This window comes from Bacillus mobilis, from assembly GCF_001884045.1.
Taxonomy (GTDB): Bacteria; Bacillota; Bacilli; order Bacillales; family Bacillaceae_G; genus Bacillus_A; species Bacillus_A mobilis.
The window spans coordinates 1-230,686 of record NZ_MACF01000123.1 but is presented as its reverse complement, the minus strand read 5'-3'; the positions used below and the strand labels follow the sequence as shown (position 1 = coordinate 230,686).

Here is a 230,686-nt window from a genome sequence, read left to right as displayed (position 1 = left end):
CCTATTAATGCACCTCTCAAATATTTTCTTATCCATTGATTTCTCCAAAATCCAATAGATGAAATTGATCTTTTTTCTACGAATCTAATCCATAAAAAAACAAAAAATATAGCACCGCCAAACGTCAATATCATCTCAATATCGCTATAAATCGCCTTCATTAAAAGTGATTCTGCTTTCGGTAAGAACAACATAAATAGCATGAACAATTCACCTAAAGTTAAAAATACAATTGCAAGTATTACAGCGAATATTGGATGAACTTTTTTTCTTCCTTCTTTGGCTGCTTCAATTATTTTAAATTGCAATATTCTCGCCTCCTTAACAAATACATCAACACTATTCTTATACTATATATCGTTTTCCTAACACAAATTTCCAATAAAAATATTCAATGTTTAGCATAAACCTAAATTTGGAATAATATATAAATAAAAGAGATGACTTTGTGCGTTTTACTATTATCACCAAGATTATTCACTGGTATTACCAGCACTTGCTATTTCCCACCATTTGTTGTAAGATAGTAATTAAGGTCAATTTAACACTATATTTTCTTTGCATATTATCAAGTATCAATCTGGAACATTTTGTACTCCTTATGGGTTTTTGATAATATGTGAACTTTTATTTTTCATTCAAATAAGGCCGATCATATTGTAATCTTTTTAAATTTTAGGAGGCATTACCATGACATTAACAGGTAAAGTAAAATGGTTTAACAGCGAAAAAGGTTTCGGTTTCATCGAAGTTGCAGACGGTAACGACGTATTCGTTCACTTCTCAGCTATCACTGGCGACGGTTTCAAATCTCTTGACGAAGGTCAAGAAGTTAGCTTCGAAGTTGAAGACGGTAACCGTGGACCTCAAGCTAAAAACGTTGTAAAGCTATAATTCAAACAATAAAAAGGTTGTTACCAGCTCGGTTAACAACCTTTTTAATATATAACTAAAATTTTTTACATAAAAGGAGTGGTTATATGTATCGCAATCGAAAGAACGATGTAGCAGAGGTACCACCAGAACAAACGCCTGTTTGGGAATGTGAAGCAGATGATTGTTTAGGATGGATGAGAAAGAACTTTTCATTTGAAGAAGAGCCTAAATGCCCTTTATGTAAAAGTAGCATGAAAAGCGGAGAACGTTTATTACCTAAATTAGGTTAATTTTTACTTAACCCCTCTTTTATAAGAGGGGTTTTTTATTATAAATTTATATTCTCTACATCCGTTCGGACTATAGAATACAATAGTGCATCATGTTGCTTATTTCCTTGATGAATGTATCCACGTAATAACCCTTCCTTATGAAAGCCTATTTTAGATAACATTTTACAAGAAGTAACATTTTCAGGATATGTAATAGCTCCAATTCTAAATAAGCCTAAATCTTGAAATCCATAATGAATAATTTCTCGAGCCGCTTCTGACGCATAACCATTCCCCCAATAACGAGGATGTAAGTCATAGCCAATTTCGGATCGTTTACTCCATAGCTGTAAATTATTTAATCCTATTGTACCTACTAAAGTATTTGTTTCTTTTAATACAATCCCCCATCGTATTGCCTTTTTCTCGAAGTAATTTTTTGAAAAAGATTCAATCATACGTGAAGCTTGTCCAAACTCTGTAAAAGAATTCATACCGTAATAACATGTTACTTCATCCAATGAAAAAATTTCATATATTTTTTGACAATAAGATTGTTCTATTTCAACTAAACGTAAACGTTCTGTTTCTAATATAGGAAATGCCACAGGATCACTCCTTTCTTTCTACACATTTATTATAGCAGAAAAAGTATTTATAATTAGGAAAGTCCTCAATGTCCCATTAATCAAATATTTCTAGAGAAACTTATCCTCTTAATTCAATACGAACTAAGAGTAACCCTTCTTACTTTTGCTTAAATAGAAAAAATAAAGAGATGATCAAAGCGCTATGATCATCTCTTTATTCTCTAGTTTTAAAATTAATTGTATCATTTTCATTTCCATCACTTCACTCAAAATAATATGTCTAATAATTTCGATTACATATTCACTTTTCCCTTCTAAAACAACACCCTCCTCCATACATTTATGGTAAAATATAGTTAACGTCATATTATATTGTGGAGGTGTAAATGTTCTATGTATATATTCATCGGCTTATCCCTCTTACTCATACTACTCATTTTTTTATTCGCAAAAAAGTTCGCTCCAAACTCATTTATGATGACTAGTTTTAAAGGCAATAGCTTTAAAACTTTTTCAATCGGCATTTTAATCGCAGCCACTCTTTCTCTTTCATATGGAATCTATCACGCAGCAACATATCAACCTAAACATTTAGATATCACACTACAAAATCAAAACTTTACTGTTTTCGGTAATGTTGGAGAGGTTGGATATTTCTCAGAAGAATTACTAAAAAAAGATACAGAAGTTGAACTATATTTCGCCTCTTGGAAACCAATGCAATTAAATAACCCAGAAATAATAGTAAATTATCCTTCCGGTAAACAGGAAACATGGAAACCGAACATAACATTTATTCCGGCCAATAAATTAAAAGAACAACATAATATAAAAGAACTCTATCAACTCTCATCATATTCATTTAAAGAATCCGGGAACATAACCTTAACAATTACTGAGAATAATACAACAAATAAAAAGGTCCCAATTCAAGTAAAATAAATAAAATGCCCCTCCAACATAACGGAGGGACATTTTATTTATTTATTTATTTATTTATTTATGTATTATTAATTTGACGGTTCATGCAATGTTGCCATTATTTCATTTGCAGTTTTCTTTCCATTTCCAATACACGCACCAATTCCGACACCGTAATATGAAGCACCAGCTAAGTATACATTAGGATAAAGATCCGTCTTTTTTTCTTGTAATGTTTCAACCGCTTGATTATGTTCTAAATGATATTTCGGCATTAAATCTTTCCAATTTGTAACTTCAACTACTTCTGGTTCACCTTTAATTCCGAGACTCTTTTCAATATCATATAAAGCGACTCTTACTAATTCTTCTTCACTATAGTTTTGAATCGTTTCATATACTGGATTGGTACTCTTATAAAACATTCTTACTAATAGCTTTTGTTTTCCAGATGTATGTTTCCACTTCCGGCTTGTCCATGTACAAGCATCACAATGTAAATCACTATTTTCCGTTACGATAAATCCTGTGCCGTCCGCCGGTAATTGTTCATCTAGTATGTCAAACCCTAAGTAAATACTTATAAGAGATGAGTTTTTAAATGTATGAAACTGCTCGTTTAACTCATTAGACTGTAATAAAGTTTCTGCAATATTATGCGGAGCTGCTACAACAACATAATCAGCTTGGATGGATTCGTGATTCGCAAAGGCGATTTCATAGCAATCACCTTGTTTCCTTACAGCTGTCGTTACAGCACCTTTCTTAACAACAGTCTCAGTCAGCACTTCTTCTAAACGATCAATAATCGTAGATAGTCCACCTTTAAATGATACGAACTTTTTGTTTCCGGCTGATTGAAACTGTTTTTTATTCTCTTCAAAACCTTTAATAATACTTCCATATTTATTTTTATAATCCAGTAAATACGGTAATGTCGATGCCATAGTAAGTTCATTCAATTTACCGGAATATACACCTGAAAGCACTGGGGCAATTTGTCTTTCCACTAATTCTTTCCCTAAAAAGCTTTCTAAAAATACAGCAAGTGAAGTATCTTTTGTAAACTCTTTATTTTTTGTTATGAAATCTTTTAAAGCAACAATTTTCCCTTTCGTTGATACTAGCGTACTGCTGAACAATGACTCGACACTCATCGGTATCCCAAATATAGTGTCAGAAGGAATTGGATGTAAAGTATTATCAGAATATATGTAAGAAATACCAGTTTCGTTATATACCATTTGTTCTTCTAAATTTAAATCTTTTACAAGTGGCATAACATGTTCATTACGAGCAACGATAGAATCTGCTCCTGATTCCATAATAAAATCTTTTTCTTCTACACTATGGATTTTACCGCCCAAATACTTTTCTTTTTCTACAAGGATTAAATTTAAATCAACATTATAATCCTTTTTTAATTTTTCTAAATAAAACATAGTAGAAAGTCCCGTTATACCTCCACCGATAACAACAACTGTTTTCATATGTGCTGCGCTCCTAACCGATACAATTAATAATTCCTTTATTATTATACCCAAAAGTCCTTATATTCGACTAGCAGCTTGTGCATTCTGTAAGAAATTAGACAATATATTTGAATAGATTTCCGGTTGATCATTATGCACTAAATGACCAGCAAACGGAATTACAGCAATATGTATATTGTGGTTTAATTGTTTGAACGTTGTAGCAGCTGCAACTTCATCTTCTGAATCTCCCCCAGCTATACACAGTGTAGGTACTTGAAGATTAGCTACTTCACCAGTTTCATCAAATGGATACCAATCTTTAACTTGCCACGACTCCAGCAATGCTTTCCAATCACTTTTTTCATGAATTTGATTCATATAATTTACAACTTCTTCATTTTCCATCAATTGCTGATGACACTTCGCTTCATACTCCTGAGACTCCTCCCATTTTTCTCTCTTAGCCGGAAAGATACCTGAAAAACTTAATGTCCTTACTCTATCTGGATAGTTTTTTGCAAATAATAAAGCGACTAATCCTCCTAAGGAAACACCAGCTATATGACATCTATCAATTTGTAAATGCACCAACGTATCATGTACATCCTTTACAGAACGTAAGAAATAATTCTCCAATGTCCCCCCTGACTTTCCATGCCCTCTTAAATCAGGACGAATGACTTGATAATTTTTTTCTTGAAAAAATGCTACCTGCTCTTCGAATTCTACTAAACCTGTCATACCTCCAGAATGTAAAAGCACAATTGGTTCTCCTTCACCTGAAATGTTCGTATGTAATATCATTCATGTCTCCCCCTTTCAAATTGAATATTCTATTAATTAACAGTATATAGAATTTATATCTGAATTTCCAAATAAAAAAGAACTAAAACATTTTCAAATCATGTCATAGTTCTTTTTATTTTAAAAACATAAAGTAATTAATTAATTTGTCTATTTCTTGACTTAATGCCAATACTTTTTCATGTTGAATACCGTAATCCGATACTAAATATAAAAGCTCTTCTTTCTTTATTTCAATGACTTTTTCCAATTTCACTAATTCCATGTCGTTTTACTTCTCTCTCCAATACTAAAATGTATGTATTTTAGTATAGCCTATTTACATAATTAGTAAAAGTAAAATACGCATGTAAAATCTTACAAATTCCAAAATAATATATTTTCAACAAAGAAATTTTAAATTTAGCCCTTTATACAGATTATTAGATTCCATTATGTATTAATAATAAATCGGAATTTCTCTAATGTTATATCTTTATATTTTGGAGCTCTCTTAATATGATCAAAATAACTATATGAGAATTTAAAGATATGCCCGAAATCCCAATCAAATGCACCATAGTCTTTTAGCCAAAATTGATTTTCTGTTGGTAATATATGAGCACGTTTAGATTCGACTAAAGGTAAACAATCTATTGGTGAGTGTAAAGTTATTTCACTATTTGACGTTAAGTTTTGACTAGCACGTAACACATATACTAGTTTTAACAGCGGACGTACCCCTCGTTGGAACATATCTCTATGACCTAAGTCGTACATAATATTAATTGCATGAGAAAAAGTAAGTAAATGACCTATTAAATCATGGTGTGCTTCCGCTCTATAAATAATATTAAATTGCGAAAGCTCTTTTAAAATAAACGTAGATAATTGCTCCGGATTTCTTAATTCACTTTCTATCTCTTCTTTTATACTTAATTGTTTTACTTCCTTTGTTGTAAATCCAATCCACGATCTACCAGGAATTGTTTTTCGAAACGAAAATATAAGGTTAGTAATCCCTTCAATCTCTTGATTATCGCCCCATTTTTGTAACTCTTTTATAGCTAATAGACTTAATGCAGCATAAATGACATTATGCCCCACCCAATGAAGTTCATCTATTGTTTGTTCCAATGATTTTATAATCATTCTTTCAGCACTTTGAAAATCAATTTCTTCTTTACTATCAATAATTTCACATATATTATGCTTGTTCAGCATCCTCTTTGTTTGGGAATACATATTACGAGTTATTTCTTTTTCCATATTATTATCTTTTATGAAAAAATAACTAGCAATTGCAGCTGCTCCAAAATGCGCATGCCAAATATCATTTGTTTGTCTTTTACATTGAGCAATAATTGAAAGGCCACCTTTTAAAACAGTTTTATTTTCCATCTTTTTATCCCCCGTAATAAAAATCACTTTATAATCATCCTAAAGATGGCGTCAATACAAATAAAATATGATTGGATTCATCACTTTTATTCAAAAAACGATGTTTCACATTTGGCGGAATACGTACAACATCGCCTTCTTCTAAAAAATATTCTTTTCCTTCTAACTCCACATACACTTCTCCTTTCATGACAACAGCAATCTCTTCCTTATCTTCATGTGAATAATGACTTTCCGTTGTTTTTGCTTGTTTATTTAAATCCATCATTAACATTTCAATACGAGCTTTCATAAAATCCGGTGTTAATACATCATATACAATGTGATCATTGTTTTCCCGATATACTTTTTTCCGATCTTTTTTCTTAGAAATAAGTGAATCTGTATCGATTTCATTAATAAAAAGTGTAAATAATGGTACATTTAATGCTTTCGCAATTAATTCCAATACACTTAAAGAAGGATTCGCATGTCCTCTTTCAATTTGACTAATTAGTGACGTACTAATCCCTGCATAATCAGCAAATTCACGAATTGTCATATTATTTTTCTTACGATAACTTAATACAGTTTGTCCGAGTCTATCATGGATCATAGTAAAAACTTCCTTTCGTCCATCATATTGCATCTTTCGCTGTCTTTGTGCTGACATAGTAAACAAAAGCAAATAATCCTTTCCTATCGTCTTAGGGACTTATATACTTACTTTTGTACATTATATCGTATTAAGTTTATTATAATAAACATTGTATCGGAGGAACAAACTTTGAAATCACCTATTCTTTCATATTGCATCTTATTTTTCGGCGTATTCGCCCTATCAACTTCAGCAATTTTTGTAAAATTAGCAGACGCTCCTGCGGCTATCGTTGCTTTTTATCGATTATTCTTTGCTGCACTGATTCTATTACCGTTATTACTATTTAATAAAAATAATCGAAACGAGCTAAAAACAGTAACAAAAAGACAATGGGGATTCGGATTCATATCCGGGCTATTTTTAGCTGCACATTATGTACTATGGTTTGAATCATTACAATATACTTCTGTAGCAAGTTCTACAGTTATCGTAACGTTACAACCTTTATTTTCAATGGTTGGTGGTTACTTTCTATTTAAAGAGAGATTTACGAAAGGAGCGGTTACTGGTTGCCTCATCGCTATTTCAGGAAGTATCGTCATCGGATGGCAAGACTTCCAAATTAGCGGAGAAGCATTATACGGAGATATTTTAGCATTTATTGCGGCCGGAATTATTACCGCTTATTTTTTCATTAGCCAACATGTTCGTAAAGATTTATCACTTATACCGTATTCAGTAATTAGTTATGGAAGTAGCGCCTGTTTTCTTGGTATATTTGCTTACATGCAGCAAAAATCTTTCATCCATTACTCTACGCAAACTTGGGTATGCTTTATTGGCTTAGCTTTCATTGCTACAATTTTAGGTCAAACAATATTTAATTGGTTATTAAAATGGATGAGCGCTACTGTAATCTCTATGAGTATTTTAGGAGAAACAATTGGAACTTGTATACTAGCGTACTTTATATTAAATGAGACTATTTCTTTACAACAAGGACTAGGCATTGCAATTATTTTTATTGGTTTAGCATTATTTTTAATGCACCCAAAACTGCCGAATCGCAACTAACAAAAAAGCATGACAGTATAATGTCATGCTTTTCACTATTCGTTATGTACGATTAAACCATCAGGTCTAAAACGACTCATCATTATTTCATTAATAAATTTTCCGTGAGCCTTCAAATTCCCTATCTTTACTCCCTCTTCTACAAATCCGAATTTTTCATATAGTGACTTCGCTTTAAGATTCGTTTCTAAAACACCAAGCTCTACTCGCTCTAGCATTAACCAATTATCAGCTAAATCAAGCATTTTTGTAAGAAGTGCTTTTCCAATACCCTTATTATGATATTCACTATCTACCCCTATAAATAAATCACCCGAATGAGATCTACGTCCCGGACTTTGGGTTAACCCAACAAATCCAACAACTTCCCCATCATACTCTGCAACAAATTCAAATTGATTTGGCGCTAAATTACGAATTCTATTTTCCATCGCATCTACACGCATACTAGGTAAGAAAACCATATAAGGTAAAACATCATTTTGTATGCATATACGATGAATTGCTCTAGCATCTTGTATTTCTATCGCTCTTACTTTGATCTCCATATTTTCTCCCCTCCATATTCATAACAATACATCTTCATTCTAGTTCCTCGCATGAAACCCCTTCTCTTCTTTATTTCTTTATGTTATTTTTACACAACTATTTCAGCATAATATTCAATTTACGAACAGCTTATCTATATTTTATACAGGTTAACTTTTTACTTTATTATATAACTCAAGTAGATTTTCAATTGGAATACCATTTATTTTCATACCAGTTATATCACAATTTTCTATTTCAATATTTTTCAGATTACTATTACTTATCGTACTACCTTCTAAATCACATCTATTAAATAAAATAGGATTTTTATCTTCTCCAAGACTTGTATCTGTAAATTGAACTCCACCTAATGTCACCAAATTAAATTTACCACCAGAAAGATTTAAATCTGCAAATAAAGAGCTTTTAAAATTTATATTTCTAAACTTAGATTGACTTACATTACAATTACTCATATTCATATACATTATATTACTCCCAACAAATGAACTGTTTTTTGCATTCACTTGATAATACTCTGTATTTGCTAGATTACAGTTTTCGTATTGGCTATTTTTCATATCTTTATTCTTCATTAGGTTCCCTTCAACCGACTCTACAGTTATTCTTTTTACATAACAATACTCATCTTCAGATTTAAAAATTATTTCATAGCCCATTTTTTTATAAAAATGATGATTATTACGTTGTCTACTAGATGTTTCGAGATCCCAAATCCTTATACTTGGATATTCCTCTTCTATTAATTTAATAACTTTTGATCCAATTCCTTTCCCTTGATAAACAGGCTCTACAAAAATACGATCAATTCGGCCATATGACTTACCTGAGATCGTAACTATAATTCCCCCGATTATTTGTCCACCCATTATCACTTTGTAACAATCCAATTCTTCAATCGAATATTTCATCATTTCAACTGAAGAATAACCTGGTGGTTGGATGTTATAGTCAATTACATCACATTGACCGCATAGCCATCGTTTTGCTTCTTCATCAAATGTTCTTACCATTATTTCTGTTAACTTTACAGTATCTAAAATTGTCGCTTTTTCTATACAAATTATCGCCATTTTATTTTCCCCTTCATTACTAAAAACCAATAACTTTTGTGAACGAAATAGTTATCCATTTACTTTTATTTTTAAATTTTTGCCCATTATTACATATGGAACATCATTTTTACTTGGATGAAATGGCTCTAATACATCCACCCAACCTAATCTTTCATATAACGAACGTGCCTTTTGATTGTTTATTTGTGTTGTTAAAATGCCCATTCTATTTGAAATCCCTTCTAATAATTCATTATGTAATCTTGTTCCAAGTCCTTCATTTCGATATTTCGGGTCCACTGCTAACTCTACAAATTCAAAACAGTCTTGCAGCCAATGATTTACTTGCTCCAGATGTAACGCTTCTCTCATTAATTGATTATAGTACTGTCCTTCTAGTGAGCGATAACCATAAGTAAAACCAACGACTTCTTTTTCCTCATTAATTGCTACTATACCTTTAAAATTTGGATATTCTATATGTCTTTTAATTCGCTCAATCATTTCATTGAAATTAGTTTTCTCAAATGCTTTACAATATAACTGTCCCATATTATTGATTAAAACTTCATCCTTTTCAATAAGTAAAAATTTCATTCTACTTCCCCCTTCTATTAAAACCGATAAATTATGCAACATATATAGTTATTTAAAAATAGAGAAATTTTAAAATAATAATCTCTTTTCTATTAAACCACTAATATACCTATATTTTCTACCTGAAAATAGTATAAATGTAAAAAAGAAGAGCACCTGTAAATATACAGATGCTCTTCTTTTTTATTTTCTACTTTATCTATTAAATAACAAAACCTATTCTCATTAAAGAATAAAAATTACTTAAGCCACTCGTTACAACTATTACTTAACTTCTGTAAATCCTCTATAAATCGACTCGCATGATATCCATCACAAACCGAATGATGAACTTGCAATGAAACTGGTAGCATAACCTTATTCTCTTCATTAAAATATTTCCCACAAGTTATAATCGGTAATAGAAAATCACCATCATTATTAATATTTAGATTAAATCCAGTAAAACTAGCCCAAGGTATGCTAGAAATCGGAAAAACATTTGGCGGCATATTCTCTTTCGTGAAGAGACCATGCAAATTAGTATAGCATCTCATATCTTCTTCGTAATTTTTATAGAAAATATGGAAATCACTAGAATAATCCGTCCATATACTTGAAAAAGACTTATCATCTTTATGGAAGATTGTATAACTTGGTATCATTTCCTCCCAATAGCCTAAAACTCCTTCATCGTTCAAACATGTTCGAAATTCTTTATGATTATTTATTACTCTAGAAATTAAATAAATAAAAACGGGATAAAATTTTATTCCCTTTTGATGTAATTCCTTTAATAACCTCGTAATATCAACATTCACAGTCACACTAAACGTACATTTCAACTTTAAATAATGTTCAAAATACTGCTCTCTATTCCAATTTTCTCTGTCAATTATATGAAACCTCATTTTAATAGCCTCCTAAAATTTCATTTTATTTTAGAAGGCTAACTTTCTTGTTCTCACCACAATTTTTCACTCCTTTCAATTTAAATTTATCCCCAAGTTTTTATTTAATTATATAACATCTGCAAAAATCCGTTCACATATTTCTAGAAATACATCCACATACTATAAATAAATCAAATGAAATTCGGAGGATGCCTACATGAATAACAAAAATGTAAATAAAAAAGAAACTGTTACCGAAAACGCTACACCTATTCAAAATGATAATACTGCAAATCTTAATATCGAAGAACAAGCAATGAACGGCTTATATGGAATGCCAGAAACTACTATTGAAGATGCTGATCACACTGAAACTGAAGATTTAAATTCAAAAAATTAATGGACTACATAGAAGAAAGCCAAGGAACATATCCTTGGCTTTCTTAACTATGCATCCACCTTTTGTACTTCTTCACTCTTTCTTGAAAGCTTTCCTGGCCAAAAAGCAAAGCGTCCTAGAACAACTGTAATTGCTGGTACAAGTAACGGTCTTACGATAAACGTATCTAGTAATACTCCAATTGCAGTTACAATACCAAATTGAACTAGAACTTGAATTGGCAGTGTACCTAATACTGCAAAAGTTCCTGCTAAAATTAAACCTGCGGATGTAATGACACTACCTGTTTGTATAACGCCATTTTTTACTGCATCCAGGTGATTTTGTGTCTTTCTGTTTTTCCATATTTCTGAAACCATAAAAATATTATAATCTTCACCTAAAGCAACTAAAAATACGAATGCATACAACGGTATCGCACCTTGAATAGCCGGCGCTCCCATACCGAAGTGAAGTAATATCCATCCTGCGCCTAATGCTGAGAAGAACGATAAAACAACAGTTACAATTAAATAAATCATCGCGACAATTGATCGTAAGTAAACAAGTAATAATAAAGCTATAATACTAATCATTACTGGAATGATAACTGCTTCATCACGTTCTGTAATTTGCTTTGTATCGTATAATGACGCCGTTTCTCCGCCAATCCACAATTGATCTTCAGCATTACTAATCTCTGCATTTTTTAATACTTTTTCTACACTGTTTTTCAATTTAGGGATTTGATCTAACGCTTCAATTGAGTATGGATTTTCAGCTAAAGAAACCTCATACATTTGTATTTGCTTATTTTCTTTACCCTCTTTTGGGTCTTTCACAGTTTTTACGAAAGAAAATTTCTCTAGTTCTTCTTTAATAGGAAGCTCTTTTCCCTTCGAATCAACAACAACTTTTACTGGCGCTAGTTCACCCGCTGAGAAATGATCACTAATTAACGTAAATCCTTCGCGGGAAGGCATATCTTTAGGAAACGATTCTAGTAAGTCATATGTGTATTGAATACGTGGTACAAATGAAGCCAATCCACCTAATACAAATACAGTGAGCATAATTATTGTCCACGGTCTTCGTACTACAACATCTCCAAGTTTTTTACTAAAGGCACCTTTTGATTTTTTAACTTTTACTACTTTCTTTTTCTTTCTTGCCAATTCCTCATTCATCGAAGTTGTTCTCGGTATAAATGGGAAGAATGCAGCTCTACCGAAAATTAATAATAACGCTGGTAAAATTGTTAAAGCAGCAATTCCCATTATGAATACAGCAACACTAAATGGTACTGCAAATCGATGAAAGGCACCATAATGAGCAAGTAATAATGTTCCTAATCCAAGTACAACAGTTAACGCACTCATTATAATTGCTCCGCCAGAAGCTTTCATTGCGAGTTGCAGCGCCTTATATTTATTTTCTTCTTCTAACAAATACTCTCGATATCTCGAAATTAAAAATAGACAATAATCCGTTCCAGCACCAAACAATAATACTGTCATAATTGATATCGCTTGGGCATCTACTTTAATCCATCCGTGATCAGCTAAAAAACCAAGTGTAGGACTAATAATACCGTATGCAAAGCCAACAACAAGTAAAGGTAAAATTGCTAAAATTGGTGAACGGTACAGTAAAATTAATAGGACTAATACGAGTAATACAGTAGCAATTAATAATTTCACATCTGCTTGACTAAATAAACTAACTGCATCCGTTTGAATACCTACAGGTCCAGATAGTCTAACATGTAAACCAGAGTCACTTATTTTTCGTTTAAATGGATCTTCATCGACCTTACTATTCACTATGTTTCTTAAATCATCAAGATTTCCTTTTAATGTATCTGTTCCAGCCGACTTATTAAAGAATACTGGTGTAACAAATGATGTACCATCTTTTGATGCACTTTTTGATAATACTTGTTCCGGAATTGTATCAAATGGCGGTAATGTTGATTGTTCTTTTAAAGGACTAGCTTTTAACTCTTTATAAACATCTTGTATGAGTTTATAATCCTGTGACTGTAATCCACCATCTCTATACCATACTACTAACAAAGGGTTTCCTGCATTATTCGGGAACTCTTTTTTCATAAGTGCTTCCGCTTGCTGCGACATAGCTGTTTCAGGTAAATTTTTCGGATTCGGTTCTTTCGTACTGTTTACTTGTGGTAACGTAAATGAAAGTACTAACGTAATAAGAATCCATACCGATAAAGTTATCCATTGTGTATTCTTCCCTGCTACAAGCCTCCCTAACATATGTAACGGGTGCTTTTTCATAAAAACCCACCTTCCTTTTTTCCTCCAATATTAATTATATATACTGGTCGGTTAATTAATCAAGAATGATTAAAAATTATGTTATAATTATTTCAACAATACATGTCAGGAGCGAATGGATTTGGAACAAAAACAACGTCCTCTCGGAAGGCCTCGTCAAAATAAAAATACAAAATCTAAAAAAGAAATGATTTTAGAAGTTGCAACTCGGTTATTTCTTACTCAAAATTATCAAGTTGTTTCTATGGATGAAGTTGCAAAAGTTTGTGGTGTGACGAAAGCAACCGTCTACTACTACTATTCAACAAAAGCTGATTTATTTACCGCTACTATGCTTCAAATGATGATACGTATACGAGAGAATATGCACCAAATACTCTCTACAAATAAAAACTTGGAAGACAGATTATTGGACTTCGCTAAAGTCTACTTACACGCAACGATGGATATTGATATGAAGAATTTTATGAAAGATGCAAAACTATCATTATCTGAAGAGCAATTGAAAGAATTAAAAGACGCTGAAGATAGCATGTATGAAGTATTGGAAAAAGCACTCGTTAATGCAATGCAGATTGGAGAAATACCGAAAGGAAACGCTACATTTGCTGCTCATGCTTTCGTATCTTTATTATCAATTGGGGATTTTAAAGATGAAAATCACAATCCTATTCTTGCAAATATAGATGAATTAGCACAAGAAATTGTTTCTTTTTATCGAAACGGATTAGGTCATTAATATTAAACTAATTTACTTTAATAAAAGAGCATGTTTGAATTTTTTCAAACATGCTCTTTTATTAAAAAATATATAAATAAACCAAAAAGAAGAAGCCACACTATCTTATTATATGTTTTGTCATTCCAACAGAAAATGCGTCAAATCCTATAGATTCATAATAAGATTGCAATTTTTCCACACACATAAGTTGGGGAATAACCTTGTTTTGTTCACAGTGCCGGACTAATCGCTGTACTATTTCTTTTCCGATACCTATGGACTGATACTCTGGCAATACACAAACACCACAAATAACACCCGTAATTACACCATCTGATATAATACGCCCCATCCCTACTAATTTCTTATCATCAAAAGCATACATTGCATACCAACTTTGTTTACACATTTGTTCTAACTCGTTAACCGTTAATTGAAGCGAATTCCATCCTAAAGATTCATATAACGCTAATAATCCATTGAAATCTGTCGGGTGTTTCATTGTGTAATTTATACTATTATTCATGTGAATACTCCTTATTTTCTCGTTTGTACTGCATAAAATTAGCCTTAATATGAAATTAACTTAAACAAACTTCCATAAGAACAATATAATTCCTTCTTATCATAAAATAAAAAGAAGTTAACTTCACCTCAGTTAACTTCTTTTATATAAATCTATCATTATATTATTAACCAAAAATCATACAACTACAAACGATCAGGACAAACAAAACTAATAAACTGTTTGAGAAATAACCCATAGAATACTACCCCTTTATTTCATTATGTAAAAGATTTTAACATAAAATTATTTACAACATAATAACTGAAAAAGACATTGCATGCATTACTTATTTGTATTTAGTAATATTTCCTTTCCGGTCATACTCTCCTCTCCTAAAAGCATCGCTTCTGCTCTTCTATTTCAATTCGTATAGTTGAAAAACAAACTTTTAGTAAACTTTAATTTACTAAAAATAATTAAATCATTTGATTTATCATTAAAATAGTAATAAAATAATTACTAAATGCATAAAGGAAGCGAAAATGATGACCCAAAACGAATTATTAAACGAATACATGAATTTGTTATTAAATATGTCAGGTACTTTCAAATTATTATCGGAAAAATCATCTGAATTTACACATATAGAGCAACACGTAGTGGAATATATCGCACAACAAAAGGTGCATGTAAATTTAAAAATGATTGCTAGTTATTTAAACATCCCTAAACAACAATTAAGCGTAACAGTTCGTAATTTAGAACTAAACGGATATATTATAAAAAAACAAGATACGGTAGACAAAAGAGCTGTACTCATTTCTCTGACAGAAAAAGCTGAAAAGGTACATTATGAGAGATGGAAACAAATATATAATAATTTCACTCATAATCTTGAGAAACTAAGCGAAGAAGAGCAACGTGATTTAACTTACGGATTGTATAAAACAAATAAAATGCTCTCAAAAATGCTAAATAACGATTAAAAATACAAATAATTTTTCATTACACGGAGGATGTTTCATGGTTAAAGAAATAGATATACATTCAGTACAAGGTACGATGCTTATTCCTCTTTGGGGACGGGCGTATGGCAGTGAGAGCAATAAAGATATTTTAGATGATCCAGAGGCTATTCGTATTATTAAAGAATGTGATTTTGACTTCTCAACAATAGCAAATACATTTGGTGAATACGGATGTATCACATACATTACTCGCGCACGAAAAATTGATGATACGATAAAAAAATTCATTATAAAACATCCAAATGCTACTATTGTAAATATCGGTTCTGGACTAGACACTACTTTTTCTAGAATTGATAATGGTACGATACATTGGTATAATCTTGATTTGCCCGATGCTATTTCATTTCGAAAAACATTAATTGAAGATACACCAAGAAACATGAGCGTCGCTAAATCATTTTTTGATACTTCTTGGTTTGACGATATAAAATATAATCCAAACGACGGTATTCTTTTTATATCAGCTGGTGTGTTTTATTACTTTAAAGAAGAGGATTTGAAGAAAATCATAGTCGCTATGTCAAAACGTTTCCCTGGAGGCGAATTATACTTTGACGCTGAATCAAAATTCGCACTGAATCTTTCAAATGCTACAGTCAAAAAATCAGGTAATAATGGCGCCCTAATGTATTTTTATATAAATAATCCAAAGACACTAGAAAAATGGTCTTCAAACATAAAAGTATTAAGCTGCTCTCCTTTCTTTAAAAATATACCTACAAATAAAGATTGGGATGGTAGTACACGCATTATGATGCGAATTGTAAACTTAATAAAGATGTTGAAGTTTGTTCATGTGCGGTTCAATAGAAAATAAGTAAAGAAGACCTTAAGTTTTCAAGGTCTTCTTCACTTATTTTTCAACCACTTTAGTTACTGACTTATAATTGTATTGTATAGATGTAAACTCTTCACAAAAATATATTCACTACTTCTTACCCTCCTTTATAAGAATAGCTTTTTTACTCGAAAATAGATTTTTAAAAATCCCTATCCCCATAATTAATAGACCTATCCCAACTAATTTATTAATTTGTAATGGAATGCTCTCTATTCCAAATAATCCGAATGTATCAATACATAATGCAACAACTAATTGAGTAATAAGACTAATGAGCACCGTATACGCTGGACCTAAACTCTTTATTGCACCCATTATACAAATAATTAACCCAATGCCAAACAATCCACTTACATAAAACAAATAATTTGTAGTATACACTTTAATGCTAATACTGTTTTCTGTAATGATATAAAATAGAATAGAACTTATGAGACCTATTCCAAGAACACATGAAGTTGTTAACCACTGTCCTACACTTTCATTTACCTTTGCATTAAAAACAGATTGCAAGCTAATGAATACACCTGCTACTATAGCTAAACTAAATCCAATCATACTCCCTCTCCCCTTTTCATTGCTCATATATATTATTTTTAGCAATTTCCTTCATTCTCAAAAAATCTTTAATTACAATAACTCCATTGTTCTTTTCAATTAATTTTTCTTTATAAAATTTTTGTAACACTCGAATTACGTGCCGATAACTTACTCCTATAAAATCCGCAATACTTGATACAGAAGTCGCATCCAAATCTTCTTTATACATATTTCCGTTACTATCAGTGGAAATAGAAAGTAAATAACTAGCTACACGTACTTCTACTGGATAAAGTAAATTAAGAGCTGTAAAACGAGTCGATATTTTTAACGTGTTCGCAATGTTATCTAGCAAGAACTTCATTAATTTAGGATTTTGTAAAAACTTGTTTTTAATAACCGTATGAGAAATGGAGATCGCTACAACTTCTGAACAAGCTTCAACCGCATTATACGCTTTGCTATTTTGTATGAATTCAATATCACCAACAACCGCCAATGGATTGATAAAACGAAGAATCAGTTTCTTTCCCTCTGGTGTAATCGTATAAACCTTTACTTTACCTTTAACAACAAAATATAAACGATCCATTTTGTCATCTATATTGCAAAGAAGCTCGCCTTTTTCAAAATAATTCACTTGAAAATAAGCTGTATCTATTTCTGAAAAAATTTCAAGCATTTTATTAATTTCTAAATAATGTGTAATTAAATCTGATTTATTCTCCACTTTCATTTCCTCCTTTCATTTACATATTAAATACAACGATACCTATAATCATTACTATTGTTCCCACAATATGATATCTCTCCATCTGTATCTTTTTCATTTGAAATAATCCTTTCATCTCAATAAAAGTTGCTGTTAACAATTGAGCAACCATAAGTGTCCCAGCTGTTAATGTAACTCCCATTGAATGTATCGCTATTGTTTCTGCACAAATAATTAACCCGCCAAGTGCACCAGCTACTAAATATATTTTTTTCACATCCTTTAATTCCGCTATTTTCTCTTCTTTCTTTAACAAAAATATTGTTGTTGCAATAAGGAATCCAATAAAATGCGTAATAATACTCGTCGACCATATACCAATATGTGAACTAAGTTTCGCATTAAATGTGCCTTGAAGTGTAATAAATACGCCAGCTAAAACAGCAAATACAATACCTTTCAAAAAATCATCTCCTAACCTTCTATTTCTGACTTAATTAAACGCTATAATCCTATAAAGGCAAAAGGACAAATGTCACATCCATATGAAAATAATTGCGGATGAACATAAAAAAACACACCTCAAAATATTTGATGTGTGTTTTTTATTAATATATATAATTTAAATAATTTTAACTACGCTACATTAACAGGTTTATTCTTCATAACAAACTTTCCAAATAAGAAACGCACAAGCGGCCCCATAATTATTAATTGTAATGGATACGCCATAATGAAATTTTTAATAAAAATTGAAAAATACATTGAAATAAACGAGTCTCCTTGTAGACCACCATGTAAATACATCATAGCCATTCCGTAAAAAGACATAAAGAAAACCATTCCAATTACCATAGCTGTCGCCATCGCAATAATAATATTTACTTTATTCGATTTATCAAACGGTAACGCAAATACAAGTTTTTTCGCACAAGGCCCAACGATACATATTTCAATTAATAGTGCAATAATGAATCCGATTAGTAGTTCTAATGCGATCTCCTTAATATGAATTGGTCCTCCTATTCCGTTCAGTATTAAATTATAAAACGTCATTACAATAACCATCCCAAGGCACATCATCATACCAAACTGGAGGTTTTCCTTTCTTGTAGTTGGCAATTTCTATCATCCTTTCTGTTTAAGTCTTTGTCATTATATCGATTGTGGAAACCTCTTCGTAAGTGAACATTTTGTGAACAAATTTAAAGCGTTATCATATTTTCTTTACTTACTGCTCAAATTCTTACTTTTATTTATGAAGGTTTTATATATCTCAATGTTGAATTATTAAATTTAACTTTGTAATACCTGATAGTTACTACTAGGAGGATAACCATGAATAAACAAGAGTTTTACGCATATCACATCGTAACAAGGAAAAAAATGAAGATGGGACAAATCATTCATTTCGAAAAAAATCAAACGAATACCCTCTTTCATTTCTTTTTTGAAAGAGAACATTTGAATTCTAACGGTTAAGATTCTATACAAATTTTAAAAGAACATTATACAAATAAAGAACTACACATAAAGAATGAAAACGCTAAAGTAGTTATGAATTATATGGATCAAACAATTAGAGCGGTTAGAGAAACGATTGTAGAAATGGTAAGGCTACAAGAATTCCCTGAATACCCTTCAAGATTATCTTGTTTATATGCTGCAAAGAGCTATGGAGATACTTTAAAATGGAAAGCATTATTTGATTCTTACAATCGAGAAGTTTTACAGATTGTTAAACTACGAGTAATTGGACATTGTTTTGAAGGTGACGGAAATCTTTTACCGAAAGAAGAGGGTATTCCTTTTTCTCAAAAAATTGAACAAGCTAGAGAGTATTGGAGAGGAAACGTTAGTAATGAACTTCCTGAGTTACTAATCAATGGAAAAATTGAAGTGGTGGAAATTATTGATGATTTTTCTGCAATTCATATTTAATTCCAAACTAAATCGTATAGGATGGAGATTATAATGGGGAAAAAAGTGTACTTCAATCATGATGGTGGTGTAGATGATTTAATTTCACTATTTTTATTACTCCAGATGGATAATGTCAAACTTACAGGTGTTTCAGTTATCCCTGCAGATTGCTATTTAGAACCAGCATTGTCTGCAAGTCGCAAAATTATTGATCGCTTCGGCAAAGGAAATATTGAAGTAGCTGCATCAAATTCCCGTGCGAAAAATCCATTTCCAAAAGACTGGCGGATGCATGCATTTTATGTAGATGCTTTACCAATTTTAAATGAGTCTGGAAAAGTTGTAACACCTATAGCGGCAAAACCTGCACATCACCACTTAATTGAAACCCTACTACAAACTGAAGAGAAAACAACTTTATTATTTACAGGTCCGCTTACCGATTTAGCGCGTGCACTATATGAAGCACCTATAATCGAAGAAAAAATTGAGCGCCTTGTTTGGATGGGAGGAACATTTCGTACTGCCGGCAATGTACATGAACCAGAACATGATGGAACAGCTGAATGGAATTCGTTTTGGGACCCTGAAGCAGTAGCTCGTGTTTGGGGATCAAAAATTAAAATTAACTTAGTGACACTAGAAAGTACAAACCAAGTTCCGTTAACTATAGACATACGTGAACGTTGGGCAAAAGAGAGAAAATATATTGGTATTGATTTCCTTGGTCAATGCTATGCAATGGTCCCTCCTCTCGTTCATTTCTCAACGAACTCTACTTACTATTTGTGGGATGTATTAACTGCTGCGTTTGTCGGAAACACTAACCTTGCCAAATTACAAACAATTAATAGTATTGTTCATACATATGGACCTAGCCAGGGGCGTACAGTAGAATATGATGGTGGGCGACCTGTAAATGTAGTATATGATGTAAATCACAACGGATTTTTCAACTATATAACTGAATTAGCGAAGAAAGCTTCTACTTGAACCACTATCTATACGAAAAATAAATAGAATGGCATCACTTCAAACGATGTAACCCCTTAATTAGCATTTAGTTGAAACTACATATTTAACTATTGAAAAGAGTATTGAATTAAATTTCAATACTCTTTTTGTACCGTACAATTATATTTGATTAATATAGTGTCTTACAGATTATTCATTTCAAAACCATTTACAAAAAACGTTATTGTTTCTAATTCATCTTCATTTAATTCTCTATTTACGTCTCGTTTATACGCTGCCTTTATGTTTTCTTCATCGCCTTTATGAGTTTCAGTATAAGTTCCTACTGTTTTTAACAAATGCATTTCTTGTAAAAACTCATCCCGACTTATAGCTGTCCCATGAGAAAGAATATAAGTTTCAGCATCAAATAGCTCCAACTCTTCTATTAATTTAAACGTTCGTTTCGTCGTATAGTTCCTCTTTGAAGAAAAGATATCTGCATATATAGAGTCTCCTAAAAATAATATCTTTTCTTCTTTCACGTAAATAACAACTGAATCATGTGCATGATCTCCGCCGACATGTTTTAACACGCATGTCACTTCACCAAGGTCTAATTCAATTTGATCGTGGAATGTTAAGGCCGGAGGAATAATTTTAATATTTCTCGCTTTTTCTTCAAACTCTTTTTTGATACAATCTGCACAAAATGCAATTTCAGTACCCTCTTTTACTCGTGCATCTAACGCTTCATCTGTCCATTCATAAGATACTAGTGATTGCATTTCTTTTTTCGTTTCAGTATGCGAAATAGACAATGCATCTTGTAGTACAGGCAATCCAAAAATATGATCCCAGTGCCAATGCGTTAATGCTACGAAGTCAGGTCTTGATACATTCTGTTCTTTTAACATTTCTAAAAATAATTGTGCATGTTCTTCTGAATTCCCTGCATCAATCATTAAAGTTTTTTCTTGGCCAACGACCATTCCTAATATAGGTCTATCTGTTTCAGAAACAGGTGTCATATACCAAAATGAGTTTCCTATTTTTTTAATTTGCTGCATAATTAGTTCCTCCATTTACTACTATTCTCTTCTATTATTATCTGTAAAACCTTCATCCAGCACATAGTATGAAATAACACTATTTTTTCTTCCGGCAAACTACTACCATAGAATAGCAGTCTTCTCCTAACTCATTCCCTTCCCAATCATTATATATATGTAATAATTCAAAACCATTCACTACTAATAATCTTTCTAACTCCTGCGGATATGTATAGCGAAGATCAATCGTCGTTTTCAGTTCTTCTACTTTCACATCCCCCTCATAAAACCTTCTTGTTGTTATGTAGTGCTGTATTTGCTGAATTGAATCGTATGTCATTTCAGTATATAGATTACATTCCCTTCCCTTTTCATCACTAATAGTTGTCCAATATTCTTCTGTAGATGGTTGTATTAATTCTTCTTTTGAAGGAAAACGTGTATCGAATATAAATATACCATTATCAGCTAACACATGACCAATAGATGTTAATAACTTATTTTGATCTGTATTCGTAAGAAAGTGTTGAAATCCATGCCCAACCATAAAAGCTAACGGAATCGTTTCTTCAACCTTCAATTGTAAGCAGTCTTGTTGTAGCCATTTTACTTTTTTACAATCCGCAGATTTTCTCTTCGCTTCAGCAAGCATACCTTCATGTATATCTACACCAATCATTTTATATCCGTTTTCTATAAATGGAATTGTAACTCTTCCTGTTCCACAAGCAATATCTAGAATCCATTCATTTTGTATACTTAGTTTTTGTGCCCATGATAGTAAGAATGGAAAATCTGACAAACTTTTATTTTCCACATCATATCGTTTTGGGTTTTCGTATTCGGATAGACTCCATTTGGTTTGCAATTGTATTCCCCATTTCATTTTCCACTTAAGTTTAATATATAAATTATAACGAATTATTAGTTTTTTCTCTATAATCAAACACAATTACTTGGACTAATCTAACTTTCCTTTTCGTAAGCTAAAAATAAGTGGAAGAATCGGAGTGTGATACGATGGAACGATTATGGATTCCTATGATAGTTACATTTTTTTCATTCGGCGGATTACTATTAGGCGGTGCTGTCGGCATTGCTACGCGCCAGCTAATTGAAGAAAAAATGCATCGTTTATATGCATTATGTGGCGGAATTTTGCTTGGTCTTTTATCCCTTGAAATTATTCCTGAAACATTTGCAAGCTATGAAATAATTGGCCCTATACTCGGTATAGCTATCGGTATTTTAGTTATGAGCTTATTAGATAACTATTGTCATCATCCAATGATACATAAAAAAGATCAACAAGCATGGCAAACTTTTCTTTTTCTTTCTTTTGCTATATTTATTCATAATTTGCCGAGTGGCTTTGCATTAGGTACAGCATTTATAAATCATAATGACTCTGCCATTCCTTTCTTACTTGCGATTGTAATTCACCATATTCCTGAAGGCTTAGCATTAATCATCCCCTTCCTCTTTACAAAGCATAAATATATTTCATTTTTATTAACGACTTTATTACTTTCACTTATTCTCGGCACCGGTACTGTTTTTGGCATTTTAATGGAAGGAAAAGCCCTACATCTACAAGGGCTCATTATGGGAAGTGCTATCGGTTCCCTTGGCTATGTTACAATTCATGAAATGCTTTGGAAGGCAAAAAAACAACTCTCTTTCCTTACATTTTTAATGTGGGCAGCTAGTGGTTTTTTACTAATAACAGTATTTACACTATTTACTGGTCATCATTAAAGATAATAATATTATCATTTGTATATTTTTCCTTTTTCTCCAAACCATAATAGTATCTACCTAATTATAAGGAGGAAACATTATGTTTGGGAAAACAGCCGGTGAAGCACTAGTTGACCTATTAATTGACTGGGGAGTAGAACACATTTACGGAATGCCTGGAGATTCTATCAATTCTATAATTGAAGCTTTAAGAAAAAAACAAGATAAAATCAAATTCATTCAAGTTCGCCATGAAGAAGCTGGCGCACTTGCAGCTGCTGCCTATGCTAAGTTAACAGGCAAACTCGGCGTTTGTATGGCAATCGCAGGACCGGGTGCTATTCATTTATTAAATGGTTTATATGATGCCAAACTCGATAAAGCACCTGTTTTAGCAATTTCTGGTCAAGTAGAAACCGATTTACTTGGAACGGATTTTTTCCAAGAAGTAAACTTAGAAAGATTGTTCGATGATGTCGCGGTTTATAACCAGCGCATTATGTCAGCAGAACAGCTACCAGCTGTCGTAAATCAAGCGATTCGAATGGCTTATACGAAAAAAGGTGTATCTGTTCTTACAATTCCAGATGATGTTCCGAAATTCGAAGTAAAAAGTAGTGCTCGTGTTACAAATACTTCTTTTACATTACCTGAGTTATTTCCGCAAGAAGAAGATTTACACGCTGCAAAACTCGCAATAAATGAAGCGAAAAAGCCAGTTATTTTAGCTGGAAAAGGTGCAAAACATGCGAGAGAATCTTTACTTACTTTCGCAGAACACATTGGTGCTCCAATTGTACTTACATTACCAGCTAAAGGAATTATCCCTGACGAACATCCACTTTGTATCGGTGGATTAGGATTAATTGGAACGAAACCTTCTTATGATGCAATGAAACATGCAGATACTTTAATTATGGTTGGTACTTCTTATCCGTTCACCGGTTTCTTACCCGAAAAAGCAAAAACAATCCATATCGATACAGATCCTGCCCAAATCGGAAAACGTTACGTAACAGATATCGGCTTAGCTGGTGATGCTGATAAAACATTAAAATGGTTAATTGAAAATGTAGAAAAACACGAGGACCATTCTTTCTTAGAGCATCATCAAGAAATGATGAAAAAGTGGGAGGAAAAATTACACGATCAAGAAGACGATACTTCTACTCCAATTAAGCCACAACGTGTTATGCATGCACTGCAACAAGTAGCTCATGATGATGCAATATTATCAGTCGATGTCGGAAATGTAACCGTTTGGACAGCAAGGCACTTCCGTATGACAAATCAGCAATTTATTATTTCTAGCTGGCTCGCAACACTTGGCTGCGGTTTACCTGGTGCCCTTGCTGGAAAAATTGCTTTCCCGGATAAACAAGTATTTGCTGTTTGTGGTGATGGTGGTTTCGGAATGACAATGAACGATTTCGTAACAGCTGTTAAATATAAACTGCCCATCGTTGTCGTCGTTTTAAATAATAATAAAATCGCCATGATTAAATTCGAACAAGAAGTTATGGGGAATATCGAATTTGGTACAGACTTAACAAACCCTGATTTTGCAAAATACGCAGAGGCGTGCGGGGGTATTGGATACCGTGTTGAGAATGTCGATGAACTACTTCCTGCTTTCGAAAGTGCGGTAAAGCAAAATAGACCGTGTATTATTGATGTTGTTGTTGATGTAAATGAAGCACCAATGCCAGCAAAAATCACCTTTGGTCAGGCCGCTGGTTATACGAAGCATATGATAAAAGAATTATTTGAAGAAGGTAAGATTGATTTACCACCACTATAAACAAAAAAAGATAGCTGAAAACGATTTGTCTTCAGCTATCTTTTTTATTTTTGTATCTCTCTATAAAAGGAAAAATCATTCACATTAGTCTGTACTCGTTTCTCTGCCTTTACCTCTTTATCCTTGCTCTTAGGTATTTTTACATTTCCTAGTTTAATCGCATCTTGCATACTATTACTAACTAGATTTCCCGCTAAAATTGTCATACTATAAAAAGCAATCGGTATAAGTACAATCCATGTATGTGTAGTTAAATGGCGGAAGTTTTGACCAATTAGACCAGTCCATTCTTTTGTTACACTATCTGCATCTAATCCAAATAATATCGTTCCTCCAAAAAACAATTTAAGTAATCCAAGATGCAAAAGAAGTAATAGTACACTTACAAATTGTTGAGCTACTAATAAAAGAAATGATGGTAACATATGCGGCCATATATGGCGCTTCAACCTATGCCACTTACTTCCGCCGAGCACAGTAGCTGCCAACATAAATTCTTCTTTCTTAATACGCTTTACTTCTTGCGCTACATACAACATAACCGTTGGTACCGCAAGGCATACAAGTACTATAATTTGAAATGCCACACGCAAATGCAACGGCACAACTTCTGCTCCACTATCAAACGTTAAAACTTCATTTAACATAAAATAAGAAATCATAACCATCGGTACGATACTAAAAGGATCAAAAAAGGATGAAATAACTGGAAAAGAACGTTTACCATACATTCCAAGAAGTAAACCAATTCCACCTCCAACTATAACTCGTAATATCGCTATAATTATACTCGCTCCAACTGTCCATTTCGCGCCTTCTATTATTAATTGAACAAGGTCGCGGCCTTTCACATCACTTCCAAACCAAAATTTACTTGATGGCGAAAATGGAGCTGCCTCTAATTCTCCTTTTTCGTTATACATCATCGTAAGTTCACGAATATTCCCATCAAAAAACACCGTATATCCAATACTAATAATCATTAGTACACTCAAAAAAGTAATACCTATCCAAAATCTCACATCTCTTTTTACAACTTGCCACATGTTACACACGCTCCTTTATAACATTTTGTAAAAGCGTATGCAATATACGAAATAGTATAAAAAGCGGTACGTATAATATTACTAGACTCACTGTAAATATTTCTAATTTAGAATTTTCTTTTACAAAAACAAACATACCATATGTATTAAATATCCATTCAATAATATATAAATTAGAAAGCATAAATAAAATATTTGTTTTCGCGTAATAAATTGTCGTTAATAAAACATTTCTTGAAATATGATGTGTCAAAATATGCCGTAAGCTTAGCCCTTTACTCTTAGCAAACAAACTATAATCTTTCTCTAATTCTTCTTTAAACCGTAATAACAACAGTTTAATAAACAATAATGTTGTTGGTATTGTAAGACATATAATTGGTAACAAACGTATCCTTTCTTCCCCTAATCCAGCCAGTTTGACCGGCATAAATCCTGTTTTTTGAAACATAATTACGACAAGAAGTTGCGATAATAAAATAAGTAAAATATCCGGTATACTCTCAAGCGTAAGAAAAACCCCGTTCCACATTTTTTGTTTCATATGAGAACGCTGCAATACCCAAACGACAAGTATATACGCTATAAGCAAAGATAGTAAAAACGCTGATAGAAATACAATCATCGTTTCAAAATAATGAATCCATATTTGCGGAAATAATTTTCTTGAGTCTCGAAATCCATATGTAATTTCACCCGGTTGAAGTATCTTCCCTCCAAGAAAGACAATCGTGTTCCAAAAACCGATTAAATCAATTTGCAAACCCTTAAATAAACGCGGTAGCGCGCCTAGACAGATTATACATAAAATGGCAGCTACTAATTGTAAACAAGTAACCCCACACCATTTAGCAATTCGCATCAACATAACGATTTCTCCTTACCATCCAATAGAATATTCAGAAATCAAAAACCACATTTATTATATCTCTTCAGCTATACTTTGCACCCGTTTCTTCCCACTAGGTAAAATGGTTTGATATAAACACGTAACAAAAAATAATAAACTAAATAAAATAATAAACAATGTATCTGCATTAATCCATTTCGGGAATAACATCGCTATCGCACCGAGAGATAATAGCTGGAATCCTGTCGTTAATGGACTAAGTAAACTTTGAACACGTCCCATAAATGACTCTTCTACAATTTCATACATCCAACCCATGATTGCAACATTAATAAATGGTAAAAAGAAAGTTGCAAAAGCGATACATACATAAAAAGACCATACGTAGTTTACAAAGTAACACATACCGAAAAAGACCCCTGAGCCCGCCATACCAAAGACAATAATAGGCTTTGGTGCATATTTCTTCCCTACACTTGTTGCTACTATACTTCCAATTAGTAATGAAATCCCTCCAACTACACCACCCACCATCGCTAAACTTTCATACGTTGTTGGTGCTAATTTATATTTTAATATGTAAGTAGTGGATACGCTTAAAATACCATTTAATAGTCCAAATACGATAAATCCTAAAAGTAATTTTTTTAAAGTGTCATTTTGATATATATACTTGATCCCTTCTTGAAACTCTGTTATTAACATTTTCAAATTAACTTCTTTCCATTTTGTTCTACCGTTTGGCAAACGCACTTTTTCTGGAATGGAGATCGTTTGAATCAAAATACCACTCATAATAAAAGTGAGCGTATTTACTAAAATACTCCCGTATATTCCAAAAGTCCAGTACACCATCGTTGCAATTCCTACACCAAACAAAGCATACAAACTATTCACCATTTGATTCACACCTGCTGCTGCACCGTATTGATCGGATTCAACTACTCCCTGTATCATCGACTGTTCTGATGGAGAGAAAAATTGTATACATGCATTTTCCAAAAATAAAAATATAAAGACGAGTATAATCATCCCGTAATAAAGCGAAATTAGAATTCCAATATTACAGAGCGAACAACATATGTTACTTACCGTGCATATACGCTGTCTATCAAAACGATCTACTACTGTCCCTACTAATAGAAAAAAGATTAATGCAGGTAATGCCATCATAATTTGTGTCATCGTTGCGTAAACTGGTTGTTTTCCGTATTGATCTAGCAAATAAAACATTAAAGAAACTCCAGCAATCATAGAACCGAGTCGCTCTAAAATATTTGCTAGAAAAAAACGTGCATACACTTTGTTGCGAAATAACTGTAGCATTTCTTTCATACTTCGTATCCTTTCTCTCGACAAAATTTTATTAATCTAGTCATTTCTTGGAAGTTATATTATATTTTTCGACTATTATCCAATCTTTTCCTTCTGTATCGAGAACATTATAAAAAGACTCTTGTCATTTATACAAGAGTCTTTTTATATAACTTCGCTTCAGTTAATACCATGCATCAAAAATCTTGATACGTCTCGCTAACTATATTAATTCTCTAAAGTTCAGATACACTTTATTTATTTTACAAATGTATCGCACATCCACTTGTAAAATTTTTCTTTCTCTTCAAATTGTGGATAATGAGCTGATTTCTCAAAAGTAATAAATTCTTTTTGTTCTGCTTCAATCGTATCAAAATATGTTTTTGCTGCCTGAAATGAAGTGTTATAGTCATATGTCCCCATAAGGAAATAAAGCGGTAGCTTCATTTTAGTCACCTTAGTAGGCAATGGACTCATTAAATCCTTTTCTAATAAGACAGTTTGAGAATGCGATAATCCAACATTATAACGAATTACGTCTAACAAGTTATATTCATTACTGAGTAACATTCCGATGTTATCACCATCTGGATTTTCAATAAGTCTTGATGTTCCACCATATTTCGTAACATAATTTCTCGGAGTGTATGTATCACCATTTTTAATTTTTTCAGTCAACCCATTTAAATAGGAAACCTCATCTGTATTCCCAGCATTTTGTGCCTGTTCAATCACATAGTTTAGACTATCCATTTCACTTTCTACTGTATCACTCATCTGCCCTATGCCAACATATGCTTCATATTTTTCAGGAGCTTTATTGGCAGCTTGCATTCCAATATATGTACCGTAAGAATGACCAACCAATATTACTTTTTCTTTACCAAGACGTTTTGAAACATAATCTGTCATAGCTAATACATCTTCTACAAGAAGATCTGATGTAAGATTCGAATAATCTTCAAAGAAATGATACGACTTCCCGCTCGCTCTTTGATCGTAATTAACAACTGTGAATTTCTCTTCCAATAAGTTTTGGTATTTTTGCGCATATGGTATTTCTGAAGTACCTGGTCCACCATGTACAAAAATAATAACCGGATTGTTCCTATCTTTGCCGCGTATCATAATTTCATGACCACTTCCATTTATCTCTACTTGCTCTAATGTACTTATACTACTCTTCCCTTTTATTTGCGAGGTCCATGTAGGAAATATTAGTGCTACGATTAATAATAGTGTAGTGATGACACCAATAAGTTTTATTAATTTTTTTATCTTCTTCATAAGTAGTCTCCTTTCTTTAAAATTTATAAAAACATCAATTTAATTCTGTAAAACTCCCTCAAAATAATATGAACATATAACAATTTCTCTCTCTAATTTCATCTTGCTCGTTTGCACATTCTTAATATCCCATACACTTCTTAACTTTCCGCTATATAAACTCTTAATATTTTCTTAATTTTCAATACACAATTCGTAGAGAAACTCATTCACAATGTATTACAAATATAGAAAAGAGCCCTTGTTTTCTAAACAAGGGCTCTTTTCTTAAACTATTTCGCTACTTCTTCTTTCGGCATTACCATACCTTTATAAAGTTGGACAGTAATCCAGTAATAGATGAAATAAATGACTAAGAAAATCCCTATCGGCACCCACACCTTTACAAACGGGTCAACTAGTATAAAGCTGAATAAGTTAAGCCCTACTAACACGTGGGAAATTCCAATAATCGCTGGGAAGATAAATAAATATGAAATTTCTTTATATATACTTTTTGTTAACATACTACGTCTCACACCGATTTTTCGTAACATTTCATAACGGCGTACATCACGAGAAGCACCTGTTAATATTTTGAACATTAGCGAACTTGCCATCATTGCTAAAAAGGCAATTCCAAGGAAAAATCCCATAAACATTGTTCCACTCATGAAACTGTTCATAAACTGATAAATTGTCATTTTTGTATATAGTTCTACTTTTGTACCTGTTGTTGTTTCAATTAATTCTTTTTGCCTCTTATCTATATCGAGCAACAATGGTTTATATTTTTTCATATCATCTACTATTGCTAATGTTACACTATGTTCCGTTCCTTGAACTGCTTTGTAGTGTTCTTCATCAGCAATTCTTACAGGTTTTCCGTTAAATTGATTATGTGTAATTTGTATTTCTCTTACAACCGCATCTTCCCAATCTTGTGGCATACGAGGAAGCTTATTCGCTGCTTCGGGAGCTTCCAAAGCAGAATATACAGGTTCAGTTAAAGATTCAGCCACACGTTTACGAGCAGGCTCTTTTAAAGTTTTTGTATCAAAGTGATCGGAAACAAGTGGTGGTTTCGCAGTTAAGTCGTTACGTAAATAATAAACCGCTTCTCCATCTACTTTATACTTATATTTGCTTTCTTCCACAATTTCCATTTCTTTTAAGGCCGCTGAGTCTTGATCATTTGGATCATGAATTACAACATCATATACACGAGAAAAGTCTGTCATAATACCTACATTTTTTTGGAACGCCATACCTGCCGTCATTGCTCCTGCACCTAATGCAATTAACATCGCTACCGTACCTAATACTCTCGATAAACTATTTACTCGAAAACGTAGCTGGGCATATGTAAAACTATTTAAGCCCGTTTCATTTCGTTTTTTATTCCCTTTAATTTTCATCACAAAAAACGGGAGCAATGAACTAAAGATAAAATATGTTCCAAGTGTTGTAACGATTGTCGCTATTATAAAGCCAAGTTCGGCAAATGTTTTTATATTTACCATAAAATAGTATCCTGTACTTACTAGCAATATACCGAGTACTGTCATTATAATAATACGAGTTTTACTTTTCTTCACTTCATCTAGTGTTTCATCTTCACGAATTAACTCTAGTTCTGTTTTACGTAATAACCGGATGCTATTCATTAAACCAGTAATAAAAAATAGTATTAAGAAGAAAATAGCTGTAACTAAGATTGCTGGTGTATATACAGATGAGTAACTACCTTTCGCTGAAATTTCCATACCATTCATTAAAAAGTTTCCTGCTACACTTGCAAGTAACATCCCTACTAAAATCCCGATAATAATACTAACAATACCCATACCGAATGTTTCAATAAATAATAATTGTGCTACTTTTCTCTTTTTCGCACCGAGCATCATGTACATACCGAGTTCTTTTCTTCTTAATGTGAGCAAGAAAGAATTGGCATATATAATATAAAATACAGTAATAAACGATAATAGGATGGCACCTACCCAGAATACGAGTCTAATACTACTAATAAGACTATTATCCTTCGTAAATTCACTATTCATCGCCATCGTTTGGAACATGTAGAAGATACTAATACTAATAACGAGACCAATAAGTAAAACCATATAATCTTTTAACATTTTTTTCATACTATGACGTGATAATTTGAATAACATAGTCTCGCCTCCCCTACTTAGACTCAGCAGCTGAGCCCATATGAGCGAGCACACCTAAAATATCTTGATAGAAATTTTCTCGCGTTCCTTGACGCATTAACTCTTTATATAGAAGGCCATCTTGAATAAATAAAATACGTTCACAATAACTGGCACTAAACGCATCGTGCGTTACCATTAAAATACTTACATTGTGATTTTCATGTAAATCTTGCATCGCTTCTAATAAGCTTTTTGCATTTTTACTATCAAGCGCTCCTGTCGGTTCATCTGCTAATACGATTGCTGGATTATGTACTAAAGCTCGAGCTGCCGCTGTTCTTTGCTTTTGTCCACCAGAAACAGCAGTTGGATATTTCGTTAAAATTTCAGTAATCCCTAATTTCTTCGCAACCTCATTCACCTTTCCAGTAATCTCACTTGAAGGTACTCCTTGCAAAGAAAGTGGTAAAGCGATATTTTCATAAATTGATAAGTTTTCTAGTAAGTTAAAATCTTGAAAAATGAACCCTAATTTTTGAGATCGAAAATCTGATAAAGCATTCCCCTTCATTGAAGTAATATTTGTGCCAGCTATTGTCACACTGCCACCTGTCGCTTGATCCAGTGTACTAATCACATTAAGTAGTGTCGTTTTTCCAGAGCCAGAAGGACCCATAATCCCGACGAATTCCCCTTCTTTAATACTTAATGACACACCCCTTAATGCTTTTGACTGATTCTCATTTCTTTTCCCATACGTTTTTTCTACACTTTCTACAGTAACTACATTTGTTGACATCTCTTTCACTCCATCCCTTTTGTATAAATTTAATTTCTCACATATTTCTTATCTTTTTCTCATGTAAATCCTTAAGAATTTTTTAATTTTTCAACCAGAAAGTATTGTACGAGTTACGCATACCTTTTTCCTATTTCATATTCTCACTTTTCTAACACTCGTTCCTTCGATTTCGCTTACATTTACCTTACATTTTTGTAAGGTAAAAAAGAAAACACACCATTTTGAAGTGGTGTGTTTTCTTTTCAAACTCTATTTCCGATTATTTATTTCCTCTTTCATACTTTCCACAAATACACCTAATTCAATAACTTCTGATTTTTCTTCCCCATATTTACGTACATTTACAGCTCCGTTCTCCATTTCCTTATCCCCAATAACAAGAACATAAGGAACTTTTTGCATTTGTGCTTCTCTTATTTTATATCCTAATTTTTCTTCTCGCATATCTCGTTCTACACGAACACCAGCTTGTGCTAATTTATCTGCAACTTCATCTGCATATTGTACATGAACTGCATTTGAAACAGGAATGACTTTTACTTGAACTGGTGCTACCCATGCCGGGAATGCACCTCCAAAATGTTCAATTAATATAGCTAAGAAACGATCTAAAGATCCTAATACTGCCCGGTGAATAACAACTGGTCTTTTCTTTTCATTCTTCTCATCTATATAATTTAAATCAAACTTCTCTGGCATTTGGAAATCTAGCTGGATTGTTCCGCACTGATGACTTCTATTTAAAGCGTCTTTAATATGAAAATCGATTTTCGGTCCGTAAAATGCACCTTCACCTTCATTTAGTCTATATTTATAATGCAATGAATGTAATACATTTGCTAAAGACGCCTCTGCTTGCTCCCATAACTTATCATCCCCCATTGAATCTTCTGGACGAGTAGAAAGCTCTACTTCATATTCGAATCCAAAAGTTTTATAAACGTAATCAATTTGCGCTATTACGGATTTAATTTCATCTTCAATTTGTTCTGGAGTTACAAATAAATGAGCATCATCTTGGCAGAAAGTACGTACTCTTAATAATCCGTTTAATGCCCCGCTAAATTCGTGTCGGTGTACTTGACCAAACTCACACATACGAATTGGTAATTCACGATAAGAATGTAATTTATTTTTGAACATTAGCATATGTCCTGGGCAGTTCATCGGTTTTAATGCAAAGCTTTTATTGTCTACCTCTGAGAAATACATGTTATCCTTGTAATGTCCCCAGTGCCCTGATTTCTCCCATAATTCTTGGTTCATCATAAACGGAGTACGTACTTCTTGATACTTATACTCTTTTTGAATTTCTCTTAAAAATGCTTCTAATTCATTTCGGATAATCTGGCCTTTCGGTAAATAAAATGGCATTCCCGGAGCCTCTTCTGAAAACATAAATAACTCTAGCTCACTACCTAACTTACGATGATTTCTCTTTGCGGCTTCTTCAACGAAATGTAAATACTCTTCTAATTCTTTTTGGGAAGAGAATGAAACGCCATATATACGCTGAAGCACTTGATTGTTACTATCACCTCGCCAATATGCACCGGAAACGTGAGTTAATTGGAATGCTTTCAAATAGCCTGTTGACGGTATGTGTGGTCCTCTACATAAATCTACAAATTCACCTTGTTTATATAGTGTTACACTTTCCCCACTAGGAATTGCTTCTAACAATTCTAATTTCAGGTGATCATTCATTTCATGAAACAGTTTTTTCGCCTCTTCTCTTGAGACTTCAACTCGCTCTATTTTTACATTTTCATTTATAATCTTTTTCATTTCTTTTTCGATTTTCGGTAAATCTTCTACGTTCACACTACTTGGAAGATCCATATCATAATAAAATCCATTTTCAATAACAGGCCCTACACCAAGGTTTACATTGCCATACATTCTCTTTACAGCTTGCGCTAAAATATGTGCCGCAGAATGTCTTGCAATTTCTACCCCTTCATTTGAATCTATAGTAACGATTTCTACTTCCGCATTTTCTTCAATATTTCGGCGTAAATCATATAACTGATTATTTACTTTCCCCGCTACTGCTTTCTTTTTCAAACTACTGCTAATGGATCCAGCAATTTCTTCTAAAGTAATTCCTTTTGCAAATTCTTTAACACTACCATCTGGAAATTTAATTTCAATCATTTGTTCTTTCATTTTTCATCTCTCCATTTCATAATAAAAAGCACACTCATCCCTAAAATAGGGACGAGTGTGCTTATACCCGTGGTTCCACCCAGATTCCCATCGTAAACATACAATGGCTTCTTTTACGGTAACGTCGTTTACACGGCACTAGATACTTAATTTCCCCAGTGCAGCTCTAAGGTGGTAAGTTATTTTTCTGCGTTAGGAAGTTCTCAGCTTTCCTTCCTTCTCTGTATAACCGGGTAAAATAACTCGTGTCCTTTTCTTCGCTTATTATGAAATTGAATGCAAAAAAGCATATTCATCCCTAAAAATTAGGGACGAATATGCTTATATTCGTGGTTCCACCCAGATTCCCATCATAAAAAACATAATGGCTTCTTTTGCGATAACGTCGCTTACACGGCACTAGATACTTAATTTCCCTAGTGCAGCTCTAAGGTGGTAAGTTATTTTTCTGCGTTAGGAAGTTCTCAGCTTTCCTTCCCTCTCTGTATAACCGGGCAAAATAACTCGTGTCCTTTTCTTTGCTTTTATGAGTACATCCATTAATTGTTATTTACTATATCCTATTCATTTTATTATTGCAAGTGTTTAAAAAAGTTTTTTTATTTAATAAAAAAAGAAACCAAAAATAGATTCTTGGTTTCCCCTTCTCAATTTTACCAATCTTGTGGTTCGTAATTTAAGTCTGAAAATAGACGTCGTTTCTCTTTCTTCGATAAATCTCTCCACTGTCCAACAGGTAAATTATTCAATTCAATATTCATAATTCTCGTACGTTTTAACGTGTATACTTGATAACCTAAAGCCTCACACATACGACGAATTTGGCGATTTAGCCCTTGGGTTAAAATAATGTTGAACTCATATTTTGATAACTGTGTGATCTCACAAGGAAGTGTTTTCGTTCCTAAAATCTTCACACCAGCTGCCATTTTTTCTAAGAAATCAGGTGTAATTGGCTTATCTACTGAAACGATATATTCTTTCTCATGTTTGTTTTCAGCACGTAAAATTTCATTAACGATATCACCATCATTCGTTAACAAAATTAAACCGTCTGAGTCTTTATCAAGACGTCCAATATGACTAATTCGTAAAGGATGGTTCACTAAATCGATAATGTTACCTTTTACAGCTTTTTCACTCGTACATGTAATACCTACTGGTTTATTTAAAGCAATATATACGTGATCTCGAGCAATACGAAGTTGCTCTCCATTTACGCGTACATCATCACCTGGATTGACTTGGTCACCAATTTTTGCAACCTTACCGTTAATAATTACTCTTCTCTCATTAATTAATTTATCTGCTCCACGTCGAGACGCTTTTCCAGCTTCACTAATAAATTTATTGATACGCAAATTAGGCACATCCTTTTCTAAACAAAATTTCAAGCTCACACTGCTTCTACCGTACAATACAAAAGGGTAAGCCTTCTATTATAACTTAAATATATTAACATGAAAGGGTATATAACGTCTTCTATTAATTACTCGTTTATAAGAAAATATCTTTATTATACATTCATTTATGCACGTTTTGTACACTTAATATACAAGCCACTCTTCCTTACATATAGCTTGTTTACCTCGTATATCTTCTAAGTCATCATGAATATTAGCTAGTTTATACAAATCAGGGAAAATCTCTTCTACATAATTTTGATGTGCCATTTCATCTTTCCAATAAGTTAACACTATGTAACGATTTTCAGTTTTTAAAGACTTCCCAACAAATCCAGCTAACATCCCTTTTGCTTTTTCCATTCCTGTATTCCAAATTGTTTCTTGTTTATGTAAAAAATACTTTTCCTTTCCAACCTTTACATCACATATAGCAACTCTGACGAATGCCCCTTCTGTAACAACGTTTTTCAAAGGCATATCAGTAATATCATACAACGTTTGAAACAATTCAATTTCACATGAAAGAAACGTATCCTCTTGATTACTATTTACATAAATGGTATCGTGAGAACCATTCATAAATGATTGATATGCACCTCGATCTTCCCATAAAGCAAATACACATGCCTCATTTTTATTCCATCCACCAAATTGTCCTTGAAATCCATCTAGATGCTGTATATCACGCCATTTTTCTTGTGCTTTTGAAAATAAGTTTTTTTTCTCTTCTTCCACTTTACAATAGATTGTTTTTAGTAACATTTTTAATTCCCCCCTTAGGATATAATTTATCTTCCACCTACAACCTTTAGTTTACATAATAATTTTATGTTCCCTTCAATACTCCTTATCCACATACAGAACGAATCCTATTTATCACTACATCTATCAAACCATCTATTTGATTTTATTTCAAATAATTCAGAATAAAAAAGAAAAGATGTAGCCCGTAACGAATTACACCTTTTTCTTATCTCCCTTATTCATCTTTTGCTCAAATATAGAATACGTAATTTCTCCTGGATAATGTAATACAGTTACCTTCCTCTCTCCTTTTTTAAAACTAACAGTATGCCCGTTTTCCCCTAAGTTCTCCCATCCACTTGCCTTTGTAATAGGCATTACACTTATATATTTATAATCCTCTTCCTTATCATCGTTAATATAGATTGCTGACATTGGTACTGGAAAATCTTCAATTTTAGATTCTTTGTCCAGATATATGAGTGCAAATAAGCTAACTAATAGCATGGCCATTGAAATATTTGAAACTAGTTTTTTTCTATTCATTTTCACTAAAAACCCTCTTTTCTCTTATATTACTTTCACCATTTTACTTATTTTAATTATTTATGTATAGAAAAAATATAATTTAAATCAATTCCAGACTATTTTCTCTATTATCAACAATATTATTGTTATATATTATAATTAAAAGATATTTATTTTTGGAGGTATTACCCATTGAAGAAATTATTTTTTAATAAATGGACAATAGTTATTTCTATTTTTATTATTACCTGTACGATTTTCTACACAACCACAGATAAAAAAATTAACGAAAAAACTACCGTAGAAACAATTGATACAAAAAGTTTTAAAACTAAATTACAACCAAAAATTGATGAATTAACGACAAATTATAATGACATCATCGAAAAAGATTGGTTGCCTGCCTGGGAAGAGATTAACACGAACGCAGATTCAGTAGACAAAGATAAACTATTAGTCACAATGACTGCTATTTCCAAGCAATACGAAAAAATTATAAACGAAATAGATACTTTGAAAATTAATGAAAATATATCGGAAGTACAAATACAAGAACAACTAGTTTATTTCACAACTGAATTTAAGACTGCTTCTAAATTTATGAAAAATGCAGCAGATTTAATCATAGACGGAGCAAATAACTCTACTCCATCAAATGAAACAATTGAAAATACTAAACATGCTTTAGGACTTGCGGATCAACATATTGTTCTCGCTTTATCTACGTTAAATGAAGTTGAAGTTAAGTTAAAACTTGCAAAAAAATAAAGCTGGTTACTATTTTAAAATAAAAAAAGATTGCATTTCACATTTTGTCTGTCTATAATATTTTTATTGATTTACAATCAATGTTCTTATAATTTTTATAATTCGGATGAACCATTCAGGAGAAGGTCTATTGATCTACCGACGGGGCAAAAAGTTGCTGAACCAACTTTGAAACTCTCAGGTCTTGGTTACAAGTAGAACTGCATGGGGACGAATCTCTGGAGAGACTCCCTCTCGCTTTATATAGCGCGGAGGAAAACGAGCACCGAAGGAGCAAATCCGCTACTATAGCGGATAATCTCTCAGGTAAAAGGACAGAGACAAGCGAAAGAAAAAGCCGATTTGTATCGGTTTATTTTTCTATCCCTTGTTTCTCCAGAGACCATTTCATTTACTTGAAGTGGTTTTTATTTTTTCTAAAAAAGGAGAATACAGATGGAGACAGTAAGTACAGTATTAGAACAAATCAATCACTATGTGTGGGGATTACCAACGTTGTTGTTACTCGTTGGTACTGGTATCATTCTCACAGTGCGTTTAAAGGGTTTACAGTTTAGTAAACTATTATACGCACACAAACTAGCATTTAAAAAATCAGAAGATACATCTTCATCTGGAGATATTAGCCACTTCCAAGCACTTATGACAGCTATGGCGGCAACGATTGGTATGGGAAATATAGCCGGTGTTGCAACTGCTGTGACAATCGGTGGACCCGGTGCAATCTTTTGGATGTGGATTACTGCTTTGTTCGGTATGGCAACAAAATATGCCGAAGCAATTCTTGCGGTGAAATACCGTGTTAGCAATGAAAATGGTGAATATTCAGGTGGACCAATGTATTATTTAGAACGTGGTTTAGGTAAGAAATGGCTTGCCGTTTTATTTGCTATATTCGGTACAACTGCTTCTTTCGGTATCGGTAATATGGTGCAATCTAACTCAGTAGCAGAGGCAATGCGAATTAATTTCTCTTTTCCCCCTGCTTTAACTGGTATATTCATGTCCTTTTTAATTGCTATTGTTATTTTAGGCGGCGTTAAAAAAATTGGGAAAGTAACAGGATATATCGTTCCTATTAAAGCTTTCTTTTATATCATTGCTGGTCTTATTATTATTTTCTATCACTACGATCAAATTCCAGAAGCATTCTCACTTATTTTTTCAGGTGCGTTTAATGGTACTGCAGCTGCTGGTGGTTTTATCGGTGCAACAGTTGCATCAGCTATTCAAATCGGAATGGCACGCGGTGTATTTGCGAACGAAGCTGGTTTAGGTAGTGCGCCTATTGCCGCGGCTGCTGCTAAAACTGATTCACCTGCAAAACAAGCTTTAGTTTCAATGACTGGTACTTTTTTAGATACGTTTATTGTATGTACCATTACAGGGCTAGTATTAATCACTACAGGTGCATGGAAATCTGGTAAAACTGGCGTTGAAGCTACAACACTTGCGTTCCAATCTGTATTTGGCACTGCTGGTAGTATGATTCTCGGTATTGCGATTATATTGTTCGCCTACTCTACTATTTTAGGCTGGTCGTATTACGGTGAAAAATGCGTGGCTTATTTATTTGGAGAAGGCGCTGTTAAATATTATAAAGCAATCTTTATCGTCATGATTGCTATTGGTGCGAGTTTAAAATTAGGCATCGTATGGACGTTTGCTGATATTGCAAATGGACTTATGGCGATTCCAAACTTAATTGGTCTGATTGGGTTAAGTGGTATTGTTGTAGCTGAAACAAATCGCTTTTTACAAGAAGAGAAATTGAAAGAAAGTCATAAAAAGCAGGCAAGTTAATCTATTGATAAAGGAATGACTCATACATAATGAGCATTCCTTTTTTCGTTATCTTATTCAATCTTCATATGAAAGAGTGACCTTAACAATCAAAGATTCTCTTTCCTAAAACTATATTCCCCCTTCTTTCTGAACATATGTCACCCTTATCAATTAGCACCTTACTGTATGAAACAAATCTTTTGCTTTTTCATTTCAGCTTTTCTATCAGCCTTTGCAATCCCTTTCCCTTCAATTTCACGTTTATTTATAGTTTTATATTTTACATACGTATGAAATTCGGTTTGAAATGGAAACGGTGTAATCCGAATTGTTTCCTCGTCCACCCACTCTGCTTGAACAGGTTTCTCCTCCTTACTATTAAACATTTCTGTTCCTTCAAAACCATCTTTAAACAAATCAATTTCATCTTTCTTTTCTACACCAGGTTTATTCATACATACATATAAAGAAAGTTCATCGCAAAACTTTAATAATCTATAATGTTTATCGAACATCGCAAATTGTTCTTTTGTTAACGTTTTCAAAATTCTTTTTTGTCGTTCCAATTCATGTTTATAAAAAGACATCATCTCTTCATCTTCCTCATTTAATGGGAATGATAAAAAATGTTTACTACAAAGTAATGCTCCGTATGGATTTGAATCTTCAATTTCATTCAAACCAATCGTATAAAAAACAAAGCGTAACGAGCTAGGACAGTCCATAAATGTATACGGGATATTTTTAGCATCATTCAAAATTGGAACTTTATCAAGTTCTATCCATCCTCTATCATGCTCATATATTGCATCAATAGCTGCTTTTAAGTATGTGTCATCTTCAAAAAAATCTTCTTTTATATGCTTCGCAATTTCTCCAGCTAAAAAACCATGATCATGTTGACGAATTAATATACTTTCTTTCTCATCCTTTTCACGAAAAATCATCCGTATACTCCCCCTCATCCTCATGTTACAGTGTTTTCTATACATCAATTCTTAATTAATCCCTAATTATTAGCAGGGATTCAGTTTCTTGCAACGAAATTAACATAACTATATAGCATTCTTTCTAACAATATAAATAGCTTTCTCTATACTATCCATTATACTAAAACATTCATTCTAAAAAACTTTTTATGAGGTGAAAACATGAACAAAACAGAATTAGTTAAAAACGTGGCACAATCCGCTGATATTTCTCAAAAGGAAGCTTCTGCAGCTGTACAATCTGTTTTTGACACAATTGCTACTGCATTACAATCTGGCGATAAAGTTCAATTGATTGGCTTTGGAACTTTTGAAGTGCGCGAAAGATCTGCTCGTACAGGACGTAACCCACAAACTGGCGAAGAAATTCAAATCGCTGCTGGTAAAGTGCCAGCATTTAAAGCGGGTAAAGAGTTAAAAGAAGCTGTGAAATAAACAAGAAACCAGCCTATAAAATGGCTGGTTTTTGTTTTTTTATTAAAGCAGATTTTTTATATTCTCTGCATGATACACTTCACAAATATAAAAAATACATTTGCAATTACTTACAATTTGATATTTTCTAGTTGGATACACATTCGCCCTAACAGAGCATCCATCAAACAATTCAATAATATTCCCAGATGGCTGATATCCTTCGTATAATACATTTCTTCTTACTTCCATCTTTTCTATAAGTTTTTCAACTGGAATGTTTCCACTCTCTAATTCACAATTAAGTGTATTTGGTAAAAACGAAGTGTCCGCAAAAATAAGATTTTCAGATAACACTTTTCCTTTATAACTAACTTGAGATACACGGTAAAGAAATGTTCCATTTTTATCAAAGAAATTCTTTGCTTCTTTCGGAATGTACTGTCTATCAAGTACCTCTTGTTCGAGAACATCGAACTGAACTGTATCATTCAAAAGCTTTTCTAAAGCATGAATAGATGATGTATCTCCAGAAAATAAAATATCTTTAATTGCTTGTACATTATAAGTGAATTCATTTTTTCTATTTTCCGCTACTAACATGAGGAACACCTCTTCTATAAAATATTTTATTAAACTTATTTATAATTTAAAAGCGCTACTGCATCTAACTGTGTGATTTCAGTTACTTCATTACTAAACATTGCAATGGAAGCCATATAATCTATACTTGGCTTTATATCTTCCATCCTTGTATTTTCTACTAATTCTTGTCTATCCTTAAAAACTAACAAATTTGGAGGATCATTAGGAGCTGATACAGTAATCTCTACTGGTGGAATCATTAGTCCTTCACCTGTCGCTTTTAACACTGCTTCTTTTCGAGTCCAATATGTTAAAAAACCTTCTATTTTCTGTTCATCTGGTAATTTCATAACTTGCGCAATTTCAAAATCTGTTAATACTCCCTCTGCCATTTTCATAACATCTACATTTGGATTCATTTGTTCAACATCAACGCCTACAGGTGCAGACTTTGTAAATGCAACAACAACCCACTCACCCGAATGCGAAACAGATAACTGTGGCATTCCTTCTGGTAATTGTGGTCTGCCATGTTGTAACTTACATACTGGGCACATTCGATCAATTGGTACTTGAACTGGCGACATAGAAAGTATTTGCCCAAGAACTAACCTACTAATTACACAACCTATTATAAAACGTGCACGATCTGCCGAATGATGGTATGAATTTGCTTTCTCTCGTTCTACATCATTTAGCAAATTGTAATGCCATGATTGTAAATCGGAAATTCTTGCCCACCATATTTGACAATCATTCTCACTAAGAGTTGGTACAGAATCTACAACTTTACTCTCTATCATGTAAACTCTCTCCTTCTAACAAACAATATCATTTTATTTCAAAAGAGTATTATTATTCTATAACTTATTCGTTTACAACTTCTTTCTCTTTTTGTAATACAGGTAACGGCTTTTTTTTCTTCTTTGACATTATCTCTTTATCAGAAATACGTAAAGAAAATAGTAATGCTACGAGTAAAAAGATTGCTGATCCAATTAATGCAGCTTGATAAGGCAAGAAATCTGCCTGTGCATTATTCTGTATTTCATTACTTCCAAACCCAGATAATATGCTAGCTAATACAGCAACTCCTATTGCAGATCCTAATCGATTTTGCACATTGAATATAGTTGTTGCTCTTCCCATAGAAGGTGGCGTTATATTGTTAAATGCAGAAAATTGAACTGCACCGACAGACTGACCTAAGAAAATACCGATACCAAACAATAATGCCCGTATTTGCCAAGGATTTGTATCGTGATTTACAAAACTTAATAACACAAAGATAACCGCGGTACAAGCTAATCCAATAGAAATTACTTTGCGAGCTCCTAATTTCTTATATGACCATGGCACAATCTGTGACGATATCATTAATCCAATCGCCTCTGGGAATGTCGTAAGACCTGATTCCAGTGCGGAAACTCCTATTACATTTTGATACATAAGTGGAAAAACAAATAGCATGCCTAGTAAACCGGCAGATGAAAACAATGAAATTAGACTCATTTTTCTAAAGACTGGTTCTTTTAATAAGCGTAAATCTAACATCGGTTGCTGTACTTTAAGTTCAACGATGATAAACAATGTAATGAATATAATCCCAGCTATTCCAGTACTTATAATCTCTGGAGAAACCCAGCCTTTTGATGGACCTTGGCTAAGTGCATAGATTAGCATCGCAAATCCTGGTGCTGAAAGAACAAAACCGAGAGAATCAAAGCGACCAGCTGATTTTTCAATATGCTCTTTTAAAAATAGTAGACCGAATAGTAACGCTACGATTCCAAACGGTACATTAATATAAAATGCCCAGCGCCAAGACATTTGATCTACAAAGAAACCACCAATAATTGGTCCTACTGCCGGTGCGACAGCAATTGGCAACACAATAAACCGTGAAATTTTCGGCCTTTCCTCTGATGAAAATGTTCGGAATAACATCGCCATCCCCACCGGTGTTAAAAGCCCCCCACCAGCACCTTGCATGATACGAAAAATATTCAATGAAGTAATATCGTTCGCTACACCGCATAATGCAGACGCAGTTGTAAATACGAAAAGAGCGGTTAGAAATACTCTTTTCGTACCGAAGCGATCTCCTAACCAACCAGAAATAGGAAGGAAAACAGCTAAGCTAACTAAATACCCAACATTAACTGTCCCCATAGCAGATGGAGGAACTTGTAATTCTTTACTTATCGTTTGCAGTGCTACATTCACAATTGTTGCATCCATCGCAGCCATAAACATCGCTGTTATATATACGATACTTACAACTACTTTCGGATTTATTTTTTCCTTCATTATCGTTTTCCTACTAATATTTTTTCGCCAACTTGATTACTTTTTGGATTCAAATCTTCCCAGTTATTTTCAACATATTGTAAACAATCATTCCTACTAGCCTCTTCATGTACGACATTCCAGCCAATAGGTACATCAAGAAAGACAGGCCAGAGAGAATACTGGCCCTCCTCATTTTTTAATACTTTATATGTGTAATTATCATTTTCAAATGGATTCGTCATACTTTACTTACCCCTTTCTTTTCCTGCAAGTATTTCGCCAGTACTTGTCCGATTTCTGTAAGCGGACCCGGCTGACATAAATCTTTATGTCTACAATCAATATCGTGCTGCACAATTTCTCCGTCTAAATAATTTAACCACGTATTTGAAGAAATAGGATCAAACCAGTCTGGTATAACAGTAGATCTAAAGAATAAAATATCTCCGTTATAAACTTTCGGTACATATTTCCCTAACAATCCTACTGAATTCACATATGTTTCTTTCAAATTCAAAATCGTCTCTTCTTCAAGACTTGCTAATGCACTTCCATCTTTACGAAGTATTTCAACTGCACTTTCCATCGTAAGTGGTTTTCCATCCATATTATCTGGATCATATCCACCTAAAGCAAGTAATGCGATTAATGCTTCTTCTTCAGTAGGTGCTTCCGTATTCGGTAAGAAGTGTCCAGGATAAGAATCCAGCATAACGAGTAATTCTACTTCTTCTCCTTCATTTTGTAGTTGCGCTGCCATTGCATGAACAACATTTCCTCCAAGTGACCAACCGAGTAACCGATATGGTCCGTGAGGCTGTACTTCACGAACGTGTTTTAAATAATCCGCCGCCATCTCCTCTAAACTTTTTGGAAGTTCTTCATTTTTAGCGATACCACGTGCTTGAACACCATAGATTGGATAATCTGTTCCTAAAGATTTCATAAGTCCTGCATAGCACCAACTTAATCCACCTGCTGGGTGTACACAAAATAGTGGTAATTGCTCTCCGCTTGCTCGTAATGGAAGCAACACATCAAGTGCACTTTGACCATTTCCCATTTCAAGTCTTTCCGCAAGCCCTGCAACAGTAGGTGCTGCAAATAAAGTTCCAATATTTAGTTCCACTCCAAGTGCTTCTTTAATTCGGCTCATAAGCTGCACTGCAAGAAGTGAATGACCACCAAGATCAAAGAATCCGTCATCAATTCCAATTTGAGGTACACTTAAAATCTCTGTAAATAAGTCACATAACATTTCTTCTTGCGGTGTTCTTGGTCCACGACTAGAAGATGATGCGATAAATTCTGGAGCTGGCAATGCCTTTCTATCTAATTTACCGTTTGGAGTTAAAGGTAACTCATTTACTACTACAAAAGCGTATGGAACCATGTAATCTGGTAAACTACCTCCAGCATATTGACGCATTTCATTCGTATCAATCATTTCATGATTAGATGCGACAATATATGAAACCAACCGTTTATCCCCTGGTTGATCTTCCCGTACAATTACGGCTAATTGCTCAACTTTAGGATGTTTCATTATGACCGCTTCTATTTCTCCTAATTCAATTCGGAATCCACGAATTTTTATTTGGTGATCTGCACGCCCTATATAATCTAGCGTCCCATCTTTACGCCAACGCGCTAAGTCTCCTGTACGATACATTCTTGTACCTGACTTACCAAATGGATCTGCGATAAAGCGTTCTGCAGTTAAGCCCGCTCTTCCTAAATAACCACGAGCAAGCCCAGCACCTGCAACATACATTTCTCCCACTACTCCAGGTGGCACTGGTTGTAAATAGTTGTCTAATACGTATACTTTAAGGTCTGGTATACTGCAACCAATTAAACTATTCGCGCGTAAAGAAACAATATTCTCATCTAACTCAATATAACTAACATGTACTGTCGTCTCTGTAATACCGTACATATTAATAAGCTTTGGTGCGTTATGAGGATGTCGACTATACCAATCTTCTAATCGACTTAACTCAAGTGCTTCTCCTCCAAAAACAACATATCGTAAAGATAATCTTTGACCAATTTCTTCATTTTCACGATCCGCTTGCATCAATTGATAGAACGCTGATGGAGTTTGGTTTAATACAGTAACCTTTTCCTTAACAAGAAGTTGTAAAAATTCTTTCGGCGAGCGACTTACAGTATGTGGTACTACGACTAGACGCCCTCCATATAATAAAGGTCCCCAAATTTCCCAAACCGAGAAATCAAAAGCGTATGAATGGAACATCGTCCAAACATCGTTCGCGTCAAATTGGAACCAATGATCCGTCGCTCCTAAGAGTCTTACTACGTTTTGATGAGGTATCATAACGCCTTTCGGTCTACCTGTTGAGCCTGATGTATAAATAACGTAAGCAATATGTGAAGGCGATAGTGGCTTCATGCGCTCCATTTCATCAATATTATCTTCACTATATTTCACTATTTCTTTTATTACTTTTTCATCATCGACTAAAATTTTCAGTTCCTCATCACATTCAATTTCCACATCTAAATTTGTTAAAACACATGATGGTTTCGCATCGTGGAGCATAAATGAAATACGTTCAGACGGGTAATCTGGATCTAATGGAAGATAACCTGCTCCTGCTTTAAGAACCGCAAGTAAACTCACAACCATATTTAAAGATCTCGGCATTGCTAATGCAACAAGTTGATCAGGACCGACTCCTTTTGCTATTAGCAATCGAGCTATTTTATTCGCTTTTTTATTCAATTCTTCATAAGTTAATTTTTCATCTTCAAAGACGACAGCAATAGAATTCGGATTTATATAAGCCTGTTTTTCAAATAATTGTGGTAATGTCATTTCTGGTACAATTTGAAAACCACCATTCCACTTTTCTAACACTGTATTTTTCTCTGCTAAAGTTAATATTTCTAATCTACCAATTGATTGATCCTGATTTTTCGCCGCATCGTCTAATAACAGAATGTATCTTTCTATTAATTTTTGAATCGTTTCACGTTTATATAAATCAGTACTAAACTCTAACAATCCGTGTAAGCCATTTGGAGTACCATCAACTCCGTTACTCTCGCTAATTTCAAATGTTAGATCAAATTTCGCAGAGCCGACGCTTTGAATTTCAAGGTTCGCTTCTATATCCGGAGCATCAAAGGTTGCTTCTGGCGTATTTTGAAAGGCTAACATAACTTGAAACAGCGGATGACTATTTCGAGTACGTACTGGGTTTAATACTTCAACAAGTCGTTCGAATGGAACATCTTGATTTTCATAAGCTGCAAGATTTACTTGCTTCACTCTATTCAATAGTTCTTTAAAACTTGGATCTCCTGATGTATTTGTACGTAACACTAATGTATTTACAAATAACCCAACTATATTTGATAGTGCATCGTCATTTCTTCCAGCAATCGGACTTCCAATTGGTATATCAGTACCTGCGCCTAACCTTGTAAATAGTGCACTAAGTCCTGCTTGTAACACCATAAACAAACTAACCCCGTTTTTCCGTGCAAGCTCTACTAACCTATTATGCATAACTGCATCTATTTGAAAATGAATTGTTTCTCCTCGGTAACTCGTTTCAATTGGACGCTGGTAATCTGTAGGTAACTCCAATTGATCTGGTAAACCCTTTAGCTCTTGTTTCCAAAAATCTAATTGTGTTGAAATGAGACTCTCTCGTGTAGCTTCATCACCTAGCAATTGCTGTTGCCAAAGTGCATAATCTGCGTATTGAACTGGAAGTGTCTCCAGCTGTACTTTGTCACCTTGACATCGAGCTTTATACGCCGCTGTAAAATCCCTCGTTAACGGTTGTAATGACCAACCATCTCCTACAATATGGTGCAATAGTATGAGTAATACATGTTCGTTTTCATTCACTGTAAATAGTTGCAAACGAACTGCTGGTTCAACATCGAGGCTAAAGCTATATCTTACCGCCTCTGCAAGCACACTTTCTAATTCATCTTTACACGTTCTTGTTATAATCATTTCTAAATTTAAATTTTCCATATCTAAAATTTTCTGATAGGAACTCCCTAATACGTTAGGGAAAATCGTTCTAAGCGTTTCATGTTTCTCAACTACATCGTAAAAGGCACCTTGCAATGCTTCTTCGTTCAACTTTCCAGATAAACGAATGACTAACGGAATATTATAAGTAGGGCTTGGACCTTCTAAACAATTTAAGAACCATAACCTACGCTGCGCAAATGAAAGTGGAACTTCATTTGGTCTACTTACTTTCTTAATAGCTGGTCTTGCACATTTTGCTCGGTCTAATTGTTTCGCTAGTTCTGCAACAGTTGGCGATTCAAATAGTTTTCCAATTCCTAATTCGACACTTAACGTTTCACGAATTCTTGCCATTAAACGAGATGCGAGAAGCGAATGGCCTCCCATTTCAAAGAAATTATCATCAATGCTAATACGAGAAACACCAAGTACTTCTGCAAATAAATCACATAATATTTCTTCCTTCGGATTTCTAGCAACTCTCTCCTTATTCATTTCATTAAAATCAGGAGCTGGTAATTTCTTTCTATCAACCTTTCCATTTGGTGTTAATGGTAATCCTTCTAACAACACAAACGCTGAAGGTACCATATAATTCGCTAAACTTTCTGAAACATAAGAACGAATTTCTGCAAAGTTAATTGTATCCTTCTGTTCAGCAACGATATACGCAATAATTCGTTTATCATTTGGGCGATCTTCTCGTACCATTACTACTGCTTGTTTAATATTTTCATGTCGTTGTAATACCATTTCAATTTCAGCTAATTCAATTCGGAAACCACGGATTTTTATTTGATGATCTGCTCGGCTCACGTATTCCAGCACACCATCGTTACGCCATTTCACAAGATCACCTGTGCGGTACATGCGCTTCCCTCGTTCTCCAAAAGGATTTGCAACAAATCGTTCAGCCGTTAACTCTGGTTTTCCTAAATAGCCGTTCGCAAGTCCTTCTCCAGCAATATATAGTTCGCCAATTACTCCAGGTGGTACTGGTTGTAATCCTGCATCTAATACATATACATCTGTACTCCAAATCGGTTTTCCAATAGGAGGTATACCCATTTCATTTTCGTCGATGTTCTTGAAAGTAGACCAAATAGTCGTTTCAGTAGGTCCATATAAGTTTGTAATAGAGCAACCTAATTCTTTTAATGTATTTGCTAAATGAGCTGGAAGTGCTTCACCACCAACGAGCACTTTTAGCCCTTGTAGTCTATCTGGATATTCAATTACTAACGCCTGCCAAAGGGTCGGTGTAGCTTGCATAATTGTCGCTCTTTCTTCTTGCAACAATGCCGTTAACACAGCAGGTTCTTGAATTACTTCTTTTTGTGCGATTGTTAAACTTGCACCACTAATAAGAGGTAAATAAATTTCTAGTGCAGAAATATCAAACGCAAACGTTGTAACTGCTACTAAATGATCGTTTTCATTTAATGAAAACATATCGTCCATAGACAATAAAAAGTTACTTAAAGCTCCCATAGGAACAATTACACCTTTTGGATTTCCCGTTGATCCTGAAGTGTAAATTGCATACGCAGGCTTTAAAAGTGATTCATCTTTCCTAAATGGTAGATTCATATGAGAATATGCTTTTAACGCTAGTTCTGTTTCTTCGCGATCTAATTCGATTTTTTTCATATCATTTTCAATAACTAAAGCAGATGAAACAGATGAATGTGTGATGATACACACTGGTTTTGCATCATTTACAATATAATTGATTCGCTCAGCTGGATATTCTGGATCTATCGGTAAATACGCTGCACCAGTCTTTAAAACTGCTAGCATACTAACTACCATTTCTATTGACCTTGGAAACACTAAAGCTACGAACTGATTTGACCCTATTCCTTCCTCTACTAAATAGTGCGCCAGTTCATTTACTCGTTCATTTAGCTCATTATACGTAAAGTCTACTCCGTTACACGTAACCGCTATTTTATTTGGATTTTTTTGTACTTGTTTTTCAAATAATATAGGTAAAGAGATTAACTCTGCAGCTTCTTTAGTTTCATTCCATTCCATTAGAACTTTATGATTTTCTTCAGGAAGAGTAATGTTTATATTTCCAATCGACTCGTCTTTTTGATCATCATTTATCACTAATTCTAATAACTTCATAAATCTCTCTTTATGTAACGCTAGTTCAGCTTCATTATATACTTCCGGATTCGCATCAAAATGAATCATTAACTCATTTTTATCGAAACGTTTATAAACATTTATCGATAAATCATCGACAGGTCCTGCTGATAAATTATGTGTAATTCCACGATTTCCAGCAAAGTTAAGCCCATAATCAAAAGGCATTACATTCACTAACGGCCCGAATAACCTATGATTTTCACCTAGTAACTTTAAGTCTCTTCTTAATTCCTCATGACGATATTTATGATGACGACGTACGTCTCGAATTTCTTTAGAAACTTGCTGTAATAATTCCGCAAGCGTTATATTTGGAGTTACAGTGAGACGAAGTGGTACTAAATTCATTACCATACTCGGTGTATAAATAGATGCAGAACCGAGACGCCCCATCATAGGTAAACCTAAAACAATATCATTTGCACCTGTTAATTTATGCATATAAATACTCGTTACAGCGACAATAAATTCTGGCCAACTTGTTAACGAAACATTAATATCTTCTAGTAAAGTTTTCGTACTAGATTTGGATAAATAAGCTGTTTCCCGTAAAAATCCATTTGATGTTCTCGGCGCTCGTTCTGCTAAACTTACAACTTCTGGTTCATCTGCAAACTTCTCTAACCAAAAAGTACGATCTTCCTGAATTTGTTTAGACTCCTGATACTCAATATCTTCTTGTACAATTTTTGAAATAGAACCAAATGGCTTTTCATTCTTATTTATTTCTTCTATAAGTGATGTATACTCTTTCGCTACCTTTTGGCTAAGAAGTGAAAATCCATAGCCATCCATCACAATGTGATGGATGCGCTGATACCAAAAGAAACGATTATTTTCAACTTGAATAAGTGCTTCAGTAAATAATGTATCTGTTTTCAAATCGACTGGCATAGATAAATCATTTTTCATCCATACTTTAGCAGCTTTTTCAGGATTTTCTTCTTTACGAGCGTCAATAAAATGCATATGAAACTGTAATTCTTCAATAACTTGCCATGGGCCCATCTCATCCTCTTCGAAACGAACATGTAATGCTTCTGCTTCTGTTACAACTTTACGTACTGCTAATTCGAAAATTTCTTGATTAACATTTCCGCTTATTTCAACATACTCCCCAGTATTATAAATCGGATTGAGCGGATCTAATTGCTGTGCAAACCACATACCAGTCTGCGCAGATGATAACGAATGACGAACCTTTTGACTATTAGGCATTCTTTACTACCCCTTTATTATGTAGTCTATATTAAAGTACATGTTCTGTTTGCGGAGATAATAAACGGTACCAATCAACAACAGTTGGGCTCTCTGCTAAATCCGCAAAAGTGATTTCTTTTCCTTCACGACGCCACTTCTCTACTAAACTCATAATTCTGACCGAATCAAGTCCTCTATTTAATAAATCTTCATCAGTCTCAACACTTTCTACTGGTTCACGAAGTAATTGTGCAACTAGTTCATGTACTTCCTGTAAAGTGATCCCTTCACTCTTATCGTCTTTTACATTTTGTAAATCTTTTAACAGTAAGTTGGTTGATGTCGTCACTGCACATCTATTAGATGCATACTGTAATGCTTGTTTATGATGCTCTAATGAAAAATCAGCAACTGCATCTGCTACAAAGAAAGGCTCTATACCATCCATAAACGCTTCACAAGCTGTTAAAAGGCAGCCAATATGCGCATAAATACCGCAAATAATAAGTTGATCTCTTCCTTGCTCATTTAAAATTTCTAATAGATTTGTCTTTTTAAATGCACTATATCTCCATTTCGTTAAGAATATATCATTCTCATCAGGAGTAAGTTCATCCACAATTTTCTTTTTATCTGGTCCAGCAGGAATACCATCACCCCAGAAGTCTTGTAATAACCCTCGTTGTTCTAACGTTTGTCCACCTGGCTGAGCTGTATAAACAACTGGGATACCAAGTTCCTTACATCTTTCTCTTATCACCTTAATATTTGAAATGAGTTCTACTTTCGGTGATTCTTTATCGCTATATGCATCAAGAAAATATTCTTGCATGTCATGGATTAGAAGAACCGCACGTTTCGGATCTGGCGTCCAATTCACTTTATTTTTTGGTAGTTCTGATTCAACTGGCATTTTGTATACTGAAATAGATGGGATAGCCATCTAATCACTTCCTTCCAATTTTTATATTCTTTATCGTTTTATCGTAATAAGTTTTTCAGCAATGACTTTACGTAACTCTTTTTTGCTTACCTTTCCAACACCTGTTTGCGGGAATGATTCAATAAATTCAATTCGATCCGGAATCTTATAAGCTGCTATACCGCGTTCTCTTAAAAACATTTTTAATTCACTTACTGTCGGGGCTTGTCCGCGAGCTATAACAAATGCACAAGTACGTTCCCCTAAATACTCGTCAGGCATTGATACAATTGCTACATCATGTACTGCATCATGTGCTAATAGATGATTTTCAACTTCTTCCGCAGCAACTTTCTCACCACCACGGTTAATTTGATCTTTATCCCTACCTTCTACAATGATGTAACCTTGTTCATTTACTTTCACAAGATCTCCTGTACGATAAAATCCATCTTCAGTAAATGACCTTTCATTATGCTCTTCCGCTTTATAATAACCACGAATTGTATATGGTCCTCTTGTTAATAAACTTCCTACTTCACCAACTTTTACATCGTTATCATTTTCATCGACAACCCTTACTTCGTCGTATGTAGACATCGGTCTACCTTGCGTATGAATGATGATTTCTTCTGGATCATTTAATCTTGTGTAATTTACTAATCCTTCTGCCATACCGAACACTTGCTGTAACGTACATCCAAATGTAGGACGTATACGTTTCGCAACTTCGGCGCCAAATTTCGCACCACCAACTTGAATCACTTCTAGGCTCGATAAATCGTTATTACGAGAAGATGCAGCATCAAGCCAGATCATTGCTAATGGCGGAACGAGCGCGGTAATCGTGACTTTTTCTTTTTCTATTAGAGCAAATGCCTCATCTGGACTACCTCCAGTTGCTAGCACTACTTTTCCACCCGCATAGAAAGTTCCAAATGTCCCTGGAGAACTCATTGGGTAATTGTGCGCTACTGGAAGAACTGCCATATAGACGCTATCCGTATTCAAATTACAAATTTCAGCGCTAACACGTAAACTATAAATATAGTCATCATGTGTTCTAGGAATTAATTTAGAAAGTCCTGTTGTCCCTCCTGACAATTGGAGAAACGCAACATCACTTGGCTGAACTTCTGGTAATGGAATAGAATCTACATACAGATCACTTATGTTCATAAACTCCTCTTCTTCTCCCACTACAATTACATGTTGTAAAGTTGACACTTTCTCTTTCACTTCTCTTGCTAGTTTTCGATAATCAAAGCCGAGAGCCTTATCTGAAATAACGTAAGCATTCGCCTCACCAAACTCACAAAAATAACTAATTTCACTGCTTCGATGTGAAGGTAGTGCAAAGACAGGAAGTGCTCCAATTCGAAATAGCGCAAAACACATTTCGAAAAACTCGATAACGTTAGGTAATTGGATTACAACTCGATCCTCTTGTTTTATTCCTAAATTCAGTAAACCTGACGCTAAGCGATCTACTTTTTTATCAAGCTCACTATACGTTACATGCGTATTACCACTTACAACCGCAATTTGATCTCCATATTTTTCAGCACGCTCTCTTAACACCCCGCCAAATGTTTCACCAAGCCAACACCCTTCTTCTCGATAGCGATTAGCAAATTCTTTTGGCCATTTTGTATAACCTGTCAACATTCTTTCTTCCCCCTATTTTTCATTCAATGAATTATCACTTAACCCTAGAGCCTTCAGCATTGTTTGAAACTTAGCTGATGTTTCTGCTAACTCATCTTCTGGTTTTGACTCAGCGACAACTCCCGCTCCTGCAAATAATCGAAGGGTTTTTTCTTGCACTTCAGCACAGCGAATTGTAACAATCCATTCACCATCTCCATTTAAATCGCTCCAACCTAGCATTCCTGTAAAAAATTCACGGTCAAATGGCTCAATTTTTTGAATCGCCTCTCTCGCTTCTTCCATAGGCGTCCCGCAAACTGCTGGCGTAGGATGAAGTGCAATTGCTAATTCCAAAGAAGTAGTATTCGGATCCTTTAGTTCACCTTTCACTTCAGTAGACAAATGCCACATCGCTTCACTATGAATAACGGATGGTTTTTCTGGAACATGTAATGTGTGACAGTATGGACGAAGCGCAGCAGCTACCGCTTCTACTACTACCGCATGTTCATGTAAATCTTTTGGAGAAGAAAGTAATTCCTCTGCTCTTCTTTTATCTTCAACTGGATCATCACTACGCGGTCTTGAACCAGCTAACGGATTAGAAATAACTTGCATACCATTACGTGAAACGAGTAACTCAGGACTTGCTCCAATTAAAGTCTTATTCTTCTCGTTTTCATCTTTCGGTACATTAACAGCAAATGTATAACCGTGCTTATTATGCTCTGCTAATTCTCGAAGAAGCTTTTGCTTATTAATCTTTTCGGAAGATTTAACATCTAATGATCTGGATAGAACGATTTTCTTTAAATCTCCGTCTTGTATTTTTTCAATTCCTTGCTTCACACCATTCATATACACTTCAGGATCTGGTACAGGTGTCATTTCAAATGTTAAGTTCTCATTTGTTTCAAGCTGATTTGTTGTATCTAATTGTAATCGTTCAGATATTCTGCTATATTCTGGTACGATAAGTTGAACTTCTTTTCTACGATCAAATGGCAAAGCACCAACAACGATTGGATTCGGATTTCCAGCTTGTTTTGCATTACGTAATACTGCCTGTACTAGTTCTGGAAAACTTTCAATTTCACGATGCTTTACTGTAGTAAACTCTCCTTCTGTCAATATTGTTCGAGTAGGTGAAGCAAAAAAGAATGAAGATTCAGTCTTATAATCTTCTAAAAGTTTTTCTGACAGTTCCTTTACAGCCGTAAGTTCATTCATGATATAATAGCCCCCTATTTTTTTATTAAACGCCTAATGTAGCTCCGCCATCGACACATAAATTGTGCATTGTAATGTGGCTTGCTTTATCTGACGCTAAAAACAATACCGCTTCGGCAACTTCTGAAGGCTGTGCAATTTTTTGTAATGGTATACCGAGTCTATATGTACTTTGAGAACCAGCAATGATATTTTTTGCTCCATTCTCATCAGCCCATAGTAACCTTTGCATTTCAGTTTCAGTTGAACCTGGGGAAACTAAGTTACAGCGAATGTTATATGCTGCAAGTTCTAATCCTAAACACTTCATAAACATCGTCGTTGCAGCTTTGGATGCCGCATACGCAGCCATATCCATTCTCGGGGTATTTGCTGCATTTGAACCAACTGTAACAATTGCCCCTGACTTTCTTTGCATCATACGTTTACTTACTGCTCGGGACATATAGAAAACGCCTGTAGAATTTACAGAGAATGTTTTATTCCAATCTTCATCACTTAAAGAGTGAATCGCTCCCATACGTAAAACCCCTGCAACATTAACTAATATATTTATCGGTGCTATATCATTTTCAATACCGTTTACGATATCTTCAACTGCGGTACTATCACTCACATCTATACGAAACGTTTTCATGTGTGTTTCCTTTAATTCATTTTCATTTAAGAGAACATTTAACCCCTCTTCATTTTGATCAACCGCAATAACTGTAGCTCCTCTTTCTAAAAACATTTTGGCAACAACACTACCTATACCTTGGGCTGCACCTGTTACTAAAACCGTTTTCCCATCAAATTCCCCTAAGTTCATTTCCTCTATCCTTTCATTTAAAAATTAATCTAATTAAACAAATTACGATAATGATTATCATTATCAATGTAAAAAATAATACACTTACTAAACTAATTGGTCAAGTGTACTTTTCATCAAAATATTATTCATTGATAATGTTTTTCATTTAATATTCTTACACCGAAATGATAATCTTTCTCAATAAACTTGTCAACCTATTTTTATTTTTCAGACAAAACATTTTAGTGCTTCTCAATGCAATTACATCTAAAAGTATTAATAAGCACGTACATTAAATATTTAATTCCTACTCCTCTTTGTAAAATTAAAGAAGATAAACTGTAGATACCCTCATTTACAAAGCCTTACCAAAAAATCGAGTATATATTTTCTCAACATTTTTCTGAAAATATCGAGAAAATATATCTTGCAATTATTGATGTATGTCGTGTTTATAATTTAAGATTTAATAAGTAGTTCGAATATAATGTATCACTTTTTAATATTCCAATATAATCCAAATAGGTATATCACTCATTTTTCGCCTCAAAAAATTCCAAAAATTATATAACCTATTTAAAATAACTCAAAAAAGCACCCTATTTAACAGGATGCTTTTTCGTAATCATAGTGTTATAGAAGATTTATATACTTATGCTACACTGCGATACTCTTCTTCGTGTTCTTTTTTCTGTTTAGGCGCTTGAATTAATATTGCGATAATAAATGATACGACACATAATACGCCGATCACCATGAATGTTGGTTTGAATCCACCTAGAAGTGCACCGATAAAGGAACCTGCAAGCGCTCCAAATCCAAATCCTTGATACACAATTCCGTAGTTCTTACTATGGTTTTTCATACCGTAGAAATCACCAACGATAGCTGGGAAAATCGTGATATTTCCACCAAAGCAAAATGCTACACTTGCTACACATACGAAGTAGATACCGTAATTTAAATCTACGAAACTTAGAACTAATACTGAACTTGCCATAACAACAAAAGTACCAGTAACGATTTTTAAACGGCCGATTTTATCTGATAACGGTCCTAGAATAATACGACCTAATGTATTGAAGATTGCAACCATAGCCACCGCATTAGCTGCTGTTGCTGCGTTAAGTCCTACAAGTTGAACACCAATATCTTTTACCATACCAATTAAGTATAAGCCACTCATACATGATGTAAATAACATAATAAATAATAAGTATACTTGTTTTGTACCTAGCATTTCTTTCGTTGTATATTCGTGAGTTTTTGTCTCATGAACTGCACCTTGATCAGCAGCTTGATGGATTAAACAAGCTCCAAGGACAATCATAGCTGTAACAATTAAACCCCAGTATATAAACGCTTGTGATACACCAACTGATTCAATTAACTGTGCGTTAACGTATTTAAAGATTAAGCTACCTGAACCATATGCAGAGACAGAAATACCAGCAATTAGACCTTTACGCTTTGGAAACCACTTTATTAAATTGGATAATGAAGTGATATATGCTGTACCATCTGCATAACCTACAACAACTCCTGCTAGTACATACAGCAATATTAATGAGGACGCTTGCGAACTAAGTACTAATCCTAGTCCTAATGCTAGTCCAGCTATCATAATAAGTTTACGAAGTCCCCATTTTTCTTGTAATTTACTCGCAAATAAAGTTGAAAATGCTAAGGAAAGACTAGTAATTGAGAACGTTATAGCTACTGCGTTAAGACTCCAACCGTATTTACTAACTAAAGGCTGATTGAATAAACTCCATGTATATATTGTTCCAAGCCCCATTTGTACGATGACTGTGCCAAGTACAACTAACCATGGATTAACATTTGATTTCTTCATACCTTTCCGCCTCCTCTTTCTATTTCAATGCTGTTCGCTAAATTTACTTTTTTTATGTTCATATTGACCACCTCTTTTGATTTAACACCTTCATTGTATAAGATGTTACCGCTTATGTAAGCACTTACAAGATAGAGCGTCAAAAATATGGAATCAGTTACAGAAAACGAAGGACGAAATACAAAAAACGAATTATTAAATACGTAAATAGCTATTATCATATTTTTCATCCATACAACTTACAGCTGTTTTATCATCTTTTTTATAAAAATTATGTCTCAAGTTATATCATGGCGAGATTACAAAATTTTGATTTTCCTATACAACCAAAAAAACTATTTTTATACTACGATGCACTTTATTTTTTATAAAATAAAAAATATTTTATTGATAAACAAAACTAAATATTCACTAATATATCTATACGTGGTTTAATATATATAATAAAAAAATAATTCTGTCTTTAATAAGGAGGTACTATGAAAGCAAACGTAGGGGATACTATACTTTTTCACCGAAATAATTTAAAGATTACAGGATCTGTACTAAAACTATATACTGAATCGGTCTTAGTTGAAATTACAGATGTAAGCGGTGGTACTTTTGAATTTGATCGAACAATTGTAAATCATAAAAACTACAAAATTTTAAATACGAATACATAAAACAACACAAAATAGCCCCTGCTTACCAGCAGCGGCTATTTTATATGAAAATATTTCATTAGTTTATATATCCTAAAACACTTACAATCTTACTCGCTTTTAAATTATTAATGTGATAATAAATTTCTAAGCCCCTTCTCTCAGCTCGTAACACTTTACCTTTCATTTTTGATAAATGTTGCGAAACAGTCGATTGTGGAATATTTAGTAATTCTGTTAATTGCGTTACATTACAAGTTTTTCTCGTACTTAATTCATTTACAATTTGTAATCGGATTGGGTGAGCCATAATTTTTAAAATATCTACATCTTCTTCTGAAACTAAACTTTTTCTCATTTCACTCGTATATGTTGTCATAAGACATTCCCCTTTTATGTGAATTTCTCTTATTTAGATCTATTTCCAAAATATTTAAAACTCCGACGAGAAACCTTTATATAAAAATAATAGAATTTCAAATTTTTAAAAACAGAATGAAATACAATTCACTTTATTTATTTGGTACATATACATAATACAATGTTAATATGTGCTCTATGTGAAGTTAGCATAAATTTATAATGAAGATTTTTCAAACAATTCACATGTAACTATATACTTCCTCATAATACTATCCAGTGATTTTAACATATTTTAGGCATTTGTATATACTATCTACAAAATAAATGTTGTTTAGGAGGAATTCAAATGCCAACAATGTTACAAGAAGAAGTTGAAGAAGCGCGCGAAACGTATGTCAGTCGTATCATTTTGGTCGGTGGATCTGCTTTATTTTTAGTCGGTGGTGTTATCTCGGCAATTTCGGCCTTTAAAACTTATAATAGATTGGAAAATACACCGCCTTCTACAGATAACTCGTAAGTAAATTATTTAATTTTGAATAACAAATAAATGCCGCCTCTTTTTAGAGGCGACATTTATTTGTTCATAAGTTCTATACAGGAAAATCGCAAACAATACTTTGACTAAATTACAATGGAACTTACTTCACCACAAACCTTGTCTGACTACACCCATCCTTCTGCTTCGTTACTTCTAATACAGCTGGCATTGCGTTTTTCAGCTCTTGAACGTGTGAGATGACACCGATAAACATTGTATAAGAACGTTCATAAACTACGAAAAATTACGAGAGAGCGACTGACTTGTAGTAAACTCTAGTAAAGATCCAGCGTATAATATCCTGACAAACCTCTTCCTATACATAACCGATTTTTCTAGTCTCCACCATTCCTCTTACTTCCTTTCCATCATTTTTGATCCGATTGTAAAACAACCACGTATAACAGTGAATTAAATAAATGAAAGTTCATAAATAATTTTCTTATATTAAACGAACAGTTAAACACTTAGTAATCGACCAATTATTAATAGTTCATAAAAGTATACTTAAACGGCCATTAAAATATAATTAGCATTGACCTTTCTATAGATTTGGCTATTTCTTACTGATTCTTTATTTCCATTAACATTTAGGCAATCTTATATAAAATAAAAACCCGGACCTTTTTATTAATAGGTACCGGGAATATTATTAATTAACTATTGTTTTTAACTGTTCAGCCTTAACTTTCTTATTAAGAATTTCTTCTAATTCATCGTATAACTTTTCGTGATCATCAGGTAAAGAACTATCACGAACTATTCTTACACTTCTTTCTCCTGTATATCTTCCTATAACATGATAATATTCTCCATTTTTTTCTATTGTTGCATCCACATGTTCATTCTCCCTAAAATTACCCAGTCGATGAATCCCCGTCTTGATAAACATTTTAACACCTCCTCACAAATAGATAACTTCTCTAGTAATAATCATAATCCTTTAATATTTTTGTTATTTACCACAGAGTCGAAGTTTCAAGTCGTGTGTCTGTCAGGGGGGTGTTCCTGTATTAATTGGAAAATTTCGAAAATGTATAAAACGAGTTTTTTCTAATATGCACCGATATAACACCTCTTCCGAAAGTTCCGAACGGCTATGCATCAGACGGCGGAGACTTCCGAAATCCACTTCCTTCTATATGTGCTGAAGTCACCACATTATGAACGTACCATTGTATCTGTCCGAATAAGGTCGTACTATATCAGACATCAATGTCAGTTTTGATTCTCCCAAAATAAGAGGAACGTTCGGACTTTCGAAAAACTGTTGCCCTTATTAATCTATCTATGCTTGAGTTTAGTAACAATAAAGAAATCGCCATTTGCATTAATGAGATAATAGTTAATTGGCCTGGTATTGATAAACCGTAGTTACTAGGACCCAAAACATATCCATGTTTCTGTATCCTTTCGTCTTGAATATCCCCTAAGCTATTGTATAATCCAGTAGGACTTGCGTGTATGTGATAGCTTGCTTGTTTATAATAAATAGATAGGCGATTAATTCCTGCACTCTTCTCTAAATCACTGAAATAATAATTCCTTCGAATAGTGTATCTTCAAATTCGTAGTTGTAATCGTATGCTTCTTCGTATATAGCGAATGTTAATACTTCGTTACATACGAAGAAGCATAGTAAATACGATTTATCTTCCGTGTCTTTAATTTCGATTGAATAACCATCTACCATATTAACGTCTCCTCTTCGATTATAATACATAAAGTTGGATACTTAGCGTTTTCCTATTACGTATAGATAACTAAAGAGGAGAAATTAGTATGTTATTAAGTTTTTTTATATACCAGTGTTACTGTTTTCTTAAGACCTTATAACTCATCTGACATTCTCGCTGTACACTATTCCATAATCAGGAAATTTACTTAAATACAATACAGAAGTTACTATGACAGATTCAGGATTATGAAGCCCTCTGGTACGATTATTTGATTTTTCATAAATATCTGGAAGAATTATGCCGATATGTTCATCTATTTTCCTTATAAAAGTAGGTGTATTCTCATTATCAGAAGTAGATATACCTACTTCATCTTTTCTTCCATTTATATGTCTAGGATCTATAAACGATGGATAAATACAGTGCGCTATGAATATTAAAAAAGAAACATGCACAAAACACTGAATTTTTTTCTCTCTGTCGAAAACATGTTTATAATAATCTGACCAACGTTCTAATATAAGCTGTGAAAAATTCAAAAATGTTCTAGGATTATGCAAATTTATATCCAAGTCCAAAGAGTCAATAATTTTCAAATACGATTTTATGATCGTGTTTCGTTCAGATTGAACCACAGCCCAATCCATTCCATATGAATGATGATAATCCTCAGCATATTGTTCAGATTTTATTGCAAAATAATCTAGATTCCCATAAAAATAAGCTTTTAATGCCCCATTTAACGCTTGATGAGCCTCGTCATCTTTTTCATTTAGAGACTTTGAAATAAAATTATTTGTTAATGTCTCAAGCTGGTATTTCGTATTAATTAAATATTTTCTTTGAAAAATCTTTTGTAAGTAATATTCAGGTTTGCTTATTCCTTTTTCCTTCAATGCATCAAACACTACCTCCTGATCCATTGCTACTACAAAGAAAAATCCTGGTAAGTCTAAATTAGATTTTATCATTTGAAAAATAGTAATGACTTCTTCTGGAAATAATCTATCTAATTCATCGATCATAATAACAATCTTCCGCTTATCTTCTCTAACTGTAACGTCCATTGCTTGATTCAATTCATCTTTTCTTTTGGACAAAGGTTTATCAAAGACTAAATCACCTATTCCTTTTACCGCTTCACCTGCACTATTTGATATTGCAGTGGCCTCTACAGGAGTTGTCCCACTCAAGTGAGATGCAACATATGTCGCTGCCTTTGCCAATGAAGGAACTATTTTCTCAGCATATTTAAAAAATGTTTCTTTAGTTGTTTGAAAATCTCCTTCTCCCATTGCATGGTATATCTCTTCAAATAAACTTTTAGTAAGTTCTTCACTCTCGGAAACCATCCAAGGGTTAAAACGTACTGTAATACATTTCCCCTTATCTAAACTACCTTCTAAAAAATTTAACATAGTTGACTTCCCAGCTCCCCATGAGCCATTAATAGAGATACAATACGGTAGATTGGGCGAAAAATCATTAATAAATGCTGCAATTTCTTCAGCCTTCTCTTTAAATCCAAGCCTATCTCTGTCTACATCATTGAGGGGCAAGTAATGTAATTCATCAATCATTTTTTTCCACCTAACATAGTAAAATTATCCAATCTATATTATAATTTACTTCTAAAATAAGCCACCAGAGCTGGTGGCTTCAACTCGTCTTTCTATTCTATATAAATAACGCAGAGAAAGAGTTAACACTATCCATGTTTAGCCTTTTATAATCTCTAAAAATTTACTTTTAACCGCCTCCCATTTCTTTTCAGATATTCTCCCACCATATTCCGCAAGAATCTTATCTTTAAGTTGGATTAACTCCACAGGATCAGATAGTGTAAATGCTTTTTTGCTACTATCAATAACACCTTTTATACCAACTGTAAATTCCGGCAATAAAAAAGTAGAAGAATCGTTCTGAGTTACCCACGCTGCACCCATCTCATTTAAACAGTACGCACTTTTATAATAGTTATCCGATAACATGTAATATACATTTATACCGCTTGATATATTATTTCTGAGGTATTCGAAAATATCCATACCGCCAGGGATTCCATGTCTTGATGATGACGAATACAGAATATCCTCCTCGGGGACTCCTAATTCTTCTAATAAATCAACAAACGCATCACAAACTTTTTTATCTGCTGATGCGTGACTAATAAATAGTTTATGTATTGTGCTATTTGTTTCTTGTATAAGCTCCTCTTGAGCAGTTTCCACTTGAAACACCTCACCTTCATAACTTCTTAAATCATTAATGTAACTTTTTATTTTTTGTTCTATATCAATATGCTGTTGCCCATTAGATACGTAACTATTCGATTGTATTTCTGATTGATTCTTCTCATACCAATCATTAACTGCCTCTAATAAATATAGAGTTTCTTCTATGTGTTTTTCTTCAACTGCTCTGTTCAATTCTTCTAATACATTCATAATATACGGATCACTAGTGTATTTCCTAATAGACCCGTGTATACCTTTTGTTTCCATTTTCAACTTTCTTAAAACATCCATCTAATTCCCTCCATGCAAAATCACTTGATACATAAATTTCTAATATAGTATTATCCCTATTAGAAATTCATTCCAAAGAATAGTTTACCATTTTTGAAGGGAACAAAAAAGAGAGCTGTATTAGCTCCCATTAATATGATAAAATGAATTACCTGCACTCTCGTAAACTCTCGATACGCCTTCCGTCTTTCCTCGTTCCTAGACTTCGCTTCCCTATCGGTTTGCCACGTTTCTTTTCTCGTACGTTCCCTCCGCACTGGAAGCTTGTAATTACGTCTGTCCACTCCGTATTCTTCCGCTGCTTTCATCGATATTTCTCCGCTATACCTACCTAATAATTTTATATTTTTTCTCCACGCGATTTCACTAATTTCCGCGGTAATTACATTAATATCATTCGATAATTTTACTAATTTACTATTCATTAATAACACCTCCTTAATATTTAAAACCTGACAGCTTCGCTTACGCTCGTTGTACCGCTGAATAGATGATGCTGGAAGATAGTTCTTGTTAGTGTGAACTACAATCATGTGTGGAAGTAGTCATATGTGGTTACACGTCACATGAACTAGCTATATTCGGCTAATTAGTAGAATGGTATAAACCGTATTTTCTCAAGGACAGATTACCTAATTGACATTTTTCTACTATATATCCCCTATACATTTTGTGACTTTAGTCTTAGAATACAGGTATTGGAAAATATAACCTCTTCCTTGTGAATTTTTAAAGAAGGGCATAAGATTGAGTGGTACAGTAAGTAAAAATAAGGATACAGGTAAATGGGATTTTGTCTTCGCTATTAAAGATCCAATGACAGGCAAGCGTAAACAAATAAGACGTAGAGGTTTCGCTACTAAACGCGAAGCAAATGAAGAAATGACACTTTTAAAGGCTGAGTATCTTAACGATGATTTTCTTAAGCTTTCTCATATGTCATACGATTCATTTATGGAACAGTGGTTTAAAGAAAGGCAAAATCAGCTTCAAAAATCTACCTTTCGAGCAAATTACACGCACTACTTAAATATCATAAAACCTCGTCTCGGTCACTTGAGGATTCAAGATATTACAACGATGCATCTGCAACATTACATCAACACGTTAATCGAGGAGAATCGTTACTCAAAAGGTACAATAAATTTAACTTTCAGTTTTATACGAACCTCTTTAAAAAGAGCAAAAGTACTTAAACTTATAAAGAATAATCCGGCAACCGATGTTGTTTTACCTAGAATAACTAAAACTGAAATGGAAGTATGGACATTGGATCAGGTAAATTACTTTTTGAGTGGAAGTAAGACGATGAAGAACGCTACGAGATTTCGTATTAGCTTTTCAATAGCAATATTTACTGGAATGCGTCAAGGTGAAATTTGGGGGCCGCGATGGAAAGATATCAACTTTGAAAACAATAGAATTTTCATCAGACAAACGTTATCTGAGCGTGGAGAATTAAAATATGGAGCGAAGAATAAAACGAGTATACGTACGATTCATATTCCGATGATTTTAATAGAAGAGTTAAAAACTCACCGTAAGTTTGTTGAGTACGAAAAAGAAAAAGCCGGTGATAAATACACCGACTTAGACTTAGCACTTCCTTCGAAATATGGAAAACCTTTAGATTCTCGTAGCATACGTAGATCATTTTATAATGTAACCGAAAAACTTGGACTACCTAGAATACGAGTTCATGATCTACGACATACTCACGCTACTCTATTAATCCAACAAAACGTTAATGTAAAATTAGTGGAAGAATCGATGGTGAAATAAAATTACTTCACCACAAACCTTGTCTGACTACACCCATCCTTCTGCTTCGTTACTTCTAATACAGCCGGCATTGCGTTTTTCAGTTCTTGAACGTGTGAGATGACACCGATAAATCGGCCTGACTTTTGTAAGTCAATTAAGGCGTCTACCGCTTTTGTTAATGACTCCTCATCTAATGAACCAAAGCCTTCGTCGATAAACATCGTTTCGATGGAAATACCACCTTCATATGCTTGAATGACGTCTGCCATTCCAAGCGCTAAACAAAGTGATGCATTAAATTTCTCGCCGCCAGATAATGTTTTTACATCGCGTGTTTGGCCAGTATATGCGTCGTATACATCTAATCCTAAGCCACTTTGACGATTTCTCTTTTCAACTCGTTCACTTCGTTTTAAATAAAATTGTCCATTTGATAATTTACGTAATCGTTCGTTTGCAATTTGAACAATTTGTTCTAAATACTCAATTAAGATGTAGCGTTCAAATGATATACGGCTTTCGTTATCACCTTTCATTACTTCATATAAATCAACAAGTTCTTGGAAAGCTTTTTCTTCCTCATGAATTTGCTCATCAATACGTCTAATATTTTCATGTAAATCAGAAATATATGTTACTGCATTTTGCGCACGTTGACGTTTTTCTTTAATGATATCAAGATTTATTTCTAAATCTTTTATATGTTCACCTAACGCTGTAATATCCATATACTCTTTATCTTTTAATTCAGCACGTAACTCTTCAATTTGTTTTGCAAGTACTTCAAGAGATGAATAATAGCTTTGAATTTCTTTTTGTAACATCTCCATCTCGGCATCATTTAATTTAGCTTCTTTATACGTAGATTGATCTGTAAATCCGCTCTGTTCAAGCTCTTTCATAAAGCGCACGAAAGTCTCTTCTTTCTTCAATTTTGTACTTTCAAATTGATTAGAAGCACTTTCCTGTTCTGCTTGAATTCGTATATTTTCATTTTGCCAATGTTGATACGCTTCCTGCACTTTCTTCCATTCATCCTCCATTAATTTGAGTTGATGCATAGCTTGGTCAAACTGGACTTTCCAAGCTTGGACTGTTTGTAAGTTTTCAGGAATATTTTTCTTATCATGTTCATATGACGTACGAAGCTGCATACACTCCATTTCTATACGGTGCTGCTCTGTTTCTACCTCACGCTGTTGCTTCTGAAGTGCATCCACTTTTTCTTCTACGCTTTTTATATTCACAGCAGTTTGCTTACGCGTTTCTTCGCTTGCTTTTAACGTATTCACTTCAGTTACTAATTGTTTTCCCTTTTGAACAAGCGCACTATATGTTTCAGCTAATTCTTCCGAGCGATAGCCTCGCTTCTTAACCTCTTCTATTACTTGCTCATATTGAAGGTGATAGAAATTCCATTTCTCCTCTAATTGAACATGTAATTTTTCAGCGGTATTCTTCTTATCTCTTAAATCATTTAACTCTTTTTCATCACTCGCATCACTTTGCTCTGTAGCTTTTTTCGGATGGTCCGTACTCCCACATACTGGACAAGATTCGCCATCATGTAGATGAAGAGCTAATATTCCAGCTTGTTCACTTAACCAGCGGCGTTCCATATTTTCATATGCGTTCACTGCCATTTGCATCTTATTATATGCCGCTTCTTTTTCTTGCTCGAATTTTTGTTTTTCTTGCCAAACATCATATGCTTGCTTTAAAACTTTTGCATCTTCTCGCATATTCGTTAGTTCTTCTACTTTATCTACATATTGCTCAAGCGCTCGTTCTAATTGCTGTAATTCACCAGACATTTGCTTTTTTTGACTTGTATGCTCGTCTAATTGTCGCTCTAAGTTATGCATACCTTCTTTTAATTTCCCTACTTGAATTTCTGCATTTTGTAAATTCAACTGTTTCTCAGCTAATGATGCAATAATCGGTTGTAATTCTTCTAACCTTTGAACAAGTTTTTTTGCATCTTCTCTCTCAGGCTCTTTATTTTTTACTGCTTCATATTTCTCCTGAGCTAGTTCAAAGCTATTCGTTATATTATCTTTTTTGGCGATTATCTGTTTTAACAAACTTTCAGCCTTCTGCTCATTTTGTATTGCTTCTTCGTACCATTGTTCAAATGGTAATAAGCGCTTCGCTTCTTCCGCACGTTTAAAAAATGTTTCTTTCATTTCAATAACTGTACGGTTTTCTTGTAAAGTATTATATTTCTCATTCTTTTGTTGTAAATCTATAAATTTCTCATTTACAGATTTAGCTGCATGAAAACGTGTTTCAGCATCTTTTAATTGCTTCGTTTGAACTTCTTGTTCTACTTGTAATTGCTCAACTTCTGCCTTATACACATCTGTTTCTTGTTCTAATGCTTCTACTACTTGATGCGTATTTACATGTTCTTGTTCCACTAATGTCTCTAATAATGATCCATCTCGGATTGGTAATTTAAAAACATTACGGAAGTATAACTCTCGCTCTTTCTGTTTTTCTTGTAAGACGTCTTTCCATTGTTTTCGTTTTTGATCAAGTAATTCACGCATTAACTTATAACGATCCGTTTTAAAAATACGACGCAAAATTTCTTCTTTGTTTTCTGTCTCAGATGTTAATAGTTTTCGGAATTCCCCTTGCGGTAACATAACAATTTGGCTAAATTGATGTTTACTTAAACCAATTAAATCTTCCACTTTTTTATTTACATCCGTTACATGAAAACGATCAACGGCTGGAACCTTCTCTTCACCCATCACTTCATATAATTCTACTGCATGTCCCGTAATCGTTTTGTTCCCTTGTTTTTTATGTCCAAGTTGTCGTTTTATTTCATAACGTTTCCCTTTTAGCTGAAAGGTTAGTTCTACACTAGTATACATATTATCATCAGCAAATTGACTGCGTAGCATGCTCGTATCACTACGTTCTTCTCCACTTGCCTCACCATATAACACATAACAAATCGCATCAAAAATCGTTGTCTTTCCAGCTCCTGTATTCCCAGAAATGGCGAAAATACGATGATCTCCAAGATCGTTAAAATCGATTACTTCTTTCTGTTTATATGGTCCAAATGCTGTCATAATAAGCTGAATCGGTCTCATCCTCGTTCACCTTCCCGTTCTTGCACTGTTTGTAGTACCTCTACAAATAGACGTTCTTTCTCTTCTGATAAATCTAAGCCTTTCATTTCTTTATAAAAAGCCTTTAATAGCGATAAATCATCCGTTTTATGTCTTGAAACTGTTACTTCATTTGACTCTGTGAACTCTCGTCTTTGAATAGATCTTTCAACATGCATTGCATTTGGATATACAGAGCGTATTTTTTCCATTGGCTGCAAGACAGGATTTTCATCTAATAATTTTACAAATACGTAATCTTCACTTATTGGATGTTGTAACAATTCATCTATTTTTGCTTCTACTGTTCGCATTTTACGGCGTGGTGTAAGTAACCTTTTTTCAATTGTTACTTCACCTTGCTCGCCCAATTCTACAATATAATAGCCTTTTTTATGTTTTTCTTCAGAAATAGAATATGCAAGTGGCGAACCTGAATATCGAATTGTTTCATTACGTACGAAATGCGCTTGATGTAAATGTCCAAGCGCTGTGTAATGAAACTTATCAAAATAATGACTATTTACGTATTCAGCACCACCAATTGAAAGTGGTCGTTCTGCATCACTTGTATTCTCCTCTGCTTCTCCCGCAGAAGTTACAAATGCATGACCTACAAATACATGTCTAGCTTCTTTATCCATCGTCTCAGAAAGCTCATTCATAAAAATACGCATCGCATCATCATGTGAACGTACGTCTTCATTTTTCAATACGTGTCTAACTATGCTTGGATCAGCATATGGAATGAGATGGAAGTGAACCTCACCATGTTCATCATTTAATATAATTGGATCATATGGAAATTGAAATTGTCCCACAATAAATAATCCTTGTTTCTTCATTAAACTACTACCAAAATGAATACGATCAGGACTATCATGGTTACCTGCAACCGCAATAACTGGCGTTTGTAAATCAATCACTATTTTTTGTAACACATCATTTAATAAGTCTACTGCTTCTGTTGGTGGAATTGCGCGGTCATATAAATCGCCTGCAATAATTACAGCATCTGGTTTTTCTTCTTCAACAGCTTGTACAAACTGATCTAATACAATCTTTTGATCTTCAGTCATATACACGCCATGAACAAGCTTTCCTAAATGCCAATCCGCTGTATGAAATAACTTCATATTGTCCTGCTCCTTTTAATTTACTGATTTTAGTGATACGAGTTGATAGTTTATAGTAGTTTTTCCGTTCTCCCACTCTAACTTTTGTATCATTGCGCTACCAATTCTTTCTTCATTTGATTTATATAAAGGTAATATTTCTTGAACTGTAAATAAGTGATAACCATCCAATTTTAATTGAAATATGTTTTCTTCTATATGTAACCTTACTTCTTTTTCATTTGAAATAATTTTTGTGTGCATCTCAAATTTCATGATAGATACAACCCCTTTTTCTAATCTCTACACTATTAATAGTATATTGGCTATGCAAGATTGACAAGTAAATACACGGTAAAGTACATACTTTTCTATCGCTATATGCTTTTTATTTTTAACATATAATACGGTATGTGAAATTTTATTTGTTTCAAAAATAAAAATGTCGCATGGGACATCTTTATTTTTGTATAAAGTCTTTCATTACATAATATAAAACTGTAATTAAAACAATCGCTACAAAAAATGAAAATACAGCGACAATGTACCCATCCTTATTTAATAAAATACAAAAAGAAATAGATATGATAAAAATCGGAAATACGAGACGTACTTTATCCTTCACTTCCTCTGTCGTATCTGTATGATGAAAAAACTGAGTTATCCCTATCATTAAAGAAGACAAAATAATCACCGACAACAGTAAAGGTCCTGGCATTCCGATTTCTCCTTTCTCTATTTCTAATAAAAGTAATATTTCTTTTATCCTAATCATTTCAAATACCCTTTTTAAGGTGATTATGTACAATTTACACCTATATAATAGCGTGTTTATCATGATAACTTCAAATAATTACAATTACAGTAATGTTGTAATATTCATTGTCAACCTCCGAAATCCTGCAAATATAACTCGTCAAAATATGCATTTGGCAAATTAACATGTATCGCCAACTTTAGACAAAGTTTATAAAGGACATTTCAGTACGTATCAAGAATTAAGAATAAGAAGATATGTAAGGGAGGATGAATTATGACTGAACACGTTTTATTTTCTGTTAGTGAAAACGGAGTTGCATCAATTACTTTAAACCGCCCAAAAGCACTTAATTCTTTATCTTATGACATGTTACAACCAATTGGGCAAAAACTGAAAGAATGGGAAAATGACGAGCGAATTGCGCTTATCGTTTTAAAAGGAGCTGGCACAAAAGGTTTTTGTGCAGGCGGTGACATTAAAACTCTTTATGAAGCACGTTCAAATGAAGCTGCATTACAGCATGCGGAACGTTTTTTTGAAGAAGAGTATGAAATTGATACATATATTTATCAATATAAAAAACCAATCATCGCTTGTTTAGATGGAATTGTAATGGGCGGAGGTGTCGGTCTTACAAATGGTGCGAAATATCGAATTGTAACTGAGCGTACGAAATGGGCAATGCCCGAGATGAATATCGGCTTCTTCCCGGACGTTGGTGCTGCTTATTTCTTAAATAAAGCTCCAGGGTTTGCTGGCCGCTATGTTGCTTTAACGGCATCTATTTTAAAAGCTGCTGACGTTTTATTCATAAACGCTGCTGATTACTTTATGACATCTGATTCATTACCAAATTTCCTTACTGAACTGGAAAGTATAAATTGGCATAAAGAAGATGATGTACATACTAATTTAAAAGAAGTCATTCGTACATTTGCAACTGCTCCAAACTTAGAAAGCGAGCTTGCTCCTTCATTAGAAGAAATTACTTCACATTTTGCTTTCGATACAATTGAAGAGATCATCTATTCATTGGAGAAAGATCCAAGTGCCTTTGCTTTAGAAACGAAAGAAACGCTATTATCAAAATCACCTATTTCGTTAAAAGTAACATTAAAACAGTTTATTGATGGCCAAGATAAGTCGGTTGAAGAATGTTTCGCTACCGACCTTGTACTTGCTAAAAATTTCATGAGACATGCGGATTTCTTCGAAGGAGTACGCTCTGTTGTCGTTGATAAAGATCAAAATCCGAATTATAAATATAAGCAGTTAAGTGATGTTTCAGAAGAAGATGTAAATCGATTCTTTAACTTACTTAATGCATAAATCATCCCCGTTAAACTGAGGCTATATAGTCGTGTCATTACGCGACTATATAGCCTCTTTCCTATTTAATAATTTTTAATAAAATTTAATTTTATTAAATCGAAATATGTGCTACACTATTTTTAATCAAATATTCTAAAAATAAAAAAGGAGGAGCGACTATGATTGAAAACTTTTTTCTTTTCATCATTATGTCTATTTGTCTTATTATTTTACCTGGCCCTGATACTGCCATGGCCACGAAAAACACATTAGTTGCCGGTAAGATGGGTGGAGTAAAAACCGTGTTCGGCACATGTATTGCACTTTTGATTCATACGTTAGCAGCAGTAATCGGACTATCCGCACTTATTGTAAAGTCAGCTCTTTTATTCTCTATTTTCAAGTACGTTGGAGCTCTATATTTAATTTATATTGGTATTAAAGCCCTTTTAGCAGTAAGAAACAAAGAAAGTGTCGATACGAACGATTTACCTTTGCATAACGAAAACGAACACACTTCTTGCTTTCGCCAAGGGTTTCTTACAAATTTATTAAACCCTAAAGTTGCAGTCTTCTTTTTAACCTTTTTACCGCAATTTTTAAATCCAAATCATAATACGTTTATCCAGCTTCTCGTAATGGGCCTTACTTACCTCGTTTTAACAGTTATTTGGTTCGCTTTTTATATATTTTTAATTGATAAAATTAGTGCTTTTATGAAAAAACCGAAGACGCAACGTTATATTCAAGGGTTAACGGGAATCGTCTTAATTGGTTTTGGTATTAAACTAGCTTTTGAAAAAAATAATTAACAAAATGAAAACCACCACTATTCCTAGTGGTGGTTTTCATTTAATAACTGATCTGGCTGTCTACTATTTATTAAAACCAGCGCTCAGTTACAACTTTTTTACGTGTATAGAATTGTACACCATCTGTACCATTTGTACCTAAATCTCCAAAGAATGAAGCTTTATTTCCTGCAAATGCGAAGAATGCCATTGGTGCTGGAACGTTTACGTTTACACCGATCATACCAGCATCGATGTTATCACGGAACGTTTGTGCATGCTTACCATTTGACGTATAAATAACCGCACCATTTGCAAATTTAGATTGATTTGTAAGTTTAATACCTTCTTCTAAATCTTTAACTCTTACAATGCTTAATACTGGAGCAAAGATTTCATCTTGCCAAATTTTCATTTCTTGATTTACACCATCAAAGATTGTCGCACCTACAAAGTAACCTTCTCCAACTTCTTCCTTAATTTTACGGCCATCTACTAATAAAGTTGCTCCATCTGCTACACCGCTATTAATATAGCCTAGTACACGCTCTTTATGAGATTCACGAATTAATGGTCCAACATAATTATCTTCGTGGAAACCATCACCTACTTTTAACTTCTTCGTCTCTGCTACTAGTACGTCGATGAATTCATCAGCAATTTCATCTACTACCGCTACTACTGAACATGCCATGCAGCGCTCTCCACTACTTGCGAATGCAGATCCAATTACACCTTGCACTGTTTTCTCAAGATTGCAATCTGGCATTACAATCGCATGGTTTTTCGCACCAGCTAACGCTTGTACACGTTTCCCGTGTTTCGTACCTGTTTCATAAACGTAACGAGCTACCGGCTCAGATCCAACGAACGAAACAGCTTGAATATCTTTATTTTCTAAAATGCTATTTACAACATCTTTTCCGCCTTGTACTAAATTTAATACTCCTTTTGGAAAACCAGCTTCATAGAATAACTCTACAAGTCGCTCTGCTAAAAGTGGCGTTCTTTCAGATGTTTTTAATACGAACGTATTACCGCAAGCAATTGCAAGTGGGAACATCCATAATGGAATCATCATTGGGAAATTAAACGGTGTAATACCCGCAACAACTCCAATTGGATAACGCCAAATCGATCCATCAATGCCACTAGCAATATTCGGAAGAGCTTGTCCCATCATTAAATTTGGTGCTGATGTTGCAAGTTCTACCGCTTCGATACCACGCTGTACTTCACCAGTTGCATCCGTTAATGTTTTACCATTTTCTAGCGTAATGATTTTAGCAAGCTCTTCTTTGTTTTCTTGTAAAAGCTGTAAATATTTATACAATTGTCTTGAACGATTCGGAACTGGTACTTTAGACCATGTTTCGTATGCTGCTTTTGCCGCTTCAACAGCTTTTTCAACATCTTCTTTCGGAGATAGCGGAACGTAAGCGATAATTTTTCCAGTCGCCGGATTTGGAACTGCTTCTACTTCTGTACCAGTAGATTCTACCCACTCACCATTAATATGATTTTTTACTCGTTTAATTTCAGTTGTAATCATTATATTCTCTCCTTTTTTATGATGTATTTAAGTCTATTATTTTTGATTAGAAATTAACTGTTCACTAACTTTCTTATATAAAGCTGCCATATCATTTTCACCGTACCCAGCTTCACTTGCTGCTTCATATACATTTAATAGCATTTCGCTAACTGGTAAGTGAAGTTCGCTTTCTTTCGCTAAATCTACTGCAAATCCTAAATCTTTCTTTAATAAATTTACAGTAAAGCCTGGCTCGTAGTTTTCTGATGCAATGAAACTTTTATAATTGCGCTCATAAATTCTACTTTGACCGTAACTTACATTTAAAATATCAAACATTTTATCTAAATCCATATTATTCTTTTTCGCTAATGTTAAAGCTTCACTTACGCCAGCTGTATAAAAACCAATTAATAGGTTATTAATTAATTTAACAGTTGTACCACTATCAATCTGCTCACTAACATGGAAAATGTTCGCGCCTAGTACGCCCATGATAGATTCTGTTTTGTCATATACCTCTTTTGATCCACCAACCATAAACGTTAATGTACGGTTTTCAGCTCCAATTACCCCACCACTAACAGGTGCTGCTAAAAAGTCTACTTTCTTTTCCTTCGCAGCTTCCTCTAACTGTTTGTTTAACTGTGGAGATACAGTACTTGTATCAATTAAAACTACATTCGAGTGACTATTTTCAAATAATCCTTCTTCGCCAAAATATACCGCTTCAACAGCGCGAGGTGAAGGTAAACTTGTAAAAATCACATCGCATGTTTCTGCTAGTTTTGAGATTGATAAGCCAATAATTCCTCCTTCTTTTTCAAAGGAAGCTTCAGCCTCTTTATTTAAATCCACGCCATACACAGTGTAACTTGATTTAACTAAATTTTTAGACATCGGAAGACCCATGTTACCTAAACCGATAAAACCAATCTTTTTCATATCGCTTTCCTCCTATTTACACAATATACTTTCCGCGATTTATAATAGCTTTCGCAACTTCTCTCTTTTTTGTAAATACGTTCGTGTATAAAGGCACTAATAATTGACGAATTTCAGTTAAAATCACGTGTCTATCTTGTTCTTCTGTGACAGCCGCTGAAAGTATAGAAATCGCCGCTTCTTCTACTTTGCGATAGCCTTCTTCACAAATAACGTCAGTTATCATTTGTTTCGTACGCTCTTTCTCTTCACCATTTTTACTAACGGCTTTACTCGTACGTAAAAATGCTGATTCCATGACGTACACGTCCGTTAACATATTTGATAATACACGTGAATATTCTTGCTCTTGATCAATTTTTAATCCTGGAGTTTTAGAGAGCGTTTTCAAAGATTGTTTCAACAATTTTTTCGCTAATAAAATGTAACGATGGTTTCTTTCGACATTTGCTACATCAATCTCTACTTCTGTATCCTCAATTTGTTCCATTTGCTTCATTAACATTTTGGCAACTGTTAACCTATTAATTTCGTTCGTTCCTTCAAAAATACGACTAATTCTAGCATCACGATATAATCGTTCTACCTCGTACTCTTGCATATAACCATAACCACCATGGATTTGTACAGCTTCATCTACGATATGGCCTAGTGTTTCAGAAGCATTTACTTTATTAAGTGCACATTCAATTGCAAATTGAGACATTTTCTTCATAAGATCTTCATCACTCTCATGAATTGCTTCATCAATTACACCCGCTGTACGATAAGCTGCACTTTCTGCACCATATGTAGCAATGATCATATTTGCAATTTTCTCTTGAATCATCGTAAAATCTACTAATTCCGTTTGGAACTGTTTTCGCTCTTTTCCATATTGAACCGACAAACCAATTGCTTGTTTTGCTGTTCCAATATTTCCAAAAGCAAGCTTAAGTCTAGCGAAGTTAAGAATATTAAGAGCTACATGATGCCCTTTCCCAACTTCCCCTAAAACATTTTCTGCAGGGATGACAACATCTTCTAAAATAAGAGTAGCGGTTGATGAGCCTTTAATCCCCATTTTCTTTTCTTCTAGTCCAATGGATACACCTTCACATGTTCTTTCGACAATAAACGCTGTCATTCCTTTATTTGTCTTCGCAAAAACAACGTATACATCTGCCATATGAGCATTTGTAATCCATTGCTTCTCACCATTCAACTTCCAAGCAGTACCATCGTCATTTAATACTGCACTCGTTTTTGCACTTAAAGCATCAGAACCAGCATTCGGCTCAGTTAGAGCATAAGCTCCAATCCATTCTCCCGATGCAATTTTCGGCAAATATTTTTCTTTTTGTTCTTTCGTTCCGTAATATATGTAAGGCAATGTACCTACACCTGCGTGTATATTAAATGAAACGCTAAATGCACCAGCGTATCCCATTTTTTCTGCTACAAGCCCTGAAACTGCCTTTCCTAACTCAAATCCACCGTACTCTTCTGGGACCTCGATACTTAATAATCCAAGTTCTCCAGCTTTCTCAAATAATTGACGAGAAACTTTATAGTTTTGTTGTTCAATATTCTCCATTTGTGGAACAATTTCTTGTTTAACGAATTGTTCTGTCGTTTTTGCGATTAAATCTTCATCTCCTGAAAAATCTTCTGGCGTAAAGAAAGTATGATTCACATCTTTATTAAGTGAAAAAAATTCATCCCACGGTAACTTCGTTTTCTCCATCTGAATCCCCCTATCATTTCGGCTTTATTTTCTACTACATATGCTCGTCTACGATGAGTGGAATATCTTATTTTTGAAAACAGAAGGCGATGAATATTCACATCAAGCAGTTCTTTTTGCCAAAGATGTATTCTCATCGCCTTAGTTGTTTTATCCCGCTTTAATGGGCAGTAATACCCTCGCCTCAAAATTCAGCGAAAGCAAAGAAGTTATGCGGGGGTCGGGCTGCCCATTAAAGTCCGATTGGTGAGGGCTAATAATCAGTGGGGGATGAAGCCCCCACTGATTAAAGTTTCACTTTATCTATTGATCCTCTGATAATACTGTTTTTGCAATTCCAATATCTAATTCTTCAAAGTCATGATATGAAATTGTTTCATATAACTCACTTCTCGTTTGCATACTTGAAAGTGCATCTTTTTGAGAACCTGTTTCCTTAATTAAAGTAAACACATTCTCATATGCTTTCGCTGCAACGCGAAGTGAAGTTACAGGATAAATAACCATTTGGAAGCCCATATTTGCAAATTCCTCTGCACTATAATACGGCGTTTTTCCGAACTCAGTCATATTCGCAAGTAAAGGTGCATTAACTTTACTATTAAATAGACGGAACTCTTCTTCTGATTGAAGCGCTTCAGGGAATATCGCATCTGCACCTGCTTTTACATAGGCGTTCGCTCTTTCGATCGCTTCATCTAAGCCTTCTACACCGCGAGCATCTGTACGTGCCACAATATATAAGCTTGGTGCAACTTCTTTAATCGCTTTAATCTTTTGAACTAATTCTTCTGTCGTAACGAGTTTCTTACCATTTAAATGTCCACATTTCTTTGGTAATTGTTGATCTTCAATTTGAACAGCCGCAACGTTCGCTTCTAGCATTTCTACAGCTGTTCTCGCTACGTTTAATACACCGCCAAATCCTGTATCAATATCAACTAGAACTGGTAAGTCTGTAGCTCTTACTAGATCTCTTGCTCTTTCTGCTACTTCAGTAGACGTCACGATTCCTAAATCAGGTAGCCCTTTACTTGCAGTATAAGCAGCTCCTGATAAATAAAGAGCTGAAAATCCTGTATTTCTCGCAACTAAAGCTGCCATTGCATCATGAGCACCTGGAATTTGCAAAATTTCAGGTGCTTCTACTAAAGCTCGGAAGCGATTCGCGAGCTCCTCTTGTGTTGACTGTTTATTCACAACCCAAGCCATTCTAAATTCCCCCTATTATTAAATTAAGAATAGATCTACAAATTCGTTTACATTCATATTTTCTAGTTTCTCTTCATTTAAACAAGCTTCATGAATTTGTTCTTGTTGCTTACTAGAATAATGACCTGCCATATTTGCAGTGAATTTTTGAACAACTTTTGGAATTGCTTCGTCTCTACGGAAACGGTGACCAAGTGGATATTCACATTCCACGTTTTCTGTTACAGTGCCATCTTTGAAATGGACTTGAACAGCGTTGGCGATTGAGCGCTTGTTCGGGTCAAGGTAATCTAAACTGTACTGTTTGTTTTCAACAACAACCATCTTATTACGTAATTCATCTACACGTGGATCATTTGCTACTGCATCCTCATAATCGTCCGCAACGATATCTCCTTTTAATAAACCAATTGCCGTAATGTATTGTAAACAATGATCACGATCAGCTGGGTTATTTAATGGACCTTCTTTATCAATAATACGGATTGCTGACTCATGAGTTGTAATTGTAATACGATCAATTTCTTCTAATCTTTCTTTAATTTCTGGGTGTAATTTCACAGCACACTCTGCAGCTGTTTGTGCATGGAACTCTGCTGGATATGAAACTTTAAATAATACATTTTCCATTACATATGACTCTAATGGTCTTGCTAACTTTAATTCTTGTTTATTAAATAATACATCTTGGAATCCCCAGCCTGGTGCAGATAAAGCTGTTGGATAACCCATTTCACCTTTTAGAGCAGTCATTGCAAGATGAACACCGCGGCTTGTTGCATCACCTGCTGCCCATGATTTACGTGAGCCAGTATTTGGTGCATGACGATATGTACGAAGACTAGAATTATCAATCCATGCATGTGATAATGCATTAAAGATTTCTTCACGTGTTCCGCCAAGCATTTTTGCAACTACAGCAGTTGTTGCTACTTTTACATATAATACGTGGTCAAGACCGACACGGTTTAAGCTGTTTTCTAAAGCAAGTACACCTTGAATTTCATGTGCTTTAATCATCATTTCTAATACTTCACGTACTTTTAATGGTTCTTTTCCTTCTGAAATACGAACACGGCTAATATAATCTGCAACTGCTAAAATTCCGCCTAAGTTATCAGATGGATGTCCCCATTCTGCTGCAAGCCAAGTATCGTTATAGTCTAACCAACGGATCATACATCCGATATTAAATGCACCTTTCACTGGATCAAGTACATATGACGTACCTGGTACACGAGTACCATTTGGCACGATTGTTCCTGGAACAACTGGTCCTAGTAATTTCGTACATTCTGGATATTGTAATGCTAAAATTCCACATCCAAGTGTATCAAGTAATACGTAACGAGCAGTACTGAATGCTTCTGCACTAGTTACCTCTTTATTTAATACATAATCCGCAATTTCTTCTAATAATGCATCTTTTTGTTTAATTTCATTTGTTTTAATCATGCTATTCTTCCCTTTCTGTCGAAAATTCGTTATTATTAATGATGGGTGTCGGTCAAACACCCATCTGGCGGGCGGCGGAAACAACTCCCCAGTTGTTCTTATTTACTAAGTACATGTCGCTCGCCAATATAATTTACACGTGGACGGAACAATCGATTGTTCGCATGTTGCTCAATTACGTGCGCACATAGTCCCACTGTTCTAGAGCTAAAGAAGATTGGTGTGTAAAGTTGAATTGGGATACCAAGCATCCAATATACTGGCGCTGCATAATAATCAAGATTTGGATAAATTCCTTTTTCCTTCTCCATAATCTTTTCTCCAGCTTCACACATTTCATATAGTGTATAATCACCTTTTACATCACATAACTGCTTTAAAGCTTCCTTCATCATCAGTGCTCTTGGATCCATCTTCTTCATATACACACGATGTCCAAAGCCCATAATTTTTTCTTTGTTATATAGTTTCTTCTGTAACAACTCTTCAAATTTCTCAACATTACCAGCTTCTAAAAGCATGTACATAACCGCTTCGTTTGCACCGCCGTGTAAGCTACCTTTTAAAGATGCAACTGCACCTGTTAAAGCACCATATAAGTCGGATTGCGTTGATGCAATAACGCGCGCTGTAAATGTAGAGTTTGGCATTTCATGTTCACTATATAAAACAAGGGAACGATCAAAGATCTTCTCCTCAAGTTCAGTTGGTTTTTTACCTGTTAACATATAGAAGAAATTCGCACTATATGATAATTCTTTAAGTGGCTGAATTGGGTCTTCATTATTTAAAATATGATAGCTATTCGCTACAATGTTTGGTACTTTACTCAATAATTTGTACCCGCGGCTTTTGTTTACCTCTAAAGAGCGGTTTTCGATATCATTATCGTAACCAGCTAATGCGGACACACCTGTACGCAATCCATCCATCGGGTGCGTTTCTTTCGGTAATGCCTTTAATACGTTGAATACACCTTCTGGTACCGCGTATTCTTCTTTTAATTTCTTTTCAAGTTTTGCTTTTTCATCCTCATTTGGTAGATGTTCTTCCAATAAAAGGTGCACAATGTCTAAATACTCTTTTGTTTTTGAGAGTTCGATTAAATCATACCCTTGAATTACAATTTCACCTTTCACTGTGTCAAGAAACGAGATTTTCGTTTCCGCTGCCACTATACCATCTAATCCCGGGGAAAATTTTTCTTCAGCTTTCATCATTATTTCCTCCAATCCTAATAGATCTTCGTGCACATAACTGTAAGCCTTTACAATACTGTGGAACTACATTTCTATTTCAATGTATCAGAGTTTTTAGAAGATTTCAATTTATTTTATAATGATAAGTTTCCTATACTTTTACCGATGTAACAATACAATTTTTCAAAAATAATTTTCATATTTTATAAAGAAAGGACAGACTTCTTTGCGTGTCTTATTAAAATAAAATATAAAGATGACTTAGAAAATCCTACAGAATATATCATTCACCCGATTTTTTTAAGAAAATAAAAAAAACGGGTTGTATACATATACAACTCGTTTCTACATGAAATTTATTTCACTATCTCATCAATATAATTCTTATATAAAACTTATTTATTTTTAAAAAAGTTATTATTTTACATAATTAAATTAAATTTCTTTCGTTTCCTCATAGTAAGATTCAACTATATGATAGTTTTTAAAGTATTAAAGATTATAAACATCCCCTAAAATAGAATGTATTCTTTCTCAACTGATACGATTTCCCCTTCTGATTTCTCAGAAACTATCTCTAAAGAATAGTCAGGCTGAATTGAACTATTAATATATTATCCTTTAACCATTGCAAATCGTTACATTCAATTGAAATTTTCATCCTGGTTACTTCCGTTTACGCAAATTCTTTTTTACCTAATCTCTGTTTTACAAAAACAACAAAAATAATTAAAGCAAGTAACCCTGAAATTGCACTACCTGCAAATAAAATACGGTAACCAAACATTTGCGAAACAACTCCAAGTAAAATCGCACCAAGTCCAATCCCTAGATCAAATGCAGTAAAGAACGAAGCGTTAGCAACTCCTCTTTTACTCGGATCAACAATTGTAATCATCGCTGCTTGCAATGCCGGCTGTGCTGAACCGAATCCAACACCGTATAATACAGCGGCGATAATTACACCCATTAAACTATTTGAAAGTGTTAATACAACTATTGCGATAATAGTAATGCATAGTGCCGGGAGTATGATAAATACTTCACCATACTTATCTAATAGTTTTCCTGAAATTGGTCGTACAATTGTTAAAGCAACTGCATATACAAGAAAGAATGTCCCAGGATTCACATCAATTGACGATGCAAATAGCGGTAGAAATGTCGTAATCCCTCCATATGCAAATGATAAAAAGAAAACAACAATCGTAATTGTTAGAACTGATTTTTCAAACAACTGCATTTTCCCTTTTTCTTTTTGAGGTGTGAATGGCATTTTCGTCATGAACGATAATAGAACTGCCATAAAGGATAAAAGAGTCGCTAACAAGAATAGGCCGTAAAATGAATAATGTTGTACAACCGATAATCCAATCATTGGGCCGATTGCCATTGCAATTGTCATAGCCATCCCGTACCATCCCATCCCCTCACCACGGCGTGAATCTGGAATAATATCAGTTATCGCTGTTCCAACAGCTGTTGTAGAAACAGCCCATGTTACCCCATGAATAACCCGCAAAACAGCTAAAAGGACAATTGTCGACGCTAAATTATAAGAATACATCGTTATCCCAAAAAAGATGAGTCCGAAAATAATAAAAGATCTTCTACCATATTGATCTAACATTCCTCCGATAATCGGTCGTATTACAACTGCTGCTATTGTAAACATTCCCATCATGAGTCCAACTTGTGATTCATTGCCACCTATCTCTTTAATAAAAAGAGGTAGCGTTGGAACTAGTAAATAAAATCCTGTAAATAAAAATAACATTGCGAAAGTCATTTGAATAAATGATTTCGTCCATAATCGTTCCATTAAAATTCCTCCATAAATACGTATGTTCTTGCAATTAACACCTCCATTTTACATTTTCTTAATCCCTTTGCCCTCCGTAAATAGACGTATCTTTTTATAATAAATGGTCCACTACCCATTTCAATTGGTCTTACAACTTAATACGTATACCTTAGCCTAAAGTCCTATCGATATGTACCTTTATATGTGTGAAAAGAATATACTACTTTATTATCACAACTTAGGAGTGATTATTTTATGTGGGTATCTTCAAGAGTAACAGTCGTCGTTCCTTCAACCCCCGAAATACACGTTCCAGCCGTACATACGGCTAGTTCCGATGTAGGAATTGAACTTCCCGCAACTTGGCAACAATATCAAATTCCCGGTCAAGTCACCCCATCATTTTGGCATCATGGCACACATCCAAGTAGCACCACCTTCCATAGCCAAAGTTATCCTCCACTACCTCAGGCTCAAGTTTTTTATCATTTCCCTTCTATTTACTTCCAAAATTTCTACGGTACCTTTAACATCTAAATGCATCATTTTAGCGAAAATAATATGTCAATTTATTTTCAATATACAAAAAGTCGAATTCCTAGTAACTCGGAATTCGACTTTTTATGTAATCTACAAATATAAATACACTGCTAATAAAAGATTTAACTACAAATCTTACTGTTTCAAAGATTTATGTGATCCATCACAATTAGTCCCTTTTTGAGACAACCCGCACGTACAATCATTTAGTCCCTTGCCACCCAAAATCCTCTCCATATATTTTTCTATTCTGGATGTTCGAGTTTTAGTTTGTTTAGCTTGCGAAAAATAAAGGATATATGCTCTTTGGCGCCCCGGTGTAAGTGACTCAAAGGCAACTTTAAAAGTAGGTATTTCATCAAATTTATTTTGAAGCTCTTCTGGAATTATAATTTCTTTATACTCTTTCTTTTCTATTTTCAAACCTCTTTTTTCAACTTCAATAGCTTCAGTAATATATTTCTTCAAAATGGATTCCATTTCAATTATTTCTTGTATATTAATAAACCGAATCTGACGCGCCGCCTGTGTATTTTCCGTTTGTTGGACTAAAATCTTATGAGTATCCTGCAAAAATGCACCTTTATGAAACTGAAGCGCACAATATTCTTTAAATCCATGAATTAAAACTATGTTTTTTTTCGCGAACGTGTAGCAAGGATGCATCCACTTAAAATCTTTCGTTAATTCACAATCAAGAACAATACTTCTTAACTTCTCGTATTCTTCTCTCCACTTTTTTGAGCTATTTAAAAATTCATCAACTTTAGGATTCAATCTGCTGTTTGTCAATATAAAACGTCCGTCTACCTCTTCAAATCATATAAAACTTTGCATACATACTTTTTCAGCACATATGTAAGAAGACAACTCTCTATTTTCACTGAAATTCACATATCCAAGTGTAAAAGAACTTATAAAACTCGTCAACTAATAGTATGGAAACAATTAAAAAACTCTCTCTAGGAGAAAACTATTTAGTGATTTTACATAACAACTATTGATTCCTTCTCCCCTAAAAATGCTTACTATAGTAAATTTCTGTAGTAAAGTGCTAAAGAATATTTTGACTTTCTAATTTAAACGAAAAAAGCACTTAAGAATGTAATTTTTACAAATCTTAAGTGCTTTTTAATTTTTTATAAAATCTTCTTATTGCCCATTATTAGCAGGAGCTTCTCCTGCATTCCCGCCAGTATCTGGTTGTGTGGTCGCTGGTGGAGTTGTATTCCCTTGACCTCCCCCATTATTTGCTGGAGGTGTCGTATTTCCTTGGCCTCCTCCATTATTTGCTGGAGGTGTCGTATTTCCTTGGCCTCCTCCGTTATTTGCTGGAGGTGTTGTATTTCCTTGGCCTCCTCCATTATTTGCTGGAGGTGTTGTATTTCCTTGGCCTCCTCCGTTATTTGCTGGAGGTGTTGTATTTCCTTGGCCATTTCCTTCATTTTGTTTCTGTTGTTCTTCTTGTTTCTTTTGCTCTTCTAGTTTCTTTTGTTCTTCTTGCTTCTTCAGTTCCTCTTGTTGCTTTTGTTCTTCTTGTTTTTTAAGCTCTTCTTGTTTCTTTAATTCTTCTTGCTTTTTCTCTTCTTCAGTTTTTTGCTGTTGATCTTGTTTAGGTTGTTCCGTTGTATCCGGTACGCTCGTATTTGGAGAAGAATCACGTTTTTCCCCTTTTATACGCAGCTCACTACCTTCTTGAATTACACTACTTGGCATTTTAAATCTTGATTTATCTGTAGCCATCTCGCTCATCATTTCTTTAAAGATCAACTGTGCAATTTTCGTATTTTTACTACTAATATACTCGTCTTTACCATCTTTCATATACCCAGTCCATACTGCCATCGTATATTGCGGCGTATAACCTGCAAACCAACTATCACGAGTTGCACTTTCTGGAATGTTATATTGAGCTAATTGTTTTGAAGCATAGTTTGTTGTACCTGTTTTTCCAGCTACATCTAAAGAACTTATATTTGCCGCTGTACCAGTACCTGATGTCACTACTGAACGAAGCATATCAGTAATCATATATGCTGTAGAGTCAGCTATAACTTGTTTTGGTTTTTGCTCAAAACTTTGTGACTTGCCGTCTGGATAAACTACTTTCTTAACAAAATGCGGTTTTGCATACTTTCCACCATTACCAAATGTCGCATAAGCACCCGCCATTTCAGTTGGTGATACTTCGTTTGTACCAATAGCTGTAGATTCTGCTGGCGCTTTATCAAATGTAATACCTAATTTCTCAGAGAATTCCTTCGATTTATTAAGTCCTACTTCTTTTGCAGTTTTAACTGCTGGAACGTTACGTGACATTTTTAATGCTTCACGCATAGTAATTGGACCTAAATGACTTCTATCCGCATTTCGAAGTTCTTGTCCAGTTGAATATTTAAATGGAGAATCATCAATTTGATGATACGTAGCCCATTTTAAGTATTCAATAGCAGGGCCGTAATCAAAGATTGGCTTCATCGTCGAACCAGCTGCACGATCTAAATCAATTGCCATATTATGACCTTTAAATACTGCTTTATTTTCACCACGCCCACTACCTATAGCACGAACTTCACCTGTTTTCGTATCCATAAATGTGAAAGCACCTTGGAATTTATCATTTGGATAATTAATAATATTTTCATTTAAAATCTTATCCGCAAATTCCTGTGCTTTCGGGTCTAATGTTGTATAGATCTCTAAACCATCTGATCCAATATTGACATCTGGTATTTCCTTTTCTACTTCTTTCACTACTGCATCCATAAATGCAGTATGTGGCATTGCTTGAAGTTCCGTTGCTGTCTTAAGTCCCTTTGTCACTTCAACTTTCGAAGCTTCTTCCATTTCTGCCTTCGTAATATAGCCATGTCGATTCATTAATCCTAGTACAACATTTCTTCTTTCTGTTGCCCTTTGAATATTTTCCGTTTTTGTTGGATCGTAGTTATTAGGTGCTTTCGGCAAACCTGCAAGCATCGCAACTTCTGGTAATGTTAACTCTTTTAATTCTTTACCATAGTAATTTTGTGCCGCAGTTGCGATTCCATATGAACGGTTTCCTAAATTAATTTTATTTAAATACATTTCTAAAATTTCATGTTTTGAATACTGTTGTTCTAGCTTATACGCTAAATATACTTCTTGAACTTTACGTTTTGATGTTTTTTCCATCGATAAGAAGTAGTTTTTAATAACCTGTTGTGTTATTGTACTTCCACCTTGTGAGCCGTAATCTCCTTTAAGACTCACTAACACAGCACGGGCAGTACCTTTAAAGTCTACTCCGCTATGCTCATAAAAGCGTGCATCCTCTGTTGCTAAAAATGCATTTTCTACTAATTTAGGTATTTGATCATACGTAACATTCGTCCGTTTCTCTTTCCCGTATTCATATACCAAATCGCCATTTTTATCATAAATTTTTGAGGATAACGGATTAACAAGTTTTGCTTTCTCAAGTTTTGGTGCATCCTTAATCATGACGAAGAAGGTAGCAACCCCCGCCACTAAACCAACAATACCAAGTAATAAACAAGTAATTAAAAACTTACGAAAAAATGATGTTTTCCCTTTTGGTTTTTGTGTTTTAGAAGCTGGCTGTTTTTTCTTTTTAACTTGTCGTCGCTCCTCTCGAGAACGATAATTTTCTGACATGTTACTTTCTCCTGCCTTTCAATTCTCCCGTTGATTTACTTAAAAATATTGAGGTCACTTTCTAAACTGAATTTAATTAAGAAAGTATATTGACCTGGAGCATTCAATATTTTCCTAATTCACAGATTATAAATTTTAGAATACTTCTTATACAAACTATTTTCACTTCTATTTTTCCTAATAATGCTGCCCCTTTAAGCATAGAATGTAAAAAGTGAATTTTTCATACCTCGTATAAATAATATACCTTTTTTTCAAATGGTCAATATTTTCTTATTTATAAATCAAAGGTGAAATAAAAATAGCACAACGATATGTACTTCGTGTGAACTTCCTTATAATTACGTATAACGAACATTTAATATATTGCATATAAGTATAATACCTCTTTAATTATATGGATTTCAACACCAGAACCCCAATACCTACAAGAGATTATTAAAAATGAAAAGTGAGGAATTCCATAATGATGAAGCTATCTCCCGTGATTTCAAAAAGTATAGTTGCTGTTGGCTATAATCCTTTTTCAATGATTTTACGCATTCAATTAAAGAGTGGAATGTATGATTTCTTTAATGTGCCTGAAAACATTTACACTGGTTTATTAAGCGCACAATCTAAAACTAATTATCACAATACTTATATTAAAAATTCTTACCGCTATACTAAAATTTAAACTTGAACAGAATGAAAAAAAGAAAGGCGGTAGTCCTCCTTTCTTTTTGAAATTATTTCCCGACTCAGCTAGCGTCTATCCCTCTTATTCATTTCACCATATGCTCGAATTTGTTTTTTCAAACGCCGATCTGCTTTTTTATCATGTACAATTAATATCGCATGTATAACTCCTGGAACCCAAAATATTAATGTTAATATGAAGTTAATTATCGCTTGAAATGGTTTGCCGCAAAATAATACGGCTACAGGTGGAAGAAGAATTGCCAATAAATACATCATCTCTTGAAAACTCCTTGTTTTGTATTTTTTATCTCTCTTCATACACTAATAAAACCAATTATCTTTGTATTTCATCTAATAACTGTTCTACTGTTATATATTCTATTCCAATGCAAAAAAACCTACTATTTCAACTTTTCTACGTATGTAAAATTGAAATTTTACATACCTCCTTTACATGAATAATTTCATACTTTTATTTTTTTCTAATCTTTCTTCTTTCTCTATGATAGTGAATCCAATCGCAGAAATAGCAGTTCCTATCGCTTGTATCCAAATACCAATGAGTGCTATTATCTTCTCATTCTTCTTATCAACCATACTGTCTTCATGTTCTATTTCGTTCTTTGATACATTAATAATACCTTGATACGCTTGAAGTCCAGCACCTAAACTTTGCAAAGAATTGCCTAGTATTATAATTCTTTGTATCGCTTTCATTTGAAGCAAAGCTGCTTCGACTCCTAAAAAAGCTCCTATCGATTGTAAACTGTTCCCGACAATAATGAGATAATCATTCTCTTTCAATTGTTCATTTATATTAAAATATGTTCCTATTACATTGGATATATTCCCTAACGCTAATAACTCAATGCCCATTTTATCGAGCATTTCACTTTTATTCTCCAAACATATATTTTGATTTTCTTTTTCGCCTTCCTCTTCGGTATCATTACTCGCTATAATTTGTAATATATACCCGAGGGCTTGTAACGAGCTTCCTACAATTACAAGATCTGATTCAACTTTCTCTTCTCCAATAAATCCTCTTGTCGCCCCAATAGCCGCCGTAAGATTTCCACCTACTTGATACCATGCTCCCGTCACTTTTAAACCGCTTGGATTCATTCTTATCACCTATTTAGAAATTTTCTATCGCTTTCGAAATACATAAATGACATCCTCTTTCTCATATTTATTTTCCACATGTAATTTTGTGCATTCTATAATGTGTTAAAAATACAAAAAAGCACCTTTAAGGTACTTTTTATACAAAGTGTGTATCACTGAAAATATGCTAATTCAATGTATATTTACATACATTCTGGGCATGTCAATGAAGATCCATTTTTATCTATTGTTATATTTAATATATATTTAATCGCATTACGTGACCACATTTCAGGTGTGGGTGAGTCATTTACATACTGTGGTGCACATGAATACAGCATTGGAGTGCTAATGCTCCCGCCTGGATCTAAAGCAACAACAGCCATACCATTGGGTAACTCAAGTGCCATAGATTTCGTGATACCTTCAATTGCAAACTTTGAGGCACAATATGGCGCCAGCTCAGCTTCTCCCTCCCGGCCCCAACTAGAACTCATATTAATAATCATTCCTTCTTTCCTAGCTACCATCGCTGGGACAAATGCCCTAATTACATTTACTACACCATTTACGTTTACATTCATTACATTTTCGAATTCTTGAGCTGTTACTTTCCACAGTGGCGCATTTTTATTAACAATCGATGCATTATTTATTAATAAATCAGGTGCTCTATGTCTATGCAGTGTATAATTTGCCCAACTACTTACTTGCTGGGAGTCTGAAACATCAATTATTTGAAAATCATGTATATGACCGTAATATTTTTTCAATTCTTCAATTTTATCTTTTGAACGCCCACAGCCATATATAGTCCATCCCAATTCATGAAATCGATCAACCATTGCACGACCTAACCCTTGCGTCACTCCTGTAATCATTACAATTTTCCCAATTTCGTTTCGCTTCAAATATCTCTCCTCCTTTACAACATTTTACACTCTTCCTTTTCATTCAGCCATTTACTAAAGTATCAGCTCATTTCATACTTTAGAAGGATTTTTTATGTAAACAAAAAGAGTAACCATAACAGTTACTCATGCTTATATATCAAAAACATCATTATTTATTTCGTTATTGCTTTTATATTTCCGCTTCTTTTTCCCACATTTCTTACACCGATACATATAAGCTACACCTAGATTATCTACTTTTGTTTAAATTCTCAATCTCATTTTGCAACTTTTTGAATTGTTCAAAATGCATAGTGATAGATTGACTATTGCCATAATCAATACTATGCTTCACAAATAAAACACCAGTGTCATGAAAAATTGCTTCCAGTTCTTTTCTGATGGATACTTTCATTATATGTGCTGTTTTAATAGCCGATAAAATTGCAATTTCATTAAACTTTAATTTAATTTCATTTGGACAAAATGCTTCTTCAACCAATATAACTTCATTGCTATAAATAAGTGCAACAAGATTACTTGATTTTGCATCTGTTAAATCTACTTTTTTTATAACATTATTCATTACATTTTGCCTCCTTTGATTTCGTATATATTAATTATACAATTGTTTTTTAAAATTAATCGACCTTACATTAATTTTAACATACTTTTATTGTAGGATTAAGCTACACTTCAAACGTTTTACTATTCCACAATTTTTGTTACATGAACCATTTGGACTATAAAACCATATAGTAGTGTTAACAAATGATTGTAAAGCGGGTGAAAACTATGCCATCAGTTGTAGGGAATTTAGTTGTACAAAATAGTAATGGTTCATTTAACTTAGGTGATTTCTACAACGTTTCTCCGAAAGAAAATACGAAGGCTTATAATGGATCTGGTGCTTCAAACGTTGGTTTTGTTGTTAATACTTTTAATGGTGTGAGCGCGACTAATACGTTTGATTCTGACCTTGCAGATCAAAACCAAGTAGGTACAGCGTAGTCCTATTTTTTTCATCGTACTGTTTAGGAATAATAAATTTGTCTATACTATAATCAGGCTGTTACACAGCTATTAATGATTTTTGGAGTACCCTATCTTTTTCTCCCTTTCCCTGGGGCTTAGCAGCTAGTATGAAGCTAGCTGCTTTTTCGTTTCATTTTTTCTGTTCCTCATCTAACAAAAATAAAAAGCTAAAATTTAAATTTCAGCTTTCTTTACGTTATTTCAATAATATCTGTAGTATTAAATACGTAAGTTTTATAAAATGCGTCCGTACATATTACAATGCGCTTTAGCGGGTTTATATGCACAACTGTCATATAACTTGTAAGTATGTAGCCATCTTCAAAATATGTCACCAATATTTCTTTCTCAGACAATAATGACGTTAATAATTTATCAGAAATTCTCTCTTTTGCATCTTTTGTTAAAAGCGGTTTTTGTACTTTAAACTTCTCTCCAACAATCTTTCGCGTACTTAATAACTGTTCCGACATTACTGTAAATGGAACCCATTCTCTTTCTGCTTTCTGCACCTTTACATCATTCATTTCTTTATCTCCTTGATCATTTATCCATTTTATTTCACATATATTGTTACTCAATTATTTTTTCATAATGATAGGCTCATATTTCCCCAGCATTAACAAGTAGTAAAGCACCCACCTTAAAATCCTCATATGTGATGTATATAAGTCGAAAATCAATCGCCCGTAGACGTCGAATTGATGAAAGCTAATAATCAATGGACGATAAGCACCTTACTGATTAATGTTTCACTTTATTTCTAATTCATATATTATCTGTATTCAAAAGAACACTCGTTCCAATTATACACGAACATACATTCTTTTGAGAAGAGTTATAATTATATTTTTAACAAAATATAATTCAAATCATTTTCTTATACATTTATCCATCATTGATTTTCTTCTTCATCAAATGAGTTTTTCACTTCCTATTTAATAGACAGTTAACATATTTACTAAAAAAAGCGACTTCATACAAAATGAAGTCGCTTTTTTCTAATAACGTATATTTCTATATTTATTTTTCTATCCTGACAAGTGTTCTTTCTGGAATCAAAATTTCATCAATTTTAAAATGATTTATTTTTAATTTTAATTCCCCTACTCGTTCCTTATCTTCATCACCAACCCAACAACTGAATAATTCAAAATAGTCACCTTCTTTTAAATATCCATCCATAATCGAACATAAAGCTAATAGCTTTTTTTTAGCTTCTTTCTTCTCCTTTTCAGTTTGCCACTCATTAAGTTCAATGCCCCAACTCGTTGAAACTTCATACGTGTAACTTGTTTGGAATTGAAACTCTTGTATAATTTCAAGCATACTTTCATCTGAAAAACACGATCCAAAGACAATTACATCATTAGAATCTGGATCCGTTAACGGAATTTCTACATTGCAACCTATATAACTTGCTAAACTCATTTTTACTCCTCCAATATTCGTATACAAAATATTTCATATGAACATTTATCTACTCAAATATAAAATCCCTGCCTAAACGAAAAAGTTTTAATTTTTCAAGTTTATTAACCAACTATAAATGAAAGCATATATTATAAAGAACGAACTCACAAAATTTAGGGAATTTATAACCGACTACAATTCGTTCCTTATGAATTTCCATGAAAAGAGAGCAATGTAAACACTCTCTTTTCGTACATACTGTATAAAACTATTAATAATTGGTCCTAATTATTAAATATATTTTGGTTGTACTATTATATGTAACTCCCTCTCTGTTTCTGCTTTTTTTGGATTGCGAAAATACTCTAATTCGTATTTTAATACTTCATACTCAACCATCCCAATTTTAATCCCTTTCGTTTCCTTTAAAATAGCTAATAAGTTACTTATATCTTCATCATATGATTCAAAAACCTTCCCTCCACCTTCTCTTTGAAAAATTACTTTCATATTTTCTCCTCCTACATAATATATTGATCTATTAAATCATTTGTTTAAAGTATTCTTTTTTTATCCTAAAAATTTCATACTAAAAAAGAACATCCTTTTTTAGTAGAATGCTCTGCTTTTCACTTCATTTCGCATCAATATTTTCCAATAATATTGTATGTTTCATTCTGCAAATTATGCTTATCCATTTCAATAAAATAAAATTTAAATCAATTAGGATTTTGTTCATTCTCGACTAATAATTAGCCTACAAATAGTGGGAGGAAATTGTTAAATTTACTTTATATTTAATGACATTAAACAAAAGGAACATTATAATATCAACATTCTTTGAAGCATTAATCATTCCAACTTAAATTAATTACATAAATTCCCATTGTAATTCTTAATATTTAAATGTAATATTATATTGTCTTACTATCTATTTATAACTCACACACTAATTAGAAAAGGGAACCTATATAGGTTCCCTTTTCTAATTACAATCATTATTTCTTTTCTAGAAATTCAAATGTATTTTTAAAGTCTTTATCATTCACCTTAATATCAGCATCTTTCAATAAATCATTGACTACTTGTTGTTTCCATTTACCTGTCGTATCTTGTAGTCTTTGCTGTTCTATATCTTTACGAATTTGATCTTTTACTTCATCAAATGGTTTCAATTCTTTTTTATCTGTCACTTTAATAATATGGTACCCGTAAGTTGTTTTTACCGGCTCACTTACTTGTCCTGCATCTAATTTATATGCAGCTTCCTCAAATTCTTTCACCGTTTGCCCTGGAGCAAAACCAGTTATTTCTCCGCCTTGTTCTTTTGAACCAGTATCCTCCGAATATTGCTTCGCTAAAGCTGCAAAATCTTCACCATTATTTACTTTCTCTTTCACTTCTTTAGCAGTCTTTTCATCTTTCACTAAAATGTGACTTACTTTCATTTCTGGTTTATAGTTTTCTTTTACATCTTTTTCTGTAACAGTCGCTTTAATCGCTTTCTCAAATGCAATTTCTGGCTTCATTTTTTCTTTTAATTCATCTTCGTTTTTCAATCCAACTTGCTCTAAAGTCGATTTGAAGTTGTCGCCCATTTTATCTTTTGCTTCTTCTACTTGTTTTTTTGCTTCCTCATCTGAAACTTTATATTTATCTAGCAATGCCTTACTTAACACCATTTGGTATAAAGTACTTTCCCCATATTTTTGTCTTAATTCTTTACTTAACTCTTTCTCTGTAACATTTCCTACTTTTGATGTTACTACGTTGTCTGAGGAACCACATGCAGATAATGCCAGTACTACACATGAAATAATTGTTCCTACAAATAGCTTTTTCTTTTTCAATTCAAAATACCTCACTTTTATTATTATATAAGAATAACTATACAATGTACTTGTGTTAACAATGTGTTTTCCACATGTAATTCATTTCATTTGATTGAACTATGGATCTTGTTCTTTTTTCAATAATTAAAGGTCATCTTACTATGTATCAGCAAGATAACCCTTTACGTATTCCTAAAACATTTGTTTACTTATAAGTGCTTAATATTTAAATGTTCTTCCAATATCCAATTATTTTGCCCGATATCTACCGCATTTTTCGCTCTGTCCCACACACGAAAAGATTTTGAACCATCAATATTTCCTTTATAGTTTATACATTCAGGCTCTGCATAGTAGTTAACCCCATACCCAATGGGATATTTTGAAGATGCATAAAACCATTTCACATCAAAATGTTTTACATATACCCACTGTTTATCATTGCCTAAGCAAATCATATTTTTATCTGCCTCTTCCCAATAACCACGTATGACTACATATGGCGTTTTTTGAGTGATTGTACCTGTAAACTGAGGATTCGCAGGATTTTCATATACATTTATGCCATATCCATCATCATATTTTGAAACTGCAATACCAATACCATTTTGTTGCTGCGTATCCTCCTTGTCAGATAGAATAGATTGATTTACTTCATCTGAGCCTAGAAACCAAGATAGCGACTTATTTCCTATTAATTGATTCAAATCGCATTTCCCAATACCAGGAACATTTCCTGAATCAGTATATTGCCAAATATCACACGGATATGCTGGCTTATTCCCTCCATAACGAGGTATCCATACAAAATCAACTTCAATATTATGTGCACCAAATGATACATACGTATGATGCCCCACATATAGCCCTACTTTTTTCGCACCTAAACGGCGTAATTCGTCTATAAACGCTTGTGTCCCCCCTTGCATATCCATCATCGTTTGAATTTCTACGTCCACCACCCAAAACTTAGCAGATTTATCGCCGCGATTCCAAAAATCTTGTGCCTCTTTCCTTGCATCAGCAATAGATATAAAACGACAAAATGCATAATTACCAAATGGAATACTGCGTTTCTTCATTTCATTCACATAATTTTGATACATAAAATCTACCGTATTCGAGCCATCTTGAACTCTAGCAATAACTAAATCTAGCTGAGATGCTGCATTATCCCAATCAATAGTTCCATTCCATTTTGAAATATCGATAATATACCCCAATACAATTCATCTCCTTTTTATTATCATATTCAAAGCTTGTCTTATTGAAAGCCCCTTATGCCTAATACTAGCTATCTATAATATAAATAAAGAAAATCTATATTTTTTTCAAAATATACGACCTTTTAATTAAGTTTCTACTAATTTTTCATAATCTAATCAATCCATTAAACTCCATATCATTATCAACTCAACTAAAATTTCATATTATATAGTAATACGCCTTTACAAACTAAATAAAAAACGCAGTATACAATACTGCGTCTTAGGAGCTGATTTCATGAAAAAAAAACCTATAGTGGTCAAAGTTCCACCAAATTCAAAACTAAAAATCACATTTTTCGGCCCTTGTAACGAGGTCATTACCAATGTTTCTATAATTAATCAACTTTCCACACCTAAGTGTCAAACTATTACGCAATATCCAAACTATAAGAAATATGAAACTGAAGTACAATCATTATCCAGTTGTTAATCCGTTTTATTCACACTCCTTACAATTTGGTTAGCTCCGCGACTTCGGTAATAGACCAACATTACTCATTTCATGTTATTTCATTGATAATCTATTGATTTTTTACACGTTTTTATTAATCGAGCATATATTATCGTATGGAGATTATCCACTCATAAAACCTATCTTTCTTTAGAGCGTACCGTTTGTGTATGCTCTTTTTTTATTATGCGTTCACTATAATCCTTGCATTTTCTTTCGATTTTTGAGAAATTGAAAGAAAATGATTTTTTTTAATATCTTGATAAAGGGGTGAAACGTTTGACTGTTGTACATATTAGATGGTCTAAACTATATAATTTATCAGAAATCAATGATTATGAAGAAGCTTTTTCAAAAGGTATATATGCAATTTATTGAGTGTATCGTGGAAAAGAAAAATTACTATACATCGGAAAAACAAAAAGAAGTTTTTCGAAACGATTAAATGAACATTATAAAGATTGGATTCATGGGGCAAGAGGCATCCAGGTTAGGGATTTTGGAATTTCCTAATGGAGGTAAATATTCTGAGCAAAAATTATCCGATGTAGAAGCACTTTTAATTTCTTGGCACACTCCACTAGAAAACACTCAATGTATGAATTATTATATAGGAAGAGAAAATTTAGAAGTTATCAATTTTGGACAAAGAGGATTAATTGATAAAAAAATAACTACCCAGAACTATGAATGGGCATGAACTCAGATCATAAATTAGTTTAATAGGGTTTGACACTCTCTCCTTAAAGTTCGCTATAGTTTTTAACCTATCACAAGGGAATATAATGACGCCATTCAGAAAAGAGCTTGATAGCTAGATCGGGCTCTTTTTCTTTTAAAATATCCTCTGTTAAATTCGTGTATTCATTCATTTAAAATATTTTCCTTCTTAATTGACCATAAATGTATTAAAATCTTTATATAATCAAGGAGGTCAAACATGTTCAAGTTGCATCCGATTCTACTCATCTTAGGATTTATTTTATTTTTATATAGTGTAATCGCCTTATTGTTATTCCTTTCCATTCAATAACAATACCTACAAAAACTTATGTTAAATATGTAATTTCTATATAGTTAAGAAAAAGCCCTTAATTATACGGACTTTTATGTATTTATAAATTAAGATGTCTTTTCTATTCCATACGACGACTAGCAAATGTAATGCCAGAGAACTTTTACAACCATGTTACTCGTTTCGTTGTAGGCTTTTTATTGCCTGCAGAATATCTATTACTCATAATAAGATAGCACTTTCAGCCTTACATCCTAGCATGCAAAATTCTCTTGAAACAAACTATATTAAGCCTATTTACTTATATATTTTAGAAAAACAATAATAATCCCCCACCACTTGGTAAAGGGGATTAACTAAACATGCTGAAAAATATTTTATTCTATTCGTTATTTAATTGGCGAAGGGAATCTTGCAGCTTCAAAATGTGAGCCGTCTTCCGAGGTACTTAAAACTCCGTCTATGCTACTTTGTGCATAAACTTCAACTTGATCTCCTTCATTCAATTGAATGATCGTCGAAACACTTACTACATTTCCAAAACTTATTGGACCGAAAAAGTCGTTATCTATAGCTATTGCTGCGTTTCCATTCACACGAATTTCTACACGAGCTCTATAATTTAAGTTAGGATCGTTTGGAAAAAAACCAATCGTTCCAATAATAGAGTAAACCCCTCTAGTCTTCGGAATAAAAATAGACGTTGCCGGATTATACTCATTTGCTAAATCAAATTGTTCTTTTTGGAACAATACCTTTACAAAAGTATTGGCAGGAACCGTTTGATCCACCGTATTTCTAGCTCTAAATGCTGATGCCCTTATAAGCATGTCCTTGTTGTTATTACACTTACTCGTGTTCTTACAACAATCATGCTGTTTCTTTTTATACTCTTTACAAAACTTACAGTAGTTATAGCAAGACATACTAGTTCCCCTTTCATGCTTATTCCTACATATTATGTAAGAGGGACTTGTAATGTTTGGACGAGCTATTATTTTAGTACTATACTTGCCACCTATTTTATGTGTACGTGAGCGAAAAAGATATCAATAATAACACAACCTAGATGTATAGTGCACTCCATTCAAATTTGATAGATTCTTCTCTTATTTATTTTACTTTCAATATAAAAAAGAGCGAATCTACATTCGCTCTTTCCCACATATTTATGGCCCAAAACTTATCATCCAACCTAACATAAATCCAAAGAAAGCAAACATTAGCATAAAAACAAATAAACTACAAGCCCACAATGCATATTTTCGACTTTTTCTTTTTGTGATCATACCTACAACTGAGCACACCACTCCAATACCAACAATTTGTAGAAAACCTTTACCTATAAATGTTTCTTGAATAAGCAATATAATGTTCAAATACATTAGAGCTAAAAAGGCAATAATTAATGAAATAGTCCCCATCCACGATTCTTGTTTATACATATGATTCTTTCTTTTTTTTAAGAATGCCAATTCCATAACCTCGCTTCACCTACTTTCAATTTTCTAACTTTTTCGTGGCTCATTAATTTTTCAACTTCTCCTTTAGGTCCAGTTACAACTGCCCCATAAGTTTTCACCCCATTTTTTTCAAGGAAAGAAATTCGCTTTGACAACTCTAATACTTTCGCTCTAGATAGCTTCACTGCTAAATTTTCATGCTTCTGTAATGACTTTAAAACAGTAATAAATTGTTCCTCATGAGGTGAATCACTTTCAAAAGCACCACTTGGACTTGCAATCATATCTGCTGGGAAGCCAATCGGGGCTACATACATACCCTCATCATTCGTTTGCTTCTCCTCTAATCCTGTATTAACGGCATACCAAACGATATCAATAGTAGGAAACATATCTGTTACTTCTTGTACACTTAATAATTCCCTAAAAGATACAAATGCTTCTACAACAGACTCTTGTGGAAGACCCTTTAATACCTGTGCTTCTTCGCTACTATTATAGGACGCATTATAATTATTAGGATGAGACAATACTTCGTTATCTATATACGGGATTTCTGGAATTTTTTCATCTGTTGTATATTCACGGCTTACTTTCGTTGCTGTACTTAATAAATAATCTGTTTTCTCTTCTCCTATTCGAATATCTTTCTTCCCTACCCTTTTATACAAATCAAAATGCAATTGTAAACTAAGTGGTAACAACGTTTGCTCCATGTCCCTATCTTTCAAAAATACATTTGGTTCTGTTACACTTAACGTTTGATTTACTACATTCCGTATCTCCATCGCGTTTGTAGGTGCCAATGTATAATATAAAAGTGTAAATATATATAAAATAGGTTGAATGAGTAATAAAAAAGTAAATACAATTAAAACATTTGTAATACGCGCTCTTTTTTTACCTATTTTCAACACTTGCTCTTGTTTTCCATCAGGTAGTGACGCCGGTCTTTGATGAAGAGCTTCTTGTAGCAATTCTTTATAATCATCTTGTTCAGAATGAGGTTTATCATTTGTCATTTTGACTCTTTTCCTCCTTTAACAATTCTTTTAATCTCTTTCTCCCGCGAAATATGTGACTTTTATACGTGTTTAACTTTAAATCTAATACAGATGCACCCTCTTCGTACGTTAATTGATGTACGTCACATAATAAAATAACTTGCGCCTCCACCAATGGTAAAGTATGAATAATCTGAATTAATTTTTCATAACTATTTTTTGCGACCACATACTCTTCTGTGGATTCCCCTGCTTGTATTGTCTCTAATTCCTCCGTTCCTACAAAGGTTACTTTTTTCTCTTTCCTAACAAAATCAATAAACGTATGATATGCCACTTTAAATAGCCATGATTTTACCTTTTGGTTTTCATAGTCATCTAAATAAAGATACGCCCTATAAAAAGTCTCCTGCATCAAGTCCTCCGCTACGTGATGGCTACGAGAAAGGGAAAATAAATACCGGTACACATCGTTTATATAAACCTTATATATTTCTTCAATCTCCATCCCCCTCCTCCTTTCATATATAACACGAATAAAGAAATTAAAAAGTTGCATTATTTTTTCTTTTTTATTAATAAAAAAGAAATTTTATACATTTTAATAACTATTTACAATTATAAACAAAATATAAGATATTATGGCTGTAAATATCTTTAAAAACCAGCCAAAAAACGATTCAGCTGTTCTCTTAATCTTGTAATTCGATAGCCATAGAACAATCATACTGTATGATATAACCACAGTTAGAACTTCGTTGTTGCATCTTAACCTGGTTCGCGTAAATAAACGTTCATGTTTCCTTTCATGCAAAGCCACTAGTCTTCATTTGTCATGATTAGATAATTCCCATTCTGTTTTTAATCGATATCTTCTCATCAAAAAAACTCCACTTGTATTATGTACGGAGATTATCTCATCGGTTATTTATAAATTGTAGGTGAGGACTATTTGACGCTTATACATACACAATTTCATTCCAATCGATTATTCCCGTCATTTACGGGCAATAAGACTCACTCCTCAAAGTTCGGCACTTGCAAGAAAGTTAGGCGGGAGCCGCGCTGCTCATAAAATCCGATTGGTGAGGGCTAATAACCGGTTTTGGATGTCCGCCCCATACTGATTGAACTTTCCATTTATAAATTAAATACAGTTCCATATGGGATAGTAAGAAAAGAACTTCCATACGGTGTAATAGGTTGCACTGGATAAAAATATTCCATGGATGAATAATATGGCTGGATACTTTGTTGCTGCATTTGCATTTGTTGTTGCATTTGTAACGCTTGTTGAACAGCTTGAACTGTACTTTGTGCTCCACTAAACGTTATTGATGTACCATACGCTGGGCGTATACCAGCTTGAGAAACATAATATGAATAAAACATTCTCCCCACTCATTTCCATTTCATTTATTAAAAACTGTTAAGCTACTTGACTTTCGTCTTATCCCCAAGAGAAATGATAAATATATTCCCCCGTTACACTTTGATTAATCCCAATAATTCTAGCAAACCTCATTAAGTCCGCCCCCTGAAGAAAATACATCGCAAGCGTAACTGGTACTTGTGACCACATAAATTGATAAAACTCCTCGACTCTCTGGTTTGTTGAAACAATTAGATCATTTACAGGCCCTTGATTCCATACAGAAGTTCTAACTGAATTAAACGGAAGATCTTTCCCATTTACGACTATTCGTGCCATGCTTTGAGTTATGTCCACATCAATTCCCTCCATCATTACAAAAATCGGACCTGTGTATTTACTCCTATTGTTATAAATATTCTTTACTTTCATAAATGTCTAAGGCAAATCTCTATTTTTCACTTCTATTCAAATTAATTTATTTATTAAAGTAAAAAACAAATGAATTTTTAGTATCCAACTCCCGCAATTTTCATGACATTTAGATCTTTTATAACCTTGTTCACTTTTAACAATCTGATATGCAAAATTACATATCTTATTATCTCAATATCACTTTATTAACTACGATTTAATAAGAATCCATTTAAATCCCTTGATAAATCAACATTTGTAATTTAATTCCTTATTTCAAATTCCACCTCTTTATATTTAAACACTATATTCAAATAATTATATTGGAATATCTTGTTGTATACACATCTATCTTTTTCAGGTATTATATACAAGAAGAGTAAGGTAAGAGTTACTCTTTGCCATTTTAGGAAAGGTCCTGTTGGAAACAACAGGACCTTTTTTCGTATAATTGCATTTTCATTTATTTCCGCCTTATAACTATTTCATTATTTATCAAAAACACTATGCTCACGCATCATACATCTGTAAATCAATGAATATGCATGCCCTTTACAAAGAAAATAAACAAGCACGTTTTTCGTCGTTTTAACGATAGCGCGCTTCACTCCTCTTCTTTATTTGGTTTCTTTGATTTTTCATTCTCTTCTTTCTGAGCTTTCTCCACTGCTTTTAAAAACACTTCCAATGCTTTTTCGTATTATTATCATTTAGTGAGGATAGATCACCTCCTCTTAGAAAGTATTCCATGATTACCAAGCTCAATAAGAAACACAAAAGCAACGGCACTCATGCACCGTTGCTGATTATATAAAATGAATTGGTATTTTCGTCATTCTTGCGAATCAACTTTACAATAGCCATTGTGTATGAACATCGCTTTTTCTAGCATCTAGTTCACCGCCTTAAAAATGCAGGATTTCCCTTTCCAATATCGAATTGGTAATGTTTAGAAAGGGGGTGTAACATGGCAGAAATTAAAGTGGGACTTACACAATTTTTAGACTTCACACTGAAAAGTAGTGCAGCTAAAACAAATTTTGTAAAGAATCTAAAATCTCAACCTGAATATCACCCAGTTTTTGATTACTGGAAACAATTACGAGAAACTATTATTAAATTTCATAAAAACGAACTACCTTTTGACTGTTTTGAAACATTAGTACAAACTGTTGACCAGAAGAAAAAGCAAAACTACATTGATGTTATAAAGCAGTACAAAAAATTTATTAAAAACAAAGACATCTCTTGGTTTGATCCTGGTAAATCACATTGGTTATCAGATAATTTAATCGTCCGCTCATCACCTGAACTCGGTTTGCTCATTAATGATGAGCCACATCTTATTAAACTGTTTTTCAAAGGAAAAAAAGAGCGAATTGATAAATATAACATCAACTCAACACTGACATTATTAAATGAATCAACATTTTCAAATGAATATAACGATGTAAATTATACGGTGCTTAACATCCAAAAGAACAGAATGTATACGAATAACTCTATTAATAATGATCATTTAATAGCTCTTGAATCAGAAGCCCACCAGCTTTCTTATTTATGGAATAAGGTGTAAAGGGCATAGGTATCTATTTCAATACCTTGTTCATGCTTAATTTGGGCACAATTTTCACAAATCTAATTCGTTTCTTTTAAGTGAAGCTCACCTTCTTGTTTCTCACAAACAATGCAAGGTGGGCGTTTTTTGAAAACAGTTTCTTTTCCCATTTCAACATCCTAATTCCCCCTGACTTCTTAACCACTAAATAATTCCTAAAATGTTCTTATGATCCCTTTCGCATTCCACATCATGTTTTTTCTTTCACTCTATACAGTGCAGTAATTTCCCCACTTGTAAGTCACGCTCCTTTCACCCACATTTCTTTATTTGGTTGTGATTATTGCTGGAACTCAGCTAATGCCGCCCTAACCTCTTCTCTCACAACTTCATGAATAAGTTCTTATAACGACTCCCCTAAATTCATCTATGCATCCCCTTCATCTTTTTTTGAATTTCCTGCTTGTTTTATCCGACATTACATTACAGGCGCTTCATAAACATCTCATAAAAACATCTGTGGAAAAGAACGTTATAGCAATGGCTATCATGAATACAGTTTGATCTACCCTACTTATACCTTATAATTCAGAAGTTTGACACAGCTCATGAAAAAGCTTATAAAGAAAAGTAAGGTTCCTAATATTCGTTTCTATGATCTAAAAGATTACAAGTAAACGTTTAGTAGGTATCACACTGGACACTTACCAAGATGTTGTACCAGAAATTTAAGAAACTGCGGTGAATCAATTTGCAAACGAATTATTCGGAAAGAAAACTTTCGTTCGAAGTTTTCATTTCACAGCAAATACACCAACTAATCAACCTAAAATATTAATTGTGAAAAAGGAGAAACAAAACATGAAAGAAATCAAATCAGAACAGGAATTCAAAGACATCATCGCAAGTGAGGAGCCAGTAGTTGTTAAGTTCTTTACTACATGGTGCCCAGATTGCGTACGTATGGACAACTTTATCGGAGATGTAATGGAAGAGTTCAATAAGTTTGAATGGTATTCTATTAATAAAGATGAGTTCCCAAGTATCGCTGAAGAGTATCAAGTAATGGGTATTCCAAGTTTACTTGTATATCAAAATGGTGAGAAGCTAGGCCACTTACATAGTGCTAATGCAAAAACTGAAGAGCAAGTTACTGAGTTTTTAGAAGCATACTAAGATGAAAACCCTCTGAAAAATATTTTCTAGAGGGTTTTTATTTTTCCCGATCATCTTTCAGCGGTGTAATATACGAATTCACCATAATACATGTATCCTTTCCCCTATCCCCTCGATCCAAATCGCATTTATATCCTAACTTTGCACTTTACAACATATTTTTCCTTCGCGAAACTTTGTTATCCCCTTCTTAAAAAGCTAAAAAACGTCAACAATGTTTGTATAGACCCACACGAGTTTCGTTTGGTACTCTATTTATAGAAAGAAATTCCTTGTAGAAAGGTGAGTGATTAAAGTGGATACTCTTTCTCATAAAGAAGCTGATAAAGGTGCGATTGTCAGCATTATGGCCTACATATTTTTATCCTCTATGAAAATCATCATCAGTTATATTACCCTCTCTAGCGCATTACGTGCTGACGGTTTAAATAACTTAACGGATATCGGTGCTTCTTTAGCAATATTAATTGGTCTAAAAATTTCTCGTAAGCCTCGTGACCCAGATCACCCTTATGGGCATTCACGCGCAGAACAAATTGCATCACTTGTTGCTTCTTTTATTATGGCAACGGTCGGATTAGAGGTTGTTATTAGTGCCATTCAATCTTTTTTCAATCCGAAACAAGCAGCGCCTAATGTACTTGCTGCATGGGTAGCCTTATTTTCTGCTGTCGTTATGTATTTCGTGTATTTGTATACGAAAAAAATTGCAGCGCGCACAAAAAGTAAATCATTAGAAGCTGCTGCGAAAGATAATTTATCAGATGCTCTCGTAAGTATCGGTACAGTAGTAGGTATTGTCGGTTCGCAGTTCCAAATACCTATTTTAGATCCTATTGCTGCTTTACTTGTCGGCCTTATTATTTGTAAAACTGCATGGGAAATTTTTGTAGAAGCTTCTCATATGTTAACGGATGGAATCGATCCAGATAAGATGGAAGAGTACGCTGGTGCTATTGAACATATTGGCGGCGTGGAAAACATCGTAGACATTCGCGCGCGTATGTACGGGAATCAAACGTACGTTGATATTACAATTGAGGTTGATGCTCATATGGATGTTGGTGAAAGCCATTGTATTACTGACAACATCGAGGCTATGCTTCGGAAAAAATTTGGGATTTACCATGCACACATTCATGTTGAACCAATGAAAAAAGAACCTATTATGACATAGGTTCTTTTTTCATGAACGTTTTATGAAATATAACACATAAAACGAGCCAGCTACCCCCAGCCGCCCATCCTGCTAATATGTCAGATGGATAGTGCACGCCAAGATAAATTCGGCTAACTGAAATAGATAATACAACAAAGCTCGCTATAAAAATAATCAACAATTTTTTATGCAATGTAATTCGTTCTTCAGTAATGGTGACGTAGGCAATAAATCCTAAAAAAGCAGTAGCATTCATCGTATGACCGCTCGGAAAACTATATCCAGTTGCCGTAACAAGCTGTGTTACATCAGGTCTTGCTCGTTCGTACCATAGTTTAAGCATACTGTTTAAGTAACGAGATCCATAATAATTAATTGTTAGAAGTAATGCACTAAGCATTTTTTTTCTAACGAGAAAATACATTACAAGAATAATGAGCAACGGAAAATATATTCTTTTGGAACCGATAAATGACACCCAAGTAAAATAGGCTGTCAAATAATCGTTTCGAAAACTTTGAATAAAATGCGCGACTATATTGTCAAATTTCTCAATACAAGCGGTATGATACGAAAGTGATAATACGACAAAACAAATGAGTAGCGTAGAACTTAACAAGTATAAATGTCGATATCGTTTCACATACATAACCTCACTATGCAAAAAAATGGAGCGGTTGTTTTAGTTTTCCTCTCCATTTCTTTTTTATGCATAGTTTATTAAAAAATATAATTGTTAATTTTTTCTTTCATTGCTGGAATATCTTCATTCATTACTGTAAAGCGAATCACTTTCTCGTCAAGATCAAGCGCTTCTGCAAATAAACCTGCTAATCCGCGGGATTTTCTGTCTACTTCCATAATAATCTCTAGTCGATCGTAGGCGCTTGGCAAGATTAATAATTCTAGTTCATCTAATTTCCCATAATACTCTCCGGAAACCGGAACAAACTCAAATTCTTGCGCAAATGGAACTTGCTTACGTAATCGATACGGTAATTCTTCACATTCTATATGACGCGCTTTAAAACCTAATTGTTGTACACCCTCTAACACACTATTTAATAATGCATTTGGCAACACTTGAATGTAATCACGATCACTTGGATCTATACTACGTTTAATATCAAGGCCTGTATGCACCCAAACTGTTTTCATTCCAAGTGTAAGCGGTGTTTCAACTGGCATTATAAATGAAAATGGAATTTCCTTTTTTTCATTCGGCTCAACAGAAAAAGGTTCTGTTAAACGAACTCGCTCTAAATCATATGTTGCTGTTACTTTTTTATCATCCACTTCTCGTACATACGATGTTGATAACGTTAAGTAAATGCTTTCAATTTGTTGGCTAACTGAACCTCCAGTTATATGAACCTTTCCTAGTATCTCTTCTCCAACAATATACTCATCTTTTTCAAGAACTGTATCTACTTTTGCATTACCAATACCAACGCTTGCTAAAAACTTTTGAAACATGGATCCTCCATCCTTTCTAAAGCAAAAGCTACATCTTTTTTTAAATCTTGTACATTTTCATAGTACGGCGTTTTTATTTGTAACATTCGCATAAGCATTTCACGGTTATAATTTTCTAAAGTTAATTCGTCATACCATGGTTTTTCATATTTTTCATTAGATTCATAGCCTGCATATAATAAAAATAATGAGAAATGACCAAGCGCATAAAAATCGCTACGAAACTGAACTTCTCGCATCAAAGCTTGTTCACCTTCATAAGTTGTAGCTCGTTCATCACCCTCACCCTTCAATTTAGCCAAACCAAAATCAATAATACTAATTCGATTTTCTTTCATTAATATATTCGGAATACGTAAATCTCGGTGAATAATACCTTTACTATGAAACACCGATACAATTTCTAATATATCGTATAAAATTTTAAAAACTTCACGTTCTGTATATACATACCCATCTAAGAAAATATAATCTTCGAAATTCTCACCCGGCATATATTCCATCACAAAAAAGCTTTTTTTCTCCCATACGAAATGATCATATAAACTAGGAATTGCATGATGATCTAATTTTTGTAAGATCATTTTCTCTTGTTCAAATGATTTTCTACCAGACTCATGCCTTTGTTTACTTTGTCTTAATTGTTTTAAGACTTTATATCTATTTATTTGTAAATCATTAACGACATATGTAACCCCATAACTGCCCATTCCAATTACTGATTCAATTTTATAACGTTCTGCAACGATTGTATTTTTTCGAAGTGGTCTATCAAATAAAGCTAGTATACGATGCCATTTCATCAGCTACTTGAAAAGAAGCTACGGCTTTTACGCTTTCTTTTATAATGCTGATGGCCATAACCAGATGAACGTCGTTTATAATCGCTACTTGAATAAGAGCGACCTCTATGGCGATAATCACTACTAGAATACGAACGATATTTTTTCCTACCTAATAAAGAATCAATAATTTTTTTGAACATCCCTTCACCTCTTGAGTAAAATTTTCTTTTAATTATACCAACTATTACCGACTATATTTGTGACAAGTTTGTAAAGAGTAAAAAACGACGAGTAAACCCCGTCGCTACTTTCACTCATCCTCTTCATCAAACACTTCATCAATCATACATTTCTCTAATAGGTACTCGAATGTAATGTCTGCGAGATCTTCAATTTCTTCTCGTTTTGGGACGTATCCTCTTTCAATTAGTTGCTCATAAAAAAACTCCGCAATCTCTTCCGTATCAATTACGACTTCAATTTCCTTCATGAGCATCACTCCTTTATTTCTGTTTTATGAAAAAATCTCAAAAATATGTATATGAGATTAGAAAAATAGTTTTTCTTTTTTATAGGTCATATCCTTTGGACGAGATGCATACGATGGTAGTACAAGCTATCAAAAAGGGGGATTTAATTATGGAATACCAATATGAGGTAGAACAAGAAGTAGGACAAACAAAAGAAGAGTTCATGCATGAAGATCAATGGGCAGACTCTCTTATTAAATGGCTTTTTATTTTTTTAATAATTGTAGGCATACCTTATACTGCATATGTTGTTGTTCAATTCATTCTCTCTTTCTAGTTAACTACTTTTTCTCTGTCAATTTAACTAAATAATTATGAACAACATCCATAACAATTTTGTATTCTTCATCTTTAAATGTATCAAATAACAATTGGTAATCGTTATAAATATCAAGTAATCCATCAATGATTTCTTGACGATTTGTCTTAACACTCACTTTTTTTGAGTTGTTAATTGACTTTAATTTTCCTAAATCTAATTTATTCATACCAGCTTTATCTTGTTTCATTTTCTTCAAAATTGCATTTGCCGTTTGAGCATTTGCAAGTAGCGTTAAATCTGATTCATCTGCTTCTAACCATTCACCATCCGTAATTCGTGACAATTCGTATATTGTATCTTCCCATGCGTCATTTTTATATCTCCATACTTCTGTACGAAAACCAACAATCCGAAACACATCTTTATCGTATCCTGTTACTTGCACGAGATCACCAAATGTGAAATTATAATTTAATTCAATCCACTCAGTTTCACCTTTTTTCATATCTTGCTCTGAAACGTGCTGCAACGTTTGCTCTACGTAAAACCCATCGTGATTATTGACTTCGTAAACGTAAACTCCATCTAAAACCTTCATATTTGTGATTTTACCAACGGTTCCATATAGCGTAATCACGACTATGTCCCCTACGTTATATTTAGGTTGCTTTTTCCTTGCCATCTATATCTCTCCTTTTTTTGACGTCGTGATTTTGATAACAGTATATGCAACCTACATAAAAACGCTTATCACAGAAGCGTATATTCATAAATTTTTTCAATAAAAAATATCACCATATGAAAATTTATTTACAACGTAAAAAAAGCTAGCAAATAGACTAGCTTCTCATCAAAAATACCATCTTATAGTTTTTATCTCTCTTGTATGTATAAATCCCAAGCTTCATCAAATATAGACATACTTTCTAGCATTCCACTTAATTCTAAGTATGAACTAATTTCATCGTAATCTTCAGATTGCTTCGGAAAGCTTAAATCATCGTACATTGCCTCTGCTAAATTCGAAATTTCATTACTAAATAGAGCGGCACGATGCTTCATCATATAGTGGTAAAATGTCTTTTTCAAAAATCTTCCCTACCTTTCTAACTTGGATACATTATACAAGGCAAAATAGAAAAAAACCAGCATAAAAGCTGGTTAAAAGTCGAAATAATTTCTTTTTAATAGACGTGGTCTTCCCATTAATTCTTCATATGTTAGTTGTTTTGGTAAATCTTTCGTATAAATTAGAAACAATTGATCTTCTATTTCTTTCACTGTTTGATCTGCTTGATAGTCCATACCACATGAGGAACAAGAAATGCATGGTGTCTCTTGGATTTCAATGGCTTTCGTACCATCTGGCAATTCCCAATATACAGTATTCAAGCTTTCTTTCGCTTCTGTACTGTCACACCACATACAATTCATACTGCATCACCCTCATTTTTTTTGTCGTTTTCTTCTAATTTAGCCATTTGTGATTGATACTTTTTATCTTTCAGTTGATCACGCTTATCACGTTTATCTTTTAGTGATGCATGAGTTTCATTATCTTCATAGTCTTTACGACGGTTCATACGCTGTAAGTCGTCTGGAACAAGGTTAAATTTCTTATCACTCATAAGACCTGCGATACCAACATCTGAACGTTTTTCTTCGTAGTTTGGATAGATTTCTTTAAAGTACCCTTCTGCTCTTCCTGGGATATAGCTCTCTGGCTCTGGATACGTTGTAATAACACCTTCAAAGTTACGAAGCACAACTTTATCTGCACTTTGTGAAATTAAATAGTTTGGTTGAAGCGCAATTTTTCCGCCTCCTCCTGGTGCATCAACAACGAATGTTGGAACTGCATAACCAGACGTATGACCGCGTAAACCTTCAATAATTTCCAGACCTTTAGATACCGGTGCACGGAAATGACCAATACCTTCAGATAAGTCACATTGATAAATGTAGTATGGGCGTACACGGATTTTTACTAAGTCATGCATAAGTTTTTTCATAATTGGAACGCTGTCGTTAATACCAGCCAAAATTACTGCTTGGTTTCCGATTGGAACACCAGCATTCGCTAGCATTTCACATGCTTTTTTCGACTCTTCTGTAATTTCAATAGAAGTATTGAAATGTGTATTTAACCATACTGGATGGTATTTTTTAATAATGTTACATAAGTTTTCTGTAATACGCTGCGGGAATACTACCGGTGCTCTCGTTCCGATACGAATAATCTCGACATGCGGAATCTCTCGTAAATTTTTTAATACATATTCTAAAATTTTATCGTTAATAAGAAGACCGTCACCACCAGAAATTAATACATCTCGTACTTGTGGTGTATCACGAATGTAACCAATTGCATCATCTAATTGTTTCTTTGGCACACCCATTCCAATTTGTCCACTAAAACGACGGCGTGTACAGTAACGACAATACATAGAACATTGATTCGTTACTAAGAATAATACGCGGTCAGGATAACGATGTGTTAACCCTGGAACTGGTGAATCTTCATCTTCATGAAGCGGATCTTCTAAATCATATTTTGTTTTATATAACTCTTCCGAGATCGGTACAGATTGCATCCGAATCGGACAGCGTGGGTCATCAGGATTCATTAGCCAAGCATAGTACGGTGTAATATTTAACGGGATCGTTTTCGTTGAAATTTTAACGCCTTCTTCTTCGTCAGGTGTTAAATTAATCACTTTCTTTAAGTCATCTAACGTTTTGATCGTATTCGTTAATTGCCAAACCCAGTCATTCCATTGTTCTTCAGTAACATCCTTCCACAACTCGATATCTTTCCAGTGACGATTTGGTTTGTATACATCATGTAACATTGCTATTCCCCCTTTTTATACGCTCATCCTTTATATAAGCAATAGTTATGCCAACTTTACATTATTGATAAGTAAATGTACGGAGAACGCTATTACATAAGCAAAAAAATATTTTTAAGCACTGTATGAAATCCATACATACTATCATATTCATTACTTTTTATATATGTAAACGCTCTTTTATTGGTGCAAATACACAAAAACCGCCAATTATTCGGCGGTTTTGTCGTACTTACTCAGCTTATATTGCAGCGTTTGACGAGGGATACCTAACATTTTTGCAGCTTGTAGTATATTCCCTTCCGTTTCAATTAACGCTTGATCTATTAATTCTTTTTCCGTTTGATGAAGTGCTTCTCTAAGAGGCAATATGCTCCTCTTCTTCGGAAGATTCTCTTTCCGAAATGTACGCGGTAAACAATTGGCTGTTAATGTATTACCTTCTGCAATTATGACAGCATGTTCAATCGTATGTTTTAACTCCCGAACATTTCCAGGCCATTGGTAAGCTTCTAGTCGTTCTTTCGCTTCCTTATCCATTTGAAGTACATCTTTTTTATAACTTTTATTATATTCTTTCAAAAAATAAGACGCTAATAATAATACATCCTCAGTTCTTTCACGGAGCGGCGGAATATATAATGAAAAGACATTTAATCGATAATATAAATCAGTGCGAATTTTATTCTCTTTTAAACATATTTCTGGTGGCTGATTCATTGCGGTAATAACGCGAACGTCTACTTTTCTCGTCTTATTATCACCAATACGACGAATAACACCATCTTCTAATACACGTAGCATTTTCGCTTGTAAATCGAGTGGCATTGAATTCAGTTCATCTAAAAACAATGTCCCTCCATCTACAAGTTCAAATAATCCCGCTCGTTCAATTGCCCCTGTATAGCTGCCTTTCGTCGTTCCGAACAATAAACTTTCTAATAGCGATTCTGGCAAAGCTGCGCAGTTTTGTGCAATAAACGGCTTGTTCTTCCGTTTAGAAGCTTCATGAATCGCTTGTACAAATAGCTCTTTCCCTGTTCCTGTTTCCCCATATATTAAAACATTTGCATCCGTTGGGGCTACTTTTTGTGCTAATTCTTTCGTCTGTTTAAACCGAGCATCATTCGTCACGATCGTCTCAAATGCAATATGCTTTTTAATTGCTTTTTTTCTAGATGACCGCTTTATTTTCGACTGCAAATCGACAATTGTATCCGTAAGTTTTTGAACTGTGGAATAATCCTTAGCAATTTCAACAGCCCCAGCAATATTTCCATCTATAAAAATAGGTAACGTCGTATTTACTGTACAAATGTCTTCCCCATTTAAATTTTGATAATGTTGCACTTGATGAACGATTGGCTTTTTTGTATCTAGCACTTTCATCAACGTACTTGTTTCCCTAGATAAAGAAGGAAACGCTTCTAATAAATGTTTACCTAACACTTTTTCAATTTTTGATCCATCGTGTTTTGCAGCTACTGTATTATAAAAAATTGTAATACCATTTTCATCTACTGCGTGTATAGCCTCATCAATACTGCCCAAAATCGCTTCAATGACTTCTTGTGTCGAAACTGCTAGCAATGTCATCCCCCCTTTTGCCGAAAATTCAGCAATCACGTGCCGAATTTCCGGCATACCTATATGCGATTATAAGCATGACGATTCCGTTCTATTTTTATACCGTACTATTTAGACAAATCTTTCACCCATATATTCATATCTTCCAGCTTATCGAAAATGTAGCAATTGTTCGCCAGTCTTCCTGTATACGTATAACCTAACTGATGAAAGGCCGCATTCATTCCGAAAGAAAGTGATCGAGCAATTGTATAGGAGCAGAAAATCGATTTTTCTTGCAGTTCTTCTTCTAACTTAATTAGTAAACTTTTCATAAACCCATGCTTACGATATTCGGGTAACGTAGCACAATTCGTTAATTCTGCATTTCCTTCTTTTATATTCATTTCTGCAGATGCTGTACTAATTATTTTTCCCTCGAATTCATACACATAGTATATTGTATCGTCTTCTTTCATCGTTTGTTTTACATAACTTGCTTCGTTTAAAGGAGTCGGATAAACTTCAAATACTTTTCCAAAGACGACCGCTAATTCTTCCGCATCCTCTTCGGTCGCTTTTCTTAATAGAAATTTCTCTGGAACTATTTTTTCCTTTACTTCTTTTGCTTTAACTCCGCTTAAAATGGTATCTTCCTCAGCCCAATGAATACTATTTCGTCTTTCATCATTAATAAATTTCACGAAGAAGTATGCATCATGACCTTGAAAATAATGCGGTATTGTTGCTTCCAATAAAAAACCGAAAGAGAGCCATGTAGAAACATGCTCTCCCTTTCCTTTAATAATACATTTAGTGAAAGAATGCTTCTCTGCTAATTCGTCAATTGTTTTTATAATCCTCTCAATATTTCCTGTGTAGTGGTCTACTCGAATACGTTTATTAAAATAGTCTAATACGCCTTCTACTGTATAGCCATTCGTCTGTTCTCTAAAAGATTCATAGTATTTCATTTTTTCACCTCACACCAATCTAGTAATGTACATGCAATAACTTTTGCGGCAGCTATCATTTTATCAACTTCTATATATTCGTTTGGATAATGTGCTACTTTTGTCTCTCCTGGACCAAATACTATCGTTGGTACGCCTGCGATTTGTGTAAATAAACCTCCATCAGTCCCCCAAGGAGACGCTTCAATAATCGGTTTGTTCCCTTCGATTTCAACAAAGTTATGCTCGAGTGTCGTAATTAACTCATGATTTTCTTCTAGTTCACCAGGAACCCATCTCGCCCCAAACCATTCTACTTCTACAGGATTTTCAACAAACCAATTGTCCACATCATTTAATTCAGCGATCCAATTATCGAACTCTTCTTTTGCTGCCTCTATAGTCTCATTCGGCGCAATACCACATCTTCCTTCTAAAATTAACGAATCAGGAACAGAACTTGGCCAGCTCCCACCTTCAATTTTTCCAATATTAATTGGAATTGGAATCGGGATTCCTTTAAATAATGGATCTGTAATTCGACCATTTCTCTTCTCTTCCAATTTTCTCAAATGCTCTACAACAAACATACTTTTTTCAATTGCACTTACTCCTTCATAACGCGTTCCACCATGTGCTGCTTTGCCTTTCACATGTAGACGAAACCACATGGACCCTTGTTGTTTCGGGAAAAACTTCATATTTGTCGGTTCTGGAATAATGACACCATCCGCTTTATATCCTCGTAATATAGTCGCTAATGTTCCTGCCCCGCCGCTTTCTTCTTCTATTACACTTTGAAAATAAATATTTCCTTTTAATTCAATACCAGATTCAATAATGGCTTCCATCGCAAGCATTAGTGCGACGTTTCCGCCTTTCATATCCGTTGTTCCACGACCATATATACGATTCCCTATTTGCTCACCACTATAAGGGTGATGGTCCCACTGATTCACATCTCCTTCTGGCACGACATCAATATGTCCATTTAATATCATAGATTTTCCGTCGCCACTTCCTTTAAGGGTTGCCACTATGTTCGGGCTATCTGAAAAACTTGTACGCGGTGATACAAAATAAGGATGATCTTTCATTTTAGAAAAGGATGGTTCCCAAATATCTAGATCTAAACCTAGCTCACGTAATTTTTCAATCACAATTGCCTGCGCACCACTCTCATCACCAGATACGCTCTTTTCTTGAATTAATCGTTTTAAAAATTTTACGCTTTCCTCTTCATGACTCTCGATATAATCACAAATTTTCTTTTTTAATTGCTCCATATATTACATCTCCCCTCATTCAATTACTAGTAAGTTAGAGTCAATTTTGAAATCAGCTTCTGTATGTTGTTTTATATCTTCCACTGTGTATGGGCTCATTAACTCTTGTAAAATGAGTCCATCCTCCGTCACTTCCATAACTGCCATATCTGTAATAATTAAATCTACACATTTCTTTGAAGTTAACGGTAATGTACACTCCGAAACAATTTTTGCATTTCCGTATTTATCGACATGATTCATTACAACAACGACCCGCTTCGCTTTTTGTGCCAAATCCATCGCTCCCCCAATACCTGGAACGCGTTTTCCTGGGACAATCCAGTTGGCTAAATCACCATTCTCACTTACTTGTAATGAACCAAGAATCGTTATGTCTAATAAACCTTTTCGAATCATCCCAAACGCTGTGCAGCTATCAAAATAACTCGCTCCTGTAATAAGAGAAGTTGGTAAACCTGCTGCGTTACATAAATTTTCGTCTTCATTCCCTTTGCTTGGCGTAGGTCCCATACCTACAATTCCATTTTCCGCATGAAACATAACGTTTATATCGTCAGGAAGATGATTCGGTACAAGCGATGGTATACCAATACCTAAATTTACAATCATACCATTTTGTATTTCTTTCGCTGCGCGCCTAGCAATCTTATCTCTCACTTCTACGCCCATACCCATTTCCAATTCACTCCTTCCGACGGTACGATATAATTTACAAATACTCCTGGGACAACAATTTCTTCTGGATCTAAACTTCCAAGTGGAACGATCTCCTCTGCTTCTACAATCGTTATATCCCCTGCCATTGCTACGTGAGGGTTCATGTTACGAGCGCTTTTATCAAACACAAGATTACCAAACGGATCCGCTTTTTTCGCATATACAATTGCAACCTCAGCAGTTAATGCTGTTTCAACTAAATATGTCTTACCATTCATTTCAACTGTACGTTTTCCCTCTTCTACAATCGTATCAACACCTACATCAACTAATACGCCTCCAAGTCCTACACCACCAGCGCGAATACGCTCTGCTAATGTTCCTTGAGGGGAAAACTCGATTTGTAACCTTCCTTCGTTTAGCTGTCTCCCTGCATTTGGATTTGAACCAATATGTGAGGTAACTAATGATTTTACTCTTTCATTCGTAACAAGACGACCGATTCCTACATCAGGAAATCCCGTGTCATTTCCTATTAAATTTAAATTTGTAACTCCTTTTTCTAAAATCGCCTGTATCAAAGATGGAGGGGATCCAATCCCCCCAAATCCTCCAAACATTAATGTCATATCATCGTGGAACAAAGAAATTACTTCCTCTATTTCTTTTAATTTACCGAATGTATTCGTAATAGTTGTCATGCGATACTATGCCCTCCTTTTTGCATCATTTCTTCTACACTTTTTGCAAAAATTGAAAGTAATTCATCTAACTCGGAATATGTAGTTGTCATTGGCGGTGCTACAAGCAGTGCACTATCTTCTTTTCCTGCTTGCCCTGAAACAGCTTGGTATAAAAGAAGACCATTTTTAGCTGCAACCGAAATAAGTTCTGACGCCTTTGTAAACGGTTGCAATTCTACTCCAATCAGCAAACCTTTTCCGCGTACATCAGCAATGATTGTCGATTGTTGCTGAACTTTTTGTAGTCCTTTTATTAAATACTCTCCTTTTTCTGCTGTTTTTTCAGGTAGATTATGTTTCTCCATATACTCAATAACAGCTAGAGCAGTTGCTGCTGATAATGGATTTGCACTTAACGTATGCCCACTCATAACTGAACGTGATCCTCGTAAAATTGGCTCCATAACACGGTCACTTACAATCGTCGCTGCCATCGGTGTATATCCAGCTCCTAAACCTTTACCAAGAGTCATAATATCCGGTTCTACACCCCAATGCTCCATCGCAAACCAAGCACCAGTACGACCAAGTCCAGTCATTACTTCATCGGCAATAAATAAAATATCGTAATGACTACAAATATCTTTAATAACTTTATAATATTCTTTCGGCGGGACGACTGCGCCTCCAGCTGCTCCGATAATCGGTTCAGCGATAAAAGCTGCGATATGTTCTGCACCAATTCTTTCAATTGATCTTTCTAGTTCAGTCGCACAAGCAAGCTGACAAGTTGGATATACCTTTTGCACCGGACATCTAAAACAATATGGAGCTGGAATAGTTGGATAATCTTCTAAAATTGACACGAAACGTTGTCTGCGCAGTGGATGCCCAGACATTGATAAGGCTCCCATCGTAATACCGTGATAACTCATCCATCGTGACAAAATTTTATGTTTCCCTTGAATACCTCGCTCTTGAAAATGCTGGATTGCAATTTTCATAGCTGTTTCATTTGCTTCCGTACCACTATTTACAAAAAAGCTCCAGTTCAAATCTCCTACACTTAAATCGCTTAATTTCTTCGCTAATTTTTCAGCTGGTTCACTCGTGAACTGTGATCTATAAACGAAAGCAATCTCCTCTGCTTGCTTTTTGATAACGTCCGCAATCTCCTTTACGCCATGCCCAATACCTGCCGTAATTGCCCCTGACGAGCCATCAAAATATTTATTTCCGTTTTGATCATACAAATACACACCTTTTCCATGTGAAATCATTGGATACGGCTGACCAACAAGTGGTTTAATTAAGTAATCGCGCATAGCGCTCCCCCATTTCTCCAATTTGTATATATATATGAAGAAAATTGACGTTTCTTTCATAAAAAAGAACCCTCTGCGAAAGCAGTGATTTTATCAAAAAACTATTATAAAATATACAAATGAGTGCTTAATATCAACTTCAAAAACAGAAAATTCAGAACTAAAGTCGAAGACCAACCCTTATTTATACGCTCAACTAACCCTCCTTTATATAAAATAAATGTTTCACTACATGTTTTCTTAACATAATGTCAGCTTCCCTCAATTGCCGACATTGTGTAAACTTCGACGAAACTCCCTTTAAACTCCTTCCTATTCTCCTACTTTATATTGCATATTTTCAAACAAATCTCGACAATTAATCCCACTAAATGCATAGCAATTATTTTAAAGAAACCAAGATTTCACATACATCATCATCCGTTTTATACATTAAAAAAAGAACCGATTAACCACATTAATCAGTTCGGCACGACGCTCTTTTATCAGTTAATACCTTCACTTGCTAACGTAAATAGAAACAATAGCATTACAAATTCAAATTTCATCCTACAGCCTAAAGCACAAAATCGTCCATAACTCCACTCACAAATCCTTGCGGGATATCCCCATCCCAATATTTCATTCCTTTCCTCAATTTCAAATTACCTTTCCTTTATAATTTATGTAGGACAATTATCACTTTGTATGTGTATTCGCCCATAATTTAAAAAATCCCTAGTTTTCTAAGAATTTTGGACATGTTTTCGATATTTCACTTATTTCACTCTTAAGTCTTCATTTCATAATCCGAACTTCATCAGCTCATTTGGAGGAAATATTATTGTGTCCTCTAGAAATTTATAACTCTCGTTCACCTAAACTACACTTACCATAAGCAATATTTTTTACTTATTTTCAACTTTCCTCCTTTTAGAAACAATTTTTTTGCATAACCTCTTTCTTGCTAAGCATATAGTGTTAATGATGACAAAGGAGGAATGTTCATGTCTCAATCTGAAATCGAAAAATATGGACAAGAAGCTGCACGTTACGAACAGCTCGCTCGTTACTATCAATTTCATAATCCGAAAAAATATGTAGAACTATATATGAAATATTATGATGCGCTTACGAAACTTGTACAGGCATATGAAAAAAGAGATTCACAAGAAGCTGCTTTACCATCACATATAAGGTTTTTTCACTCAGCTTCCAATACACCTGCGGTTGACATTTTAGTAAACGGACAAAAGGTTATTAAAAATATTTCATTTAAACAATTTAGTCCCTATTTAACATTAGTACAAGGTAAATACCGTATAGATATTGTTCCTGTCGACAATGAAACTCCCATCTTTTCAGCTTTAGTACCGATAATGGGAAATCACTCTTATACTTTTGCCGCAATAAATAGTGACAATCATCTCCAATTACAACCTATGCTTGATAATACACATTTACCAGCTGGTCAAGCAAAAATACGCTTTGCACATTTTTCTCCGGATACCCCTGTTGTAAATGTAAGTTTAAAAGGTGGAGATCATTTATTTGAAAATGTACTCTTTAAACAAATTACAGATTTTTTAGAAGTTAGCCCTGGTACAGCAGATATTGAAGTTGCACTCGCAGATAATGCAAGTGTCTTGCTAACTATACCGAATTTCAAAGTCGAACCGAACATCATTTATACCATTTCAATTTTAGGTTATTCAACGAAGGATCCTAAATTAGAAGCCGTTATCCTTACAAATTAAAACAGTCTACACCATTCATTTGGTGTAGACTGTTTATTTTTGAAACTCAATTTGAAATTCTGTCCAATCGTTATCTGAACGACACATGATGGACCCATTATGTTTTTCTACAATTTGTTTACATACAAATAACCCAATACCAGTTCCTAACTTTTTAGTAGTTACAAATGGTTCGAAAATCGTTTCTACATTTTCAGCTGGAATCATTGGTCCATTATTTTTTATTACAATTCGAATTGCCTGATCTTCTTCAAATACATCAACGATAATTTTTCGTTCTTCTTTTATCGATTCAAGAGCGTCAATTGAATTCATTAATATATTTAAAAATACTTGTCTCACTTCACTCCGATAACCAACAAGCGGAATTGGGTACGGCAAATTCTTTTCAATCGATACATTTGCATTAACCAAACTCGGATATAAGAACTGTATAATATCTTGAAACAAATCATTAAGCCAAAATTGTTCTGATTCCGTCCACATTTCTTTTTTCGATACGAGTAAAAATTGCGAAATCCGAAAGTTTAATTGGTCTAATTCATGCGAAATAATATCTAAATACGATAAACTCGGATGATCTGCCTTTAATAATTTGACAAATCCCATAATCGAAGTAAGTGGGTTACGAAATTCATGTACAAAACTAGCTGACATTTGCCCTAATATCGTCAGCCTTTCTTTATGTGTTTCGTTAATATATTGCTGTTTTTCCTCTAAATTTCTTGATATAATTTCCGAGTATTTTAAAACAGTATAATAAATTAATTTGTCAAAACAAGTATGTATTTGAGCCATAATTGGTTTCAATTCACGTGCGCTAACCTCTAATTCACACATCGCTTCAAAAAGCTCATTTCTTCCCACGTTTGCATTATAAACAAAATCTCCAATATTCGCATCTGCTCCTGCACGTTCAATAGCAATTTTCTCGCATAATGGCTGAAGATAATCTATATCTTTTTCTTCCATTGTAAGTTCGATAATTAACTCTAATAAATCCTCTCCATTTTGAACTGCTTCTAGTTTAAATGGATCTTTATCGGAAATTATCATTTTGTTTTTCCAGTTCTCAACGAATTGGTGCCTGTTGTTTTTCAAGTGCGAACAAAATACTTCTTTAATATCCTTATCGATTGGAAAAACCCCCATTCCCTCCATTTCCATACGACGAACACCCTTTATATTTTGAATATTAACACAAAAAATGCGATTCGTTAATAGATTATTGTCACATTTTGTTAATATGTGTTGATAAAATTTTTAATGCCTTTATTAATTGTTTAGATTGATACATTCTATTTTCCTTCCTTTCATTCAATTTTTTTTACATTCGATGCGACTTTTTTTGCATCCTGCCTCATTCTTTCGTACAATAGAAAATGAAAGGTGTGAAAAATATGGTAAATAAAAATGTGGAAGATTATCTCCAAGAAGGCATTTACGGCCAAAAGCAGAACAAACCAGAAGAACGTAATATGTATTTAACTACATTACGTGAGCGTGTAGAAATCGCTTTAACTATCGGTCAAGTAATGCAAAGTAATGTATATTCTGAAGTAGCTAGTAGCATGCGCTCTTCTCAATCATTACAAATATTCCTAAATGGTGGCATTGCTTACCCACATTTATCAAAATACATTAAATTAGCAAATGAAAAAAATGTTCCTTTTACAATTGTTCAAAATAAAGGTATAGAAACACCCATCGGTTTAGTATTATCCCATAGTACAGCTGTTGACAAAGAACAAATTTATGTAGAAGATGCTATTTTCAAACAAGAAATGAAGTAAAAGGTACACTTGATTAAATGAAATCGTATCGAGAAACATAAAACAAACAATAAAAAACGAGTATGGAATCGTAAACATTTCCTGCTCGTTTTTTATTACGATGTTTTAGCTTGATCTACTTTATTTTTTAATACACACTAATTTCATTTCTGTCATCTCTTCTATTGCATATTTAATTCCTTCACGCCCTGTGCCGCTTTCTTTCACACCACCGTATGGCATATGATCTACCCTAAACGTTGGAATGTCATTAATCATGACACCACCAACTTCTAACTCATCAATTGCACGCATTGCTTTAAACAAATTATTTGTAAATACACCTGCTTGTAGACCGTAACGTGAATGATTTACTTGCTCTATTGCTTCATCAAATTCTTTAAATGTATTTACTGTCATAAGTGGACCAAATACTTCTTGGCACTGTACAGATACATACTCTGGAACATTTGTTAATACAGTTGGTTCAAAAATCCTTGCATCATGTTTCTTACCACCGTATAAAACAGCTGCCCCTTCCTTAATAGCTTCTTGCACCCACATTTCAATTCGCTCTACATCTTTTTTCGAAATTAAAGCCGATACATCCGTTTCTTCAAGTAATGGATCACCCACAACAACTGTTTCCATCGCTTTCTTTAGCTTTGAAAGAAATTCATCCATTCTCTTTTCATGTACAAAAACACGTTGTACCGAAATACAAACTTGTCCATTATTAACAAATGCACCCCATTTTACACGTTCAATTAATTCATCTGTTAATTCTACATCTTCATCAATAATAACAGCAGCGTTTGATCCTAGTTCTAACGTAACTCGCTTTAGCCCAGCCTTTGCCTTAATTCCGATTCCAACTTTCGGACTTCCCGTAAAAGTAATGGAAGCAACATCATCATTTGTAACTAGTGCCTCACCTACAGTTGAACCAGGACCAGAAATAATATTTAAAGCTCCTTTTGGCAATCCTGCCTCTTCAAATAGTTCAACTAATGCATAAGACGATAATGGCGTTTGATCAGCTGGCTTTAACACAACTGTATTTCCAGCAGCAATTGCAGGGCCGACTTTATGTGCCACTAAATTTAATGGGAAATTAAATGGTGTAATAGCTCCTATAACCCCAATCGGTTTTCGTATTGTGTATGCAATACGTCCATCTGCACCAGGTGCTGCATCAAGTGGCAGTGTCTCGCCGTATATACGCTTCGCTTCTTCCGCCGCAAATTTGTATGTCTGAACGGTACGATCTACTTCTCCCCTCGCAGCACGAATTGGTTTTGCAGCCTCTTTTGCAATAATTTCTGCAAATTCTTCTCTTCTTTCATCCATTTTTTGTGCAACCTTCTCTAAAATAGTCGCACGATCATATGCAGATAATGTATTCATTTTTTTCATTGCATTTTTTGCAGCAGTAACAGCCTCTTGTACATCTTCTTCCGTTCCTTGTGCAATTTCCGCTAACGTTTCTTCAGAATATGGTGCGTATAATGGTTTATACGTGTTTACAGACTTCCAATCTCCGTTTATATATAAATGCTTTTTCATAATTCTTCTCCTTCCAAATATATGTATACAACAATACTTCACCTAGTGAAAGGTCTGACTTATGCCATTGTATCATAGCCCTTATTCTGTCAAAAACATTATGCTCAAAAAAACTCTGCCATATAGCAGAGTCTACGAACTAATTTGTTCTTGAAATTTAATTTGTTTTTCATCTTCTAAAATAACAATTGATTCTACAGTTTTTGTCACTTCTAGTCTCTTTATATAGTGTCCATCTAATTCTTTCACACAAAACTTATAATTTTCAATTTCAATGAAATCCTCTTCAGCAATTTCTATATTTTTCGTTAAAATCCAGCCACCTATTGTATCAACACCATTATCATCAATCGTTAAACCTAATAACGTATTCACTTCACTAACAAGCACTTTTCCCTCTAGAATTGTTTTCGTTTCACTAACTTGTTGAATTTCTGGCTGTTCATCTGTATCAAACTCATCTTGAATATCTCCCACTATTTCTTCTAAAATGTCTTCAACTGTAACAAGTCCAGATGTACCACCATATTCATCTATCAATATGGCAATATGCGTTCTTTCTTTTTGCATTTTTACAAATAAGTCGTGTATTGGGATAGAGTCGATAACTAAAATGATTGGCCTAATATACTGCTCTACTTTCTTATTACTTACTGCATTATGCTGCACAAAATCTGTGAAAATATCTTTAAAGTTTACAAAGCCTATTACGTGATCTTTGTCTCCATCTACAACTGGATATCTCGTATATTTCTCCCGAGACATTTTTTGCAAAGCTTCTTCAGCAGGCATTTCTTTACTAATAATATGCATCTCAGTTCGGGGTACCATTATTTCTTTTGCGATACGATCATCAAATTCAAAAATCTTATTTACATATTTATATTCAGATTGATTAATCTCTCCATTTTTGTAACTTTCTGAAACTAATAACCGTAATTCTTCTTCTGAATGAACCTCATCGTGCCCTTTCGGTGGTTTCAGCCCTAACAATTTCGTAATAATTCGAGCTGATCCATTCAGGATCCAAATAAATGGAAACGCCATACGATAAAAGAAAATTAACGGTTTAGCAACAAATAAACTCACTTGTTCAGCTTTTTGAATCGCGAAAGTTTTTGGGGCCAATTCCCCTATTACAACATGTAAAAATGTAATAAACAAAAATACTAAAATTACAGCAAAAATGTCTGCCAGTTGAGTAGAAATGTTCAAATTCACAAAAAGCGTGTCAAACATTTGCTTTAACGCAGGTTTACCAAACCACCCAATCCCCAGAGCTGTAACTGTAATTCCTAGCTGACAAGCAGATAAATATTCGTCTAAGTTTGTAATGACTGTTTTGACAGATGTTGCGCGATTATTTCCTTCTGCAATTAAATAGTCAATTCGTGAACTTCGCACTTTAACAATTGCAAATTCTGCTGCAACGAAAAATGCCGTTAAGGCAATTAAAACAATCACTATACTTATACTATATATGTCCAAATACTTCTCCTTACTTACATTGTAAGCAAGGAAGCCACCTCCTACTTAATTTTATTCAAGTGAAGTAAGCATTCTAATACTCTAACAAAATTCTACATTAGCAACCACCTTTTTATATATTATATGCATACATAAAAAAGATATTTATCATTATGATAATCTAATTCATTTCCCTTAGTCAAATGATTCTAAATCTTACGATAAAACATTTTTATATACACGATATATTCTTCATAGCTTCATTTCGTGAAAAAACACTTTCTTTGCCGATTCCACACTTCTTTTGTCACACTTGAAGGGAACTTCCTTCATAGATCGAAATCATTCAACAGGATATATATAGGAGGGATTATTTTGGAATATAAAACACCATTTATCGCAAAAAAATTAGGTGTTAGCCCAAAGGCTGTTGTCCGGATTGCACAACAATTAAATCTTACGATAGAAAAAAATAAATATGGTCACTTTATTTTTACACAAGAAGATTTAGATCGAATGTTAGAATACCATCTTTCACAAATAGAGCAGTCTCCAAACTCTCACCCAACTCCAAAAACATCATCAAACGATGTTGTAGAATTAAAAACGCAAGTAAATACAATTGTTCAAAACATATCATCGCATGATTTTGAGCAATTAGCAGCTCAATTAAACACAATTACAAGAAGACTAGATCGAATGGAAGAACAGATGCAAGATAAGGCAAATGATGTTGTTACGTATCAACTTTTACAACATCGTCGTGAAATGGAGGAAATGTTAGAGCGAATTCAAAAGCTAGAGGCTACACTCAAGAAAGAAGAGCCAATATATATAACTCCCGATACTAAACCAACATATGAACGCGAAAAGAAACCGAAGCGCCGCAAAATGATTTTTAGTATATTTGGATTATAACTTTTAGACCCTTATTACAATAATAAGGGTCTTTTTTCATAAAAAATGATTTCATATTAAAATAGCATTCTCTTTATTATATATATTTATTTCGCTTTATTTGGTTAACATAATATTTTTACTGTATTCTGCTATTAATGCCTGTGCATGAGCATTCCCTTGAATTACATCTCGAAATTCTTTTAAAGAATACAAATGCGTAGCCCCTTTCCGGGCATGAATTCGTACTGGTACACCTTGTAAAGTATCATGAAACTGAAATGGCTTATCTATCGGTTCAATTGGAAAACCAAGTGTTACTAAATACATATACATTCTTTTTGTAACTGCTGCAATATACCATTCTGCTTTCGTTTCTAATGCATGCATAAATAAAATAGCTGTTAGTCTTTTGAAGTGTCCTCTCCCACGAGACGTTTTCGCAATACTTAACTTGCCTATTTCATATACATTTTTCAAATCTTTTACTAAATCATTTTTAGAAAACGGATAGAAAAACTCAGAATTTGATTGCTCTGGTACCGTATACTTAATACATTCTACTGTACCGATATGATGTTCATCTTCTATTAATAAAAATCGTGATGGATTTAAATTACGTTCTACGAACATTAAGTTTCTTTCTTCACAAAAATCTCCCCATAGTTGCTCGAACCAAAAATGTTCTTCCTTTGTTTGAACCCGCTGGAACATATTTCCCCGCCTTTCCCATCGCCGCTCTGTTTTTGATAACGCTTTCACTATCTATCATATAAGAACACATCTTCGTATGCAACTAAAAATATTTACGACTTATTATATTCTGCAAAATGAATTAAATTCCATCTTAATCGTCTTTTATCCCTCATGTACCGTTCTTCTAACACCATGTTTATATTACTTTCAAATTCAAATCATATGAAACTTCCTTCTATACTGCATATAATTCTTCTTAATCTAAAAAAATCCTTTATAAAAAAGGATTTCTTTTACTTCTTCATGCTTTTTAACCACTTCTCAAAAATTTGTACCATCCCATGTTTTCCGGCTAATTTCTCTTCCCCTTGTTTCGTTTTATATGGATATAATTGCAAGAACACACCACACCCGGACTCAATTTTTTTACTATGCATATGACTTCCTGGATATACACAAATAACTTCATAAATGGCCCTTCGATAATAGACTCTCTTTCCATCCTGTTCTTCTACATATTTGATAGACCAATACTTATACATTTGCTCAGTTGCTTTCGTATTTCCAACGTGCTGAAAAATATTGTACATCGGGCTATACTTCACTTCAATAATAATAGAAGATTGATATACGTATTTCCCTTCTTCCTTTATATAGCAGTCTAAACGAATATCTGGCTTCTTTGTATCTTCTCCATTATAAAAATTACTCCCTTTACTTAATGCAATAAGAGGATGTGTTTCAATTAAATCATTGAATGCGACATGTACTCTCATATCCTCTCGGTGTAAAACAACTGTCGTTCCATCCTGTAATCCATCTACATAAAAATGTTCTTGTATTTGTTCACGGATGGAATTTATAGCCTCAAAACCAATTTGCTCTAACATGGAAATAACGATAAAAAAAGCGTAATATTCATACACTAAAAATGTTGGTTTATAAACAAATAATAAAGAAGGAGATTGATCTGTATATTGTGGAAGTAAATCTAAATGCTGTAGTAGTTGTTGATGTGGTATCGGTAAATTATGTGAGTTCATGTTACCCGTTTCGGAAACTTCCCTCCAAAATGGAGAATGCATTAAAGTTTGAAAGTATTGTACACTTTCATGTACAAAATGTGCTAATATCTTATATTCTTGTATCTTCATAGAACTTTTTCGCAAATCCGCCTCTTTTAGTAAATGTATATTTTTATATTTTTGTTTTTCTCTATCGGTCACTGATCCATTACGCTCAATTGTTTGTATAATCGTTTTTACAGCCTGAAATTCTTCTGATTTCTTCTTTTTTGCTCTTTCTAATATTTCAATTGTTTGACGTAAAAAACTTTCAGCTTCAAGTAAATAGAGATTAAATTGCATCGCTTTAAATTTAAGAAAAGCATTTTCCTTACTATTTTTTTGTTCTATAAACTTACGATTATATTTTTTTGCATAAGGTTTTCTTTCCGCCACTATGGCTCCTTTTCTCGTTGCTTTCCGCTCCTTTTCTTCCCATTTATATTCATGTATAAAATTTGAACTCAATTCTATTTTCTTAAAAATTTGCTTTATCTTTTTCATTTTTTGCGGCAACTTTCTAAGTAACACTAAATAAGAAGAATCTTCAATATCACTGAGTGCAGAGAAAGTCTTTTTATAATAACCTCTATCTAAAATCAACTCATTTAAAATTGACTTTACATAGTTTTGAATCATTTCAAATTGATCATCAAAAAAATTTTTTGGAACGACTTGAAAAGCGCCATAATACGTTTTATCTTCTATATTCACTTCAAAATGATATAAGCCACAACGCCATGGATAAAAGAATTCCGTTTTTCCATGTTCATATATTAATACCTTTTGTTTTTTTTCATTTATTTCATATTTTGATTCCTTTATATTTTTCTGTCCCTCATATACTTTATTCCATATAAAAGTAATATTCATTGGACTTTCATAATGGTAATGCAATCTAATTGGTTTTAATTCTTGTACTTTATAAATACATTGAACTAATGCTGTAGTAGATGTACAAAGACGATTTAATAATATATATTCCCCTTTTGCCTCCGATCCAATGATTAACTTTAATACAAAAGGGAGTGTTTCTTTCGTATCAACGATTTCTGTTTCATATCGCCCTTCATTTTGCATAGCCATACAACTCCAGTTCTCTACGCTTTTCTCTTATATATGCTAAAGAGTGTTCAAATGTAGATACTCTGTTTGCAAGTTGCGATTGTAAAAGAGGTACTAATGTCGCCCCCCTTTTTACTTCTTCAGAAAGTAAAGAGCCCACCATCATTTCAGTCCCTCTTATTTTCGTCAATACACGCTGCTTGATTTGTAAATCAAATCCTTCTTCTCTACTGATCATATAGGAATGATTATTTTGAAACGGTATATTTTGCAAATAAGTAGCGATTGCGTTTGCACATCGAAATGAAATTCCCTTTGACATATCGTGTGATGACAATACAACATGTAACTTATCTAATAGCTCTAACTCTTCTTCAGAAAACACCTCGATCATCGCTTTATTTCTGACCCAACTTATACGAAATTCTCCTGCAGTTACTTTCAAAGGTGGTTGTAATACAATTTTCTCTTGTTCCATACACATCTCACAAAACGGAATCTTTTGTAACGTTATTAAATTCGTCCGATCTAATAATCGATCTGAGAGCTCTTTCGTTGTTTCATCAAAATTTACTGTACCTACAAATATAATATTTTCACCAATTTCAATTGTTGGTGGAATTGGATTTTCTTTTTCTTGTACACCTTCATACAAATTTAAAATACGGTTTTGCTTTTCAAGTTGAAGAACAGATAGAAATGGAGTAAACCAATGCTCAATATGTGACATATTCATTTCATCAAAAACGATTATATAAAGCTGATTTTGATTTTCTTTTGCCTTCATTAACGCCCTAACTAATTTTGTTTCACTTTCAATAAAAGTACCATTTGGGTGAAGATAACCAAGTAAATCATGTGGTTCTTGATACGATGGTGAAATCGGAATCCACACCAATTCTTCCCCATACTGTAATCCAAGTGCTTCTGCATAAGCTTGCACAAAACGGGATTTCCCGGCGCCTGGTATACCACCAAGAATCGTCAACATATTTGTTTTCGCACTTATATGGAAATTATAAATGTCCGTTTCATCCAAATATAGCCCTTTATTACGTACAAAACTTTTTACATACTGTAAAAAGACGGATTCACGCTCATCCCATTCCCATTCATCCTTGTGCACTTTTATTTCCTCTACTTCTACACGCTTACCTTCTTCAGTCATTCGTTTTTTTAATTGCTCATACATGTGATTACTTACAAAATACAATTGATCTTCTACCGCTATTTCTACATGTTTCACCCAGTCATTAAAGTCTATATACTTACATTCCCGCTGCTGTTCAAAATAGGCAATTGAGCTAATTGATGATGACTTTAAAGATATATTTCCATATAACTTTCCATCGTGCCACAATAATTCAGGAGGCTCAAAGTCTTTCGGATATTTTGGCATTAGAAATGACAAATAGCCATTTCCAAGTTTTCTTTCTAAAGATTCTCCTTTTTTGTATTCAGAAACTTTAGGTACTGGAATCATTTTATAGCCATTAGCCATTTCTCGCGGTTCTTCTGCACAAATTAACTCCACATATATATGTCCTCTCTCGTAATAGAGACGAAACATAACCAGTTGCTTTTCTAATTTTCTTTTCTTTAATTCCGAAAAGACTTTTTCATTCTTTTTATTGCTACATAAACCTTCAAATACGTATGGTTCATTTTTTAATTGCTCTTGTAACGTGAATGGTATTGGCGATAGGCATTGTACAAAGAAGTTCTCTCCATTCTTCTCTCTCTCTGCTTTTGTAAACTTTCCGATAAACCTCATATAGTACATTCTTTTTATAAAACTTGGCTGAAGAGCTTTATGTAATTTCATCTTCGTCACCTTCTTTTTTTCATACTATTCTTAGTGTATGAGAGAAACGAAAAACTAGAAACAAAAAACCTGACGTTATCCGCCAGGTTCAAAATGAAAACGTATATTAATGAGATGGAAATGCTTTTTTCTCTTGTAAAATGGCATTATGTGCAATTTTCATTTTAGCAAGTACATATCGTAATCGATCTTCAGCGTTTTCATCTGTATTTTGCTGTAATTCCGCCAAATTCTCTACAGCACTTGCTAAATTTTCAATCACTCCTCGTAGTTCAGGATGATGATTAAAAAAGGATTCTTGCACTAATACTTTCCTTACTTCACTCGCTAAATCAACAATTCTGGTTAACTGTTCTTTTTCTTCCATTTTCATCCCTCCTGAATATCTTATGTATTAAATATTCTCTATACAAAGAAAAAAGCCCTTTATTTAAAAGGACTTTTACATTTTTATATTTCCAGTCAATAACATATAGATTGATGTGATAGCTGCAATAACAATTGCCCACATTACATATCTCTCAATACCTCTAAAACAACGATTTCCTTTTTCTTTTCTTGCATACACGTAAACAATAATCCCGATTCCATATACGATTGAAACAAGTAATAAATTTTTCAAACCTGCTGCATATAGAAGCCATATAGAATAAATAGAAGCAATTAAAGCTAACGAGCCGTTTTTTACTTTTGCATCTTTTAGTTCGTTTGTAATAACTAATTTGAATTGGAATAACGCTGATAATAAATATGGTACTAAAATTGATGTTGACGCTATGAAATACATAATTTGATATGTCGATTCTGAAAACAGAACGATTATAAATATAATTTGGGCAACGCCATTTGAGATCCATAATGCCATATGTGGCGTTTGTTTTTTATTTGTTTTCGTAAAGACTTTCGGAAACACGCCATCTTTTCCTGCTACGTGGGAAATTTCAGAAACAAGTAAAAACCAGCCTATTAATGTACCTACAAGTGAAGCAACTAATCCGATGTTAATCGCAACTGCGCCCCATGTCCCAACAACATGCTCTAATACATGTCCCATTGACGGAGTTTCTAACACGGAAAGCTCTCCTCTTGACATCGCTCCCATTGACAAGACAGAAATTAAAATATAAATAGACATTACTAAAATAAGTCCAAGTACTGTCGCTTTACCAACATCTCGGCTATTTTTCGCTCTACCAGATAATACAACCGCTCCTTCAACCCCAATGAAAACCCAAAGAGTTACAAGCATTGTATTTTTCACTTGACCAAGTATAGAGGAAACTGAGATCGTTCCTTCTCCCCAAAAATCATGTGTAAATGTATCCCAGCGAAACGCTGTTACCATTACAACAATAAATAATACGATTGGAACTAATTTCCCTATCGTTGCAATAACATTCATAATAGATGCTTCACGAATTCCAAATAAAATTAGAAAATGAAGTGTCCATAATAAAAGTGATGCTCCTACGATAGACGCAACATTATTTCCACCTTTAAAAATTGGGAAGAAATAACCTAATGTACTAAACAGTAACATGATTGTTGCAACGTTTCCTAAAATTCCTGCTAACCAGTATCCCCAAGCACTGTTAAATCCAATATATTCACCGAAACCAGCACGTGCATAACTATAAATTCCGCCCTCAAGCTCTGGTTTTTGTCTTGCTAACGTTTGATATACGAGCGCGAGTGGAATCATTCCCATCGCTGTAATACACCAGCCAATTATTATAGAGCCGCTATTTGCTCCTACTGCTAAATCATGCGGTAAACTAAAAACACCGCCACCAACCATTGTTCCGACTACTAATGCAATTAATGGAAAAAATCCTAACTTCTTTTCTATTTGTACCACCCCATCTGTCATTCTAGGTGTTATGTTCGTTCAACTATTAAAGTCACCTTTTTCTCTAATAGACGTTTCTCTTATATTTTTTCAGGAAAACATTACTTATTCTAAAAGAAAATGAAGAAAAATGGAATACTTTTTTGAAAAAATGTATAAGTATGCACAAAAAAACCGTTCATTTTGTAATGAACGGTCATTTCATACATATAAATTTGTATATTCCTTGTAAAATTACCGAAGTAAATTCTCTTTTTGTAAAAATTGTTTTGCTACTTCTTCACTACCTTTACCATTCACATTTACTTCATAATTCATTTTTCGCATTTCTTCATCTGTAATCTTCCCAGATAATTTATTTAATACTTTTTCAAGTTCAGGATATTTCTGTAACGTCTCTTTTCTTAATAACGGTGCACCTTGGTATGGTGGAAATAATCCTTTATCATCTTTTAGCACTTTAAGTCCGTATTGCTCAAGTTCACTATCAGTTGAATATGCATCAATTACGTTAACATCCCCTGATTGAATTGCACTATAACGTAGTTTCGGTTCCATCGTTTTCACATTTAAAAACTTATAGTTATATAATTTTTGCATTCCTTTATAACCATCTTCACGATCAGCAAATTCTAATGTGAATCCTACTTTCGCATCCTGTGCCATTTTTCCTAAATCAGAAATTGTATTTATATTATTTTGATCTGCTATTTTTTTTGGCATAGCTAGTGCATACGTATTGTTATACTCCATCGGCTTCAACATCACCATATCATATTTCTTTTCCATTCCAGTGCGAGCCTGCTCATATACTTCATCCCGATTTGTGCTTTTTGGCTCTTCTTTCACGAAAGTAGATAAAGCTGTTCCCGAAAATTCAGGGTATATATCTACTTCACCTGATTTCAATGCTTCAAATACAAATGCTGTTTTTCCAAGACCTGGTTTTAATTCTACATGTAAATCGGTATCTTGTTCGATAAGTTGCTTATACATTTGAATTAAAATTTCAGGTTCTGATCCAAGTTTGCCAGCAATAACAATATCTTTCTTTTGTGTATTCCAAAGAAATGGAGAAGCAATCATTATACAAACAATACATATCGTCAATATAACACGCTTAGAAGAGCGTTTCGGACTCTCAAGTACTCGAAGTACTACATCAAAGAATAAAGCGAGTAACGCGGCTGGTACGGCCCCTAAAATGATAAGTGCATGATCATTTCGATCGATACCTAGCAATATGAGTTTACCGAGCCCACCAGCACCTATAAGAGCTGCTAATGTAGCCGTTCCAACAATTAATACCATCGCCGTACGAATACCGGCCATAATAATTGGTAATGCAAGAGGAAGCTCTACCTTCCACAGTCTTCTCCAGCTATTCATTCCCATAGCTCTCGCTGCTTCGATTAAAGATTCATCTAACTCCCTTATTCCTGTATATGTATTTCGTAAAATAGGTAATAGTGCATACACAACTAATGCAATAATAGCTGGAAGTTTCCCAATTCCTACTAACGGAATTAAAAGTCCGAGTAATGCCAGTGATGGGACCGTCTGCATAACTGCAGAAGTTCCTATAATAAACTCCGCCATTCGTTCTTTTCTCGTTAATAAAATGCCAAGCGGCACTGCAATAATTACTGCAAAAAATAATGAAATAAGCGATATTTGTAAATGCTCACTTAATGCAGTAAGTAATTCTATTTTTCGTTCTTGGAACGTTTGTATAAAATCAGTCACTGTTTAGCCTCTTTCCTTCATTTGTTCAACTATGTAATTGACAATATGACGACTTGTTAAAGTTCCAACATATTGACCATTTTCTTCAACTGGCACTGATTCTTCAGCTTGTAAGCGAATAAGTGCTTCTTGTAAAGGAGAATGCAAAGATAAAGCAATCCCTTCAACTCGTGTGCGATCGTCTAGCGGCATAACATCTCCTATATTCATACCCTCATACCAAGGTCGTCCACGATTTCCAATGAACTCCTCTACAAATTCATTTTTCGGATTATGTACAATTCCTTCTGGTGTATCTAATTGAACAACTTTTCCTTCTTTCATAATGCAAATACGATCGCCAAGCGATAACGCTTCTTGCATATCATGCGTTACAAATACAATTGTTTTTTGAATCTTTTTTTGCAATTGTACAATATCCTTCTGAAGCTGCTCCCTACTTAATGGATCTAACGCACTAAATGGTTCGTCCATAAGAACGATTTTCGGATTTGCGGCTAATGCCCGTACAACACCAACGCGCTGCTTTTGACCTCCTGACAATTCATCAGGCATACGATCGCGATATACGTCTGGATCTAGCCCAACCATCTGTAGCAATTCATCGACACGTGCTTTTGTTTTTTCTTTGCTCCATTTTCTCATTTCAGGAACAACTGCAATATTTTCTGCAATTGTCATATGCGGGAACAAAGCGATTTGTTGCAACACGTATCCTATATTCCAACGTAACTCGTTTATATTATATTGTTGAATATCTTTTCCATCGATTAAAATCGATCCCTCAGTCGTTTCAATTAAACGATTAATCATTTTCATTGTCGTTGTTTTCCCGCAACCACTCGGACCAATAAGGACAAAAAACTCTCCCTTTTTAATTTCTAAATGCAATGAATCCACTGCTTTCGTGCCATCTTCATACGCTTTTGACACATGATTAAATTGAATCACAAATACAACTCCTTTATCGTTGTTTCTTTTATTTTGATGGAAGATGGAATTCATTTCAAATGATACGCATTATTCCACAAAAAAAGAGCTCCCATTTGAGCTCTAACGGTCGAACAATATTGTTTTCATTATTGCAGCATATTCACGTACATACATTTTCCTCTTAGAACGCATTGGTGTTTCAGCAGCTAGCGCCTCCATCTTCATGCCTAAACGCTTTGCAATTATTTTCGTTCTATATAAATGATACGTATTACTTACAACTACCGCATGTTTCACATTATACAAATCCATACTAAACTTTACATTCTCATACGTATTTGTAGATTGATCTTCTATTAAAATACGACTCTCCTCTATACCATGTACCATTAAATAGTTTCTCATACTATGAGCTTCCGGTATATCTTCATCTTCCCCTTGACCACCTGAAACAATTACTTTCGCTTCTGGATGGGAATATAAATATTCCAACGCTACATCCAAACGGTTTTGAAGAGATAAAGACGGTCTATCTCCAAATAACTTTGCGCCTAATATAAGAACGTATGGAGAGTGATTACTCAATTTTTCACGAGCAACATTTTTCATTCGAAACGTCATATAAAGAATGTATAGTGGTGGTAATAATAAGATTATAAGCAAGATCCATTTGTTCATAAATAAGTTTGCACTCCCTTTCTTTTTATTATATAGAAAAAGATAGGAAGGCAGAAGTACTTTTTATACGATTGATTTATTAGAAACGTTCGTCCCTACTCTACGTTGTGAAAGTACATAATACACAGCGATTCCTAATGAAAAGATCAATATGCAGCTTAATACGTAAAAAGGGAGCATTACCCCAGTTTTAGAAACACCAGCTGTAAACAGCATTAATAATACAATTCGTATTCCTGTACCAATTAATCGAAATAAGCTGTCTACCCGTCCCATTACTTCGTTTGGAATTTCCTCCATCATCAATACATTTCTTGCCACTCTTGTACCCGCATTTCCAATTGCATGAAAAATTGCAAGTCCATATAACAACATTACGGAAGGTTCAATAATCATTGCGGTAATTGAAATTACATAAATGAGCATCGTCATGACGATTGAAACTTCTATCTTTATATATTTCATCATAATTGGAATACCTATTCCCGCAAGAACCGCTCCGACGCCGTACATCATACCTTCTATTGCGTATACTGAGGCACTGGCTTTTAATATATCTGAAATATATACCGGGATTAAATAATTTGCCATCATAACACCGATAAAAGGCATATAAGTCGCAAGTAAAAACCAAAAGAACTTCGGACGCTTTTGCATGAAGTGAATCCCTTCGAACAATTGCTTCTTAAATGTTACTTTCTTTTTTACTTCTTTTTTCTTTACGTACGGTATACATAAGAAAAGGATGAAAGCTCCTGCAAAAGTTAACATATCTACTAACAAAATCCATTTTAAAGAGATGATTTCAATAAGGAAGCTAGCAACCGCTCCTGAAATAACTTGCGTTAACTGTCCTTGTATTTCCATTGTTCCACTTAAATTTTTATAATGTTCTGCTTGAAATATCTCTTGGTTGAACGCAAATATTGTAGGATAAAATAGTAAATAGTAAAATGACCCTGCTATATATATAAGAATATAGTGAATTGAATGATAAGGTTGCCCAGTAAATCCCCATATAGCCATCATTCCTATAACGACTATCCCAATACCTTCATTACATAATAATAAAGATTTTCTTGAAAAACGATCAATACTTTGCCCAATAAACGGCGTTAATAAAAACATAATCAGAGTTGCGATGATGGAAACATAACCGAACGTTGTATCTCCACCACTCTCTTTAATTAACAACCACGGAATCGTTATCATAACAATTCCGGAACCAATAGCTGATAAACTATTGGCCCCTAGAATGAAATACAAGCGTGAATCTTTATACAGAGATGGCATCTCACTCAACTCCTAGTTGTTTTTTCACCTCTTTATATACACCCATATATGCTTTTAATTCTTTAACTAAATCATGAATTAATGGTTTTGCATCTTCTCCCAGTTCACCGTCTTGCACATGAAGTCCATCAAGCACCACTTGTTTTGGGATGGCATTTGCGTATACCCCTCTTGCGACAGTGCGCATACTGTTTAATGCGTTTATTCCACCTTTACCGCCTCCTGCAACTGCAAGTAATGCGACAGGTTTATGAACAAATTCACTACTACTTAAGTAATCTAACGAATTTTTCAACGCACCACTCATTGCATTATGATATTCAGGTGTACATAGTACTACACCGTCTGCAGTTTTCACTAACGCCTTTAATTTTTTTACCGCTTCTAATTCACGTTGTGATTCTTCCCCATTATATAAAGGCAGTTCCTCTGCTGCTAAATCGTATAACTCCCCTTCAAATTGATCAGCAATATATTTTGCCACCACACGCGTTCTACCGAATTTTCTTGGTGTACCGTTAATAACGACTAGTTTCATAATTATTTCTCCCCTTTGTTTTCAAGTTATACTTATATATTATCAGAAATTTCTATACAAAACACAATATAAAGAGGGAACTAGCTTGATAAAATAGTATGATAGACAAAAAAAGAACTCATACGAAAGTATGGGTTCTTCACAATTACGATTCTTCACCATTATGACTCAGTATACCTCTGCTTCCATTCGCTTCAAAATGGGTATATGCTTTTTCTGCTAATTTAATACGTTCTTCTGGTAAAGATATATATTTCAAAATATTTTCTATTATTTTTTCGTACGAAGTAAACACAATTCCTGGCCACTCCATTTCGTCCTCTGGATTACTATTTTCCGAAATAATAAACTTTTTATTTGCCACTGCATAAGATACCCGAGGTGTTTCAAGAATGCCTGACAAGTAAAAATGAATATTCAATATAATTTTAGACCTAGCAATCAACTCATTTCTAGCAATTCCCCACGCATTATTTTTAAAAACTATATTTAAATTTGGAGCAACTGCTTTTAATTGATCTAAAATAGCTTGCCGCCTCGAATTAAGAGCACCTATAAACAGTATATCAATGTCTTCAGTGATTTCATCATCAAATGCATCTTTTTTTATTTCTAAAGTTGGAGCATAGTTCATTCCTACATGTTTTATTTCTTTTCCTATCCCTTTTTGTTTTAACCATTTTATATTTTGTTTACTATAATCCCAAATCTCCTTATCTTTTAATAATATTAAATAAAATGGATGTGCATAAGGGCTTCCTTCATATAGCTGTTCTAAATTATAAATAATTGCATTTTTCGGTAGTAGATTTGGGTTATGTGCATACGTATGGGCTCCAAAAACAATTGTATTTTTCACATTTTCTAATATTGTTTCTGATATGATTGCTGTATTTCCTTCTTGCTCCAATCGCCATTTCAATGCTCGCGCGACATCTATAAAACTACCATACGTCTTTGGACATATAAAAAGACAATAATCATATTCTTTATTCAAATATGCTTCCATTAGTCTTAAATTATTTTTATATAAATCCACATCTGGATATTTCAGTAAAAGCTCATTTGCATGTTTTTTTGCTACTTTATACATTCCAGCATAATAAGCAGCAATACACCTTCTTAATTCGATTTTTTCCCGATGCTCATCCGCTACGTCCATGTCTATAAGAAGATTTGCGACACAATACGCTTTTAAATGATCACGATCATAATAATAATCTAGTAGTGGCATCAATTCTTCATACGTATTTCCATGCACAGATTCACCTAGTTCAAGCGCCCATCGTATTAATTCCATGATTACTCCACTACTCCTTTAACTGAAATTGTATTTAATAAAATTTCGCATTACTTTCTACCATATTTGCTATATGAAACGGTAGCTCTTCTTTTTTCGATTCCAAATATTTTTGTGATACTGCACCTAAATGTTTTTTATGCGGTATATAAAAAGCACTTATAGAAATCTCATAGTCAAATAAGTAATCATACACATGATAATCTACAAATAGAAGATCATTTTTCGGAAAAGGAATTTCCTTCCCTTGCAACGCATACATCAAAGCAATATTATTTTGAGATTTTAATCGATACATTCTTGCAAGCTGGTATAATGGTTCAGCCCGAGTTGGTCTATATTCCCACGCTTTTTGAAAATAAAGAATAGCTAATGCTGTATATTGCTCTTCTTGGTTCTTTGCATTTTCTATTTCATCCACTTCTGTTACTTCATATTGTTTATTTGCTGAACGGTTTGCTAATTGTTCATAACAAAATCCTATTCGCAATAACGAATAGAACACCTCTTCAACCCATCCACCTGCTTCCACTCGTTTTTTATACCATTTAATCGAATCTTCAAATTGACTTAAATGAAAATAAGTTTGGGCTAAATAAAATAAATATCTTATATGCAAATCTGGCGTTGTTTCTGGATCACTCAATCCTTGTAACAACAACCTCTCGTCTCTCTCAAATTTATCAGCTTTACTACCACCATCCCCAGGATCGTTAACGACAAGTGTCTCTAGCCTAGCTACCCTCGTATTGTAATCCGCACCAACTTTGGAACGATCTATATCCCAATACTCATGAGTAACACCAACAGATTTCCATGGTAAAGTAGCTTTCAAAAGGCGTGTAAGCCAATACTTAATATGAATATCATATTGCAATGTAAGATAATGGTCTTCTGTTAAACTAGTCTTATCAAAATCCGGATCGACTTCTAATATCATATCCGCATCTAATATTAATAAATAATCTGCTTCCGGATATGTTGTTTGTGCCAATTTAACAGCTAAACTTCTGTTATAACCAAAGTTTTTAAATGGTTCATGATGAACTGTGCCAGGGATTTCATTTTCTTTACACCAATTTTCAATAATTTCAGGTGTATGATCTGTTGATCCCGTATCACAAATAGAAACAAAATCCACAATTGATTTTGTAGCATTTAAACATCTTTCCATAATTCTAGACTCGTTTTTAACAATCATACAAAGACATAACTTTTTTTCTTTTCCTGTATTCTTTACTTGCTCATTTCCCATTTAACCACCTCATATTTTATTAACACGCTCTTCTCGTATGTAACACTATTTCATAGCTACATTGATGACATAACCATCCTTTTACTATTTATGAAAACTTCATTTTATTTATTCTTATTTTTATGTTGGGACATCTTTCATACTTCCCCTTATATTTGATACAATCAGTACAAATAAACAATGATTGATTGGTATTTTCAAATGAGAAATTTCTTTCACTATAAAAAAAGAAACTTGCGCCTTTGCACAAGTTTCTTTTCAAAAATCATTTCCTATTTTTTCACAACTTCATGTCCACCGAACTGATTACGAAGAGCTGAAACTACTTTTCCGTGGAATGTATCATCTTCTTGAGAACGGTAACGCATAAATAATGACATTGCGATTACCGGTGCTGCCGCTTGAAGTTCAAGTGCCGTTTCCACAGTCCATTTCCCTTCTCCTGAAGAGTTCATTACACCTTTAATACCATCTAGTTTTGGATCATCTGCAAATGCCTTTTCAGTTAAGTCCATTAACCAACCGCGGATAACTGATCCATTTGCCCATACTTTTGCAACATCTTCATAATTGAAATCAAAATCACTTTTATCTAACACTTCAAATCCTTCAGCGATTGCTTGCATCATACCGTATTCAATACCGTTATGAACCATTTTTAAGAAATGACCACTTCCAACGCGGCCAGCATAAGAATAGCCATTCTCTACTGCTAAATCTTTAAATAAAGGTTCTAATTGATCGTAAATTTCTTTTTCTCCACCAACCATTAAGCAAGCACCTTCTCTAGCTCCTTCTACACCGCCTGATGTTCCAATATCTACGTAATGTAAACCAAAGCTTTTCGCTTCTTCCGCACGGCGTAACGTATCTTTATAGAATGAATTTCCACCTTCAATAACGATATCGCCTTCCTCTAATAATGGATACACATCTTTTAATACAGATTCAACAACTTCTCCCGCAGGTACCATTACCCAAATTGTACGCGGAGCCTCTAGTTCAGCAATCATTTCTTTTAATGTATAACGAGCAGTAATCCCTAAAGCCCCAACCTTTTCAACAAGCTCTTTATTTACATCGTATACAACTACTTCATGCTTGTCTTCATATAAATGTTCTGCTAATGGGAATCCCATTTTTCCTAATCCAATTAAACCTAGTTTCATATTAATCAATCTCCTATTCTATACAAATATATTTAATAACGAAATTAGTCCAAGTGCTACAACAGATAATATGGTCTCCATTGCAGTCCATGTTAATAATGTTTCTTTCACAGTCATTCCAAAATACTCTTTAATCATCCAAAATCCAGAATCATTTACATGTGATAAAATTAATGATCCTGCACCTGTTGCAAGTGCTAACAGTTCAACGTTTACTCCTGGTGTACTTGCTGCAATCGGTGCTACAATTCCAGCTGCTGTCATCATAGAAACTGTAGCAGATCCCGTCGCAATTCGGATAAGTGCCGCAATTCCCCAACCTAATAATATCGGTGAAATATGAGATTCTTTCGCCATTTCTGCGATTGTCGTTCCAATTCCAGAATCTAATAATACTTTATTAAACGCGCCGCCTGCACCAATAACTAACAATATGTTCGCAATTGGCCCTAAACAATCATTTGTAAATTGTAATACTTTATCTTTTGAGAAACCTTTTGCATAACCAAGACTAAAGAAAGAATATATCGTTGCAATTAATAATGCGACGATTGGATCTCCAATAAAATGCAATACTTGTGCAAGTTGACTTGTTTTGCTTAGCGCGACTTCCGCAATCGATGCACCTAGCATTAGAAATACTGGAAGTAAAATCGTAAACAATGTATTTCCGAAACTAGGAAGTTCCTTCTTCTTATCTCTTTCAATAAATTGCTCTGCTATATCTAATGGCACTTCTTTATGTATACGAGCACCAATCCATTTCCCGTAAAGCGGACCTGAAATGATTGCAGTTGGAAGTCCGACAATTAATGCATATAAAATTGTTTTCCCTACATCTGCTTTAAAAATACCTACCGCTGCCATCGCTGCTGGATGCGGTGGAACAAGTCCGTGTACAACAGATAGTCCTGCTACTAGTGGAATACCGATTGTAATAAGTGATACCCCTGTTTCTAACGCAATTGTAAATACCAATGGTATTAATAGTACAAAACCAACTTGGAAAAATACTGGAATCCCTACTAAAAATGCAACGAACATCATTGCCCAGTGAACACGTTTCTTCCCAAAACGATCAATTAATGTTGTAGCAATTCGTTCAGCACCGCCAGATTCGGCCATCATTTTTCCAAGCATCGTTCCTAATGCTAAAACTATCGCTAAAAACCCTAACGTATTACCAAGCCCTAGTTTAATAGAGTCGATAATCCCTGGATCTTTTGGTGAAGTTCCAATCAATGGCATTCCCATTGCTAGCCCTACACCAATTGCTGTTAAAATTAACGCGACAAATGGATGCCACTTTACTACCGTAATAAGTAAAAGTAGTATGACAACTGCCGCTAGTACGATCCCAACTACCATTTCTCCCAATCCCCCTATTGTTTACGTTGGAAAGCAGCTATACAATCAAATTCTTCTTTCAAGCGATTGTAAAGTCGTTCATACATATAAAACATTTCTAAATATATAGCCGTATTTTCTTTATTCGGTACATGGTGATGAACAATATCAATCCAATCCTTTACCTCTTCAAGAGAATCAATTTTTCCTACAGCATATAAAGCAACTGCCGCTGCCCCAAGCGCAGATGCTTCATGACTTTCAGGAACAAGCAATTCTTTTCCCATCATATCGGATAGCATTTGTCTCCAAAATGCAGATTTCGCAAATCCTCCTGAAACGCGTATTTCAGTAAGTGGCCCTGTACAATCCCTAATTGCAAGTGCAACAGAATATACGCTCATACAAACACCTTCCATAACTGCTCGTATAAAATGTTCTCGTTTATGCTGAAGGTTAATTCCAAAGAATGTACCACGCGCATTTGCATTCCAGTAAGGTGCACGTTCTCCAGAAAGAAACGGTAAAAATAGCAATCCACCTGCTCCAGCTGGTACACTTTCCGCATATTTAATTAATAAATCATAAGGATCAATGCCAAGTTTCCTTGCTACTTCTTGTTCTGGGCTACCAAATTCATCACGTAACCATCTCAATAATATTCCGCCGTTATTCGTTGGCCCGCCTATCACCCAGTGCTCGTCTGTTAATGCATAACAAAACGTTCTTCCTTTTTCATCTGTATTAACACTTGATGAAATTGTTCGAACCGCACCACTTGTTCCAATCGTAATTGCAGCCGATCCAGGAGATATTGCCCCAACGCCTACATTCGCAAGGACACCATCACTTGCACCAATAACAACTGGGGTATCTTCACGAATGCCCATCTTTTGTGCTAATTCAGGCTTCATACCCGATAAAATATATGTAGTTGGCACAGGTGTGGATAATTGTTCTGGTGACATATGTAACATCGTTAAAACATCTTCATCCCAGTTTAATGTTTCTAAATTAAATAACCCAGTTGCAGATGCTATCGAATAATCCACTACGTAACGTGAGAATAATTGATACAAAACATACTCTTTAATGGAAATAAATTTATAAGCACTCGCATATAATTCTGGCTCTTCCTCTTTCATCCACAATAATTTAGAAAGCGGCGACATCGGATGAATTGGTGTACCCGTTCGTCTATAAATGTCATGCCCATTCATATGTTGTAATAATTTTTCTGATTGCTTCGTACTTCGATTATCTGCCCAAATGATAGAACGCGTTAATGGCGCACCATTTTCATCTACTGCAATTAATGCGTGCATCGCTGAACTAATACCGATTGAAGAAATATCTTCTGGTAACACGTTACCTTTTTTGATGGCAACGCTTACAGTTTTATATAAAGCAGCACATATTACATCAGGATCTTGCTCAGCCCATCCGACGTTCGGTTGAATAATTGGATAATCAACTGCATGTGATGCAACGACTTTTCCTTTTTCTGTGAACACAACCGTTTTTGTACTTGTGGTACCGATATCAATCCCGATAACTCTCCCCCTTGTTTCCATGCGAATCTTCCCTTCGTTTCTAGCAAAATACGATTTAGTAAACCGTTTACATGAATTAGTATATAAAATATTTTTTCTTTAATCAAGTTTTAAAAAGAAAATTTTTTTCATCACAAAAAATAAATCCCCTCATTCCATTTCACTTACATACTAACTTTAGCTTATCCGTGGGCTAAAGTTGCATTATATTCGTTTCGCAAAACATTCCTTTCCTCTGATTAACACCACATACATGGTCCTTCCATACATTCTACACATTTGCATGAAAAAGGAGTTGTACAGCAACTACCTCCGCAATGGCAATTTTTACCCTTGTTTGTTTTTATTGCATTAGGTACACTCGTGCTTTTATCCTAATAATCTTAGAACGCGGATCCTACTATCACTTTATTAACTTGTAAATATATGTTCCATACTATAAAATCTAATAGTATTTATATTTTTCAGAAAAATAAAACAATATTTTAAACTTTATTGTATAATGTTGTAAAAAGATGTCGGAGGGATTTAATGTTACATAAAATATCTCAATTCACAATTAAGCTTTCATCCATTCTTTTATCACTGTTACTATTATTAAATTTACCTTATTTATTTATCACTCAACAAGGATTTACCTTTCAACCCATTTATTTTTTTGACCAGATCGTTACTCTGTTAAAACAGGTTTTCTCCCCTGAATCATTGTTGGTTATAGGATCAGACCCAAAGTATGGTCATTTAAAAACAACACCATTATTTCCAACTGTTTTAGAACCTTATCTATATTCATTTACTGTATTATTTGTAGCCTTTTTGCTTGCACTCTTTATCTCATCTAGCATGGCATTTTTTTATTTTTTAGCAAAAGATTATATAAAAAAATGGATAAACCGAATTGTGTTCATATTAGAAGCTGTCCCTGATATGATGATGATGATTTGTTTGCAAATCTTTTTCATATGGGTACTTCAGAAATTCGGAGAAGCTCCTTTCACCATTATTTCCTATACTGAAAATCGAGCTTATTTACTCCCTATTTTATCTTTATCTGTTTTACCTACATTACAAATGTTTCGAATGATGGTGTTATACATAAAAGAAGAACATGGAAAACATTACGTAGAGGTTGCATATGGCAAAGGCCTTTCATCAAGTTATATACTTTGTATTCATTTATTCAAAAATACATCTATCCACTTCTTCCACCATTTAAAAACGATTTTTGTTTTCTTACTGTCTAACTTATTCATTTTAGAATTCGTTTTTAATATGCAAGGCATTATTCAATTTTTATTTAAAAAGGCGTTTATTTCACCTCCAGCTGCATTTATCATACTTGTCATGATTATTTTACCGTTTTACGCCATTTTCCAAATACTCTCTCTCATCATGAATAAATGGCAAAAGCAATTGAAAGGAGCAGCTCTATGAAATCTATTTGGAAATCAAAACGATTTTTAATCGGCTTTACTTATTTATTTATACTTGTTTCAGCGAGTTTTATTTATAGCTGGTTCTTTAAAGATACCATTCCAAAAACTCCTCAGTTACTTTACAATGACAATAACGAATTACTTGGAAAGGCCCCCTTTCCACCATCGTTAATACCGCCTTTTGGATCTGATCGTTTTGGAGAATCTGTTTTCTTACAAATTATAGAAGGAGCAAAATTTACCATTTTATTAGCCGTGGCAATTAGCTTCTTTCGAATTTTATTCGGAACATGTATAGGAATCCTCTTAAGTTTATATGCTCCAAAATTCAAGAGATTTTTCCAGTCATGCTCAGAAGTTTTTTATTACATTCCTACTTTATTTATCGCATTTATACTCATCACGCCCGTTAATATTGTAATCGTATCAAATGCTGATAGATTAGATCCAAATATTTCATTTGCGTTTTATCAAGTACTCGTACTTATTTTCGTCGCTCTGCCTACACTTTCTTTATATATATCCTCAGAGGTTGATGAATTTATGAAAAAAGATTACATTTTAAGTTCCCAATTGCTAGGGGCTAGCCGTTTTCATATTATCAAAAAACACTTACGAGTCTTATTAGTTGATCGCTTATTTGTGTTATTCATGGAACATATCGTCCAAGCACTCATACTCGTTATCCATTTAGCGTTGCTTGACATTGTAATTGGCGGGATACAAATGCGGGAACTCTATGACGGAGTGCTCAAACCTGTTTCTCTATCTAATGATTGGGCAGGACTTATTGGATTAAATCGTTATGAAATGAATCTTTCATGGTGGATTATTTTTTATACTCTCGTTTCATTCTTTATTACGATTCTTTTTATTAAACTTATGACAATCGGGATTCAGGATGCACTGAAAGCAAGAGATTTACAAGCAGTAGCAATTCAAACCGTTCCAGATCATAAAAAATTTGTTAAAAGTAAAGATTCTTTTTCGTTTGCAGATAAAGTGAACCTTTAATCATTTCTCATTAATCAGCATTGCTATTAAAAAAGCTGATCCTTGTTGAATGCAGGGATCAGCTTCTTTATGCCGTCTAACTTTTTTAATATCCTTTGCTAGACTCATATTCTTTATATTTAAAGTGAATTATTTACAATCACAATTATGCTGTTTAAAATCGATTACCATACGTCCTTGAATTCTACCTTGTTCCATTTCTTCGAATACATTTTGTACTTTATCTAGAGAACACGTTTGAACAACCGGCACTACCTTGCCTTCTGCACCGAACATGAATGCCTCCTCTAAGTCCTTACGTGTACCGACTAGAGAACCAACTACTTCAATTCCATCTAATACAAGTCGCGGAATGTTTAAATCCATAGTTTCTACTGGTAAACCGACTGCAACGACTTTACCACAAGCACGTACTGCATCAACTGCTGAGTTGAATGCTACTTTAGAAACAGCTGTTACTACAGCAGCATAAGCACCACCAAACTCATCTTGCACAATCTTATCAGCAGGACCTTGAGAAATTGGATTGATAGTCATATCAGCTCCAACCTCTTTTGCTAAGGCTAATTTATCATCATTAATATCTACTGCAATTACCTTTGCACCAAATACGTTTTTAGCATATTGGATAGCTAGGTTACCTAATCCACCACAACCATAGATAACGATAGGTTGACCAGGTTTAATATGTGATACTTTTATTGCTTTATATGTAGTTACGCCCGCACATGTAATTGATGATGCTTGAGCAGGATCTAATCCTTCTGGTACTTTCACCGCATAGTCAGCTGTAACAATACATTGCTCCGCCATACCACCATCTACTGAATAACCAGCATTCTTAACTTCACGGCAAAATGTTTCTCTACCAGTTACACAATATTCACAACGTCCACAAGATTGGAACATCCATGCAATACTTACACGATCACCTATCTTTAGTGAAGTAACATCATCAGCAAGTTTCGTAACAATACCTACACCCTCATGACCAAGAATACGGCCATCTGTGTTTCCAAAATCATGATTTGCAACGTGTAAATCAGTATGACAAACCCCACAATACTCTACATCTACTAACGCTTCACCTGAGTGTAACGGACGTAATTCCTTTTCGATAACTTCAATGTTTGCTTTACTATTTTTATTAACTACTACTGCTTTCATATGTGATCTCCCCTTTAGTGTTTTAGAATTTTAATGAGTACATCTCAAAACTTCTGTCTTCACTGATTTGGCTAATCATTATGCCAAATTTAAATGTTCAATCATCATTACAGGTTCATCATAACATGTAATTTTAAAAGCTTATTGTTAAATATTGAACAATATTTGAATTATTAACCAAATGTTTATTTGAGGGGAAAACCGAAATTGCATTTATTTATAGTTTATTAGAACTCTACGTGGGAGTATAAGACTCCATTAATACAGATTTTTTAAAACAGGAAATTATAATCATCAAATTTTCACAAAAGACTATTGCCCAATATAAAAAGCCCTTCAATTGAAGGACCTTTTATATTCGTTTCATCGAAATTGTTTCACGTATACTTTGTAAATTTTGCAACGTTTCTTCTTGGCGTTGTAACGATAACCCAACGTATAAAGTATCTAATAAACTTAACTGTGCTAATCTTGATGAACTGGCTTCTGTACGGAATTCCGTCTCACGTGTTGAAGTATATAAAGTAATATTAGCAAGTTGACTTAATGCTGATTTCTGATAGCTCGTAATTGCAATAATGCGAGCTCCCCTTGCTTTTGCTACTTCTAACGCTTCCAGTAACCCTTTATTGCTACCAGAATGAGAAATTGCAATGACCACTGCTTCTTTAGTTAGTAAACCCGCACCCATAATTTGAAAATGTGAATCTGTATGAGCAATACAAGAAATACCTGTTCTCATAAATTTATGATATGCATCCATCGCAATAATACCGGAACCACCATTTCCATAAAACTCAATATGGCTTGTATCTTGCAATACTTTTACCGCTTGCTCTAGTGCTGTATCGTTTAGCAAATGTAATGTATCTTGCAGTCCTGTAATATGCGAATGAAAAACTTTTTTAGCAACAGTTACCATACTATCTTCCGCCGATACTTCTTCATGAATATTTTGCATTGGAGTATGTACAATTTCACGAGCTAATGTAATCTTTAAATCTTGAAACCCTTGAAAACCAAGATGCTTACATAAGCGGAATATCGTAGCTTCGGAGCTATTCGTAACTTCAGCTAATTCTGTAATAGATTTATGTACAACATCTTGTGGATGTTTCAAAATATGTTCAGCAATACTTCGCAATTTCGGTGATAAACCGTTTAACGAAGCCTGAATCTTTCCAAGCCCATTTCTTGTACCTGGCATAGCATATCTTCCCCTTCCATCGTAGCTTTATTGTACCTAATTATCGAAAGAAGAAAAACCTTTATTTGGCACTACTATAAATTGAAATTTTAATTAACGAGAGTATTGTACATCTCCCTCTGATTATTATCCCGCAAAATTTTAAAGACTCCTATGTATTCTGTCGCAACATGGTACATAATTATTCATATTTATTATTCCCTCCATGTTTCACCGCATATAATGCAGCTTGCGTACGATCATCTACTTCCAACTTAGCTAAAACATTTGAAACATGTGTTTTTACAGTTTGTTCTGTAATATGAAGCTCTGCTGCAATTTCCTTATTGCTTTTCCCTTTCGCAATTTCACGAAGTACTTCTTGCTCTCTTTTCGTTAACATGGAAAATGGGTTTTCTTTTTTAACCGCTGACCGTCCTAAGAGTGCTGGTGTTACTTTCGGGTGAAAATTCGCATTCCCTTCCTGTACTGCAATGATAGAAGCTACAAGTTGCTCCGGTTGTACTTCTTTTAATTGATAACCATCTGCTCCAGCTTCTAGTGCTGGTAAAACATAATCTTGCTCTGAAAAACTGCTTAATATAAGTATCTTTATTGTCTCATCATACTGTTTTATTCGTTTTGTTGCTTCAATACCATCCATCTTCGGCATTGATAGATCCATTAATACTATATCTGGCCTTTTTGTTTGGACGAATGTTAATGCCTCTTCCCCATTTTCTGCTTCCCCAACAATTTCAAATTCTTCTCTCGTTTTCAAAAAGAATACAAGTCCTCTTCGAACGATATGATGATCCTCAACTAAAAGTAATTTAATCTTCAACCTATTCTCCCCTTTAAACCGGCAATTGAATTTCAATTTTCGTACCCTTTTTCAACTCCGTTTTTATTTGAAACGATCCCTTCATTAACTGAATACGTTCCTTCATACTTTTTAAACCGAGCGCTGTCTCTCTTACGTTATCTTGTATAAATCCTATTCCGTTATCCTCTATGTAAAAATATAGCTGGTTATTTTCTATTTTTAAAAGAACATTTACCTTTTCACATGAAGCATGTTTTTTACAATTATGTATTGCTTCTTGACTAATACGCCATAAAACTTCTTCTATTTCATCCCCAATTGAAACCATTCCATCAATTCGAACTTCCACAAAAATCCCTAACAACTTCCCGTAATTTTTAATTGCTTCTGCTAAACCTTTCTCTAATCCTTCCGGTCTTAATTGCCAAATTAAAAGTGTCATTTCTTGTAATGCTTCCTGTGATAATTCTCCAATATAACTTAACATCTCTTGCAATTCTCTATCTTGCGTCATATTTAGAGTACCTTTTGCTGTTAGCATAATAGAAAATAACAATTGTTTTACTGAATCATGTAAATCACGAGCTAATCGATTTCTTTCAGCTACCACTACATATTTACGTTCTTTTTCTACTAACTGAATACGTCGTATTGTCGTTCCTATTTGAAATGCAATCGATTCTAATAATGCTAATTCTTCCTCTGAAAAATGTGTTTTTTGAGGCGAGGCCACATTTAATAGACCAAACTTTTCCGATCCAGACCTAAGAGGAATTGTCGCATGATGCGTAACATCTTTGGTCTCTCCCCAATTACATTCAATCGCATCCTCTATTCGCTTACATTCAATAATATTTGTCGCTTTTTCCAATCTGCCATTCACAAAACGCTCTACACACCAGCAGTCTCCTTCACACATTGGCTTTTTTTCTTGCCACGTAAGAGCTGGAGGTAAGTTTTGATCTACAAGCATACGGTGCTTTCCACTTTCATCGATAAAGAATATCCACCCTGTTTGTAAATTCATAACTTGTAACAATGTATGTAACACTTTTTCTAACATGTCTTGTAAGTCTGTTGCTTCATTTAATAATTCAGCAATTGCTTTTAATGCTTCTAAACGATGCATCTCTTTTTCTTCAAAGTTCATTCTCATCACCACCTATCATTATAACATTAAGAAATTTCTAAATTCTACAAATTAAAAAGAACTGAATTCCTTCAGCTCTTTCTTTATCTCAATCATTTTATTATTATTTTTCTATCCCATGTTGGATGCAGAATTTTGTTAACAAACTGTTCTACTTTAGCTGTCCGATAAAGATTGTCCAGCACGGGCATGCTGTAAGCTTTCAGCAGTAACGACCATATTTGCTGCTGGCATCTGCACTTGATTCTTATGGAACATAGTCATTAATTCAAATCTTACTTGTCTAGAAGTTTCAAAATAATCTTCTGGCTTTATTAAACCTGTAATACAAAATTCATATCCAACGTATTTAAGATTCGGATTTAAATCTGTAACCCCAACATATTTAAACGGCTCAACAGCTTCATCCTCTACTTTATAAAGACTCGGAGCCAATTTTTCATTACAATTTACACAAACTTCTTCTAACAATTCCTTAACTCTTGTAGGATCTTCCTGATAACTTACCGTAATCCGTTCAATTACGCGCATCCATCCTTTATTAAAATTTTGTATCGTTCTAATCTCTCCATGTGGTATAGTTAGAAGTTTTCCTGACCATTCACGAATTTGCATAAAACGAATACTAATTTCCTCAATCGTTCCTGAATTTGTTCCGTTAAAAGTAACAAAATCGCCAACACGAAACTCTTTGTCCGCTAATCTCGCAAAGCCTAATATAACATCTTTTAACATCTGTTGTGCAGCAAAACCGATAACAACCCCCGCTATCCCTGCACCTGCAATGATACTTTTTATATCTACAAATTGGCTAATTAAATATATGATGAGACTAATGATAATGATATATCTAAAAATAGATCGAATCACACTTTGAATCGTTTGCTCTACCTCTTCATCAAAAAAGCTTGATTTCCTAAAAAACCAATCAATAATACGGTTGATTACAAAAGAAATAATGATTAGAACTAAAGCAAATAGTAAAAACCTTAAAAGTAAAAACTCTCTTACATAATTAAAAAATTCTTCAGTATACGTTAATAAACTCATCCATCCACTTCCTTAACTAATGAAAATTTCATATAATGCTGATTTATTGTAATACTTTTTGATTTTCTTAAAACTTGTTACACATTCTTCTATAAATATACCCTTTTTCATTATTTAAAGGGAGCTAACAATTGAATTTTTTTAAATGACTTTATTTTAAGACCGCAATACTTACCTCCATCAAAAGGGAAATATTAACATAATGTCGAATAGTTCATTTGAAAATATTTTGACTCGCGGAGGTTACTCACAATGGGTTATATCGAAGAGCTAAGAGAAGTTATTGGATCAAGACCACTCAATTTAGCTGGCGTTGCTGTAGCAGTTTTCAATGAACAAGGACAAATACTACTACAACAAAGGCGAAATGGTATTTGGGGTGTCCCTGGAGGATTTGTAGAGCTTGGTGAATCAACAGAAGAAGCCGGAAGACGAGAAGTGCTTGAAGAAACAGGGATTGAAATCGGAACCTTACAGTTAATAAGCGTCTTTTCTGGAAAAGAATTTTTTGTGAAATTACCGAACGGAGATGAATTTTATCCTATCACGATCGCATATCTTTGCAAAGACATTACAGGCGGTACATTAAAAGCTGATGGATTCGAATCACTACATGTACAATTTTTTGATTTAAATGGGTTACCAGAAAAAATTAGTCCGTTCATAAAAAAACTAATCGAGCAAAACGTCGTCAAAATTTAAAGTAAAAAGAGACCTTTTTAAAGGCCTCTTTTTTACTTTACTTCTGCATGTAAGCATGACTTAAAATGTCCAAGTGCAAATTCATGTCCTTGCGCATTAAAAGATGCAACTGCTTTTTCATAAACTACAATTTTAAATCCTTTATTATAAGCGTCTACTGCTGTGTGAAGAACACAAATATCAGTACAAACACCAACAAGATGAACTTCTTCTATTCCTCTTTCTCTTAACTTCATCTCTAAGTCTGTTCCTGCAAATGCACTATATCGTGTTTTATCCATATAATATACATTCTCTGAATTTTTATATGTTTCGTACACATCTTGTAATTCCCCAAACAAATCTCTTCCATTTGTACCTGCTATATTATGAGGCGGGAATAACTTTGATTCTGGATGATATACATCATTTTCTTCATGTTTATCAATCGCAAAGACAACGTAATCTCCATTTTCAATATATTGCTTCGTTATATGTACAATTTCCTTCTCAATTTCTTGCCCTGGTTTCCCGCAAGTTAAAGCACCTTTTTCAGCTACAAAATCATATGTATAATCAATATTAATAAGAGCTCGTTTCATAACTACTCTCTCCCCTTCTTCTGTTTCACAGTAAACAATAGAAAATTTGTTATTACGACATCGTATGTACTATTCGACATTTCAAATGAAATACCTACATTTCTCTTTTAAAACTTACCTTAATCCGAGTTTATCATATAATAGATAAACAATGGTAAAACAAATAGCCCCTATTAACAAATCGTGAATTTGATAGTCAAGTGTAATTTGAGTCACCTCTTGAATCGTAAACCAAATGACTGACATCGTTAAAATAATCAAAACAATACGGATACATCGATTCACACCTTCAACCTCTTTCTCTGCCATAGTAATAACAAGTGAGTTCTTCCTACTTAATCGTATTAGAAAGCGAAACAAGTTATTCACTATTACATCCGCTATTCCAAACAAAAAAGCACACTACTTTTTGAGTAATGTGCTTTTTATTCTTATTAAGTCGCAGGTTTTGTTTCAAATGTTGCTTGATTAAAACTAATAACCTTTCCTTTCGGGTCATTGTTTTCATACTGAACTGCAGTAATCGTATGGCTACCTGTCTCAAGCATCTTTTCTTTTAATTGTACTGTTGTCTGTGTTGTACTAGTGACTTGATATTTATCTGCATATACTTGATCTACAAATACAAACGTTTCTTTATCGTTTTGAAAATTAGAAAGCTCTAATTCAACATGTTGAATTAAAGTATCCTTTTTGATGAATACAGCCGGTATATTACCATTCTCAGACGTGCCATCTGGTGTAATAACTTTTACTTTTCCTTCTCCAATTGGCACTGCTCCCTCAGGAAATAAAACTATATTCTCATTACTCGCGTTTACAACCTTTTCTTCCTGCTTTGATTGTGTACCCTCTTTTTCCTGTGGAGTACCGCAACCAGCTAGTAACAATACAGACAATCCAGTGATTATGAATTTTTTCAAAATTCATCCCCCCTGTCATTTCATTATAATTTATTATACAAAAATAACTTTTAAATTTTAAGACTACTTTCAACACTTTCATGAACAAATAGAATATTGCTCACGATTAATGTATCATACTTTCCTTAATAGAACATTAATTTTTTTTATGAAATAAATAGTAATTCCCTCTTATCTATCATTTTAGCCCAACAGATTAATTACATACCTGTCCAAAATAAAAAGACATTGTTCATACAATGTCTTTTTATTTTGAGCTTTAAAAAACAAATGTTGTAATCTCATCTACTTCTTTTCTTGGAAGTTTCTTCGGCTTATCTTTCGGGAAACCGAGTGAAATAACCATATTTATTTGTTTTTCAGACTCAATTTGTAAATATTGTCGTAGTTCATCTTGAGCTAACAATACCGGTCCTGTCATCGGACAAGTACCAAGCCCCTTCGCATGCGCAGCTAACATTAAATTTTGTGCTGCTAAACAGCTACTCTTAATCCCTTCTTCTTCCCAAACTGAATCTGGAACAAAAGCAATTGGATCAAATATCTTTTCGCGAAATTTTGATTCATATGGTGTTGCCAAACACACGATTAATACTGGTGCCTCCGAGAAAGCTGTCGCATATGGTCCGAAAGAACGTGTAAGTAATTTCCCTGCTTTCTCTTCTCCGTTTTCTGCCGCTTTTGCCGCAAGTTTATGTAATGCATCCCATGTCATTTGTTCAATTTCTTTAATTTTCTCTCGGTTCATTATGACCAAAAACTCCCAAGTTTGTGAGTTCGTATCACTCGGTGCATAACGAGCACAATCAATAATTTCTTTTATATCACTAGTGGATACTTCTTGTTCTGTGAACTTCCTAACACTTCGTCTACCGTGAATTACTTCTTTAAAATCTTCATAATTCATACATTAAATCCCCTTTTTACAGCGTTTTCAAATCTTGTCCTATGCTTGAATTATATCATGAAAAAAAGCTGGAGGAATACCAGCTTTTTTCTTCAATATTAGTTCGTAACTTTAAACAAACGAATACTTTCTTCATATGCAACTTGGAGTTTCTTTGTAATTGGGCCTCTTCCCCCGGTTCCAAACTGTTCATCACCTATTTGAACGACTGGGAATATTTCAAGTGGTGTCGCTGTGAAGAAGCACTCATCAGCTTCAAATACTTCTTGTAGTGAAAATTCTCGTTCTTCTACTTCAATATGTAACTCTTTCGCTAATGTAATAACGAATTGACGTGTAATGCCGTGGAGAATGAAATTGTCAGCCGGATGTGTAATTAATTTATTCTTTTTCACCATAAAGAAATTTGAATGACACCCTTCCGTTACAATTCCATCTCGTACTAATATCGCTTCTTGATAGCCTTGTTCGTTTATTTTATTTTTAATCATAATATTAGGTAGCAGGTTTAAAGATTTTATATGACAGAACTTCCAGCGTATATCCTCTTCTACAGTAACTTTTATTCCTCGTTCCATTGCATTAATTGGCCTTGGAAACGAAACTATATTTGCAAAATATGTTGGCTCCATATTTGATTCATACACATGATTACGCGCTTGAGCACCTCTTGATATTTGCAAATATACATTCCCATCTTCTTGAAATTGATTTTTTTCAATCATTTGATGTAACTCTTCCACTAACTCTTCCTTAGTAAACGGCGGAATTAGTTTTATTTCTTCCATAGAATTAAAGAATCGTTCTAAATGTAAATCTAATAAATGTGGCTTCCCATCATATAGTCTGAATACCTCATATATACCATCCCCAAATTGAAAGCCTCTCTCCTCTAATGGAATCATCGGCTGTTCTTCCTTCGTATTTACCATTCTTCCGTTAAACAAAATCCAATCTTTATGAGTAGCTTTCATTTATTCCCACTCCTTTATTCCATGATTGGTTTAATTGTACAACTTATCCGCATTCAAAAGAAGGAATTTTCTGTATTTTATAGATAAAAAAGCACATCACCCATTTAAAGTGATGTACTCGACCGTTCATTTATTTTAGAAAATATTTTTCAATATCATCTAACATAAGATTTGCAGCTACAATACCACCTGCTGTATTCCAAATCACTTCATCTACTTGGAATACTTTATTATCTTTAGAAGCCTGTAACTGCTTAAAGAGTGGATCTTCTGTCCATTCTTTCGCTAACGTGTTTCCTTCATTATTCTTATCCGCATCTTTATCAGATGTGAAATAGAATATATAGTCCCCGTCCATGTTTGGAATTTGCTCTTTTGTAATTCCTTTTATCGCAAATTCATCTTTATCTTGTAGTGGTGGTCGTTTAAATCCAATATCATTTAATACAACGCCTGAGAATGAATTTTTTTGATAAATACGAACATCACCTGGGACGAAGCGAATAATGGAAACTTTAGAGTTAATTTTATCACCTAATTGTTCTTTTATTGCTGCAATACGCTTTTTATAATCATTAAGAGCATTTTGCCCTTCTTTTTCTTTATTTACAGCTTTTGTATATAGCATAAAGTTTTCTTTCCAATCACCGCGCAATGTTTCAGCATATACTGTTGGCGCGATTTCTTTTAACTGCTCGTATATTTTTTCGTGACGCATTTTATTTCCGATAATTAGATCCGGTTGAAGCTTCATTACCGCCTCTAAATTAATGTCACGCTCAGTTCCTACTACTTTCGTATTTTTTAACTCTTTCGCTAAATGAGGATACCATTCATCACCAGCACGTGGTTTTGTCGTTCCAACTGGCGTTACCCCAACAGTTAAAAGTGCCTCAGCACCCTCATTTGTTAAAACAACAACTCTTTTTGGCGTACCATTTACTGTCGTTTCACCCATTGCATGCTTTATACTATATGAATCCTTTGCCTTTACAGATGTATCTTCATCTTTCTTTTCTTCTTCTTTACCGCACCCTGCGATTACGACCATTAGTAACATAACGCAAAGTATAAGAATATTTTTAGTGCGTGTCATAAGTCCTCCTAGTTGAAATTGATTATCATTTACATTTAAAGATTAATGTATATCTCATACATTGTCAATAGATATATCAGAAAACTTTTTCAATATATATAATTTCAACCTCATTTTTATTCAAAATATTTTTGTACTTATTTGCTACTCACATTTTTTAAACGTAACAAGTGAAAAAGAAATGGGCATAAGAAAGTAATTGTAATTCCAGTCAATACATAACGTATATAATACATATCAGGTATTACTTTTTTTAGTATGAGCTGTATCATGAACATAAAACTAAGACCTACTACTGTTTTTACTACTTGTATTTTAAAATTATTATTTTCGTTCATTTTAATAAATTGATTTTCCAACATGATCCCAATCGTAGAACCTGTCAAAACTCCTAGTAATTTAAAATTATCTATATTGTCTGTCATAAAATACATAATGAGTGAAACAGCCAATACAATTCGTTGTAACAATATAAATTTCCTATCACTTAATCCCACTGTTACTTTCATATATAAATAAACCACTATGATACTAATTAAAACCGCACCTACTATATCACTGAGCCAATGTACACGTAAATAAAGACGAGAAAAAGCAATCAATATTATAAAAATAATTCCAATGATCCAAATGATTCTCTTTTTATATAAACTCATGAATGAACTCCAAAACGTTGCCCCTAACTGGACATGTGTACTTGGAAAAGAATAACCTGCGGCGGATTTTTCATATAAAGCTTGAACTCCATCGTATGTATACGGTCGCGGAATTTTCATGAATTCTTTTACCACTATCCCTATATACCCAGAGAAACAAAGCATAACAATCATATGAAATGCTTTTCTTTTAGAAACGCACCAATATAAAATCGAAATAATAACTAAATACAGCGTTTCATTTGCAATACTAGATATAAATTTGAAAAGTATTGTAAGCATACTTCCCTCCATACTGGTCATCCATTCGAGAAATAAAATATCAATATTAAACATACAAAAACGATACCTCCTAAAAAATTTAATCCTGCTATTTGCCAGCCATTAAGATAAACTAGTTGATTCACATTTCAAATTTATACACCTACTTACGTTACTGATTAAGAATACATAGTACCACATACTAATAACAGATAATATGTAGAATCATCTAATCATTTCAATAAATTAAAATGAATTTTTGAGCTTTATATACAAAAACATCTGTATCTTGTTATCACATTTCTTATATTTCATCTCAAATTGCACCCATCGCAGTTCGTATTGTGTGTTATATGGAACTTCTATTAGATAAAGCTGTTTCTTTCAAAGCTATTACAAATACAAAGAAACCGCCTTAAGTAAGGCGGTTTCTATCATTTTGCTTTAACCAATTTAAAATAAATATATACGATTGATAGTGAATATAACGTATGCAAAACAAAAGGAATAAAAGGGCTATTCCAGTGCTACTATACAGCAAACCGAACTTTAAAAAAATATTTATAAGCGGTGGGAAGTTCGTTATGTTTTGTAATGTAATCAGCATACAAAATAATAGGAAAAACACAGGGGCATATTGTAATTCATACGGCTTTTTCTTCTTATTCATTCTTTTTCGAATGAACATATGGGTTAGCTCTGCTACTAGAAAACACCCTCCAATCAATACAAGACCAGAAGTCATCGTCATATATCCACCTGCCTTATATTTATCCCGCGTAACTACGCATCGTTATATTTTCTTCACATATATTCCATCTTCTTCATTAAATCCAAAGCTCTCTATGAAAGATTTAGCTTGTTCCGTTAATTCCATTTGTATTACCTTTATCTCTTTCACATTTCTTTCTTTCATCATCGTTTCAAATGTAAAATACGTATTTGTTCCATAACCGTAACTTTGATAATCAAAATGAATTATTAACTGAGATAAAACCGCACTCTCCTCTTGAACACGATAATCTATTACACCAATATATGTATCATCAACTTTCACACAATACTGTACCTGATTCTCACTTAAACTATGTGAGCGAAACATTTCTTTAACAACGTTTTCATTTTCTACACTTACTTTTTCAAACGTAATCATATGTTGTCCATCCTTTTACTATTATTGTATCAATAATTCGTTCTATTTATGAAAAAAACCTTAAGATCATATGCGATCTTAAGGTTTTTCTAATTAAACTAAGCTATACGCACGTTTCGTTTCTTCGTGGAACTTATTCGTATCGTATTTATGCTCAACATAAATTTGGTGCCATACCATAAACGCAAGTACAGTCCAAATTTTACGGCTATAATCGCCTTTATCTGCACAATGTGCTTCCAGTAAGTTTAATACATACTGTTTGTCGATTAAATGCTCTGTTTTACTCTCGTTAATAATATTGATAGCCCAATCATGCATTTCGTCTTTTAACCAGTGACGAATTGGTACTGGGAATCCAAGTTTTTTACGATCTAATACGTGATCTGGAACGATTCCGCGTGCTGCTTCACGTAAAATAGCTTTCGTAGTTCCGTTAGCAATCTTAAATTCAGTTGGAATTTTAGATGCAACATCGAACACTTCTTTATCTAAGAACGGTACACGAAGTTCTAATGAATTTGCCATTGTCATTTTATCAGCTTTTAATAAAATGTCACCGCGTAACCATGTGAACATGTCAATGTACTGCATTTTGCTTACATCATCATAATCTTTAATTTCGTTATACAATGGTTTCGTGATATCCATATAGTTAACACTTTCATTGTAATACTTCATTAATTCAACTTTCTCTTCTTCACGGAAGATTTTCGCATTTCCATAGTAACGCTCTTCAATTGGCGTACATCCACGCTCTAGGAAGCTCTTTCCTTTAAAGCCTTCTTTAAGAGCACCACTTAATGCTTTTAGAACGCTCTTACCTGGGCTAGGAATGTAAGAGAACATTTTTAGTGAGTTTGGCTCACGATAAATGTTATACCCACCAAATAGCTCGTCTGCACCTTCACCTGAAAGAACAACTGTTACATGCTTACGTGCTTCTTTTGCAACGAAGTACAATGGTACAGCTGCTGGATCTGCTAAAGGATCATCCATATGCCAAATGATTTTTGGGAACTCATCCATAAACTCTTTCGCTGAAATGAATACGTTATGGTTTTTAACCCCTAATTTCTCAGCAGTTTCTTTGGCAACATCAACTTCACTGAAGCCACGTTGTTCAAAACCAATAGAGAATGTTAAAAGATTTGGATTCATTTCTCTTGCGATAGAAGCGATAATAGATGAATCGATACCACCAGATAAGAATGAACCTACTGGTACATCACTGCGCATATGCACTTTTACTGAATCATATAACACATCACGAATTGCTTGGATATGCTCCTCTTTCGTTGCGCTTGAAGCATTGAAATAAGGTTTCCAGTAGCGATGGATTTCCATCTCTTTACCGACTTCTTTTACGAAATAATGACCAGGCTCGATTTTATTAACATCAATTGTTAATGTTTCTGGCTCTGGACCATATTGGTACGTAAAGTAATGTTGTAGTGACGTCGGATTAACGCCTTTATCTTCCATCACATGCATAATACTTTTCTTCTCAGATGCGAAGAATGTAGTATCACCTTGTTGTGCAATGTATAAAGGTTTAATACCAAAGTGGTCACGTGCACCGAAAAGTTTCTTCTCCTCACGATCCCAAATCATAAATGCAAACATACCGCGAAGATAGTCTACACATTTTTCTTTCATATGTGCATACAATGCAATGATAACTTCTGTATCAGATTGCGTTGCAAACGTTGCACCTTTTTCAAGTAACATTTCACGTAATTCTACATAGTTGTAAATTTCACCATTAAAAATAATTACATATCGATCATTTTCATAAGTTAGCGGCTGATGTCCTGCCTCTAAGTCAATGATGCTTAAACGGCGGAAGCCAAATTGTACATGTTCATCACGAAAATATCCTTCGTCATCTGGACCGCGGTGGAAAATCATCGTGTTCATATTTTCAAATTGATGTTTTTCTGTTTCTGAAAACTCTCTAGGGTTTTCACATAAACATCCTACAAAACCACACATACTTCTTACCCTCTTTCAGTTTTCATTCTGTCTATATACTACTATATCAACCCTATTTATACTAGCATAATCAATTGAATATGGCGACCAAAAACTATAAAAAAATCACTCCATTTCACATTTTTAACATTTTTTTATGAAAACATGAAAACTAGGCAATCACCTTTCTCCGCTTTTGTCATATGATATTGCAAATTGATTTCTAGGAGGGAATACCATGAGTGAAGAAAAAAAAGACACTTCTCGCCCACCGGTTCGCAATTATTTAAAGCAAATTGATGATTTCTTCGAGCAAACACCACTTCGCAATGTAATCGCTGATTTAAATCATTTTTTCCAAAAAGGAAACCGTTTATTAACATTCCCTGTAGATTTATATGAAGTTGGTGAAGAACTCGTTGTTACAGCTGAACTACCAGGTATACAAAAAGAACAAATTCAAATTGAAATACAAAGTGAATACTTAAAAGTCTCTGTAAAAGAAGAGATACTTGAAGAGGCCGAAGAAGAAACATCTCATAACTATTATCGCCGAGAACGTTCCATTTCAGAAGCATCAAGATTGATTAAATTACCGTACTCAATTAATAAAAAAGCAGCGAAAGCTTCGTATCAAAACGGCGTGTTAGAAATTCGAGCACCAAAGCTCCCACAACAGCATGACATTTTATCCATAGACTAATGTAAAAAAAGAAGGGTGCTTTGCACCCTTCTTTTTAATCCACCAATCGCTTCATATCACGTATAATGTCTTCGTACGGCGTATTACTAATGCCACTATACTTTTTCATTACTTTTCCGTTTTGATCAATTAAGTAAAATGATGTTCCATGTATAACTTGACCATTCTCAGGTTTATCTACAAGTGATTGGAAATTATCTTTTGAAAACTTTGTAATATCTTCTAACGAATAACCCGTTAATAAGTTCCAGTTACTAGTATCCTCTGTAAACTTTTGAATGAAAGCCTTTAGATTCTCCGGCTTATCAAGGTCTGGATCTACACTAAACGAAACAAACTGAACGTCTAATTTCTCTTCTTTTGCCATCTTTTGCAGTTTTGCCATATTAGCAGTCATTGGTGGACAAACTGTTTGGCAATTTGTGAACATAAAGTCAGCAACCCAAACTTTTCCTTTTAAATCTTTTGTACCAAATGACTTTCCATCTTGGTTTGTAAATTGGAAAGTTTCTAAATCCCAGTTCAGTGGTTTACGAAGCTTTGAACCTGATCCACTACATCCAGCAAGTACAAAGAGACAAAATACAACCATAAGACCAATTACTTTTTGATAACGCTTCATTTATAAACCTCTTTTCTCTATCCTAAATTTAAATAGGTTATGTTTATCATAACAAAAGTTAACACTACGAGAAAATTGTTTACTACATTTGTTCACGAAATCGTACGAATTTACGTATGTTACTTCTTTATTTCAAGCCAATTACTAGACAAAATTTATTTTTTTACTATTATTTCTCTAAATAGAAGCTGCAAAACGAACTTAATTGTTACTTTTGTAAATGCATCCCCCTATTTTTTAACAATACCTTAAACATTCATCCATGTTATACACTGTATTCCTTAACAACATTTCGGTACAATACAATTACAACGATTTTAAATGAGGTGATGTTCATGACAAAACGTTATGAAAATATGGATAATGTAAGCACAAAAAAATCAATTCGTTCCTTCCTACGTTGGCGAAAAGAGCGAAAACAAAATAAAAAGGATTTTTCTTTTTTAGTAGAACAATCACCTGTTAAACAAAGTAAATTCCTACAAAGCAACTTTGAAAAGACGACTGTAACTTGGATTGGTCATTCCACATTCCTTATCCAAATAAATGGATTAAATATATTAACAGATCCAGTATGGGCTTCAAAATTAAAATTAGTTCCTAGACTTACGGAACCTGGTCTTTCTATACAAGAACTACCTAAAATTGATATTGTCCTCATTTCGCACGGTCATTATGATCATTTAGATTTTTCAACACTTCGCCAGCTAAATGATGATGTTTTATACCTAGTACCCATTGGACTGAAAAAATTATTTACTCGCAAAAAATTTACTAACGTAGAAGAGTATAATTGGTGGGAAAATACAACAATTAGTGCTGTTTCCTTTCACTTTGTCCCTGCCCAGCACTGGACGAGAAGATCCTTATTTGATATGAATACATCTCACTGGGGTGGATGGATTATTAATAATGAAACAACGAAAGAAACCATTTATTTTTGTGGTGACAGTGGCTATTTCCAAGGTTTCAAAGAAATTGGTAAACGCTTTTCAATTGATATTGCTCTTATGCCAATTGGAGCTTATGAACCAGAATGGTTTATGAAAATATCTCACGTTTCACCTGAGGAGGCTGTGCAAGCTTATTTAGACTTAAACGCTACGCACTTTATACCAATGCATTACGGAGCTTTTGCACTCGCAGATGAAACACCTCGTGAGGCAGTAACAAGGCTTCGAAATAATTGGAATTTACGTATGTTACCGTGGGAACAACTACATGTACTCTTTTTAGGCCAAACTTTCACTTATAATAGCGTAACAAATGATAAGCAAACAAATGAAAAAATTGAAACATTACAAGTATAACGTAACTACTTATTTTCAATATCCAACATATACTATAGAAAATCATAAAGTGAAACTTTAATCAGTGGGTGTTTTCTATGAATGAATATTTGCAGACTCGCTATATCATTAGCGGTAGTGCCTGTATAGCCCTTCTTATTTCTTACTTTCTATTCACATAAAAAAGCTACTTGAAAATTCATTTCAAGTAGCTTTTTTATTACTCCGCTAAATACATAAATCCGATTGCTCCCGGACCTGTATGAGTACTAATAATAGGCGTTGTAAAGAAAATTTCTGATTGAGCAAATCCACTCACTTTTTCAACAGCCGCTTTTACATTTTCAGCTAAAGGAATTGCTTTCGCATGTGGAATTGCAACAGCTTTTACAACTTTTCCAGCTGTATCTTCCTCAAATAACTTAGCTAACGTTTTTACAATTTGACCTTGGCTACGCACTTTCGTTACAGGGTTATAAACACCATCTTCGAGGCTAGCAATTGGTTTTATATTAAGTAGCGAACCGATAAACGCTTTTCCTTTACCGATACGCCCACCCTTCACTAAGTTTTCTAATGTATCTACTACTACATATAAACGAGTGTTCTTTCTCACTTCATCTACACGTTTTACAATTTCTTCTAGTGAGCGTCCTTCATTTGCCATTTTCGCAGCTTCTATTACTTGATATGCTAAAGCATGTGTAATAAATTGAGAATCAACAACTGTTACTTTTGTATCGGTCATTGATGCAGCACTATTGGCAGTTGCCACAGTACCACTCATTCCACTTGTCATATGAATAGAAAGCACTTCACTTCCATCTTCACCTAACTTGTCATACATTTCTACAAATGTACCCATTGCCGGTTGTGATGTTTTTGGTAATTCCTCTGATTTGATCATTTCTTCAATAAATTCATCAGGTTGTAAATCAACACGATCTAAATATGTTTGTCCATTTACAGAGATTGATAATGGTAGAACATGAATGTCATACTTCTCAATTACCTCTTGTGATAAATCCGCCGTTGAATCTGTTACAATTTTAATTTTTTGCATATTATATTCTTCCCTTTCCAATACGCTCTCCTTGTTATTATACTAGTATTCCCATTGCTTTCAACAATTTGGAACGAAATTTAATCAAATTAATTATATTTTTATATCTAAAATGAAAAAGACAGAGCTGCAAACCCTGTCCACACTCTATATCATGCATTTTTTTCGAGAGTATTTGTTTTATATACACTTAAATAATCATTCCACTTCAAACAATTTTGTAAATATTCACGGAAAGAATACGAAAATCTTGGGTGTTTTTGTTTTTGAATTTTTGCAATAAACAATTGAAGACGAGACTGAATTAGAAACGATAATGGATGCTGCGCCTGTAGGACAGGGATCTCGAATATTTTAATACAATCCCCTGTTGAATGAGTGAAATAAAAACTTTTCGTAATCACAATATCAATCCTCTTTTTTATTGGATTTTTGAACTTCCTCTACTTTACGCTGTAACACTTTGTTTAAAGTGGAGACTCCTATGAATACAAAAGTATCCTTGGACAATCCCTATAGTTCTTATGGTTAGAAGATTTATACCCTATTCATCTCCACCTAATCCATCCCCCATCCTACATAGCCGATAAGACGAGGACTCGTTATCCGTAAATTGCTTAATACATTCAGTATAAACATATAAAAGCGCAAAGTTTGTCTAAATTTTGGAGATTCTATAATTTTTTTCTTCTATATATTGTATACGTTTATAGCTATAGTATAACAACTAAATAAAAAAAGTGCCTTTATAACGAGGCACTTTTCGACTGTATGTCTTCTTCTCTTTTCTTTTTTCTCTTACTAACAATCTTTGATAAAGCGATACTAATTTCATAAATACAAATAAGTGGTACCGCAACTAAACTATGAGATAAAAAATCTGGCGGTGATATACACGATGCAATGATAATCAATGCTACGTAAGCATACCTTCTTATTTTTATTAAAAATTCCGCCGTCAATAGTCCAATACTCGTTAAAAACATGACAACTACAGGCAATTCAAAAATCACAGCAAATGGAACTGTTAAATTCAGAACAAAATGAAAATACTTTTCTGTCGTAAACATCGTATTAAACATTTCATTACCTATCGTAGTTAGAAAATGAAATAAAAATGGCATTACAATGAAATATCCAAAGCATAAACCTGCAATAAATAATATAGACAATACCGGTATATACATTACTGTCATTTTTTGTTCATTTGGATGTAAACCCGGTTTTACAAATAACCAAATTTGTATAGCAGCAAAAGGAATTGTACAAACGATAGCAAATACTGTAGCAATCGAGAAAAAAATCCACAATACATCACTTGGACCGAGAACAGTTAATTTCATTGGTAAATCTTTTACAAGCCAAAAATAAATATCCTTCGTAAAAGTAAATCCAACAATTAAAAATAGCACAAAGGATAGCACTGTATATATTACTCGTTTGCGAAGCTCAACTATATGTTCTACTACACTCATTTCCCGATCTTCCATCTCGTTCACCACACTTTATTTATCCATTACAAGGAAAATTCATTACATTTTTTCTTTCTTTTCCTTCTCTTGAAATGCATCATCAGTCAATTCTTTCGTTGATTTTTTAAATTCTTTTAACGTTTCCCCTAAAGCCTTTCCGATTTCCGGCAATTTTTTCGGCCCAAATAAAATGAGTACAGCTACTAAAATTAAAATTAATCCTGGAAAGCCAATATTTGAAAACATTTCTCCATCCCCTTTATTAGTAGATTCCTTGTCCTACTATTGCATAATTTTATTTTGTCAAAAAAGTTTGAAAACGTCAACAAAACCATTGCCTTTTGTCAAAAAAATTCAAAAATATAATCAATTATACAAATTTCATTTTCTATTGCTCTTGTGTATGATATGGTAAAGGAAACGACATATTATTTTATGATAGTAGAAAGGATTTGCATTATGACTGAAAAAATGACACGAATGACACAATTTGTGAAAGAAGAAATTGCAAATGCAATTACACATGGTATCGGTGCCATTTTAAGCATCCCTGCCTTAATCATATTGATTATACATGCCTCTAAGCATGGTACTGCATCTGCTGTAGTTGCATTTACGGTTTATGGTGTAAGTATGTTCTTACTGTATTTGTTTTCGACATTGTTACATAGCATCCACCATCCAAAAGTAGAAAAATTATTTACTATACTAGATCACTCAGCCATTTATTTATTAATTGCTGGCACATATACTCCTTTTTTACTGATTACGCTTCGTGGACCATTAGGCTGGACGTTACTCGCTATAATATGGACACTAGCAATCGGAGGTATCGTCTTTAAAATTTTCTTTGTACGCCGCTTTATTAAAGCATCAACATTATGTTATATCATCATGGGGTGGCTCATAATCGTTGCAATTAAACCACTGTATGAAAATCTAACTGGACATGGTTTTTCACTACTTTTAGCGGGCGGAATTTTATATTCTGTAGGGGCTATATTCTTCCTTTGGGAAAAGTTACCTTTCAATCATGCCATCTGGCATCTTTTCGTTTTAGGTGGTAGTGCGATGATGTTCTTCTGCGTACTCTTTTATGTTTTACCTACAGCATAAAAAAAGGTTTCAGCTTATATCAAGCTGAAACCTTTTTCATTACTTATGTAATTGTGATGCGATAACATCTTGTGTATGCTTCGTTAACTCTTTAATATCCATATTCGCATACTCTTCAGGTGTAATCGGCTTAGAAATTGTTACTGTTGCATGAGCTGGTTTCATTCGATTTCCATTCGCTTCAAACATTTTATATGTCCCATCTAATGTTACAGGTAAGATTGCTACACCAGATTTTACTGCAAGGTGAAAACTCCCAGCCTTAAACTCTCCAATTTCGCCACCCTTACTTCTCGTTCCTTCTGGGAAGATTACGATCGAATGTCCATTCTTTAATAGTTCAATTCCATCTTTAATCGCTTGAAGAGATTGACGACGATCATTACGATTCATAAATACACAATTCATAAGTTCCATCCAAGTTGGTACAACTGGGAACTTCTTAATCTCTGCTTTTGAAACGAATCCAATTGGTTTATTTAAGTAACCTAATAATACAGGAATATCCATATTACTTTGATGATTACTTACAACTAGTACCGGCTTATCTTTTGGAACATTTTCAAGTCCCTTTACTTCAACTGTAGATCCAGCTACACGTACCATTTTCTTACCAAACCAATTTGTCGTTTTGTACACAACATTATCTTTTTCTTGTGGCGACATCGTATTTACTTGTCTTTTCAGACGCCACATCCTCGGTGTAATCGCAATTACGATTAAAATTAAATAAAAGATTTTAAAAAACGTTTGAATCATACAGAACCCCCACCTATTATCATTCCGACCTTCATTATACTAGACAAACGAAGGAAAAAGAAGAAAAAATGTCCAAACAACAGGTGTTTGGACATTTTTAAACATTTTATATTAGAAACGTTTTGCTAATTCACGAGCATTAGCAATTGCTACTTCTTTAATTTCTTGTGCTTTTTCAGGGTTTGCATTCATACCTTCAACTGCAATATATTCAGTATCATTTACACCAACGAATTCTAATACTGTTTTTAAGTGATTGCGACCGAAGTCTACAGATGCGTATGCTCCTTCAGAATAAACGCCACCTGTTGCTTGAATGTGAAGTGCTTTTTTGCCTTCTAATAAGCCAACTGGACCATTTTCAGTATACTTGAATGTTTTACCTGCAATTGCTACGTTATCTAAGTATGCTTTTACTACTGGTGGATAGCTAAAGTTCCACATTGGAGTTACGAATACATAACGATCCGCATGCATAAATGTTTCTAAGTTTGTGTTCATTGCTGCAACTTTTTGTTGTTGAACTTCAGTTAAAGTTTCAAAGCCTTCACCTGCTGCAAATTTACCCCAAGCAGCGAATACATCTGCATCGATTGCCGGTACTGTAGTGTTGAATAGATCAACTGTTACAACTTCGTCTTGTGGATGTTCGTTTTTATAAGCTTCGATAAAAGCTTCCCCTACTGCCATTCCATAAGAACCTTCTGCTGAATTTGGATTTGCTGTAATAAATAGTACTTTTGTCATTGTATTCTCTCCCTTTTAAACATTTTATCTTTAATTTGAGATTTATAATTCGAAAGTAAATAACTTACCTTATGTAAGTATAATACAAAAAGTTATATGATATGTCAATAAAAAATAGCTACTTTTTTTTCGTAAGTTAATGATTTATTTTGTTTCTGTAAAATTCGGTATACAGATATCATGATTTCCCCATACAAAAAGGCTACCTCTACAAATGATAGAGATAGCCTTTTATTACATATTATTTTTGAAAAACATTTTTCACTTTTTCAGCTGGAATGTTACTTCCGCCTCTACCTTTTACATCTTCAATCATCATTGTAATGACCATATCTGGTGAATTTAAATCAAATGCAGCGAACCAGCCTAGCTCTTTTCCTTCGGCCTCTTTTGATACTTTTAATTCCGCTGTGCCTGTTTTTCCAGCAAGCGTCTTACCATCAATTTTAGCAATTTTCCCAGTACCATCTGGATCATTAATTACTTTCGTCATAGCAGTTTTTAAAATATCCTGGTTTCCTTTTGAAATGACATTCTCTTTCCAAACTTTTGGTTGCTTATCTGTTTTAATAATATATGGAGAAGGTATGTTTCCATCATTAACAATTGGTGCGTACGTTAATGCTAGATGGAGTGGCGTCATTAACACTTGCCCTTGTCCATAACCTGTGTCTGCCATTTGAATATCGTTTTTAATGCCATCATTTGCAATTTTAGAAGCTGGGAATCCATATTCAATTGGGAGTTTCTCATCGAATCCGAATTTTTTCGCTTCACTCATAAATTTATCTTTTCCGATTTTCAAAGCTTCTTGTGCGAAATAAATATTATCCGAGTATTTCATCGCTTTATCAAAATCAATCGGATTTGCATCTTTTACACGTGTTACATAATAATTACCCCAAGAAGAATCTTTTGTCCATTTTAACCCTTCAATTTTCAACTCTTCTTTTGGATCAATTGTTTTCGTTTCAAGACCGATTGCAGCTGTAATCGGCTTAAATACAGATCCTGGAACTGATAATTGTGTAAATCGATTCGTCATCGGTTTTTTCGGATCATTATTTACCGCATCACGTTGCGCTTTTGACGCCCCTCTTGTAAGGGTATTTGGGTTATAAGCTGGTGTGCTCACAAGTGCAAGTGTTTCTCCAGTCTTTGGATTAATGGCTGCACTTGATCCTACTTCATTTTTCATTTCATTGTAAATTTCGCTTTGAACTGCACTGTCAATCGTTAAAGTTACATTTTCTCCATCAACAGCATCTGTTTTTGCTAAATTTTTAATTTCTTTTCCTTGTGCATCTTCTATGAAGACACGACCGCCTTTTTTACCGCGTAACTTTTCTTCCAGTACTTGCTCTAAACCAGCTTTACCTACTGGATCATCTGCTTGATAGCCTTTCTTTTGTAGCGTTTTTAAATCTTCAGCATTCACTTTTCCAATATAGCCAGTAAGATGTGCTGCTTCTTCTCCTAATGGATATGAGCGAACATTTACTGGCTTTGTTGCAACACCAGGTAAATCTATGTACGTATTTTGGGTTGCTCCTTCAGGCAATATTCCCATTGGTACAAGGTAATTTGGTTTTACCCATTTCGCTGCTAGTTTTTGATCAATTTCTTCGACAGACATATTTAGCAACTTTGCTACCGTTTCTTTCGTTTGCGGAGCTGCATCACCTAACTGTTCAGGAATCAATCCGATTTCAGAAGCTTTACCATTTACTGCAAGATATTTACCATTACGGTCATATATTTCTCCGCGCTTCGGTTGTGTCGTTTGCATACGCACTTTACTATCTTTCGTCATACCTGGGAATATAAAATCAGGAGTCCAATCTACTTTCCAAGATTCTTTATCTCCATCTTTTTCTTTCACCATTTTTGCTTCATGACCAAAAGTGATTTTTCCACCTACTGTATCCATACTTACTTTAAAAGGAACAGGACCTTCATCTTTTTTATCTTCTTTTACTTCCCCTGTTTCTACTTTTAAATCTTTCACTTCAATGCCAGAATAAATTTTTTCATATTTCTCAGTGAATTCTTTCTTTGAAATATCTTTTTTTGCCTTTTCTGATAATTGATCATACATTTCTGCAAACTTTTGTTTATTCCATGCTTTTGCATATGTATTAAACGCGTCTTGTGGTTTTTCTTCTTTACCGCATCCGACTAACATGAATGTTAAGCAAAGAAAAAGAATCCCCCATATCTTTTTCAATCGATTCTCCTCCTCTTTCTATACAAATACTTTAGAAAATATTAGCATTTTTACATGCTATCTTTCATTATAGCACTATCGAATCTCATCTATAAACTTATATTGATGAATACAAATAAAAAGATTGATGTGAATGTTCACATCAATCTTTATTATTATTGTTGCTTCTCATATACATGGTAATAGTACGTATACGGATTTTTTTCATCCGTTAAGCCTTTTTCTACAAAAATCTCTTTCCAATTTGTCATATCCATTTCTGGGAAGAATGTATCCCCTTCAAATGCATAGTGGATTTTTGTTATATATAACTTATCTACGTAAGGTAAAAAGAGATCATAAATTTGCGCTCCGCCAAAAATAAAAATCTCCTCTTCATTTTTGCATAATTCAAACACTTCTTCAACAGAATGTGCTACTTCACAGCCTTCAACATGATACCCTTCATTACGAGTTACAATAATATTACGTCTGCCAGGCAGTGGTCTACCAATCGCTTCGTAATTCTTTCGGCCCATAATAAGTGAATGACCCATCGTTGTTTTCTTTACATACTGTAATTCACTTGGTAATCGCCAAGGTAAATTATTATCTTTACCAATTACTCTATTCTCGTCCATTGCGACCATAAATGAAACAATCATCTTTTCATCTCCTCTACAATTATACTGCAACCGGTGCTTTAATTGCTGGGTGTGGATCATATCCTTCAATCGTTAAGTCTTCCATTTCAAAATCAAACACAGATTTCACATCTGGATTTAATGTAAGTTTCGGGAATGGACGTGGTTCACGTGCCAATTGCTTTTCTACTTGCTCAAAATGATTCGTATAAATGTGAGCATCTCCAATTGTATGAACAAATTCTCCTACTTCAAGTCCGCATTCATGTGCAATTAAATGTGTTAGTAGCGAGTAGCTTGCAATGTTAAATGGAATTCCAAGGAATATATCTCCACTTCTTTGATATAGCTGACAAGAAAGTTTGCCATCCGCTACATAAAATTGGAATAGCGTGTGACAAGGAGGTAATGCCATACTTGGTATATCTTCAGGATTCCAAGCAGAAACAATGAGACGACGTGAGTCCGGTGTTTTTTTGATCATTTCAATTACATCTTTTAATTGATCAAGCGTCTCACCAGCTGTTGTTTTCCAGGCACGCCACTGCTTTCCGTATACGTCTCCTAAATAACCATATTTATTTGAGAAATCATCATCTTCTAAAACGTTCTTTTTAAACAATTCCATTTGCTCATCATATTGCACTTTAAATTCCTCATCTTGTTGTGAGCGAAGACCGAAATCAGTCATATCAGGACCAGTATATTCGTCACTTTCTACCCAGCTCTTAAATGCCCATTCATTCCAAATATTATTATTATGCTGCAATAAATAGCGAATATTTGTGTCACCTTTCATAAACCAAAGCAGTTCACTTGCTACAAGGCGAAATGGTACTCTCTTTGTCGTTAATAAAGGAAAACCTTTACTTAGATCAAAACGCATTTGATATCCAAATACAGATACAGTGCCTGTCCCTGTACGATCTTCTTTCTTCGTACCATGCTCCATTACATGGCGGCATAAATTTAAGTATTCATATTCAGCATGTTTCATATGTAGAAAAACCTTCTTTCAATCGTATATGAAATTTATCATAACATGAAAAACATCGAATTTAATAATCCAAATCAATAAAAAATATTTCTATATAAACAGAATTCTACTGTAATATATTTTTACAAAATGTAAATGTATAATCCCCTGATCCTAAATCCCTTTCAATGTTATGTTCCGATTTCCAATTCGTTTCGTCTATCTGTAATGTAGCGCTTGTATTAGCTGGTACCGAAATCTGTAAAAAGACTTGTTCATTTTCTACACGCCACTCAATTTTAATTTCCCCGTAAGCTATTTCACGTTTCACTTTCACCCATTCTATATTCGAATCAAAATGTGGTTGTATATAAAAATGTTTATATGCAGGTTTTGTTTCATCCACTTCTAATCCAACAATATATCGGTATATCCATTCAACGATAGAGCCATATGCGTAATGATTATAAGAATTCATACTATCATTCCAAAGTGTTCCATCCTCTTTCACGCCATCCCAATGTTCCCAAATCGTTGTGGCACCTTTTTTCACTTGGTATAACCATGAGGGATAATCTTCATGAAATAGAAGCTTACAAGCAAGGTCATGACGGTTAAACTTGCTTAATATTAAATTTAAATAAGGTGTTCCTATAAAACCAGTTGTTAAATGATTTTTACTTTCTTTTAAAAGCTCAATTAACCGATTAAATACTTTCTCCTTCACATCATCTTTCACTAGTTCAAAAAGAAGTACTAATATGTGGGCTGTTTGGGTATTCGAAATTAACCTACCATTTGGTGTAACGAATTCATTTTGAAACGCTTGAACAATATTTGCATGTAATTCTTTATAAAACGTAGCATCTGTTTTTTCACCTAAAATCTCAGCAATTTTTTGTACAAGCGCTGTTGAATATGCATAAAAAGCCGTCGCAATAAAATACTTGTCTGTTCCGCCTTCATATACATGGGGTTTCGTATCTAATGCAAGCCAATCCCCTAAATGATAGCCTGTATCCCATAAATACTCGTTCTTACCTTGTGAACGTATGTAATCTATATACCTCTTCATACTGTCGTATTGTTCTTTTAAAATTGATACATCTCCGTAATGCAAATAATGAACCCACGGACAAATAATTGCTGCATCGCCCCAACCACCAGAAGTATCTAAATCAAAATCCTCTCTTTTCCCAAAAGCATCTGGAATAACTAAAGGCACAGCTCCATTAACATTTTGATCTAATGATAAATCTTGGAGCCACTTTTTAAAGAACAATTGTACATTCATAATTTGCGTAGCTGTCCCAATGAACATTTGTGCATCTCCTGTCCATCCAAGTCGATCATCTCGCTGAGGGCAATCTGTTGGCACATCAAAAAAATTCCCTCTTTGAGACCATTCCACATTATGATGAAGTTGATTGATTAATGGATTTGACGTTTCAAATTCAGTCGCTTTTTCCATATCTGTATGTAATACAATTCCTTCAAAATCTGCTATTTGAGGCGGCTGAGTTAATCCAATTATTTTCACATATCTAAAGCCTTGATATGTAAAATGAGGCTCAAACGTTTCCTCTTGCTCTCCTTTTGCTATATACACTATTTTTTGTTTTGCCTTTCGGAGATTTCCAGCGTAAAAATTACCATCTTTATTCAATATTTCAGCATGATGCAATTCTATCTTTTGGCCAATATAAACATGACGGACTGTAAATCGAACCCAACCTACCATATTTTGCCCCATATCAATGAGCCATTCGTGATTCGGTAGTTTTGAAATAGAAATCGGTTTTATAATTTTCATTTTACGAATTGATTTATTTTCCTGCGCAACAATTATTTGTTTAGAATGCTCAAGTACTTCAACATCTTCTAGCTCTTGCCCACTTTCTTCTAGCCTAGCATCGTATACTTCACCTTCATAAATTTCTGAGTACAAAATTGGGCTTGAAGTTACCTTCCATGTTTCATCCGTTACAATTTTTTCTTTCGTTCCATCTACATACGTTATATGTAATTGAGCAATTATTGCTCGTCTTCTCCCATAATAATTACGTACATGATGTACGGTAATCGGCCCTATATACCAGCCATTACCTACCAGTACAGAAATATCATTTTGCCCAATCTTTAATAAATGTGTTATATCATACGTTTGATACAATACTCTCTTATCATAACTTGTCCAACCAGGAGTAAAATAACAATCTCCAATACGCTCGCCATTTATAGAAGACTCATATAACCCTAAACTTGTGATATATAAACGTGCTGTTTTAACTACTTTTTTAATAGAAATATTTTTATTAAAAGACATAACCTGCGTTCGCTCTTTTTTCGCAGCAATCCAGTTTCCCTTCCAGCTATCTTGCTCTTGTAACCCAGTCTCCCAAAATGCTACTTTAGACCAAGATGATTCTTCTCCGTAATTATCCCATACCTTTACCCGGTAATAATAACGCGTCTCTGCTCTGTATGAAAATGAATTGATTGGTATATGTAAACTTTGATCTGTTTCTACTTTTTGCGAATCAAACATAATAATCTCAAAATCTCTATCCTTCGCAACTTGCAATTGATAAGCAAGTTGTTTTACATTTCGGTTACTCGATTCCAGCTGCCAACTCATTTTCACAACTTTTGAATCTAAACCTATCGGATTTTTTTTATTATCGCACAGCACCCTCTTTATTGTTAGCACACTTCTTCACCATCTTTTCTAAATCTTAATTTAAATTAATTATAATAAAAATAAAATTCTAAATAAATAATAATTTCATTCATTCTTACAAAATTATTAACTTTCCACATTTATAAAGGTTTTTATTTTCTATTACCGAAAGTATAGTGCGGTAGAACAAAATTTATATTTGGAGGTTAGAAGTATGTCTAAAATTGAAACTCCTGTTATGACTTCTTTACAAACAACGGTTGAAAAAATGATGAAGGATTTACATGTTCCTGGTTGTGCTGTAGCTGTTATAAAAGATGGTGAAGTTATTATTTCAGAAGGTTTCGGCTATCGTAATATAGAGACAAAAGAGGCTGTTACACCGAGTACTCGGTTCGCAATTGGTTCCTCAACGAAAGCTTTTGGCACACTTTCATTAAGTTTATTAGCACAGCAAACAAAGTTTAATTGGGATACTCCTGTCCAGACTTATATACCTAACTTCTCTTTATCAGAACTACTTGCTAGCTCACAAATTACAGGACGAGACTTAGCTTCTCATCGCACTGGAGTAAGTCGTCATGATGCTCTTTGGTACAGCTCTTCTTTAACTCGAAAAGATATAGTAGAAAAAATAAAACATTTATCACTTGATGCTCCGTTCCGTACAGCATTTCTTTATAACAACTTAATGTATGCGACAATTAGTTATATTGTAGAAAACATTACGAATCAAACATGGGAACAATATGTTACAGAACATATTTTAGAGCCTTTAAATATGGATCAAACAAACTTCTCTGTTACAGACTCACAAAATACAGATAATTACGCTTTACCTTACGTTGAAAATGAGGGTGAAATAAAAGAAGTTCCATTCCGTAATATTGATACAGTTGGCGCTGCTGGATGTATTAATTCTACAATTGAAGATATGGCAAATTGGGTACTTCTTCACTTAAACAAAGGGAAATTTGGAGATCATGAACTAATCTCCTCTGAATTATTACAACAATTGTTTACACCACATAACTCAATTCCAGATCAACCAGCTTTATCACTTCCTGAATCTCCATTAAATAGTTATGGGCTTGGTTGGTTTATTAGCGCTTATCGTGGTTATAAAATGATTCATCATGGCGGTAATATCGATGGATTTTCAGCGTTTGTTTCATTTATGCCAAATGAAAATGCAGGTCTTGTTATATTAACGAATGCTGGAGGTACATTACTTCCTATTTATCTAGCAAATCAAATTTACGACGAGCTACTCGGATTAGAGTCCATCGACTGGCATAAACGTGCTGTAGAAGATAGTGAAAAAATGAAGGAAATGATGAAAGAAGCAACCGAATCCATCCCTGAACAAATGAAAGGGACTACACCTTCTCACAAGTTAGAGGACTACACTGGTACGTTTGAACATCCTGCTTACGGGTCATTACAAGTAAACAAACGAGATGATTCGTTATATGTACAATTTATGGAGATGGATATTCAAGTAGGGCATCATCATTACGATGTATTCTCCGCAACAATTGACTTGTTCCAAACAAAAATGAATCTATTATTTGCATATGAAATGAATGTGAGTGGCGAATTCCCATCTCTTCAATTGCATGTACCTGCAATGCTAAGTACTCAACCTCTTACATTCACTAAAATTAAATAGTTAATTTAATAGAGGGAAGCTTTCATTTCCCTCTATTTTCCACTATGCTTTAATATAAAATTCCCCATTTCAATTGCTAAATCTTCACTTTGTGGATAAACACCTACGTTATCTCCATAAGCATGTCCCAAACCTCGATAAAGGACTGTTTCAGTATCAACGCCCCTGTTAGTTAATTTAGCTGCATAAGCTAAACATTCTATCATTAGGAAATCATGCTCTCCTACTGTAATAAATGTACTTGGATAATCTGGTGATACATCAACATATGGGCTTAAATACTTAGAATTAATTTCTTTCGTACCAAGTACTTCCGACATACCTCCAACCATTGAATGCATAATTTTAAGCATTTTTTCTAATCCTTTTTTATACTTTGGAGCAATTTCATATTTATCTATATTCCAAGAATAAAATTCATCTTCAAAGCCACACATATTAAGTGTTGGATATAGAAGTAGCTGTCCTTTAACAAGATTTTTACCCTCTTCCATATCTTTAGTCGTACAATATTGCGTTAAGTTACCTCCAGCACTATCACCCGCAACAAAGATATTACTCTTATCGCCGCCCAATGTGTCAGCATTCTCATAAATCCACTTTAAAGTGGTATAACAGTCTGTATGCCCAGTTGGAAAAGGATTTTCCGGAGCTAATCGATAATCAACAGAAACGGCTAGTATATCTGTTTTCTCAACTATCAATTTCACAAGCTCTTCAACCACATCTGGGGATCCCGCCATAAATCCGCCACCATGAATAAAGTATAGAATTGGTGCATTCTCTCGTTTTGAACTACTATTATAAATTCTTATCGGAATATCAAATCCATCTTCAGCTTTCACTGTTTGATGCATAATATTAATATCTTGAGTGACAATGGGAACACTTTTAATCGCATTAAATTGTTTCCGCATATTCTTTACTGATTTTTCAGAAGCATCCATTTTCATCATATTTTTAGGCATAAATCTCATTACATTCATTTGAACCTTCATATCCTTATAAAGACGAGGATCCATAGCACCTTTTTCATCACAATCTGGTATGTTTTTTACTAAGATTTTTGCTCCCTGCAAGTTAATCTTTTCTTGTTTTTCTTGTATTTTTTCTAAAAGGGTTAAGTCATACTTTCTAGTCATCCAGTATTCATCCTCTCTTATTTTAAGCGTTTTCATTTTTAAGGATTATATAAATCCCCTTTAAACCTTACTTCATCTGTTATTATTAAATTAAAAACGTTCCATGTACAAAATGTAACATGGAACGTTTTTTTATTGTTGTTCATATTTGATTAAAACATTGTCATTTTTTGATATAAATTTCTTCCTATACTGTAATGGTGTATATCCATATTTATCTTTAAACTGTGAAATAAACGATTTTATATTTGGAAATCCATGTTTTACTGCTATATCTTGTACAGAACTTGTACTTCTAATAATATCGTCATAAGCCTTATAAAGCCTATACCTCGTTAAAAAAGTGGTGAAATTTGATCCAAACGATTTTTTGAACATGCGTGAAAAGTGTTCTTCACTTACAAAAAAATGTTTGGCCACATCTTTCAGTTTCAGTTCTTCATTATAATGTTTGTAAATATACGTAATCATTTCCTTCTGTTTATTTCCAAGTTGAAAATTATTGTCTATATTCTCTCCAGCTTTGCAATATCGCAATAAAATATAAACAACTTCATAAATTAAACTATTAATTTTTATGTAACTTAAATCATCCGAATGTATGGCTAACTCTTTTAATTCATAAAATATTTGCCTAAGATTCGTTTTCTGAACTACGGATTCCACTATATTGAATCTATATTTATCAAAATCTTCATTTACCTCTTTAAGAAATTCATACGAAATAATTAACATCATTACTGCACAACTTGTATTCTCTACTTTTTCAAATTCATGAACATCTCCACTATTTACAAAAATAAATTCGCCAGCAGATACTTTCTTTTTTTGCCCATTCACATACAAAAACACTTCTCCATTTACTACTAAGCTAATTTCAATACTTCTATGCCAGTGAGGAGGAATATAATAGTGAAAATCAGTAGGTAACATTGTGTCCTCTATATATTCAACCATTCCTGGAATTCTATCACGTAATTTTATTTCTTCATATTTACCTTGCCTGTCTTTCAATAACCCACCCCCTTTTTTATTATAATGGAAACGTCAAGTTTCTCTTTATAGATAAAGGCGAAGGAATGTCTGGAATTGGTATACAACCACATATACATATCCCGTGGCCCCCGGAACATATACAAGAAGATGTAGATTTAAAGTTAGCATTACAACTGCTTCAAAACGAAGAATGGTAAAATAATAAAGGTAGATGTGAATCACACCTACCTTTTCTATTTCATATCAATCTTTTCTGGTTGAAACCAAATTGGCTTTAATAACTCAAAGTTTTTATGATCCTCTAAAACGATAGTAAGGCGTTCTAACGTATCATCTAACATATGTGGTGCTGCTCGTAATGACCAGACAACTGAAGAGAAAACTGTCATGCCAACGTACACCGCATATAAATTCCAAAACTTCTCTGGTATTTTCCCATTAAAGTAGCCTTCTATTTGTCCGATTGAATAAGGAATACTAATATCTCTTGCAAATAGTGCAATCTTTACGAAATCATGAAGTGGGTCGCCCCAGTCATAGCCATTAAAATCAACAACACCTACATATTTCCCATCTCTCACAATTATATTTTCTAAATGAAAATCATCGTGTTGAAATCGATTTGGGCGGTTCTTTAAATATTTTTCATTTTCATCTATAAACTTTATGATTTTATCATCATTTTTTATTTTTATTCCACATGTTTTATATGCCTCTACATATTTTTGGTGTTTTTTCATTGCTCTTTCATACCATGGAAGAATATCCTTAGGAGCTTCATATGTATGCATTTTTGCTAAATCTTTTCCTGCCTTTATACCAATCTCATATTGTTCTTTTGGTGAATACATAGGCAATAGCTTCTTCGCATCTTCCCCTTCTATATATGAGAAAATACTATATACACCTTCTTCTTCCAATGTACCTATTTCAATTGGCCTTTGTGCCTGTACGTTACGTTTTACCATTTCATTTAAAATTTGAAATTCGATTTTCCTTCTTTCATACTCTTGTATATCGCCAATCCGTAACAAATATTTTTCATTATCAATTGTCGTAACTATATATTTCTTATCAGGAGAGAAACCTTTAGAAATTTCTTCAATATTAACTGCATCTTTTACTATTTGTATATTGTTTTGCCATGCTGTAATAGTTTTCATTTTTATTCCCCTTACATTTCTACATTTGGTCTATTCGCTACTTCTCTATGAATAGCTTGTTATCTAGGCCATAACGTCCTTACAATTTCTTCGACTACTTCCTTAAAATATATTTCACTTTCTCCCGTACTATATGATACTACATTTACCTTTCTTCATCCAATTATGGGAAATAACATATCATAAAAAGAAATGGTCTCCTCTAATTTGCTACCCCAAATTCAATATGATGAATACCTGCTCGAAGTATATTCCTATTAAGAATACGCCCCTTGTACTACTTGCACAATTTCCATCGGTGTATTGACCATATAATCTGGTGCATCTTTTTTCACTGTTTCAATAACATCATACCCCCAAGATACCCAAATTACGTTCACCCCGGCCTTTTTACATGCTGCTACATCTCTCTGTTCGTCACCAACGTATAACATATCTTTCTCTGTTATCTTTTTGGATTTTAAAAACCTTTTTATCATTTTATCTTTACCGAACAAATTTTTTGAACAATACACTTCTTGAATATTTTCTATATCATTATTGTGTAAAAATGCCCGAATATGCTCTTCTGAATTCGATGATATGACTGCAATTCCGTATCCTTTTTTATGTAGTTCATCTAATACATCCTTCATCCCATGGAACAAAATAAGATCTTTTATAGCAGGTTGATACAATTTATAAAACTCTAATGCTAATATCGGTAGTTTATACAATGGTACATCGAGTTGTTTACATCTCTCTGTCATCGTTAATTTACGTAAATACTCAATTTCTTCTTCCCTTACCATTTTATATCCGTGCTTTTCAGCAAGCTGATTATAAATTGGTACAAATATATTTTGTGAATCTACTAATGTGCCATCAAAGTCAAAAACAATATACTTTTGCATTCCCATACTCCCTTTGCTTCTTTTTTCTAAACCTATCTTATTCAACAAGATAGTTGTCTTACCCTTCTACAAAAATAAAAAAGAACAAGATTTTTCTCTTGTTCTTTTTAAGAAAGCCATTTTGGTGGTACATTCGTATTCCAATAAATATTTCCTAACTCATGGTGTCCAGAGTACCCATCATCAAAACGGTGATAGTGGAAATTAAAATAATAACCATCTTGCGGTGGATGATCCCTTCTTACATGAAATCGTAATAAGTCATCTCCTGATTTCGTGTCATACACATGAAAAATCTTTTCATTATTTCCGCCAGCTGGCCTTTGAGAAATCGCTAATGATTGTAATGACTCTTCTGGTACATCACTTGCAAGCTCAGCAATTGCCTCTTCAATTTTCGGTAATATTACATCTTTAAACTCATCTTCAATTACTGGACCAATTTTAGTGCCAAACTTTTGCATCGACTGCTTCTCTGCTTCTTGCATTGCGTACGTAATAAAAGTATCTGTGGTTAACCTATCATTCGTTTCTTCATATGTATAGGACGTACTCTCCAAATTTTGTTGCCCAGCTGTGCTCGTAGGCTTGTCCGCAGCTTTGGCATTATCAAGCAATATGGAAGGAGGCGTCACTAGACCAAATGTAAATACGGTAATTAATGCGACTAAGGTTTTTCTAAACCAATTTGGCATGTATGTTCCCTCCCCTTTCACTCATTATGTTTTATATAACGGTTGTTCCTTCTATTATACAAAATGATTGTAATTTTTGCACTTTACAATTTTGTTAACGTTCACATATTTTTCACTTGAATATGCAATTGTAAGATTTCATACAATATAAATACAACAACAATGAGGAGGCAATCAGATGACTTTAGATGTCATGTATTCCGCCGCAAGCATACTCGTTTTAGTATATTTTCTTTATCAATGTGTAACAGATTAAAAAAAGAGCCGTTTTTAGGCTCTTTTTTTACGGTAAAAATACAATCCAACCAATCCATACTATAAAAATAACCCCGGCAATTACAGCTGGTAATAAATAAAAATGAGAAAGGATCACTATTCCATACAAAAGTAGTACTGGAAGTAATAAATAGCGATCTGCCTTCCATCTTAACAATAATAATTTTCCTTCATCACAATATAAATGAAGAAACATTTTTTTCGTAAATTCATTCCAATAATCGCGCGCATAACGAGAAATTCCAACTAAAGCAAATGCAAGAATAATAGCTGCAATCCACCTCGGACTCATGATAATACTAACAGTACTTATACAAACAATTTGAATATAAAATATTCGTGCACTACTTGTACGGAAAAATTCTTTTAAAAAGGATTCAACAATACGAGAATCTTTTTTCTTCCCTAATAACTTTTTAGAACGCGGAAACATCCACGGTTTTTTATTTGAACTACTCGGTTTAGCTGTATGACCACCAACTTGCATAATCCCACTCGTCCAACGCATACTCTCTTCTTTCTCTTTCTCAATTTCTTTAAAAAAGCAATTTTTATAATTTCGTTTTTCTTTTATCAATACGATAATTAGAAAAACTGCTAGACCGATACTTGGTATAGCATAAAATGGATTTTTATAAATAAGAAACAGACTCAATCCAAAAAAGGATAGACTTATAGAAGATATTACATTTTTTATAATCCAGAGTAGCCATCGTTTCCCCACTCGTACATGAATAAATCTCGTTAATAACGACAACATAAATCGAAATACTGTAAAGAATAACCAAAATAATACGACTTGTATCTTCGTCACTCCGATACTTTTCATCAACACTGGTAACATAGCAACTACTACCACTACATTCGTAATCGCTATTCGAATAAACGTATATGTCATACCGTACTGCATTAACTTTTGCATATGAGCGGGGTATGAAATTAAAAACAAACTATCCGCTTGTTCAAAAAATGAGCGAACTCCTCTTGAATATGTAATCACATAAAATACAAGTAGACCTAATCCGAAATAAACTGTCTCCCCCATCGATAATTCTTCTATCCATAGTGAACGATAATAAATTCCTATAAATATAAGTGCTGGAATAATAATATATAATGCAACTGTCCAATCAGTTATAGAACGTATGGACTTCCATTTACGCCCCATTTCATGGCGCAATCTTTTATAAAATTGTTGTTTAATCATGCTGTTCACGCCTAACGATTACATCAAAACAGTCTAACAATGAACTACCTGGCATTTCAGCTAACTTTTGAATAGATTCTAAATGTCCATCTGCGACTAATGTACCTTGTGAAATGAGTAAAAATCTCTCACAAATTCTTTCAGCTGTATCTAATACATGCGTACAAAGTAAGATTCCTGCGCCGCGTTCTTTCTCTTTATATAAATAACTTAAAAACTCTTTCGTAGCTACTGGATCTAAGCCGATAAAAGGTTCATCAATGATATAAAAATCTGGTTCAGTTAAAAACGCCAAAATAAGCATCGATTTTTGTTTCATTCCTTTTGAAAACTTTGATAAATACTCATGTTTATGTTTATCCATTCGAAACATAAGCAATAATTCTTCAGCTTTCCTTTCCCAGCTTCCTCCCTCATTCTCACGAGCAGCCATTAATAGTTCAATATGTTCCCAGAGCGTTAAATAATCATAATATGTCGGATGCTCCGGCACATATGCATAAGGGTTCTTTTTTTCACCGAATGATATTTCACCATTCATATTTACAAGTAAACCGAGCATTGTTTTAATCGTCGTACTCTTCCCAGCACCATTCGCACCAATAAGTGCAACTAATTCACCTTTTTCAATCGAAAAGGCAATATCATGAATTGTCTTTTCCCCTATATCATATCCGGCAGAACGGATATTCACGTCTAACATACATTCCCCTTCTTTCCATTTCCAATACAATCAAGGAAAAGAATAACATATAACTATCTATATATCATTATAAAATATTCATTTTCATAGCAGGAATAAATATCTTTTAGTAGAATACTTAACGTTTGATTACATTTTATTGGAGTGGATAATATGTCCTTTCATATACGTGAAGCTACGATAGACGATATAGATGCACTTTGTTCTTTAACGAAAGAATTAAAAGGTTCCTCTATTTCCTATGAAGATATGAACAACCGATTACAATTCGTACAAATGAGTCCCTTTGATTTTTTATATGTTTATGAAGAAGACACTATATACGGATTACTTGGGTTTCGTATACGTGAAAATTTAGAAGATATAACTCGTTATGGGGAAATTTCAATCATTAGCGTTGATTCTACAATACGGAGGAAAGGCATTGGACAAGCATTAATGGATTATGCAGAACAATTAGCAAAAAAACATAATTGCATTGGTACATGGCTAGTTAGTGGAACAAATAAAGTAGAAGCACATCCCTTTTACAAAAAATTAGGATATGAAGTGAATGGATATCGATTTGTAAAACATTTTTAAACTATCTATAAATGGAAAGGACTAAAAAATATGACAAACATCGAAGCTATTTTTATTGATCGTGACGGTACAATCGGTGGTGACACTACAATACATTATCCAGGTTCTTTTACATTATTTCCTTTTACAAAAGCAGCTCTGCAAAAACTAAAAGCTCAAAATATAAAAATTTTCTCTTTCACAAACCAGCCAGGTATCGCGGATGGGATAGCGACTGTTGCTGATTTTGCAAAAGAATTAAAAGGGTTCGGCTTTGATGATATTTACGTATGTCCTCATAAACACGGTGATGGTTGTGAATGCCGCAAACCAAGTACAGGTATGCTGCTACAAGCAGCCGAAAAACATGGGCTTACTTTAACAAAATGCGCTGTAATTGGTGATCGCTGGACTGATATCGTTGCAGGAGCAACAGTACATGCAACGACGATATTAGTTCGAACAGGCGCTGGATATGATGCTTTACATACGTACCGAGACAAATGGGCACATATTGAACCAAACTACATTGCAGAAAACTTTGAAGATGCTACAAATTGGGTTTTAAATCAACTATAATACAAATTAAAAGAGACGTTTTCACAATAAAAACGTCTCTTTTAATCTTATATTTCTTTAAAATGTTAATTCATAATGGAAATAACGATTATCTCTCAAATAACCATTTTCAGCGTATAATCGCTGCGCTGATAAATTATCGATTTCCGTTTGTAATTTTACACCTTTTGCACCATTTTCTAAGGCAAATTCTTTAGCAGCTTCTAGTAATTTTTTACCTGTTCCTGCTCCGCGCTTAGTGGCTTGTACAAACAGATCATTTAATATCCATAATTCTTTCATCGAAATGGAAGAAAATGATGGATATAATTGTGTGAAACCAATATATTCACCGTCTTCAACTGCTACGAAAATAACGGATTCTTTTCTCTCGATTCGATTTCGTAAAAATACTTTTGCTCCTTCTAAATCGGAATCTTGTCTATAAAACATACGATAGTTATTAAAAACTGATGCTAGTCCATCTAAATCTGCAATTGTTGCCTCATATATTCTCATTTTATTCCATTCCCCTTCCAATACTGTCTCATTATATCTGTTGCCCATTTAGGCTGTACAATTTCTTCTTTCGGCATAAACTCTTTCATTATCGGCTTTATATCCAATATAGGGGTGCCATCAATAGCATCTAACCCCTCAACAATAATTGATTTGCCTTCTCTTTTGATCACCTTTACAATTGTTGCTCCTATACGATTCGGGCGATTTTTCCCGCGTTGTGCAAAAATGCCTACTTTAGGATAATCATTATTATTTCTAGGATGTCTAGCAAAATATTGAATTTGTTCATCAGTTACTTTATGAAAGTAAAAAACAACTTCAATGTGAGAAAAATCTTCAATCCCTTGTATACTTTCCTCTGTATACATTTCAGTTAAAGTAATATAAGATCTTACTTCTCCCCACTCATCATCTTTTATTTCCTTTCTTTCATTATGTACAAATGCGATTGGTTGAACTGAAAACATACGCATTCCCCCTTAAATGTAACCACTTACATTATAAAATATTTTCTGAATGTTTTCCACAAACGCGAATTAGGTTACATAATATAATTATAATCTATTTTGTAAAGCGAAATTAACAGCTTCAACTGCATGTATATGAGCTGTGTCAAATATCGGAATAGATACGTCTTCCTGCTTTATTAATAATCCTATTTCTGTACAACCTAATATAATTCCTTGTGCCCCTTCTTGTACTAGCTCTTCTATAACTCTTTTATAATACTCCCTAGATGAAGATGTTATCTTTCCTAAACACAATTCTGTATATATGACTTCGTTTATCTTTTCTCTATCCTTTTTTGATGGAACCATTACTTTTATATGATTTTCTTCTATGCGTAATTTATAAAAGTCTTGCTCCATTGTATATTTAGTTCCAAGTAAACCAACCTTTTGAATATCTTTCCTTTTCATTTCTTTTGCAGTTGCATCAGCGATATGTAAGACTGGAATATGAATATTCTCCTTTATTTTCTCAACTACTTTATGCATTGTATTTGTGCAAATAATAATAAAATCTGCTCCCCCTCTCTGTAACGAATATGCTGCATTTCCTAATATTTCTCCTGCTCCATCCCAATCTCCGCTAGACTGGAATCGTTCAATCTCTTCAAAGTCTACACTATTAATCATACATTTTGCTGAATGTAATCCTCCTAATCTCTCTTTTATTTCTTCATTTATGATTCGATAATATTCAGAAGTTGATTCCCAGCTCATGCCACCAATTAAACCTATTGTTTTCATTACACAACACCCACCTTATACTGTTTTTTAAAACTAATCACAACATTTTATTATGTATATTATACATAATAAAACAAGACTTTACGTTTGTAATATAAAGTCTTGTTTTAACTATTTCCAAGGAAATTTTATAAGAATATTCTGAAATTAATTATCTAATGTTTTTATAGAATCTTCATATTGATAATGAAAACACTCTCGATACAACTGTTTAATTTCATCATATGATGGCACACGTGGATTATTTGCTGGACTTCCACTTTCAATTGCATCTGATGCCATTTTAGAAATAGCTTTTTCAAATTCAACTTCACCAATTCCGTATTCTTTTAAGTTTGGAATTCGGAGATCAAAACAAAGTTTTTTTATTTCCCTCAGCGTGTAGTCTGCTACTTCTTCATCACAATAGGAATACAAATCTTTATTTAAACAACGTCCAATTTTCGCTAGTCTTTTTACTGCATTAACTTTTGTATATTCTAAAACTGTAGGTAATAGTATTGCATTCGATATTCCGTGTGGCACATGAAATATCGCTCCTACTGGCCTGGACATTCCATGAACTAGAGTAACAGATGCATTTGAAAATGCGATTCCAGCTTGTAAGGACGCAATCATCATCGCTTCTCTTGCCTCCATATTCTCTCCATCTTCATATGCAATACGTAAATATTTCATAATACTTTCAATTGCGGAAAGTGCAAGTACATCGGTAAGTGATTGTGAAACTTTAGAAATATATGCTTCGACTGCATGACATAATGCATCTATCCCTGTTGCTGCTGTAATATGCGGTGGTACCGAACGTGTTAAAATTGGGTCAATAATCGCTACTTGTGGGGTGAAATTTGGATGCTTCATCATCATTTTTACTTCTGTTCGTTTATTCGTAATTACTGCTACACTTGTTACTTCCGATCCAGTACCAGAAGTTGTTGGGATTGCAATAAGTGGTAGCGGATCATTGTCTATTTCCATATTCTTTTGGACGTAATCTTCCACTTCTCCACCATTTGTAAATAACACCGCAACTGCTTTCGCAGCATCGATACAACTTCCACCACCAATACCGATAATAAAATCACACTGTCCTTCTTTACAAAGAGTTAACGCTTCTAACACGTGTATATTGGTAGGCTCAGCATTTACTTTATTATATGTAATAACAGTTATACCTTTCGTACTTAATTGTTGTATACACCTCTCAACATATCCTAAATCCTCCATAATTGTATCCGTAACTATAAATGCTCTTTTCCCCAACTTCTTAGATTGTTCCCCCAGCTTTTCAAGCGAATTTCTTCCATATAATACAGACTTCGGCATACGAAACTCAGCAACTTCTTGCAAGTACTCCACCCCTTCTTACCCTAATTAATGTTTTAATTTATAAAATATCGACTTAATAAATTCCTGTTACTGTATAGAATGCAATAACTAAAAATACAGCAACCGTTTTCAAAATTGTAATAGCAAAAATATCTTTATATGACTGTTTATGTGTTAAACCTGTTACTGTAAGAATAGTAATAATTGCTCCGTTATGTGGTAATGTATCCATTCCTCCTGATGCCATTGATACGATGCGGTGCATTACTTCTAATGGAATATCAAATTGATTGGCCGCTGCAATAAACTTATCTCCCATTGCACTTAAAACGATCCCCATTCCTCCTGATGCAGAACCTGTAATTCCAGCTAAAATATTCGTCGTGACTGCTCCATTCACTAGAGGATTTGTGAATGTGGCAGAAATACCATCTCTCATAATCGCAAATCCTGGAAGTGCTGCGATGACACCACCGAATCCAAACTCAGCTCCTGTATTCATCGTTGCAAGTAACGCTCCACCAATACTTGTATTCAATCCAGCTTGAAACCCTGTTACTACTCGTTTCCAATATAATAATAACGTTGTTACAATACCTATAATAAGTGCCAATTCTACTGACCAAATTCCAACTACTGCACTTAATTCTACTTTTCCAAATGCTTTCATACCAATTGCAGAAAAATCAAAACCATTCGGATACCACTTCGGTATCATAATAGTGAAAACTTTATTCATTACACCTACTAAAATAAGTGGTATAAAAGCAATTACTTGCTGAACTCTTGTAATTTCAATGCTTTTCAGTAATGGCATATCTTTTTGTTCTACTTGCACTTGCAAAGAAGCTGCCATTTCAGTATCCCCATCGTTAAAACCAAAATACCCTTCTCCTGCTGCCTTCGCCTTCTTACGTCTACTCTCTAAATATAATAATCCTAACGTGAGTACAAAAATTGCCCCTACAATACCAAGTATCGGCGCAGCATAAATGTCTGTTTTAAAAAACGTTGTAGGAATCACGTTTTGAATTTGTGGTGATCCAGGTAGCGCATCCATTGTAAACGTGACCGCTCCAAGTACAATCGTTCCAGGGATTAAACGCTTCGGAATATTCGCTTGTCGAAACAGCTTAGCTGCGAACGGATATATAGCAAACACTACTACGTACACACTAACGCCACTATACGTTAAGATCGCACCCATTAATACAATCGCTAAAATCGTACGTTTTTCACCAACTAACTCTATAATTGACTTTGCAATCGAGTCTGCAATTCCTGACATTTCTACTACTTTCCCAAATATTGCCCCAAGTAAAAATACAGGGAAATATAGTTTAATAAAACCTACCATTTTCTCCATAAAAATATTCGAAAAGAAAGGTAATACAAAACTAGGCTCTGTCAAAAATACCGCAAATAATGCAAATATCGGTGCAAATAAAATAACAGAAAACCCTTTATATGCTACAAACATTAGTAAACTAAGTGCTAATAATATAATAACTAGCTCCAATTATACCCCTCCTTTAAACAGAAAATTCAAACTTTTATAGATAAATTTCTACTAATCTTTTGATTCTGACATCCCTCCTCTTATTCATACAAATTTTTCATGCTAAAAATGTCTAATTATACATATTCGATTACATATGAAAAATCCCTTTAAACAAATACGATTTGATCATCATACGTTATAAAGGGATTTTTAGTCTCTATATTTACTTCTTTACTAAACTATTTTCTAAACAAAAATGATGTAGTTCTTTTACATCCTTTACTATATGAGTCGCACCAACTTCAGTCAATTCTGTTTTACTACCATAACCGTATAAAACGCCAATTGAAGGAATTCCATTATGATTCGCACCGATTATATCGTGCTTTCTATCTCCAATCATAACAATGTCTTCTTTATTAAGTTCTTTATTTGTTTGTAAAATATGAGAAATAATTTCTTCTTTTTTTATTCTCGTACCATCTAAATTACTTCCAATGATATCTTCGAAATACTTCGTTAGTTGAAAATGTTCTATAACTTGTTCAGCAAATATAGTAGGTTTTGAAGTGGCTATAAATAAACGATTTCCTGTATCTTTTAATTGTTTTAAGAGATTTGGAATACCATCGTAAACATTATTTTCTAACAATCCACGCTGCTGTAAATACTCTCTAAAATAAAAAACAGCTCGTTCAACTTCTCCTTCATTCATATTGTATCTCTCTACAAATGATTGCTGGATGGGTGGACCAATAAATGAATCTAACTCGCTTACATGTAATTCTTCAATTCCAAGCTTCTTTAATGCATACAATACTGAATTTACAATTCCTTCTTTCGGATCCGTCAATGTTCCATCTAAATCAAATAGAAATGTTGTATACAAGTTTAATCCCCCGCTCCTATTTACTTTACATATTATATGGAAGGCTTTTCATGCCCACCTTTTACTATACTACCATTATTTATCTTTTCGAAAAATTATTTCTGCTATGTCACATACTTTCAGTTACAAAGTGTAATAGATATGATAAAGTAAAAAAGTTACAATTATTTTAATAGAAACTGGTGAATCTAATGTCAATAACGTTAATTGTTATAATGGTTTTCACAATTGTTATTCACGCGGTTGAAACGAGCTCTTATAGTATTCGATTAGCTGGAGTGCGTTTAAAGAGAATTGCTGTTGCTTTGTCTGTCGTAGGCATGGTGTTACTTATATCAAGAACATCTAACATGCTACAAGCCTTTTTAATCGGCGGAATTGTCGATGAGGCAAAACGAGACGCTTCCATTAATTTAGAACATACTATACGGCTTGTTCTATTATCCGCCTCTGTCGGTACTTTACTTGCGATTATACTGTATCCAACTCTGACCAAATTATTTGGATATGTCATTCAAAACTTTGAAACAGATGGTTCTTTCATTCGAATGATGAAAACAAATAACATTCAAAAATTAAAGTACACAAGAAAATACGTACGCTTTCCAAAATTAGAAATGATTCATAGACTGCGTATCGGTGGTATTCCAAAACGTATTATGCTTATTAATATGTTTGCTACTGCAATTTATACAGCTGGTGTCCTTTCAGCTCTATACGCTTCCTTTTTACTTCCAGATTACGCAACAAAAGCTACTACAGCTTCTGGCCTTATTAATGGTTTCGCTACTATTTTATTAACTGTGCTGCTTGATCCACGTATCGCTCTTTTAACAGAGCGAGCTCTTCAATCAGAAGAAGGTGCAGAAGCAATGAGTAAAATGTATGGTTGGCTAATGATTTCTAGACTTTTCGGTACATTATTAGCACAACTATTATTCATACCAGGTGCTTACTGGATCACATGGATTATTAAACTGATGAATTAGTCCTCTATAAAAATAGTAGGTGGGATAACAAATGACTATACAAACAGAGCAAGATATAATTCACTTAATTGAAAACGACGAATGGATGATGAACGTATTACAAATGGCAAAATCACTAAATTTACCTGATTGGTGGATTTGCGCCGGATTTGTCCGCTCTAAAATTTGGGACACTTTACATAACTATGAAGCTAAAACAGCTATGCCTGATGTTGATGTGATTTATTATGATAGTCTACATAAAGATGAGATATACGAACAATCATTAGAAACGAAATTAAAGAATATTGATTCTACGATCCCTTGGTCTGTAAAAAATCAAGCTCGTATGCATGTAGTGAATAATATGCCACCATATTCCTCCTCTGTTGATGCTATTTCTAAATTTCCTGAAACTGCAACGGCTTTAGGGGTTACATTAGACGAAAAAAACAAAGTTATATTAACAGCTCCGTGCGGTATTGAAGATGTTCTTTCCTTACGAGTGAGGCCAACAGATCATTTTCTTGAAACCAAAGAACGATTACATATGTACAATGCTAGGGTTACTAAAAAGAATTGGCAAAACAAATGGCCTAACATTACAATTACTTATCCCAAAATATAAAAATGGGAGCTTCGCATTATACGAAGCTCCCTTTCTACTTTATTTCAAAAACTGAATGACTAATTCTGCATATCGATCTGCTTCCTCATAATGCGGTGTATGACCACTCTCTTCGAATACAATATAATTCCCACTTTGGGCATCTTTATTAAATATTTCAATTTGTTTTTCGCACGTTACTACATCGTATTTTCCTACAATTAATAACATTGGATTTTGTACATCTTTTATTTTTCGTAATAATGAAGTATGAAATGCTCCTTCTACTTTTAATCTATCAAAATGAATCTTAGAGCGATTTGAAAATTCTTCCCACTCTTCATCACTATATAAACTCTCGTCCGTCACATCTTCCTTATAATTGTAAATCTCCATTCTTTTTTCTTCTAATTCATTGCTTAATCTTATATAGGCTTCCAGCAACTCTTCTGAACTCGCATTGCTAGATGAATAAGCGATAGACTCTTCTGCTACTTTTTCTTTCCCATACTTTTTTAATAAGTTTCCTGTCTTTTGTAACAAGGCTCTACTTGTTAATGCAAAATCGAAAGTTGGCCCTTCAAATATGATTTTCTCTATTGAACTTGGATATCTCGATGCATATAACAAAGCTACATATCCACCGAAAGAGTGTCCAATTACAGACCACTTCTCAATTTGTAATACTTTTTTTAGTTCCTCACAGTCTTCAATCAAATCATGTAATCCAAAAGCTTCGTCTTCAGTAATTTCTTCTGAGCGACATACACCTCTTTGATCTATCATAATTACAAATAACGAATCTTTTAATCTTTCCGCTTGATGAAATGAAAAATCATAGCAACTTTCTCCTGGTCCACCATGCAAGTATAGGACTGGTTTATTTTTAGGGTTTCCATGCGTTTCAACGTATAGCTTTTTGCCTCTAATATTCATGTATTTCCCTGCTTCTATCAAATTCGCCTTTATGATCGTCACCTTCTTTTTTACTGAATATTATAACATTTCACCCTAAATAATCCCTATTACATTTAAAAAGACGATGATGATTGCGAGCGGTGCTACAAATCGAAGTAAGAAAGCCCAACAAATAAATACTTTCTTTCCATAATTACCACCTACAAAAAACTCTGCTTCTAGCACCTTCTTTTCCATTTTGAATGAAACGAAAATACTAATAAATAGCGCTCCAAGTGGCATTAATATATTACTAGATAAGAAGTCTACTGCATCAAAAATATTCTTTCCGAAAATCGTAATATCACTCCATACTCCAAATGATAATGCTGATGGTATACCTACTAAGAAAATACCGAAACCAATCATCCATGATAATTTCGTTCTCTTTTCTTGTTCACCATTTGCTAATGCTGAAACAACTGTCTCTAGTAGAGAAAATGCCGATGTTAATGTCGCAAATGTAAATAGTGCAAGAAATACTGTTAAGAAAAATCCGCCGAATGGAATTTGACTAAATACAGATGGTAATACGATAAATAACAACCCAGGCCCTTCTGTCGGCTCCATTCCTAATGAAAATACGGCCGGAAAAATAGCAAGACCTGCAAATAATGAAACAAATAAATTCAATCCAACAATTGTTATTGCTGATTTTGGTAAACTTTCTTTTTTATTTAAATAGGAACTATACGTGACCATAATCGAAATCCCGATACTAATCGCAAAGAATGATTGACCCATTGCGAATAAAATACTTTCTGAAGTAATCTTTGAGAAGTCTGGTTGTAAGAAAAACTTCACACCTTGTATTGCATTATCAAGTGTTAATGAACGAATAATAAGAGCAACAAATAAAACAAACAATGCTGGCAACATATATTTACTTGCTTTTTCAATTCCATTTTGTACTCCTTTTGATACAACCCAAATCGTAATAAGCATAAAAGCGAAATGTCCCATAATCGCCCAAGCAGGATTTCCAATTGTTTCAGTAAATAATGCTCCGTAATTTTGTCCCGGAGTAATAAGTTGTCCCGTTACTCCTCTGAATAAATAAATTAACACCCATCCACCTACAACACTATAAAACGAAAGTAGTATAAAACACGTTCCAACGCCAAGGCGTCCAATCCAGTGCCATCCTGTATTTGGCGCGATACTTTTAAATGCGCCAACTGCTTGTTTCTGCGTACTGCGTCCAATCATAAATTCAGCTATAAGTAGCGGTAGCCCAATTAATACAGTAAATAATATAAATATAAGAAAGAATGCTCCTCCCCCGCTTTTCCCAGCGATATAAGGAAACTTCCATATTGCGCCAAGTCCAATTGCGGATCCTGCTGCAGCCATTATAAAACCTAATTTCGAAGTCCATTGCTCTGTCTGTTTCATCTTATTTTCCTCCTAGTTAAATTACTTTATATGAATAATTAAATTTTATAAACCAATCCAAATAAACCCTCCATTTCTATTTCCATAAAATAAAAAAATGGCCTAGCATCTCTATATAAAGAGACGCTAAGCCATTTACTTAACGCGGTACCACCCTTATTGATTCCATTATGAATCCACCTTAGTAGTAATCGTTTGATTACAAACCTAATATCGAAGGTTAACCGTTAAGATTTACTAAGAATGTGATTCCGTTCCACCTTACTGCTCCTAGGCGAGTTCAGGATGTCATTTGACTATGTCACACCAACCCATAGCTCTCTGTACAAATATACGACCTTACTACTCCTATTCAACACATTTTAATATTTAGAATATATTTTCTTTTGAAATTAATATGAAGTATATCGGTTATATGTATAACTGTCAAGAGCTATATTAAAATTTGATGAGAAACCTTTTTTATTTTTCATTATCCTTCGTCATCATCATCACCGTGATCATCAGTACCTTCTTCTTGATCCTCGTCATCTCGTTGTTGTGATGACTCCTTTTGCTGAATAACGTTATTTACCACTGTAGTAGAAATGACTTCACCTGTTATTGTATGTATTCTTACATCAACCGTTTCTGTTTGTTTTTTTATTATAATTTGGTAGGTAGACGTACCATTTATATTGACTACACTTACCTTCTCGATAAATCCGCCTGGTACTTTTTGTAACGCAACTTCTTTCGCCTGCTCTTCTGTAACGACTTTTTGTATTTGTGAAGTACCAATAAAAGCACCCGTCGCTTCTTCAATTTCTACCATTACATTCTCATTTGCACTTTTCTCTATCTCTATTACATATACATTTTTTTCGTTCTTTTTCTCTAGTCTTATCCCTTTCACATTCCCTTGTACTTGCTGCACTGCAATCTCTTTTGCTTGCTCTTCTGTAACTTTTGTCGTTTGTTTCTGTAACAATTGAATTTTTCCGGTAGTTTTTTCGATCTCAACTATCGTACTATCAGTAGCATTTGTTTCTACCGTTATAACAAACACTTCTATCTCATCTCTTTTTTCTAATATAGTTTGTTTGATTATCCCCTGTACTTTCTGAAGTGCTATTTCTTCCGCTTTTTCTTTCGTTATTGTATTACTTTTTAATGATATTTCTTTTGCACGTTTTATGTTACCACTTTGAGCATCTACTATTATTTCATATGAACCTTTTTCATTTAAAAGATGTACCTTATATATATCTTGTTCTCCTTTGTTTACTAATTTTATATTTTTTATTTTTCCAGGATACTGTTCCGACACAATATTCTGAATTTGTTTTTCAGATAATATGTTTTCTCCTTGCTTAGAGACAATACGTTGTGATACAAAAGCTACACTTACAAGAACAAAACAAAGTAACAATGCAACCTTCCATTTCTTTTTCATTTTTAAGCTCCTATCTCTTTATAAAAACCGAGGCAAATATACGGTAACTTTCGTCCATTTTCCCTCTTCACTTTCCAGTTGTATATTTCCTTCATGAGCATCAATAATTTGTTTCGCAATCGACAAGCCTAGACCTGTTCCTCCTGTTTCCCTACTCCTCGCTTTATCTACACGAAAAAAGCGATCAAACACTTTCTGTATATCCTCCTTAGGAATTCCCATACCGTAATCTTGAATAGAAAAAAAGACTCTTTCCTTGTTTATTCCTACTATTAAATCGATTGAATCCTTACTGTATTTCATTGCGTTATCCAATAATACTACTAATACTTGTTTTATTTTTTGTTCATCAATATTTACAACAATCTTTTCTTCCTCTGTAATAACACGAAAATCCCGATTATATGTTTTTTCTAGTTGTTCCGCAGTCATCTTGCATAAACGAACTACATCTGATTCTTTCGTTTCCAACTTCCACTCTGCACTACTGTTAGCAAGCAGTAACATTTGATTTGTCATGCCTTTCATTCTTATTGCCTCGGAGTATATCGCTTCTACAGATTCCTCTAAAACATCTTGTTTTTTCATTCCCCATCTTTTTAATAATTTTGCATAACTTTCAATAACAGTTAACGGTGTTCTCAATTCATGTGAAGCATCTGAAACGAACTGCTGTTGCTTTTCAAAGTTTTGATGTAATAAATCTATCATTTTATTAAATGTCGTTCCCATTTTGTACAATTCATCTTTTGATTTTTTCTCAAGTGGTATTTTTTTGAATATCCCTCTATCTTGTATATGCTCCATTGTTTGTATTAAAGAGTTTACAGGTTTTAAAATGAGTTTACTTAACATTCTTCCCGCAAAAAAAGACGGAATTAAAACGAAAAGCGATGCAATTACCAATACATTTTTTAACATATTTAAATTCCCTTGCAAACTATCTAAACGTTCTGTCATTTCCAATAAAACTATCTTCCCATCATTCCAAATGATTGGTATTTTTATATAAGCGAATTTCCCTCCATTTTTCTCATAAATTCCCGCTGATTCTTTTCTTTCAAATTTCGTATTTACTGCTGGGATTGGTTTTGTACTGTCCACTTCTTGTCTAATCATTACCTTTGAATTTTCATTAATAACTCTAATCATACCGTTTGAAGGTAAGTATGGTTGCAACAAATTTACTGCGTCTATTTTTTTTGCTGATTCTACATTCATTCCTTCTATAATATGTACTGCCTCACGTTTTAAACGTTCTAACTCTCCGTTCGTTGTAACTTTATAAAATAAAAAGTATATAGAACTATTAATAAGTAACAATATAAGTAGTAACCATACTGTAGAAAATAAATATATTTTATTTTTAATTTTCATATATTACACCTTTAAAACATACCCAACACCTCTAACAGTGTGAATAAGTGGTACGTCCACATTACAATCTACTTTTTTACGTATATATCGAATATACACATCGACAACATTTGTATCACCATAATAATCAAATCCCCAAACATTCGTTACGATTTGTTCCCGATTTAACACTTGATTTTCATGCTTCATTAAAAAGAGTAATAAATCAAACTCACGTGGTGTTAATTCCACTACATGATTCCCTCTTTTCACTTCTCGTGTTTTCTCGTCTAAATATAAATCTGCAATTTGATAACTACTATTTTCCTCTTCTTTTATTACGTTTGATATTCTTAAACAAGCACGAATTCTCGCTAAAAGTTCTTCTATTTGAAATGGCTTTGTAATATAATCACTTGCCCCTTGATCTAAGCCACTTACTTTATCAACAACTGAGTCACGAGCAGTTAATAAAATAATAGGTATTACAGCATTTTTCAAACGTATCTTTCGAAGTACTTCTAACCCACTTATATTTGGAAGCATTACATCAAGTAATATTAAATCCCAGTTACCATCGCCAAACTTTTCCATTGCCTCTGTACCTGTTTTTGCAATTTCACTTTCATATCCTTCAAACTCTAATTCCAACTGCACAACACGAGCAATTTTTTCTTCATCCTCGACGATTAAAATCCTTTCTCCCATAAAAGCCTCCTATAATATATATTTGCACCATTTTAGTATAACAAGTAATACTTTCCTCCAAAAGAAATAATACCCAATATTCTTTTCGACTTAATGAAAAAAATCAGGAATGAATTATATTCCTGATTGTTAGAGAGACAATCCAACCCACTGCCAATATGCATAATAAAATAAGACTATTAGAAGCATATATATAACACTTAAATAGCTACTTAATTTTAATAAATCTTGCGGCTGAAACGTTTCTCTATCACTTTCTTGAAATAAAAGTAATGCCTTCGAACTAACTGGAAAGGTTAAACAGTAATTCATGCCAACAATCCCTAAAAATAGTACAGCTACTTCATTAAGCTGTAGACTACTTGCAAAATATAATAGTGGCGGAATAAAAATAACTGCTCTCGTAGTGTGAGATGTAATATATAAATGTGATGTGACTGAAAGAATAACAATTACGAGTAACACGATAAAAATGGATTGCTTATTAATAAGTTCTGTTACTAAAAATAACTTTTGCATAATCCATTGCGCTGCACCACTCTCCATTAATGATTTCCCTAATGCAATTGCTGCTCCAACAAATAAAATTAAGTTCCACGAGACACCTTTTAAGCTTTCTTTCCACTGCATCACGCCGAGTTTTGGTAAAGTTAATAAAAATACTCCGATTATCGTTACAGTTGCAATTTCCAAACCGTGTAACGACTCTGTTAACCAAAAAGCTACCATCGCTATTAAAATACTGATTGTATACTTTTCATTTCGCGATAATTCAAACTCAACTTTTTTCTGTTTCAGTTTTGTTTTTACTTCCTCTTTGTCTAAAAATAAAAATAATATTACACGACAACTTATAAAGCTCATTATGACTCCAAATGGAAATCCCCATATTAACCACTCTACAAATGTAATATCCTTATTATTAAATTCCTTTAACATATCTAGGGCAATTAAATGGGAACCTGCGCCAATAATTGTAGAACTTGTTGAAACTAAAATAACTGTAGGCATTAAAATTGCTAATGCTTTCGTAATTCTTCTACTCCCAATTTCTTTTGATATAGCTTGAAAAACAGGTAATACAACCGCTGCGCGTCCAGATGTCGATGGAATAAAAAAGGCGAGTATTTGAATAATCATTGTCAAAATCCCGCACAAGCCCGCTATATTCCGAGCACGATTTACAACAAAGTACGTCATTTTCTCAGCTAAACCGGTAACTTGAAGTGCCCTTCCTAAAATAAAGGAACCGATCATAAGCCAAATAACATCTGAAGCTAACGAATCGAATAAAAGATCTTGCTTTGCTGTTCCTGAAATAATTAAAAATAAGACGGACCCTAGTGCGATATAGGCTGAATTTATCGTTGTTGTAGTCCATAAAATAATTGCACAGCAAAATCCAAACAAACTCCATTTCGCTTCCATCGTTAATGACGATGGAAGCAAAAGAACTATTTCTACCAGTAATATAAGTGCTACGGGCAGAACCCAAGATGGCTTAATTTTCGGATCATCCGTACTGCTTACATGTAATTCCACTACATTTTTTTCAATCATGATACGTACCCACTTTTATTTAACCGAGAAGCGATTTGATAACCGACTAAAACTGTACGCATCGTACTCTCTGTACAATCACGAAGCCATTTCTCCGCATTAGAAAATGCATTTTCTAATGAAGATGGCATCGGTAATATACTTGTATATGCATCAATGCCATAATCGTAATTAATACGTGCACCTTTACCGACTGTCCCTACTAATGCAATTACTGGTAATCCATATTTTTTTGCACATTTAGCCACCTCAGCTGGAATTTTCCCTCGTGGCGTTTGAAAATCTATACTGCCTTCCGCAGTAAAAACAAGATCACACGATAACAATTGTTTATTTAAATCCATATACTTCATAATAATATCGTATCTCGGATATAACGTTGCACCAATTAAAGCTTGTAGTCCAGCACCAAGCCCACCAGATGCACCACTACCTGGTGTATGATGTACATCTATACCTATATCTTTTTTTATAACAGAAGCATAACGCTCCAGTGCTTTTTCTAGTTCTATTACTTGTGCTTCGTTAGCACCTTTTTGCGGACCGAACACTCGCGCTACTCCCTGTTCGCCGCATAATTGATTAAACCAATTACAGGCAACATCAATTTGAACATGCCTTAATCTAGGATCTACTTGTGATGTGTCTATTTTTGAAACTTGTAATAAAGAGGTTCCACCTTGAATTTGTATTTCCTTTCCATCTTCATTTAAAAACTTTACACCTAGCGCTTCAGCCATACCAGCTCCTCCATCAGATGTTCCTGAATCACCACACCCTATTAATATACGATCTACCCCTTTATTTAAAGCTAATTCTATTAACTGCCCAACCCCATAAGTAGTCGTTTTTCTAGGATCACGTAAATCTCTCGGTACAAGGCGTAACCCAGCTGCAGCGGCCATTTCAATAACAGCCGTACGCTCACCATTTCTCGTTTTAAAAATACCAAAATAAGATTGTATCTCCTCTCCAACAGGTCCCGTTACTTGTACTTTATACATTTTTCCACCAGTAATATTTATAATTGCCTCTGTAAAACCTTCCCCACCATCCACCATTGGTAAAGTCTCTACAGTAGCTAACGGCATAACTTTTAAAATCCCTTCTTTCATTACATCAGCAGCTTCCTTCGCCCCTAAACTTTCTTTAAATCCTGATGGTACAACTAAAATACGCATGTAATATTTCTCCCTTCACCTTGTATATCTCTTTCGTTTCTAAGGCTTATATTAAAGGTGAAAAAAGAGAGAACAATTAAGCTTACATTAAAATTTGATGAGAAAGTGCTGAGTTTTATGAACTAAAAAATCCGTTATACTATAAAATAGCACAACGGATACATTTTCTTCCCCCTATTATTAAGGGATAAGTCTTGTACAGTCCCTTGGAAAAGCACTCGCCTCTCGTACATTTGTTAATTCTAATAGTCTGTATACAACTCTCTCTAATCCAATTCCAAAACCACCGTGCGGGGGACAACCGTATCGGAATGTATTTAAATAAGATTGAAATTTATCTGGATGTAATCCTTTTTCTTTAAAAGAAGCAAGTAACATTTCATAATCATGAATTCGCTGTGCGCCTGAAGTTATTTCTAGCCCTTTATATAGTAAGTCGAACGAATCAGTAATAGATGGATTTTCATTATTCGGCATCGTATACATTGGTCTAGCTTCTTTCGGATAATGTGTAATGAAAACTAACTCACTCTTATATGTTTCCTTCACATATTTGCCTAGTAGCTTTTCACCTTCTGTATCTAAATCCCCAATTGGCGATTCTTTCCGGTATTTACTTTTTAAAATTTCTTGTGCTTGTAACAATGTAATTTTTGGTATTTCTGTAATAACAGGTACTTCTATTTGTAATAGTTGTAGTTCTTTTTCACAATTTTTTGCTACTTGTTGAAACATATATCGTAAAACATCCGTTTCTAATTGCATCACTTCATAAAAATCATGAATAAATCCAAGTTCTACGTCTAACGATATATATTCATTCAAATGACGGGAAGAATTATGATGTTCCGCCCTGTAAACAGGTGCAACTTCAAAAACACGTTCTAACCCTCCAGCTACCATCATCTGTTTATAAAACTGTGGTGATTGTGCTAAATAAGCTTCTTTTTGAAAGTATGGAACTTTAAAAACATTTGCTCCTCCTTCTGCCCCTTGTGAAACAATTTTCGGAGTAAATATACGTGTGAAATCGTTCTCTATAAGAAATTCACTAAAGCTCTGAACAAGTGTAGATTTCACTTTAAATATCGCCGCGGTTCTCTCATGTCTTAATGATAATACCCGCTCATTCAGTAGTTGATCTAAGCCAACTTGCAATTTCTTTTTATTTATTTCAAATGGAAGTGGTTCTGCGCCATTTAATATTTTCACTTCATAAGCAAGCACTTCCACCCCTAATTCTGTTTTCGAAGTCTCTACTATTTGACCAACTACTTGCACGACACTTTCCACATCTACTTTAAATCCAGCTAACTCATTTTCTAAGACACATTGCATAACTCCTGATCGATCCCTTATTAATAAAAAACTAACATTACCTAGATGACGAATCTTTTTTACCCATCCTTGAAGTAATACAACCTTCCCGCTTTGCTTTGTACATTCTTTCGTGAGTGAACGCTTCATTATTGACTCCATTACTTTTCCCTCCAGTAATTTTATATTGATTTACGTTATTATTGTTGTCATCGTCATCATCCACGGTCACTCACCTCCTTTCAAAGAATACAAAAATCCGCCCCTATAAATAGGGACGGATTTTTCCGCGGTACCACCCAAATTGTCATAATGACCATCTTAGCCCTGATAACGGTAGGTACCGTTTGCTTTTACTAATTATCACGTTCAAAGCAACACTCACAGGTGTCTTTCCATCATGCGGTATCGCAATCTTCTCAGCAACCGATTGCTCTCTGTAGACCTTTGCATCATGTACTTTTCCTAATCATCACTTTTTATATTTACAGAGTATTCTATCTCTTTAGTTTATAAAACGCAAGCCTTTTTAAATATATTTTCATTTTTCATATCCAATTTTGTACAATCTCCTCTAAAGCCATTCCACGTGAGCCTTTTAATAATACAACATCATTTTCCGTTATTACTTTTAATACTTCCTCTGCTATTTTGGTCTTATTATTAAATGACTGTACTTTTCCTGTATCATATTTCTTTCTTGCTTCTTCCGCTACAATTTCAGCTAACTTTCCATAAGTAAATACATATTGAATGCTCTCTTCATTTAACATTTTACCGATTTCTCTATGATATGTTTCAGCATTCTTCCCTAACTCCAACATATCCCCAATTACTATCATTTTTTTCTTATAGGCATTTAATGTCTGTAACGTGTCAATTGCAGCCTTCATTGAAGAGGGACTAGCATTCCACGCATCGTTAATAATTGTAAAACCTGTTTTGGCAGTTAAAAATTGAAAGCGCATATGAGTAATATGTACTTGCCGTAATGCTTCCTGTATTTTTTCTGTAGGGACATTATAATATTGACCTACGGCGATTCCGACAATCATATTTAAAATATTATGTTTTCCATGCAAGGGAACATCGTACTGTATTTTTGAATCATTTAATTTAAAATGAACACCATATTCATCTAATCGCACGTTTGTTGGAAACAAATCATTTGTATACTTTTCACCAAATGCCTTACAATTTATACTCGATAGATTCTTATTTTTCAAAAGCAATGGTTCATCGCCATTATACAAACATAATCCTTCATCTTTTAATCCATCAATAATTTCTAATTTAGCCTTCGCGATCTCTTCTCTTGATCCAAGTGTTTCTAAGTGAGACTGGCCAATCATTGTAATGATCGCTACATCTGGCTTTGCTATTATCGATAAGTTTCTAATTTGTCCTTTTTCACTCATCCCCATTTCAAGTATTAAAAACTCTGTATCTCGTTTCATCTCTAAAATTGTTAATGGTAAACCGATTTGACTATTAAAATTTCCTTTTGTTTTATGCACACGATGAGTTGTACTTAAAATCGTGCTTATTATATCTTTTACCGTTGTCTTTCCATTACTACCAGTAATTCCAATTACTTTTACATTTAGCTCTGTTCGATAAAATTGTGCCAATTGTTGCAAAGCAAACAAAGTGTCATCTACAAATATAATTGGCATCCCTTTTGGCGGAGTACCATAAGACTTTTTCCATAAGGAAGCGACAGCTCCATTATCAATTGCCTCTTTCACATAATCATGTCCATCTTTCACTCTAATAATTGGGACAAACAAATTCCCTTTCTTAATTTTCTTGGAGTCAATGCAGATACCTTGTATCTCTATATTGTGAAATGATTCTTGTAACCCTTCACCATCTATTACCTCTTCCAGTTTATTTAATTGTATTTGAATCAAATTATCACCATTTTCCATTTTATTACATAAAAATTGTATTTTTTTCGCATATTAATTAACAAATTTAAAGCGAGGTGTGTATATGAAAAAAACAATAAGTTTCTTTCTCCTTTTGTTATGCCTAATCGTAGTAAATGAAACGTACGCCTATTCTCCAAAAGCTTTACCGATCTCCCAAAACTCTGATCAATGGAAAGTGAATATTGATGAACCGAAGAACAATGATAAAAATATGCTTCAAGCTAAAAAAGATGAATTTAATACATATCAATTTTCAGTAAAAAATGTTGGAAACAGTGAAGTATATAACGTACAAGTCGAAGTATTCCGCAACGAGCCAAAAACAAAAACGAAATATGAACTCTTTTCCCTAAAGGAAAGTCGTTTAGCAAGTGGAAAAACTGGATTTAAACATGCTAATTTTCCAGTTGCTACAAAAGCAGATGTAGTTGATGTAATCATTACTTGGCAAGAACACCCTTTCCGCTCCATGAGAAACGGTCAAAAAGTTGAGTCTAGAAAATTTAAAGAGCATTTTGTTTTTAAAGACGAAAAAAATAAATAGAATGTGGATACATTCACACTACCATTCATTTAGCTACCTTTCCTAGTACCAGTTCATAAGCAAATTAAAAAGTCGTGGCTTATAAATGCCACGACTTTTTATATTAATTTGTACTAATTCCTCTTGCTGCCCAAATACGATCGATATCAGCAGCATGTTGTCCGCCATATAAAAGAGCATCCGCTTGCTTAATTGCCTTTGCTCCATCATTGAATTTAGAGTTTGGTGTTAATGACCAGTGTGATTGTAAAATAATTTTCGTTGCAACATCACGTCCAAAAGCTTGTGCCATCTCATATTGACCTTGAGCCCAAATTTCACCATCATCGTGTACTTCATTCTTTATATCTTTTGGATACACTTTATTATTATCTAATCGGCGCAAGCACGTCGGATCTGAACTAGAATAAGCAGCCGCATCCCATTCTCCAACACATGCTTTTCCGTATCCTGTTGTCGATACTGCATCTTCATACGTAGCACCTAAAAAGTCACCAAATCCTTCTCCCATCGCTCCGCCTTCTGCAGAACTACCAAAGCCAGGTACTTGGTTATCTTGAATCGAGTGCCCGTACTCATGAGCGATAATACCAGCATCTTCTGCATCATCTACTCCGCCAGTACCAAAAGTTAAAGCTTTCGTTGTCGGAGAATAAAATGAGTTATCCGCCGTCGTTCCATTCACATTTACTTTAATAGAGCGATTATTAATATTTTTAAAACCTAACCCTTGAATGTAACGCTGTAATGTATCTATATGATAATACGACATAACATCTTCAAAGCTATCATTTGCGCGTGTATAGTTAAATTGTAAATTTGTAGATTTTGTTTTTGCTTTTGAAGAAATCGTTACATACTCTCCAATTAAAAATCCTGTTCCATCTAAACCTTTTAACGTAACAGTCTTCAATTGGTTTGTTAGCGCCGTTGAATCTGCATCGTTATTATCTTTTAAGCCTACTTTACTACCACTAGATACGACCGGATTAGGTAAAAATACTTTTCCTGACCCTTCTGCTTTTCGGTTTATATCAACCTTTTTAATTAACTTTCCATTTTCTGCATCAATAAATGTTTCCCATGCACCAAACGGGTTATTAGAATGGACTACAACTTTATATACTGGACGAGCAATTCCCTCTTCAACAATATATCCGAATTCTTTCTCAGTAGGAGCCCATAAGTTTTGCTCACTTGCTTCTCCAACATACGCCATTGATTTTTGGATTGCATCTTTTTCACTAATTTTTGTCGTTACTTCCTTTACACCATTGACGGATTGATAATCAGAAACAGCAAGTACTCCCTTTCCCTCTCCGTTAAGTGTAACTGTAATTTGTTTTGAAAATACAGGCGCGCCATTCACAACTTGTTGGAACCTAACATATGAAGCTACTGACGTTTCTGTTGTAGAAATATATTGCAAGTCTGAGAGGTCAGCTTTCAATCCATACTGCGCAGCATTTTCTTTTAAATATTCAGTTGCTTTTTTCTGCGGTGAATAAGCTTCTAGCTTTACTTGCTGTTGTTTTTCCAATGCTGAAACCGTAGAAATCGTCCCCATTACTAATGGCACAGTCATTGCCATTGCCACCATTTTTTTATTAAACATAGAACCACTCCCCCTAATAAAGTAGCCCAACCTTATCCCATTACCACTAGGCAATCATTCCCCACAAAATGGGGGGATAAAAATTGAATCTACGAGTAATTCTCTATAAACAATTCTATTACCTTTCCATTTAGGGTGAGTGAAATTTTCTCAATATTTATGTGTAAAATGAAAACAATACTTTAGAAAGAAATTTACTAGAGTGATCAATCGAATGGAGTATGAGGAAATTAGCCGAATAAATTTCCATCATACAAAAAGGAAGTTGGAATGATTCCAACTTCCTTTTTTCTTTAATGGGCCGCGCTTAATTTAATTCGAACTTTCGCTTCACCTAAAGATAGTTCATCGTCTTCATGCGTTAAGTGATCAAATGTAAATTGCTTAACGAGTAAATTTTCTTCCAATAAATCTTTATGGTTCGTTAATGTTCGTTGTAGTTCTTCCTCTGTATCAAGAATAACATCTACTCGTAAATTAACCGGTAAATTTAACTGTTTACGATATTCTTGAACTGCTCGAATGAATTCACGCGCTACTCCTTCTTGTAACAATTCTTCCGTGACATTCGTATCTAACATAACTGTATATTGTCCGTTAGTCGTATTAGAAAATCCTGATTTCGCGACTTTCTCGACTACTACATCTTCAGCTGTTACAACTACTTCTTCTCCTGGTGCAGCTTCGTAAACTGCTCTTTCTGTAGATACAAAGTGCTCTACTTCTTCTTTTGATAATTGTTTTAGCCATGTATTTACTGCGTTCACATTTTTACCAAACTTCGGCCCAGCTGTTTTAAAGTTCAGCTTTAATTGATAGGACGTATATTTCGTTTCATCGAGTTCAACATGGAACGCTTTGACATTTAGTTCATCCATGACGATATCACGATACGATTCCCAATCCATATCATTCTCATTATGTGCTAGTAATACAAGTTCCGCTAATGGCTGTTTTACTTTTAAAGAATGCTGATTACGATTACTTCTTCCAAGTTCAACAACTTGTAAAACTGCATCCATTTCTGCTTCTAATTTCGGCTGAAGTAGTGATTCATTCACAATAGGATAATCCTCTAAATGAACGCTACTTCCAGTTAAATTCAAATGAATATCTTCAGCGACAAACGGTGTAAATGGTGCGATTAATTTACTAATTGTCACAAGCACTTCATGAAGTGTCTCATACGCAGCTGCTTTTTCGGCATTCATACCAGATTCCCAGAAACGATTACGTGATCGTCTTACGTACCAGTTACTTACTTCATCTACAAGTGCCGCGATTTCACGAGCTGCATTCGTAAATTGATAATCATCAAGTGCTGTTCTCACTTTTTTCGTTGTGCTATGCAATCTTGATAATACCCATTCATCTAATTTCGTCCGCTTTACATCATACGTTTCTTTCGGATTATACTCATCTAAATTTGCATATAAAACGTAGAAGCTATACACATTGACTAATGTATCCACAAATTTAGATTTTGCTTCTAGTACTGTTCTTTCAGAAAAACGCTTCGCATTCCACGGAGCACTATCAACGAGTAGCGCCCATCTTAAAGCATCTGCACCAAACTGATTGACTAAATCAACTGGATCTAGTGCATTCCCTTTACTCTTAGACATTTTCTGTCCTTCTTCATCTAATACATGCCCAAGTGATAGAACGCGTTTATACGGTACTTTTCCTGTGTATAGTGCTGATACTGCTAATAAACTATAAAACCATCCGCGTGTTTGATCAATGCCTTCTGCAATTACATCTGCTGGAAACTGTTCTTCAAATAACTCTTTATTTTCAAATGGATAATGATATTGCGCAAATGGCATGGAACCACTATCAAACCAAACATCAATTACTTCTGGTGTACGATTCATTGTACTTCCGCATTTTTCGCAGCATACTTGCACTTCATCTACATATGGCTTATGCAATTCTAAATCTTCCGGTGTTTCTTTCGTACTATGCTTTCTTAAATCAGCAATGCTTTTCGGTGCGAATTGATGATCGCAACTTTCACATTCCCATACGTTTAATGGTGTTCCCCAATATCTATTTCGACTAATATTCCAGTCCACCATATTTTCTAAAAACTTACCAAAGCGTCCATGTTTCATATGATCTGGATACCAAGTAACAGAATCGTTATTTTGTAAAAATGTATCTTTAATTGCAGTTGTTCGGATTAACCAACTCTCTCCTGCATAATAAAGAAGTGGTGAATCACAGCGCCAGCAATGTGGGTAGCTATGTTCATACTTTTCTTTATGATATAGTAAGCCTTCCTTCGCTAAATAACGAACGATATCCACGTCACAATCTTTTACAAATTTCCCTTTCAAAAATGGTACTGCTTCTGTATACTCACCTTTCTCATCTACAACATGTAAGAATGACAATCCTGCGCTTTGAACGACTCTATAATCGTCCTCTCCATATGCTGGAGCGATATGAACAAGTCCTGTACCACTATCTGCCGTGACAAAATCTGCTGCGATAACGTGGTAGCCATTTGTAACTTCTTTCATTGAAAATGGCGGCACATAAGATGTGTTTACTAATTCTTCACCTTTATGGACAGATAGTACTTCATAGTTTTCTTTTAATACATCTTGTACACGTTCTTTCGCAACAATGTATACATGACCTTCTTGTTTCGCTTTCACGTATTCCATATTTGGATGTACAGCGAGCGCAACATTTGCTGGAAGTGTCCAAGGTGTCGTTGTCCAACCTAGGAAATACTCATTTTCACTATCTTTCACTTTAAACTTAACTGTTGCACTTAAATCTTTTACTGTTTTATACCCTTGTGCAACCTCATGTGAACTTAGTGAAGTTTGACAACTTGGGCAATATGGTGAAACTCTATGTCCCTTATACAATAAGCCCTTTTCATGAATCGTCCCCAAAATATGCCATACACTTTCGATATATGGATTCTCTAACGTAACGTATGGATCATCCATATCTACCCAATAACCGATGCTTTCCGTGAATTCACGCCACTGTTTCTCATATGTGAATACACTCTCTTTACACTTCTGGATAAATGGCTCAATTCCATACTCTTCGATTTCATGTTTACCAGAAATACCGAGTTGCTTCTCAACACCTAATTCTACAGGTAAACCGTGTGTATCCCATCCCGCTTTTCTTAACACTTTATAACCAGCCATCGTTTTATATCTTGCTACTACATCTTTAATTGTCCGTCCAAGTGCATGACCTACATGCGGTAATCCATTCGCCGTTGGTGGTCCTTCATAAAACACAAAAGATTGTGCGCCTTCTCGATTCTGAATTGATTGCTCGAAAATACTTTGCTCGTTCCACTGCTTACGAATACGTGTTTCTCTCCCTACAGCTGACTCTTTTACATCTACTTTCTTCATCTACAATCACTCCTTTGAATGTTTTAAAGCACACAAAAAACCCGTCCCTATAAAGTAGGGACGGGTTTACCCGCGTTACCACCCTAATTCTATTAGCTCTTAACTAATAGCACTTAGCAACGTACTGTCATACGTGTTCTTTGTAACGGTAGACATCCGTCCGGGCTTACTTATTTTCAGCCTCGACTCCTCGGAGATGATTTTCAAATAACGTCTGAACACCGGCTTTCAGCAACATACCGGCTCTCTGGGGAACAGTACACTATTTTACTCTTTCTCGTCTTCAGATTTGTATACTTTGTTAAAAGCTATTTTATGCCATTAGGCAATAAATTGTCAACTAATTCAAAATATATTTTTATTTATGCCCTTTTTCGCGATTGTTATACAATTACTTTTCAAATTCTCGTATTCCAGTTAAATCTTCATCTTCTTCAATAAGCTCAGCAAAGAATCCTGATTCATCCTCACGAAGAACAGTTTCAAGCTCTTCCTTCGCCTCTTCAATTCTGTTTAACTGTGCTAAATAACAAGCACGATCGTATCTTGCTAACAAATTACTTACATCCATTGTTAATACATCATTTGTTATTTTTTCTGCCTTTAGTGTTTGTCCGGCACCATGATATGAAGACGCTAAAGAAAGAAGAATTGCTGTTTCATTCGGATGATGTATAGAAGCATTTTCTAATATATGAATCGCCTCTTCAAACCTTTCTTGACTTTGATACATTTCTCCTAAAGCAAGAAACGCTCTACTTACAAACGGTGTTTGCTCCGTTAACTGTAAGGTAATCTTTTCTGCTTTTCTTTCTTCCCCTATTTTAAAGAATACTTGTGCTTGTAAAAGAAGCGTATCATAATCATCTGGTAACTCTCGAACCATTTGCTTCGTTACTTCCGAAGCATCCCGTAACATATCTTCTTCCTCACACTCTATGAAAAGATTTACAAGTTGCTTCGCTACATCGTAATCCCATTGATTTTCTAACGATGTTTGCAATACATCTATCGCCTCTTTATACATCGCCACATTCCCGTAAAATAGTGCAAATCGCTGCGCTGCCATACTATTTTTTTGATTTAACTTTAACGAAATTTCATACAAATCAATGATTGTAGTAATAATCGAAATTTCTTTCGCACGGTTTTTCATTCGATAAAAAGCTCTCGTAATTATGGATTTCTTCGGCTGTTCATTTTGTTGACGTTCAATCCATCTTTCCGTCACCGCAGATGCAGCATACATAAATAGCATACTTCTTTCTGCCTTTTTCACTTTTACTGTATGAAGAAAATCTCGTATGTTAGACAATTTCTTATGTTGTTCTATCGCTTTTACGTATACCTCAAATATATGTTCATTATTTACATCTTTTTGTATCACTTTCATTGCAATTTCAATTGCTTTTTCATTTCTACTTTTCACTAACACTTTTGCATAATGATATAGAACTTCTGTATGCTCACCATCTAATTGTAGCGCGTGTTCAATCCATGCCTGTTCTTTATCTATTTCATCCATCGCTCCATACACATATGCAATCGCATCTAATCGCCATATTTCAGGTACTTCGTCCACTAATTGTTCTAGTTCAGTCAGCAATTCTTCCTGAAGATTCATTTCTATTGAAAGCTGTGCCAAATATTCCATATTAATATGCAATGGCTCTTCTTTCATCGCCTGAACCATATGATTTTGCTCTTTAGAACGATTTTCTTCTTTTTCATATATTTCCGCAAGCGGTAAATGTACCCCTACGAAATGCTCATCAAGCTCTAAACACGTTTCATACGCTTGTTTCGCTTCTGTCAATTGCCCTAAAAGCATAAGTGTTTCACCAATTCGGTAATACGGTAATGCCGTTTCCTTTTGTTCTATCGCCCTTTTATATCTTTTCATCGCTTGGCCGTACTGCCCAATAGATTCATATAAAATACCTATATAACAACCGTATTCACTTACCTCATTTCTTTCTTTGTGTAACGTTCTTAAGAATGCTATTCCTCGTTGTACAAATACCGTTCCTTTAATTCGATTCACATATTCATCTAATGCACTTGCTACATTATATTCGCTCTGCTTTATACCATTCTCTAACTTAGACAATGCTACTTTAAAGCCTTCTTCACTTCCACCAAGTTCAACCTCAGCATCCCATAAAACCATTCCCGCATTCATAAGAAAATCTTGGCTCTTTTCAATTTGCTTTTCAATACCGAGTATATATTGTTTTGCTTCCTTGTATTGTTCTCTTGCCATATAAACTTGCGTAATTCCGAAGTGAGAATAAACATCATCATGATTTTCTTCTAAAGCACGAGTATACAATGTTTCTGCTTCTTCCAGGCTATCATTTTGAAAATGATAGTCACCGAGTTTTACGTATAAAGGTGCCTTATCGTCACAATTCTTAATACCTTTTAATAAAATTTCTTTCGTACGTTCCTCATCCTTCAAATCAGACTCGTATATTTCCGAAAGTTTCGTATAAATGTAAGGTGCATTACTGTCTAAATGAATCGCTATTTTAAGCCCTTTTATCGCTAAATGTAATTTCCCTAGATGATGCGCACATCTCGCTCGCTCATACCATACATGTGCCTCATTTTTATACTCTTTTAACAGATCATTAAAAATTTCATACGCTTCTTCATATCGTTCTAAATCTATTAATATTAATCCGTGATTCGTTAAAGTGAATCGTTCTGGACTACGTTCTAAAGCAACTTGAGAAAACTGCAACGCCTTTTCAGATTGGTCGATATACATATATGATAAAGCGAGAAAACTCCAAGCAATCGGCTGATCTGCATCTAATTGTAACGAGGAACGAAAACTTGAAATTGCTTCTATATAACTTTCCTGTTCAAAAGCATATCTTCCGTTTATTAGATGATATAAAGCACGATTATTTTTCTTCTCGACACTTGTAAGCATTTGCCCCGCTTTTTCTAATTCTTGAAGGCGAATAAAACACTGCGCACCATGCAATTTAACAAAATCTGAGTTCGGAAACTTCTCCATTAACTTTTCAATACAACTTATAATAAACTCATTATCTACTTCAACATCTAAATGCTTAACCGTATATAACCACGTATTCGGATTATCACTCGTCTCTTTTAAAAATTGTACTAAGTTATGAATCCCCTCTATATCATGTTCATCTAAATGGTCCGTAAGAGAAAAAATAGTTTTAAAATAATGATTTTCTTCTTCATTTAAAAATGCTAGTTGCTCCTTCTTTTCTTTCGGAACAAACGTAATCGCTAAACACCCTGTGTAACGATATTTTTCTTGTAACTTACTATATTCCACAATAACGGGTTCTATAAAGTTCGGATCTTGAACATAAAAAGCTTGTAACGTATCATCATACCCAGATAATACTTGCACATGTGAAGCATGCTCAATATCTATACTTAATAAAACAGGAATCCCTGCATCCAGTAGTCTCTTATAATTTTCTTCATTCCCTTTAAAATAACAATATTCATAACCTAAATCTTCTAAATAAGAAACAGTATCTGAAAACTTCGAGCCTGTCATATCAAAGATAAACTCTGCTATTTCATCTTGTGTACGTTTTTCTCCCCATAACTGCAACATCATTTCTAAACTTGTTGGAACACAATAATTATCCTTTTGTACAATCGGAACTATCGGTAAATGAACCTTTTTGCCATCTGGATTTTTTTCTAAATTATGATATAAGGAATCTTTTAAACTTTTTTCTACTTTTAATAACTGTTGTAAATCTGCAAGTTTATTCATTTTGTAAAGCGCTTCTGCACGTAAATGAACAAAGTAAGTTTTATACGCATGATAAGGAAGCTGATTATTTATGTTATCTATTACCGCTAACATCTCTTCATACTTCCTTAAATCTAATAAATATTTCACCTTTTCAAAATGAAAATATGGTACTTGCGGGAATTTTACAATCGCATCATCAATTAGCTGTAATGCACGTTTTTGTTCTCCTTGATTCGCATATAACTGTGATAACAAATAGGTAGATAGCTCTTCACAATCTTTATGCTGCATGCCAGCTATAAATTGTTCTTCTGCTTTCTCCCATTCACCTGTATGCATATAAACGTAGCCCCATTTATCAAATACGGCACGTGCACTGTACTCCTCTGCCTTTTGCATATACATTAGGGCTTCTTCATTTCGTTTCATTTCCAACAAACATCGTACTAACGTAAAATATGTTTTCGCTAAAAGATCAACTTCTATTTCTTCTTTATTTACCTCTTCCAATGAATCTTTTAACAACTGTTCTACTTCAAGTATTTTTCGCTCATCAATTAACTCATCACAATATAAAGAGAGCGTTCTCATATTCGGGAATTTTTTATAGGCGTAGCGAATGAGGAATGAACTGTATTGGTGCATAAGTCCTTCATCAGTAAGACGTATTAATATGTCAAACTCCTTATGTGAAGGAATATTAGCGAGCCAATTCTTCAAATAGGATAAAGTATTCTTTTCTTTTATATATGAAATTTCATTATTTATTTCCTGTAATCCATCTATAAATCTCTTGTCTTTCAAACAAGCATCTAACTGCTTAAAATCTAGCATGTATTCACCTCGAATTATTTTTTGCACTGCTACTTGCTTAGATTTTACACATCATATTGTAGGTATTCAACTAAAATCTCCTATAATGGATAGTATTATTTAATATTATTCGAATTTATAACAAAATATAGTAAAAATGATTGTTTTTCTCTGTATTTTGTTTAATTAAATGGAATAACGTTACATGAGGATCTTATCTATTGAAAGCTGGAATCAGCACATGAAATTATATCAGCGATAATTCAAATATATCAGCGATTCTTTCGTTTTATCGACGATTTTCAAAATATATCAGCGATTATACGGTGAATATCGACTTACCGACAAATAATGACAACCCTCAATAAATCGCTATCTTTTAACATTCTATGTCACCAAATGTAATTTTCATATTCGGAGCATATACTAAAGAAGAGTGCATTTGAAATACTTTAAAAAATCGGAGTTCAGCTTCATATTGAGCTAGCGCATCATTATATGTTAATCCTCTAGTCATTAAACGATCTATAAATTGATCCTTATCACCTGGATTCCCTGCAATCCCCTCTTCTTTTAATGAATGATATAAACTTTGCTTATTATTATGCTGCATATTAGAATCTAAAAAGTTCACTTTATCACTTACTCTACATTCAATATTTTTTGCGCCTAGTTCACTTAAAAACATCGGTATTTTCATACCAACATTTCCATCTTTTCCGCTTCTCTGCGTGTCACTTTCAAATAACTGCTGTAAAGCACCTAGCCTAATAATTTCCGATTGTTTCTCTCCATTTAAAGAGTATGATGACATATTTGATATCCAGTGTGGTTCAAAACAGATTATTTTTCCGCCACTTTTAACTGAATGCATCATTTTTTGTAGCATCGTTTTTGGCGAACTCATATGCAATAAGAAAGCATGACAGATTGCTATATCGTATGTATCGTTCAATTCAATTTCTGTAGCATCTCCCTCAAGAAATTGTGACTCATACGGAAGTAAACGAAACAACTCTCTTGCTTCAGCTAGTAATGTTTCTCCACTATCAATGCCTGTATACTTTGACCCTTCTGGAAGTAAAGGCATTAATACTAATCCTAAATAACCATATCCACAACCATAATCAACAATATGTACTGGCTTAGTAATCTTCCAAACTGTATTTACTAAAAAACTTACATAATCGTCGTTGTAATATAAATCTCTCGTGTTTTTTAAATATATTAGTTTGCTGTTCCAATCATACGTTTCCAAATGTAACGCCCCCTTTTATATACAAAACTAAAGTTCTATATATAACCGCCGTATTCCTACACTATTCTTAAAATTTCAAAGCAAAAAAGCTAGTGTATTTTTAACAATACGCTAGCCTTTTTATTTGGAAGAACGGTAGATAATTAGAAATTTAACCCGTACAATCACAATCTAAACAATCCGTACAGTCTACATCACCACAATCTGATTTTCTCTTTCTTTTGTCTCTTTTAAGATAATAATACAGTAGCCCAATCAGTAGTGCGCAAATAACAAATGCTATTATTGCTTCTGTATATTTGTTTTGAATAATAAAACCTATTCCACTACCGCCTGAAATAAAAATTAGAATTATGTAGATCCAGAACATCTATGTAAATACCTCCGCCTTAAGATAATATCCAAATAACACTAGATGAAATAAATAACCCCATCCCATTACCGCTTATTACACCGGTAGTTACTCTTAGCAAATTTGTGCTACTCCTCCATCTCCACTTTTGGGTGAATCCATCAATAAGTAACGGAATTTGAGCAGAGAATGATAGTATTATTGCAAAAAGAAATGAAGGTGCTATATAAAAATATATTGGAAACATTAAAATACCGAAAAGCATGCCTGTACAACGCGCACATAAAGGTATGTATTCTTGTAGTTTAAGAAAACTTCTATCCGGTTTTCTATGACAAGGAATTTGTAAAGTAATAGTTCGAATCAATATGAATCCCCCCTCTCTAAAAAGATTTTAATTGATTTTGCAAAATAATTATATACTAATAAAAAAACAACCCAGGTTCCTTCTAAACCCGGGTTTCAGTTCGCTACTATATTTATTTACATCTCCTCAGGAGCATCCACCCCAAGTAAACGTAATCCCTCTTTTAATACAACTGTCACAGCATACACTAATGCCAGTCTGCTGTCTTTCTCTTCGCTCTCTTCTAATATACGAACATTACCGTAATATTTATTAAACGATCGCGCTACATCTAATACGTATTTTGAAATGATTGATGGCTCATTTTTGTTGAAGGCTGCTTCAATTACTTGTGGGAATTTATTCAGTAATTTTACGACGCTCCAGCTATGATCATCTTTTAATGCAAAGGTACACGTTTCAAATTCTACACTTTCTTTTCTTAAAATAGAGCACGCACGTGCATGTGTGTACTGTACATACGGTCCTGTTTCACCTTCAAATTTCAGCATATTTTCTAATGAGAATTCAATATTATGCATACGCTCATTTTTCAAATCATGGAAAATAACTGCGCCAGCGCCGACTTGCTTTGCTACTTCTTCTTTCTGTTTTAAGTTTGGATTTTTCTCTTCAATATTTTGTTTTGCAAGGTCAATTGCTTCCTCAAGTACTTCTTCAAGTAAAATAACTCTTCCTTTACGTGTCGACATTTTCTTACCATCTTTTAAAATGAAACCAAACGGTACATGTTCCATGCCGTCAACCCAATTGTAGCCAAGCTTTTTTAATACAGTAAAAAATTGATTGAAGTGTAAACTTTGTTCCGGGCCAACTACATATAACGCTTTATCAAACGCATATGTGTTTTGACGATATAACGCTGCCGTTAAGTCACGTGTTGCGTAAATCGTCGCACCATCTGATTTTCTAATTAAGCAAGGCGGCATTCCCTCTTCTTCTAAATTAACGACTAACGCGCCTTCTGACTCTTCAAGCAAATCATGCTCTTCTAAAATCCCAATAAAATCTTCCATTAAATTATTATAAAAAGCTTCTCCTTGAAAATTAGTAAATTCAACACCGAGAAGTTCATAAATACGAGAAAATTCTTTTAAAGATTCATGACGGAACCAATTCCAAAGCTCAACAGCTTCTTCATCACCTTCTTCTAATTTCTTAAACCAAGCGCGTCCTTCTTCTTCTAGCTCTTCGTCGTCTTTTACCTCTTCGTGGAATTGAACGTATAACTTAAATAGTTCACGGATTGGATCTTCTTTCACTACTTCTTCATTTCCCCACTTTTTATAGGCGGTAATTAACTTTCCAAACTGTGTTCCCCAGTCTCCAATATAATTAATTCCTACAACTTCATAGTCGCATTTTTCAGCGATATGCTTCAGTGAATTTCCAATCATTGTAGAACGTAAATGCCCCATTGAAAAAGGTTTCGCGATATTAGGAGAGGAATAATCGATAACTACCGTTTTTTCACAACCAAAGTGATTTTGACCATACTCTTCTTTCTCCGCTAAAACCATTTTTAATACGTCATCACTTACAGTTTCACGATTAAAAAATACATTTACATAAGGACCAACGGCCTCTACTTTCGTAAAAAATGGATCACTTAATTTCTCCGCAACTTCCTGTGCGATAATAGCTGGTGATTTTTTATATTGCTTCGCAAGTGAAAAACATGGAAATGCCGCATCTCCGAATTCATCTTGTTTCGGTGTTTCAATTAACTCTAAAATTTGATTTTGCGTTAATTCATTCTTGAAAATATGGGATAAACCTTCCGCAAACTGCGTTTTATAATCCATACTACAACCTCCTTATTTTTTAAAACACAAAAAACTCGTCTCTAAAAAAGAGACGAGCTTAAACCCGTGGTACCACCCTTGTTGTTCATTACGAACCACTTTCCCGTTTATAACGAGGACAGGGGGCCTCGGCTTACTCTACTATTCGTTCAAGAAGCATCTCCGAAGTGCGCTTCATCTTTTCCTTCCGCACTAGGCTCACACCATCCCTAGCTCGCTTTCCTTCTAAAAAAGACTACTCTCTTCATCACAGACATTATATTTAATTAATTATTGCTTATTATACATCTTTTCAAACAATTAGCAAGGGTCAATTACACCAAAGTGAAACTTAGCACTTTTTCTTTTGTACACGTGAAAATTGTGTTTTTCAAATCTAGAACTACGGAAATGGTCTTTCAAAACGACACGCTTTCTCGCCACACGTTTCGCTTCCGCAATTGTTTCATCAGTAATATCATGATACAAAGCGAAGTGTTTTAATCCTTTTATTCCATCTGATTCTATAACAGTTTCTTCGAACATTGGATCAAGGTACACAACATCATAACTATTATCTTCACATTGTTTTAAAAATGCGTAATGCTCCGTTTGCTTCACATCGATTCGTTGCATTGCCTCATCAATTTCAGAAACGGATGAAGACCATGTTTTTAAACCATTTTCCATAATATAAGCCATATATTCATTGCCTTCAAGCCCCGTTACTGTTCCGCTTTCACCAACAATATAACTAGCTACAATACTATCTGATGCCATACCGAGCGTACAATCTAACACTGTCATTCCGCTCTCTAATTGCGTGGCTTGTACAAACGGGTCGTGTTCTCCGCGCATTAATCTTTTCACACGAAACATCGCTGAGTTTGGATGAAAGAAAAACGACTCCTCCGTTCCTTTTGGATAAATAGCTAATCGATTTTTTCCTACAACAAGTACATCTTGTTCATATTGCTCATGTAGTTTATGTACTGGTATGTCATTACGTTTAACGAAAGAAACATTTAATTCTGCTGCTACCTTATTTGCATAATCTGTCATTTCTTTGTTCGTTCTTCCTGCTGTTGTTACGATCATTTTTTCACCTCTATATAAAGAAAAGAGGGAGATTTACTCTCCCCCTTCTTTAGCAATTCTTTTCGAAAGCTTGTTCTAAGTTCGTAATAATTTCGTCCATAGTTGCACCTTCAATTTCATGACGGTGAATGAAGTGAACAACTTCTTTACCTTTTAACAATGCCATAGATGGTGAAGATGGAGGAATTTCTCCGAAGTATTCACGCATTTTTGCAGTAGCATCTTTATCTTGACCTGCGAATACAGTTACAAGATGATCAGGTTGTTTTTCAGCACGAACAACTGCTTGACCTGCTGATGGACGTGCTAAACCAGCTGCACAACCACAAACTGAGTTTACAACTACTAAAGTTGTACCTGATGCTTTTTCCATAAATTCTGTTACAGCTTCTTCTGTAGTTAACTCTTCAAACCCAGAACGCACTAATTCTTGACGCATTGGGATTACCATTTGGCGCATGTATTCTTCATAAGCATTTGACATCTTGTAATCTCTCCTTCAACTTTCATTCCAAATTCATCATATCACGCTCTATTACTAGGTGCAAAAGAAAGATTACGATGATTTCATTTTTTTGTAGGGATTTCACAAACCCCTTCACGGCAATGTCCAACTGGAACAAGTTTTCTATTGTTAGCGATATAATCGTATACTTTACTTCCAAATCCGAGTACGATAGATAGTTTTATAAAAGGAACAGCAAACCAGTAAGATGGAACAGCCTTTGCTAATACATGTATGCTATGAATTCCGTTATACCACTTATTATTTTTAAAAATATACAATCTTTGTTCCATCTTACTTTGTAGTTCTTGAGAAAGTTCATACTTCTCAACTACATCTTCATCTCGAAATGAAACAAAATTCATCTTACCCTTTTTATCTAATTTTTTCGTACGTTCTGCAACCGCCGTACACATCGGGCACCAACTATCATAGAAAACAATCATACATTATTCCCCTTTACGAGACTCCGTCATTTGTTTCCATACAGAACCTTTTGCTTCTTCTCCGCCTTCAATACGCTCTAATGCTAGACGCGCTTGCATCGCTACTTCAAACTCTGGATCATCTTGCGCTGCTTTTAATGCCGGAATCGCACTTTCATCTCCAAGTTCAAATAAGAACATCGCTGCACGCCAGCGTACTAATTTACTTGAATCTTTCAGAGATTTAATCATAACGAACATCGCTGCTGGATCACCTACGTCTGATAAGCAATCACCCGCTGTACGGCGAACACTTACTGAACGATCTAATAGCGCTTTATATAATAACGGCAATACTCCATCACCTTTTACCATACCTAAATATGCTGTTGCTAAACGGCGGATCGAAACTTTTTCATCATCTAACGCCATCTTCAACACTGGCATATCTTCTTCAGTAGGATCCATTTGTTCTAATGCTGCAAAACGGTTTTTCCAGTCAGCATCTTTCATCATCTCTTCTGTTACTTTATATGGCTCACGCTTTTGAATCGTTACTTCAACAGCACCTGCCTGGTTTAATAATTCTTTAACCGTTTCATTTACACGTTCTTCTGAATAAGCAGCAACAATCTCTTCTACTACTTCTTTCCCTATTTCTTCAAAATTACCGTAACGTGTACTTTGTTCCACCCATTTACGTTCTTTTACAACGTTTGGCGCAGACATTTGTACTTTCATAATTGATTCTTTAAAACGATCTGGTAAACCAACGCGTTCTTCTGTTGTTCCATCAGTTAACTTGACTTGCATTGGAATTGTAAAGAACATTTGAACAAACACTTTCACTTCCCCAAAATGAGCAAGTTGTTGTTCTTCACTTTCTTCCACTACTTCTTCGCCGAAAACAGCACGAACTTGTTGTAATAAAACTTTCCAGTCAAACTTCGCATTTCGCTCCACTGCTAAAAAGTCGGCTACATGATATACACCTTTAATGCCTTCAATTTTCAAAATTTCTTGCACTTGCATTGGTGCTTGTTCTTTATTTTCATTTGTATAATTATTACGCGCTCCTGATGGTAATACTTCGTTCAAAATAACTTTCATTGTATTTGGACTTGGCGTCGGTTCAATTGCTTTAATCTTCACGTAAAAAACTCTCCTTTATTGCATGTTCTTAGCTGTATTGTAACATGTTACCACTCTATACTCCTACTCGGATGCTTTATTTTGCTGATTTCTTTCCACCATCATACTTTAATTTCCTCAAGTCACTTCTTATTATGATGCACCCTCCCGCCTTTTCTCCAAAAATGTAATGCTCTCAATCATAACTTCCGTTACATATATTCTCTTTCCTTGATCATCCTCGTAATTTCTCGTATGAATACGTCCTGTAATTCCAACAAGTGACCCTTTCTTACAATATTCAGTTACATTCTCAGCTGACCTTCTCCATACGACGCAATTAATAAAATCTACTTGTTGCTCACCTAAACTATTTCGAAAACCTCTATTCACCGCAACACATACTCGTGCATACGCGACGCCTTGCTTTGTGTAGTATAATTCTGGCTCCTTTGTCAATCTACCGATTAATACAACTCGATTCATCATAGGTTATACCACCTCACATATTTTTCTTCATTGTAAAGAAAAATGTGTGAAGGGTAAAAAGCGTAAAACAATATATTTTATAGTAAAAAATATTATTTTTATATCTTATATAAACAAAAAAGAAACCTTACATATTTAAAACATGTAAGGTTTCAAAATTTATCCCGCTTTAATGGGCAGTAAGACCCCCCACTGATTAAAGTTTCACTTTATACTTCACTGCATGAAATGTAATATCCACCGCGAGCCATTTTTATCTCAACGCGGTACATTACATTCTCTAAGTAAAAAGTAATCGGTTTAACTTTACTCTCAAATTTTAGTCTTTCATTACATTCAGCCACATATCTTTCTATTGCTGAAGTAATAACTTCTGCTGATGGATACGTTAAAGCATCATCTAGTTCTATGAAAAAACTTTTAGAAAATAGTTTTTTCATAATTCCTTTCTTCTCTTTCATCATATTCCATCCCCTTCATTTCAAATTAACAGCATCCAATGATACTACATTCTCAATTTATCTTTGAAAATAAAAAAATCCTGCATTTTTCATGCAGGATTTTTTTATTAGTCATTTTTCGTAAAGTAAGAAACAAAACGAAGAATTTCTAAGTATAACCAAACTAATGTAAGCATTAGTCCCATTGCAGTGTACCACTCCATATATTTTGGAGCTTGACTACGTACACCATTTTCGATTAAATCGAAATCTAGTAATAAGTTTAATGCAGCAACTACGATAACAACTGCACTAATAATAATGCCGATTGTACCACCTTGGTGAATGTACGGAACCGTTACACCAAACATGTTTAGTAGAAATACGACTAAGTACATAACCATAATTCCAAGTGTCGCTGCCATCACGCCTGTACGGAATTTATCCGTTACCTTTACTACGCGCGTTGCATATAACACTAACATTGCAAATAGAATTGAGATTGTTAGTAATACAGCATTTAAAACGATAGAGTCGCCAAACTTCATTGTATAAACAGCTGAAATACTACCTAATACAACCCCTTCTACCGCCGCATAGATTGGTGCACCAAAAGGTGAAATACGCGGGAAGAACATAGACGCAAATGCGATGATTGCCGCAACGATTAAAGAACCAATTAAAACTGGCATTTTCATCGTACCCTCTATCATCTGTATGTATGAATAGACAGACGTTGCAAGTAGCAAGATAAGCATAATAAACGTTTTGCCTACTGTTCCGCCAATTGTCATCGCAGAAGCGCTTGCTCCCTCTTTACGGAATGCCTCTTTTTTCAACATTGGATTAGATGTTCTCATTTTTTCCCTCCTAAAATAGGTTCTACCAATAGTGTAAAGTTTTTCTCTTTACTTTTCAATATATGCAGCTTGTTTTTATTTTAATCCTTCAACGATGTCTGATAGTTCGCTCCATCTTTCCATCGTTTTTTCTAGCTCTTCTTCTGTTTTCTGCTGTGCTTCAGATAATTCTTGTGCCTTTGTGAAATCAGATCCAACTTTCGCAAGTTCTTCTCCAATTGACTCAATTTTCTCTTCTAGTTCGGCAATTGTATCTTCAATTGTTTCCCATTCACGCTGCTCATTGTATGAAAGTTTACGTTTACGTTGTTGTTTCGGCGCTTCTTCTACCACTTTTTTCTCTTTTTGAACTTCCGCCTTCTCAATAAGTTCTTTCGTCTTTTCCATTTCTAAAAAGTCCGTATAACTACCTAGGAATTCACGCACTTCGCCTCCGCCACTAAAGATGAATAATTCATCTACTACTTTATCTAAGAAGTAACGGTCATGCGATACAGTTAAAACGACACCTGGGAAATCTTCTAAATAATCTTCCAGTACTGTTAATGTTTGTGTATCTAGATCATTCGTAGGTTCATCAAGTAATAGTACGTTTGGTTCTCCCATTAAAATACGTAATAAAAATAAACGTCTTCTTTCACCACCAGATAGTTTACCAAGCGGTGTACCATGTGAATGCGTCGGGAATAAGAAACGTTCTAGCATTTGAGATGCACCAATTACTTTTCCATCTGTCGTATGAATAACTTCTGCAATCTCTTTAATGTATTCAATCATACGCTGATTTAAATTCATCTCTTCATTTTCTTGCGTATAATAAGCAACTTTTACAGTTTGTCCTACTTCAACTTCACCACTATCAGGAGATAGCTTACCTGCAAGCATATTTAAAAGAGAAGATTTCCCGCTTCCATTCGCTCCGATAATCCCGATGCGATCGCCCGGCTTCACTATATGATTAAAGTTGTGTAATACCGTTTTATCACCGAATTTTTTCGTTACATCTTTTAACTCAAGTACTTTTTTGCCAAGGCGACTCCCGCTAAGCGCAATATCAACTGACTGCTTTGCAGCTGGTCCTTCTTGACCTTTTAACTCATCAAATCGTTGAATACGTGCTTTTTGCTTTGTCGAACGAGCTTTTGCACCACGTCGAATCCATGCTAGTTCGCGGCGGTATAAGTTTTGACGTTTTGATTCTTGTGCAATTTCTTGTTCTTCACGAAGTGCTTTCGCTTCTAAAAATGTACTATAGTTTCCTTCGTAACTATATAGTTTACCATTGTCTAATTCAAAAATACGATTCGTCACACGATCTAAGAAATAACGATCATGGGTTACAAGTAATACGGCACCATTATATCGTGCTAAATATTCCTCTAACCATTCCACTGTCTCATGGTCAAGATGGTTCGTAGGCTCATCTAAAATTAATAGATCCGGTGTTTCAATAAAACATTGCGCCATCGCAATACGTTTTTTCTGTCCACCAGATAAATTCCCAACAGTTGCTGTAAAATCAGTAATTCCTAATTTCGTTAATAACGATTTTGCATTCGCATTTGCTTCCCATGCACTCATCGCATCCATACGTTGCTGCACTGCAAATAATTGTTCCTGTACTTTTTCATTACTTGGATCTTTTTCGATATTTAATAACGATTGTTCATAATCACGAAGAAGACGAATTAAAGGTGTATCACCATGGAACACTTGCTCTAATACTGTTAGTTTTTCATCAAACTCTGGTTGCTGTGATAAATAACTAATTGTATACCCACGTGAATGCGTCATATCACCTGTATCAGGAGTTTCTAATCCTGCAATAATTTTTAATAATGTCGATTTACCAGTACCGTTTACACCAATAATCCCGACACGTTGTCCTTCTGTAATACTACATGATAATCCATCAAATAACGGTTTTTCTCCGTATGATTTCGATAAGTTTTCCACAGTTAACATTTTCATATTTGTGCATTCCACTCTTTCATAAATTGTTCAATAAACTGTTCCATATAACGATGTCGAACTTCAGCCTCTTGTTTTGCTGCGTCCGTATTCATTAAGTCTTTTAGTTTCAAAAGTTTTTCATAAAAATGATTTAAAGATGGATCGTTATTTTTTCTATATTCATCTTTCGTCATCACTTCACGCGGAGGAATAGTTGGATCATACATTAATCTCCCTTTCGCCCCACCATACGCAAATGTGCGAGCTATTCCAATTGCTCCAAGAGCGTCTAAGCGATCCGCATCTTGAACAAGCTTCCCTTCAAGTGACTCCACTTTACCGCCATGACCACCTTTATAAGACATATTAGCAATGATATGAAGAACATGTTTACTTTCCTCTTCTTCCACATGTAATTCTTCTAACCAATCAGAAACTTTTTTCATTCCTGCTTCTTCACTTTCATTTAACTTCTCATCTGCCACATCGTGAAGTAATGCTGCCATTTCAATTATAAAACGATTTCCTCCTTCTTGCTCGGATAAAGAAATCGCCAGTTTATGTACGCGTTCAATATGATACCAATCATGCCCACTCGCATCTTTTTCTAAAATATGTTTTACAAAAGTAATTGTTTTTTGAATCTTTTCTTGTTTTGTCATTTTATCTTCACCCAGTTACTTATTGTAACACGCCCGCATTTTTTCATCACATATTTTCTTGTCCGCCCATACACTGAGTGGTAAGCATCACCATGAAGGAGGAACAAATATGTTCTATAATAATCAACCGCCTTATCCACAACAACCATTTTACCCTCAGCAACAGGAACAACGATATGAAGAACAATATGAGGAATATGAGAAACAAGAACAACAATTCGAACAAAATCCATACGCAACAACGCAAAACCAAGAAGCTAATTATCAACAAAACGCATACGACACACGTCCAAATTATGATTACCCTCAAAACCCATACGCAGCACCGCAAAATCAAGAACAAGAATTCCAACAAAATCCATATGCAACACCACAAAATCAAGAGCAACAATATCAACAAAATCCATATGCGGCACCACAAAATCAAGAACAACAATTTCAACAAAATCCATACGCAGCACCACAAAATCAAGAACAACAATTTCAACAAAATCCATATGCAACACAGCCTCAACAACCACAATATCAGCCGCAAATGTATCAACCAAACTATGACGCGCGTGTTTCACCACCTAAACCACCAACACTTGATCCTACGCAACCACAAATTTTACCGCCTGGCCCTACAATCGATCCTACACAACCACAAATCTTACCACCAGGACCAACATTTGATATCACACAGCCTCAAATCTTACCGCCTGGACCAATTACAGAACCAACGCAACAACAAATTCAACAAGTTGTCGGTACACAGTTTTTACCTTTAAAGAAACCTGTACTAGATTTCGTAAAACCTTGGGTAGACTACGGTTTAAATGAAGCAAAACATACATCACACAAACACGCTTTAACAGAAGTTGCGGCGATTATGTTTTTAGTTGGGAAAGGATTCAACCCGACGATTGCACATTATATTGTGGAATCCTGGGAGAAGAATGAGCAGTTTTAAGGTTATCCATTTCAATTTAAATAAAACAAAAAAAGTGTCACAAATGCGTAGGTTATAAGCATTTGTGACACTTTTTGTTTGTTATGTTAAATGTTATTTCAATAGTGAGTTACTACAGTTACCTTTTCTTTCTAGGACCAATAATTAATTTAATCGCCGTTCTTTCTTGATCATTAATAGTAACCTCTTGAAACGCTGGAACAAAGGCTAAGTCAATACCACTTGGAGCAACAAACCCTCTTGCGATCGCAATTGCTTTAATTGCCTGATTTAAAGAGCCAGCCCCAATCGCTTGAATTTCTACATTTCCACTTGTTCTTAGTACACCTGCAATTGCACCTGCCACTGAATTTGGTTTTGATTTTGAAGATACCTTTAATATATTTTCCATGTAAGTTGCTCCCTCTATTATTTAATCGCTCTTTTGTTACCGTTTAAAATATTTCAACGTATCTTTTACTACTATTCACACCAAAAGCAAACAATGCTACATATGTACATTCATTCGATACTTTTCGTCTTCTTCCTGCTCTACTACGTAAATAAAGGGAAACAACTATAAACTCTAATATAAAAACTCTTAAATACTAACATCATTGCACCTGAGGATAACGGTTTTACTTCTACATGTGAAATTAAAATAAGCATTCCCGCTATACTTCAATCTTTCAAGATATTCCACTGATATTTTTATCAATCATTAACCTTTTCTTCTTCAAAAATGGTTACATCTTCTATTCTATTACTATATTTCATCGTATTAGCACTTTATACTCCAAATCTATCACCTTTTATATAAGACAGGCATAAAATACTATGAGTATACACTTCATTCATAATAGGAGGTAATATATTGGGTTCTTACTATCATTCTTCAAACTCCAATAAAAAATGTTCATGTAAATCTTCTTCTAGCTCATATAAAAAATGCTCCTGCAATTCCTCTTCTAGTTCCTGTAAAAAATGCTCCTGCAATTCCTCTTCTAGTTCCTGTAAAAAAAGCTGTCCGGCATACGGCACTTTTTGGCAAACAGAGTTTATAACTGTTCCTTTTGGAGATCCTTTTCCGTTTAATCACGTTGGCCCTATAGCAGGAGGCGTTTCCTTACTAAATCCTACTACGATACAATTTAGTCAAGCGGGTGATTATAGAGTTTCTTTCATTTCAACGATTAACACTACTGTAAATCCTGTGTTTCCACATATTCCAGTCATGACTATATTTCTAAATGACAATCCACTTGCTAATAGTCAAGGTGACTTTGCTTTTCAAATGAATACTTCATCCAATAACGAATGCCTACAACTTGCAGGCGAAACGATCGTTACAGTTACCGCTAATTCAACTCTTCAACTGAAAAATAATAGTGGTTTTAATCGTCAAAGTATTGCAACTTGTGATAATGGTATCAATTCAGTTGAATTAACAGTTATAAAACTAAGTTAATAATCATCTTCACATTCAGATGCTATTTCAGCATTTTTTTTTATTGAATACTGTTCTTTTGATTCCCATTATGCTTTTCTGTTAATCTAATAACATGAAAAAAGTACCGAACTTTTCTATTACAAAAGTTCGGTACTTTTTATATTAAAACCCCTCATTCTTTCTTACTTCTCCACATAAACCGACTTAACAATTGTACGATTGTATGGTTGTCCTTCTTTATTCATCCCTTTTATATCCATCGTAACGTTGTATACTCCTGGTTGCTTTATGTCCTTTAAAGCACCAGAAAATGTAGTATTATTAACATTTTGTAATTCATTATATTCAGAGACTAGTTTTCCTTCTTTATTAACTACTCTTACTGTTATGGAAAGATCCCCTTTCATTTCAGGCGCCACAGGTGATTTTTTCAGTTTATACTCAGATTTATTCACTTTAACTTTTGTAGGCATTTGGAGAACAAATGGCGCACCACTATTGTAATCGCTCACAACTAAATATGCATCTTTCGACTGCTTCGCCTTCATTTTAACTTTCCATTCTCCTACATCCATTTTATCAAATTTAAATGTTCTAATTGTTGCACCATTAAAGAAAGATTCACCTTCACCAGCAGTTATAACGCTATCTTTATTTGTATACATTTTTCCTTTTGGAGATATCATTTGCACTTCTACATCAGAAGACGCTGTTAAGATAGAAACGATTCCTTCAGCTTTTTTATCCACCGCAACAGTTTGCTCTATCCACTGATTTTGTGGCAATTCTCCTCCTAGTATGTTTTGATTTGAAGTTGTATTTAATTGTTCTATATTTTCATTTGAACTAGTGCTGGATGCTACTAAAGCTGGTACAGCTACATTTGATGTACGTAAATATGGTTCAATTCGAGAGAAAACAGCAGATCCTTTTCGTATATTATCATGATCAAATTTGGAATCTGTAAATAAATGCGTTCCATACGGTAACTTAGCACTCCACTCATTTACTAATCCATCATTTGAACCGTATGATGACAAATAGAGCCCGCCCATAGATAAAGCAGAAAATACTGGTCCCCAGCTAGTCCCGGTAGCCGTATAGTAACGGTTTAATTTAGCTGCTGGATTATTATCAATCGTTGAACGAAATTTTGCCATTTCCCCCATTTGTAATGAATACGTACCATCATCTTTTTGACCTAATATAGAAGCAAGCCATCCCGCCCACCAACTATATGATAAATCCGCCAAGTTTGATCCATGATGTGGCGTCGCAAGCGTAATAACATTTCCGACAAATCGATTTGCGCCATATCCTACTAATGCAGCCTGTGTATCGATACCGCCTTTACTATGTGCTACAATATTAACTTTTTTACCGAAATGATTATATATTTCTTCTAATTTTTGTGCTAACAATTTTCCGTTGTCCCACTGACTAGCTGAGCCTTTTCCAGCAGCATCATATAATTGTATAAATACTGTTTGATAGCCTGCTTTCAAAGCATAATCATACATATCATTTATATCATGATACACTGTCTTTCCATACCAACTATCAGCATTCCCATTCCTTCCTTGTACAAAAAGAATTGGAGGTTTATTCTCATCATAATTTGCAGGTTTTTGACCTAAAAACCATTCTCCAGGTGTAGCTACTTCTTTATCTGGAAATCCTGTTTTAATTTCTTTTACTTCCTCCGCCTCTACCTTCGTACTAACAGCCATCGGAGTCATAATAAAAAATGCGAGAAGTAATAACATACACCTTTTCAAAATCCTCATTAACATTCCCCCTTTTTTGAAAGGAAGTACTATTTTTACTCTAGTTATTTTATAGGTGGATAAATAGTAACTGTCCTTTCTTATGAAACGATATTCTCTCAACATGTATTCATTCCTTTTCCTATTAAGCTCATTAAAAATTTCTCAATATATTTCTAACTAAAAAAGCTGCGTATAAAAGGTTTATACCATAACCTTTTATACGCAGCTTCTTTCTTATAAATCAATGATATACTCATCATCATATTTATCATATTGGAGCCCTGACCCTATTTTCGATTCCGTAACTTGATCTCTTAAAAACGGTGCAGTTTCCATTTTGTTAGTTGCAATTTCAATTCCATATTTTTTCGTTAAATGGGCTAATTCTATTAAAAACCACTCTCTTCGCAATGTAACTGGAATATTAAATGTTCTTCTTTTCATATATAATAGCACCTCTTTAATTTTCATAACTTAAAAAACATTATAGTATATGCATGTCCATTTTAAATGTGCTATTAATAAAACATAATTTTAGTTTACGTCAACTACCCCCACTGAGATGAATCGTTTCAGTGGGGGCTTGAGTTCGAATGCTAGGTCTTTTCGTCTATTGCTAGACAATTGACGCTCTAGCATTCATGCCACCCTATGGTAACACCTCAAGTATGTTTTTGGTTGGTACTGGCAACGAACGATTGTTTTCCCACTTGCACCACCCTTTCGAAAAAGAGCAGTTCCTCCTTACGGAAAAAGCCACCACTCAGATGAATCCGGCGTGTGCTACAAGCCCCGACAAGTCGAGTACACATGGATGGTTGACACACCCACTAAGCTATGCGCGAAGCAACAGCCTTACGTTTTTGCACTTCTAATAGAATCGGCGTTTTTACTTTGAGATTGCCATCCAATTCTACAACTTGTGATTTTTGCAATGTATTCAGCGCACCATTAATATCCGCATGAATACATGTTCCTGCTTTACTTTGATACAGACCACGAGTGATTCGTTTGCCGCTAAAATAATATTGGGCTCTATTATCCTTAGACCAAACTGGAACCGGATCTTTGTCTAAGAAACTGGCTTTTGAAGTATAGCTTTCTTCTTGTTTCAAAAATCGGATGCCTTCTTTTACACATTTATTCTCAATTGCTACAATCAGTTTATGAAATGGGATTTGAACAAACTTTTGATTATTCTTTTTGCCCATATCAGATTTTTGTTTCCAACCCGTGTTATACCCTACGACAATCGTATCTATATCGAATGCTTTCACTTTTTTGAACAACAGGCCTACAGTTTGTGAAATGTAACCATTTATTTGTCTTTCCCGTTTATGCCAAAGTGCAGCCATTCTATTCGTTACAACACGTTTTGAAATTCCATTTTCTACATTTTTCAGCCCTAGATTACGTATCTTTTTGTTGAAGTATTGGTTTATGGATTTTAATTTTTTTCCATCAATTAAGAATGTATCACCTGTATTTGTTACACAACTTACTAATCTGTCTACACCTAAATCGCAACTCAAAGCGTTACTAATAGTCGTGGGTTGTTTCTTCATTTGAGAAACGTGCATTTCATATGTGTAATGCACCTCAAAGAACCGACCTTTTTGCTTCGGTACAATCTCAATGTAGGAGATTTTTTTATTCCTTAAGTTCTTTGGCATACGTATTTTAATGGAACCGAATTTTTTCCTGAATGCAACACTCATCGGAATCGTCCAATACCCGTTCTCATCCACTTTTGGCACTTGATAGATTTCAATAATTCGTTTATCAGTGGAACGAGAATAATTCGGAAACTTA

General features: G+C 34.1%; 221 protein-coding genes, 3 pseudogenes, 1 riboswitch and 6 other annotated features (1 of these 231 cut by a window edge). Of the genes and pseudogenes, 47 read left to right on the top strand and 177 right to left on the bottom strand.

Annotated elements, in window-relative coordinates; all coding sequences use genetic code 11:
- Positions 1–308, bottom strand: the start of a protein-coding gene (locus BAQ44_RS23865; protein WP_116758406.1) for a CPBP family intramembrane glutamic endopeptidase. Its footprint begins 580 nt before the window's first position; 308 of the gene's 888 nt are visible here — the first part of the coding sequence; it begins with the start codon at positions 306–308; its stop codon lies beyond the left edge, outside the window.
- Positions 309–690: 382 nt separating this feature from the next.
- Between BAQ44_RS23865 and cspD the strand changes: the two genes are divergently transcribed.
- The gene (cspD, locus tag BAQ44_RS23860) at positions 691–894 is read left to right on the top strand and encodes a cold-shock protein CspD (protein WP_000176365.1); all 204 of its coding nucleotides are present in this window, start codon (positions 691–693) and stop codon (positions 892–894) included.
- A gap of 86 nt (positions 895–980) precedes the next feature.
- The gene (locus BAQ44_RS23855; RefSeq protein WP_061679056.1) at positions 981–1,166 is read left to right on the top strand and encodes a cold-shock protein; all 186 of its coding nucleotides are present in this window, start codon (positions 981–983) and stop codon (positions 1,164–1,166) included.
- Between the two features lie 38 nt (positions 1,167–1,204).
- Here the strand turns inward: BAQ44_RS23855 and BAQ44_RS23850 are convergent, their stop codons facing one another.
- Both BAQ44_RS23850 and BAQ44_RS30915 read right to left on the bottom strand, forming a co-directional pair.
- A complete protein-coding gene (locus BAQ44_RS23850) occupies positions 1,205–1,756 on the bottom strand; it encodes a GNAT family N-acetyltransferase (RefSeq protein WP_063261080.1) in 552 nt (183 codons plus the stop codon).
- A 174-nt stretch (positions 1,757–1,930) separates the two neighbouring features.
- Positions 1,931–2,074 carry a hypothetical protein gene (locus BAQ44_RS30915; RefSeq protein WP_161491766.1) on the bottom strand — a complete coding sequence of 48 codons (144 nt, stop codon included), beginning with the start codon at positions 2,072–2,074 and terminating at the stop codon, positions 1,931–1,933.
- Positions 2,075–2,131: 57 nt separating this feature from the next.
- On the opposite strand from BAQ44_RS30915, the gene BAQ44_RS23845 reads away from it, so the two are divergent.
- Positions 2,132–2,680, top strand: coding sequence for a hypothetical protein (locus BAQ44_RS23845; protein ID WP_063261081.1), 549 nt, complete (start codon positions 2,132–2,134; stop codon positions 2,678–2,680).
- A 68-nt stretch (positions 2,681–2,748) separates the two neighbouring features.
- On the opposite strand, the gene BAQ44_RS23840 is transcribed toward BAQ44_RS23845, so the two are convergent.
- The 5 genes from BAQ44_RS23840 to BAQ44_RS23820 form a co-directional block, all read right to left on the bottom strand.
- Positions 2,749–4,149, bottom strand: coding sequence for a protoporphyrinogen oxidase (locus BAQ44_RS23840; RefSeq protein ID WP_071724219.1), 1,401 nt, complete (start codon positions 4,147–4,149; stop codon positions 2,749–2,751).
- A 60-nt stretch (positions 4,150–4,209) separates the two neighbouring features.
- Positions 4,210–4,938: an alpha/beta fold hydrolase gene (locus BAQ44_RS23835; protein ID WP_063261083.1), complete on the bottom strand. Its 729-nt coding sequence runs from the start codon at positions 4,936–4,938 to the stop codon at positions 4,210–4,212.
- 115 nt (positions 4,939–5,053) lie between these two features.
- The gene (locus BAQ44_RS23830) at positions 5,054–5,203 is read right to left on the bottom strand and encodes an aspartyl-phosphate phosphatase Spo0E family protein (RefSeq protein WP_000424361.1); all 150 of its coding nucleotides are present in this window, start codon (positions 5,201–5,203) and stop codon (positions 5,054–5,056) included.
- 167 nt (positions 5,204–5,370) lie between these two features.
- The gene (locus BAQ44_RS23825; protein WP_063261084.1) at positions 5,371–6,318 is read right to left on the bottom strand and encodes a hypothetical protein; all 948 of its coding nucleotides are present in this window, start codon (positions 6,316–6,318) and stop codon (positions 5,371–5,373) included.
- 34 nt (positions 6,319–6,352) lie between these two features.
- The gene (locus tag BAQ44_RS23820) at positions 6,353–6,913 is read right to left on the bottom strand and encodes a helix-turn-helix domain-containing protein (protein WP_063261085.1); all 561 of its coding nucleotides are present in this window, start codon (positions 6,911–6,913) and stop codon (positions 6,353–6,355) included.
- Between the two features lie 171 nt (positions 6,914–7,084).
- Here BAQ44_RS23820 and BAQ44_RS23815 point away from each other — a divergent pair, with 171 nt between their 5' ends.
- Positions 7,085–7,972: a DMT family transporter gene (locus tag BAQ44_RS23815; protein WP_071724217.1), complete on the top strand. Its 888-nt coding sequence runs from the start codon at positions 7,085–7,087 to the stop codon at positions 7,970–7,972.
- 35 nt (positions 7,973–8,007) lie between these two features.
- On the opposite strand, the gene BAQ44_RS23810 is transcribed toward BAQ44_RS23815, so the two are convergent.
- From BAQ44_RS23810 to catA, 4 genes are all read right to left on the bottom strand, one after another.
- Positions 8,008–8,520, bottom strand: coding sequence for a GNAT family N-acetyltransferase (locus tag BAQ44_RS23810; RefSeq protein WP_071724213.1), 513 nt, complete (start codon positions 8,518–8,520; stop codon positions 8,008–8,010).
- 150 nt (positions 8,521–8,670) lie between these two features.
- Entirely contained in the window at positions 8,671–9,597 is a 927-nt protein-coding gene (locus BAQ44_RS23805; RefSeq protein ID WP_071724212.1) for a GNAT family N-acetyltransferase, read from the bottom strand.
- 51 nt (positions 9,598–9,648) lie between these two features.
- Complete coding sequence (locus BAQ44_RS23800; RefSeq protein ID WP_071724208.1) at positions 9,649–10,176, bottom strand: GNAT family N-acetyltransferase; 528 nt, start codon at positions 10,174–10,176, stop codon at positions 9,649–9,651.
- Between the two features lie 239 nt (positions 10,177–10,415).
- Positions 10,416–11,066, bottom strand: a complete 651-nt coding sequence (gene catA / locus BAQ44_RS23795) for a type A chloramphenicol O-acetyltransferase (RefSeq protein WP_063261090.1) — start codon at positions 11,064–11,066, stop codon at positions 10,416–10,418.
- 199 nt (positions 11,067–11,265) lie between these two features.
- Here catA and BAQ44_RS23790 point away from each other — a divergent pair, with 199 nt between their 5' ends.
- Positions 11,266–11,448, top strand: coding sequence for a DUF4021 domain-containing protein (locus BAQ44_RS23790; protein WP_063261091.1), 183 nt, complete (start codon positions 11,266–11,268; stop codon positions 11,446–11,448).
- A gap of 47 nt (positions 11,449–11,495) precedes the next feature.
- Here the strand turns inward: BAQ44_RS23790 and BAQ44_RS23785 are convergent, their stop codons facing one another.
- Positions 11,496–13,727 carry an MMPL family transporter gene (locus BAQ44_RS23785; RefSeq protein WP_071724207.1) on the bottom strand — a complete coding sequence of 744 codons (2,232 nt, stop codon included), beginning with the start codon at positions 13,725–13,727 and terminating at the stop codon, positions 11,496–11,498.
- Positions 13,728–13,848: 121 nt separating this feature from the next.
- Between BAQ44_RS23785 and BAQ44_RS23780 the strand changes: the two genes are divergently transcribed.
- Positions 13,849–14,466 (top strand): TetR/AcrR family transcriptional regulator, encoded by a 618-nt coding sequence (locus BAQ44_RS23780; RefSeq protein ID WP_071724205.1) that lies wholly within the window; start codon positions 13,849–13,851, stop codon positions 14,464–14,466.
- Positions 14,467–14,566: 100 nt separating this feature from the next.
- Here BAQ44_RS23780 and BAQ44_RS23775 read toward each other — a convergent pair whose 3' ends face one another.
- Positions 14,567–14,974: a GNAT family N-acetyltransferase gene (locus BAQ44_RS23775; RefSeq protein ID WP_071724203.1), complete on the bottom strand. Its 408-nt coding sequence runs from the start codon at positions 14,972–14,974 to the stop codon at positions 14,567–14,569.
- Positions 14,975–15,501: 527 nt separating this feature from the next.
- On the opposite strand from BAQ44_RS23775, the gene BAQ44_RS23770 reads away from it, so the two are divergent.
- Positions 15,502–15,942: a MarR family winged helix-turn-helix transcriptional regulator gene (locus BAQ44_RS23770; protein ID WP_071724200.1), complete on the top strand. Its 441-nt coding sequence runs from the start codon at positions 15,502–15,504 to the stop codon at positions 15,940–15,942.
- Between the two features lie 37 nt (positions 15,943–15,979).
- Entirely contained in the window at positions 15,980–16,804 is an 825-nt protein-coding gene (locus BAQ44_RS23765) for a class I SAM-dependent methyltransferase (RefSeq protein ID WP_063261096.1), read from the top strand.
- Between the two features lie 111 nt (positions 16,805–16,915).
- On the opposite strand, the gene BAQ44_RS23760 is transcribed toward BAQ44_RS23765, so the two are convergent.
- From BAQ44_RS23760 to BAQ44_RS23745, 4 genes are all read right to left on the bottom strand, one after another.
- Positions 16,916–17,386 (bottom strand): DMT family transporter, encoded by a 471-nt coding sequence (locus BAQ44_RS23760; protein WP_061679072.1) that lies wholly within the window; start codon positions 17,384–17,386, stop codon positions 16,916–16,918.
- Between the two features lie 16 nt (positions 17,387–17,402).
- Entirely contained in the window at positions 17,403–18,098 is a 696-nt protein-coding gene (locus tag BAQ44_RS23755) for a Crp/Fnr family transcriptional regulator (protein WP_071724198.1), read from the bottom strand.
- A 19-nt stretch (positions 18,099–18,117) separates the two neighbouring features.
- Complete coding sequence (locus tag BAQ44_RS23750; protein ID WP_063261099.1) at positions 18,118–18,543, bottom strand: DMT family transporter; 426 nt, start codon at positions 18,541–18,543, stop codon at positions 18,118–18,120.
- 173 nt (positions 18,544–18,716) lie between these two features.
- The gene (locus tag BAQ44_RS23745; RefSeq protein ID WP_061679075.1) at positions 18,717–19,202 is read right to left on the bottom strand and encodes a DUF2798 domain-containing protein; all 486 of its coding nucleotides are present in this window, start codon (positions 19,200–19,202) and stop codon (positions 18,717–18,719) included.
- 216 nt (positions 19,203–19,418) lie between these two features.
- On the opposite strand from BAQ44_RS23745, the pseudogene BAQ44_RS23740 reads away from it, so the two are divergent.
- Together BAQ44_RS23740 and BAQ44_RS23735 are read left to right on the top strand one after the other, a co-directional pair.
- Positions 19,419–20,021, top strand: a pseudogene (locus tag BAQ44_RS23740) (DUF2441 domain-containing protein).
- A gap of 33 nt (positions 20,022–20,054) precedes the next feature.
- A complete protein-coding gene (locus BAQ44_RS23735; protein ID WP_071724195.1) occupies positions 20,055–20,996 on the top strand; it encodes a nucleoside hydrolase in 942 nt (313 codons plus the stop codon).
- Positions 20,997–21,160: 164 nt separating this feature from the next.
- Here the strand turns inward: BAQ44_RS23735 and BAQ44_RS23730 are convergent, their stop codons facing one another.
- A complete protein-coding gene (locus BAQ44_RS23730; protein ID WP_071724193.1) occupies positions 21,161–22,027 on the bottom strand; it encodes an MBL fold metallo-hydrolase in 867 nt (288 codons plus the stop codon).
- Between the two features lie 79 nt (positions 22,028–22,106).
- Positions 22,107–22,895, bottom strand: coding sequence for a class I SAM-dependent methyltransferase (locus tag BAQ44_RS23725; RefSeq protein WP_071724191.1), 789 nt, complete (start codon positions 22,893–22,895; stop codon positions 22,107–22,109).
- Between the two features lie 134 nt (positions 22,896–23,029).
- Between BAQ44_RS23725 and BAQ44_RS23720 the strand changes: the two genes are divergently transcribed.
- On the top strand, positions 23,030–23,767 hold the full coding sequence (locus tag BAQ44_RS23720) for a ZIP family metal transporter (RefSeq protein WP_071724189.1): 738 nt from the start codon (positions 23,030–23,032) through the stop codon (positions 23,765–23,767).
- Positions 23,768–23,849: 82 nt separating this feature from the next.
- Positions 23,850–25,550: a pyruvate oxidase gene (locus tag BAQ44_RS23715; protein WP_071724187.1), complete on the top strand. Its 1,701-nt coding sequence runs from the start codon at positions 23,850–23,852 to the stop codon at positions 25,548–25,550.
- Positions 25,551–25,594: 44 nt separating this feature from the next.
- On the opposite strand, the gene BAQ44_RS23710 is transcribed toward BAQ44_RS23715, so the two are convergent.
- The 10 genes from BAQ44_RS23710 to BAQ44_RS23665 form a co-directional block, all read right to left on the bottom strand.
- Positions 25,595–26,596 (bottom strand): ABC transporter permease subunit, encoded by a 1,002-nt coding sequence (locus BAQ44_RS23710; protein WP_071724185.1) that lies wholly within the window; start codon positions 26,594–26,596, stop codon positions 25,595–25,597.
- Between the two features lies 1 nt (position 26,597).
- A complete protein-coding gene (locus BAQ44_RS23705) occupies positions 26,598–27,464 on the bottom strand; it encodes an ABC transporter permease subunit (protein WP_000929004.1) in 867 nt (288 codons plus the stop codon).
- Between the two features lie 54 nt (positions 27,465–27,518).
- Positions 27,519–28,781, bottom strand: a complete 1,263-nt coding sequence (locus tag BAQ44_RS23700) for an MFS transporter (protein WP_249024757.1) — start codon at positions 28,779–28,781, stop codon at positions 27,519–27,521.
- Positions 28,782–29,018: 237 nt separating this feature from the next.
- Complete coding sequence (locus BAQ44_RS23695; protein ID WP_071724183.1) at positions 29,019–30,050, bottom strand: alpha/beta hydrolase; 1,032 nt, start codon at positions 30,048–30,050, stop codon at positions 29,019–29,021.
- A gap of 272 nt (positions 30,051–30,322) precedes the next feature.
- The gene (locus tag BAQ44_RS23690; RefSeq protein ID WP_071724182.1) at positions 30,323–32,206 is read right to left on the bottom strand and encodes an FtsX-like permease family protein; all 1,884 of its coding nucleotides are present in this window, start codon (positions 32,204–32,206) and stop codon (positions 30,323–30,325) included.
- 13 nt (positions 32,207–32,219) lie between these two features.
- Positions 32,220–32,987: an ABC transporter ATP-binding protein gene (locus tag BAQ44_RS23685; protein WP_071724180.1), complete on the bottom strand. Its 768-nt coding sequence runs from the start codon at positions 32,985–32,987 to the stop codon at positions 32,220–32,222.
- A 252-nt stretch (positions 32,988–33,239) separates the two neighbouring features.
- Complete coding sequence (thrS, locus tag BAQ44_RS23680) at positions 33,240–35,159, bottom strand: threonine--tRNA ligase (protein ID WP_071724177.1); 1,920 nt, start codon at positions 35,157–35,159, stop codon at positions 33,240–33,242.
- A 44-nt stretch (positions 35,160–35,203) separates the two neighbouring features.
- Positions 35,204–35,426: a binding site (T-box leader), on the bottom strand.
- Positions 35,427–35,463: 37 nt separating this feature from the next.
- Positions 35,464–35,687, bottom strand: a binding site (T-box leader).
- 125 nt (positions 35,688–35,812) lie between these two features.
- Positions 35,813–36,520: a pseudouridine synthase gene (locus tag BAQ44_RS23675; protein WP_001222159.1), complete on the bottom strand. Its 708-nt coding sequence runs from the start codon at positions 36,518–36,520 to the stop codon at positions 35,813–35,815.
- Between the two features lie 186 nt (positions 36,521–36,706).
- A complete protein-coding gene (locus tag BAQ44_RS23670; RefSeq protein ID WP_071724175.1) occupies positions 36,707–37,327 on the bottom strand; it encodes a YdbC family protein in 621 nt (206 codons plus the stop codon).
- A gap of 195 nt (positions 37,328–37,522) precedes the next feature.
- Positions 37,523–37,855: a hypothetical protein gene (locus tag BAQ44_RS23665; RefSeq protein WP_249024758.1), complete on the bottom strand. Its 333-nt coding sequence runs from the start codon at positions 37,853–37,855 to the stop codon at positions 37,523–37,525.
- Positions 37,856–38,029: 174 nt separating this feature from the next.
- On the opposite strand from BAQ44_RS23665, the gene BAQ44_RS23660 reads away from it, so the two are divergent.
- On the top strand, positions 38,030–38,605 hold the full coding sequence (locus tag BAQ44_RS23660; RefSeq protein ID WP_071724173.1) for a hypothetical protein: 576 nt from the start codon (positions 38,030–38,032) through the stop codon (positions 38,603–38,605).
- Positions 38,606–38,813: 208 nt separating this feature from the next.
- Positions 38,814–38,933: riboswitch (glycine riboswitch) on the top strand.
- 107 nt (positions 38,934–39,040) lie between these two features.
- Positions 39,041–40,408: an alanine/glycine:cation symporter family protein gene (locus BAQ44_RS23655; RefSeq protein ID WP_071724172.1), complete on the top strand. Its 1,368-nt coding sequence runs from the start codon at positions 39,041–39,043 to the stop codon at positions 40,406–40,408.
- A 161-nt stretch (positions 40,409–40,569) separates the two neighbouring features.
- On the opposite strand, the gene BAQ44_RS23650 is transcribed toward BAQ44_RS23655, so the two are convergent.
- Positions 40,570–41,337 carry a DUF3891 family protein gene (locus BAQ44_RS23650; RefSeq protein ID WP_071724170.1) on the bottom strand — a complete coding sequence of 256 codons (768 nt, stop codon included), beginning with the start codon at positions 41,335–41,337 and terminating at the stop codon, positions 40,570–40,572.
- Between the two features lie 204 nt (positions 41,338–41,541).
- On the opposite strand from BAQ44_RS23650, the gene BAQ44_RS23645 reads away from it, so the two are divergent.
- Complete coding sequence (locus BAQ44_RS23645) at positions 41,542–41,814, top strand: non-specific DNA-binding protein Hbs (protein WP_001043960.1); 273 nt, start codon at positions 41,542–41,544, stop codon at positions 41,812–41,814.
- A gap of 42 nt (positions 41,815–41,856) precedes the next feature.
- Here BAQ44_RS23645 and BAQ44_RS23640 read toward each other — a convergent pair whose 3' ends face one another.
- The 10 genes from BAQ44_RS23640 to BAQ44_RS23595 form a co-directional block, all read right to left on the bottom strand.
- Positions 41,857–42,396, bottom strand: coding sequence for a hypothetical protein (locus tag BAQ44_RS23640; RefSeq protein ID WP_063261120.1), 540 nt, complete (start codon positions 42,394–42,396; stop codon positions 41,857–41,859).
- A 35-nt stretch (positions 42,397–42,431) separates the two neighbouring features.
- Positions 42,432–43,181: a 4'-phosphopantetheinyl transferase Sfp gene (gene sfp / locus BAQ44_RS23635; protein WP_071724168.1), complete on the bottom strand. Its 750-nt coding sequence runs from the start codon at positions 43,179–43,181 to the stop codon at positions 42,432–42,434.
- A gap of 64 nt (positions 43,182–43,245) precedes the next feature.
- Positions 43,246–44,688 (bottom strand): MDR family MFS transporter, encoded by a 1,443-nt coding sequence (locus BAQ44_RS23630; protein WP_071724166.1) that lies wholly within the window; start codon positions 44,686–44,688, stop codon positions 43,246–43,248.
- Positions 44,688–44,912, bottom strand: coding sequence for an MbtH family protein (locus BAQ44_RS23625; protein WP_000184069.1), 225 nt, complete (start codon positions 44,910–44,912; stop codon positions 44,688–44,690). The genes BAQ44_RS23630 and BAQ44_RS23625 overlap by 1 nt, the downstream gene beginning before the upstream one ends.
- Positions 44,909–52,066: a non-ribosomal peptide synthetase gene (locus tag BAQ44_RS23620; protein ID WP_071724164.1), complete on the bottom strand. Its 7,158-nt coding sequence runs from the start codon at positions 52,064–52,066 to the stop codon at positions 44,909–44,911. The genes BAQ44_RS23625 and BAQ44_RS23620 overlap by 4 nt, the downstream gene beginning before the upstream one ends.
- 31 nt (positions 52,067–52,097) lie before the next feature.
- Positions 52,098–52,991, bottom strand: a complete 894-nt coding sequence (gene dhbB, locus BAQ44_RS23615) for an isochorismatase (protein ID WP_071724162.1) — start codon at positions 52,989–52,991, stop codon at positions 52,098–52,100.
- A 30-nt stretch (positions 52,992–53,021) separates the two neighbouring features.
- Complete coding sequence (locus tag BAQ44_RS23610) at positions 53,022–54,638, bottom strand: (2,3-dihydroxybenzoyl)adenylate synthase (RefSeq protein WP_071724160.1); 1,617 nt, start codon at positions 54,636–54,638, stop codon at positions 53,022–53,024.
- 12 nt (positions 54,639–54,650) lie between these two features.
- Entirely contained in the window at positions 54,651–55,850 is a 1,200-nt protein-coding gene (dhbC, locus tag BAQ44_RS23605) for an isochorismate synthase DhbC (protein ID WP_071724156.1), read from the bottom strand.
- Positions 55,851–55,875: 25 nt separating this feature from the next.
- The gene (gene dhbA, locus BAQ44_RS23600) at positions 55,876–56,661 is read right to left on the bottom strand and encodes a 2,3-dihydro-2,3-dihydroxybenzoate dehydrogenase (RefSeq protein ID WP_071724154.1); all 786 of its coding nucleotides are present in this window, start codon (positions 56,659–56,661) and stop codon (positions 55,876–55,878) included.
- Between the two features lie 634 nt (positions 56,662–57,295).
- Positions 57,296–58,498, bottom strand: coding sequence for an L-lactate MFS transporter (locus tag BAQ44_RS23595; RefSeq protein WP_071724153.1), 1,203 nt, complete (start codon positions 58,496–58,498; stop codon positions 57,296–57,298).
- A 479-nt stretch (positions 58,499–58,977) separates the two neighbouring features.
- Here BAQ44_RS23595 and BAQ44_RS23585 point away from each other — a divergent pair, with 479 nt between their 5' ends.
- Positions 58,978–59,163: a YkvS family protein gene (locus tag BAQ44_RS23585; protein WP_061679135.1), complete on the top strand. Its 186-nt coding sequence runs from the start codon at positions 58,978–58,980 to the stop codon at positions 59,161–59,163.
- Positions 59,164–59,221: 58 nt separating this feature from the next.
- Here the strand turns inward: BAQ44_RS23585 and BAQ44_RS23580 are convergent, their stop codons facing one another.
- Positions 59,222–59,521, bottom strand: a complete 300-nt coding sequence (locus BAQ44_RS23580; protein WP_000214798.1) for an ArsR/SmtB family transcription factor — start codon at positions 59,519–59,521, stop codon at positions 59,222–59,224.
- Positions 59,522–59,851: 330 nt separating this feature from the next.
- Here BAQ44_RS23580 and BAQ44_RS31205 point away from each other — a divergent pair, with 330 nt between their 5' ends.
- Positions 59,852–60,025 carry a hypothetical protein gene (locus tag BAQ44_RS31205; RefSeq protein WP_001142748.1) on the top strand — a complete coding sequence of 58 codons (174 nt, stop codon included), beginning with the start codon at positions 59,852–59,854 and terminating at the stop codon, positions 60,023–60,025.
- A 673-nt stretch (positions 60,026–60,698) separates the two neighbouring features.
- Here the strand turns inward: BAQ44_RS31205 and BAQ44_RS31200 are convergent.
- From BAQ44_RS31200 to BAQ44_RS31495, 5 genes are all read right to left on the bottom strand, one after another.
- Positions 60,699–60,938 (bottom strand): hypothetical protein, encoded by a 240-nt coding sequence (locus tag BAQ44_RS31200; RefSeq protein ID WP_071724151.1) that lies wholly within the window; start codon positions 60,936–60,938, stop codon positions 60,699–60,701.
- Between the two features lie 630 nt (positions 60,939–61,568).
- A complete protein-coding gene (locus BAQ44_RS31195) occupies positions 61,569–61,739 on the bottom strand; it encodes a hypothetical protein (RefSeq protein WP_169833838.1) in 171 nt (56 codons plus the stop codon).
- A 144-nt stretch (positions 61,740–61,883) separates the two neighbouring features.
- Positions 61,884–63,305, bottom strand: a complete 1,422-nt coding sequence (locus tag BAQ44_RS23560) for a KAP family P-loop NTPase fold protein (protein WP_084669621.1) — start codon at positions 63,303–63,305, stop codon at positions 61,884–61,886.
- Positions 63,306–63,443: 138 nt separating this feature from the next.
- Positions 63,444–64,253: a toll/interleukin-1 receptor domain-containing protein gene (locus BAQ44_RS31300; RefSeq protein ID WP_071724150.1), complete on the bottom strand. Its 810-nt coding sequence runs from the start codon at positions 64,251–64,253 to the stop codon at positions 63,444–63,446.
- 59 nt (positions 64,254–64,312) lie between these two features.
- Entirely contained in the window at positions 64,313–64,678 is a 366-nt protein-coding gene (locus BAQ44_RS31495) for a hypothetical protein (RefSeq protein ID WP_116758404.1), read from the bottom strand.
- A gap of 322 nt (positions 64,679–65,000) precedes the next feature.
- Here BAQ44_RS31495 and BAQ44_RS23545 point away from each other — a divergent pair, with 322 nt between their 5' ends.
- Positions 65,001–66,035 carry a site-specific integrase gene (locus BAQ44_RS23545; protein ID WP_249024756.1) on the top strand — a complete coding sequence of 345 codons (1,035 nt, stop codon included), beginning with the start codon at positions 65,001–65,003 and terminating at the stop codon, positions 66,033–66,035.
- Between the two features lie 2 nt (positions 66,036–66,037).
- Here the strand turns inward: BAQ44_RS23545 and BAQ44_RS23540 are convergent, their stop codons facing one another.
- From BAQ44_RS23540 to BAQ44_RS23525, 4 genes are all read right to left on the bottom strand, one after another.
- Positions 66,038–69,127 carry an SbcC/MukB-like Walker B domain-containing protein gene (locus BAQ44_RS23540; protein WP_071724148.1) on the bottom strand — a complete coding sequence of 1,030 codons (3,090 nt, stop codon included), beginning with the start codon at positions 69,125–69,127 and terminating at the stop codon, positions 66,038–66,040.
- Positions 69,124–70,281: an exonuclease SbcCD subunit D gene (locus BAQ44_RS23535; protein WP_071724146.1), complete on the bottom strand. Its 1,158-nt coding sequence runs from the start codon at positions 70,279–70,281 to the stop codon at positions 69,124–69,126. Before BAQ44_RS23535 ends, BAQ44_RS23540 begins: the two co-directional genes overlap by 4 nt.
- 15 nt (positions 70,282–70,296) lie before the next feature.
- Positions 70,297–70,536: a DUF2584 family protein gene (locus BAQ44_RS23530; RefSeq protein ID WP_000667347.1), complete on the bottom strand. Its 240-nt coding sequence runs from the start codon at positions 70,534–70,536 to the stop codon at positions 70,297–70,299.
- A 184-nt stretch (positions 70,537–70,720) separates the two neighbouring features.
- The gene (locus BAQ44_RS23525) at positions 70,721–70,978 is read right to left on the bottom strand and encodes a hypothetical protein (RefSeq protein WP_001119406.1); all 258 of its coding nucleotides are present in this window, start codon (positions 70,976–70,978) and stop codon (positions 70,721–70,723) included.
- A 315-nt stretch (positions 70,979–71,293) separates the two neighbouring features.
- Between BAQ44_RS23525 and BAQ44_RS23520 the strand changes: the two genes are divergently transcribed.
- Together BAQ44_RS23520 and BAQ44_RS23515 are read left to right on the top strand one after the other, a co-directional pair.
- Complete coding sequence (locus BAQ44_RS23520; protein WP_063261132.1) at positions 71,294–72,349, top strand: enoyl-CoA hydratase/isomerase family protein; 1,056 nt, start codon at positions 71,294–71,296, stop codon at positions 72,347–72,349.
- Positions 72,350–72,510: 161 nt separating this feature from the next.
- The gene (locus BAQ44_RS23515) at positions 72,511–73,143 is read left to right on the top strand and encodes a LysE family translocator (protein WP_061679130.1); all 633 of its coding nucleotides are present in this window, start codon (positions 72,511–72,513) and stop codon (positions 73,141–73,143) included.
- A 70-nt stretch (positions 73,144–73,213) separates the two neighbouring features.
- Here the strand turns inward: BAQ44_RS23515 and BAQ44_RS23510 are convergent, their stop codons facing one another.
- The 7 genes from BAQ44_RS23510 to BAQ44_RS23475 all read right to left on the bottom strand — a co-directional run bounded on the left by BAQ44_RS23510 (position 73,214) and on the right by BAQ44_RS23475 (position 83,015).
- A complete protein-coding gene (locus tag BAQ44_RS23510; protein WP_000633351.1) occupies positions 73,214–74,674 on the bottom strand; it encodes a CoA-acylating methylmalonate-semialdehyde dehydrogenase in 1,461 nt (486 codons plus the stop codon).
- A 36-nt stretch (positions 74,675–74,710) separates the two neighbouring features.
- On the bottom strand, positions 74,711–75,601 hold the full coding sequence (locus tag BAQ44_RS23505; protein WP_063261133.1) for an NAD(P)-dependent oxidoreductase: 891 nt from the start codon (positions 75,599–75,601) through the stop codon (positions 74,711–74,713).
- Between the two features lie 16 nt (positions 75,602–75,617).
- Positions 75,618–77,327 (bottom strand): acyl-CoA dehydrogenase FadE, encoded by a 1,710-nt coding sequence (locus BAQ44_RS23500; protein WP_071724143.1) that lies wholly within the window; start codon positions 77,325–77,327, stop codon positions 75,618–75,620.
- Positions 77,328–77,630: 303 nt separating this feature from the next.
- Positions 77,631–78,539, bottom strand: a complete 909-nt coding sequence (gene prpB, locus BAQ44_RS23495; RefSeq protein ID WP_071724140.1) for a methylisocitrate lyase — start codon at positions 78,537–78,539, stop codon at positions 77,631–77,633.
- A gap of 18 nt (positions 78,540–78,557) precedes the next feature.
- Positions 78,558–79,994, bottom strand: coding sequence for a 2-methylcitrate dehydratase (gene prpD, locus BAQ44_RS23490; protein ID WP_000598119.1), 1,437 nt, complete (start codon positions 79,992–79,994; stop codon positions 78,558–78,560).
- Between the two features lie 98 nt (positions 79,995–80,092).
- On the bottom strand, positions 80,093–81,214 hold the full coding sequence (mmgD, locus tag BAQ44_RS23485; RefSeq protein WP_071724138.1) for a citrate synthase: 1,122 nt from the start codon (positions 81,212–81,214) through the stop codon (positions 80,093–80,095).
- Between the two features lie 655 nt (positions 81,215–81,869).
- Entirely contained in the window at positions 81,870–83,015 is a 1,146-nt protein-coding gene (locus BAQ44_RS23475; protein ID WP_071724136.1) for an MFS transporter, read from the bottom strand.
- 237 nt (positions 83,016–83,252) lie between these two features.
- Here BAQ44_RS23475 and BAQ44_RS23470 point away from each other — a divergent pair, with 237 nt between their 5' ends.
- On the top strand, positions 83,253–83,534 hold the full coding sequence (locus tag BAQ44_RS23470; protein ID WP_061679125.1) for a hypothetical protein: 282 nt from the start codon (positions 83,253–83,255) through the stop codon (positions 83,532–83,534).
- Between the two features lie 138 nt (positions 83,535–83,672).
- Here BAQ44_RS23470 and BAQ44_RS23465 read toward each other — a convergent pair whose 3' ends face one another.
- Together BAQ44_RS23465 and BAQ44_RS23460 are read right to left on the bottom strand one after the other, a co-directional pair.
- Positions 83,673–84,329: a YdeI/OmpD-associated family protein gene (locus BAQ44_RS23465; protein WP_084669619.1), complete on the bottom strand. Its 657-nt coding sequence runs from the start codon at positions 84,327–84,329 to the stop codon at positions 83,673–83,675.
- Positions 84,330–84,689: 360 nt separating this feature from the next.
- Positions 84,690–87,194: a PBP1A family penicillin-binding protein gene (locus tag BAQ44_RS23460; RefSeq protein ID WP_071724133.1), complete on the bottom strand. Its 2,505-nt coding sequence runs from the start codon at positions 87,192–87,194 to the stop codon at positions 84,690–84,692.
- A 466-nt stretch (positions 87,195–87,660) separates the two neighbouring features.
- On the opposite strand from BAQ44_RS23460, the gene BAQ44_RS23455 reads away from it, so the two are divergent.
- Positions 87,661–87,870: a KTSC domain-containing protein gene (locus BAQ44_RS23455; protein ID WP_063262815.1), complete on the top strand. Its 210-nt coding sequence runs from the start codon at positions 87,661–87,663 to the stop codon at positions 87,868–87,870.
- 68 nt (positions 87,871–87,938) lie between these two features.
- Here the strand turns inward: BAQ44_RS23455 and BAQ44_RS23450 are convergent, their stop codons facing one another.
- The 4 genes from BAQ44_RS23450 to BAQ44_RS23435 all read right to left on the bottom strand — a co-directional run bounded on the left by BAQ44_RS23450 (position 87,939) and on the right by BAQ44_RS23435 (position 90,461).
- Positions 87,939–88,151, bottom strand: a complete 213-nt coding sequence (locus tag BAQ44_RS23450; protein ID WP_071724131.1) for a YqaE/Pmp3 family membrane protein — start codon at positions 88,149–88,151, stop codon at positions 87,939–87,941.
- Positions 88,152–88,325: 174 nt separating this feature from the next.
- Positions 88,326–89,000, bottom strand: coding sequence for a DUF6944 family repetitive protein (locus BAQ44_RS23445; RefSeq protein ID WP_071724129.1), 675 nt, complete (start codon positions 88,998–89,000; stop codon positions 88,326–88,328).
- 185 nt (positions 89,001–89,185) lie between these two features.
- A complete protein-coding gene (locus BAQ44_RS23440; RefSeq protein WP_071724127.1) occupies positions 89,186–89,893 on the bottom strand; it encodes an SDR family oxidoreductase in 708 nt (235 codons plus the stop codon).
- Positions 89,894–90,125: 232 nt separating this feature from the next.
- On the bottom strand, positions 90,126–90,461 hold the full coding sequence (locus BAQ44_RS23435) for a hypothetical protein (RefSeq protein WP_061679481.1): 336 nt from the start codon (positions 90,459–90,461) through the stop codon (positions 90,126–90,128).
- A gap of 209 nt (positions 90,462–90,670) precedes the next feature.
- Between BAQ44_RS23435 and gerPF the strand changes: the two genes are divergently transcribed.
- Positions 90,671–90,886: a spore germination protein GerPF gene (gene gerPF / locus BAQ44_RS23430; RefSeq protein WP_001141565.1), complete on the top strand. Its 216-nt coding sequence runs from the start codon at positions 90,671–90,673 to the stop codon at positions 90,884–90,886.
- 215 nt (positions 90,887–91,101) lie between these two features.
- Here gerPF and BAQ44_RS23425 read toward each other — a convergent pair whose 3' ends face one another.
- The 5 genes from BAQ44_RS23425 to BAQ44_RS23405 form a co-directional block, all read right to left on the bottom strand.
- Positions 91,102–91,437, bottom strand: coding sequence for a YolD-like family protein (locus BAQ44_RS23425; RefSeq protein ID WP_061679482.1), 336 nt, complete (start codon positions 91,435–91,437; stop codon positions 91,102–91,104).
- Between the two features lie 496 nt (positions 91,438–91,933).
- Positions 91,934–92,341: a hypothetical protein gene (locus BAQ44_RS23420; protein WP_071724125.1), complete on the bottom strand. Its 408-nt coding sequence runs from the start codon at positions 92,339–92,341 to the stop codon at positions 91,934–91,936.
- Between the two features lie 273 nt (positions 92,342–92,614).
- Positions 92,615–92,833: a hypothetical protein gene (locus BAQ44_RS23415; RefSeq protein WP_061679484.1), complete on the bottom strand. Its 219-nt coding sequence runs from the start codon at positions 92,831–92,833 to the stop codon at positions 92,615–92,617.
- Between the two features lie 488 nt (positions 92,834–93,321).
- Positions 93,322–94,173: a peptidylprolyl isomerase PrsA gene (locus BAQ44_RS23410; RefSeq protein ID WP_061679485.1), complete on the bottom strand. Its 852-nt coding sequence runs from the start codon at positions 94,171–94,173 to the stop codon at positions 93,322–93,324.
- A gap of 191 nt (positions 94,174–94,364) precedes the next feature.
- Complete coding sequence (locus tag BAQ44_RS23405; RefSeq protein ID WP_071724123.1) at positions 94,365–95,378, bottom strand: glycoside hydrolase family 25 protein; 1,014 nt, start codon at positions 95,376–95,378, stop codon at positions 94,365–94,367.
- A 280-nt stretch (positions 95,379–95,658) separates the two neighbouring features.
- Here BAQ44_RS23405 and BAQ44_RS23400 point away from each other — a divergent pair, with 280 nt between their 5' ends.
- Both BAQ44_RS23400 and BAQ44_RS31485 read left to right on the top strand, forming a co-directional pair.
- Entirely contained in the window at positions 95,659–95,853 is a 195-nt protein-coding gene (locus tag BAQ44_RS23400; protein ID WP_071724121.1) for a hypothetical protein, read from the top strand.
- Between the two features lie 466 nt (positions 95,854–96,319).
- On the top strand, positions 96,320–96,574 hold the full coding sequence (locus tag BAQ44_RS31485) for a hypothetical protein (RefSeq protein ID WP_249024755.1): 255 nt from the start codon (positions 96,320–96,322) through the stop codon (positions 96,572–96,574).
- 704 nt (positions 96,575–97,278) lie between these two features.
- Here the strand turns inward: BAQ44_RS31485 and BAQ44_RS23390 are convergent.
- The 6 genes from BAQ44_RS23390 to BAQ44_RS23365 all read right to left on the bottom strand — a co-directional run bounded on the left by BAQ44_RS23390 (position 97,279) and on the right by BAQ44_RS23365 (position 101,160).
- Entirely contained in the window at positions 97,279–97,815 is a 537-nt protein-coding gene (locus tag BAQ44_RS23390) for a C1q-like domain-containing protein (protein WP_071724120.1), read from the bottom strand.
- Positions 97,816–98,058: 243 nt separating this feature from the next.
- Complete coding sequence (locus tag BAQ44_RS23385; protein ID WP_071724115.1) at positions 98,059–98,370, bottom strand: hypothetical protein; 312 nt, start codon at positions 98,368–98,370, stop codon at positions 98,059–98,061.
- On the bottom strand, positions 98,352–99,374 hold the full coding sequence (locus BAQ44_RS23380) for an anti-sigma factor (RefSeq protein WP_071724113.1): 1,023 nt from the start codon (positions 99,372–99,374) through the stop codon (positions 98,352–98,354). The genes BAQ44_RS23385 and BAQ44_RS23380 overlap by 19 nt, the downstream gene beginning before the upstream one ends.
- On the bottom strand, positions 99,364–99,864 hold the full coding sequence (locus BAQ44_RS23375; protein WP_071724111.1) for a sigma-70 family RNA polymerase sigma factor: 501 nt from the start codon (positions 99,862–99,864) through the stop codon (positions 99,364–99,366). Before BAQ44_RS23375 ends, BAQ44_RS23380 begins: the two co-directional genes overlap by 11 nt.
- A 632-nt stretch (positions 99,865–100,496) precedes the next feature.
- A complete protein-coding gene (locus BAQ44_RS23370) occupies positions 100,497–100,748 on the bottom strand; it encodes a DUF3947 family protein (protein ID WP_061678419.1) in 252 nt (83 codons plus the stop codon).
- 58 nt (positions 100,749–100,806) lie between these two features.
- Positions 100,807–101,160, bottom strand: a complete 354-nt coding sequence (locus tag BAQ44_RS23365) for a hypothetical protein (RefSeq protein WP_081110263.1) — start codon at positions 101,158–101,160, stop codon at positions 100,807–100,809.
- A 949-nt stretch (positions 101,161–102,109) separates the two neighbouring features.
- Between BAQ44_RS23365 and BAQ44_RS23355 the strand changes: the two genes are divergently transcribed.
- The 3 genes from BAQ44_RS23355 to BAQ44_RS23340 all read left to right on the top strand — a co-directional run bounded on the left by BAQ44_RS23355 (position 102,110) and on the right by BAQ44_RS23340 (position 105,053).
- Positions 102,110–102,718, top strand: coding sequence for a hypothetical protein (locus BAQ44_RS23355; protein WP_071724109.1), 609 nt, complete (start codon positions 102,110–102,112; stop codon positions 102,716–102,718).
- 843 nt (positions 102,719–103,561) lie between these two features.
- Positions 103,562–103,876: a thioredoxin family protein gene (locus BAQ44_RS23345; protein ID WP_000658777.1), complete on the top strand. Its 315-nt coding sequence runs from the start codon at positions 103,562–103,564 to the stop codon at positions 103,874–103,876.
- Positions 103,877–104,171: 295 nt separating this feature from the next.
- Positions 104,172–105,053 carry a cation diffusion facilitator family transporter gene (locus BAQ44_RS23340; RefSeq protein ID WP_071724106.1) on the top strand — a complete coding sequence of 294 codons (882 nt, stop codon included), beginning with the start codon at positions 104,172–104,174 and terminating at the stop codon, positions 105,051–105,053.
- Here the strand turns inward: BAQ44_RS23340 and BAQ44_RS23335 are convergent.
- From BAQ44_RS23335 to BAQ44_RS23315, 5 genes are all read right to left on the bottom strand, one after another.
- Entirely contained in the window at positions 105,043–105,678 is a 636-nt protein-coding gene (locus BAQ44_RS23335; protein WP_071724104.1) for a phosphatase PAP2 family protein, read from the bottom strand. The genes BAQ44_RS23340 and BAQ44_RS23335 overlap by 11 nt on opposite strands.
- A 77-nt stretch (positions 105,679–105,755) precedes the next feature.
- Entirely contained in the window at positions 105,756–106,511 is a 756-nt protein-coding gene (locus BAQ44_RS23330; RefSeq protein WP_063262805.1) for a sporulation protein, read from the bottom strand.
- Positions 106,493–107,314: a serine/threonine protein kinase gene (locus BAQ44_RS23325; protein WP_071724102.1), complete on the bottom strand. Its 822-nt coding sequence runs from the start codon at positions 107,312–107,314 to the stop codon at positions 106,493–106,495. Before BAQ44_RS23325 ends, BAQ44_RS23330 begins: the two co-directional genes overlap by 19 nt.
- Positions 107,314–107,496, bottom strand: coding sequence for a hypothetical protein (locus BAQ44_RS23320; RefSeq protein WP_000473374.1), 183 nt, complete (start codon positions 107,494–107,496; stop codon positions 107,314–107,316). Before BAQ44_RS23320 ends, BAQ44_RS23325 begins: the two co-directional genes overlap by 1 nt.
- A gap of 110 nt (positions 107,497–107,606) precedes the next feature.
- Entirely contained in the window at positions 107,607–107,786 is a 180-nt protein-coding gene (locus BAQ44_RS23315) for a YozD family protein (protein ID WP_000658451.1), read from the bottom strand.
- A 149-nt stretch (positions 107,787–107,935) separates the two neighbouring features.
- Here BAQ44_RS23315 and BAQ44_RS30540 point away from each other — a divergent pair, with 149 nt between their 5' ends.
- The gene (locus BAQ44_RS30540; protein WP_000456535.1) at positions 107,936–108,103 is read left to right on the top strand and encodes a DUF3930 family protein; all 168 of its coding nucleotides are present in this window, start codon (positions 107,936–107,938) and stop codon (positions 108,101–108,103) included.
- Positions 108,104–108,107: 4 nt separating this feature from the next.
- Here BAQ44_RS30540 and BAQ44_RS23305 read toward each other — a convergent pair whose 3' ends face one another.
- The 10 genes from BAQ44_RS23305 to BAQ44_RS23260 form a co-directional block, all read right to left on the bottom strand.
- Positions 108,108–108,770 carry a germination protein YodN gene (locus BAQ44_RS23305; protein ID WP_000101496.1) on the bottom strand — a complete coding sequence of 221 codons (663 nt, stop codon included), beginning with the start codon at positions 108,768–108,770 and terminating at the stop codon, positions 108,108–108,110.
- 191 nt (positions 108,771–108,961) lie between these two features.
- Positions 108,962–109,177, bottom strand: a complete 216-nt coding sequence (locus BAQ44_RS23300; RefSeq protein ID WP_000750725.1) for a YozE family protein — start codon at positions 109,175–109,177, stop codon at positions 108,962–108,964.
- 72 nt (positions 109,178–109,249) lie between these two features.
- Positions 109,250–109,522, bottom strand: a complete 273-nt coding sequence (locus BAQ44_RS23295) for a YokU family protein (protein ID WP_000995761.1) — start codon at positions 109,520–109,522, stop codon at positions 109,250–109,252.
- Complete coding sequence (gene kamA, locus BAQ44_RS23290) at positions 109,519–110,940, bottom strand: lysine 2,3-aminomutase (RefSeq protein WP_063262803.1); 1,422 nt, start codon at positions 110,938–110,940, stop codon at positions 109,519–109,521. Before kamA ends, BAQ44_RS23295 begins: the two co-directional genes overlap by 4 nt.
- Before the next feature lie 210 nt (positions 110,941–111,150).
- Complete coding sequence (rocR, locus tag BAQ44_RS23285; RefSeq protein WP_080467795.1) at positions 111,151–112,536, bottom strand: arginine utilization transcriptional regulator RocR; 1,386 nt, start codon at positions 112,534–112,536, stop codon at positions 111,151–111,153.
- A gap of 98 nt (positions 112,537–112,634) precedes the next feature.
- Positions 112,635–113,480 carry a putative beta-lysine N-acetyltransferase gene (ablB, locus tag BAQ44_RS23280; protein ID WP_063262801.1) on the bottom strand — a complete coding sequence of 282 codons (846 nt, stop codon included), beginning with the start codon at positions 113,478–113,480 and terminating at the stop codon, positions 112,635–112,637.
- Positions 113,477–114,745: a peptidase gene (locus BAQ44_RS23275; RefSeq protein ID WP_063262800.1), complete on the bottom strand. Its 1,269-nt coding sequence runs from the start codon at positions 114,743–114,745 to the stop codon at positions 113,477–113,479. Before BAQ44_RS23275 ends, ablB begins: the two co-directional genes overlap by 4 nt.
- A gap of 15 nt (positions 114,746–114,760) precedes the next feature.
- Positions 114,761–115,423, bottom strand: coding sequence for a CoA transferase subunit B (locus tag BAQ44_RS23270; protein WP_063262799.1), 663 nt, complete (start codon positions 115,421–115,423; stop codon positions 114,761–114,763).
- Positions 115,408–116,106 carry an acetate CoA-transferase subunit alpha gene (gene atoD, locus BAQ44_RS23265; RefSeq protein ID WP_063262798.1) on the bottom strand — a complete coding sequence of 233 codons (699 nt, stop codon included), beginning with the start codon at positions 116,104–116,106 and terminating at the stop codon, positions 115,408–115,410. The genes BAQ44_RS23270 and atoD overlap by 16 nt, the downstream gene beginning before the upstream one ends.
- Positions 116,103–117,413: an aspartate aminotransferase family protein gene (locus BAQ44_RS23260; RefSeq protein ID WP_001205889.1), complete on the bottom strand. Its 1,311-nt coding sequence runs from the start codon at positions 117,411–117,413 to the stop codon at positions 116,103–116,105. The genes atoD and BAQ44_RS23260 overlap by 4 nt, the downstream gene beginning before the upstream one ends.
- A 986-nt stretch (positions 117,414–118,399) precedes the next feature.
- On the opposite strand from BAQ44_RS23260, the gene BAQ44_RS23255 reads away from it, so the two are divergent.
- On the top strand, positions 118,400–119,149 hold the full coding sequence (locus BAQ44_RS23255; protein ID WP_071724100.1) for a DUF4397 domain-containing protein: 750 nt from the start codon (positions 118,400–118,402) through the stop codon (positions 119,147–119,149).
- Between the two features lie 33 nt (positions 119,150–119,182).
- Here BAQ44_RS23255 and BAQ44_RS23250 read toward each other — a convergent pair whose 3' ends face one another.
- On the bottom strand, positions 119,183–120,316 hold the full coding sequence (locus BAQ44_RS23250) for a BA2291 family sporulation histidine kinase (protein ID WP_080467794.1): 1,134 nt from the start codon (positions 120,314–120,316) through the stop codon (positions 119,183–119,185).
- 233 nt (positions 120,317–120,549) lie between these two features.
- Here BAQ44_RS23250 and BAQ44_RS23245 point away from each other — a divergent pair, with 233 nt between their 5' ends.
- Positions 120,550–120,942: a YueI family protein gene (locus tag BAQ44_RS23245; protein WP_000247570.1), complete on the top strand. Its 393-nt coding sequence runs from the start codon at positions 120,550–120,552 to the stop codon at positions 120,940–120,942.
- Between the two features lie 120 nt (positions 120,943–121,062).
- Here the strand turns inward: BAQ44_RS23245 and BAQ44_RS23240 are convergent, their stop codons facing one another.
- On the bottom strand, positions 121,063–122,487 hold the full coding sequence (locus BAQ44_RS23240) for an aldehyde dehydrogenase family protein (protein WP_063262797.1): 1,425 nt from the start codon (positions 122,485–122,487) through the stop codon (positions 121,063–121,065).
- 132 nt (positions 122,488–122,619) lie between these two features.
- Positions 122,620–123,975, bottom strand: coding sequence for a hemolysin family protein (locus BAQ44_RS23235; RefSeq protein WP_063262796.1), 1,356 nt, complete (start codon positions 123,973–123,975; stop codon positions 122,620–122,622).
- A 354-nt stretch (positions 123,976–124,329) separates the two neighbouring features.
- Between BAQ44_RS23235 and racA the strand changes: the two genes are divergently transcribed.
- Positions 124,330–124,872: a chromosome-anchoring protein RacA gene (gene racA, locus BAQ44_RS23230; protein ID WP_063262795.1), complete on the top strand. Its 543-nt coding sequence runs from the start codon at positions 124,330–124,332 to the stop codon at positions 124,870–124,872.
- 96 nt (positions 124,873–124,968) lie between these two features.
- On the opposite strand, the gene BAQ44_RS23225 is transcribed toward racA, so the two are convergent.
- The 15 genes from BAQ44_RS23225 to gntK form a co-directional block, all read right to left on the bottom strand.
- On the bottom strand, positions 124,969–125,565 hold the full coding sequence (locus BAQ44_RS23225) for a hypothetical protein (protein WP_061678435.1): 597 nt from the start codon (positions 125,563–125,565) through the stop codon (positions 124,969–124,971).
- Between the two features lie 275 nt (positions 125,566–125,840).
- Positions 125,841–127,691 (bottom strand): hypothetical protein, encoded by a 1,851-nt coding sequence (locus tag BAQ44_RS23220; RefSeq protein ID WP_071724099.1) that lies wholly within the window; start codon positions 127,689–127,691, stop codon positions 125,841–125,843.
- Complete coding sequence (locus tag BAQ44_RS23215) at positions 127,681–129,501, bottom strand: DUF8727 domain-containing protein (protein WP_071724098.1); 1,821 nt, start codon at positions 129,499–129,501, stop codon at positions 127,681–127,683. Before BAQ44_RS23215 ends, BAQ44_RS23220 begins: the two co-directional genes overlap by 11 nt.
- Before the next feature lie 106 nt (positions 129,502–129,607).
- Complete coding sequence (locus BAQ44_RS23210; protein WP_000391452.1) at positions 129,608–129,868, bottom strand: hypothetical protein; 261 nt, start codon at positions 129,866–129,868, stop codon at positions 129,608–129,610.
- Between the two features lie 75 nt (positions 129,869–129,943).
- Positions 129,944–131,371 carry a basic amino acid/polyamine antiporter gene (locus BAQ44_RS23205; protein ID WP_071724097.1) on the bottom strand — a complete coding sequence of 476 codons (1,428 nt, stop codon included), beginning with the start codon at positions 131,369–131,371 and terminating at the stop codon, positions 129,944–129,946.
- 213 nt (positions 131,372–131,584) lie between these two features.
- Positions 131,585–133,096 carry an ABC transporter permease/substrate-binding protein gene (locus tag BAQ44_RS23200; protein ID WP_071724096.1) on the bottom strand — a complete coding sequence of 504 codons (1,512 nt, stop codon included), beginning with the start codon at positions 133,094–133,096 and terminating at the stop codon, positions 131,585–131,587.
- A 3-nt stretch (positions 133,097–133,099) separates the two neighbouring features.
- Positions 133,100–134,047, bottom strand: a complete 948-nt coding sequence (locus BAQ44_RS23195; protein WP_071724094.1) for an ABC transporter ATP-binding protein — start codon at positions 134,045–134,047, stop codon at positions 133,100–133,102.
- A 102-nt stretch (positions 134,048–134,149) separates the two neighbouring features.
- Positions 134,150–134,707: a YdcF family protein gene (locus tag BAQ44_RS23190; RefSeq protein ID WP_061678441.1), complete on the bottom strand. Its 558-nt coding sequence runs from the start codon at positions 134,705–134,707 to the stop codon at positions 134,150–134,152.
- Between the two features lie 63 nt (positions 134,708–134,770).
- Complete coding sequence (locus BAQ44_RS23185; protein WP_071724093.1) at positions 134,771–136,000, bottom strand: MFS transporter; 1,230 nt, start codon at positions 135,998–136,000, stop codon at positions 134,771–134,773.
- Between the two features lies 1 nt (position 136,001).
- Positions 136,002–136,538 (bottom strand): NADPH-dependent FMN reductase, encoded by a 537-nt coding sequence (locus BAQ44_RS23180; protein ID WP_000780350.1) that lies wholly within the window; start codon positions 136,536–136,538, stop codon positions 136,002–136,004.
- A 145-nt stretch (positions 136,539–136,683) separates the two neighbouring features.
- The gene (locus tag BAQ44_RS23175; RefSeq protein ID WP_071724092.1) at positions 136,684–137,838 is read right to left on the bottom strand and encodes a CgeB family protein; all 1,155 of its coding nucleotides are present in this window, start codon (positions 137,836–137,838) and stop codon (positions 136,684–136,686) included.
- A gap of 34 nt (positions 137,839–137,872) precedes the next feature.
- On the bottom strand, positions 137,873–139,093 hold the full coding sequence (locus BAQ44_RS23170) for a tetratricopeptide repeat-containing glycosyltransferase (protein ID WP_071724091.1): 1,221 nt from the start codon (positions 139,091–139,093) through the stop codon (positions 137,873–137,875).
- Between the two features lie 272 nt (positions 139,094–139,365).
- On the bottom strand, positions 139,366–140,262 hold the full coding sequence (gene gnd / locus BAQ44_RS23165; RefSeq protein WP_071724089.1) for a phosphogluconate dehydrogenase (NAD(+)-dependent, decarboxylating): 897 nt from the start codon (positions 140,260–140,262) through the stop codon (positions 139,366–139,368).
- A gap of 18 nt (positions 140,263–140,280) precedes the next feature.
- Positions 140,281–141,630 carry a GntP family permease gene (locus BAQ44_RS23160; protein WP_061678446.1) on the bottom strand — a complete coding sequence of 450 codons (1,350 nt, stop codon included), beginning with the start codon at positions 141,628–141,630 and terminating at the stop codon, positions 140,281–140,283.
- 14 nt (positions 141,631–141,644) lie between these two features.
- On the bottom strand, positions 141,645–143,183 hold the full coding sequence (gene gntK / locus BAQ44_RS23155) for a gluconokinase (protein ID WP_071724086.1): 1,539 nt from the start codon (positions 143,181–143,183) through the stop codon (positions 141,645–141,647).
- Between the two features lie 510 nt (positions 143,184–143,693).
- Between gntK and BAQ44_RS23150 the strand changes: the two genes are divergently transcribed.
- Together BAQ44_RS23150 and BAQ44_RS23145 are read left to right on the top strand one after the other, a co-directional pair.
- Positions 143,694–144,596 (top strand): ABC transporter permease subunit, encoded by a 903-nt coding sequence (locus BAQ44_RS23150; protein WP_071724084.1) that lies wholly within the window; start codon positions 143,694–143,696, stop codon positions 144,594–144,596.
- Positions 144,593–145,612, top strand: a complete 1,020-nt coding sequence (locus tag BAQ44_RS23145; protein ID WP_071724082.1) for an ABC transporter permease — start codon at positions 144,593–144,595, stop codon at positions 145,610–145,612. Before BAQ44_RS23150 ends, BAQ44_RS23145 begins: the two co-directional genes overlap by 4 nt.
- 129 nt (positions 145,613–145,741) lie before the next feature.
- Here BAQ44_RS23145 and adhP read toward each other — a convergent pair whose 3' ends face one another.
- The 5 genes from adhP to BAQ44_RS23120 form a co-directional block, all read right to left on the bottom strand.
- The gene (adhP, locus tag BAQ44_RS23140) at positions 145,742–146,779 is read right to left on the bottom strand and encodes an alcohol dehydrogenase AdhP (RefSeq protein ID WP_061678450.1); all 1,038 of its coding nucleotides are present in this window, start codon (positions 146,777–146,779) and stop codon (positions 145,742–145,744) included.
- Positions 146,780–147,131: 352 nt separating this feature from the next.
- Complete coding sequence (locus BAQ44_RS23135) at positions 147,132–147,986, bottom strand: MurR/RpiR family transcriptional regulator (protein WP_071724079.1); 855 nt, start codon at positions 147,984–147,986, stop codon at positions 147,132–147,134.
- A gap of 181 nt (positions 147,987–148,167) precedes the next feature.
- A complete protein-coding gene (locus BAQ44_RS23130; protein ID WP_063262779.1) occupies positions 148,168–148,809 on the bottom strand; it encodes a response regulator in 642 nt (213 codons plus the stop codon).
- Positions 148,810–148,822: 13 nt separating this feature from the next.
- Positions 148,823–149,941, bottom strand: coding sequence for a GAF domain-containing sensor histidine kinase (locus BAQ44_RS23125; protein ID WP_071724078.1), 1,119 nt, complete (start codon positions 149,939–149,941; stop codon positions 148,823–148,825).
- Between the two features lie 156 nt (positions 149,942–150,097).
- Positions 150,098–150,991: a mechanosensitive ion channel family protein gene (locus BAQ44_RS23120; RefSeq protein WP_071724077.1), complete on the bottom strand. Its 894-nt coding sequence runs from the start codon at positions 150,989–150,991 to the stop codon at positions 150,098–150,100.
- Positions 150,992–151,243: 252 nt separating this feature from the next.
- Between BAQ44_RS23120 and BAQ44_RS23115 the strand changes: the two genes are divergently transcribed.
- Positions 151,244–151,693 (top strand): NUDIX hydrolase, encoded by a 450-nt coding sequence (locus BAQ44_RS23115; RefSeq protein WP_071724076.1) that lies wholly within the window; start codon positions 151,244–151,246, stop codon positions 151,691–151,693.
- Positions 151,694–151,725: 32 nt separating this feature from the next.
- Here BAQ44_RS23115 and BAQ44_RS23110 read toward each other — a convergent pair whose 3' ends face one another.
- The 10 genes from BAQ44_RS23110 to asnB form a co-directional block, all read right to left on the bottom strand.
- The gene (locus tag BAQ44_RS23110) at positions 151,726–152,274 is read right to left on the bottom strand and encodes a cysteine hydrolase family protein (RefSeq protein WP_071724074.1); all 549 of its coding nucleotides are present in this window, start codon (positions 152,272–152,274) and stop codon (positions 151,726–151,728) included.
- 114 nt (positions 152,275–152,388) lie between these two features.
- Positions 152,389–152,643, bottom strand: a complete 255-nt coding sequence (locus tag BAQ44_RS23105) for a hypothetical protein (RefSeq protein WP_084669625.1) — start codon at positions 152,641–152,643, stop codon at positions 152,389–152,391.
- A 65-nt stretch (positions 152,644–152,708) separates the two neighbouring features.
- Positions 152,709–153,197 (bottom strand): putative periplasmic lipoprotein, encoded by a 489-nt coding sequence (locus BAQ44_RS23100; protein WP_061678457.1) that lies wholly within the window; start codon positions 153,195–153,197, stop codon positions 152,709–152,711.
- A gap of 259 nt (positions 153,198–153,456) precedes the next feature.
- On the bottom strand, positions 153,457–154,104 hold the full coding sequence (locus BAQ44_RS23095; protein WP_071724069.1) for a nitroreductase family protein: 648 nt from the start codon (positions 154,102–154,104) through the stop codon (positions 153,457–153,459).
- A 98-nt stretch (positions 154,105–154,202) separates the two neighbouring features.
- Positions 154,203–155,078: a D-amino-acid transaminase gene (gene dat, locus BAQ44_RS23090; protein ID WP_071724067.1), complete on the bottom strand. Its 876-nt coding sequence runs from the start codon at positions 155,076–155,078 to the stop codon at positions 154,203–154,205.
- 130 nt (positions 155,079–155,208) lie between these two features.
- Complete coding sequence (locus tag BAQ44_RS23085; protein WP_071724066.1) at positions 155,209–156,174, bottom strand: ABC transporter substrate-binding protein; 966 nt, start codon at positions 156,172–156,174, stop codon at positions 155,209–155,211.
- Between the two features lie 137 nt (positions 156,175–156,311).
- On the bottom strand, positions 156,312–157,166 hold the full coding sequence (locus BAQ44_RS23080; protein WP_071724064.1) for a phosphatase PAP2 family protein: 855 nt from the start codon (positions 157,164–157,166) through the stop codon (positions 156,312–156,314).
- Positions 157,167–157,506: 340 nt separating this feature from the next.
- Entirely contained in the window at positions 157,507–157,836 is a 330-nt protein-coding gene (locus tag BAQ44_RS23075) for a hypothetical protein (protein WP_071724063.1), read from the bottom strand.
- Between the two features lie 48 nt (positions 157,837–157,884).
- Positions 157,885–158,244 (bottom strand): GNAT family N-acetyltransferase, encoded by a 360-nt coding sequence (locus BAQ44_RS23070; protein ID WP_063262769.1) that lies wholly within the window; start codon positions 158,242–158,244, stop codon positions 157,885–157,887.
- A 93-nt stretch (positions 158,245–158,337) separates the two neighbouring features.
- Positions 158,338–160,239, bottom strand: coding sequence for an asparagine synthase (glutamine-hydrolyzing) (gene asnB, locus BAQ44_RS23065; RefSeq protein WP_000333823.1), 1,902 nt, complete (start codon positions 160,237–160,239; stop codon positions 158,338–158,340).
- Between the two features lie 217 nt (positions 160,240–160,456).
- Here asnB and BAQ44_RS23060 point away from each other — a divergent pair, with 217 nt between their 5' ends.
- Complete coding sequence (locus BAQ44_RS23060; protein ID WP_063262767.1) at positions 160,457–160,921, top strand: Hsp20/alpha crystallin family protein; 465 nt, start codon at positions 160,457–160,459, stop codon at positions 160,919–160,921.
- 34 nt (positions 160,922–160,955) lie between these two features.
- Here the strand turns inward: BAQ44_RS23060 and BAQ44_RS23055 are convergent, their stop codons facing one another.
- Positions 160,956–161,543, bottom strand: a complete 588-nt coding sequence (locus BAQ44_RS23055; RefSeq protein WP_061679538.1) for an SCO family protein — start codon at positions 161,541–161,543, stop codon at positions 160,956–160,958.
- A 335-nt stretch (positions 161,544–161,878) separates the two neighbouring features.
- Between BAQ44_RS23055 and BAQ44_RS23050 the strand changes: the two genes are divergently transcribed.
- On the top strand, positions 161,879–162,853 hold the full coding sequence (locus BAQ44_RS23050) for an MBL fold metallo-hydrolase (RefSeq protein ID WP_071724061.1): 975 nt from the start codon (positions 161,879–161,881) through the stop codon (positions 162,851–162,853).
- A 199-nt stretch (positions 162,854–163,052) separates the two neighbouring features.
- Here the strand turns inward: BAQ44_RS23050 and BAQ44_RS23045 are convergent, their stop codons facing one another.
- From BAQ44_RS23045 to BAQ44_RS23030, 4 genes are all read right to left on the bottom strand, one after another.
- Entirely contained in the window at positions 163,053–163,895 is an 843-nt protein-coding gene (locus tag BAQ44_RS23045; protein WP_071724236.1) for a DegV family protein, read from the bottom strand.
- Between the two features lie 152 nt (positions 163,896–164,047).
- Positions 164,048–164,299, bottom strand: coding sequence for a DUF2535 family protein (locus tag BAQ44_RS23040; protein ID WP_063262765.1), 252 nt, complete (start codon positions 164,297–164,299; stop codon positions 164,048–164,050).
- A 342-nt stretch (positions 164,300–164,641) separates the two neighbouring features.
- Positions 164,642–165,385, bottom strand: coding sequence for a twin-arginine translocase subunit TatC (gene tatC, locus BAQ44_RS23035; protein ID WP_061679536.1), 744 nt, complete (start codon positions 165,383–165,385; stop codon positions 164,642–164,644).
- Positions 165,386–165,427: 42 nt separating this feature from the next.
- Entirely contained in the window at positions 165,428–165,613 is a 186-nt protein-coding gene (locus tag BAQ44_RS23030; RefSeq protein WP_000492443.1) for a twin-arginine translocase TatA/TatE family subunit, read from the bottom strand.
- Between the two features lie 213 nt (positions 165,614–165,826).
- On the opposite strand from BAQ44_RS23030, the gene trhA reads away from it, so the two are divergent.
- Entirely contained in the window at positions 165,827–166,483 is a 657-nt protein-coding gene (gene trhA, locus BAQ44_RS23025) for a PAQR family membrane homeostasis protein TrhA (protein ID WP_061679535.1), read from the top strand.
- Between the two features lie 39 nt (positions 166,484–166,522).
- On the opposite strand, the gene BAQ44_RS23020 is transcribed toward trhA, so the two are convergent.
- The 6 genes from BAQ44_RS23020 to BAQ44_RS22995 form a co-directional block, all read right to left on the bottom strand.
- The gene (locus BAQ44_RS23020; protein WP_071724059.1) at positions 166,523–167,242 is read right to left on the bottom strand and encodes a lysophospholipid acyltransferase family protein; all 720 of its coding nucleotides are present in this window, start codon (positions 167,240–167,242) and stop codon (positions 166,523–166,525) included.
- A gap of 111 nt (positions 167,243–167,353) precedes the next feature.
- The gene (locus tag BAQ44_RS23015; protein WP_071724057.1) at positions 167,354–167,989 is read right to left on the bottom strand and encodes an FMN-dependent NADH-azoreductase; all 636 of its coding nucleotides are present in this window, start codon (positions 167,987–167,989) and stop codon (positions 167,354–167,356) included.
- Between the two features lie 241 nt (positions 167,990–168,230).
- Positions 168,231–170,216, bottom strand: a complete 1,986-nt coding sequence (gene pbpC, locus BAQ44_RS23010) for a penicillin-binding protein 3 (RefSeq protein ID WP_071724055.1) — start codon at positions 170,214–170,216, stop codon at positions 168,231–168,233.
- Positions 170,217–170,371: 155 nt separating this feature from the next.
- Positions 170,372–170,860: a dihydrofolate reductase gene (locus tag BAQ44_RS23005; RefSeq protein ID WP_063262762.1), complete on the bottom strand. Its 489-nt coding sequence runs from the start codon at positions 170,858–170,860 to the stop codon at positions 170,372–170,374.
- A 19-nt stretch (positions 170,861–170,879) separates the two neighbouring features.
- Complete coding sequence (locus BAQ44_RS23000) at positions 170,880–171,836, bottom strand: thymidylate synthase (protein WP_071724053.1); 957 nt, start codon at positions 171,834–171,836, stop codon at positions 170,880–170,882.
- 106 nt (positions 171,837–171,942) lie between these two features.
- Positions 171,943–174,525 carry an alpha-L-rhamnosidase gene (locus tag BAQ44_RS22995; protein WP_071724051.1) on the bottom strand — a complete coding sequence of 861 codons (2,583 nt, stop codon included), beginning with the start codon at positions 174,523–174,525 and terminating at the stop codon, positions 171,943–171,945.
- 184 nt (positions 174,526–174,709) lie between these two features.
- Between BAQ44_RS22995 and BAQ44_RS22990 the strand changes: the two genes are divergently transcribed.
- Positions 174,710–176,167: a serine hydrolase gene (locus BAQ44_RS22990; protein ID WP_063262760.1), complete on the top strand. Its 1,458-nt coding sequence runs from the start codon at positions 174,710–174,712 to the stop codon at positions 176,165–176,167.
- 32 nt (positions 176,168–176,199) lie between these two features.
- Here the strand turns inward: BAQ44_RS22990 and BAQ44_RS22985 are convergent, their stop codons facing one another.
- Together BAQ44_RS22985 and BAQ44_RS22980 are read right to left on the bottom strand one after the other, a co-directional pair.
- The gene (locus BAQ44_RS22985) at positions 176,200–177,309 is read right to left on the bottom strand and encodes an alpha/beta hydrolase (RefSeq protein WP_071724234.1); all 1,110 of its coding nucleotides are present in this window, start codon (positions 177,307–177,309) and stop codon (positions 176,200–176,202) included.
- Between the two features lie 132 nt (positions 177,310–177,441).
- The gene (locus BAQ44_RS22980) at positions 177,442–178,323 is read right to left on the bottom strand and encodes an AraC family transcriptional regulator (protein ID WP_071724049.1); all 882 of its coding nucleotides are present in this window, start codon (positions 178,321–178,323) and stop codon (positions 177,442–177,444) included.
- Positions 178,324–178,367: 44 nt separating this feature from the next.
- Between BAQ44_RS22980 and BAQ44_RS30535 the strand changes: the two are divergent.
- Positions 178,368–178,502 (top strand): annotated as a pseudogene (locus BAQ44_RS30535) (S41 family peptidase); the annotation flags it as partial.
- A gap of 36 nt (positions 178,503–178,538) precedes the next feature.
- Here the strand turns inward: BAQ44_RS30535 and BAQ44_RS22970 are convergent.
- The 6 genes and pseudogenes from BAQ44_RS22970 to BAQ44_RS22950 all read right to left on the bottom strand — a co-directional run bounded on the left by BAQ44_RS22970 (position 178,539) and on the right by BAQ44_RS22950 (position 183,242).
- A complete protein-coding gene (locus BAQ44_RS22970; RefSeq protein WP_071724046.1) occupies positions 178,539–179,468 on the bottom strand; it encodes an aminoglycoside phosphotransferase family protein in 930 nt (309 codons plus the stop codon).
- A gap of 62 nt (positions 179,469–179,530) precedes the next feature.
- A pseudogene (locus BAQ44_RS31480) lies at positions 179,531–179,733 on the bottom strand (VOC family protein); the annotation flags it as partial.
- Positions 179,726–180,361 carry an HAD family hydrolase gene (locus BAQ44_RS22965; RefSeq protein WP_063262809.1) on the bottom strand — a complete coding sequence of 212 codons (636 nt, stop codon included), beginning with the start codon at positions 180,359–180,361 and terminating at the stop codon, positions 179,726–179,728. The pseudogene BAQ44_RS31480 and the gene BAQ44_RS22965, both read right to left, overlap by 8 nt.
- 107 nt (positions 180,362–180,468) lie before the next feature.
- A complete protein-coding gene (locus BAQ44_RS22960; protein ID WP_061679526.1) occupies positions 180,469–181,056 on the bottom strand; it encodes a YpjP family protein in 588 nt (195 codons plus the stop codon).
- Positions 181,057–181,339: 283 nt separating this feature from the next.
- Entirely contained in the window at positions 181,340–182,539 is a 1,200-nt protein-coding gene (locus tag BAQ44_RS22955) for an ABC transporter permease (RefSeq protein WP_063262755.1), read from the bottom strand.
- Positions 182,532–183,242, bottom strand: coding sequence for an ABC transporter ATP-binding protein (locus BAQ44_RS22950; RefSeq protein ID WP_063262754.1), 711 nt, complete (start codon positions 183,240–183,242; stop codon positions 182,532–182,534). Before BAQ44_RS22950 ends, BAQ44_RS22955 begins: the two co-directional genes overlap by 8 nt.
- A gap of 153 nt (positions 183,243–183,395) precedes the next feature.
- Here BAQ44_RS22950 and BAQ44_RS22945 point away from each other — a divergent pair, with 153 nt between their 5' ends.
- A complete protein-coding gene (locus BAQ44_RS22945; RefSeq protein ID WP_071724043.1) occupies positions 183,396–183,824 on the top strand; it encodes a GNAT family N-acetyltransferase in 429 nt (142 codons plus the stop codon).
- Positions 183,825–183,854: 30 nt separating this feature from the next.
- A complete protein-coding gene (locus BAQ44_RS22940) occupies positions 183,855–184,382 on the top strand; it encodes an HAD-IIIA family hydrolase (RefSeq protein ID WP_071724041.1) in 528 nt (175 codons plus the stop codon).
- A 57-nt stretch (positions 184,383–184,439) separates the two neighbouring features.
- On the opposite strand, the gene BAQ44_RS22935 is transcribed toward BAQ44_RS22940, so the two are convergent.
- The 6 genes from BAQ44_RS22935 to BAQ44_RS22910 all read right to left on the bottom strand — a co-directional run bounded on the left by BAQ44_RS22935 (position 184,440) and on the right by BAQ44_RS22910 (position 189,855).
- Positions 184,440–184,880, bottom strand: a complete 441-nt coding sequence (locus tag BAQ44_RS22935) for a GNAT family N-acetyltransferase (RefSeq protein ID WP_061679521.1) — start codon at positions 184,878–184,880, stop codon at positions 184,440–184,442.
- Positions 184,877–185,350: an SAM-dependent methyltransferase gene (locus BAQ44_RS22930; protein WP_063262751.1), complete on the bottom strand. Its 474-nt coding sequence runs from the start codon at positions 185,348–185,350 to the stop codon at positions 184,877–184,879. The genes BAQ44_RS22935 and BAQ44_RS22930 overlap by 4 nt, the downstream gene beginning before the upstream one ends.
- An 87-nt stretch (positions 185,351–185,437) precedes the next feature.
- Positions 185,438–186,136, bottom strand: a complete 699-nt coding sequence (locus tag BAQ44_RS22925; protein ID WP_063262750.1) for an aspartate/glutamate racemase family protein — start codon at positions 186,134–186,136, stop codon at positions 185,438–185,440.
- A gap of 147 nt (positions 186,137–186,283) precedes the next feature.
- Positions 186,284–187,486, bottom strand: coding sequence for an alcohol dehydrogenase EutG (eutG, locus tag BAQ44_RS22920; RefSeq protein ID WP_071724039.1), 1,203 nt, complete (start codon positions 187,484–187,486; stop codon positions 186,284–186,286).
- Between the two features lie 52 nt (positions 187,487–187,538).
- On the bottom strand, positions 187,539–188,984 hold the full coding sequence (locus tag BAQ44_RS22915; RefSeq protein ID WP_071724032.1) for a GntP family permease: 1,446 nt from the start codon (positions 188,982–188,984) through the stop codon (positions 187,539–187,541).
- Between the two features lie 205 nt (positions 188,985–189,189).
- Positions 189,190–189,855, bottom strand: a complete 666-nt coding sequence (locus BAQ44_RS22910) for an HAD family hydrolase (protein WP_071724028.1) — start codon at positions 189,853–189,855, stop codon at positions 189,190–189,192.
- A 191-nt stretch (positions 189,856–190,046) separates the two neighbouring features.
- Between BAQ44_RS22910 and BAQ44_RS22905 the strand changes: the two genes are divergently transcribed.
- Entirely contained in the window at positions 190,047–190,844 is a 798-nt protein-coding gene (locus BAQ44_RS22905) for a lipid II flippase Amj family protein (RefSeq protein ID WP_063262747.1), read from the top strand.
- A gap of 31 nt (positions 190,845–190,875) precedes the next feature.
- A complete protein-coding gene (locus BAQ44_RS22900) occupies positions 190,876–191,451 on the top strand; it encodes a nucleotidyltransferase family protein (RefSeq protein WP_071724025.1) in 576 nt (191 codons plus the stop codon).
- 39 nt (positions 191,452–191,490) lie between these two features.
- On the opposite strand, the gene BAQ44_RS22895 is transcribed toward BAQ44_RS22900, so the two are convergent.
- From BAQ44_RS22895 to BAQ44_RS22855, 9 genes are all read right to left on the bottom strand, one after another.
- On the bottom strand, positions 191,491–192,366 hold the full coding sequence (locus tag BAQ44_RS22895) for an alpha/beta fold hydrolase (RefSeq protein ID WP_071724230.1): 876 nt from the start codon (positions 192,364–192,366) through the stop codon (positions 191,491–191,493).
- A gap of 75 nt (positions 192,367–192,441) precedes the next feature.
- Entirely contained in the window at positions 192,442–193,782 is a 1,341-nt protein-coding gene (locus tag BAQ44_RS22890; RefSeq protein ID WP_071724023.1) for a sodium-dependent transporter, read from the bottom strand.
- A gap of 116 nt (positions 193,783–193,898) precedes the next feature.
- Positions 193,899–194,147 (bottom strand) — a binding site (T-box leader).
- Positions 194,148–194,254: 107 nt separating this feature from the next.
- Entirely contained in the window at positions 194,255–195,217 is a 963-nt protein-coding gene (locus BAQ44_RS22885) for a PepSY domain-containing protein (RefSeq protein WP_071724021.1), read from the bottom strand.
- Positions 195,218–195,235: 18 nt separating this feature from the next.
- Positions 195,236–196,594 carry a sensor histidine kinase gene (locus BAQ44_RS22880; protein WP_071724018.1) on the bottom strand — a complete coding sequence of 453 codons (1,359 nt, stop codon included), beginning with the start codon at positions 196,592–196,594 and terminating at the stop codon, positions 195,236–195,238.
- Between the two features lie 3 nt (positions 196,595–196,597).
- Positions 196,598–197,281 (bottom strand): response regulator transcription factor, encoded by a 684-nt coding sequence (locus BAQ44_RS22875; RefSeq protein WP_071724016.1) that lies wholly within the window; start codon positions 197,279–197,281, stop codon positions 196,598–196,600.
- Positions 197,282–197,410: 129 nt separating this feature from the next.
- On the bottom strand, positions 197,411–198,841 hold the full coding sequence (locus BAQ44_RS22870; RefSeq protein ID WP_071724014.1) for an SLC13 family permease: 1,431 nt from the start codon (positions 198,839–198,841) through the stop codon (positions 197,411–197,413).
- On the bottom strand, positions 198,838–200,022 hold the full coding sequence (locus tag BAQ44_RS22865) for a glycerate kinase family protein (RefSeq protein WP_071724012.1): 1,185 nt from the start codon (positions 200,020–200,022) through the stop codon (positions 198,838–198,840). Before BAQ44_RS22865 ends, BAQ44_RS22870 begins: the two co-directional genes overlap by 4 nt.
- A gap of 180 nt (positions 200,023–200,202) precedes the next feature.
- Positions 200,203–201,501 (bottom strand): aspartate--tRNA(Asn) ligase, encoded by a 1,299-nt coding sequence (gene aspS / locus BAQ44_RS22860; RefSeq protein WP_071724010.1) that lies wholly within the window; start codon positions 201,499–201,501, stop codon positions 200,203–200,205.
- 108 nt (positions 201,502–201,609) lie between these two features.
- Positions 201,610–201,821, bottom strand: a binding site (T-box leader).
- Positions 201,822–201,887: 66 nt separating this feature from the next.
- A complete protein-coding gene (locus BAQ44_RS22855; RefSeq protein WP_071724008.1) occupies positions 201,888–203,270 on the bottom strand; it encodes a UDP-N-acetylmuramoyl-tripeptide--D-alanyl-D-alanine ligase in 1,383 nt (460 codons plus the stop codon).
- 64 nt (positions 203,271–203,334) lie between these two features.
- Here BAQ44_RS22855 and BAQ44_RS22850 point away from each other — a divergent pair, with 64 nt between their 5' ends.
- The gene (locus tag BAQ44_RS22850) at positions 203,335–203,817 is read left to right on the top strand and encodes a YozF family protein (protein WP_071724006.1); all 483 of its coding nucleotides are present in this window, start codon (positions 203,335–203,337) and stop codon (positions 203,815–203,817) included.
- A 103-nt stretch (positions 203,818–203,920) separates the two neighbouring features.
- Here the strand turns inward: BAQ44_RS22850 and BAQ44_RS22845 are convergent, their stop codons facing one another.
- From BAQ44_RS22845 to BAQ44_RS22770, 16 genes are all read right to left on the bottom strand, one after another.
- Positions 203,921–205,432 (bottom strand): M36 family metallopeptidase, encoded by a 1,512-nt coding sequence (locus BAQ44_RS22845; RefSeq protein WP_071724004.1) that lies wholly within the window; start codon positions 205,430–205,432, stop codon positions 203,921–203,923.
- A gap of 293 nt (positions 205,433–205,725) precedes the next feature.
- Positions 205,726–208,827, bottom strand: coding sequence for an isoleucine--tRNA ligase (ileS, locus tag BAQ44_RS22840; protein WP_071724002.1), 3,102 nt, complete (start codon positions 208,825–208,827; stop codon positions 205,726–205,728).
- A gap of 53 nt (positions 208,828–208,880) precedes the next feature.
- Positions 208,881–209,120, bottom strand: a binding site (T-box leader).
- Between the two features lie 98 nt (positions 209,121–209,218).
- Positions 209,219–213,421 carry a bacteriocin-processing peptidase family protein gene (locus BAQ44_RS22835; RefSeq protein WP_071724000.1) on the bottom strand — a complete coding sequence of 1,401 codons (4,203 nt, stop codon included), beginning with the start codon at positions 213,419–213,421 and terminating at the stop codon, positions 209,219–209,221.
- A 358-nt stretch (positions 213,422–213,779) separates the two neighbouring features.
- Positions 213,780–214,658, bottom strand: coding sequence for a class I SAM-dependent methyltransferase (locus BAQ44_RS22830; RefSeq protein ID WP_071723998.1), 879 nt, complete (start codon positions 214,656–214,658; stop codon positions 213,780–213,782).
- 151 nt (positions 214,659–214,809) lie between these two features.
- Complete coding sequence (locus tag BAQ44_RS22825) at positions 214,810–215,028, bottom strand: hypothetical protein (protein WP_071723997.1); 219 nt, start codon at positions 215,026–215,028, stop codon at positions 214,810–214,812.
- A 19-nt stretch (positions 215,029–215,047) separates the two neighbouring features.
- Positions 215,048–215,377, bottom strand: coding sequence for a DUF2085 domain-containing protein (locus tag BAQ44_RS22820; protein WP_071723995.1), 330 nt, complete (start codon positions 215,375–215,377; stop codon positions 215,048–215,050).
- Positions 215,378–215,493: 116 nt separating this feature from the next.
- Positions 215,494–217,182 (bottom strand): arginine--tRNA ligase, encoded by a 1,689-nt coding sequence (gene argS / locus BAQ44_RS22815; protein WP_071723993.1) that lies wholly within the window; start codon positions 217,180–217,182, stop codon positions 215,494–215,496.
- A 45-nt stretch (positions 217,183–217,227) separates the two neighbouring features.
- Positions 217,228–217,442 (bottom strand) — a binding site (T-box leader).
- 40 nt (positions 217,443–217,482) lie between these two features.
- Complete coding sequence (locus BAQ44_RS22810) at positions 217,483–218,259, bottom strand: class I SAM-dependent methyltransferase (RefSeq protein WP_071723991.1); 777 nt, start codon at positions 218,257–218,259, stop codon at positions 217,483–217,485.
- Between the two features lie 49 nt (positions 218,260–218,308).
- Positions 218,309–218,743 carry a BrxA/BrxB family bacilliredoxin gene (locus BAQ44_RS22805; protein WP_061679552.1) on the bottom strand — a complete coding sequence of 145 codons (435 nt, stop codon included), beginning with the start codon at positions 218,741–218,743 and terminating at the stop codon, positions 218,309–218,311.
- A gap of 83 nt (positions 218,744–218,826) precedes the next feature.
- A complete protein-coding gene (locus tag BAQ44_RS22800; RefSeq protein ID WP_071723989.1) occupies positions 218,827–219,210 on the bottom strand; it encodes a thiol-disulfide oxidoreductase DCC family protein in 384 nt (127 codons plus the stop codon).
- Positions 219,211–219,213: 3 nt separating this feature from the next.
- Positions 219,214–220,341, bottom strand: a complete 1,128-nt coding sequence (locus tag BAQ44_RS22795; protein WP_063262727.1) for a conserved virulence factor C family protein — start codon at positions 220,339–220,341, stop codon at positions 219,214–219,216.
- Positions 220,342–220,473: 132 nt separating this feature from the next.
- Positions 220,474–220,809 (bottom strand): single-stranded DNA-binding protein, encoded by a 336-nt coding sequence (locus BAQ44_RS22790; protein WP_071723987.1) that lies wholly within the window; start codon positions 220,807–220,809, stop codon positions 220,474–220,476.
- 209 nt (positions 220,810–221,018) lie between these two features.
- Positions 221,019–221,273 (bottom strand): DUF4318 domain-containing protein, encoded by a 255-nt coding sequence (locus BAQ44_RS22785; RefSeq protein ID WP_071723985.1) that lies wholly within the window; start codon positions 221,271–221,273, stop codon positions 221,019–221,021.
- Positions 221,274–221,377: 104 nt separating this feature from the next.
- The gene (locus BAQ44_RS22780; protein ID WP_063262724.1) at positions 221,378–222,109 is read right to left on the bottom strand and encodes a Bax inhibitor-1/YccA family protein; all 732 of its coding nucleotides are present in this window, start codon (positions 222,107–222,109) and stop codon (positions 221,378–221,380) included.
- A gap of 75 nt (positions 222,110–222,184) precedes the next feature.
- Positions 222,185–224,080, bottom strand: a complete 1,896-nt coding sequence (locus BAQ44_RS22775) for an ABC-F family ATP-binding cassette domain-containing protein (protein ID WP_061679547.1) — start codon at positions 224,078–224,080, stop codon at positions 222,185–222,187.
- Positions 224,077–224,724, bottom strand: coding sequence for an HD domain-containing protein (locus tag BAQ44_RS22770; protein WP_071723983.1), 648 nt, complete (start codon positions 224,722–224,724; stop codon positions 224,077–224,079). The genes BAQ44_RS22775 and BAQ44_RS22770 overlap by 4 nt, the downstream gene beginning before the upstream one ends.
- Before the next feature lie 109 nt (positions 224,725–224,833).
- On the opposite strand from BAQ44_RS22770, the gene BAQ44_RS22765 reads away from it, so the two are divergent.
- Positions 224,834–225,676, top strand: a complete 843-nt coding sequence (locus BAQ44_RS22765) for a hypothetical protein (RefSeq protein ID WP_071723981.1) — start codon at positions 224,834–224,836, stop codon at positions 225,674–225,676.
- A 118-nt stretch (positions 225,677–225,794) separates the two neighbouring features.
- On the opposite strand, the gene spoVS is transcribed toward BAQ44_RS22765, so the two are convergent.
- Entirely contained in the window at positions 225,795–226,067 is a 273-nt protein-coding gene (spoVS, locus tag BAQ44_RS22760; RefSeq protein ID WP_061678591.1) for a stage V sporulation protein SpoVS, read from the bottom strand.
- Positions 226,068–226,529: 462 nt separating this feature from the next.
- Between spoVS and BAQ44_RS22755 the strand changes: the two genes are divergently transcribed.
- The gene (locus BAQ44_RS22755; RefSeq protein WP_071723979.1) at positions 226,530–227,123 is read left to right on the top strand and encodes a preprotein translocase; all 594 of its coding nucleotides are present in this window, start codon (positions 226,530–226,532) and stop codon (positions 227,121–227,123) included.
- A gap of 164 nt (positions 227,124–227,287) precedes the next feature.
- On the opposite strand, the gene BAQ44_RS22750 is transcribed toward BAQ44_RS22755, so the two are convergent.
- The 3 genes from BAQ44_RS22750 to BAQ44_RS22735 all read right to left on the bottom strand — a co-directional run.
- Positions 227,288–228,871, bottom strand: coding sequence for an esterase/lipase family protein (locus BAQ44_RS22750; protein WP_413551112.1), 1,584 nt, complete (start codon positions 228,869–228,871; stop codon positions 227,288–227,290).
- Between the two features lie 237 nt (positions 228,872–229,108).
- On the bottom strand, positions 229,109–229,318 hold the full coding sequence (locus BAQ44_RS22745) for a hypothetical protein (protein ID WP_071723975.1): 210 nt from the start codon (positions 229,316–229,318) through the stop codon (positions 229,109–229,111).
- A gap of 386 nt (positions 229,319–229,704) precedes the next feature.
- A partial coding sequence (locus BAQ44_RS22735; protein WP_071723972.1) for an RNA-guided endonuclease TnpB family protein occupies positions 229,705–230,686 on the bottom strand: 982 nt, incomplete at its 5' end.

Bases quoted from the DNA above. Each gene is read 5' to 3' on its own strand.
- BAQ44_RS23250 (WP_080467794.1), bottom strand. From the start codon at position 120,316: ATGGAAATGGAGGGAATGGGGGTTTTTCCAATCGATAAGGATATTAAA.
- BAQ44_RS23050 (WP_071724061.1), top strand. From the start codon at position 161,879: ATGACAAAACGTTATGAAAATATGGATAATGTAAGCACAAAAAAATCA.
- BAQ44_RS23625 (WP_000184069.1), bottom strand. From the start codon at position 44,912: ATGACGAATCCATTTGAAAATGATAATTACACATATAAAGTATTAAAA.
- BAQ44_RS22945 (WP_071724043.1), top strand. From the start codon at position 183,396: ATGTCCTTTCATATACGTGAAGCTACGATAGACGATATAGATGCACTT.
- BAQ44_RS23685 (WP_071724180.1), bottom strand. From the start codon at position 32,987: ATGTCAACAAATGTAGTTACTGTAGAAAGTGTAGAAAAAACGTATGGG.
- kamA (WP_063262803.1), bottom strand. From the start codon at position 110,940: ATGTTACATGATGTATACAAACCAAATCGTCACTGGAAAGATATCGAG.
- BAQ44_RS23030 (WP_000492443.1), bottom strand. From the start codon at position 165,613: ATGTTTTCAAATATTGGCTTTCCAGGATTAATTTTAATTTTAGTAGCT.
- dhbA (WP_071724154.1), bottom strand. From the start codon at position 56,661: ATGAACTTAGGGGAATTTGATGGGAAAACGGTTTTAGTAACAGGTGCA.
- BAQ44_RS22850 (WP_071724006.1), top strand. From the start codon at position 203,335: ATGAAAAAAACAATAAGTTTCTTTCTCCTTTTGTTATGCCTAATCGTA.
- BAQ44_RS31485 (WP_249024755.1), top strand. From the start codon at position 96,320: ATGAACATTATAAAGATTGGATTCATGGGGCAAGAGGCATCCAGGTTA.
- BAQ44_RS22785 (WP_071723985.1), bottom strand. From the start codon at position 221,273: ATGATGAAAGAGAAGAAAGGAATTATGAAAAAACTATTTTCTAAAAGT.
- BAQ44_RS23075 (WP_071724063.1), bottom strand. From the start codon at position 157,836: ATGACTTCTGGTCTTGTATTGATTGGAGGGTGTTTTCTAGTAGCAGAG.
- BAQ44_RS22865 (WP_071724012.1), bottom strand. From the start codon at position 200,022: ATGCGTATTTTAGTTGTACCATCAGGATTTAAAGAAAGTTTAGGGGCG.
- BAQ44_RS23835 (WP_063261083.1), bottom strand. From the start codon at position 4,938: ATGATATTACATACGAACATTTCAGGTGAAGGAGAACCAATTGTGCTT.
- spoVS (WP_061678591.1), bottom strand. From the start codon at position 226,067: ATGGAAAATATATTAAAGGTATCTTCAAAATCAAAACCAAATTCAGTG.
- BAQ44_RS23610 (WP_071724160.1), bottom strand. From the start codon at position 54,638: ATGTTGACAGGTTATACAAAATGGCCAAAAGAATTTGCTAATCGCTAT.
- BAQ44_RS22900 (WP_071724025.1), top strand. From the start codon at position 190,876: ATGACTATACAAACAGAGCAAGATATAATTCACTTAATTGAAAACGAC.
- BAQ44_RS23710 (WP_071724185.1), bottom strand. From the start codon at position 26,596: ATGTGGCAAGTTGTAAAAAGAGATGTGAGATTTTGGATAGGTATTACT.
- BAQ44_RS23500 (WP_071724143.1), bottom strand. From the start codon at position 77,327: ATGGAGAAAACGAAGTTACCGTGGGATGAATTTTTTTCACTTAATAAA.
- BAQ44_RS23560 (WP_084669621.1), bottom strand. From the start codon at position 63,305: ATGATTGATGAATTACATTACTTGCCCCTCAATGATGTAGACAGAGAT.
- BAQ44_RS23380 (WP_071724113.1), bottom strand. From the start codon at position 99,374: ATGACAAATGATAAACCTCATTCTGAACAAGATGATTATAAAGAATTG.
- BAQ44_RS22855 (WP_071724008.1), bottom strand. From the start codon at position 203,270: ATGGAAAATGGTGATAATTTGATTCAAATACAATTAAATAAACTGGAA.
- BAQ44_RS23015 (WP_071724057.1), bottom strand. From the start codon at position 167,989: ATGACAAAAGTACTATTTATTACAGCAAATCCAAATTCAGCAGAAGGT.
- BAQ44_RS23385 (WP_071724115.1), bottom strand. From the start codon at position 98,370: ATGGAATTGGCATTCTTAAAAAAAAGAAAGAATCATATGTATAAACAA.
- cspD (WP_000176365.1), top strand. From the start codon at position 691: ATGACATTAACAGGTAAAGTAAAATGGTTTAACAGCGAAAAAGGTTTC.
- BAQ44_RS22930 (WP_063262751.1), bottom strand. From the start codon at position 185,350: ATGTTTTCAGTTCAACCAATCGCATTTGTACATAATGAAAGAAAGGAA.
- BAQ44_RS23855 (WP_061679056.1), top strand. From the start codon at position 981: ATGTATCGCAATCGAAAGAACGATGTAGCAGAGGTACCACCAGAACAA.
- BAQ44_RS23185 (WP_071724093.1), bottom strand. From the start codon at position 136,000: ATGCCATCTCTGTATAAAGATTCACGCTTGTATTTCATTCTAGGGGCC.
- BAQ44_RS23005 (WP_063262762.1), bottom strand. From the start codon at position 170,860: ATGATTGTTTCATTTATGGTCGCAATGGACGAGAATAGAGTAATTGGT.
- BAQ44_RS22805 (WP_061679552.1), bottom strand. From the start codon at position 218,743: ATGTCAAATGCTTATGAAGAATACATGCGCCAAATGGTAATCCCAATG.
- BAQ44_RS23760 (WP_061679072.1), bottom strand. From the start codon at position 17,386: ATGATTGGATTTAGTTTAGCTATAGTAGCAGGTGTATTCATTAGCTTG.
- BAQ44_RS22890 (WP_071724023.1), bottom strand. From the start codon at position 193,782: ATGAAACAGACAGAGCAATGGACTTCGAAATTAGGTTTTATAATGGCT.
- BAQ44_RS22990 (WP_063262760.1), top strand. From the start codon at position 174,710: ATGTCTAAAATTGAAACTCCTGTTATGACTTCTTTACAAACAACGGTT.
- BAQ44_RS23460 (WP_071724133.1), bottom strand. From the start codon at position 87,194: ATGTCAGAAAATTATCGTTCTCGAGAGGAGCGACGACAAGTTAAAAAG.
- BAQ44_RS22940 (WP_071724041.1), top strand. From the start codon at position 183,855: ATGACAAACATCGAAGCTATTTTTATTGATCGTGACGGTACAATCGGT.
- BAQ44_RS22955 (WP_063262755.1), bottom strand. From the start codon at position 182,539: ATGATTAAACAACAATTTTATAAAAGATTGCGCCATGAAATGGGGCGT.
- BAQ44_RS23665 (WP_249024758.1), bottom strand. From the start codon at position 37,855: ATGAATAGAAAAAAACTAGTTTCAAATATTTCAATGGCCATGCTATTA.
- BAQ44_RS22770 (WP_071723983.1), bottom strand. From the start codon at position 224,724: ATGACAAAACAAGAAAAGATTCAAAAAACAATTACTTTTGTAAAACAT.
- BAQ44_RS23650 (WP_071724170.1), bottom strand. From the start codon at position 41,337: ATGATTTTTCGTGAAAAGGATGAGAAAGAAAGTATATTAATTCGTCAA.
- BAQ44_RS23315 (WP_000658451.1), bottom strand. From the start codon at position 107,786: ATGAAGGAAATTGAAGTCGTAATTGATACGGAAGAGATTGCGGAGTTT.
- BAQ44_RS22775 (WP_061679547.1), bottom strand. From the start codon at position 224,080: ATGAAAATGTTAACTGTGGAAAACTTATCGAAATCATACGGAGAAAAA.
- BAQ44_RS23270 (WP_063262799.1), bottom strand. From the start codon at position 115,423: ATGGGTATGGGCGTAGAAGTGAGAGATAAGATTGCTAGGCGCGCAGCG.
- BAQ44_RS23620 (WP_071724164.1), bottom strand. From the start codon at position 52,066: ATGCCTAATAGTCAAAAGGTTCGTCATTCGTTATCATCTGCGCAGACT.
- BAQ44_RS23160 (WP_061678446.1), bottom strand. From the start codon at position 141,630: ATGGTAGTTGGGATCGTACTAGCGGCAGTTGTCATACTACTTTTACTT.
- BAQ44_RS22950 (WP_063262754.1), bottom strand. From the start codon at position 183,242: ATGTTAGACGTGAATATCCGTTCTGCCGGATATGATATAGGGGAAAAG.
- BAQ44_RS23585 (WP_061679135.1), top strand. From the start codon at position 58,978: ATGAAAGCAAACGTAGGGGATACTATACTTTTTCACCGAAATAATTTA.
- BAQ44_RS23370 (WP_061678419.1), bottom strand. From the start codon at position 100,748: ATGTTTTATTCATATTATGTTTCTCAAGCTGGTATACGCCCAGCGTAT.
- BAQ44_RS23390 (WP_071724120.1), bottom strand. From the start codon at position 97,815: ATGTCTTGCTATAACTACTGTAAGTTTTGTAAAGAGTATAAAAAGAAA.
- BAQ44_RS22780 (WP_063262724.1), bottom strand. From the start codon at position 222,109: ATGAGAACATCTAATCCAATGTTGAAAAAAGAGGCATTCCGTAAAGAG.
- BAQ44_RS23540 (WP_071724148.1), bottom strand. From the start codon at position 69,127: ATGAGACCGATTCAGCTTATTATGACAGCATTTGGACCATATAAACAG.
- BAQ44_RS30540 (WP_000456535.1), top strand. From the start codon at position 107,936: ATGGAATACCAATATGAGGTAGAACAAGAAGTAGGACAAACAAAAGAA.
- BAQ44_RS23365 (WP_081110263.1), bottom strand. From the start codon at position 101,160: ATGAAAGTAAAGAATATTTATAACAATAGGAGTAAATACACAGGTCCG.
- BAQ44_RS22880 (WP_071724018.1), bottom strand. From the start codon at position 196,594: ATGAAAATTAAAAATAAAATATATTTATTTTCTACAGTATGGTTACTA.
- BAQ44_RS23735 (WP_071724195.1), top strand. From the start codon at position 20,055: ATGGGGAAAAAAGTGTACTTCAATCATGATGGTGGTGTAGATGATTTA.
- asnB (WP_000333823.1), bottom strand. From the start codon at position 160,239: ATGTGTGGTTTTGTAGGATGTTTATGTGAAAACCCTAGAGAGTTTTCA.
- BAQ44_RS23355 (WP_071724109.1), top strand. From the start codon at position 102,110: ATGGCAGAAATTAAAGTGGGACTTACACAATTTTTAGACTTCACACTG.
- dhbB (WP_071724162.1), bottom strand. From the start codon at position 52,991: ATGGCTATCCCATCTATTTCAGTATACAAAATGCCAGTTGAATCAGAA.
- BAQ44_RS23845 (WP_063261081.1), top strand. From the start codon at position 2,132: ATGTATATATTCATCGGCTTATCCCTCTTACTCATACTACTCATTTTT.
- adhP (WP_061678450.1), bottom strand. From the start codon at position 146,779: ATGAAAGCAGTAGTAGTTAATAAAAATAGTAAAGCAAACATTGAAGTT.
- BAQ44_RS23215 (WP_071724098.1), bottom strand. From the start codon at position 129,501: ATGAAATTACATAAAGCTCTTCAGCCAAGTTTTATAAAAAGAATGTAC.
- BAQ44_RS23210 (WP_000391452.1), bottom strand. From the start codon at position 129,868: ATGGAAGAAAAAGAACAGTTAACCAGAATTGTTGATTTAGCGAGTGAA.
- BAQ44_RS23245 (WP_000247570.1), top strand. From the start codon at position 120,550: ATGGTAAATAAAAATGTGGAAGATTATCTCCAAGAAGGCATTTACGGC.
- BAQ44_RS23520 (WP_063261132.1), top strand. From the start codon at position 71,294: ATGACTGAACACGTTTTATTTTCTGTTAGTGAAAACGGAGTTGCATCA.
- BAQ44_RS22790 (WP_071723987.1), bottom strand. From the start codon at position 220,809: ATGATGAATCGAGTTGTATTAATCGGTAGATTGACAAAGGAGCCAGAA.
- BAQ44_RS22870 (WP_071724014.1), bottom strand. From the start codon at position 198,841: ATGATTGAAAAAAATGTAGTGGAATTACATGTAAGCAGTACGGATGAT.
- prpD (WP_000598119.1), bottom strand. From the start codon at position 79,994: ATGATTAAAACAAATGAAATTAAACAAAAAGATGCATTATTAGAAGAA.
- BAQ44_RS23510 (WP_000633351.1), bottom strand. From the start codon at position 74,674: ATGATTACAACTGAAATTAAACGAGTAAAAAATCATATTAATGGTGAG.
- BAQ44_RS23690 (WP_071724182.1), bottom strand. From the start codon at position 32,206: ATGTTATTCAAATTATCACGTCATAGTATGAAAAAAATGTTAAAAGAT.
- prpB (WP_071724140.1), bottom strand. From the start codon at position 78,539: ATGGCTTGGGTTGTGAATAAACAGTCAACACAAGAGGAGCTCGCGAAT.
- BAQ44_RS22970 (WP_071724046.1), bottom strand. From the start codon at position 179,468: ATGAAAACTATTACAGCATGGCAAAACAATATACAAATAGTAAAAGAT.
- BAQ44_RS22925 (WP_063262750.1), bottom strand. From the start codon at position 186,136: ATGAAAACAATAGGTTTAATTGGTGGCATGAGCTGGGAATCAACTTCT.
- BAQ44_RS23805 (WP_071724212.1), bottom strand. From the start codon at position 9,597: ATGGCGATAATTTGTATAGAAAAAGCGACAATTTTAGATACTGTAAAG.
- BAQ44_RS23445 (WP_071724129.1), bottom strand. From the start codon at position 89,000: ATGAATCCAAGCGGTTTAAAAGTGACGGGAGCATGGTATCAAGTAGGT.
- BAQ44_RS23110 (WP_071724074.1), bottom strand. From the start codon at position 152,274: ATGAAACGAGCTCTTATTAATATTGATTATACATATGATTTTGTAGCT.
- BAQ44_RS23715 (WP_071724187.1), top strand. From the start codon at position 23,850: ATGTTTGGGAAAACAGCCGGTGAAGCACTAGTTGACCTATTAATTGAC.
- mmgD (WP_071724138.1), bottom strand. From the start codon at position 81,214: ATGATGAAAGCTGAAGAAAAATTTTCCCCGGGATTAGATGGTATAGTG.
- argS (WP_071723993.1), bottom strand. From the start codon at position 217,182: ATGGATTATAAAACGCAGTTTGCGGAAGGTTTATCCCATATTTTCAAG.
- BAQ44_RS23000 (WP_071724053.1), bottom strand. From the start codon at position 171,836: ATGAAACATGCTGAATATGAATACTTAAATTTATGCCGCCATGTAATG.
- BAQ44_RS23825 (WP_063261084.1), bottom strand. From the start codon at position 6,318: ATGGAAAATAAAACTGTTTTAAAAGGTGGCCTTTCAATTATTGCTCAA.
- BAQ44_RS23785 (WP_071724207.1), bottom strand. From the start codon at position 13,727: ATGAAAAAGCACCCGTTACATATGTTAGGGAGGCTTGTAGCAGGGAAG.
- BAQ44_RS23220 (WP_071724099.1), bottom strand. From the start codon at position 127,691: ATGCAAAATGAAGGGCGATATGAAACAGAAATCGTTGATACGAAAGAA.
- BAQ44_RS23705 (WP_000929004.1), bottom strand. From the start codon at position 27,464: ATGTTGATGCGAATTGCTAAATGGTGTGGGGTTACTTGTTTACAATTA.
- BAQ44_RS23240 (WP_063262797.1), bottom strand. From the start codon at position 122,487: ATGAAAAAGCATTTATATATAAACGGAGATTGGAAGTCTGTAAACACG.
- BAQ44_RS23175 (WP_071724092.1), bottom strand. From the start codon at position 137,838: ATGGAATTAATACGATGGGCGCTTGAACTAGGTGAATCTGTGCATGGA.
- BAQ44_RS22765 (WP_071723981.1), top strand. From the start codon at position 224,834: ATGTTCTATAATAATCAACCGCCTTATCCACAACAACCATTTTACCCT.
- BAQ44_RS23425 (WP_061679482.1), bottom strand. From the start codon at position 91,437: ATGAATGATGTAAAGGTGCAGAAAGCAGAAAGAGAATGGGTTCCATTT.
- BAQ44_RS23135 (WP_071724079.1), bottom strand. From the start codon at position 147,986: ATGCCAGGTACAAGAAATGGGCTTGGAAAGATTCAGGCTTCGTTAAAC.
- catA (WP_063261090.1), bottom strand. From the start codon at position 11,066: ATGAGGTTTCATATAATTGACAGAGAAAATTGGAATAGAGAGCAGTAT.
- BAQ44_RS31195 (WP_169833838.1), bottom strand. From the start codon at position 61,739: ATGGTAGATGGTTATTCAATCGAAATTAAAGACACGGAAGATAAATCG.
- rocR (WP_080467795.1), bottom strand. From the start codon at position 112,536: ATGACATTGCTAGCAGTTTCGACACAAGAAGTCATTGAAGCGATTTTG.
- BAQ44_RS31495 (WP_116758404.1), bottom strand. From the start codon at position 64,678: ATGAATAGTAAATTAGTAAAATTATCGAATGATATTAATGTAATTACC.
- BAQ44_RS31200 (WP_071724151.1), bottom strand. From the start codon at position 60,938: ATGTTTATCAAGACGGGGATTCATCGACTGGGTAATTTTAGGGAGAAT.
- BAQ44_RS23045 (WP_071724236.1), bottom strand. From the start codon at position 163,895: ATGCAAAAAATTAAAATTGTAACAGATTCAACGGCGGATTTATCACAA.
- BAQ44_RS22935 (WP_061679521.1), bottom strand. From the start codon at position 184,880: ATGAGAATATATGAGGCAACAATTGCAGATTTAGATGGACTAGCATCA.
- BAQ44_RS23170 (WP_071724091.1), bottom strand. From the start codon at position 139,093: ATGGGAAATGAGCAAGTAAAGAATACAGGAAAAGAAAAAAAGTTATGT.
- BAQ44_RS23525 (WP_001119406.1), bottom strand. From the start codon at position 70,978: ATGCCAGGACCTTTACTGTTGTCGGTGATTATTTTGTCTTCTTTAATG.
- BAQ44_RS30915 (WP_161491766.1), bottom strand. From the start codon at position 2,074: ATGGAGGAGGGTGTTGTTTTAGAAGGGAAAAGTGAATATGTAATCGAA.
- BAQ44_RS23060 (WP_063262767.1), top strand. From the start codon at position 160,457: ATGAGTGAAGAAAAAAAAGACACTTCTCGCCCACCGGTTCGCAATTAT.
- BAQ44_RS22895 (WP_071724230.1), bottom strand. From the start codon at position 192,366: ATGAATATTAGAGGCAAAAAGCTATACGTTGAAACGCATGGAAACCCT.
- BAQ44_RS23420 (WP_071724125.1), bottom strand. From the start codon at position 92,341: ATGAGTTTAGCAAGTTATATAGGTTGCAATGTAGAAATTCCGTTAACG.
- gntK (WP_071724086.1), bottom strand. From the start codon at position 143,183: ATGGAAACAAGGGGGAGAGTTATCGGGATTGATATCGGTACCACAAGT.
- BAQ44_RS23150 (WP_071724084.1), top strand. From the start codon at position 143,694: ATGTTACATAAAATATCTCAATTCACAATTAAGCTTTCATCCATTCTT.
- BAQ44_RS23810 (WP_071724213.1), bottom strand. From the start codon at position 8,520: ATGGAGATCAAAGTAAGAGCGATAGAAATACAAGATGCTAGAGCAATT.
- BAQ44_RS23095 (WP_071724069.1), bottom strand. From the start codon at position 154,104: ATGAATTATGAAGATTTTAAAGAAGTAATTCACGGTAGACGAAGTGTT.
- BAQ44_RS23645 (WP_001043960.1), top strand. From the start codon at position 41,542: ATGAACAAAACAGAATTAGTTAAAAACGTGGCACAATCCGCTGATATT.
- BAQ44_RS22905 (WP_063262747.1), top strand. From the start codon at position 190,047: ATGTCAATAACGTTAATTGTTATAATGGTTTTCACAATTGTTATTCAC.
- BAQ44_RS23415 (WP_061679484.1), bottom strand. From the start codon at position 92,833: ATGAAAGTAATTTTTCAAAGAGAAGGTGGAGGGAAGGTTTTTGAATCA.
- BAQ44_RS23470 (WP_061679125.1), top strand. From the start codon at position 83,253: ATGTGGGTATCTTCAAGAGTAACAGTCGTCGTTCCTTCAACCCCCGAA.
- BAQ44_RS23205 (WP_071724097.1), bottom strand. From the start codon at position 131,371: ATGACAGATGGGGTGGTACAAATAGAAAAGAAGTTAGGATTTTTTCCA.
- BAQ44_RS22745 (WP_071723975.1), bottom strand. From the start codon at position 229,318: ATGAAAAGAAGAACATTTAATATTCCAGTTACATTGCGAAGAGAGTGG.
- BAQ44_RS23115 (WP_071724076.1), top strand. From the start codon at position 151,244: ATGGGTTATATCGAAGAGCTAAGAGAAGTTATTGGATCAAGACCACTC.
- BAQ44_RS23820 (WP_063261085.1), bottom strand. From the start codon at position 6,913: ATGATCCATGATAGACTCGGACAAACTGTATTAAGTTATCGTAAGAAA.
- sfp (WP_071724168.1), bottom strand. From the start codon at position 43,181: ATGATAGAGAGTAAAGTTGTAGATTCTGTACCAACTCTTAGTGAGAAT.
- BAQ44_RS23670 (WP_071724175.1), bottom strand. From the start codon at position 37,327: ATGTTACTAAAAACAATCTATTGTAAAGTGGAAGAAGAGAAAAAAAAC.
- BAQ44_RS23180 (WP_000780350.1), bottom strand. From the start codon at position 136,538: ATGAAACTAGTCGTTATTAACGGTACACCAAGAAAATTCGGTAGAACG.
- BAQ44_RS23020 (WP_071724059.1), bottom strand. From the start codon at position 167,242: ATGATTCAAACGTTTTTTAAAATCTTTTATTTAATTTTAATCGTAATT.
- ablB (WP_063262801.1), bottom strand. From the start codon at position 113,480: ATGAAATACTATGAATCTTTTAGAGAACAGACGAATGGCTATACAGTA.
- BAQ44_RS23700 (WP_249024757.1), bottom strand. From the start codon at position 28,781: ATGAAAGAAATGCTACAGTTATTTCGCAACAAAGTGTATGCACGTTTT.
- dat (WP_071724067.1), bottom strand. From the start codon at position 155,078: ATGAAAGCTACTCATAAAGATTGGATTTTGTTTAACGGAAGAATGGTA.
- gnd (WP_071724089.1), bottom strand. From the start codon at position 140,262: ATGAAACTAGGTTTAATTGGATTAGGAAAAATGGGATTCCCATTAGCA.
- BAQ44_RS23125 (WP_071724078.1), bottom strand. From the start codon at position 149,941: ATGAACTTTGAAGAAAAAGAGATGCATCGTTTAGAAGCATTAAAAGCA.
- BAQ44_RS23120 (WP_071724077.1), bottom strand. From the start codon at position 150,991: ATGAGTTTATTAACGTATACTGAAGAATTTTTTAATTATGTAAGAGAG.
- BAQ44_RS23145 (WP_071724082.1), top strand. From the start codon at position 144,593: ATGAAATCTATTTGGAAATCAAAACGATTTTTAATCGGCTTTACTTAT.
- BAQ44_RS23375 (WP_071724111.1), bottom strand. From the start codon at position 99,864: ATGGAGATTGAAGAAATATATAAGGTTTATATAAACGATGTGTACCGG.
- BAQ44_RS23455 (WP_063262815.1), top strand. From the start codon at position 87,661: ATGATGAAGCTATCTCCCGTGATTTCAAAAAGTATAGTTGCTGTTGGC.
- BAQ44_RS22835 (WP_071724000.1), bottom strand. From the start codon at position 213,421: ATGCTAGATTTTAAGCAGTTAGATGCTTGTTTGAAAGACAAGAGATTT.
- BAQ44_RS23535 (WP_071724146.1), bottom strand. From the start codon at position 70,281: ATGAAGTTATTTCATACAGCGGATTGGCATTTAGGAAAGCTTGTTCAT.
- BAQ44_RS22825 (WP_071723997.1), bottom strand. From the start codon at position 215,028: ATGTTCTGGATCTACATAATTCTAATTTTTATTTCAGGCGGTAGTGGA.
- atoD (WP_063262798.1), bottom strand. From the start codon at position 116,106: ATGACAACTATTACGAATACATTCGGTAAATTAAAAGAAATAGAGGAA.
- BAQ44_RS23580 (WP_000214798.1), bottom strand. From the start codon at position 59,521: ATGACAACATATACGAGTGAAATGAGAAAAAGTTTAGTTTCAGAAGAA.
- BAQ44_RS23085 (WP_071724066.1), bottom strand. From the start codon at position 156,174: ATGACACGCACTAAAAATATTCTTATACTTTGCGTTATGTTACTAATG.
- BAQ44_RS23730 (WP_071724193.1), bottom strand. From the start codon at position 22,027: ATGCAGCAAATTAAAAAAATAGGAAACTCATTTTGGTATATGACACCT.
- BAQ44_RS22800 (WP_071723989.1), bottom strand. From the start codon at position 219,210: ATGATTGTTTTCTATGATAGTTGGTGCCCGATGTGTACGGCGGTTGCA.
- BAQ44_RS23320 (WP_000473374.1), bottom strand. From the start codon at position 107,496: ATGTTCAAAAAAATTATTGATTCTTTATTAGGTAGGAAAAAATATCGT.
- BAQ44_RS23080 (WP_071724064.1), bottom strand. From the start codon at position 157,166: ATGTTTAATATTGATATTTTATTTCTCGAATGGATGACCAGTATGGAG.
- BAQ44_RS23630 (WP_071724166.1), bottom strand. From the start codon at position 44,688: ATGAAGGAAAAAATAAATCCGAAAGTAGTTGTAAGTATCGTATATATA.
- BAQ44_RS23655 (WP_071724172.1), top strand. From the start codon at position 39,041: ATGGAGACAGTAAGTACAGTATTAGAACAAATCAATCACTATGTGTGG.
- BAQ44_RS23070 (WP_063262769.1), bottom strand. From the start codon at position 158,244: ATGATTACGTTTGAAAAAGTAAGTGTAGAAAATGAAAACGTTGTTAAA.
- BAQ44_RS23800 (WP_071724208.1), bottom strand. From the start codon at position 10,176: ATGAAATTTTTACTTATTGAAAAGGATGAAGTTTTAATCAATAATATG.
- BAQ44_RS23325 (WP_071724102.1), bottom strand. From the start codon at position 107,314: ATGAAATGGCATCGTATACTAGCTTTATTTGATAGACCACTTCGAAAA.
- BAQ44_RS23305 (WP_000101496.1), bottom strand. From the start codon at position 108,770: ATGGCAAGGAAAAAGCAACCTAAATATAACGTAGGGGACATAGTCGTG.
- BAQ44_RS22875 (WP_071724016.1), bottom strand. From the start codon at position 197,281: ATGGGAGAAAGGATTTTAATCGTCGAGGATGAAGAAAAAATTGCTCGT.
- BAQ44_RS22960 (WP_061679526.1), bottom strand. From the start codon at position 181,056: ATGCCAAATTGGTTTAGAAAAACCTTAGTCGCATTAATTACCGTATTT.
- BAQ44_RS23505 (WP_063261133.1), bottom strand. From the start codon at position 75,601: ATGAAAAAGATTGGTTTTATCGGTTTAGGTAACATGGGTCTTCCGATG.
- BAQ44_RS23640 (WP_063261120.1), bottom strand. From the start codon at position 42,396: ATGTTAGTAGCGGAAAATAGAAAAAATGAATTCACTTATAATGTACAA.
- BAQ44_RS22810 (WP_071723991.1), bottom strand. From the start codon at position 218,259: ATGATCGTAACAACAGCAGGAAGAACGAACAAAGAAATGACAGATTAT.
- BAQ44_RS22965 (WP_063262809.1), bottom strand. From the start codon at position 180,361: ATGCAAAAGTATATTGTTTTTGACTTTGATGGCACATTAGTAGATTCA.
- BAQ44_RS23260 (WP_001205889.1), bottom strand. From the start codon at position 117,413: ATGCGCGATTACTTAATTAAACCACTTGTTGGTCAGCCGTATCCAATG.
- thrS (WP_071724177.1), bottom strand. From the start codon at position 35,159: ATGAAAGAACAAATGATTGAAATTAAATTTCCAGATGGTAGTGTTAAA.
- BAQ44_RS23275 (WP_063262800.1), bottom strand. From the start codon at position 114,745: ATGGAGCAATTAAAAAAGAAAATTTGTGATTATATCGAGAGTCATGAA.
- BAQ44_RS23190 (WP_061678441.1), bottom strand. From the start codon at position 134,707: ATGAACAAATGGATCTTGCTTATAATCTTATTATTACCACCACTATAC.
- BAQ44_RS22885 (WP_071724021.1), bottom strand. From the start codon at position 195,217: ATGAAAAAGAAATGGAAGGTTGCATTGTTACTTTGTTTTGTTCTTGTA.
- BAQ44_RS31205 (WP_001142748.1), top strand. From the start codon at position 59,852: ATGCCAACAATGTTACAAGAAGAAGTTGAAGAAGCGCGCGAAACGTAT.
- BAQ44_RS23475 (WP_071724136.1), bottom strand. From the start codon at position 83,015: ATGGAACGATTATGGACGAAATCATTTATTCAAATGACTTTCGCAATG.
- BAQ44_RS23725 (WP_071724191.1), bottom strand. From the start codon at position 22,895: ATGAAATGGGGAATACAATTGCAAACCAAATGGAGTCTATCCGAATAC.
- ileS (WP_071724002.1), bottom strand. From the start codon at position 208,827: ATGAAGAAAGTAGATGTAAAAGAGTCAGCTGTAGGGAGAGAAACACGT.
- BAQ44_RS23830 (WP_000424361.1), bottom strand. From the start codon at position 5,203: ATGGAATTAGTGAAATTGGAAAAAGTCATTGAAATAAAGAAAGAAGAG.
- BAQ44_RS23770 (WP_071724200.1), top strand. From the start codon at position 15,502: ATGACCCAAAACGAATTATTAAACGAATACATGAATTTGTTATTAAAT.
- BAQ44_RS23055 (WP_061679538.1), bottom strand. From the start codon at position 161,543: ATGAAGCGTTATCAAAAAGTAATTGGTCTTATGGTTGTATTTTGTCTC.
- BAQ44_RS31300 (WP_071724150.1), bottom strand. From the start codon at position 64,253: ATGGATGTTTTAAGAAAGTTGAAAATGGAAACAAAAGGTATACACGGG.
- BAQ44_RS23225 (WP_061678435.1), bottom strand. From the start codon at position 125,565: ATGTTCCAGCGGGTTCAAACAAAGGAAGAACATTTTTGGTTCGAGCAA.
- BAQ44_RS23595 (WP_071724153.1), bottom strand. From the start codon at position 58,498: ATGAAGAAATCAAATGTTAATCCATGGTTAGTTGTACTTGGCACAGTC.
- BAQ44_RS23400 (WP_071724121.1), top strand. From the start codon at position 95,659: ATGAAAAAAAAACCTATAGTGGTCAAAGTTCCACCAAATTCAAAACTA.
- tatC (WP_061679536.1), bottom strand. From the start codon at position 165,385: ATGGAAGATCGGGAAATGAGTGTAGTAGAACATATAGTTGAGCTTCGC.
- BAQ44_RS22750 (WP_413551112.1), bottom strand. From the start codon at position 228,871: ATGTTATTACTTCTCGCATTTTTTATTATGACTCCGATGGCTGTTAGT.
- BAQ44_RS23345 (WP_000658777.1), top strand. From the start codon at position 103,562: ATGAAAGAAATCAAATCAGAACAGGAATTCAAAGACATCATCGCAAGT.
- dhbC (WP_071724156.1), bottom strand. From the start codon at position 55,850: ATGAATGAACTTACGGCTGTAAAGGAACTGTCAGAAAAACTTTTAGAA.
- BAQ44_RS23720 (WP_071724189.1), top strand. From the start codon at position 23,030: ATGGAACGATTATGGATTCCTATGATAGTTACATTTTTTTCATTCGGC.
- BAQ44_RS22845 (WP_071724004.1), bottom strand. From the start codon at position 205,432: ATGTTTAATAAAAAAATGGTGGCAATGGCAATGACTGTGCCATTAGTA.
- BAQ44_RS23765 (WP_063261096.1), top strand. From the start codon at position 15,980: ATGGTTAAAGAAATAGATATACATTCAGTACAAGGTACGATGCTTATT.
- trhA (WP_061679535.1), top strand. From the start codon at position 165,827: ATGACTGAAAAAATGACACGAATGACACAATTTGTGAAAGAAGAAATT.
- aspS (WP_071724010.1), bottom strand. From the start codon at position 201,501: ATGGAGTCAATAATGAAGCGTTCACTCACGAAAGAATGTACAAAGCAA.
- BAQ44_RS23450 (WP_071724131.1), bottom strand. From the start codon at position 88,151: ATGATGTATTTATTGGCAATTCTTCTTCCACCTGTAGCCGTATTATTT.
- BAQ44_RS23515 (WP_061679130.1), top strand. From the start codon at position 72,511: ATGATTGAAAACTTTTTTCTTTTCATCATTATGTCTATTTGTCTTATT.
- BAQ44_RS23330 (WP_063262805.1), bottom strand. From the start codon at position 106,511: ATGTTTCAAAAGTTTTTAGCAAGCGTTGGTATTGGTAATGCAAAAGTA.
- BAQ44_RS23840 (WP_071724219.1), bottom strand. From the start codon at position 4,149: ATGAAAACAGTTGTTGTTATCGGTGGAGGTATAACGGGACTTTCTACT.
- BAQ44_RS23255 (WP_071724100.1), top strand. From the start codon at position 118,400: ATGTCTCAATCTGAAATCGAAAAATATGGACAAGAAGCTGCACGTTAC.
- BAQ44_RS23695 (WP_071724183.1), bottom strand. From the start codon at position 30,050: ATGAAGAAGATAAAAAAATTAATAAAACTTATTGGTGTCATCACTACA.
- BAQ44_RS23435 (WP_061679481.1), bottom strand. From the start codon at position 90,461: ATGAATAATGTTATAAAAAAAGTAGATTTAACAGATGCAAAATCAAGT.
- gerPF (WP_001141565.1), top strand. From the start codon at position 90,671: ATGCCATCAGTTGTAGGGAATTTAGTTGTACAAAATAGTAATGGTTCA.
- BAQ44_RS23775 (WP_071724203.1), bottom strand. From the start codon at position 14,974: ATGAATAATAGTATAAATTACACAATGAAACACCCGACAGATTTCAAT.
- BAQ44_RS23530 (WP_000667347.1), bottom strand. From the start codon at position 70,536: ATGAAATTTGAGATGCACACAAAAATTATTTCAAATGAAAAAGAAGTA.
- BAQ44_RS22985 (WP_071724234.1), bottom strand. From the start codon at position 177,309: ATGACTAGAAAGTATGACTTAACCCTTTTAGAAAAAATACAAGAAAAA.
- BAQ44_RS23790 (WP_063261091.1), top strand. From the start codon at position 11,266: ATGAATAACAAAAATGTAAATAAAAAAGAAACTGTTACCGAAAACGCT.
- BAQ44_RS23295 (WP_000995761.1), bottom strand. From the start codon at position 109,522: ATGAATTGTATGTGGTGTGACAGTACAGAAGCGAAAGAAAGCTTGAAT.